The 203,858-nt window shown below is 27.6% G+C and carries 180 protein-coding genes, 2 pseudogenes and 2 riboswitches; of the genes and pseudogenes, 155 read left to right on the forward strand and 27 right to left on the reverse strand.

Going from position 1 to position 203,858, the window contains the following annotated elements:
- The 8 genes from BUB01_RS07790 to BUB01_RS07825 all read left to right on the forward strand — a co-directional run bounded on the left by BUB01_RS07790 (window position 1) and on the right by BUB01_RS07825 (window position 13,667).
- Complete coding sequence (locus BUB01_RS07790; RefSeq protein ID WP_072986143.1) at window positions 1-1,368, forward strand: hypothetical protein; 1,368 nt, start codon at window positions 1-3, stop codon at window positions 1,366-1,368.
- Window positions 1,369-1,770: 402 nt separating this feature from the next.
- Entirely contained in the window at window positions 1,771-2,988 is a 1,218-nt protein-coding gene (locus BUB01_RS07795; RefSeq protein WP_072986144.1) for an ROK family transcriptional regulator, read from the forward strand.
- A 78-nt stretch (window positions 2,989-3,066) separates the two neighbouring features.
- Window positions 3,067-4,335 carry an extracellular solute-binding protein gene (locus BUB01_RS07800; protein WP_072986145.1) on the forward strand — a complete coding sequence of 423 codons (1,269 nt, stop codon included), beginning with the start codon at window positions 3,067-3,069 and terminating at the stop codon, window positions 4,333-4,335.
- Between the two features lie 24 nt (window positions 4,336-4,359).
- Window positions 4,360-5,313 (forward strand): carbohydrate ABC transporter permease, encoded by a 954-nt coding sequence (locus BUB01_RS07805; RefSeq protein WP_072986146.1) that lies wholly within the window; start codon window positions 4,360-4,362, stop codon window positions 5,311-5,313.
- Window positions 5,314-5,325: 12 nt separating this feature from the next.
- The gene (locus tag BUB01_RS07810) at window positions 5,326-6,159 is read left to right on the forward strand and encodes a carbohydrate ABC transporter permease (protein ID WP_072986147.1); all 834 of its coding nucleotides are present in this window, start codon (window positions 5,326-5,328) and stop codon (window positions 6,157-6,159) included.
- 35 nt (window positions 6,160-6,194) lie between these two features.
- Window positions 6,195-8,822, forward strand: coding sequence for a glycoside hydrolase family 66 protein (locus tag BUB01_RS07815; protein ID WP_072986148.1), 2,628 nt, complete (start codon window positions 6,195-6,197; stop codon window positions 8,820-8,822).
- Window positions 8,823-8,835: 13 nt separating this feature from the next.
- Complete coding sequence (locus tag BUB01_RS07820; RefSeq protein WP_072986149.1) at window positions 8,836-11,961, forward strand: CBM35 domain-containing protein; 3,126 nt, start codon at window positions 8,836-8,838, stop codon at window positions 11,959-11,961.
- Between the two features lie 26 nt (window positions 11,962-11,987).
- Window positions 11,988-13,667 (forward strand): glycoside hydrolase family 66 protein, encoded by a 1,680-nt coding sequence (locus BUB01_RS07825; protein WP_072986150.1) that lies wholly within the window; start codon window positions 11,988-11,990, stop codon window positions 13,665-13,667.
- 179 nt (window positions 13,668-13,846) lie between these two features.
- On the opposite strand, the gene BUB01_RS07830 is transcribed toward BUB01_RS07825, so the two are convergent.
- A complete protein-coding gene (locus tag BUB01_RS07830) occupies window positions 13,847-14,560 on the reverse strand; it encodes a hypothetical protein (protein WP_072986151.1) in 714 nt (237 codons plus the stop codon).
- A gap of 281 nt (window positions 14,561-14,841) precedes the next feature.
- Between BUB01_RS07830 and BUB01_RS07835 the strand changes: the two genes are divergently transcribed.
- From BUB01_RS07835 to BUB01_RS07940, 22 genes are all read left to right on the forward strand, one after another.
- On the forward strand, window positions 14,842-16,101 hold the full coding sequence (locus BUB01_RS07835) for a transglutaminase domain-containing protein (RefSeq protein WP_072986152.1): 1,260 nt from the start codon (window positions 14,842-14,844) through the stop codon (window positions 16,099-16,101).
- 471 nt (window positions 16,102-16,572) lie between these two features.
- The gene (locus BUB01_RS07840; protein ID WP_084108511.1) at window positions 16,573-17,037 is read left to right on the forward strand and encodes a class I tRNA ligase family protein; all 465 of its coding nucleotides are present in this window, start codon (window positions 16,573-16,575) and stop codon (window positions 17,035-17,037) included.
- Between the two features lie 86 nt (window positions 17,038-17,123).
- Window positions 17,124-17,840: an endonuclease V gene (locus tag BUB01_RS07845; protein ID WP_072986305.1), complete on the forward strand. Its 717-nt coding sequence runs from the start codon at window positions 17,124-17,126 to the stop codon at window positions 17,838-17,840.
- A gap of 83 nt (window positions 17,841-17,923) precedes the next feature.
- Entirely contained in the window at window positions 17,924-18,616 is a 693-nt protein-coding gene (locus BUB01_RS07850) for a response regulator transcription factor (protein ID WP_072986153.1), read from the forward strand.
- 8 nt (window positions 18,617-18,624) lie between these two features.
- Entirely contained in the window at window positions 18,625-19,602 is a 978-nt protein-coding gene (locus BUB01_RS07855; protein ID WP_072986154.1) for a sensor histidine kinase, read from the forward strand.
- 39 nt (window positions 19,603-19,641) lie between these two features.
- Window positions 19,642-20,007 carry a hypothetical protein gene (locus BUB01_RS07860; protein WP_072986155.1) on the forward strand — a complete coding sequence of 122 codons (366 nt, stop codon included), beginning with the start codon at window positions 19,642-19,644 and terminating at the stop codon, window positions 20,005-20,007.
- 167 nt (window positions 20,008-20,174) lie between these two features.
- Window positions 20,175-21,026, forward strand: coding sequence for an undecaprenyl-diphosphate phosphatase (locus tag BUB01_RS07865; protein WP_072986156.1), 852 nt, complete (start codon window positions 20,175-20,177; stop codon window positions 21,024-21,026).
- Window positions 21,027-21,039: 13 nt separating this feature from the next.
- Window positions 21,040-21,786: an ABC transporter ATP-binding protein gene (locus tag BUB01_RS07870; protein ID WP_072986157.1), complete on the forward strand. Its 747-nt coding sequence runs from the start codon at window positions 21,040-21,042 to the stop codon at window positions 21,784-21,786.
- Entirely contained in the window at window positions 21,786-23,651 is a 1,866-nt protein-coding gene (locus tag BUB01_RS07875) for an FtsX-like permease family protein (protein ID WP_072986158.1), read from the forward strand. The genes BUB01_RS07870 and BUB01_RS07875 overlap by 1 nt, the downstream gene beginning before the upstream one ends.
- Before the next feature lie 17 nt (window positions 23,652-23,668).
- A complete protein-coding gene (locus BUB01_RS07880; protein ID WP_072986159.1) occupies window positions 23,669-24,811 on the forward strand; it encodes a glycerate kinase family protein in 1,143 nt (380 codons plus the stop codon).
- A 220-nt stretch (window positions 24,812-25,031) separates the two neighbouring features.
- Window positions 25,032-26,561, forward strand: a complete 1,530-nt coding sequence (locus BUB01_RS07885) for a response regulator transcription factor (RefSeq protein WP_072986160.1) — start codon at window positions 25,032-25,034, stop codon at window positions 26,559-26,561.
- A 115-nt stretch (window positions 26,562-26,676) separates the two neighbouring features.
- Entirely contained in the window at window positions 26,677-28,056 is a 1,380-nt protein-coding gene (locus BUB01_RS07890) for an alpha/beta fold hydrolase (RefSeq protein ID WP_084108516.1), read from the forward strand.
- A gap of 147 nt (window positions 28,057-28,203) precedes the next feature.
- Window positions 28,204-29,013: a hydrogenase small subunit gene (locus tag BUB01_RS07895; protein WP_242958385.1), complete on the forward strand. Its 810-nt coding sequence runs from the start codon at window positions 28,204-28,206 to the stop codon at window positions 29,011-29,013.
- An 11-nt stretch (window positions 29,014-29,024) separates the two neighbouring features.
- Window positions 29,025-30,431 (forward strand): nickel-dependent hydrogenase large subunit, encoded by a 1,407-nt coding sequence (locus BUB01_RS07900; RefSeq protein ID WP_072986162.1) that lies wholly within the window; start codon window positions 29,025-29,027, stop codon window positions 30,429-30,431.
- Window positions 30,431-30,898: a hydrogenase maturation protease gene (locus BUB01_RS07905; protein ID WP_072986163.1), complete on the forward strand. Its 468-nt coding sequence runs from the start codon at window positions 30,431-30,433 to the stop codon at window positions 30,896-30,898. Before BUB01_RS07900 ends, BUB01_RS07905 begins: the two co-directional genes overlap by 1 nt.
- Complete coding sequence (locus tag BUB01_RS07910) at window positions 30,891-31,175, forward strand: hydrogenase maturation nickel metallochaperone HypA/HybF (RefSeq protein ID WP_072986164.1); 285 nt, start codon at window positions 30,891-30,893, stop codon at window positions 31,173-31,175. The genes BUB01_RS07905 and BUB01_RS07910 overlap by 8 nt, the downstream gene beginning before the upstream one ends.
- Window positions 31,135-31,791: a hydrogenase nickel incorporation protein HypB gene (hypB, locus tag BUB01_RS07915; protein ID WP_072986165.1), complete on the forward strand. Its 657-nt coding sequence runs from the start codon at window positions 31,135-31,137 to the stop codon at window positions 31,789-31,791. Before BUB01_RS07910 ends, hypB begins: the two co-directional genes overlap by 41 nt.
- Window positions 31,792-31,829: 38 nt before the next feature.
- The gene (gene hypF, locus BUB01_RS07920) at window positions 31,830-34,109 is read left to right on the forward strand and encodes a carbamoyltransferase HypF (RefSeq protein ID WP_072986166.1); all 2,280 of its coding nucleotides are present in this window, start codon (window positions 31,830-31,832) and stop codon (window positions 34,107-34,109) included.
- A 4-nt stretch (window positions 34,110-34,113) separates the two neighbouring features.
- Window positions 34,114-34,344, forward strand: a complete 231-nt coding sequence (locus BUB01_RS07925; RefSeq protein ID WP_072986167.1) for a HypC/HybG/HupF family hydrogenase formation chaperone — start codon at window positions 34,114-34,116, stop codon at window positions 34,342-34,344.
- On the forward strand, window positions 34,341-35,375 hold the full coding sequence (gene hypD / locus BUB01_RS07930; protein WP_072986168.1) for a hydrogenase formation protein HypD: 1,035 nt from the start codon (window positions 34,341-34,343) through the stop codon (window positions 35,373-35,375). The genes BUB01_RS07925 and hypD overlap by 4 nt, the downstream gene beginning before the upstream one ends.
- 54 nt (window positions 35,376-35,429) lie before the next feature.
- Complete coding sequence (gene hypE, locus BUB01_RS07935; RefSeq protein WP_072986307.1) at window positions 35,430-36,434, forward strand: hydrogenase expression/formation protein HypE; 1,005 nt, start codon at window positions 35,430-35,432, stop codon at window positions 36,432-36,434.
- A 193-nt stretch (window positions 36,435-36,627) separates the two neighbouring features.
- On the forward strand, window positions 36,628-37,191 hold the full coding sequence (locus tag BUB01_RS07940) for a DUF1003 domain-containing protein (protein ID WP_072986169.1): 564 nt from the start codon (window positions 36,628-36,630) through the stop codon (window positions 37,189-37,191).
- A 65-nt stretch (window positions 37,192-37,256) separates the two neighbouring features.
- Here the strand turns inward: BUB01_RS07940 and BUB01_RS07945 are convergent, their stop codons facing one another.
- A complete protein-coding gene (locus BUB01_RS07945) occupies window positions 37,257-39,515 on the reverse strand; it encodes a glycosyl hydrolase family 18 protein (protein ID WP_143152469.1) in 2,259 nt (752 codons plus the stop codon).
- A gap of 330 nt (window positions 39,516-39,845) precedes the next feature.
- Here BUB01_RS07945 and BUB01_RS07950 point away from each other — a divergent pair, with 330 nt between their 5' ends.
- The 7 genes from BUB01_RS07950 (at window position 39,846) to BUB01_RS07980 (ending at window position 48,622) form a co-directional block, all read left to right on the forward strand.
- The gene (locus BUB01_RS07950; protein ID WP_072986170.1) at window positions 39,846-40,526 is read left to right on the forward strand and encodes a response regulator transcription factor; all 681 of its coding nucleotides are present in this window, start codon (window positions 39,846-39,848) and stop codon (window positions 40,524-40,526) included.
- Window positions 40,523-41,911 carry a sensor histidine kinase gene (locus BUB01_RS07955; RefSeq protein ID WP_072986171.1) on the forward strand — a complete coding sequence of 463 codons (1,389 nt, stop codon included), beginning with the start codon at window positions 40,523-40,525 and terminating at the stop codon, window positions 41,909-41,911. Before BUB01_RS07950 ends, BUB01_RS07955 begins: the two co-directional genes overlap by 4 nt.
- A gap of 196 nt (window positions 41,912-42,107) precedes the next feature.
- Entirely contained in the window at window positions 42,108-43,076 is a 969-nt protein-coding gene (locus tag BUB01_RS07960; protein ID WP_072986172.1) for a glycosyltransferase family 2 protein, read from the forward strand.
- Complete coding sequence (locus BUB01_RS07965; RefSeq protein WP_072986173.1) at window positions 43,060-43,479, forward strand: GtrA family protein; 420 nt, start codon at window positions 43,060-43,062, stop codon at window positions 43,477-43,479. The genes BUB01_RS07960 and BUB01_RS07965 overlap by 17 nt, the downstream gene beginning before the upstream one ends.
- 99 nt (window positions 43,480-43,578) lie before the next feature.
- The gene (locus BUB01_RS07970) at window positions 43,579-45,744 is read left to right on the forward strand and encodes a glycosyltransferase family 39 protein (RefSeq protein ID WP_072986174.1); all 2,166 of its coding nucleotides are present in this window, start codon (window positions 43,579-43,581) and stop codon (window positions 45,742-45,744) included.
- Window positions 45,745-46,291: 547 nt separating this feature from the next.
- On the forward strand, window positions 46,292-46,759 hold the full coding sequence (locus tag BUB01_RS07975; RefSeq protein WP_072986175.1) for a hypothetical protein: 468 nt from the start codon (window positions 46,292-46,294) through the stop codon (window positions 46,757-46,759).
- Between the two features lie 159 nt (window positions 46,760-46,918).
- A complete protein-coding gene (locus tag BUB01_RS07980; RefSeq protein ID WP_072986176.1) occupies window positions 46,919-48,622 on the forward strand; it encodes a bifunctional diguanylate cyclase/phosphohydrolase in 1,704 nt (567 codons plus the stop codon).
- A 48-nt stretch (window positions 48,623-48,670) separates the two neighbouring features.
- Here BUB01_RS07980 and BUB01_RS07985 read toward each other — a convergent pair whose 3' ends face one another.
- The gene (locus tag BUB01_RS07985; protein ID WP_072986309.1) at window positions 48,671-49,225 is read right to left on the reverse strand and encodes a phosphatase PAP2 family protein; all 555 of its coding nucleotides are present in this window, start codon (window positions 49,223-49,225) and stop codon (window positions 48,671-48,673) included.
- A gap of 166 nt (window positions 49,226-49,391) precedes the next feature.
- Here BUB01_RS07985 and BUB01_RS07990 point away from each other — a divergent pair, with 166 nt between their 5' ends.
- On the forward strand, window positions 49,392-49,910 hold the full coding sequence (locus BUB01_RS07990; RefSeq protein WP_207649984.1) for a helix-turn-helix domain-containing protein: 519 nt from the start codon (window positions 49,392-49,394) through the stop codon (window positions 49,908-49,910).
- A gap of 59 nt (window positions 49,911-49,969) precedes the next feature.
- Here BUB01_RS07990 and BUB01_RS07995 read toward each other — a convergent pair whose 3' ends face one another.
- The gene (locus BUB01_RS07995) at window positions 49,970-51,025 is read right to left on the reverse strand and encodes an HD-GYP domain-containing protein (protein ID WP_072986178.1); all 1,056 of its coding nucleotides are present in this window, start codon (window positions 51,023-51,025) and stop codon (window positions 49,970-49,972) included.
- 296 nt (window positions 51,026-51,321) lie between these two features.
- Here BUB01_RS07995 and BUB01_RS08000 point away from each other — a divergent pair, with 296 nt between their 5' ends.
- The 4 genes from BUB01_RS08000 to BUB01_RS08015 all read left to right on the forward strand — a co-directional run bounded on the left by BUB01_RS08000 (window position 51,322) and on the right by BUB01_RS08015 (window position 55,647).
- Complete coding sequence (locus BUB01_RS08000) at window positions 51,322-52,245, forward strand: ABC transporter ATP-binding protein (protein WP_072986179.1); 924 nt, start codon at window positions 51,322-51,324, stop codon at window positions 52,243-52,245.
- Window positions 52,238-53,440: an ABC transporter permease subunit gene (locus tag BUB01_RS08005; RefSeq protein WP_072986180.1), complete on the forward strand. Its 1,203-nt coding sequence runs from the start codon at window positions 52,238-52,240 to the stop codon at window positions 53,438-53,440. Before BUB01_RS08000 ends, BUB01_RS08005 begins: the two co-directional genes overlap by 8 nt.
- 154 nt (window positions 53,441-53,594) lie before the next feature.
- Window positions 53,595-54,284, forward strand: coding sequence for a response regulator transcription factor (locus BUB01_RS08010; protein WP_072986181.1), 690 nt, complete (start codon window positions 53,595-53,597; stop codon window positions 54,282-54,284).
- On the forward strand, window positions 54,268-55,647 hold the full coding sequence (locus BUB01_RS08015; protein WP_143152471.1) for a HAMP domain-containing sensor histidine kinase: 1,380 nt from the start codon (window positions 54,268-54,270) through the stop codon (window positions 55,645-55,647). The genes BUB01_RS08010 and BUB01_RS08015 overlap by 17 nt, the downstream gene beginning before the upstream one ends.
- Before the next feature lie 219 nt (window positions 55,648-55,866).
- On the opposite strand, the gene BUB01_RS08020 is transcribed toward BUB01_RS08015, so the two are convergent.
- The gene (locus tag BUB01_RS08020; RefSeq protein ID WP_072986182.1) at window positions 55,867-56,130 is read right to left on the reverse strand and encodes a hypothetical protein; all 264 of its coding nucleotides are present in this window, start codon (window positions 56,128-56,130) and stop codon (window positions 55,867-55,869) included.
- Between the two features lie 13 nt (window positions 56,131-56,143).
- Window positions 56,144-56,377, reverse strand: a complete 234-nt coding sequence (locus BUB01_RS08025; protein WP_072986183.1) for a hypothetical protein — start codon at window positions 56,375-56,377, stop codon at window positions 56,144-56,146.
- A gap of 302 nt (window positions 56,378-56,679) precedes the next feature.
- Between BUB01_RS08025 and BUB01_RS08030 the strand changes: the two genes are divergently transcribed.
- The 12 genes from BUB01_RS08030 (at window position 56,680) to BUB01_RS08085 (ending at window position 66,048) form a co-directional block, all read left to right on the forward strand.
- Entirely contained in the window at window positions 56,680-57,375 is a 696-nt protein-coding gene (locus BUB01_RS08030) for a response regulator transcription factor (RefSeq protein ID WP_423231123.1), read from the forward strand.
- A gap of 75 nt (window positions 57,376-57,450) precedes the next feature.
- Window positions 57,451-58,377 carry an ABC transporter ATP-binding protein gene (locus BUB01_RS08035; RefSeq protein ID WP_072986185.1) on the forward strand — a complete coding sequence of 309 codons (927 nt, stop codon included), beginning with the start codon at window positions 57,451-57,453 and terminating at the stop codon, window positions 58,375-58,377.
- Entirely contained in the window at window positions 58,370-59,101 is a 732-nt protein-coding gene (locus BUB01_RS08040; RefSeq protein ID WP_072986186.1) for an ABC transporter permease, read from the forward strand. Before BUB01_RS08035 ends, BUB01_RS08040 begins: the two co-directional genes overlap by 8 nt.
- A gap of 21 nt (window positions 59,102-59,122) precedes the next feature.
- Window positions 59,123-60,010, forward strand: a complete 888-nt coding sequence (locus tag BUB01_RS08045) for a sensor histidine kinase (protein WP_072986187.1) — start codon at window positions 59,123-59,125, stop codon at window positions 60,008-60,010.
- 64 nt (window positions 60,011-60,074) lie between these two features.
- Window positions 60,075-60,506: an Rrf2 family transcriptional regulator gene (locus tag BUB01_RS08050; protein ID WP_072986188.1), complete on the forward strand. Its 432-nt coding sequence runs from the start codon at window positions 60,075-60,077 to the stop codon at window positions 60,504-60,506.
- A gap of 262 nt (window positions 60,507-60,768) precedes the next feature.
- Entirely contained in the window at window positions 60,769-61,407 is a 639-nt protein-coding gene (locus BUB01_RS08055) for an NAD(P)-dependent oxidoreductase (protein WP_072986189.1), read from the forward strand.
- A 464-nt stretch (window positions 61,408-61,871) separates the two neighbouring features.
- Window positions 61,872-62,612, forward strand: a complete 741-nt coding sequence (locus tag BUB01_RS08060; RefSeq protein ID WP_072986190.1) for a hypothetical protein — start codon at window positions 61,872-61,874, stop codon at window positions 62,610-62,612.
- A 398-nt stretch (window positions 62,613-63,010) separates the two neighbouring features.
- Window positions 63,011-63,274, forward strand: coding sequence for a late competence development ComFB family protein (locus tag BUB01_RS08065; RefSeq protein WP_072986191.1), 264 nt, complete (start codon window positions 63,011-63,013; stop codon window positions 63,272-63,274).
- Between the two features lie 242 nt (window positions 63,275-63,516).
- Window positions 63,517-64,131 carry a sporulation membrane protein YtaF gene (gene ytaF / locus BUB01_RS08070; RefSeq protein ID WP_072986192.1) on the forward strand — a complete coding sequence of 205 codons (615 nt, stop codon included), beginning with the start codon at window positions 63,517-63,519 and terminating at the stop codon, window positions 64,129-64,131.
- A gap of 224 nt (window positions 64,132-64,355) precedes the next feature.
- Complete coding sequence (locus BUB01_RS08075; protein ID WP_072986193.1) at window positions 64,356-65,036, forward strand: MgtC/SapB family protein; 681 nt, start codon at window positions 64,356-64,358, stop codon at window positions 65,034-65,036.
- A 239-nt stretch (window positions 65,037-65,275) separates the two neighbouring features.
- Window positions 65,276-65,692 (forward strand): EamA family transporter, encoded by a 417-nt coding sequence (locus BUB01_RS08080; protein WP_072986194.1) that lies wholly within the window; start codon window positions 65,276-65,278, stop codon window positions 65,690-65,692.
- 41 nt (window positions 65,693-65,733) lie between these two features.
- Window positions 65,734-66,048 carry a nucleotide pyrophosphohydrolase gene (locus tag BUB01_RS08085; RefSeq protein WP_072986195.1) on the forward strand — a complete coding sequence of 105 codons (315 nt, stop codon included), beginning with the start codon at window positions 65,734-65,736 and terminating at the stop codon, window positions 66,046-66,048.
- A 298-nt stretch (window positions 66,049-66,346) separates the two neighbouring features.
- On the opposite strand, the gene BUB01_RS08090 is transcribed toward BUB01_RS08085, so the two are convergent.
- Window positions 66,347-67,162 carry a purine-nucleoside phosphorylase gene (locus BUB01_RS08090; RefSeq protein ID WP_072986311.1) on the reverse strand — a complete coding sequence of 272 codons (816 nt, stop codon included), beginning with the start codon at window positions 67,160-67,162 and terminating at the stop codon, window positions 66,347-66,349.
- A 228-nt stretch (window positions 67,163-67,390) separates the two neighbouring features.
- Here BUB01_RS08090 and yeiL point away from each other — a divergent pair, with 228 nt between their 5' ends.
- On the forward strand, window positions 67,391-68,077 hold the full coding sequence (gene yeiL / locus BUB01_RS08095; protein WP_072986196.1) for a transcriptional regulator YeiL: 687 nt from the start codon (window positions 67,391-67,393) through the stop codon (window positions 68,075-68,077).
- A 485-nt stretch (window positions 68,078-68,562) separates the two neighbouring features.
- Here the strand turns inward: yeiL and BUB01_RS08100 are convergent, their stop codons facing one another.
- Entirely contained in the window at window positions 68,563-69,141 is a 579-nt protein-coding gene (locus BUB01_RS08100; RefSeq protein ID WP_072986197.1) for a hypothetical protein, read from the reverse strand.
- A gap of 763 nt (window positions 69,142-69,904) precedes the next feature.
- Here BUB01_RS08100 and BUB01_RS08105 point away from each other — a divergent pair.
- Together BUB01_RS08105 and BUB01_RS08110 are read left to right on the forward strand one after the other, a co-directional pair.
- Window positions 69,905-70,327, forward strand: a complete 423-nt coding sequence (locus BUB01_RS08105) for a CDI toxin immunity protein (RefSeq protein WP_143152472.1) — start codon at window positions 69,905-69,907, stop codon at window positions 70,325-70,327.
- 409 nt (window positions 70,328-70,736) lie between these two features.
- A complete protein-coding gene (locus BUB01_RS08110; RefSeq protein ID WP_072986199.1) occupies window positions 70,737-71,345 on the forward strand; it encodes an immunity protein Imm33 domain-containing protein in 609 nt (202 codons plus the stop codon).
- A 115-nt stretch (window positions 71,346-71,460) separates the two neighbouring features.
- Here BUB01_RS08110 and BUB01_RS08115 read toward each other — a convergent pair whose 3' ends face one another.
- Entirely contained in the window at window positions 71,461-71,808 is a 348-nt protein-coding gene (locus BUB01_RS08115; protein WP_072986200.1) for a TIGR04076 family protein, read from the reverse strand.
- Between the two features lie 588 nt (window positions 71,809-72,396).
- Between BUB01_RS08115 and pfkB the strand changes: the two genes are divergently transcribed.
- Complete coding sequence (gene pfkB, locus BUB01_RS08120; RefSeq protein ID WP_072986201.1) at window positions 72,397-73,302, forward strand: 1-phosphofructokinase; 906 nt, start codon at window positions 72,397-72,399, stop codon at window positions 73,300-73,302.
- Between the two features lie 262 nt (window positions 73,303-73,564).
- Window positions 73,565-74,728 (forward strand): class I SAM-dependent methyltransferase, encoded by a 1,164-nt coding sequence (locus BUB01_RS08125; RefSeq protein WP_072986202.1) that lies wholly within the window; start codon window positions 73,565-73,567, stop codon window positions 74,726-74,728.
- A gap of 161 nt (window positions 74,729-74,889) precedes the next feature.
- On the opposite strand, the gene BUB01_RS08130 is transcribed toward BUB01_RS08125, so the two are convergent.
- Window positions 74,890-76,602: a methyl-accepting chemotaxis protein gene (locus BUB01_RS08130; RefSeq protein ID WP_072986203.1), complete on the reverse strand. Its 1,713-nt coding sequence runs from the start codon at window positions 76,600-76,602 to the stop codon at window positions 74,890-74,892.
- 416 nt (window positions 76,603-77,018) lie between these two features.
- Between BUB01_RS08130 and BUB01_RS08135 the strand changes: the two genes are divergently transcribed.
- The 12 genes from BUB01_RS08135 to BUB01_RS08190 all read left to right on the forward strand — a co-directional run bounded on the left by BUB01_RS08135 (window position 77,019) and on the right by BUB01_RS08190 (window position 89,373).
- Window positions 77,019-77,849: a deoxyribonuclease IV gene (locus BUB01_RS08135; protein WP_072986204.1), complete on the forward strand. Its 831-nt coding sequence runs from the start codon at window positions 77,019-77,021 to the stop codon at window positions 77,847-77,849.
- 136 nt (window positions 77,850-77,985) lie between these two features.
- Window positions 77,986-79,389 carry an AmmeMemoRadiSam system protein A gene (gene amrA, locus BUB01_RS08140; protein WP_072986205.1) on the forward strand — a complete coding sequence of 468 codons (1,404 nt, stop codon included), beginning with the start codon at window positions 77,986-77,988 and terminating at the stop codon, window positions 79,387-79,389.
- Window positions 79,382-80,299, forward strand: coding sequence for an AmmeMemoRadiSam system radical SAM enzyme (amrS, locus tag BUB01_RS08145; RefSeq protein WP_072986206.1), 918 nt, complete (start codon window positions 79,382-79,384; stop codon window positions 80,297-80,299). Before amrA ends, amrS begins: the two co-directional genes overlap by 8 nt.
- A 495-nt stretch (window positions 80,300-80,794) precedes the next feature.
- Window positions 80,795-81,928 carry a LuxE/PaaK family acyltransferase gene (locus BUB01_RS08150; protein WP_072986207.1) on the forward strand — a complete coding sequence of 378 codons (1,134 nt, stop codon included), beginning with the start codon at window positions 80,795-80,797 and terminating at the stop codon, window positions 81,926-81,928.
- A complete protein-coding gene (locus BUB01_RS08155) occupies window positions 81,928-83,283 on the forward strand; it encodes an aldehyde dehydrogenase family protein (protein WP_072986208.1) in 1,356 nt (451 codons plus the stop codon). The genes BUB01_RS08150 and BUB01_RS08155 overlap by 1 nt, the downstream gene beginning before the upstream one ends.
- Before the next feature lie 128 nt (window positions 83,284-83,411).
- Window positions 83,412-84,845: an Ig-like domain-containing protein gene (locus BUB01_RS08160; protein WP_072986209.1), complete on the forward strand. Its 1,434-nt coding sequence runs from the start codon at window positions 83,412-83,414 to the stop codon at window positions 84,843-84,845.
- A 338-nt stretch (window positions 84,846-85,183) separates the two neighbouring features.
- On the forward strand, window positions 85,184-85,795 hold the full coding sequence (locus tag BUB01_RS08165) for a class I SAM-dependent methyltransferase (RefSeq protein WP_072986210.1): 612 nt from the start codon (window positions 85,184-85,186) through the stop codon (window positions 85,793-85,795).
- 169 nt (window positions 85,796-85,964) lie between these two features.
- Window positions 85,965-86,621: a class I SAM-dependent methyltransferase gene (locus BUB01_RS08170; protein ID WP_072986211.1), complete on the forward strand. Its 657-nt coding sequence runs from the start codon at window positions 85,965-85,967 to the stop codon at window positions 86,619-86,621.
- 274 nt (window positions 86,622-86,895) lie between these two features.
- Window positions 86,896-87,384, forward strand: coding sequence for an RHS repeat domain-containing protein (locus BUB01_RS08175; RefSeq protein WP_072986212.1), 489 nt, complete (start codon window positions 86,896-86,898; stop codon window positions 87,382-87,384).
- Between the two features lie 132 nt (window positions 87,385-87,516).
- Window positions 87,517-87,951 carry a hypothetical protein gene (locus BUB01_RS08180; protein ID WP_207649985.1) on the forward strand — a complete coding sequence of 145 codons (435 nt, stop codon included), beginning with the start codon at window positions 87,517-87,519 and terminating at the stop codon, window positions 87,949-87,951.
- Window positions 87,952-88,199: 248 nt separating this feature from the next.
- A complete protein-coding gene (locus BUB01_RS08185; protein ID WP_072986214.1) occupies window positions 88,200-88,526 on the forward strand; it encodes a hypothetical protein in 327 nt (108 codons plus the stop codon).
- Window positions 88,527-88,959: 433 nt separating this feature from the next.
- Window positions 88,960-89,373 carry a hypothetical protein gene (locus BUB01_RS08190; protein ID WP_072986215.1) on the forward strand — a complete coding sequence of 138 codons (414 nt, stop codon included), beginning with the start codon at window positions 88,960-88,962 and terminating at the stop codon, window positions 89,371-89,373.
- Window positions 89,374-89,672: 299 nt separating this feature from the next.
- Here BUB01_RS08190 and BUB01_RS08195 read toward each other — a convergent pair whose 3' ends face one another.
- Window positions 89,673-90,044 (reverse strand): peptidoglycan-binding domain-containing protein, encoded by a 372-nt coding sequence (locus tag BUB01_RS08195; protein WP_084108519.1) that lies wholly within the window; start codon window positions 90,042-90,044, stop codon window positions 89,673-89,675.
- A gap of 524 nt (window positions 90,045-90,568) precedes the next feature.
- Complete coding sequence (locus BUB01_RS08200; RefSeq protein ID WP_072986216.1) at window positions 90,569-91,672, reverse strand: DEAD/DEAH box helicase; 1,104 nt, start codon at window positions 91,670-91,672, stop codon at window positions 90,569-90,571.
- 368 nt (window positions 91,673-92,040) lie between these two features.
- Between BUB01_RS08200 and BUB01_RS23140 the strand changes: the two genes are divergently transcribed.
- From BUB01_RS23140 to BUB01_RS08225, 6 genes are all read left to right on the forward strand, one after another.
- Window positions 92,041-92,214: a hypothetical protein gene (locus tag BUB01_RS23140; RefSeq protein WP_159433217.1), complete on the forward strand. Its 174-nt coding sequence runs from the start codon at window positions 92,041-92,043 to the stop codon at window positions 92,212-92,214.
- Window positions 92,215-92,242: 28 nt separating this feature from the next.
- Complete coding sequence (locus BUB01_RS08205; RefSeq protein WP_072986217.1) at window positions 92,243-92,920, forward strand: pseudouridine synthase; 678 nt, start codon at window positions 92,243-92,245, stop codon at window positions 92,918-92,920.
- A 271-nt stretch (window positions 92,921-93,191) separates the two neighbouring features.
- A complete protein-coding gene (locus tag BUB01_RS08210) occupies window positions 93,192-94,229 on the forward strand; it encodes a M42 family metallopeptidase (RefSeq protein ID WP_072986218.1) in 1,038 nt (345 codons plus the stop codon).
- 204 nt (window positions 94,230-94,433) lie between these two features.
- A complete protein-coding gene (gene ald / locus BUB01_RS08215; RefSeq protein WP_072986219.1) occupies window positions 94,434-95,552 on the forward strand; it encodes an alanine dehydrogenase in 1,119 nt (372 codons plus the stop codon).
- Window positions 95,553-96,016: 464 nt separating this feature from the next.
- Window positions 96,017-96,778 (forward strand): SatD family protein, encoded by a 762-nt coding sequence (locus BUB01_RS08220; protein ID WP_072986220.1) that lies wholly within the window; start codon window positions 96,017-96,019, stop codon window positions 96,776-96,778.
- Between the two features lies 1 nt (window position 96,779).
- On the forward strand, window positions 96,780-97,643 hold the full coding sequence (locus BUB01_RS08225; RefSeq protein WP_072986221.1) for a DUF3307 domain-containing protein: 864 nt from the start codon (window positions 96,780-96,782) through the stop codon (window positions 97,641-97,643).
- Here BUB01_RS08225 and BUB01_RS08230 read toward each other — a convergent pair.
- From BUB01_RS08230 to speD, 3 genes are all read right to left on the reverse strand, one after another.
- Entirely contained in the window at window positions 97,638-98,030 is a 393-nt protein-coding gene (locus BUB01_RS08230; protein WP_072986222.1) for a SatD family protein, read from the reverse strand. The genes BUB01_RS08225 and BUB01_RS08230 overlap by 6 nt on opposite strands.
- A gap of 169 nt (window positions 98,031-98,199) precedes the next feature.
- Window positions 98,200-99,045 carry a polyamine aminopropyltransferase gene (gene speE, locus BUB01_RS08235; protein WP_072986313.1) on the reverse strand — a complete coding sequence of 282 codons (846 nt, stop codon included), beginning with the start codon at window positions 99,043-99,045 and terminating at the stop codon, window positions 98,200-98,202.
- A gap of 14 nt (window positions 99,046-99,059) precedes the next feature.
- Window positions 99,060-99,473: an adenosylmethionine decarboxylase gene (gene speD / locus BUB01_RS08240; protein ID WP_200802858.1), complete on the reverse strand. Its 414-nt coding sequence runs from the start codon at window positions 99,471-99,473 to the stop codon at window positions 99,060-99,062.
- A 546-nt stretch (window positions 99,474-100,019) separates the two neighbouring features.
- Here speD and BUB01_RS08245 point away from each other — a divergent pair.
- Window positions 100,020-100,376, forward strand: coding sequence for a hypothetical protein (locus tag BUB01_RS08245; protein ID WP_072986224.1), 357 nt, complete (start codon window positions 100,020-100,022; stop codon window positions 100,374-100,376).
- A 99-nt stretch (window positions 100,377-100,475) separates the two neighbouring features.
- Here BUB01_RS08245 and BUB01_RS08250 read toward each other — a convergent pair whose 3' ends face one another.
- Window positions 100,476-102,128 carry a SulP family inorganic anion transporter gene (locus BUB01_RS08250; protein ID WP_072986225.1) on the reverse strand — a complete coding sequence of 551 codons (1,653 nt, stop codon included), beginning with the start codon at window positions 102,126-102,128 and terminating at the stop codon, window positions 100,476-100,478.
- A 290-nt stretch (window positions 102,129-102,418) separates the two neighbouring features.
- On the opposite strand from BUB01_RS08250, the gene BUB01_RS08255 reads away from it, so the two are divergent.
- From BUB01_RS08255 to BUB01_RS08290, 8 genes are all read left to right on the forward strand, one after another.
- Window positions 102,419-103,642: an efflux RND transporter periplasmic adaptor subunit gene (locus tag BUB01_RS08255; RefSeq protein WP_072986226.1), complete on the forward strand. Its 1,224-nt coding sequence runs from the start codon at window positions 102,419-102,421 to the stop codon at window positions 103,640-103,642.
- 8 nt (window positions 103,643-103,650) lie between these two features.
- The gene (locus tag BUB01_RS08260; protein ID WP_072986227.1) at window positions 103,651-104,358 is read left to right on the forward strand and encodes an ABC transporter ATP-binding protein; all 708 of its coding nucleotides are present in this window, start codon (window positions 103,651-103,653) and stop codon (window positions 104,356-104,358) included.
- 11 nt (window positions 104,359-104,369) lie between these two features.
- Window positions 104,370-105,566 (forward strand): ABC transporter permease, encoded by a 1,197-nt coding sequence (locus BUB01_RS08265; protein ID WP_072986228.1) that lies wholly within the window; start codon window positions 104,370-104,372, stop codon window positions 105,564-105,566.
- 396 nt (window positions 105,567-105,962) lie between these two features.
- Window positions 105,963-106,328: a GntR family transcriptional regulator gene (locus tag BUB01_RS08270; RefSeq protein WP_072986229.1), complete on the forward strand. Its 366-nt coding sequence runs from the start codon at window positions 105,963-105,965 to the stop codon at window positions 106,326-106,328.
- 2 nt (window positions 106,329-106,330) lie between these two features.
- Window positions 106,331-107,038, forward strand: coding sequence for an ABC transporter ATP-binding protein (locus BUB01_RS08275; protein ID WP_072986230.1), 708 nt, complete (start codon window positions 106,331-106,333; stop codon window positions 107,036-107,038).
- On the forward strand, window positions 107,035-107,697 hold the full coding sequence (locus BUB01_RS08280; protein WP_072986231.1) for a hypothetical protein: 663 nt from the start codon (window positions 107,035-107,037) through the stop codon (window positions 107,695-107,697). Before BUB01_RS08275 ends, BUB01_RS08280 begins: the two co-directional genes overlap by 4 nt.
- A 12-nt stretch (window positions 107,698-107,709) precedes the next feature.
- Window positions 107,710-108,540 (forward strand): DUF4097 family beta strand repeat-containing protein, encoded by an 831-nt coding sequence (locus tag BUB01_RS08285; RefSeq protein WP_072986232.1) that lies wholly within the window; start codon window positions 107,710-107,712, stop codon window positions 108,538-108,540.
- Between the two features lie 140 nt (window positions 108,541-108,680).
- The gene (locus BUB01_RS08290) at window positions 108,681-110,624 is read left to right on the forward strand and encodes an elongation factor G (RefSeq protein WP_072986233.1); all 1,944 of its coding nucleotides are present in this window, start codon (window positions 108,681-108,683) and stop codon (window positions 110,622-110,624) included.
- Between the two features lie 261 nt (window positions 110,625-110,885).
- Here the strand turns inward: BUB01_RS08290 and BUB01_RS23460 are convergent, their stop codons facing one another.
- The gene (locus BUB01_RS23460) at window positions 110,886-111,647 is read right to left on the reverse strand and encodes a hypothetical protein (protein ID WP_200802859.1); all 762 of its coding nucleotides are present in this window, start codon (window positions 111,645-111,647) and stop codon (window positions 110,886-110,888) included.
- A 200-nt stretch (window positions 111,648-111,847) separates the two neighbouring features.
- Here BUB01_RS23460 and BUB01_RS08300 point away from each other — a divergent pair, with 200 nt between their 5' ends.
- The 6 genes and pseudogenes from BUB01_RS08300 to BUB01_RS23960 all read left to right on the forward strand — a co-directional run.
- Entirely contained in the window at window positions 111,848-112,519 is a 672-nt protein-coding gene (locus BUB01_RS08300) for a response regulator transcription factor (RefSeq protein ID WP_072986234.1), read from the forward strand.
- A complete protein-coding gene (locus tag BUB01_RS08305; protein WP_072986235.1) occupies window positions 112,516-113,541 on the forward strand; it encodes a sensor histidine kinase in 1,026 nt (341 codons plus the stop codon). The genes BUB01_RS08300 and BUB01_RS08305 overlap by 4 nt, the downstream gene beginning before the upstream one ends.
- An 89-nt stretch (window positions 113,542-113,630) precedes the next feature.
- On the forward strand, window positions 113,631-114,383 hold the full coding sequence (locus BUB01_RS08310; protein WP_072986236.1) for an ABC transporter ATP-binding protein: 753 nt from the start codon (window positions 113,631-113,633) through the stop codon (window positions 114,381-114,383).
- Entirely contained in the window at window positions 114,383-116,272 is a 1,890-nt protein-coding gene (locus tag BUB01_RS08315) for an FtsX-like permease family protein (RefSeq protein WP_072986237.1), read from the forward strand. Before BUB01_RS08310 ends, BUB01_RS08315 begins: the two co-directional genes overlap by 1 nt.
- Before the next feature lie 698 nt (window positions 116,273-116,970).
- Window positions 116,971-118,296 (forward strand): annotated as a pseudogene (locus tag BUB01_RS08320) (glycoside hydrolase family 18 protein); the annotation flags it as partial.
- A gap of 48 nt (window positions 118,297-118,344) precedes the next feature.
- Window positions 118,345-118,464: pseudogene (locus BUB01_RS23960) on the forward strand (carbohydrate-binding protein); the annotation flags it as partial.
- Window positions 118,465-118,529: 65 nt separating this feature from the next.
- Here the strand turns inward: BUB01_RS23960 and BUB01_RS08330 are convergent.
- Window positions 118,530-121,241 (reverse strand): glycosyl hydrolase family 18 protein, encoded by a 2,712-nt coding sequence (locus BUB01_RS08330; protein ID WP_072986238.1) that lies wholly within the window; start codon window positions 121,239-121,241, stop codon window positions 118,530-118,532.
- Window positions 121,242-121,469: 228 nt separating this feature from the next.
- Complete coding sequence (locus BUB01_RS08335) at window positions 121,470-122,519, reverse strand: sugar ABC transporter substrate-binding protein (protein WP_072986239.1); 1,050 nt, start codon at window positions 122,517-122,519, stop codon at window positions 121,470-121,472.
- Window positions 122,520-122,793: 274 nt separating this feature from the next.
- Between BUB01_RS08335 and BUB01_RS08340 the strand changes: the two genes are divergently transcribed.
- The 19 genes from BUB01_RS08340 to BUB01_RS08420 all read left to right on the forward strand — a co-directional run bounded on the left by BUB01_RS08340 (window position 122,794) and on the right by BUB01_RS08420 (window position 140,890).
- A complete protein-coding gene (locus BUB01_RS08340; RefSeq protein ID WP_072986240.1) occupies window positions 122,794-123,516 on the forward strand; it encodes a class I SAM-dependent methyltransferase in 723 nt (240 codons plus the stop codon).
- A 694-nt stretch (window positions 123,517-124,210) separates the two neighbouring features.
- Entirely contained in the window at window positions 124,211-125,581 is a 1,371-nt protein-coding gene (locus tag BUB01_RS08345; RefSeq protein WP_072986241.1) for an anthranilate synthase component I family protein, read from the forward strand.
- Window positions 125,578-126,168, forward strand: coding sequence for an anthranilate synthase component II (locus BUB01_RS08350; protein ID WP_072986242.1), 591 nt, complete (start codon window positions 125,578-125,580; stop codon window positions 126,166-126,168). The genes BUB01_RS08345 and BUB01_RS08350 overlap by 4 nt, the downstream gene beginning before the upstream one ends.
- Window positions 126,146-127,153: an anthranilate phosphoribosyltransferase gene (gene trpD / locus BUB01_RS08355; RefSeq protein ID WP_072986243.1), complete on the forward strand. Its 1,008-nt coding sequence runs from the start codon at window positions 126,146-126,148 to the stop codon at window positions 127,151-127,153. Before BUB01_RS08350 ends, trpD begins: the two co-directional genes overlap by 23 nt.
- 12 nt (window positions 127,154-127,165) lie before the next feature.
- Window positions 127,166-127,975, forward strand: coding sequence for an indole-3-glycerol phosphate synthase TrpC (gene trpC, locus BUB01_RS08360; protein WP_072986244.1), 810 nt, complete (start codon window positions 127,166-127,168; stop codon window positions 127,973-127,975).
- Window positions 127,947-128,576 carry a phosphoribosylanthranilate isomerase gene (locus BUB01_RS08365; RefSeq protein WP_072986245.1) on the forward strand — a complete coding sequence of 210 codons (630 nt, stop codon included), beginning with the start codon at window positions 127,947-127,949 and terminating at the stop codon, window positions 128,574-128,576. Before trpC ends, BUB01_RS08365 begins: the two co-directional genes overlap by 29 nt.
- The gene (gene trpB / locus BUB01_RS08370) at window positions 128,560-129,747 is read left to right on the forward strand and encodes a tryptophan synthase subunit beta (protein ID WP_072986314.1); all 1,188 of its coding nucleotides are present in this window, start codon (window positions 128,560-128,562) and stop codon (window positions 129,745-129,747) included. Before BUB01_RS08365 ends, trpB begins: the two co-directional genes overlap by 17 nt.
- Window positions 129,740-130,537 (forward strand): tryptophan synthase subunit alpha, encoded by a 798-nt coding sequence (trpA, locus tag BUB01_RS08375; RefSeq protein ID WP_072986246.1) that lies wholly within the window; start codon window positions 129,740-129,742, stop codon window positions 130,535-130,537. Before trpB ends, trpA begins: the two co-directional genes overlap by 8 nt.
- Before the next feature lie 34 nt (window positions 130,538-130,571).
- Window positions 130,572-130,748, forward strand: a complete 177-nt coding sequence (locus BUB01_RS23580) for a hypothetical protein (protein WP_207649986.1) — start codon at window positions 130,572-130,574, stop codon at window positions 130,746-130,748.
- Between the two features lie 5 nt (window positions 130,749-130,753).
- Complete coding sequence (locus BUB01_RS24055; protein ID WP_479723184.1) at window positions 130,754-130,981, forward strand: RHS repeat domain-containing protein; 228 nt, start codon at window positions 130,754-130,756, stop codon at window positions 130,979-130,981.
- A 301-nt stretch (window positions 130,982-131,282) separates the two neighbouring features.
- Window positions 131,283-132,218 carry a DUF1848 domain-containing protein gene (locus tag BUB01_RS08385; protein WP_072986247.1) on the forward strand — a complete coding sequence of 312 codons (936 nt, stop codon included), beginning with the start codon at window positions 131,283-131,285 and terminating at the stop codon, window positions 132,216-132,218.
- Between the two features lie 265 nt (window positions 132,219-132,483).
- On the forward strand, window positions 132,484-133,419 hold the full coding sequence (locus BUB01_RS08390) for an AAA family ATPase (protein WP_072986248.1): 936 nt from the start codon (window positions 132,484-132,486) through the stop codon (window positions 133,417-133,419).
- Window positions 133,420-133,443: 24 nt separating this feature from the next.
- Entirely contained in the window at window positions 133,444-134,739 is a 1,296-nt protein-coding gene (locus BUB01_RS08395) for a DUF58 domain-containing protein (RefSeq protein WP_072986249.1), read from the forward strand.
- A 21-nt stretch (window positions 134,740-134,760) separates the two neighbouring features.
- On the forward strand, window positions 134,761-137,076 hold the full coding sequence (locus BUB01_RS08400; RefSeq protein ID WP_072986250.1) for a transglutaminase domain-containing protein: 2,316 nt from the start codon (window positions 134,761-134,763) through the stop codon (window positions 137,074-137,076).
- 133 nt (window positions 137,077-137,209) lie between these two features.
- A riboswitch (TPP riboswitch) is annotated at window positions 137,210-137,311 on the forward strand.
- A gap of 270 nt (window positions 137,312-137,581) precedes the next feature.
- Window positions 137,582-137,776, forward strand: a complete 195-nt coding sequence (thiS, locus tag BUB01_RS23670) for a sulfur carrier protein ThiS (protein ID WP_242958381.1) — start codon at window positions 137,582-137,584, stop codon at window positions 137,774-137,776.
- A gap of 4 nt (window positions 137,777-137,780) precedes the next feature.
- Entirely contained in the window at window positions 137,781-138,437 is a 657-nt protein-coding gene (gene thiF / locus BUB01_RS08405) for a sulfur carrier protein ThiS adenylyltransferase ThiF (protein WP_242958382.1), read from the forward strand.
- A gap of 2 nt (window positions 138,438-138,439) precedes the next feature.
- Window positions 138,440-139,207, forward strand: a complete 768-nt coding sequence (locus BUB01_RS08410) for a thiazole synthase (protein ID WP_072986251.1) — start codon at window positions 138,440-138,442, stop codon at window positions 139,205-139,207.
- A 9-nt stretch (window positions 139,208-139,216) separates the two neighbouring features.
- A complete protein-coding gene (gene thiH / locus BUB01_RS08415; protein WP_072986252.1) occupies window positions 139,217-140,320 on the forward strand; it encodes a 2-iminoacetate synthase ThiH in 1,104 nt (367 codons plus the stop codon).
- Complete coding sequence (locus tag BUB01_RS08420) at window positions 140,321-140,890, forward strand: thiamine phosphate synthase (protein WP_242958383.1); 570 nt, start codon at window positions 140,321-140,323, stop codon at window positions 140,888-140,890. It abuts the gene before it with no gap.
- A gap of 179 nt (window positions 140,891-141,069) precedes the next feature.
- Here the strand turns inward: BUB01_RS08420 and BUB01_RS08425 are convergent, their stop codons facing one another.
- Window positions 141,070-141,837 (reverse strand): SDR family NAD(P)-dependent oxidoreductase, encoded by a 768-nt coding sequence (locus tag BUB01_RS08425; protein WP_072986253.1) that lies wholly within the window; start codon window positions 141,835-141,837, stop codon window positions 141,070-141,072.
- Between the two features lie 206 nt (window positions 141,838-142,043).
- On the opposite strand from BUB01_RS08425, the gene BUB01_RS08430 reads away from it, so the two are divergent.
- From BUB01_RS08430 to BUB01_RS08480, 11 genes are all read left to right on the forward strand, one after another.
- The gene (locus BUB01_RS08430) at window positions 142,044-143,333 is read left to right on the forward strand and encodes an O-acetylhomoserine aminocarboxypropyltransferase/cysteine synthase family protein (protein WP_072986254.1); all 1,290 of its coding nucleotides are present in this window, start codon (window positions 142,044-142,046) and stop codon (window positions 143,331-143,333) included.
- 204 nt (window positions 143,334-143,537) lie between these two features.
- Complete coding sequence (locus BUB01_RS08435) at window positions 143,538-144,299, forward strand: thioester domain-containing protein (protein ID WP_072986255.1); 762 nt, start codon at window positions 143,538-143,540, stop codon at window positions 144,297-144,299.
- Between the two features lie 168 nt (window positions 144,300-144,467).
- The gene (locus BUB01_RS08440) at window positions 144,468-144,956 is read left to right on the forward strand and encodes a hypothetical protein (RefSeq protein WP_072986256.1); all 489 of its coding nucleotides are present in this window, start codon (window positions 144,468-144,470) and stop codon (window positions 144,954-144,956) included.
- A complete protein-coding gene (locus BUB01_RS08445) occupies window positions 144,938-145,633 on the forward strand; it encodes a response regulator transcription factor (RefSeq protein WP_072986257.1) in 696 nt (231 codons plus the stop codon). Before BUB01_RS08440 ends, BUB01_RS08445 begins: the two co-directional genes overlap by 19 nt.
- Window positions 145,634-145,644: 11 nt before the next feature.
- Complete coding sequence (locus BUB01_RS08450) at window positions 145,645-147,114, forward strand: sensor histidine kinase (protein WP_072986258.1); 1,470 nt, start codon at window positions 145,645-145,647, stop codon at window positions 147,112-147,114.
- Window positions 147,115-147,365: 251 nt separating this feature from the next.
- Window positions 147,366-150,056: an ABC transporter permease gene (locus BUB01_RS08455; RefSeq protein ID WP_072986259.1), complete on the forward strand. Its 2,691-nt coding sequence runs from the start codon at window positions 147,366-147,368 to the stop codon at window positions 150,054-150,056.
- 144 nt (window positions 150,057-150,200) lie between these two features.
- Entirely contained in the window at window positions 150,201-150,875 is a 675-nt protein-coding gene (locus tag BUB01_RS08460) for an ABC transporter ATP-binding protein (RefSeq protein ID WP_072986260.1), read from the forward strand.
- Window positions 150,876-150,955: 80 nt separating this feature from the next.
- Window positions 150,956-153,661 (forward strand): ABC transporter permease, encoded by a 2,706-nt coding sequence (locus BUB01_RS08465; protein WP_072986261.1) that lies wholly within the window; start codon window positions 150,956-150,958, stop codon window positions 153,659-153,661.
- A 334-nt stretch (window positions 153,662-153,995) separates the two neighbouring features.
- Window positions 153,996-154,691 carry an ABC transporter ATP-binding protein gene (locus tag BUB01_RS08470; RefSeq protein WP_072986262.1) on the forward strand — a complete coding sequence of 232 codons (696 nt, stop codon included), beginning with the start codon at window positions 153,996-153,998 and terminating at the stop codon, window positions 154,689-154,691.
- Between the two features lie 95 nt (window positions 154,692-154,786).
- Window positions 154,787-157,459, forward strand: coding sequence for an ABC transporter permease (locus BUB01_RS08475; protein WP_072986263.1), 2,673 nt, complete (start codon window positions 154,787-154,789; stop codon window positions 157,457-157,459).
- A 271-nt stretch (window positions 157,460-157,730) separates the two neighbouring features.
- Window positions 157,731-158,375: a pentapeptide repeat-containing protein gene (locus BUB01_RS08480; protein ID WP_072986264.1), complete on the forward strand. Its 645-nt coding sequence runs from the start codon at window positions 157,731-157,733 to the stop codon at window positions 158,373-158,375.
- Window positions 158,376-158,500: 125 nt separating this feature from the next.
- Here BUB01_RS08480 and BUB01_RS08485 read toward each other — a convergent pair whose 3' ends face one another.
- Complete coding sequence (locus tag BUB01_RS08485; RefSeq protein WP_072986265.1) at window positions 158,501-158,800, reverse strand: hypothetical protein; 300 nt, start codon at window positions 158,798-158,800, stop codon at window positions 158,501-158,503.
- A 316-nt stretch (window positions 158,801-159,116) separates the two neighbouring features.
- Between BUB01_RS08485 and BUB01_RS08490 the strand changes: the two genes are divergently transcribed.
- From BUB01_RS08490 to htpG, 14 genes are all read left to right on the forward strand, one after another.
- Entirely contained in the window at window positions 159,117-159,887 is a 771-nt protein-coding gene (locus BUB01_RS08490; RefSeq protein ID WP_072986266.1) for a DUF2087 domain-containing protein, read from the forward strand.
- A gap of 53 nt (window positions 159,888-159,940) precedes the next feature.
- Window positions 159,941-160,438 carry a GNAT family N-acetyltransferase gene (locus BUB01_RS08495; RefSeq protein WP_072986267.1) on the forward strand — a complete coding sequence of 166 codons (498 nt, stop codon included), beginning with the start codon at window positions 159,941-159,943 and terminating at the stop codon, window positions 160,436-160,438.
- Window positions 160,439-160,672: 234 nt separating this feature from the next.
- Window positions 160,673-161,218, forward strand: coding sequence for an RNA polymerase sigma factor (locus BUB01_RS08500; protein WP_084108528.1), 546 nt, complete (start codon window positions 160,673-160,675; stop codon window positions 161,216-161,218).
- Window positions 161,219-161,221: 3 nt separating this feature from the next.
- A complete protein-coding gene (locus BUB01_RS08505; RefSeq protein ID WP_072986268.1) occupies window positions 161,222-162,652 on the forward strand; it encodes a DUF4179 domain-containing protein in 1,431 nt (476 codons plus the stop codon).
- A gap of 231 nt (window positions 162,653-162,883) precedes the next feature.
- Window positions 162,884-167,146, forward strand: coding sequence for a 5'-nucleotidase C-terminal domain-containing protein (locus BUB01_RS23675; protein ID WP_072986269.1), 4,263 nt, complete (start codon window positions 162,884-162,886; stop codon window positions 167,144-167,146).
- Between the two features lie 175 nt (window positions 167,147-167,321).
- Window positions 167,322-167,420: riboswitch (TPP riboswitch) on the forward strand.
- Between the two features lie 171 nt (window positions 167,421-167,591).
- Window positions 167,592-167,882, forward strand: a complete 291-nt coding sequence (locus BUB01_RS08515; RefSeq protein WP_072986270.1) for a thiamine-binding protein — start codon at window positions 167,592-167,594, stop codon at window positions 167,880-167,882.
- Entirely contained in the window at window positions 167,854-168,624 is a 771-nt protein-coding gene (locus BUB01_RS08520; protein ID WP_072986271.1) for an ABC transporter permease, read from the forward strand. The genes BUB01_RS08515 and BUB01_RS08520 overlap by 29 nt, the downstream gene beginning before the upstream one ends.
- A gap of 10 nt (window positions 168,625-168,634) precedes the next feature.
- Complete coding sequence (locus BUB01_RS08525) at window positions 168,635-169,645, forward strand: ABC transporter substrate-binding protein (protein ID WP_143152474.1); 1,011 nt, start codon at window positions 168,635-168,637, stop codon at window positions 169,643-169,645.
- On the forward strand, window positions 169,626-170,360 hold the full coding sequence (locus tag BUB01_RS08530; RefSeq protein WP_072986273.1) for an ABC transporter ATP-binding protein: 735 nt from the start codon (window positions 169,626-169,628) through the stop codon (window positions 170,358-170,360). Before BUB01_RS08525 ends, BUB01_RS08530 begins: the two co-directional genes overlap by 20 nt.
- Window positions 170,361-170,729: 369 nt before the next feature.
- Complete coding sequence (locus tag BUB01_RS08535) at window positions 170,730-171,308, forward strand: sugar O-acetyltransferase (protein ID WP_072986274.1); 579 nt, start codon at window positions 170,730-170,732, stop codon at window positions 171,306-171,308.
- A gap of 14 nt (window positions 171,309-171,322) precedes the next feature.
- Window positions 171,323-172,366: an ROK family protein gene (locus BUB01_RS08540; protein ID WP_072986275.1), complete on the forward strand. Its 1,044-nt coding sequence runs from the start codon at window positions 171,323-171,325 to the stop codon at window positions 172,364-172,366.
- Window position 172,367: 1 nt separating this feature from the next.
- Window positions 172,368-172,991: an HAD family hydrolase gene (locus BUB01_RS08545; RefSeq protein WP_072986276.1), complete on the forward strand. Its 624-nt coding sequence runs from the start codon at window positions 172,368-172,370 to the stop codon at window positions 172,989-172,991.
- A 166-nt stretch (window positions 172,992-173,157) separates the two neighbouring features.
- The gene (locus tag BUB01_RS08550; protein ID WP_072986277.1) at window positions 173,158-173,868 is read left to right on the forward strand and encodes a phosphatase; all 711 of its coding nucleotides are present in this window, start codon (window positions 173,158-173,160) and stop codon (window positions 173,866-173,868) included.
- Window positions 173,869-173,938: 70 nt separating this feature from the next.
- Window positions 173,939-175,801 (forward strand): molecular chaperone HtpG, encoded by a 1,863-nt coding sequence (gene htpG / locus BUB01_RS08555; protein ID WP_072986278.1) that lies wholly within the window; start codon window positions 173,939-173,941, stop codon window positions 175,799-175,801.
- 162 nt (window positions 175,802-175,963) lie between these two features.
- Here htpG and BUB01_RS08560 read toward each other — a convergent pair whose 3' ends face one another.
- Window positions 175,964-176,920 (reverse strand): exonuclease domain-containing protein, encoded by a 957-nt coding sequence (locus tag BUB01_RS08560; protein WP_072986279.1) that lies wholly within the window; start codon window positions 176,918-176,920, stop codon window positions 175,964-175,966.
- Window positions 176,921-177,154: 234 nt separating this feature from the next.
- On the opposite strand from BUB01_RS08560, the gene BUB01_RS08565 reads away from it, so the two are divergent.
- From BUB01_RS08565 to BUB01_RS08620, 12 genes are all read left to right on the forward strand, one after another.
- Complete coding sequence (locus tag BUB01_RS08565) at window positions 177,155-177,547, forward strand: Hsp20 family protein (RefSeq protein ID WP_072986280.1); 393 nt, start codon at window positions 177,155-177,157, stop codon at window positions 177,545-177,547.
- A 149-nt stretch (window positions 177,548-177,696) separates the two neighbouring features.
- A complete protein-coding gene (locus tag BUB01_RS08570; RefSeq protein ID WP_159433218.1) occupies window positions 177,697-178,713 on the forward strand; it encodes a patatin-like phospholipase family protein in 1,017 nt (338 codons plus the stop codon).
- A gap of 327 nt (window positions 178,714-179,040) precedes the next feature.
- A complete protein-coding gene (glpK, locus tag BUB01_RS08575; RefSeq protein WP_072986281.1) occupies window positions 179,041-180,525 on the forward strand; it encodes a glycerol kinase GlpK in 1,485 nt (494 codons plus the stop codon).
- Between the two features lie 401 nt (window positions 180,526-180,926).
- Window positions 180,927-182,435, forward strand: coding sequence for a DUF1846 domain-containing protein (locus BUB01_RS08580; RefSeq protein ID WP_072986282.1), 1,509 nt, complete (start codon window positions 180,927-180,929; stop codon window positions 182,433-182,435).
- Window positions 182,436-182,580: 145 nt separating this feature from the next.
- Window positions 182,581-183,270, forward strand: a complete 690-nt coding sequence (locus tag BUB01_RS08585) for a PHP domain-containing protein (protein WP_072986283.1) — start codon at window positions 182,581-182,583, stop codon at window positions 183,268-183,270.
- A 105-nt stretch (window positions 183,271-183,375) separates the two neighbouring features.
- Window positions 183,376-183,816, forward strand: coding sequence for a hypothetical protein (locus BUB01_RS08590; protein WP_072986284.1), 441 nt, complete (start codon window positions 183,376-183,378; stop codon window positions 183,814-183,816).
- Between the two features lie 171 nt (window positions 183,817-183,987).
- A complete protein-coding gene (locus tag BUB01_RS08595) occupies window positions 183,988-184,155 on the forward strand; it encodes a zinc-ribbon domain-containing protein (protein WP_072986285.1) in 168 nt (55 codons plus the stop codon).
- Between the two features lie 390 nt (window positions 184,156-184,545).
- On the forward strand, window positions 184,546-186,507 hold the full coding sequence (locus tag BUB01_RS08600; protein ID WP_072986286.1) for a YgiQ family radical SAM protein: 1,962 nt from the start codon (window positions 184,546-184,548) through the stop codon (window positions 186,505-186,507).
- 192 nt (window positions 186,508-186,699) lie between these two features.
- Window positions 186,700-188,028: an LCP family protein gene (locus tag BUB01_RS08605; protein ID WP_072986287.1), complete on the forward strand. Its 1,329-nt coding sequence runs from the start codon at window positions 186,700-186,702 to the stop codon at window positions 188,026-188,028.
- 234 nt (window positions 188,029-188,262) lie between these two features.
- Complete coding sequence (locus tag BUB01_RS08610; protein ID WP_072986288.1) at window positions 188,263-189,414, forward strand: LCP family protein; 1,152 nt, start codon at window positions 188,263-188,265, stop codon at window positions 189,412-189,414.
- 67 nt (window positions 189,415-189,481) lie between these two features.
- Window positions 189,482-189,838, forward strand: a complete 357-nt coding sequence (locus BUB01_RS08615; protein WP_072986289.1) for a DUF3221 domain-containing protein — start codon at window positions 189,482-189,484, stop codon at window positions 189,836-189,838.
- Between the two features lie 84 nt (window positions 189,839-189,922).
- The gene (locus BUB01_RS08620; RefSeq protein ID WP_341422552.1) at window positions 189,923-190,096 is read left to right on the forward strand and encodes a 4Fe-4S binding protein; all 174 of its coding nucleotides are present in this window, start codon (window positions 189,923-189,925) and stop codon (window positions 190,094-190,096) included.
- A gap of 31 nt (window positions 190,097-190,127) precedes the next feature.
- Here the strand turns inward: BUB01_RS08620 and plsY are convergent, their stop codons facing one another.
- Entirely contained in the window at window positions 190,128-190,718 is a 591-nt protein-coding gene (gene plsY / locus BUB01_RS08625; protein ID WP_072986291.1) for a glycerol-3-phosphate 1-O-acyltransferase PlsY, read from the reverse strand.
- Between the two features lie 206 nt (window positions 190,719-190,924).
- Entirely contained in the window at window positions 190,925-192,619 is a 1,695-nt protein-coding gene (locus BUB01_RS08630; RefSeq protein ID WP_072986292.1) for a hypothetical protein, read from the reverse strand.
- Between the two features lie 230 nt (window positions 192,620-192,849).
- On the opposite strand from BUB01_RS08630, the gene BUB01_RS08635 reads away from it, so the two are divergent.
- On the forward strand, window positions 192,850-193,734 hold the full coding sequence (locus tag BUB01_RS08635) for a DegV family protein (RefSeq protein ID WP_072986293.1): 885 nt from the start codon (window positions 192,850-192,852) through the stop codon (window positions 193,732-193,734).
- 109 nt (window positions 193,735-193,843) lie between these two features.
- Here BUB01_RS08635 and BUB01_RS08640 read toward each other — a convergent pair whose 3' ends face one another.
- Entirely contained in the window at window positions 193,844-195,085 is a 1,242-nt protein-coding gene (locus BUB01_RS08640) for a VanW family protein (protein WP_072986294.1), read from the reverse strand.
- A gap of 302 nt (window positions 195,086-195,387) precedes the next feature.
- Here BUB01_RS08640 and BUB01_RS08645 point away from each other — a divergent pair, with 302 nt between their 5' ends.
- The 5 genes from BUB01_RS08645 to BUB01_RS08665 all read left to right on the forward strand — a co-directional run bounded on the left by BUB01_RS08645 (window position 195,388) and on the right by BUB01_RS08665 (window position 201,011).
- Window positions 195,388-196,305, forward strand: coding sequence for an ABC transporter permease (locus BUB01_RS08645; RefSeq protein ID WP_072986295.1), 918 nt, complete (start codon window positions 195,388-195,390; stop codon window positions 196,303-196,305).
- A gap of 25 nt (window positions 196,306-196,330) precedes the next feature.
- Window positions 196,331-197,245 (forward strand): ABC transporter permease, encoded by a 915-nt coding sequence (locus tag BUB01_RS08650; protein ID WP_072986296.1) that lies wholly within the window; start codon window positions 196,331-196,333, stop codon window positions 197,243-197,245.
- Window positions 197,246-197,257: 12 nt separating this feature from the next.
- Window positions 197,258-198,304, forward strand: a complete 1,047-nt coding sequence (locus BUB01_RS08655; RefSeq protein ID WP_072986297.1) for an ABC transporter ATP-binding protein — start codon at window positions 197,258-197,260, stop codon at window positions 198,302-198,304.
- Entirely contained in the window at window positions 198,270-199,247 is a 978-nt protein-coding gene (locus BUB01_RS08660; RefSeq protein ID WP_072986298.1) for an ABC transporter ATP-binding protein, read from the forward strand. Before BUB01_RS08655 ends, BUB01_RS08660 begins: the two co-directional genes overlap by 35 nt.
- A gap of 96 nt (window positions 199,248-199,343) precedes the next feature.
- The gene (locus BUB01_RS08665) at window positions 199,344-201,011 is read left to right on the forward strand and encodes a peptide ABC transporter substrate-binding protein (protein WP_072986299.1); all 1,668 of its coding nucleotides are present in this window, start codon (window positions 199,344-199,346) and stop codon (window positions 201,009-201,011) included.
- Window positions 201,012-201,065: 54 nt separating this feature from the next.
- On the opposite strand, the gene BUB01_RS08670 is transcribed toward BUB01_RS08665, so the two are convergent.
- Together BUB01_RS08670 and BUB01_RS08675 are read right to left on the reverse strand one after the other, a co-directional pair.
- Window positions 201,066-202,751 carry a M56 family metallopeptidase gene (locus BUB01_RS08670; protein WP_072986300.1) on the reverse strand — a complete coding sequence of 562 codons (1,686 nt, stop codon included), beginning with the start codon at window positions 202,749-202,751 and terminating at the stop codon, window positions 201,066-201,068.
- A 14-nt stretch (window positions 202,752-202,765) separates the two neighbouring features.
- On the reverse strand, window positions 202,766-203,140 hold the full coding sequence (locus BUB01_RS08675; RefSeq protein WP_072986301.1) for a BlaI/MecI/CopY family transcriptional regulator: 375 nt from the start codon (window positions 203,138-203,140) through the stop codon (window positions 202,766-202,768).
- Between the two features lie 170 nt (window positions 203,141-203,310).
- Here BUB01_RS08675 and BUB01_RS08680 point away from each other — a divergent pair, with 170 nt between their 5' ends.
- Window positions 203,311-203,724, forward strand: a complete 414-nt coding sequence (locus BUB01_RS08680; protein WP_072986302.1) for a DUF3785 family protein — start codon at window positions 203,311-203,313, stop codon at window positions 203,722-203,724.
- The last annotated feature ends 134 nt before the right edge of the window (window positions 203,725-203,858 follow it).

Below are 203,858 nucleotides of genomic sequence, written 5' to 3' on the forward strand. Positions count from 1 at the left end.
ATGGAAGAATATAGTGAACTTAAACAGATATTAAGAAGCTATGGTGATAAAATAGTTTCGGCTATAGAGTTTTATAACTTTGGAGAAATACCTGAAAAAAAACTTAATAATGCTATAAAAACTTATGCAAATTCTGTAGAACAAACAAAGGTTTATGGATTAATTGATACTACTTTATTGGGTAGTGGGAAAGAAGGAATGTTATTTACTAATGCAGGTATTTACATTAAAGAAGCTTTCGAAAAGGTTAAATATATTCAATATTCAGAAATAGAAGATGTAATTGTAACTAGCTTAGAAAAAGAAAAAGATTCAGATAGAGTTATTGAAATTATATGTTCGAATGATTTAAAGATTAAAATAAAGTCACCGTTTTATCAAAAAACATCAATGGAAAAAATGCTTAAAGAAATCATAGAGTTGAAAAATGATGGTAGAGTTGGTAAGTCTGATAAATATGTGGCGTTAGAATACATGAATGATGAAGTAAAAGAGAATTATATAAAAGTAATAATTGCTTTTATGAATAGTGATAGTGAAATAAATGAAAAAGAAATTTCGGAGTTATATTCTTTAATGACACAAATAAAGTTAACCAGAAGTAGCAGAAAACGTATACAAAAGTATTTAGAAAACCCTTCTGAAGATGTTAGAAAAATGTTAATTAGAATGGAAATGAATATTCCAGAGGCATCAGAAGTAGTTTTACATTTTTCATTGGTTAAAGATATTATAAGAATTGGTAAAGCTACTCATGCTAAATTAGATGAGAGTCAGATGGCGTTTATTTCAATGGTTGCAAGTGATTATAATATAAATGCATACCAGGTTGATTTTTTAGACGAGGCAATTGAGCTTGATAAAAAAATATTTTCAGGGGAATTTACAGAAGTTGAAGTTATAAGTAAGTTTAGAGAATTAGCTTCTAAAGGGGCAGCTGTTGGGGTTCCAGTAGTAGCTGTCTATTTAAGTGGATCAGTCTTAGGCTTAAGTGTAGCTGGAGTTACATCAGGACTGGCAGCCTTGGGATTAGGTGGAATACTAGGATTGAGTTCGATTGTTACAGGAATAGGAGTTGCTGTTTTATTAGGTGTAGGAACCTATAAGGGATTAAAATGGATAACAGGTGGTCAAGACAAGATAAGTAAAAGAGAGATTTTAATACAAGGGTCTATTAAAAATAATAAAGAAACTATAGAATATTTAATAGAAGATATAAATGCTTTAGTTGGTAATATAGTTACTATGCTAAACTCAGAAGATTTAGACAAGAAAAGGATAGAAATTTTATCAGGTGAGATAGATTTGCTTAATAGAGTTTTAAAGTTATTAAATTCTAAAAATAATGAATTAGAAAGTTTAATTTAGATTAAAAGGTGCTGTATCAAAAATTATTTTGATACAGCACCTTTTTAAATTTTTCATTTTTTTATTATACAAACTAAGTGATAATCTGGATTTTGGATTTAATCAATTCGAACTTACTCATAGAAATGTAATAAATAAGAGTTTTATCTTAACAAAAACTAATTTAATTAATAAAATTTTATTTTAATTAAAGAATTATTAAAAAAAATTATGAGAATAAATTTAATAAGAATTATTTATATACATAATAAAAGTATATTTACAAAGAATTTTTTTTGTAAAGATGATATATTTGCCTGTAAAAAAATATAAGATTTTAGGGTTAAAGTGTCGAGCGATTTTAGAATAGACATACTTGTTTCAGTGAATGAAGTGTGTTAACATTATTTACAGGTGATGAAAATGAAAGTAAGAAATGGAAGTAAAAGGTTCATAAAGGATATTAATAGAACACAAGTTATTAATGAAATAAGAAAAAATGAAGGAATTAGTAGAACGGATATATCTAAAAATCTGAAATTAGGCTTATCAACAATTACAAATATTATAGAGGAACTAATAAATGAGGAATTAGTTTATGAAATTGGTGAAGACATTTCAACTGGTGGGCGTAAGCCAGTACTACTAAACTTTAACAAGAATTATGGAAATGTAATAGGAATAAAGATAGAGGAACATAAAATACTGGTATCTTTAACAAATCTAAAGGGTGAAATATTATTTAATTTAAAGGCAAATCTTACAGAAAAAATCTCAGGCAATATTTTAATAGATACTATAAAAAAAGCAGTATATGAAATAATAAAAGTTAATAATATAAAGAATAAATTAATGGGAATAGGTATAGCTGTATCTGGATTAGTAGATCAAAAAGAGGGAAAGCTAATATATTCAGGGTTACTATCTATTGAAAACGTTGAACTCTCAAAAGAGTTAGAAAATGAGTTTGGTGTACCAGTTTATGTAGATAACGATGTAAATGTTTATTCGTTAGCTGAGCTTTATTATGGAAAAGGCAAAAATAGAGATAATTTTGTAGTTATAACTTATGGAACAGGCATTGGGTGTGGAATAGTAATAGATAGAAAAATATATTATGGAGAATTAGGAGGAGCTGGAGAATTTGGACACATGGTAATATTACCAGAAGGTAGAATGTGCGAATGTGGTGCCAAAGGATGTTTAGAAGCTTATGCTGCAGAAAATGCAATGCGCCAATATATATTAGAGAATATCAGTAAATATGAGGGATGCAAAATAAATTATATAGATAATTTAACAATAAATAGAATTGAAGAGTATGCAAGTAATGGTGAAAAATTGGCAATAGATGCACTTGCTTTATCTGCTAGATGGCTCGGATATGGAATATTAAGTTTAATAAATTTACTAAATCCAGCTACTATTATTTTAGCTAGTGAAGGCATGAAAATGCAAAAATTTATGCTACCTACCATTAAAGAAATTGTTAAAAATAATTTTTTTAGGAAACATCCTAAGCAAATAGAAATAGTGGTATCAGAAATGGAAAATGAAGCATGGCAATTAGGTGCTGCTACACTTGCTATTTCAAAAATTTTTGAATTAAAACTATATGAAGAAGCAAAAAAAAGCTTATGATCTTTAAATTTTGCATATAATCTTATTTCATTCAATGAATTAAGATTTAAATATATTACTTATTAGGGGGTATTAAAAATGAGATTAAAAAAAATAGTAGGATTACTCATGAGTGGCCTAATTATTGGAACAATGTTTGCAGGTTGTGGAAAAGAAAACTCAGCAACAGCTAAGGATGGGGGTGAACAAGTAGAATTAAAATTTTGGCACACATATAGTGACACAGAAGATGAAATATTTAATAAAAAAGTCTTGCCAGAATGGAATAAAAAACATCCTAATATTAAAATAAAGGCTATTAGAATGCCTACTGATGGATTAAAACAACAAGTAGTACAAGGTGTTGCTGGAAAATCTTGTCCAGATTTAATGAGAATGGATATAGTTTGGGTGCCAGAGTTTGCTAATACGGGAGCTTTAAAAAATGTTAATGATATGGATGGCTTTAAAGAAATAAAAGATAAATCCTTTGAAGCACCAATGAATACAAATAAGTGGAAAGATAAATATTACGGAGTTCCATTGAATACGAATACAAAAGCAGCTATTTATAATAAAAAAGTCTTAGCAGAAGCTGGATCAACAGAAGCGCCTAAAACTTTTGATGAATTGGTGGATATAGCATATAAGATTAAAGCAAAGCATAAGAATGGTGTTATTGGTATAGCTGGAAATGATGCTTGGGGAATGGGGTCTTATTTCATGAGCTTAGGAGGAAAATATACTGATGAAAAATATTCAAAAGCAGATGGATATATAAACAGCCCAGAAAGTGTTGCTGCTTTAGAGAAATTAGTCAAATTGAATGAAGATGGAATACTAGGAAAATGCTTAAATGGCGGACAACCTACTACATGGGATGGAATAAAAAAAGATGGAGAATATCTAATGATAGATGATGGGCCATGGTTTTATAGTATATTAAAGGATGAAGCCAAAAATAAAACAATTAATACTACTTTACCTAAAGGTAGTGCTGGTAATATATCAGTAGTTGGTGGAGAAGATTTGGTTATGTTCAATAATACGAAGCATCCAAAAGAAGTTTGGGAGTTTATGAAGTATCTTACATCCACAGAACCACAAAAAACTATGGCTATTGAAGCTGGTATAAATCCTACAAATTTAGATGCAGCTAATGATTCAAAAGTTTTAGAGAATCCTGTTATGAAGGTTTATGGAGAACAACTTAAAACAGCTTGGGCAAGAGTACCACATCCAAAGTGGGAAGAAATGAATGATAAAATTTCCAAAGGATTTGAAAAGGCTATGAAAAAGAAAGCTACTTCTAAAGAAGTTTTAGATGATTTAGCAAAACAAATGGATAAACTACTTCAAGAAAAATAGTGAGTTTAGAAGAGGGTGACTTGAATGGGTGAACAAGTGGTTGTAAATAATTTAAGAGTTAAAAAAAAGACGAGAAAAGAAAAGATATTATTGGGTTTAAGACAATGGCTTGAAGTAGCTCCTTATATATTAATAGGAATGGCATTGATAACAATATTTGTTATATATCCGCAAATTAAAAATATATATATGAGTTTTACTAAATATAATATTATGCCAGGTGCCGAAAGTCCTTTTATTGGACTTGATAATTATAAACTTGCATTATTTGGTGAAGAAAGTGAAAAATTTTGGTTAGCATTTAGAAATGTAATCTTATATGGTATTTTTACAATTCCACCAGGGTTAATTATAGGACTAATATTAGCTGTTCTTATAAATAATGTTAAAAAATTTAATTTGTTTTATAGAGGAGCATTATATTTACCTGTTTTAATAGACTGGATAGTTGTAGCAATAATATTTATTTATATCTTTCAAGATGGTGATGGGGGTCTTGCAAACTATATATTGATGAAATTTCATATAATAAAGGAGCCTATTGGATGGTTACAGAATACATGGACTGCAAATGCAGTAATATGGGTATTTGGATTATGGAAAAATGTTGGATGGACTATGTTTATATATTTAGCAGGGTTACAGAATATATCCAAAGATATATACGAAGCAGCAGCAATAGATGGTGCTACTCCAGCAAAGAAGTTTTTTAAGATAACATTGCCTTTATTAAAAAATACAACATTCTTTATATTGATTAATTTAATAATAGGATCATTTAATGTTTTTATAGCAGTTTATATGCTGACTCAAGGTGGACCATTAGGAACAACAGATGTACTTCAAAATTATATGTATAATCAGGCATTTAAGTATTTCAACTTCGGATATGCTTGTGCATTAAGTGTAATGATAGGGTTATCTATAATTTTACTAACCGCATTCAAAAATAAGTTTTTTAAATATGAAAGAAACTAAGGGGGAAGAGGTATGGTTAAGAACAGGAGTATTCAAATAATTATACACATAGTATTATGGATATTTGTTTTAATGGCATTAATACCATTTTTATCTATGTTTTCTACTTCACTAGTTAAAGAAACATTTACATTGCCATATCCACCAAGAATTTTTCCTACAGATTGGTATTTTGGCAACTATGTTGAGGTTTGGAATTCAAATAATTTTTTTAGATATTTTATAAATTCGACTTTTTTAGCAGTATCTACAACAATATTTGTATTATTATTTTCGTCACTTTCAGCATATGGATTTTCAAGATTTGATTTTCCTGGAAAAGAGATAATATTTAATATTTATCTTTTTACAATGATGGTACCGGGAGTATTAAACATTGTTGCACAATATAGCGTAGTAAATAGTTTAGGGCTAATAGATACTTATAAAGGTTTAATTTTGTTAGCAGTAGGAGGATCAATTGCTGGGAATACATTCTTTTTAAGAGGTTTTTTTGAGCAATTACCAAGAGAACTAGAGGAATCAGTTCTAATAGATGGTGGAGGAAGATGGACTATATATAGGAAAATAATATTACCATTATCTAAACCAGCGCTTGGAACTCTAGGAATAGGAGTGTTTACAGGAACTTGGTGTGATTTTTTTGGAGTTTTAACGTTTATAAAGGATTCTGATAAATGGACATTACCAGTGGCACTTCAATTATTTAGAGGACAACATGCAACTTCTTGGGGGCTAGTGTTTGCTGGTGCAATGATTACATTTATACCAGAGATAATTATATTTATAGTAGCTCAAAAGTATTTTGTTCAATCTGGTTTAAATGATGGAGGAATAAAACAATAATATTAAAGGTTATATTTAATATATAGGAGGATTAAATGGTAAGAAGACAGGTATGGTATAAAACATTTAAAATTCTTTCTTTAACGTTAGCAATATTTTTGAATTCATTTAACAGTATTAAATATGAAAATGTACAAGCAGCAGAAAATGAAATAATAATAAAAAATTTATCTACAGATAAGGTTAGGTACAGTCCAGGAGAAAAACCTAAGATAAAAGTAGAGTTAGAAAATAAATTAACAACTTCTACTAACTCTACTTTGTCCATAAAAATTTATGATAAAGAAAAGATAATCTATTCAACAAGTGAAGAGGTAAAAATAGAGAAAAATAAAACTCAGATAAAAGAATTCAATTGTCCTCTACCAAATATTGATAAAAGAGGGTATTTGGTGAAAGTAGCTATTGATAGAGGAGAGAGTAAAACAACAGCTTTAGATGTATGTTCTAGTTGGAGCGAATATCCTAGATATGGATATATACCTAATTTTGGTAAATCTATAAGCAAAGAAGATATTAAAGAACAAATTGATACATTAACTAATGAGTATTATGTAAATTCATTTCAATTTTATGATTGGATGTGGAGACATGAGGTTCCAATAAAAAGAAATAATCAGAAAGTTGAAAATAGTTGGGAAGACTTATTTGATAGAGATATACAGGGAGATGTTATTAAAGAATATGTAGATAATATTCATAATAAAAATGGAAAAGCTTTAGCTTATATGATGTCATATGCAAGTAGGGAAGGCTATGATTTAAATGGAGTAAATCCAGAATGGGGATTATTTCAAGATAAGTATCATAAAAGTCAATTAAATGTGGATTTCAATAATGGAAAATATTTATGGCTATTTGCACCTAGTAATAAGAAATGGCAAGAGTTTATTTCAAATTCATACAAAGACTGTATAAATACATTTGGATTTGATGGAATTCAAATAGATCAAATGGGACAAAGAGATAATATTTTTAATTATAATGGTGAAAAATATGATCTTGAAAATTCTTTTTCTAGTTTAGTGAATGCTGTTAAAAAAGAGTTATCAAATAACAACAAAGAAAAAAGCTATATTGATTTTAATATTGTTGATGGGACAGTTAATGGCTGGGCTGTTAATGATATAAGTAAAAATGCTAAAACTGATCTTAACTTTAGTGAAATATGGTGGAAATCTAATAAGTATAATGAGTTAAGAAACTATATAGAACAAGTTAGATGTAATAGTAAAGGAAAGGCATTAGTATTAGCTGCTTATATGAACTACAATGAGAATACTGGAGTAAAATATGAAGCTGAAGATGCGGAATTTAAAGGTCCAGATATAGAAAAAAATCATTCAGGGTATACAGGAAAAGGTTTTTTACAAAATTTTTCTCATAAAGGTAATTTTGTTCAATTTAATATTGATATAGATGGTGAATGGACATACCCTTTAATATTTCAATATGGAAATAACAGTGAGAATGCTACAAGAACGATATATGTAGATGGTAATAAAGTTGGTAAAGCTAATTTTTACTTACAAGGAACTTGGGACAAATTTGCTTTTGATTCTGTAGTAAATGTAAATTTAAAGCCTGGAAAGCATAAAGTTAAAGTAGTATATGAAAATGATGATAATGGATCAATAAATTTGGATAGCCTAACTATAGGGGTCTTTAATGAACCATCAATAAGATTAACAGATGCTACAATGGCTGCTAGTGGTGCGACACATATTGAATTGGGAGCAGGCGGTAGTAATGATGTATCTATGCTACCTCATGAATATTATCCAAACAGCAGTAAAGTAATGGACTTATCACTTAGAAATAGTATGAAAAATTATTATAAATTTTTGACGTCCTATGAAAACTTGCTTTTTGACAGTAGTTTAATTAATGGAGATAGTGGTGATCAGAGTATTTATATAGATAAAGAAAAGATTTCAGGAGATGGTAAAGGTGAATCTATATGGCATATAAACAGGACAAGTACTGACTATGACATTCTACATCTAATAAATTTAACAAGTGATAAGGATGGGGAATGGAGAAACTCAACAAATAAGCCAACTCTAAAGGAAAATCTAAAAATAAAGCAATATTTTCCTAAAGGTACAAAAATAGAAGGTGTATTTTTGGCATCACCAGATACTAATCAATGTGAATCTAAATATTTAGAATATACAACTGGTAATGATCAAGGCGGATTTTATATTAGTTATGTAGTTCCTAGTTTAGAGTATTGGGATATGATTTATGTAAAAAGAAATATACTATCAAAAAATAATATATATGAGGCAGAAGATGCAATAAAAACTAATGTTGGTGTTAATACCAATCATACAGGCTATACTGGAACCGGATTTATTGATGGATTTTCAGAAATGGGAGATGAGGTCACATTCCAGATACAAATAGATAAAGAAAAAGATTATAAATTACAGTTTAGATATTCAAATAGTACAGGTGAAGCTGCTAAATTACATCTTATAATAGATGGCAAAGACCAGGGAGTAATAAACTTTAATAACTTAAAAGATTGGGAAAGTTGGTCTGAATCAACTTTTGATAGTCATTTATTACCTGGAGTGCATACGATTGCGCTTTATTATGATAATAATGATTCTAAAAAAGCTATAAATTTAGATCATTTAAAAATATTAGAAAAATAGTAGGAGGGTAATTATGAGAAACGAAACAAAAAGAAATCTATCAAAAATGTTAGTATTTTTAGTAACATTTTCATCAGGTTTAGTTACTAAAAATACATTTGCAAGTGCTCAAGTATACAATGAAAGTTGTTATGAAGCTGAGGCTGCAACTAAAAATAATGTACAGGTCAATAATAACCATAAGGGGTATACCGGTGAAGGTTTTATAGATTCCTATGGAAAGAAGGGGGATTATGTTCAATTTGATATTAATATACCTAAAGATACTGGCTATACATTAAGATTAAGATATGCTAATGGTAATGATAAGATTGCTGAAAGAGAAGTTTATTGTGATGGAAAATTCATAAGTAAGGCATACTTTAAAGGTTTAGGAAATTGGGAGAACTGGGGAAGTACAGATGTTGGAACAAATTTATCTGCAGGAAAGCACTCTATAAAGGTTGCTGTAGATAATAGTAATGATGGAGATATTAATCTTGATAACCTTATAGTTGTTGAAAAAAATGTATCAGTAACTAGTTTATATGCTTCAAACTGGAATGATATGATGGCTATATGGAAGTCAAGTAAGCTAAGTGACAATGATAATAGTAGTACGAAAGGTCCTAGAATTGATGAATTAAGATATGCTGGTGATTGGGGAACTAATCAAATACAAGATTATTCATCATTTTTTAGAGATGAGACAAATGGTGTAAAATACAATGAACCACATAACTTTAGTTCAGAGGGCTACTATGATGAGAATGGTATATTGCACAATAATCTTTTAAAATATGGAGAAAAATACATTCCTAATGTTGAAATATCTAAAGATTATGCTATGGTGCCAAAGCAAAATTTTATAGTAACTAAATATACTTTAAAAAATAAAACAGATAAGTCTATAAAATATAATATTTTAGATATGTTACATTCAGGCAATAAAAGCAATAAAGAAATTAAAGCAGAATATAGTCAAGAAAAGAATGCTATTATAATTGATAGAAGTAATTCTGGACAACCTGCTTTAATATTAGGAGCTTTCACTAAAGCAGATAGTTATCAATGTGCTAATGATTCAGAGCTTAATAGTTCTAAAAAAGATGTATCTCCATGGTCTTCATTTAATGAAAGTGGAAGTTTAAAAAATAATAATAGTGTTTCTGCTCAGAATGTCTCTGCTGCATTTGAACAAAATGTAGATATAGCACCAAATGCATCAGAAGAAATATATTTTTATATGGGACTTGCAAAGGATACAAATGAAATAAACAATGTATGTAATACAGCTAAAGCAAAAACAGGTAAGGCTTGGTTTGAACACACATCTAATCTATATAATGAATGGTTTAAGGGGAAAAAGATACCTAAATTAAAAGATGCTGATTTAACAACAGTATATAAAAGAAATTTAATAATGATAAAGAATTGTACTAAGCCAGGAAATAGTTCAAATGATGGAGCTATGCCAGCTACAACAAATCCTTTAGCATATGGATATAAAGTTTGGGCAAGAGATTCAGCTGTTACAGCAATGAGTTTGGATGCAGCAGGCTTTAATGATGAAGCTGGTAAGTATTGGAGATGGTTAGCTGCAAGACAAAGTGATGATGGTTCCTTCCATACATGTTTTGATTTATGGAATAATAATAATGCGAACTTTGTTGAACCAGAATATGATTCATTAGGAATGTTTTTAATTGGAGCACAAAAGCATTATGAATTAACAAAGGATAAGGAATTTTTAAATGCTATTTATCCAGCAGTTAAGAAGACATCAGATTTTATAATGTACAGGATTAATAATACAAATGGATTTGGACCAGCAGATAAGAGTATATGGGAAGAAGGAGATTATCCAGAATATTATTCATATACTCAAGCAGCATATGCAATGGGACTTAAATCAGCTGCATTAATGGCAACTGAAAAGAAAGAAAATACAGTAGCGGATAGCTATAACGGGGCTGCAAGTACAATATTGACAGCTATAAATAGAGATGATACAGATGTAGCAAAAGGTCTATGGAACGTAAAAGAAGGTTATTACAATCGTTGTATTAATGGTGATAATACTGTAAATAACGTAGAAGATAGTTCAACAAATGTTTTATTTGCATTAGGGGCAATAGATGTAAATTCTTCTAGAGCAACTAGTCATATTAAGAAATTAGAGAAAGATTTAATGGTTGATGAATATGGTTTACCAAGATATAAGAATGATAATTTTTATTATACATCACAATACAGTCCATCTGGAAATGAAGCATTAGAATCATCTCCATCATGGCCTCAAATGACTATGTGGGATAGTATATATCAATCATATACAGGAAAAAAAGATAAAGCATATGAAATGCTTAAATGGTTTAAAACTAGAACAGCAGTAGGGTATATGGTTACAGGAGAATCAGTTAGCAATATAACAGAAGCTCCACTTGTAAGCACAGCAGCAGAGCCAGTAACAGCAGCAGCTTATGTATTAGCTTCTTTAGCATATGATGGATATGATATGAGAACTTATGCTTCAGAAAATAATTCAGGAACGTTTAAACAAATTAATGTTACAAAGGGTGCAAGTGCTGATTGGAAGCAATATAATAATGTTCCTTACTATGTTGATAAATTAGGAGATACTCAATCTAAAGACAATAAAGTTGATATAAGTAAGGTTTATATTTGTAATGATGATAAGAATGTATATGTAAGAATTAATAATGCAGCTGGGAAGTTAAATGGCTTTAATAGTGATACTGTTTTTGAATCAACAGTATACTGTGAAAATTTCAACAGAAAAACTCCAACTACTCAATCAAGTAAGTATGGAACTGCTTTAGATAGAGATATGGCATATATGTTTAGTAGAAAGAGTAATGAGGATAGCTTTAATAAATACACTGTAAAGAATAATGCATGGACATTAGACAAAAATATTACAGATACAATAGCACCTCAATGGGATCCCAATACAGGCGGTGTAGAAATAGTTATTCCACGTTCTGAAATAGGTAATCCTGCTAATGGAGAATGGGGTCATTTTACAGTAGTATTAAGTGAATTAAAATCAGGTAAATGGTCTGATCAAGATACTTTAAAATTGAATTATAGATTAACAGGTGAAAAAGATTCTTGGATTTATGGGAATTTTGAATAAGTATTAAAATAAAAGGAGTAAAATGAATGAGTTTTTATGTAGAATGTTATCCATTAAAAGCACAATATTTGAAAAATGAAAATGTTGAGATTAATGTTGAAATTAACGGTGAGTTAAAAAATAACACTTTAATTGAAGTAAATATATATAACCTTGGAAGGAAAGTAACAAGTAAAAGTAAAGTATCAAATTCTAAGAATAATGAGTTATTCACATTTGAACTAGAACGTGACTTAAAAGCAATGAAGGGATATGAAGTTGAAGCTATTATAAAATTAGATGAAACAGAGAAAAAGGCTTATACAGCATTTGATGTTGTTGAAAAAGCAGAACTTTGTCCTAGATATGGTTTTATGTCAGACTTTTCACCAAAAGATTATTATGATGATGAAGATATAAAAAGTATGAATAAGTTTCATCTAAATATTGTTCAATATTATGACTGGATGTACAGACATCATGAAATGCTTCCACCTACTAATGAATTCATAGACCCCCTTGGAAGAAAGCTTTCAATAGATACTGTAAAGCAAAAAATAGATTATGGTCATAAGTATGGTATGAAAGCTTTAGGTTATGCCGCTGTTTATGGTGCTGGTAAGGAATTTTTTGAGAGTAATAAAGAATGTGCACTATATAGAAATGATAATAAAGTTATAGACTTTGGTAACTTTCTTTTTATAATGGATATTAATAGAGAAAATCCTTGGCATGATCATATAATTGAAGAGTTTAAAAAGGCTATAGATTTTGGATTTGATGGACTTCATTTAGATCAATATGGATTTCCAAAAGAAGCAGTAAGTTTAAATAAGGTAAGACATTTAAAAGATGATTTTCCGAATTTTATAGATGATGTAAAAGATGAAATAAGTAAAACAGGTAAAAATCCATTTTTAATATTTAATGCTGTAAATAATTGGCCTATAGAAAATGTAGCAAATTCAAAACAAGATGTTATGTATATAGAAGTTTGGAATCCAAATGATAGTTATAGAGATTTAGCGGATTTAATAAATAATGCTAAGAGATATTGTAAAGAAAAGCAAGTAGTATTAGCAGCTTATATGAGACCATTTTTAAAAGAACTTAATATACCAAGTGAGCAAGCTGAAAATGCAACACTATTAACATTATCAACTATATTTGCAAATGGTGGATTTAACTTATTACTTGGAGAAAATAATGGTATTTTAGCAGAGCCATATTATGCAAATTATACAGTTAGTCCGAGTGAAGAATTTACTTCCAAGCTAAAAAATTATTATGACTTTATAGTTAAGTATGAGGAATTGTTATTTGATTTATCACTAATAAATTTAAATATGACTTATACTGGTGGAATAAATGAAGAATATGTATTTAGTGGCTCAGATTTTTCACCAAAACCAGAACTAAATAAAGTTAATACATTGATAAAAGAAAAGGAAAATTATAAGGTTATAAATCTTGTTAACTATATTGGATTAGAAAATGATAGGTGGAATGAAGCTAAAAAATTATTACCTAATCAAATAGATAATATAGAAGTTACTGCATTAATAGTAGAAAAAATTAAGGGAATTTATTTATGCTCACCAGATTTTAATTCTGGAAATGTTATTGAACTTAAATATGAATATGTAGAGCATAGCCAAGGACAAGCAATAAAGTTTACTATACCTAAATTATGTGTTTGGGATTTAGTATTTATAGAGACAGAGTAGTTAATTAATAAGCTATTTAGAGTAGATATTTAATATTTGCTTTAAATAGCTTATCCTTTAGTTAATATAAGGCTATAATTAATCATAGATTTTAAGATGTGATAAAAAGTTAATAGTTTGAAAAAGTGGAATAAAGCACAATTTTATAACAAAATTGTGCTTTATTAAATATGTAATTATTATTTACCTTTAAAATATGCTTTAGTACCGTCAAATTCTCCCAATAAAACTAAATAATTAGTACAACCTTTTGGAATTGTAAATGCAAATCGTCCTTTTCCTGGAACATTAGGCTTTAAAACAACATTTTCACTTCCTTTAGGACTAATGTCACAAGTTGTATTAACATAAAGAACTCCATCATAGACTAATCCTTCTCCATCAAGGCCATTTATCTCAGAGCTTATCTCTATTCCAGGGCCATCAATATCATGAGGAAAATCTTCTGGTATAGTAATATCATATTCGGCAACAGCATATTCAAGTTGACTACTTTCAAGTGGAGCAATTTGTACAGCCCTATGATTTGAATTGAATTCATCTACTAGTTTTTTTGCTTCCTCACCTCTTATGATATTTGTTAAGGATACATTTGAATTATGAAGATTTGGGTCTTTTGCAGCAATTTTAGATGCTATTCCTGTTTGTCCAATTTCTAATGGAGCTTTTAAAGTTGAAGGCTTAGCTTCATTGCTTTTACCAGCAGTACTTTGAGTTTTTGTGCTTTCTTCCTTTTTTGTAGGTTCTTCTTTTTTTGTAGTTTCTTCCTTTTTCGAAGAATCTTCTACAGTAGAATTTTTGTCATTTTTAACATTTTCTTTTTTACTACCACAAGCTAATAAATTAACTGATAAGATAGAAACAATAATTAGTAAAGCTATTTTCTTTTTCATATTAAACTCCTTTTTATATATTAAATGTAAAAATATTTATTGCATAGATAATAATATCACATTATGTTGAAATTTGGAAGATGATAGTTTAGAAATGAAGGATAAAGCATCTGTGAATTAATGGATAAAATCTGATTAAATAGAAGAGATTTTATTAAAGTAACGAATATAAGCATCGATACAAAGGATAGGACTACATGAAATCTAAGATAAAAGGGTTGGAAATTTAATTGGATAAATGGTATTTAAGAACATATAATAATATAAAAGGAGGCAAATAGATGAAGAAATTGACTAAAATCACTACTTTACTTTTAATTTTTATATTTGCTATTTTTAGTTTAATTGGTTGTAATTTAAATTATTTTTCTAGTAATAAAAAGTCAAATAATATTTCAACCAGTGATGACTCTAATGAGGATATAAATTCTCGTTTTGAAAATGCAAATAATCAATTAAATAAAGATACTACAAAGAATGGAACTCCAGCTGTAACTTCCTCTAGTAATGGTAATGGTGTTAATATTGTAGATAAAAAACAAACTAATAATTTTTCAACATCATCTCCACAAGTTGCAGTTGAAGATAAAAGTGAGCTTTATAATCTAATCAAAAAAAATGTTGATGAAGGAAATGATACAGTAATTAAATCTAAATCAACAACATTGGAAGAATTAACATTGCTTGCAGCTAAGGTGCCAGAAGAAAATGGTTATTCAGGATATATATCAAGTTATGAGTATGGAAGTAAAGGAAATACTTTATATCTTCATTATAATTATAAAGATGATAAAGATACTTATTTATCAAAGCTTAATAAGGTAAAGGGTAAGGTTAATGCCGTCGTTAATTCTATTATTAAAGATGGTATGAATGATTTTCAAAAGGAATTAGCAATTCATAATTATGTTATAAATAATTGTGCTTATGATTATGCAAACTTAAAAAATAATTCGTTGCCTGGGGATGCTTTTACGGCTTATGGAATTTTAATGAATCAAAGTGGAGTATGCCAAGGATATTCGGAGGCAATGTATAGACTTTTAAACGCTTCTGGTGTTAAAGCTTTGATTGTTACAGGAACTGCTAATGGTGTTCCACATGCATGGGATATTGCTTATATAGGAGGAGCTCCTTATCAAGTAGATGCTACCTTTGATGATCCAATATCTGAGCAAGGGCAAATACTAACTTATAATTATTTAAATCTTACTGATGATGAAATGAGTAGGGACCATAGCTATAATAAAAATAATTATCCTTCATGTAATAGTACAAGGTTTAATTATTTTGTTTACAATAATCTAATTGCTAATAATCATTCTGATTTTTATAATATAATAAAAAAAGGATTGCAAGAAAAACAAAAAACAATTATGTGCAAGACTTCTAAATATGATAATAATACTTTTAATCCCAAAACTTTATTTGATGTTGTATCGGATAATAGAAATCTAAATTATGTAAATATAAAACAAGGTCTTTCTTATAGATATGACCCAAATTCATTGGTCATGGAGATTTCAGTAAAGTATAAGTAAAGGATGGTTTTTAAACCATCTTTTTGCATTGCTATTAGTTTAGCACTATTTTTTAAATTGTAGAGAAATATGAATTATAATTTTTGTAAATAAAATTATTGGAATGGTTGCATATTAGCTTGTTTTAGAATATAATGTAATAAATTAATTTTAAGGAGGATGTTAAAATGATGTGTTGTTGCTGTTGTTATTTTAAGAATAATAAGAATTTAAAAATAACTGCAGTAGTATGTCAATTTTAATATCTATAAGTGACTATCCAAATTTTAAATTTGGTAGTAGGAGTTTACTTATTAAATATAAAATTTCTATTCATAGAAATAAGTAATATAGCTACATTTTGATTTTTACTTATTTAATACAATAGTTATTAAAAATAAACTGCAGTCTAGTTCTAGAGTTTTTTTTTATAGAAGAAAAACTGTGGAGTGATTGCAGTTTTTTTATGTAGATTTAAGGGAGGTAAAATATATGGTATTAAGACTTTATAATACAATGAGTAAATCAGTAGAGGAATTTAAAACAATCAAGGATAAAGAGGTTAAACTATATACTTGTGGGCCAACAGTGTATAATTTTGCTCATATAGGTAATTTAAGAACTTATATATTTGAAGATGTATTAAAAAGAGTATTGGAGTATAATGGATTTGAAGTTATGCATCTAATGAATATAACTGATGTAGGTCACTTACAATCAGATGACGATACTGGTGAAGATAAGATGCAAATAGGAGCAAAGAGGGAAAGTAAAGATGTTTTAGAGCTAGCTAGGTTTTATGAAGATAACTTTATATCAGATTTAAATAAGCTAAATATAAAGCTTCCATTTAAAATGGCCAGAGCAACAGAACATGTAAATGATATGATAGCCATAATAAAAATATTAGAAGAAAAGGGTTATAATAAGATAAAGAAAAAGGAAGAGGAATTTTAGAGAAACTTAATAAATTTAAAAAGAGCTTAAAAGAAAGGAAGAAGGAAATTTTGAAAAATTTGCAAAGCCTGAATCAAGAAGAGGTTATGAATTACAACATGTTTTCAAATATAAAAAGTGAAAAAGAAGCTATTAATATACAGAGAGAATTAAATAATTTTATTTCATTTAATTCAACATTATCATTGAATAATATAAAAAATGTTGCAGGTGTTGATTTAGCTTATTGGAAGTCTAATGAAGATGAGTATGGAGTATGTTGTATCAGTGTAATAGATTATGAGTCTAAAAATGTAGTGGAGAATGTTAGCTCAATGGGGAAAATTGATTTTCCATATATTCCAGGGTGTCTTGCTTTTAGAGAGCTTCCATTAATATTGGAAACCTTAAAAAAGTTAAAGAATATTCCTGACTTATATATATTTGATGGAAATGGATATTTACACCCACGTCATATGGGAATAGCTACTCATGCAGGAATGTATTTAAATAAACCGGCAATTGGTGTAGCAAAAAGTTATTATAAAATTGATAATGCAGATTTTATAATGCCTGAAAATATAGAAGGGTCATATACAGATATAGTAATAAATGGTGATACTTATGGGCGGGTACTAAGGACACATAAAGACGTAAAACCTATTTTTATATCAGTAGGTAATCATATAGATTTAGAAAGTTCAACAAAAATTATAACTAGTTTAGTGACTAAAGAAAGTCATATTCCTATACCTACAAGATTAGCAGATATAGAAACACATAAAATGAGAGAAGTATACAAGCACAAAATAAATAATGGTTAATAATTGATATTAAACAGGTAAATATTTTGTTATATGGGAAATTGTGGTATAATAGGGATGATGCTAAATTAAGGAGAAATAAAATGAAATACAAAGTGTATATAGTAGAAGATGATTTGTCAATAAGCTCTTTATTACAAGAATATATAATTAAATATGGATTTGATGTTAAGGTTGTAAAGAACTTTGATGAAATAATAACTGGTTTTAATGATTATAATCCTGATTTAGTATTACTAGATGTTAATCTACCTAAATTTGATGGGTTTTATTGGTGTAGAAAAATAAGACAACAATCAAAAGTACCAATAATATTTATATCTGCAAGAGATAGTGGAATGGATCAAGTTATGGCTTTAGAGTGTGGAGCAGATGATTATATAATAAAGCCGTTCTATTTTGATGTTATAATTGCAAAAATAAAAAGTCATATAAGAAGGGCTTTTGGAGATTATGCACCAAGATTAGAAGAGAGAATTGTTGAGCTTGATAAACTAAAATTTTATCCTGAGAGGTTAGAACTAGAGTTTAATAATGATAGCGTAATTATAACTAAAAGAGAAGGGATATTATTAGAGTGTCTCATGAAAAAGTATCCGAGGGTAGTTAGCAGAGACTTTCTTTTAGAAAAGATATGGGATGATATTGAGTTTGTAGAGGAGAATACACTTAGCGTTAATATTAGTAGGATTAGAAAGAGACTTCAAAGTTTAGGTGTAGAAGATGCTATAGAGACTATAAGAGGAGCAGGTTATAGATTTAATAAAACCTGGTAGGAAAAAACATGAGGTTATTTTTAAAGAACAATAGTAGTTACATTTTTATATACTTTTTAGGCTTAGTAATAACGATTGGCTATTCTAATATTAAGGGGTTCATAGGGTATAGCGAAATTATTTATATAATTTTCTTCAATACTTTTATTCTATTATCTTTTTTTAGTTTTAATTATTATAAAAATAAAAAGTTATATAAGCTTTTAAAAGATGGAGTAAAAGCTAAAAATGATGTCTTCATGGAGTTAGATGGTTCTGCTTTAAGTGAAAGTATTTCAGAGATTTTTAAGAAGCAATTTGAATTATATGAAGCTGAAATACAAAAACATAATAAGATACATAATGAGCATTTGACTTTTATAAATCAATGGGTACATCAAATGAAGACACCACTTTCAGTTATAAAGTTACAGTTAAAAGAGTATGAAGGGGAGGAAAAGGCTGAAAGTATAGAAGAAGAAGTTAATAAATTGAATAAAGGTTTAAATATGGCTCTTAATTTTGCAAGACTGGATTCTTTTCAAAAGGATTTTTTAGTAAAGGAAATTAATTTAAGAGGCGTTGTTATGGAAATTGTTAATAAGGAGAAAAAGAGTTTTATAAAAAACAAAATAATTCCTAAGGTGGAAATAGATAAAGGGATTACTGTATATAGTGATTTGAAGTGGTTAAAGGTTATAATAGAACAACTTATTTCTAATGGAATTAAGTATTCAAAACATGAGGGGCAAGAGCTTATTATAATGGCTTTTAAAGATAATAAAAAAATAAATTTGAGTATTAGTGATAATGGAATAGGAATACCTAAAAAAGACATAAAAAGAGTATTTGATCCTTTTTTTACTGGAGAAAATGGGCGTAAATATGGAGAGTCTACAGGTATGGGGCTATATATAGCAAAAGAAATATGCAAAAATTTAGGGCATGAAATAAATATAGATTCTAGTTTTAATATAGGAACAAAAGTTACAATAATGTTTAGATAACTATGGTATAGTCTTTATTATGTAATTAGGAGGGGTTACATGGCAAAAGTTTTTTTAATTGAAGATGAAATTGTACATTATAGTTTTAAAGGCATAAATATTATAGGTTTACCGAGAATGGCTTGTTTACCAAGTTGCTTGGTGAATCTTCATTATGAAGTATTCATATCTAATATTAGAATTATATTTTATCTATTTATAGATGAAGAAGATGTTCGGGGCATTTTTTGTTATAATATTAACTCATTATCCAAAGTTGAGTTTTTTATAGACGAAAATGGAGGGCAAAGGGTTCGTTTTATTATCGATGATAAATATTATAATATGCAAATTTCAGAAAAGAATGTTGAGAAGATAAAAAAATTCTTAAATATCAATAATACCTTAGAATTGGCTCTAACTTAATTAAAGTTAGGGCTCTTTTCATAATATTATTAAAGCGATAATCTAATTTAGAAATTATAAAAGCTTACATGTATGTCACACTTATGTAATCTTTGAAGATGGTACATAATAAATACTTGTTATAGACTGTATTCATAAATAATTATTTTATGAGGAGTTGATAACAAATGGACATATTATTTATATTAAAGGCAGTTATAATAGCTGTGGTAGAAGGGATAACAGAATTCATTCCAGTATCTTCAACAGGGCATATGATATTAGTTGGATGGGCAATTGGCTTCAAAGGAGAATTTGCAAAGATGTTTGAAGTAGTAATTCAACTTGGAGCAATAATGGCAGTAGTCGTTTTATATTGGAATAAGATTAAAGATAGTATTGTAGAATTTTTTAAATTTATATTTACTAAAGGAAAAAAGGGAGAAAAAGGCTTTAAATTTGGAATAAATGTTATTATAGCATGTATTCCAATGGGGGTTGCAGGTATTTCAATATATAAAACAATAAAATCAAAGTTTGTGCCAGAAGCTGTAATAATAGGTTTTATAGTTGGGGGATTGCTACTAATAATAATTGAAAATATGTTTAGAAATAAAACTAAAAAGGTTCAAAGTATAGATGAAATAAAACCTATGCAAGCATTTAAGGTTGGATTATTTCAATTGCTTAGTATGTGGCCAGGGATGTCAAGAAGTGCATCTACAATAATGGGGGGATGGATAGGTGGTTTATCAACACCTATAGCTGCTGAATTTTCTTTTTTCATAGCTATTCCAGCTATGATAGGAGCAACCTGTAAGGATTTATTTGAATTTGATTATTCAATAATGAATTTGACATTATGGGCTTCATTAATACTAGGATTTGTTGTAGCATTTTTAGTATCTTTAGTAGTAATTAAGAAATTTATTGATTACTTAAAGAGAAAGCCTATGAAAGGGTTTGCAATATATAGGATAATTGTTGGAAGCTTACTTGGAATATTAGTTTTAACAAAGGTTATTATTCTAACAAGATAGAGGAGAATAAAAGATGAATATTTTAGAGGTTAATAATTTAAGCAAAGTATATGGAACAAGGGTTATGTTCAATGCCTTAAATAATGTAAGTTTTAATATAGAAGAGGGTGAATTTATAGGAATAATGGGACCTTCAGGAAGTGGCAAGACAACATTATTAAATATGATTTCAACGGTAGATAAACCAACCTCAGGAGAAGTAAAAATAAATAATAAAAATCCGTTTAAGCTTAAGGGGGATGATTTAGCCTTATTTAGGCGTAGAGTATTAGGTTTTGTATTTCAAGATTTTAATTTATTAGATACATTAACTGTTGGAGAAAATATACTTCTTCCTCTTACATTGGATGGAATAAATGTTAACGAGCAGGATGAAGCACTTAAAAGAATATCAGAAATACTCAAAATAGAATCATTAATTAATAAGAGAACTTTTGAAATATCAGGAGGTCAAGCTCAAAGGACAGCAATTGCTAGAGCTATAATACATAATCCTATGTTACTATTAGCTGATGAGCCAACTGGAAATTTAGATTCAAAAGCAGCTAAGACTGTAATGGAGTTATTTGAGAAAATAAATAGAGAAGAAAAGGTAACAACAATGATGGTAACGCATGATCCATTATCAGCAAGTTATTGTAGTAGGATTTTATTTATAAAAGATGGAAGTATATATAATGAAATTTATAAGGGAGATAGTAGACAACAGTTTTATCAAGAAATTATAGATGTGCTTGCATTACTAGGAGGCGAAAATTAATGAATTTTAAGGAGTTTGCAAGTAAAAATGTAAGTAGAAATAAAAGGGTGTATTTTGCTTATTTTTTAAGTAGTAGTATATCAGCTGCATTACTGTTTTCATTTACTATGATTATATTACATCCAAATTTTAAAACAGAACTTTTTTCTGATTATTTAATAAAAGCGCTTTGGATTAGTACGGTTATTGCATATTTATTTTTAACTTTCTTTGTTTTTTATTCAGTAAGTGTATTTTTAAAGAGTAGATATAAAGAATTTGGAGTACTGTATATTATAGGAGCATCCAAGAAGCAAATACAAAGGCTGATAAGTATTGAAAATATAATAATTAGTTCAGTAGCTTCAGTCATTGGAATATTATTAGGGTTAGTTTTCTCAAAAATACTTTTAGCAGCTAGTGGGAAGCTTCTAGGTCTTGATGCACTTGGGTTTTATATTCCATTTAAAGCTATGATTATTACTTTTATTGGTTTTCTATTAATAGGAATAGTAATTTCAATATTTTGTTCATTTATTATAAAAGAAGATATGGTTTTAAAGTTACTTAAAGGGACTAAAAAGCCAAAAGCTGAACCTAAATCATCTAATATTCTTGTTTTTGTGTGTATATTATTATTAAGTTTAGGATATTATTTTTCAATTACAGCCAGTGAAAAAACGTTAGCGGGAAGAATGATACCTGTGACTGTAATGGTAATTATAGCAACATACTTATTATTTTCTGAGTTAAGTGTTTTCGTGATTAAAGTTATGAAAAAAAATAGAAAAATGTATATGAAAAAAACTACATTGTTATGGGTATCAAATTTACTATATAGAATAAAAGATAATACAAGAATGTTTTTTTTAATTACAATAACTTCAACGGTGGCACTTTCTGCAACGGGATCAGTATATGCTTATTGGATGGATAAGGAAGCTCAAATAGACAAGATTTTTCCACAAGCATTTTTTATTTCTGATATATATAATAATAAAAGTAAAATTGATGAGAAAGTAAATTTTATAAGTAATTCATTAAATATTAAAGGAATGCAATATAGTAAGGTTACTGATGAAATGAAAATTATTTCTCAAAAGAAAGAAACAGAAAGAATAGTTGTTATTAAAGAAGGTACCTATAAAAAATTGGCAGCGTCATTATCAATGGATATATTTGATTTTAGAGATAATGAGACTATAGTAATAGAGTATTTAGGTGAAAGTAAAACGGAAAATGTTAACTTAAATAATGTAGAACTTAAAATTAAAAGAGCTATTTATAATGGAATAATACCTAAATTTTATGGGAAAGTATATGTAGTTAAAGATGAGGTATATAAAAGTATAGAAGGGAATAAGTGTTATTTTGGTGCGGTTAATCTAAAAAAATACAAGGACACATTGGATGTAGGTGATAAATATTACAATGAATTTGGACATAAAGATGGCAATGAAATTTATAATAATTTTATAAAAAGTGATATTTTAAGAGCAAATAAAGTAGCATATGGAGTAATTTTATTTAGTGTGATATTTATAGGGCTTATCTTTTTTGTAACAACAGCAAGTTTCTTATATAATAAATGTTATATGGATGTTATTGAAGATAAAAAGAAATATAGGCAGCTAAATAAAATAGGTTTAACATATAAAGAAATAAGGAAGATACTAAACATTGAGATAGGAGTATTGTTCTTAATTCCTTATATAGTTGCTATTATACATTTCTTTTTTGCAATAAGTGCGCTTAAATATGCTATGGATATTAATGTATCAGTAGCATCTATAAGAATTATACTAATTATGATTATAGTTCAAGGCATATACTTTCTGGTTATAAGAAAAAGATATTTAATGGAGATTAAAAAAAGTTTAGTATAGTTTTTTGTGAGGTTAGAATGAAGAAAGATTTAGTTATTGTTTTAGCACCAGATTCATTTAAAGAAAGCATGACAGCGAAAGAAGCTTGTGAAGCGATGGAAAAGGGAATAAAGAAGGCAAATAAGAATATAAAATGTATTCACGTACCTATGGCTGATGCTGGAGAGGGAACGATGAAATCTCTAGTTGATGCTACTAATGGTCAAATTTATAAAGCAAAAGTAATTGGACCATTAGGAAATGAAGTTGAAGCAAGCTATGGTATTCTTGGAGATGAAGAAACAGGAGTATTAGAAATGGCTAGTGCTAGTGGGATTCATTTAGTTCCTATTAATGAAAGAAATCCTTTAAAAATAACAACTTATGGAGCAGGACAGCTTATTAAAGATTGTTTAGATAAAGGTGTAAAAAGGTTATTAATAGGTATTGGTGGAAGTGCAACTAATGATGGTGGTACAGGAGTAATTCAAGCTTTAGGTGGAAAGCTTTTAGATGAAGATAACAAAGAATTAGGCTTTGGTGGTGGAGAATTATCAAAGTTAGTAAGAATTGATGCTGCTAAATTAGATGATAGACTAAAAAATATTGTTATAGAAGTAGCTTGTGATGTAACTAATCCTCTTTGTGGAGAAAATGGAGCATCAAAGGTTTTTGGCGGGCAAAAGGGCGCAACACCTGAAATGATAGAAATACTTGATAATAATTTAAAGCATTATGCCAAAATTATAAAAGAGCAACTTAGCAAAGATATTATTGATGTAAAAGGAGCTGGAGCAGCTGGGGGCTTAGGTGCAGGACTTATGGCCTTTTTAGATGTAAAGCTTAAAAGAGGTGTAGAATTAGTAATTCAATATGCAGCTTTAGAAGAAAAAATTAAAAATGCAGATATGGTGTGGACTGGAGAAGGAAGCATTGATTTTCAAACTCAATATGGCAAAACACCTTTAGGAGTTGCAACGGTTGCTAAAAAATATAATAAGCCAGTTGTTGCCTTAGCGGGAAGAGTTGGAGAAGGTGTAGATATATTATATACGAAAGGAATAGATTCAATATTTGGCATTATGAAAGGTGCAACTTCTATTGAGCAAGCATTAGCAGATGGAAAGAAAAATATTGAAAACACAGCTGAGAATATAATAAGGTTAATTAATATTTTATAATTAATAAAAATATTATACGTATTAGTTGATAGAAATTTAAAAATTTCACACAGGGTAACAACTATATAAAATATTTATTAGGAAATTAATTATGTTGAAGTTTAAGGATTAATATGATAATTTAGGAATGATAAGGGTGTTTGAAATTTGTTAATTTTATAAAAAATAAATTAATATATCTTAAATAACTTATTAAAATTTATGAATGGAGTAAAAAGATTTGCTAATAAATAATAATTTTAAAAATAACTTTGAAAAATTTATCAATGAAGAAGATACAGTTAGCTTTTTTGATAGAAATATTGAAAAGAATATTTGTTCAGAAAATTTATTTACTTATTATCAGATAATTAAAGATATAGATGTATCAAAATCTAAAAAAGAATTTCCTAAGCTTGTTAAAGCATGGCTTGCTATATTAAGTGGTGATAATGCTGAACTAAGTACTATTTTAAATTGTATTGATCAAAAAAAATTTTGTAATGATTATGAACAATCGTGTTATTATTCTTTAAGTGGATTTATAGAATTTTTAAATGGTGGTAAAAATGATATTAAATATTCTAAGTTAGCCATTGATATTTTAAATGAAGGGGATACTAGCTTTATCATGGCTAATGCTAAATTAACATATGCTCAAATTCTTGTTAATAAAGGAATTTACAAAGATGCTATTTTGATGTTTTCACAGTCATATCAGTTATTCTATTCTCGTAATTTAAATTTTCCATCAGCAATAGCCTTCGTTAATGAAATGCTTACTAGGTATAAGATTGGAGAGTTTTATAAAGTTATTGATGAGAGTAACAAATTATTATTTATGGTAGATAGCTTTAAAAATGAGACAGACGATTTTTGGAAGTTAATACATTTGCCTCTTGGAATGTGTTATTACGAAATGAATAAGCCTAACTTAGCTATTGAAAATTTAGAGATTGCTGGGTTAATTATTAACAAATCTAATCTTTTTCATATGTATGGGATAGTTGAATTATACTTATTCAAGTCTTATAGTATATTAAAAGATAAGGATGGAATGAAAAAAGTTTTAAATCAAGCAATAAATAGTCTTGGAAATATGCATTATATTAAGACTGATTTTATTATTTCAATATTTAGAGTAATTACTACAGAAGAAAGTGATTATAAACAAATACAAGCAGACATTGAAAAGCTTGAATTGCAATATAGTAAAAGTGGTACAAGAAGTAATATACTTCTTATTCAAACATTAGCTTATCTTACATTAAGGGGAGTAAGTAATGCTATTAATAAAGAAGCTTTAAAAGAAGTTTTAGAAAGATTACAGAATATTAAACTAATTCCTTATATTCAAGTGTTTTTAATCTTACTTTGTGAATTTAATTATAGAGATAAGTGTGAAAAAGAAGCATTAGAAAGTCTTGAAGAAGCAGTTTGCATTTATAAAGACTACGGTGTTAGTGCAGGTCTTTATCTATTTAAACTTAAGTCTATACATTTATTAGAAGGTATTGATAATGATTTGTACAAAAATATAATATCAAAAAATCATGAAAAATCTAATAGTAATAAAAGTTTATTGCTTTCAGAAAGAGAAAAGGAAATACTAGTGCTTATTGCAGTTGGAAAGAGTAATGATGAAATTAGTAAAGTATTACATATAACCATAGGAACTGTAAAATGGCATATTAATAATATATATAGTAAATTATATGTGAAGAATAGAATACAAGCTATTGAAAAAGCAAAAGAGCTTGGTGAAATATAAATTAGTGCCCTAACTTTGGTTAGGGCACTAATTTGTATTTTTTTGGTATAATAAAAATAAACAATATATGGTAATTGATTTGACAATATTTTGTTAAAAATGAAGGGAGTATAACATGGAAGCAGGGGTAAAAGAAAATACAAATAAGCAAAAAAGAAATTATTGTATAAGAAAATGGATATATGTATTTATAAGTGCAATAATTACTATCACTATTTATATAGCATTAATTAGACCACATCTAACTAATACTATGATAGCTGTAAAAATAGAGTTAGCAATAGCTGGAGTTTTAATAATAGCCTTTATTATTTCAATAATAATTATTTTAATAACATTAATTTTTACAGCGGTTACTGCACTGAGAAAGAAAAAAAGATATAGAATTAAAATATGGGGAGCAAGACTTAAAAAACAAACTATTTTTTTATTAATAACAACAGTATTAATTGGTTTAGCTACAGTAGGGTCACAACAATTAGTTTATACACCAGCTATCCTAGGGGCAGATGGGAAAGTAATTCCTAATAGTATAGCTAAACTTGAAAAAGTAAATATCAATGGGAAAAATGAATGGATTAGCATACGTGGAAAGAGTACAGATAAGCCACTATTATTATTTTTAGCAGGTGGTCCAGGTGGAACACAAATGGCTGCAACAAGGGATAAACTTAAAGATTTAGAAGAGCATTTTATTGTTGTGAATTGGGATCAACCTGGTTCTGGTAAATCTTATAATGCAGTGTCCTCACATACTGAATTAAGCACTGAAAGATATGTTTCTGATGCTTATGAACTAACAAAGTATTTATGTAAGAAATTTAATAAAGATAAGATTTATGTAGTAGGAGAATCATGGGGAAGTGCCTTAGGAATATTACTTGCACAAAAGCATCCAGAGTTATTTTATGCATTTATAGGGACTGGTCAGATGGTTGATTTTAAAGAAACAGAGAAATTAGATTATAATTTTGTACTTAAGCTTGCGAAAGAGCGTAATGATAATAAGTTGATTAAAAAATTAGAAACTCAAGGACCACCACCTTATTATGAAGAAAATGCATTAATGAAACAAAAGAATTATTTAATGTATATTACCAATTATATGGTTAAAAATCCGGCTATTTCAAATAGTAACTACAATACATTTAGTGATATAGCAGGACCTGAATATGGATTATATGATAAGGTTAATTATTTTAGGGGATTAGTGAAGTCTATGAATAATTTTTATCCTAAATTATATGATGTAGATTTTCGTAAGCAAGCTAAAAAAATAGATGTTCCAGTATATTTTTTTGAGGGACGGCATGATGTTAATGCACCTACAGAATTAGCAGAAGAGTATTACAATTTATTAAATGCTCCTAGTAAAAAAAATATTTGGTTTGAACACTCAGGACATGATGTATGGAGGAACGAACCAGAAAAATTTATAGATACATTGGTAAATATAGTCTTAAAAGAAACAGGAAATAAAGTTGTAGTGAGATAATTACTAAAATAGTTTATTTAATGTATAAAACTAATATTGAAAAAATAGATTTTATTAGAGCATATAAAATCTATTTTTTTTATATGTCTAAACATTAAATCTTAGGAAGGTGTTATATTGGCAAGAAAAGTATGTCAAAGAGAAGTAATAACGTCAGCTTTAACAAAAGTAGAAACTGATAAAAAGTTAAATCTTATTTGGTTAGAGGCTTGCGGTTGCTCTGGAAATATAATTTCACTTTTAGATGCTAATAATCCTGATGTTCCATATCTTTTAACTCAAATGGTAACTATGACTTATAACAATAGTATTATGGGAGCAGAGGGAGATAAAGCTTTTGAAAAATTTCTTGAAACTTTAGATACAGAATTTATTTTAGCAGTAGAAGGTTCTATAACTACAAGAGATAATGGGCTTTACAATATTGTGGCTAATTATAATGGCAAGAATATTTCAGCAGCTGAGGCGGTAACTCTTGCAGCAGGAAAGGCAAAGTATGTTCTAGCAGTTGGCACATGTGCTTCTTATGGAGGAATATCAGCAGCAAGACCTAACCCTTCTTTAAGTAAAAGCGTACCAGATTTTCTTCAACAAAAAGTTATAAGAATTCCAGGGTGTCCTGCTAATCCTCAATGGGTAATCAGTACTATAGCACATTTGATTTCACATGGTTTACCTGAGTTGGATGCAGAGGGAAGGCCTCTGTTTTTATATGATGCAACCATACACACTTATTGTTCGAGGAGATCATTTTTTGACAAAAAAATTTTTGCAACTAAGCTTGGAGATAAAGAGTGTTTATTCAATTTGGGTTGTAGAGGACCAATTACAAGATCAGATTGTCCCATAAGAAAATGGAATGATAGGATAAATTGGCCAGTAGAAGATAATACCCCTTGTATTGGTTGTGTAAATAAGGGTTTTCCTGATGCAATGGAACCCTTTATTAATTTATAGGAGCTTATGATATGAAAGAAAAAGTTATAATAAATCCTATTACAAGAATAAGTGGCTTTATGCAAATCGAGGTTACTATAGAAAAAAATACAGTAATTGATGCTAGGAATACTGGATTTCTATTTAGAGGTTTTGAAGAAATGCTAAAGGGGAGATCACCTTTTGATTCTATTTACTTTACTGAAAGAATATGTGGTATATGTTCTACTGCTCATGGTTTTGTAGCTGCTACTGCTTTAGAAGATGCTTTGAAAGTTGTTCCAGATGAAAATGGAAGTATATTAAGACAAATAATGCATGGATGCGAGTTTTTACAAAATCATATAAGACATTTTTATCAGTTTACAGTACCTGATTATGTGCCTATAAATGTCGAACCAGCTAAGAATATACATGGAATTAGGTATAAACTTCCAAAAGAAATTAATGAACGTTTAAATAATCATTATATTGAATCCTTTAAATTTAGTAGACTAGGACATAAAATGCTTGCACTTTTAGGAGGAAAAGCTCCTCATGCTCATGGTATTTTTGTAGGAGGTGCAACTGTTAATATTGATGCATCAAAAATAATTGAACTTAAATCCATGATGTTTTCAATTAAGGATTTTGCACAAAATATAATGCTTGAAGATGCAAATATAATAGCAAAGTATTATCCAGAGGATTTTAGAAATGGAAAGAGTTATGGTAATTTTTTAAGTTATGGAGCTTTTGATATGCCATTTAATACTCCCAAACCTTATGTGAAAAGTGGAGTTATTATAAATAATGTACGAGAGGATTTTGATGTAAATAAAATAGATGAGGATATTGTTTATTCTTATTATTCAGATACTAAAGCGGTGTTAACAAATAAAGATAGTAATTGGCAGCCTGATACAAACAAAAAAGATGCGTATACTTGGATTAAGGCAGCTAGATATAAGGGACTTCCTATGGAAGTAGGGCCATTAGCTAGACTATGGATAAATGGGGAATATACTAGTGGAATAGCAACTTTGGATAGAACTATGGCTAGAGTTATAGAGCTTATAAAGGTATGTGATATAGTGGAAAACCTTATAGACAAGGTTAAGCTTAAACCTGTGATTCAGCAAAAATGGGAAATACCTGAAATATCTAGTGGAGTTGGAACTAGGGACACTACAAGGGGAGCTTTAGCCCACTGGATAAGTATTGAAGGGAAAAAAATTAAAAACTATAATATCATAACACCATCAGGGTGGAATATATCTCCCGAAGATTCTAAAGGCAATAAAGGAGTAATAGAAAAATCTTTAATTGGAACTTATGTGGAGGATGCAAAAAATCCTTTTGAGGTAGGTAGGATAATAAGATCCTTTGATCCATGTATTTCCTGTGCAACTCATATTATAAGTGATAGATTTGAGGATTTTAGTATGAGGATTGTTTAATGATTAAGATTATTGGTATAGGAAATCTATTAATGGGTGATGATGGTGTAGGTGTTAAGGTTATTCAGAAAATTGAAGATAAAATAAATAAGTTGAATTTAAATATAAAATGCATACAAGCAGAAACAGATGTTAACTATGCATTAGATAATATAGATAATGGTGATTTTTTATTTATTATAGATAGTACTTTATTAGGGAAAAAGGCTGGAGAAATAACTCAAATTTCATTAGAGGAAGCTTCAAAATATAAAAATAATTCATTGTCTATACACGATATGAGTTTACTTTCATTGATTGAAAATTTGGATATAGAGGTAAAAGGAGTTATTTTAGGCATTGAAGTTATAGAAGTAAGTTTTAGTTTAGATATTTCTCAAGAAATAAAGGAAAGTTTTGAACAAATTTGCGAAGAGGTATATGAAATTATTTTAGAATATATCAAAAAAGGAGAATTCAATGCATGAAGCATCTATAGCATTTGAAATATATGAAATAGTACAAGAGAATATAAATTTATACAAGCTTAAAAATGTAACACTAATAGTTATTAAGGTGGGAAGCTTTAATGGAATAGATAAAGCTTCTCTTAAGTTTGCATTTGAGGCTATAAGTAAAGGAACAAAATGTAAAGATGCAAAAATAGTTATAGAGGAAATAAAAGGCTTTGAATTAATGATAGAAAGGATAGAGGGAGAAGAGGATGAAGAGTATAGAAGTGAAAAAAAGAATACTACAATCTAATACAGAATTTGCAGAAAGAAATAGAAGGTTATTAAAAGAAAAAGGATTAGTGACTCTAAATATATTTGGTTCTCCTGGGGCTGGGAAGACTTCAATTCTTGAAAAAGTAATAAGGAATATGAAAGATAAGGTGTCAATTGGTGTTATAGAAGGAGATTTATATACTACAAAAGATGGGATGAGAATAGAGGGACAAGGAATTCCTGTTGTTCAAATAAATACTTGTGGAGCATGTCACTTAGATGCTGCAATGGTAGAAGAGTCTATACAAGCTATGAATATAGAAAAGTTAGATGTACTTTTTATAGAGAATATAGGAAACCTAGTATGTCCAGCGTCCTATGATTTAGGAGAAGATAAAAGAATAACAGTATTAAGTATTACAGAAGGAAATGATAAGCCTCTTAAATATCCATTTATATTTAAGCAGTCAGATGCTGTTGTTTTAAATAAGATGGATATTATTGAGTTTACAGATTTTAATTTAGATGAGTTTTATGAAGATATATATTTATTAAATAAAGATATAAAGGTGTTTTTAGTATCGGCACGGAGTGGAGAAGGAATTAGTGAATTTTGCAATTACTTAGAAAGCAAATTAGTAAAAAATAATTGATAATTGCAAGTGAACTTATAGATAGGATTTGAGTATTTATGATTAGAAAATATATATTGATAAGTGGACTGGTGCAAGGCGTTGGGTTTAGACCTTTTGTATATAAAATAGCAATGGAAAATGATTTAAAAGGCTTTATAAAAAATAGTAGTATAGGAGTAATTATAGATGTTGAAGGCGGAGAAGCTTCAATAGATAGTTTTATTAGAGAATTAAAAGAAAATGGACCAGAACTTTTAAATATTGAAAAAATGATTATAGAAGACAAGGTAGTACAAAGTTATAAAACATTTGAAATAAGGGAAAGTCTTAAATCAAGTGAAGGACTTACATTTATTTCACCTGATTTGGGTATTTGTAGAGCTTGTTATGAAGATATTAAAGATAAAAAAAATAAGAGATATAGATATCCATTTACTAATTGTACAAATTGTGGACCAAGATATTCAATAATAAAAATACTTCCTTACGATAGGAAGTGTACAACTATGAGCTTTTTTAAAATGTGTAAGAGTTGTAATGAGGAATATAAAAATGTATTAGATAGAAGATTTCATGCACAACCTAATTGTTGTCCAGAGTGTGGTCCTAAGTTGGAATTAGTTGATAAATTTGGGGATAAGGTAAATACGGAGGACCCAATTAGGGAAGCAATTAAATTTATAAAAGAAGGTAAAATATTATCAATTAAGGGTATAGGTGGTTTTCATTTAGTATGTGACGGAAAAAATGAAGAAGTAATTAAGCATCTTAGAGAAAAAAAGCATAGACCTAGAAAACCATTTGCAATAATGCTTAAGGATATTGAAACAGTAAAGAAATATTGTATTGTGTCAATTGAGGAAGAAAAGTTATTAACAAGCAATAAAAGTCCTATAGTGTTATTAGAAAGAAGAGAAGATATACTCCCTAGTAATATAGCACCTAACAATAAGACATTAGGTATTATATTACCGTATACGCCATTACATTATCTGCTTTTTGATGATGACTTAGAGGTACTTATTATGACAAGTGCCAATCTTAATAGTATGCCTATAATATATGAAAATAAACAAGCTATAGATAATTTATTTGATATAGTGGATTACTGTCTTATACATGATAGATATATATATACTGCGGTTGATGATTCTGTAACTAGAGTTATTTTGGGTGAAGAAAGAGTTATCAGATTAGCAAGAGGGTATGCACCAACATATTTGAAAGGTGAAAATTTTAAAGAAAGCTTAAGTTTTGGTCCGTGCTTAAAAAATAATTTTTGCTTTTGTAAGGATGAAAATATAATTTTAAGTCAGTATATAGGTGATTTGGATAATTTAGAAACTTTAAATAGATATGATAAAGCTATGGGAAATTTATTAAGCATTTATAATATAAATCCAAAACTAATAGTTTATGATAATCATCCGAGTATCTTTTCTAACTTATATGTGGATAGGTTCAAGGGGAAAATGGTAGGCGTTTATCATCATCATGCACATATTGTTAGTGTTCTTTTTGAGAATAGAATAAAAGATAAAGTTATTGGAATTGTTTATGATGGTTCAGGTTATGGAGAGGATGGAACTATATGGGGAGGAGAATTTTTAATAACTAACTGTAGAGAGTTCAAAAGAGTTGGACATTTGAATAAAGTAAAGATGCCTGGAGGAGACAAAGCAGCTATAGAACCAATAAGAATGGCTATCTCTTATTTATATATGTTGTATAAAGAGGATGACAGTTGTATAAGTAATACTAATATATTGAGTTTATTCAATCGTAGTCAAGCAATATCTAAAAAAGAACAATTATATATTGATATGATTAAAAAGGATGTGAATTGTCCTTATACATCAAGTATGGGAAGATTATTTGATGCGGTTTCATATATGTTAGGTTTTAATAAAAAAAGTACATTTGAAGGTGAAGCAGCTATTTATTTAGAAAATATATCAGATGTTAGAATTAATACAAGTTATGATTTTGATATACAGCTAATAAATGAAAAATATATTATAAATACAGATAAAATTATTAAAGGTATAATTCAAGATTTAAAATTGCAAGTTGCAAAACATATTATTTCTATGAAGTTTCATAATACCGTAATTGAGTTTACAGTTACTTTATGCTCAAAGTTATCACAAGTTTATGGAATAAAAAAGGTTGCACTTAGTGGTGGGGTATTTCAAAACAAAATCCTTTTAGAAGGAATATATAATATTTTAAAGAAGAAAAACTTTGAAGTTTATATTAATAAGCAAATACCTTGTAATGATGGTGGTATTTCCTTAGGTCAATTAGTAATAGCAAATGAAAGGGAGTTGAATTAAAGATATGTGCATTGCAGTTCCTCTGAAGGTTATAGAATTACATGAGGATGAAGCCATTGTATGCTATAAAGGTGTAAGCATTCAAGTTAATATGTCTCTTTTAGAAGAAGTTAAATTAGGAGATTATGTTCTTGTACACGCCGGTTGTGCTATAGAAAAGATGGATAAAATACAAGGCGAAAAAACAAAAGAATTATTTGAACAAATTTTTTCTATTGAGGATGGTGAACTATGAAATCAATAGAAATAGATAAAGATATAATCATAATGGAGATTTGTGGAACTCATACTATGTCAATCTTAAGGAGTGGTATAAAAAAGATACTTCCAAGTAACATAAAATTAATTAGTGGGCCAGGCTGTCCAGTGTGTGTTACAAATCAAGGATATATAGATGTAGCAATTGAGTTAAGTAAGAGAGAAGATATAATAATAACGACTTTTGGAGATATGATTAATATACCAGGAACCAAAGAATCCTTAAAAATTCGCAAAGCTTTAGGGAGTGATATAAGAGTTGTTTATTCACCATTAGAGGCTATAAATATAGCTAAAAAAAATCCTAATAAGGAAGTTGTATTTTTGGGAATAGGCTTTGAAACTACAGCTCCAACAATTGCCCTTACTATAAAGAAGGGCCATGATTTAAACTTAAAGAATTTTAGTGTGTTTAGTTCATTAAAAACAATGCCTGAAGTTATAAAAATGTTGCTTAAGGATAAGGAAGTTAAGGTAGATGGAATTATTTGTCCAGGACATGTAAGTACTATAATTGGAGAAAAGGATTTTTATTTTATTAGTGATGAATTAAATATACCAGCAGTTATATCTGGATTTGATGATAAGGATGTTATGGCAGCAATTTATTTATTGATTGATATGATAAAACAGAACAAATATAATTTTAAAAATATTTATGGTAGATTTGTTAAGTACAATGGGAACGAAAAAGCTAAAGAATTAATGAGCGATGTTTTTAAGGTTTCTAACAGTATATGGAGAGGAATTGGATTAATAGAAAATAGTGGTTTAGCAATTGATGACAAATATAGTGAATATAATGCAGAGATAAAGTTTAGTTTGAAAATAGAGGAAAGTGTAGCTTTAAAAGGATGTATTTGTGGAGAGATACTACAAGGCAAAAAAACTCCAGTAGATTGTAGTTTTTTTGGTAAACAATGTACTCCTAATAATCCTATAGGTGTTTGTATGGTATCTAGAGAGGGATGCTGCGGAGTATATTATAGATATTCAGATAAGATATAGTTGAAAGAGAGAAGTTGAGTGATTTATATAAATGTAGTGAGAGGTGAGGGGAATATGGAGATTATAACATTATCTCATGGAGAGGGCGGGAAAAGTACACATGAGATTATTAATAAGATATTTTATAAACATTTTTCTAATGAAATACTTATGCAGCAAGGAGATTCAAGTATAGTTAAAGAGTTAAATGGTAAAATTGCTGTTACTACAGATTCTTATGTAATAAATCCAATATTTTTTCCAGGAGGAGATATAGGTAAGTTATCTATATGTGGAACAATAAATGATTTAGCTGTAAGTGGAGCAACACCCCTTTATATTACAGTTGGTTTTATATTAGAAGAAGGATTAAAGCTTAGTGATTTAGAGAGAATTGTTACATCTATGTCAGAAACAGCAAAGGTATGTGGAGTAAAGATAATTGCTGGGGATACAAAGGTAGTGGAAAAAGGTAGGGGGGATAGGCTTTATATTAATACTACTGGGATAGGAATAATTAAAAATGATTTTAATTTAACTGGTACAAATATAAAACCTGGTGATAAAGTTATTGTAAGTGGTACTTTAGGTGATCATGGTATAACCATACTATGTCAAAGAACTGAGTTAAATTTTGACTCACAAATAAAAAGTGATTGTAATTCACTACATTTATTAATTGAAGATATATTAAAAGTAAGTAAAGAAGTGAAATTTATTAGGGACATAACTAGGGGAGGATTAGCAACTAATCTGAATGAAATACTACAAGAAAAGCAAGTAAGTGTAGTATTAAAGGAAAAAAGTATTCCAATAAAGAATGAAGTAGAAGCTGTTTGTGAGATATTGGGCCTTGATCCATTATATATAGCAAATGAGGGTAAGCTTGTTCTGATAGTTTCTAGTGAAGATGCTGATAATATTATTAAAGTTATGAGAAATAATCCACTAGGAAAGGATGCAACTATAATAGGGGAGGTAATAAGAGATAGTACTGAACAAGTATATCTAAAAACTGCAATTAATGGCACCAGAATTTTAGGAATGGCTGAGGGTGAAATCATACCTAGAATATGCTAGATTAAAATTAATATAGATAAAAAATATACACTTTTCATTTTTATATTATTAAGTTAAAAATAATACTATAGTGTTTATTAGTAGGAATATTATTTTTAACTTGATAATCATAAGTTACGATAAAAGTAATTAATAAGATAATATAAAAATACATAAATTAAAAATGAAACTATAATATTAAGGAGAATTTTATATGAAGGATATAAGTTTTTATAGTAAAGAAGATTTAGTAAGAGAAATATTAAAAAAAGATAAAGACTTAAAAGGTAGTAATATTGATGAAGATTTACTACATGAGCTTATTAGTGGAAAAATATCAAGTAATATAAATAATGCACATGATGAAAATCTAACATTAGGACAAAAAACTGCTGATAAGATAGCTGCCTTTGGCGGTAGTTGGACCTTTATCATTACTTTTGGATTTATATTATTGGTTTGGATTGTAGGAAATGCTGTTGTTTTAAATCAGAAAGCTTTTGATCCATATCCATTTGTATTCTTAAATTTAATATTATCATGTCTTGCTGCAATACAAGCACCTATAATTATGATGTCACAAAATCGTCAATCAGAAAGAGATAGATTAACTGCTGCAAATGACTATCTTGTTAATTTAAAGTCTGAGATTATAGTAGAAGATTTACATTATAAGTTGGATGTATTGATGGAAAGGCAAGAGGAATATAAGAAAGAGCAAGAGAAGTTATTAAAAATAATAGAAGGGTTAAAAAATGATTTTACCAAATATGACTAATAAAATGAGTATACAAAAAAGTGGATTTTAATAAATCCACTTTTTATATTTATTAACTTTATAGATTAATTAACTGTAATTGATAGAATATTACTTGTTGAAGTGCCTTTTGAATTAGATAATTCAACATAGTAATTATAGCTTCCTTTTTCTTTATTATTTATATCGAAATTAACTATTTGAGCAGTTGGAGTTTTATCTTCAAGTCTTTGTTGTTTTATTACTTTGCCGTTTTCATAGAGTTTGACCATAGTACCATTGTTACCCCAGTAAGAATTCATGGTAAGTGTAAAAGTACTTGCACCATTCCAATTATTTGTTGAAAGATTTGGTAGGGCTGGCTTGTCAGTTGCTATTTCAGTGGTAGAAAGGTGCGTTACTTCTACTTGCATAGTTCCACCTACGGCTTTACCTCCAGAAACATTGGTTAATTCTGCCCTATAATTATAAAAACCATCTGCTTTACTGGAAAAGGTTTTCTTTATAGTTTGAGAAGACGTGCCATCTACTTTATCAGTAGAGATTAATTTATCATTTTCGTACAGAATTAAAGTATCAGCTTTATTATTTTCCTGAAGAACTATAGAAATATTGTAGTTACCACTGTTAACAGAATTGTCCACAGAGATTGATGGATATATAATGCCACCTATTGTTGGAGGTAAAGTACAAGGTGGTACAACAACAGTTATTTCTTTACTTGTTGATGAGCCAAATTTGTTTAATAATTGAACAGTATATTTATAAGAGCCTGGTGCTTTTAAAAATATAGTTTTTGAAATAGTAGTAGCATTTAAATTATCTATAGATTGTTCTAAAATAACATTAGAACCTTCAAATATTTTTACAGTATTTGCATTGCTATATTGTTTTATATTTGCAGTTATAGTATAGTTACCCTCAGGAGAAACTGTGGTTGTAGAAATTGATGGAGTTATTGGCTCAGCATCAAAAACAGGTGGTCTTAAATTATCTTTGAAACCATTATAAATAATATTTGTTAGTGTTGAACCTTTCATTGGAGCATCACCAGAAAGCTCCCAGAATATTATTCCACCATAATTATTTTGGTTAACATAACTAATCTTTGCATTTAAACTTATCTCATCTTCATAGGTATACATCTCACCTCTAGATTCACTATATAGATAGGGAGACTGGGAGTAAGGTTCTCTGTATTTTTTGAAAGAAGAGTCTTTTTCCATTTCTTGAACCTTATAATATGGGTTACAGCCGGCTGGTACACCACCATCCCAAGCTCCTCGTGCACCTCCAGTAGCTGAAGCATATAATCCAGGCAATTCTTTAATAGGGCCATCATTTTTAACGCCTGTCCATCCTCTTGAGTAATAAGGGGAGCCAACTATAAGCTTATCTTTTGGTATACCATAATTTTGGAATAGTTGTAATGATGCATCTACATTATAGTAGTCTTTAATTAATGGACTGGCAGTATCATTAGGATTTTTGTAAAGAGGAGATTGAAGACCTGTTTTATTATCCCAAGCACCTCTCATATCATAAGTCATAACATTAATGAAATCTAAATACTTAGAATATTTATCAGGTTCTGTTTTTTCAATTTTGTCTTTACCAGAGCCTACTGCAGCACTTAGTTCGTAGTATTTTGAGTCAGTTTTACCAGCATCGGTTAAAGCTGTTTTTAGGTCTTGAAGTAGTAAAGTAAAGGTTTGTTTTTCGCTGTCATCTGCATTTGGAGTTCCTTGATCATTTGGGTTATCATTTTTATCAGGTTCTCTCTTAAAAGTAGGATATTCCCAATCTATATCAACTCCATCAAAACCATAGGTACGTATGAAATCAACAGCACTAGCTGCAAATTTCTTTCTACTTTTTGGAGTTGCAGCAGCATCATGAAAGCCAGCAGATTGTGACCAGCCACCAACAGAAATTAAGACTCTAGTATTTGGATATTTTTCTTTAAATTTTTTTATTTGTCCGAAGTTGCCATTATAAGGTGAGTCCCAAGATTGTCCAAAAGTGATTCCATTAGCTGCCCAATCGTCAAATACTGCTACTTTTCCATCTTTAATAGTTGCAAAAGCATAATTAATATGAGTTACTTTATCCCATGGAATATTAGAAATGTAATATTGATTATGACCTGCATAAACACTCCATTCAGTAAAGTATGCAACTATTCTTTTGTTTCCTACAGAAGTTTGAGTTTGTGTAAGTGTTTTTTTAGTATTTTGGCTACTTAAAGTAGTAGCCTTAGCAGTCACTGGCATTATTGCAGATAATGCAATTGTACAAGCAACAACTTTTGACAAGGTACTTTTAAATAATTTTCCCTTAATCAAGGTTTTTCCCTCCTAATTATTAATTTTAGAGAATAAGATATAATTTTCTATTCTCAACATAAATATATTCACTATAAATACCGATTTAAAACGTTTTCTAAAGATTTCATGACAAAAATTTTTCGCCTTTTTCTTTTAAATTTTTCAATTATTTTAAAGTATATTAGATAAAGTTAAATCTATAATAAAAAATGTTTTTTTATAAACTTAAGTATTTAAAATAGAGTAATAAAGAATTTGTAATTTAAATCATTTTCACATAATTATCTTAGAATTTTAGGATATAATAATATAAATTAGCATATTTAACTAGATTTTGAGGTGAGTAATGTGGGGAAAAAAATTTATCTTGTAGAAGATGAAAAAAGTTTAAACGTATTATTAGAAAAATATTTAACAAAGGAAGGTTATGAAGTAAAAACTTTTTTTAATGGAAGAACTGCAATAGAAAGAATAAAAGATAATCCAGATCTTTGGGTATTAGATATAATGCTACCTGATACAGATGGATATGAAATTATTAGAGCTGTTAAGGCAAATAATAAAAATACCCCAGTTATTTTTATGTCGGCAAGAAATGAGGAGTTAGATAGAGTTGTAGGGTTAGAACTTGGAAGTGATGATTATTTATCAAAGCCATTTTTACCTAGAGAACTTGTTATAAGAACTAATAGGCTTATTGAAAGAATTTATGGTAATAATGAAATAAAAAGTCAAGATTCAGGTATAAATGTAGGAGCGTATAAAATAATAAAAAGTCAAAGGGCTATCTTTTTGGATAAAGAAGAGATTCAACTAACCAATAAAGAATTTGAACTTTTAAATTATTTTATTGAGAATAAAAATAATGTAGTATCAAGGGAGCAAATTTTAACTAGTGTATGGGGCGATGATTATTTTGGCTCTGATAGAGTGATTGACGATACTATTAGAAGATTGCGTAAGAAAATGGAAAAACTTAATCTTGAAACGGTATATGGGTATGGTTATAAGTTGGTGATTAAATTATGAAAAAAATAAAATTTAAGTCATTAGCAATGAGAATATGGGCAACTTTTGTAGTTATAAATTTAATAATAATTTTCAGTATTTCATTTCTATATTTAGTTGCATTTAGGATGATTGGTGAAAACTCTAAAATTCAAAATCTAAAATTTGCACATGATGTTTTATTACAAAGTAGCAATTTAGGTCAATCAAAGAATTTTGAAGATTTGAGTAGTCTTAAAGGAACAGATCATTTTATAGTAAGGATAAATTCTAATAATAAATATGAGATTTCAGATATTCTTAAAAAAAATATTGAACCACCGCAAAGTGAAAAAAATAATATGCCCCCACCAATGGGTGCTGACCCAGAGACTAAAAATTGGATGGCTACTTTTATAGTAGGTAATAGTATTTATGAAAATGAATTTAAAGAATATCATAATAATAGAAAATTTATTTTTTTAATAAGCTCTATCAAAAGTACAAGTACAGATAGAACATATTTAATTTCGTATATGCCTGAAATGCAAGATAATTTACTCATATATATATTAATAGTAACAGGAATTGTATTTATAGCTATAGGATTTTTTACGGCTAAAATAGTAGCAAATTATATTTCAAAACCATTAAATGAACTTGGAGATTATGCTGTGAAAGTAGGTAATAAAGAATGGACAGAACCACTTGAGGTTAAAAGTAAAGATGAAATTGGAAGGTTAGTAGAGTCTATGAATCATATGCAAAAAGAGTTAAAACGATCAGATGAGGAAGAAAAAATGTTTTTACAAAGCATATCACATGATTTAAAAACTCCAGTTATGGTAATTATGAGTCATGCTGAAGCTATTATTGACGGTATGTATATAGAATCAGTAGAAAAGACTGCTGAAATAATAAAAGAAGAGGCTGTTAGTCTTGAAAAAAAGATTAAACAATTATTATATTTAAATACACTGGCATATTCATTAGAAAATAATAGTGAACATGTAGAATTTAATCTTTATGATTTAATGACCAGCATTGTAAACAGGTTTGAAGTTATAAATAATAAAATCAAATGGAATGTAAATATGGAGAATGTACAAATACAAGGCAATGAAGAAAAAATACAGGTTGCTATTGAGAACATATTAGATAATGGTCTTAGATATGCTAAAGGAGAGATTAAAGTAAATCTTAAGAAAGAAGATGAGTTTATTATTTTAGATATATATAATGATGGGCCTAAAATTAGTGAAAAAAATATAAATCATATATTTGAAAATTTATATAAGGATAAAACAGGAAATTTTGGACTTGGATTAGCTATTTCTAAAAAAATTATAGATTTTTATAATGGAGAGATAAAAGCTATAAATAGAGAAAATGGTGTAAGTTTTATAATTAAATATCCTATAAATTAAAAAATTAAGCCTTAAAAATAAGTTGAAATATTTATTTAAGGCTTAATTTTTTTAAAATCACAAAAAATTCACATAATTATTTGAAATTTGAGCAACAATTCAAAAGTATAATTCTAAATAAGGAACACAAATACGAAGCTATATTAAGATAAATTTAATTTTAAAAATATAAAAATAATATTATGAGGTGGTAAATATGATTAATAAAATAATTTATTCTATAATAGTTCCAGTATATAATGAAGAACTTGTTATTAACGAAAGCTATAAAAGATTAAAAGAAGTTATGGACACTATAAAAGAAAATTATGAAATTATATTTATAAATGATGGAAGTAAAGATTCAACTAGAGAAAAAATAGATGCTATTTGTAAAAATGATGAAAACATAAGGCTTGTAAATTTTTCTAGAAATTTTGGACACCAAGCAGCTATAACAGCAGGAATGGATGTAGCTAAAGGTGATGCCATAGTTGTAATTGATGCAGATCTTCAAGATCCGCCAGAAGTTATTTTAAAAATGATTAAAAAGTGGAAGGAAGGCTATGAAGTAGTATACGGAAAAAGAGCAAAAAGAGAAGGCGAAAGTTTATTTAAGAAAATTACTGCTAAAACTTTCTATAGATTATTAAAAAGTATGACAAGTGTAGATATTCCGGTAGATACAGGTGATTTTAGACTTATAGATAGAAAAGTATGTGAAGCATTAAAATCACTTCCTGAAAAAAATAGATATGTAAGAGGTTTGGTAAGTTGGGTTGGATATAAACAAACAGCAGTAGAATTTGTAAGACATGAAAGATTTGCTGGAGAAACTAAATATCCACTTAAGAAAATGCTTAAATTAGCTTTTGATGGAATAACTTCATTTTCATATAAACCACTTACAATAACAAGTTATGTGGGAGGTATGATATTTGGTTTTGGATTAATTGGACTTATGTTTGAGACTACAAAATCAATAATTAATCATCAAAGTTTATTAAATTTAGGGTTATTGTTAACAACTAACTTAATGATGTTTGGACTAATTTTTTTAAGCTTTGGAATAATGGGACAATATATTGGAAGAATTTTTGATGAAAGCAAAAACAGACCTATGTATATAATTGATAGTAATATAAATTATAGAAAGGTAGAACAAAAATATGAAATCAGTGTGTAATATAAATGATTATATATTTAATGGAAAATTCAAGCTTCTTAGTAGATTTGGTGTAATAGGTGTTATGAATACTTTAATAGATTTTTTAGTATTCACAATGTTTAACGAGTTCACATATATTGGGTATATTGGTAGTCAAATTTTAGGTTATGGATTTGGAGTGCTAAATAGTTTTATATTTAATAAAAAGTGGACTTTTAAAGAAAGGTCAGTTAATAAGAAAATAATATATGAATTTTTGCAATTTGTAATAGTCAATATAATATCGTTAATTATTACAATTGGTGCAATGAGGTTATTGGTAAGTAATTTAAATATTAATGTTTATATAGCAAAAGTAATGGTTACATTAATAGCTCAAATAGTAAATTTTTTATCATATAAGTTTTTAGTATTTAACTAAGAATAGGGAAAATTTCAAAGGGAATTAATATATATAGTAGAATATTAATTTTTAAAATTAAATATTTTATATATTCACAAAGTGAGGAGTGTATAGATAGTGAAAAATATAAAATTTACAAAAGAAAATATTATGCTCACATTGATTTTGATTTTATCAACAATATTGAATTTTAGTAACTTGGGTATAGAAGGATATGCGAATCTTTATTATGCTGCTGGTGTAAAAAGTATGACATTAAGCTTAAAAAACTTCTTTTTTGTATCTTTTGATCCAACAAGTTTTGTAACTATTGATAAACCACCTTTAGGATTTTGGCTTCAAGCTATATCAGCTAAAATATTTGGATATAATGGATGGAGTATAATATTACCTCAAGCTGTAGCTGGTGTCGTATCAGTTGGATTAATATATGTTCTTGTAAAAAGAACCTTTGGAAGTAAGGCTGGCCTTATATCCGCACTATGTCTTGCAGTAACACCAGTTTTTGTAGCAGTAAGCAGAAATAATACTTGTGATAACTTACTTGTAGTAACTTTATTAGTAGCTTGTTTATTTATTTCTAAGGCAGCTGAAAAGGGAAATTTAAAACATCTTTTAATAAGTTTAGCTATTGTAGGTATTGGATTTAATATAAAAATGCTTCAAGCATATATGATATTACCTGCTTTATATTTAACTTACCTTTTATCTAATGCAGTATCCATTAAGAAAAGAATAATTCATCTTATAGCTGGGACAGTAGTTTTATTGTTAGTTTCATTTTCATGGGCATGTATTGTGGACTTAGTACCAGTCAAAGATAGACCATATGTAGGAAGTAGTACTAACAATTCAGAGCTTGAACTTATAATAGGACATAACGGTTTAGAAAGACTTGGTATTGGCGTAACTTCTACTAAGGGTGGAGGAGCGCCACAAGGGCAAAATGGGATGATGCCAGGAGGTCCTAATGGATCATCAGAACAAAATACTAAAGATATGCAAGGACAAAATGGTAACAACAATCAAGGAATGCCACCAATGTCAGGCAAAGATGGGAATATGCCTAGTGATCCACCAAGTGGTATGCAAGCTCCTAATATGTCTCAAGATGGGAAAGGTATGCAAAAGCCTAATGGAGGCGGGCAGGGAGGAACTTTTGGAGGCCAAGAACAATCAGGTATTACAAGATTATTTTCAAATAATAGTTTATCAGATCAAATAATTTGGTTATTTCCTCTAGCTGTATTTGGATTCATAGCAGCTGCATTAAAAGAAAAGCTAAATAAAAAAATTGATAATGAAAGAAAGTTATCTTTAATTTTATGGAGCATGTGGTTATTACCTGAATTTATATATTTTAGTTTTACAAAAGGATTATTCCATCCGTATTATTTAACAATGATGGCTGCACCAATTTCGGCATTAGTAGGAATAGGGGTAATAGCTATGTGGAATTTATATAATGAAGGAGGATGGAAGTCTTGGCTTTTACCACAAGCACTTATGATAAATACTTTAATTCAAATGTTAATATTATCATATAATTATAATACTTCAAAGATTGTTAAGATATTAATTGTAACAGTATTAATTTTAAGTGGATTATCTTCAATTTTATTTGTTTTAGTTAATGTAATTAAAAGAGATAATATAGGATTTAAAAAATTAGTAATTAGTATTGCTATGATAGGACTTTTAGTAACTCCATTAGTTTATTCAGCTACTACAATATTTTATAAAATGTCAGGAACATTTCCAGCAGCTGGTTTATCATTAATATCTAACAAAGAACAAGGAATAGGAAATATGGGAGAGGCTAATGGTAGTAATGATAAGCTAATAAAATTTTTAAAAAGTCATAAAACAACAGAGAAATATCTATTAGTCACTTCGACGACTAACGGCTATGCTTCAGATATAATTATTAAAACTGATGAATCTGTAATGACATGGGGATTTTTTGGAACGGATAAAGCAATAACTTTAGATGAATTTAAGAAATTAGTTGATAATGGAGAAATAAGATATGTAATGGTAGGTGGTAATGGTGGAGGAGCAAATAATGAAATTATGAATTGGGCTAAAGAAAATGGAAAGCTTGTTTCAGAAAGTGAATGGAAAGATTCTAATGATATAAATAATAATATAAGCAATAAAGATGATAATAAAAATAAAGAAAATTTAGATGACAATACAAAACAACAGTTTGGAAATAAACAAGATATGTCTGAACAATTATATGATTTGAAAGATTATACTGATAAAGCAACAAAGAAATAATTAATATTATTACATGTGAAGTAATAATTTAATTGTATAATTATTTTAAATAGCCCCTATTAACGAGATTTACTATATGAATGTATCTTGTTAGTAGGGGCTTTAGTATGAAGTTCAATAATAGTATATATAATGTAGTGTAATTATTTATTAATTTTCTTAAAAAAAGAATAAAATGAAAAAGAATATAGTTTTTTGTAGTTAAAGAAATTAGTTATAAAATTTTAAGATATATGTTGAGGAAGTGTATAAAATTATTGGATATAATGGTAATAGTTTCATTAAATTAAAATTTAATTCAAAAAAATTATAAAAACGATGCTTCTTTAATTAAAATACTAGCGCTAAAACAAAAAAAATAGTATTATATAGATAAATAGATAAAAAAATGAAGAAAAAATATATTCAATTTATAAATTAATATATTGCAGTGATAAAAGATATTAATAAAGAGTTAGAAATTTATATGATAGAAAATATAATTATAACAATGTTAATAGGAAAAATAATCAGAATATCTGTATTTTTATAAGGAGAGCAAAAGCATATGTTAAAAGTATCATTTGCTGAATTTATACTAAGAGGTATCCCAGAAACTTTAGTGTTTTTTTTGGCTGCCTATACTTTTTCAAAAAATATTATTCAATTAAAAAGATATCTACTGTCTAGTATAAGTTATGCTTCTTTAGTATATATTATAAGAACTCTGCCAATTCAAAATGGAACAGTATTTATATTAAATTTAATTGGTTTTATATTTATATTAGTAGGTATAAATAAATTTGATATTATAAAATCTATCAAAGTGAGTATTTGTGTATTACTTATTGAATTCTTATGTGAAGGAATAAATATTTTAGTTATTCAACTTGTATTAAAAGAAGATATAAATAAGATATTTAAAAGTCCAATGTTAAAAATTCTATATTCAATGCCAGCGTTACTGCTTTTAGGTGTAGTGATAATACTTTATTATATTAAATTGAAGAAAAGAAAAGAGTTAAAACATATTTAATATTATTAGTTATATTTTGTTTAAAATTAATAGAGTTTGTATATATAGTCTATGTATGGAGGCGTATTGTGGCAAGTTTTTACCATTATAAGATTAGGACATAACAATGAGTAAAATGGATTTTTTTAAGCAGATATTAATATAAGGTAGTAAAAAGAAATGAAAAAAATTGATGATAAACGTAAACAGATAAATAATATAGTTTCTGTAGTAAAATTAGCCTCTTTACTGTTTTCAGGAATGGGAATTTTTAATTTTATTATTAATAAGTATAACATTACGAGAGAAAATTTAAATTATACACTTACAATGTGGATGATTATATTTTCTATACTTATTTTAATCCTAATTTATGCAATATGGGCTTTTTCAACTGCATATAAATTTAATGAAAAATATGTTGATAGAATTCAAGTAATTGAAAATTTGTTTTTTGTTTGTATATTTTTTGTTGTTCTTTTTCTTACAGGTGTACATGAAAGTGAATTTAAATTTTTATTTTTATTTATAATAATAACTTCTACAATACAGGTTGGAATGGAACACGGAATGTTAATAGCAACTATTTCTTCTGTTATTATATTAATAATGGATTTATTTTATGGTACTACTACAGGGAAAAACATATATTTTGAAAAAGATTTAATAATAGTAGGTATTTTTATTCTTACATCATGGACTCTTGGACTGTATGTGAACATTGAAAGTGAATATATAGAGAGACTTCAAAGTTTAGCAAATAAAGATGGACTTACAGAAGTATATAATCATAGATTTTTTCAAGATGCTTTAAAAACAAGTATAAAATTATGTGAAGATAATAAAGAATCAATTTCTTTGATATTTATAGATATAGATTATTTTAAACATTATAACGATTTATATGGGCACCAAAAAGGTGATGAAGTCTTAAAAAATATAGGTGCTATTTTAAGAAGTAGTGTGAGAAAAGAGGATATTGTAGCAAGATATGGTGGAGAAGAATTTGCAATTATACTTCCAAATACTTTGGAAAAAGATGCAATTGCAATAGCAGAAAGAATAAGATTAAAAATAGAAAATACATATTTTGAGGGTGAAGAAAATCAGCCTAATGGAAAACTTACAGCGTCAATAGGAATATCAATTTTTCCTGACAAAGCAGATTGTGATGTCGAACTTATAAAAAGTGCAGATGATGCACTTTATAGAGCTAAATTTTTCAACAGAAATAGAGTTGAAGCATATTATTCTATATTAGATGAACTAAAAAAAGATATAAAAGATAAAGACACAGAAGAAAAGGATATAGAAATTATTACCTCTATAAAAACTTTAATAAGTGTTATTAATGCAAAAGATAAATATACTTATGGGCATATCGAAAGAGTAGTTATTTATAGTAAATTACTAGGTGATAAGCTTGGATTAAAGAAAGAAGATAAAAAGAATCTAAGATATGGAGCCTATATGCATGATATAGGTAAAATAAGTATTTTAGAAGATATATTAAATAAAAAAATGAAGCTTACCAATGAGGAATGGGAAATTTTAAAGCAACATCCTATGAATGGAGTGGAAATTATAAAGCCTGTTGAAGCATTAAACGGTATAACTGATTTAATATTACATCATCATGAAAGATATGATGGACAAGGATATCCTTCAGGATTAAAGGGAAAGGATATACCTTATCTTGCTAGGATATTAACGGTTGTAGATAGTTTTGATGCTATGACATCTAATAGACCATATTCAATAAGAAAAACTCATGATGAAGCGATTGAAGAATTAAAAAGATGTAAGGGGACTCAGTTTGATCCTGAGATTACAGATGCGTTTATAGACATTATTACAAAAAATAAAGATATTACTTATTTATAGTTATAAATATAAATTAGAGCCCTTCACGATTTAGTGAAGGGCTTTATTTTAATTTTTATTAAATTTTAAATAGTTTTTTTCTATAATAAGTTTAAAAAGTTTTATTGTAGCAAAGTAGCCAAACAAACCAAGAAGCATACCTACTAATACATCACTAGGATAATGAACTAATAAATACAATCTTGAAAAGGCAATAGTTATAGCTAATGCGAAAAAGATTATTCTATACTTTTTAAAAAAATGAGATAGCATAGCAGCACTAGTAAATGATGCTGCAGTATGACCAGAAGGAAAAGAATAACTATTCGGAGGAGTAATAAGTAACTTTACATTATCCAAAAATATAAAAGGCCTATTTCTCTGAACAATGTTTTTTATAATTACCTCTCCTAAAAATGAAGTTATTATTAAGGAGCATAAACATAATATACCTATATATCTATGTTTTTTAGTACAAATTAATATTAAAGATATCACAATCCAAAATATACCTGCGTTACCTAGCGAAGTTATAATTGGCATGCTTTTATCTAAAAAAGGTGTCTTAAAAACCTGTTGAATATCTAATAGTATTTTAAGATCTAAGTTGGTTATAAGATTTATCATTAGATTTACCTCACTTTAAAAATAATTTGAAATAATTATAGCATATAATAGACAGTTTTATAAAGTTTAAATATGTAGGTGATGTTTATTATAAATTACAGTATATATATGCTAAGAACTTGAATATATAATTTGCAATTAGTATAATAATTGTAAAATGATAATGAAAAATATGGAGTTGGTTGATATGGGTGATTTTGGGAATGGAATTAACTTAGATTTGGTCATGACATTAAGTGAGGCTTCTGAAAAATGGGGTTTTTCAAATGGAGCTACCATTAGAAAAGCTATTGAAAGAGAAAAGTTTAAAAGCTATGAAATAAAAAGAAGTGGAAATGTGTGGTTAATTACTTATGATGCGATGAACAGAGTTTTTGGTGAACCGAATAAAACCTCAAATGATTATATATTATATTTAGATGATATTATTAATTTATATAGAAAATACATAGTAGATGAAACTATAGATTATTTACAATATATATATGATATTAAAGATATTTGTGAAAAGTATATAGATTCAGGAAATAAAATAATGCTTAAAAGACGTGTAGCAAAAGATACTATTATAACGGTATTTATAATAAAAACAGAAGATGAATTAGAGAGAATTATATCATATTTTAAATTTTCTTTTGAAAAGTTAAGTATCATAGATTGGATTAAAGATAAAATAAAATAATAAATATAAAAAGTAAAAGAAATGAAACCTAGCTTTTCAAAAGAAGCTAGGTTTTGTTCTTATATAACCAAATTCTCTATGTATAGATCTTTTTCTTTTTTTAAGTCAAGAAATCCATTGTCATCAAGTAAAAGAGGTCTTTCTAAATCATTTAGGTCAATTTGGATTATTTTATATTGTTTTTTATTGTTAAGTATTACATTTTCACCTATATAATAGTTCGCTATATGACTTAAAAATGTGTCGCAATAAGTATAATCAAGCTTTGTAAGACTTTCATCTTTAATAGCTTGTAATGCACTGAAAGGGCCATTAATTTTTTGCGAGTATCTATCTGAGCTAACTTGGTCAAATAAATCAGCTATAGCTATTATTTTTGATAGTTTAGGAATCTGGTTTTCTTTAGCTTGTAGAGGGTAGCCTGACCCGTCATTTTTTTCGTGATGCATAAGTATTATACGACTAACAGCGGAATTTATATATGGGATTTTTTCTATATGTCTATAAGCCACAATAGGATGGGTTTTAAAAATCTCATATTCTTCATCTGTTAGATTTCCTTCTTTATTCAAGATATCTTCATCTATTTGGCTTTTTCCAAAGTCATGTAATATCGCTGAATAAGTTAGTAAATTTAAGTTTCTTTCATCAAGACCTAACCACTTACCTAATATAAAACTTATAGCAGTTACGTTTAAACTATGTCTATAAATTGTATCATTTTTACTTCCATAGAAAACTATATTTTTTATAATTATTCCAGGCGAATTAAATTCTGCTTGAACTTTTTTTATAAAAGCTCTTATTTCAACCATTTTAGGAAGGTCTACAGTAGACAAATTATCAAATACATTTTCTAAGTTAGAAGAAAATTCGTTAAAGTCTTTTTCAATTTCTTCTACTGTTTTTTCTTTAAGAGTTAAAGCGCTAATAGAATCATTATCTGAATAAACCTCTATTTTATCAACAACATAGTTTACTTTTAGTTTATTTATGATTGAGTCTGTAATAATAACATCTTTAGCTAGTAGTATCTTTCCATTTAAAACAATATCTTTTGCGGATACCATTCCGATTTTTAATTGATTAACTAGTAATTTTTTGGAAGGGATCATGTTTTCACCTCTTATACAATAATTGATTTTATTCAAATTAATAACACAGTTAGCAATATATAATATTTATATATAATTTATCGTATAAATTAAATAGTTCTAAATGGCTTTGTTGCAAGAAAATGTAGATATATAATTTTATTTGCTCAAATGAAACGATTACATGGGTGGTTTCTTATATAGTATAAAATTAAATCTTTAGTTTTTCTTTAGGTTTATTTTTATAAAAGTTTATATTTGATAGCTATAATTACTATATGGGATTATTTTTATAATAAATAAAAGGAGATAACTGTATGAATTATAATAATGTACTTGAAGTTAATAATTTATGTAAGATAATAGGTAAGCGAAAAATTGTTAATAATGTTAGTTTTTCAGTAAAGGAAGGAGAAATATTTGGATTTTTAGGACCAAATGGAGCTGGTAAAACAACTACTATAAGAATGATAGTTGGACTTATAAAAGCTACTAATGGTACTGTTAAAATAAATGGTCATGATATACGGAAGAATAAAGTAAGAGCTTTAAGTAATATTGGATGTATAGTTGAGAATCCAGATATGTATAACGATTTAACAGGTATGCAAAACTTAAGATTTTATGGAGATTTATATGGGAATATTTCCAAGGAAAGAATAAATGAAGTTGTAGAACTTATAGGATTAAAAGATCGTATACATGATAAGGTTAAGAAATATTCACTTGGAATGAAGCAAAGGTTAGGCTTAGGACAAGCTATATTATCAAATCCGAAGTTACTAATATTAGATGAACCAACTAATGGATTAGATCCAATGGGAATGCATGATTTTAGAGAGATAATAAAAAGTGTTGCAAAAAATAATAATACTGCGGTTTTCATATCTTCCCATATTTTATCGGAAATAGAACTGGTATGTGATAGATTTGCAATGATAAAAGAAGGAGTAATCCAAACGGTAGAAGATGTGTCTAAGGAAGTAGAGGATATAGAAAAAATTAAGCTTATAACTAAAGAATGTGATAGAGTAGTAGAAGTTTTTTCAGGCAAAAGTTTTATTAGAAATGTAACTAAGGAAGCTGATGATGTATTAATTGAAATAGAAATAGGAGATTTTTCAAAGCTAGTAAAAGAAATAGGAAAGAATGATATAGATGTTGATGATATATGCAAGGTTAAAGCTACTCTTGAGGATAAATTTATGAGGATAATGAATGGAGGTGAAGCTAATGTTTAAATTAATAAAGAATGAAATTAAAAAGATTCTATTGTCTAAAAAATATATAATAGCTATTGGTATATTTCTTATTTTATATAGTGGTATGACATTTTTAAGCTATAATAATGCTATGAACTCAAAACCTGCGGAAAGAATAAAATCTAATGAAAAATATATAAAGAATCTTAATGAAGAAAAAAATGATAAGGATATTACAGATAAAAAGAAAGCTGAAATAGATAATAAAATAAAAGAAATTGAGAACATAAATAAAAATTTACAGTTTCAAATTGAAAATAGTAATCTTAAATGGCAAGATAGGTTAAAGAAAAATAATGAAGTAATTGAACAAAAGATAAAGGATAATAAAGATGGAGACGAGGCAATTATTCAGTATAAACAAGAGATAGAAGTGAATAACTATAGTTTAAAAAATAATATAGAGCCTACACCTAATAATAAAGTAACTGCATTTAGTCTTATGCCTAAGGTTAATATATTTACTGGAATGTTAATTATTACAATAATAATAGCTATAATATCTTCAGATTTAATTGCGGGTGAATTTACGCCAGCAACTATAAAACTTTTATTAACAAAACCTGTTTCAAGGCAGAAAGTTTTATTTTCTAAATTTATTGCAGCAATATGTGTATGCACAGTTTCATTTTTACTAGTTAAATTAATTGTATTTTTAATTATTGGAATAGGATTTGGTTTTGGAGATTATAGAGAGCCTATGGGAGTATATACAGCTTATATAAATGATAAGAATTTAGTCGCAAAACTGGGGTTTGGGGTTAAACCTGATACTAATAGTTTTAAAATATATTCAGTGTTACAAGCTATGTTATTGAGTGAAGGAATAAATATATTATTCATTATAGCATGTACAGCAGTATGTTTATTAATATCAACGTTAACTAAAAAAAGTTCAAGCTCTATAAGCATAACAGTTATATTTTTTGTAATACTATCAATTTTTGGAGGTTCACAATTAGCTAATGGACAGAATGGTGTTATAAAGAAAATACTTTCAGTTCTATTTACTACTTATAGTAGTGGTGAACTTGTTATTAGTGGTGAAACAAATAAAATGCTTGGCTTTGCTTATGCCAATAATTATTTTGCTATTGGTATTCTTATAGTATGGATAATTGTATGTTATGGGATAGCAAATATGGTATTTACTAAGAGAGATATTTTATCTTAAAGTATTTATAAAATATTTGTGTTAAATTATTAATCCTTGATGAGTAAATTTTGATTTCTTATTTTTCTAAGAGTAAGTAATAGGAAAATGTATAGATTTTGGTATAATGGTAGTTGATTACATTAGAAATATATTGGACTTTAGGAGGATTAAGATGAAAGATAAAATACTAGTAGTAGATGATGATAGAAACATAGTTGATTTTTTAAGTATATTCTTAACTAAAGAAGGTTATGAAATAGTTAAGGCTTATGATGGAAGAGAGGCTATTAAGAATATAGAAAATGATAATTTTAGTATTATTTTAATGGATGTAATGATGCCTAATATGGATGGATTTGAGGCAATTACAAAAATAAGAGAGGTTTCAGAGATTCCGATTATATTTTTAACTGCAAGAGAAAGTCAGCAAGATAAAATAAAAGGTTTTATTTCAGGTTGTGATGATTATATAACCAAGCCTTTTGACTTAGTTGAACTTTCATTAAGAATAGCAGCAATGATTAAAAGAACTAAAATTAATAATGAAGAAGAAGCAGATGTCATAAAAATAGTAGATTTAAGTTTGAATTTAAAAGCTCATACATTATTTAGAGATGAAGTGGAAATAAAACTTACTCCAAAGGAATTTGAGATTTTATCTTTACTTGCAAGAAACAAGGATAGAATATTTTCTTCAGAAGAAATATACGAGAGAGTATGGGGAGAAAAGTTTATGGAAAGTGATAATAGTCTTCTAACTCATGTCAGAAATTTAAGAGAAAAATTAAATGATACAGTAAAAAATTCAAAATATATTAAAACTGTATGGGGAGTTGGATATAAAATTGAAAAGGAGGATTAAAATACCATTAACTTTAGAACTTTTAGTTATTGCAATTTTAACATTTTTTTTAGTATATTCAGGCATGTATTTTGTCTTAGGGGTTTTCAATATAAGTACTTCCGAGGTAAATAAATTTTTATGTCCTAACAGTTTTGAGGATAAATATATATTAGAAAGTTATAAAAGGCATACTAAAGGATTCGAAAATTTTATGTTTGAAAATAAGGAAAAATTAAAGATAAAGGATAGTATGAATTATGAGTTAAATAAAAATTTTCATTATGATTTTCAAGGAAAGACAGTGGTGTTTTTAGTAAATTCCGATGGAGAGATATTAAATTCAAATAATAATGAAAAGTTATTAAGTATAGATAAAAATAGTTTAAAAGATAGTCTACAAGTTAAAAAATATGGTGATGATATAGTTGGTGTACAAGAAGTTAAGAAAATAGATGAGAATTTATATATGATAGTTAATTATGATATGGTTATACTAGGAGGAAGTATATTTATATATATTCAATTAGTATTATGGCCAATTGTATTTGCAATATGCGCAAAGGGAAGGTTAAAATATATAGTTTCCATTAACAAAGGAATAAAAAAGTTATATGATACAGGATTTAATGAGAAAATTCCACTAAAATATAATAATGAACTTACAGAATTAGCAAATACATTAAACAATATGGGAAATGAAATAAAAGAAAATAGGGAAAATGAGAAGGAGTTTTTACTTAACATATCACATGATTTAAGAACACCTCTTACATCAATACTAGGCTTTTTAGATTTGATAAAGCAAAAGAAATATGATAATGAAGAGGAAAAAGAAAGATATTTTGGTGTTGCTCTGGAACAGTGTCTTTATTTAAAAACACTTATAAATGAGTTCTTTGAATTTTCAAAGCTAAAGTGGAAAAACACTGAATTAAATAAATATAAAATAAAGTTACAAGAGCTATTAGGGCAAGTTAGTGAAGGCTTTTATCCACAATTAAAAGAACATGATATAGAGCTAAATTTAAATTTTGCAGACAAGTCTTTATATAGAGAAGTAGATATAGATAAATTCATGAGGGTTTTAGAAAACATATTAAGTAACGCCGTAAAATATAGTAAGAGAAATACTGTTATAGATATAAATTTATATGAAAAGGACAATAAAATTTTTATAGAATTTTGGAATACGCCGGAAGAGGAGATAAGTGTAGATGATTCTAAATTAATTTTTAAAAGATTCTATAAGAAAGATAAATCAAGAAATAGTAAAGGTGCTGGCCTTGGACTTGCTATCTCCTCAGAGATTGTAAAGCTTCATGGTGGTGAGATGAAAGCAATTGTAAAAAATGAAAGATTAGGTATTGTAATAGTGAATTGATATATTACTTAAATTTGGAATAAACATTGATTTAGAAAATCTGAATTTAAAAATAAATAATAGTTAATAATTAATATATAGTATAAAAAGCAGTGATAGTTATTACTGCTTTTCTTCATACTATAAGAAATATATAACAGAACTGAACATAAAAATTATGTTACAATTATACAATTGTGAATATCTTATTCTTAGAATATATCAAACCATAAATTATATTTATTTTGATGATAATGAAGAAATAATCTTAGATAAAGCATATCCTAAAGGTAATAATATAAATATAATTCCTAAAATTATTGAGGTTATATTAAATAAAGGTTTTGATACATTATTTTTTGTTTTCATCTGTTTCAGGTATATTTTATTCATTGCTATGCCTGTGCCGCCTATAATTATCAAACATACTCCTATAAAACAAATAAAAGCAATAATAATTCCAATTATAGCCGCAATAAATGGTAGAAGAATTAAAAAGCTCATCAAATCACATCCCTTATAATTTATTCAAAATAAATACCCCTGCAATCAGATAACATAAAGTTATTAAAATGCCTACCCACATATGTATAGCTGAAAGTAGCCAATAACCAAATTTTATTTTTTTATTAGGTGTATCAAAACATTTACTCATCTTCATACCTTTATATCCTTGTATTATTGCAATAACAGCAAAAAATAGAACCATTACAAGCACTAAAAGAATAATTATGTTTATTAGTGATATCATATTTTCCCCCCTTTTTCCTTTAAATTTCTATATATCTATAATGTATAAATAATCTGTAGTTAATTATACGGTTATATCAATCCTAAAGTCATTATTAGTGAAAAACTTTTTTAACATTGCTTGTTAAATTATACACCATAAATAGTTTAAATTTAATAATATTATGTTTTTGTGTAAAAATATTTACAAAACAGATAGACTGGGTTAATACAATGTAGTTATCTGGCAAAAAAGTTCATATAAAGAAAAATGTGATATAATTATTAATAGTAATTATATTTTAAATGAAGAAGGTAAAAATAGTGAGTAAAAGAATTTTAGTAGTAGAAGATGATAAAGAAATAAATGAATTAATTTGTGATATATTAAAACAAAATGAATATGAAGTAGATTATGCATTCAATGGAATGGCTGGATTAAAGCTACTTAGAGATGAAAAGTTTGATTTATTAATATTAGATGTTATGCTTCCTTATAAAAGTGGGGATGAAGTGTTAAGAGAACTTAGAGAATTTTCAAATTTACCGGTTATTATAATATCAGCAAAGGGGTTAGTTCAGACTAAGGTAGATTTATTAAGACTTGGAGCAGATGATTATATTACTAAACCTTTTGATTTAGAAGAAATTTTAGCTAGGGTAGAAAGTAATATGAGGAGATGTGAATTACAATATCCATCTAAGGTGGAGGAAAATAAAAGCTTGAGTTATAAAGATATTAATATAGATATAGAAAGTAAAGAGGTTTTAGTAAACGGTAATGAGATAACGCTAACATCAAAGGAATATAAAATTTTAGAATTATTATTAAATAATCAAGATAAGGTTTTTTCAAAGGCTAATATATTTGAAAGCATATGGAAAGAGGAATATTACAGTGATGATGATACTTTGAATACTCATATTAGTAATTTACGTAATAAGTTAAAAAAAGCTAATAGTGAAGAAAAGTATATTGAAACAATTTGGGGCTTAGGATATAGATTGTACAAACTTTAGATTTTCTTTAGAAATGATTTTAGCTTTACTTTAGAAAGGCTTAGTAAACTATAATCATTGAAGGGGGGAACCAAAATGAAAAACAACATATTGGTACAAACAAAGAATCTAACAAAGAAATATAAAAATGATGTGGTATTAGATAGTGTGAATATTACAATAGAAAGAGGTAGGATTTATGCTCTTATTGGTCAAAATGGTGCTGGTAAGACAAGCCTTATAAGGATTTTAACAGGACTTTCTTTTAAATCTGCTGGAGAAGTAGAATTATTTTCTAAAAGTGAAATTAAAGATTTAGAAAAACAAAGACAAAGGATAGGAAGTTTAATAGAAGGACCGACATTATATAATTCTATGACAGCCTATCAAAATTTGGAGGCAGAAAGAATTTGTAGGGGGGTTCCTAATAAAGAAAATATAGATAAGGTATTAAAATTGGTAGGCTTAGAAGATGTTAAAAAGAAAAAAGTTAAAAACTTTTCACTTGGAATGAAACAAAGATTAGGTATTGCAATGGCTCTTCTAAGTAATCCAGAGTTACTTATATTAGATGAACCTACTAATGGGTTAGATCCAATTGGAATGGTAGAAATAAGAGAATTAATAAAGAAACTTAATGAAGAAAATGGTATAACAATTATAATTTCTAGCCATATATTATCAGAACTTTATCAAGTGGCAACTAACTATATAATAATTAACAAGGGTAAGGTGCTAGAGGACCTTACATTAGAAGAATTAGATGAAAAATGTAAAAAGCATATTTCTATAAAAGTGGATGATGTTTCTAAGGGAGCAACTGTAATAGAAGAAAGATTAAATACAACTAATTTTAAGATTATGAATGATGGAACTATAAAGCTTTATGATAATTTAGATGATATCAAAAAAGTATCATTTGAACTTTCAAAAGCTGGACTAATAATAACACAAATATCCGTTGAAGGGGATAGTTTAGAAGAATATTTTGTACAATTGATAGGAGGTTCACAAAATGATTAATTTATTAAAATTAGAGTTTCATAAATTAAAACATAATAAATCCTTTTTAATTATTGCACTTATTACAGTAATAGCAGAAATTATTAATGTTATTAAAAATGGTACTATATCAGGAGAAAGAGCTTTTCAAAATTCTATGTATGATATTGCAACACTTATGTTATTGGGATCAGTATTTGCTGGATTATTTATTGGAACTGACTTTAGTAATAGGATAATAAATAAAGAGGTCTCAGCAGGGCATAGCAGACTAAAAATTTTACTTAGCAAGGGAATTCTATTCTTTTTAGCTACAGAGATGATAATGTTAGTATATCCTATTGCTAGTGTTACAGTTAATACAATATTAAACGGATGGGGAAGTAGTTTTGATTTATCAACTGTTATATATATAATTAAAACAATTTTATTTAGAATGGTACTTGATGCTAGTTGTATAAGCTTGTGGATATTTATAGCTTTTTTATGTAAAGATGTTACAAAAACAATGGGTGTATCTATTTTGGTATTTATGATGGGGAGTATCACTTTAGCTGGATTAAGCTTTCAAAATAATTTTGTGAAGACAATTTATGATTTTACTGCCCACAGTCAAGCAAGGGTAATAGTTAATAAAAGTATTAGTTATGCTCAAGTAACGTCAGTATTAATTTCTAAACTTATAATAATATCTATCCTATTATCTCTATCATATATTATGTTTAGAAGAACAGAATTAAAATAAAAAGACAAAGGAGGTTTATAGATGGAGGTTTTACTAATATTTTTGATTGCATTTATTATAGTTCTATTTATAATCCTCTATAACTTAAAAAGGCAAATAAGAAGGATATCATCTCAAATTAAAGATATAAATAATGGTGATTTAACAAATATTTCTTTATCATTAATTAATGAGGATGTCGTGGAGTTGGCTGCACAGATAAATAGAATTATAAGTGATAAAGATGAATTAACGTGTAAGGTAGTTAAAAGTGAAAAAAAGTTAAAAGAATCAATTGGAAATATTTCTCATGACTTTAGAACGCCACTCACCTCAATAATAGGATATATTCAATTATTAGAAAGAAGTAATTTAGATGAGAAGCAGGAAAAGAACTTAAGTACTATAAAGCATAAAGCAAATGATCTTAAAATTTTAGCAGATGATTTTTTTGAATTAGCAGTGTTAGATTCTAATGATATAGAACCTAATTTTAAAAAGGTTAACTTAGGCAACCTATTATCAGATGTTGTATTAGGAAATATAAAAACAATAGAAAATGCAAATTTGAAATTTAGTGTTAATATTTCAGAGAAACCAATTTTTGTATATGCAGATGAATTTATGTTAAAACGAATAATTCAAAATTTGATTTCAAATGCAATTAAATATGCTACAAATGATTTTAATATATCTTTAGTTGAAGAAGAAAAGGTAAAGATTAAATTCAAAAATAGTGTTGATGAAAATGATGATATAGATGTAGAAAGGCTTTTTGAAAGATTTTATAAAGGTGATAAGGCAAGAGGGAAAAAAGGAACTGGACTAGGATTATCTATAGTTAAGATTTTAGCAGAAAAGATGAGTGGAGAAGTTAATGGAACGTTAAAAAATGGATATTTAGAAATTTCAGTAGAATTAAAAAAATAAAATAAAAAAGGTTATTGACTTTAATTCTTGTTAGAACTATAATGGTTACAACGAGGTGATACAAATGAAAATAGGCAGTAGATTTTCTGTAGCAGTTCATATTTTATCTATCCTATCTATGGAAGATAAGAATTTATGTACCTCTGAATGGATAGCAGGAAGTGTGAATACTAATCCTGTTGTTATAAGAAGAGTAATGGGAATGTTAAAAAGAGCTGGATTAGTAAATGTCATAGCTGGTACTGGGGGAGCATATCTATTAAAAGAGCTAGATGAGATAACCTTATTAGATATATATAGGGCTGTAGAGGTTGTTCAGGAAGGAGAATTATTTCAAATTCATGAATCACCAAATATAAATTGTCCTATTGGAGCTAATATTCAATCAGTATTGGAATGTGTACTTTTAAGTGCTCAAGAAGCTATGGAACAGGTTTTAAAAAATGTAACTATGAAAAATATAGTTACAGGTTTAAAAAAGAAAATTGAAGGATAAAGTTCAATTTTTTTTAAAACAGTTGTAACTTTACTGGTTACAATTCGGCGCTAAATGTTGGTTTAGGTAAGTTTAAAAATTTTTTTATCCTTGTTGTAACTATATTGATTACAACTAATTCGTTAAAAATAAATATTATATAAATAATAGGACATACTTAAATTCATATTCTGTAAATTAAGATATAGCTTTTAAGGCTAATCTATTTTAAATAATAAAAATTAAAAAATAATTAAATTTATAAATGAAAGGAAGTTATATTATGAAAATTGCTTTAATTGGTTCAACAGGAAATGCAGGAAGTTTAATATTAAAGGAGGCTTTAAACAGAGGACATGAAGTTATTGCTGTTGTAAGAGGAGAATCAAAGATACAAGAAACTAATGAAAAATTAACAGTTATAAAAGGAGATATATTAAATTTATCAACTTTAGAAAATAAATTAGATGGAGTAGATGTATTAGTTAGTGCATTTGGTCCTAAGCATGGAGAAGAGGATACATTAGTACAAGCTACAAATAATTTAATAGAACTTGTTAAGAAGTCAAAAATTAACAGATTAGTAGCTATGGGGGGAGCAGGAAGCTTAAAAATTCCTGGAGATATTGAATTAGTTCAAACAGAAGGTTTTCCAGAAGCATGGAAGCCAATAGCCTTAGCTCATGGAAAAGCATTAGATATATATAGAAGTGAAAAAGAAGTAAATTGGACATATTTAAGTCCAGCAGCATTAATTGCGCCAGGAGAAAGGACAGGTAAATATTCAGTTGGTGGAGATTATTTAGTAGTAGATGAAAATGGAGATAGCAAAATTTCATTTGAAGATTTTGCTGTAGCTATATTAGATGAAGTTGAAAATCCAAAACATATTAGAAGTAGATTTACAGTAGCATACAAGTAAAAATAATTAAGCCTTATTAATTCTTAAAAATAAGAATTAATAAGGCTTATAATCTTAATAAGAAAGATTTTAGGCATTATGTTGAATGTAAAAGCTGTGATAACAATTATACAAAAATCATAGTTTTTCATTTTTTGATTTTTAATTACATAAAAAATAATATTACAAAGGTAAAATATTTAACCTATTAAGATAGAATGATATTATATACTATTGATAAAAAGATAATATTTAAATATTAAAATAAAAAATATATAAATATAATTATATATTTTATTCAATTAATTGTAAAATAAGTATTTTTAAGTAAAATGACTTAATGTAAAAGAATGTTAAGAATAAGAGAGAAGATTAAAAAAAACATATCAATATTAATGAGAATAAATGTAAATAACTTGAAAATAAGTTTGATTTTTACAATAAAAATTGCTATTATATTATTGAAAAACATAGGGGGTGTAAATATGAAACTAAAAAAATTATTAACAGCTGTAGTAGTATTTTTTATAGTAGTATCAATGAATATTATTCCAGCTAAAGCAGAAACAGTTCCTACAGGGGGAAGTACTTGGAATGTTCTAGTATTAGTATTACCAGATACAGCAGTATCAAAATTTAATAATCCAAGACAAGTAACAACAATGCACTATAAAGAAATAGAACAAATAAAAGCTATGGCAAAATCTATAAACTCATGGTCAAATGGACAATTAAGGCTTAATGTGGATGTTAAAGTAGACTATGAAGCTGTAAATAGATTAACATTTGGCAATGCACTAGGATGGACATTAGAGCCAAGGAATATATCAAGTCAAATAGCTAAAAATTCAACTATGAATCAATATGACTCAATATTAGCTGTATATAGAAGTGCAGATGAAAGTTGTAGTGTTGATTTAAGAACTGGTATGTATATAAGTGGTAGGACAAAATCTGCAAATGGAGCTAGCTTTGTTTCATTGCCATTAAAGGATGCAAATCATAATCTAGAAGAATTTAATATTGTAAGTCCAGAACAAAAGTTAGTAGCTCCACTACTTGAATCAGTATATAATGATATTAGTAAAAAGCATCCAGAAGTAAAAGATCCAATGTTCTTTAATGAAAATGCAGAAAAGAATGTATCAGATATGAAAACTTATATGTTTATAGGGGATAAGACAACTTTAACTCCATATTGGGATGAATTTACAACTGTAAAATAAGCTTATAATATATTCATAGTTATAATATGAAATATCTTATTAAAACCGCGCTATTTTAAGTGCGGTTTTTTAACGTTTGGGAGCTTATGAATTTGTATAATCTTCACAAGGTAATTCTTATGATTTTGTACTATTTATACAGTTATTTGTATTTATTACGTCTGTTTCAGGTATAGTCTTATTTTTGTAATGAGTTATATATAGTAGAAAAACTAAATAAGATATAATATACTAAAATAGTTAGTAAACTTTATAAGAAGTATATTAGCTATTTTTTTGTTAATAATATAAAGATTAATATTATATATGCAAGAAATATTATCTAGTAATTTAAAAATATATAAAGTAATATTATAAAAGTAAGTGTATTTATTAATAAAGCATATGAGGAGCGAAATATGGATAGTATAACAAACTACACAGAAATTATGGTTGAAAATGTGATTGATGATATTATTAAAAAATATGATGTGTGTACATGTGAAAAATGTAAATTGGATATAAAGGCGTTATCATTAAATTCACTTCCACCAAGATATTTTGTATCAGAAAAAGGCAAAATGTATAAAAAAATAGAGGTGCTTGATAATCAATTAAAAATAGATGTAGTATCAGCAGTAACCAATGCTGCATTAACAATTAAAAATAATCCAATACATTAGATGTGAATTTTTTATAATATGTTAAAATCCCTTCCAAGTCTTATTTGGAAGGGATTGATTAATTTTTAAAAGTTTATCCTAGTGAAAATATAAATATATTTTTAGCATATTTTAATAAAGTAAAAAGTATGTAATAAACGTTTATTCTTATAACATAAAAACGACAATATAACCTCTTAATCACCATGATAATACAAGTTACATATAGTAGAGTGTAAAAAGATTAAGAAGGGAGAATATATATGTTGCTAATTTTATCTGCATTACTTTTTAGTTTATCTTCTAACTTAGATAATTTGGTTATAGGAATAGCTTATGGAATCAAAAGAATAAAAATAGGGATAATTTCAAATTTCATAATAGCAATAGTGTCAGTTACAGGAACATTTATAGCTATGTCACTTGGGACATATATATCAAGGTTTTTACCAAATTATGTGGCTAATGGTTTAGGTGCTGGGATGATTATTATATTAGGAATATATTTTGTTCTTCAAAGTATAGTAAATATGATGAGTAATAATAAATCAAAAGATCTTGCGTTGAAAGATATTAATGATATGGTTGAATATGCTGAGAAATCGGATTTAGATAAGTCAGGGGATATAAGCGTAAAAGAAGCTTTTTTTGTGGCGTTAGGGTTAACATTTAATAATTTAGGAACAGGGGTAGCAGCAAGTATAACAGGAGTTAGTATTCAAATTACAGTTATAGTTACATTCATATTAAGTGTTATTACAATTTTATTTGGTCAAGCACTAGGAAACCATGTTTTAGGCAAGCTGTTAGGAAAATATGCACCGTTATTATCTGGAGTATTAATAATAATTCTTGGTATTATTGAGTTTGTTAACTAATTCAAATAAAGGAAGTAATAGAGAATGTTCTACCTAAGTAAAGGTTAAATATTTTTCATATATTTATGGATATAATAAAAGCAGATATAAAAAACAAGCATCAGAAAAAACTGATGCTTATTTAAATGTAAAATTATAATTAGAAATTATATTTTAATGTTTATAAAAGTGTTGTTTCTTAATATTTATAAGGTTTATTTTTACATAGAATGAGAGGATAAGAAATGAACATATTTCAATTTTCTATAAGAGTTATAGTAGCATGCTTTTTGGGAATATTAATAGGTTTTGAAAGACAATATAGACATAGAATGGCAGGTATAAGGACTAATGTGCTAGTTTGTGTAGGAGCATGTTTATTCGTTATGTTTTCAACATTAGATAATGGTGCCGATAAGGCAAGAATTGCTGCTCAAGTTGTTTCAGGTATAGGATTTCTCGGAGGTGGAGTTATTATAAGAGAGGGATTTAATATTAAAGGTTTAAATACTGCCGCCACTTTATGGTGTACTGCTGCTATCGGAGTTTTACTTAGTGAAGGCTTTATATACGAGGCTATTATAGGAACTTCAATAATATTATTTGTGAATGTTGTATTACTTCCCTTAGAACAAAAAATTTATAAAGGAAATATCACTGAAATTGAAGGTGAGTCTCACTATGATATAAATGTTCAATGTTTAAATAAAGAGGAACTTCACATAAGAGCATTGTTAATGCATATGGTCAAAGAAGAAAATATAATGTTAAGTAAACTAGAGAGTAAAAATGTTGAACTAAGTGAAGTAGTAAATATTAGAGCTGAGTTAATAAGTATGGTAAAAAAAGATACATGTCTTGAGAAAATAGTGAGTAATATAAGTTTGGAAGCTGGAGTAATAGCTATAAGTTGGGGAATAAAATAAATTATTTAAAGATTATAAATGTGAATTATTGAAGCCAATAGAAAAAAATTATTATTTGATACTTTTAGAAATTTATATTTAGAATAGTGAATAATTTATAAAACTCATTGATAAATAAGTTATGTAAGAACATAATTGAATTATAATAGTAATTATAAAGTAGTTATATCTAATAGAAATGTTATATTATTTATAAAAAAAATAATGTAGCAAGAATTTAGAAATGGAGGATGCAAAATATGTGGGAGATATATGCATTTTTATCAGCTTTGTTTGCTGCATTAACAGCAATTCTTGCTAAGGTAGGAATGAAGGGAGTAGACTCTAATTTAGCAACAGCTATTCGTACTATAGTTATAGTAGTTTTGGCATGGGCTATTGTATTTATGTCAGGTAAACATAATGATATTGCAAGTTTGACTAAGAAAAATTGGTTGTTTTTAAGTTTATCTGGAATAGCAACAGGTCTTTCGTGGATATTTTATTATAAAGCAATATCACAAGGGAAGGTATCGCAAGTATCACTTATAGATAAATCAAGTATTGTACTTACATTATTACTTTCATTTTTTATACTAGGAGAGCAGTTTGATTTAAAAACAGTGATAGCATCAGTATTAATAGTTTCAGGTATATTCATAATGATATGGAAATAATTAATTTAAAAATATTTATATAAGTAAGTTAGGAGAGAGTCATGGAAAAAGTAATAGAAAGAATAAGAAAATTTAGAACAGATAGAGATTGGGACCAATTTCATACACCAGAAAATTTAGCTAAAGCTATAAATATAGAGGCTGGAGAGCTTTTAGAACATTTTCTTTGGAATAATGATTATGACAAGCAGGAGGTTTCAGATGAGCTTGCAGATGTTTTAGTTTATTGTGTACATATGGCAGATTCATTAGGAGTTAATATTCAAGAAATTATAATGAATAAAATGGACAAGAATGAAAAGAAATATCCAGTTGAAAAAGCAAGGGGAAATAGTAAAAAGTACACAGAATTATAAAGAGTTTTAAGCTTAATATATATTGTGATTTAAAATCTATTTGTATCTTAATTTACGTATTAAACATAAAGTAAGGGAAATTCCTATTCATTTCATTTATATGGGTAAGTTCGAATTAACCAAATTAAAATTTGTATTCTTACTTAAGGTACTATTAAATTTAATTTGTAGAAAACATAGTACAGCATATATATTAAAAAATAGCCCATATTAGAAAACTTATTTAGTAATAAAATTTACTAAGAAGTTTATAATATGGGCTATAAATATATAGTATTTTGTATGAATAACTTTATTATTAGATAGCTTTAATTATTTCTGCTACCCACTTACATAAATCGTTTGAAATCTTTTCAGCAGTCTTAACAACATTTTCATGAGAATGCTTATTTTTTTGTATTCCAGTAGCCATATTTGTAATACAAGCTATTCCGAGTACGTCTAAGCCTAAATAGTTAGCAGCTATTGTTTCAGGAACAGTTGACATTCCAACAGCATCAGCTCCTTGACCACCTATTGATACGATTTCAGCTGCTGTTTCATAGTAAGGTCCCATAAAGCCTGCATAAATACCTTCTCTGTATTCTACTCCAAGTCCATCGGCTACTTTTTTAGCTTTATCTATCAAATCTAGTTTGTAAGGCTCAGACATATCTGGGAATCTAACACCAAATCTTTCATCATTAACTCCAATTAAAGGATTAGTTCCAAATAAATTTATAAAGTCTTTTATAAGCATTAAAGTTCCAGGGTTAAAGCTAGTGTTTATACCACCACAAGCGTTTGTAACTATAAGTTTTTGAATTCCTAATTGTTTCATAACGTATACTGGGTAAGTTACTTCCTTCATTGTATAACCTTCATAATAGTGGAATCTTCCTTGCATTGCTAATACATGAATACCATTTATACTTCCAAAAACTAATCTACCTTCATGACCTTTTACAGTTGATTCTGGAAAGTTAGGAATATCCTTATAGTATATATATTCTTTATCTTCTAATACATCTACTAAGTTACCTAAACCTGAGCCAAGTATTACAGCGACCTCAGGTTTGAATTTAGTAACCTTATCTTGTATATATTTTGTGGATTCCATTACTTTTTCGTACATATTAATCATTTATATTACCTCCTCAAGTTTAAGCATATGAAAGAAAATAATAAATCTAAAATTGGATAGCAGATTTATTATTTTTTAAATATGCCTTATACATAATTTATCACTAATTTCTTGAAAGATACTATGACATATGTCATAGTAAAAGAGAAAATGTTTACTTAAATTATTTAAAAAGTAATTAAGGTTATTATTTTTAATAAAAAACAAAGGAGAATACATATGAAAAAGCTACTTAATAAAAGTTTGATCAAGAAATATATTGAAGAATATGGTATAGAAAAATATTTTAGTGAAGATATAAATAAGTATATAGAACTTATAGTTTTTAATAAAGGAGAGCACATTTGTAGAGAAGGAGAAGTAGTAGAATATATTTTGTTTTTAGTAAAAGGGAAAGCTAAGGTTTATTCAACACTTAAGAATGGAAAATCACTTCTTTTATGTTTTTATGATTGTGGAAAAATAGTTGGTGATGTAGAATTTATAAAATCTGAAGGAGCTAATTGTAATATGCAAGCTATAGAAGAAACCTCATGTTTAGGAATTCCTATGAATAAAGTTAAAGAGGTATTACTTGATGACTCTAAATTCTTACGATTTATGTGTGATTCTTTAAGTAACAAGTTAAACAGATTATCTAAAAATAGTTCAATTAATTTATTATATCCATTAGAAAATAGAATAGCTAGTTATATTTTAGCTACGGCGTCAAAGTCCGGAAATGGAAAAATAATATTTGAAGGAAATTTAACTGAGATATCAGAGCTTCTAGGTGCAAGTTATAGACATTTGCTGAGAACTTTAAAAGTACTTTGTGATGATGGTTTTATAATCAAGAAAGATAACTGTTATGAGGTCTTGGATTATGATAGTTTAAAAGAACTTGCTTCTGATTTATACAAATAATTTAATTGAAAAATTTAGTGTTAAATTTCAGAAGTAAATAATAGAGTATTTATAATGGAAATTAATTATAGAGCAGATATAAATAAAAGATGTCTTTGACAGGCATATATATAATTTAAAAAAATAATATTTTTAACGAAAGTATTAATATAGAAAAGGCAGAAGTGGATTATGATGATTCTTCAAATAAACCTCAAAGAACTATTAATAAGAAAATTAAAGATGTTAACATAAAGGGAAATAACTAATAATAAAACTAATGATAATAGTAAAAACAGTGATGGTAATAAGATTATTAATGAGGTAAAAATTGACTTTTTAAAGAGGTGTAACATTAAGAAGCTAAAAATAAAAAGAGTAGCTATAAACTACTTTTTTATTTTTGATTATTATATATCTTATGCAACTACAAAAACATCGATTTTAGTCCAATTGTACTACTTAAACGTTCTAAAATATATATATTGTACTTATAATAATATTTTTCAAAAATCTTTTCTTAAGATTTCTAAAAGTTCAATAGTTTTTTGTGTACATTCTGTGAAATCTATAACTTCAAAGAATTCATTATTTATATTTTTAGCATAAACAGTTACGTCTTCATTATCAATTTTGGTAAAAACTTCGTATGGAGTTTTATTCTTAACAGTATCTTTAAATAAAAATATTAGAGACATTGCCCATGTGTCTGATTGAAATTCATGAAATGTCGGTTCAAAAACATGAGCTATAACCATTCCAACTCTATCATCAATTACAGAGGAAATATTATTTTCGAGTGCAGCATCCATACAGTCTCTACACACATAATCAGGTTCTTCACTACCTGGACAACCATCACATTTCGAATGAATACTACCGATACTAGATGAGCACTCATTAACATCAATACCATAAGAATAAATGGTATGATGTTGCTCTTTTTTTACCTCAAACGCATTTTCTTCATGATGAATAATGTCCTTTATCTCTTTAATTAGTACAAAAAATTCCTTTGCTAATTTGTCACTTTGTTTTGCAGTATAAACTGTTGCATTCTTCCAGTTATCGTTTTCCCAAGCCATAATTATGCCCTCCACTAATGTTAAATATCATTTCGCTGATCTTTTATATAAAGTAATTATGCTTTATTTTACCATATACACTATAAACATTCAAATAGGCTATTTAACTATTTGAATGTATTTCCTATTATTTTTTGTCTTGCTTGAATTAATATAATACCTTCTAATAACTTATTTTGGTACTATTTTATATCTTTAATATGTTTCATTGTTATTTTATATTATGATTTAGAATTACTGTAGCGGTCTAAGTGCTTATTGAACGTCCATTATATAAAACTATTAACTATAATAATACGCTAGTTTCTGAGATAATCATTGGAAATACTAGCTTGTAGCAATATAATGTAATAAGAAAACTAGATGAAGTTGTAGACATATCAGGGCGTATGTAAACCTAATTCAAAAGAAATATTTTTAGATACTGCGTCTTCTCATGACTCAGCTAGAAAAATATTAATAGATGAACTTGATTCAACAGGTGTTTTTAAGAATGGTTCAAATTCATACTAAGGAAGATTAAAATCAAGTTATGGATACGAAAAGTAAATAAGAAGACAATCTTTAGATGGAGGTTAGACTTTGGTGAGAGAATTGGAGTACACTATAACATTGAAGACTTTAGTAAAGGTGAAGAAGCAGTTGCAGTGAAAAAGGTGATTCCAATTGATATATAATAATAAGAGTATAACAAAATTATAGATTTATGGAATAAGTAGAGGTAATAAAATATGAATGAAGAAACGAAAAAAAATATGATGAGTTGAAAAAGAAAAATGAAATAACTTCAATTCAAAAGGTATGGGCCAATAATGTGTTATTACAGGAGTGTATAGAAGCTACAGGAGGAAGAACCTTAAATTATAATTATGGTAACAAGGTAATGGATGAGATACAGGAAAAAATTCCATTTAGATTAGGGAGAGTAGATTTCTCTAAATTTAAGTTTAAAACTAATATAAATACAATAGATAGTATTAGTAAATTAATTGAAAACTCTACAGAGATTTATGTAATGTGGGATAATGCAAATTTACCATGTTTAAAATCTGAATTAAAAGATATTATTAAATTTATTGATGAGGTTATAGCTGTTAGTTTTGACACATGGATAGTTTCTTCAGATTATAATACAATAATTGAATTCTACCATGAGGGAGAAATAACGTTAGGCATTTTATCTTAAATAAGATGAAAAATTATAGTATATGTCAATGCATAAAAATTAATAATAATATACTTTAGTTAAATAAACTAATAGCATAATCTAAATAATAAGGATTTCCTAGCTAATTAACTCTAATGACTTTAGAATGGTAATTATTAAATATCATTTAATATAGACTTTACATTTGGTGTAATTCTACCACTTAAACACTATTCAAGTTTTCCTAGAATACTAAAAGAGAAAAGTTTAATAAGCTAAAACTAAGATACAAGTATTGTTCTGTGTAATGAGAAGGCTTAAGAATATAAAGGTTCTAAAAATTGGACTGACTGGCAATGACATTTGAAATTAGATGAACTTCTAAGTGACGTAAGAAGTAATATGTTAGAACCGCATTGCAAAAAGCGATAGAAGAGAGGTTGAAGAAATGATAAGTATTGAAAGAAATATTGGTGGAAAATTATTAAAGATAAATGCAGAAGAATACTTAAAGGAACAAGCAGAAGCATTACTTGAGATAATAGGTAGTATTGAATCAAACAAATTAAAGGATAAATTTAAAGTTCAAGTAGGATGGAGCATTTTTACAATAGTAGAAGACGGTGGAGGATTTAATATAGTTGCACCTGATTATAGTAGAAATCCATTTAGCGAAAGCACGGATGACTTAACCATATCATTATGGATACAATTAGAGCAGGGTACTCTCTTAAATAAATTGAAGCTAGAAGGAGAAATAATTTCATTTGAAGACAAGATAGTATGTACTAAGGGAGTGTTATCACTAGATAACATTTACTTAGAAAGAAGTAAGGAACATGAGAAAGGTGACTCAGGATGGTATATCGGTCCAGTTGATGAATCAATTGCTACTGATGAGTTAGAAGCGTATTATGCATATCAATTATTAAAAATTAGACCATCAATAATAAAAATGCTAGCATTACCAAATGGTTATATGGCTGTCTTAGATAAGGATGAGTTAAAGGCTGTTCTAGATGAGAATGATATGGATGTATTAAAGTGGACAAGTTAATTTGTCCACTTTACTTCTTAATCCTAATAATTTAAGATTGGCCATAAATTCTAATTGATAAATTGGAATTTATATATTTTGATTGTATTCAAACTGAACACAGTAAAAATATAAATTAATCAAAAAACTTTCCTTTATAAAAATTCTCATTATTAAGTTTTTTTGCTGTCAGCCTGAACATAACACAGCCATCTGGGCATACAATATCCTTGCTATATTTACTATTGCCACCAATGTTCTCTAAATCTCCGCCACTTCTGACCGATTCCATGATTGGGAACATAAGCATCATAACCTTGGAACAGATACCTTGTCCATTCGAATTTGTGGGACAGCCATAGGTGCACGTATACTTATCTCCCACTTCCTCTCCGTTTCGGCAGTACCTCTCTGTATGGTCACTGCGAAGAAAACCAGTTACCTCAATTTCAAATTTGTACTCCTCATCATACCATTTTTTCATGATTAACCTCCAAATTTTAATTTATCGAACAGTTTAATAAAATAACTCACCAGCATAATAATACGATTGTTCAATAATTTATATTCTTATTATACATAATTTATGGATTATAATTCCAGTAATTATGGAGATAAAATTAAATTTATCCCAATATGGTATATATCCTCTTTGTATCTACTTCTTTTAATTCTCTTATATTTCAGTTGTAATAGAATTTCATATAAAAAGGTAACAGAAAACTCTACGGAGTGGTCTACTTTCTAGCAGTGCAACAGATACAAGTATTGATGTATGTAATAAGAAGTCTTAATAACATCATTTATAGAGTGATGAAAAATAAAACTGAATACGTAATTCCTAATATAGAAATAAAGGAGGTTGCATGATAAAATAAATTTAATAAAGGTTAAGAGAAAATATTAATAATGATTATTCTAATTCTGAGGATATTATTAATGCTATTGAAAATACTGAAAATGAGGTTAGAATATCTGGAATAAATTGTGAAATTTGTATCTAAGTTTAGAAAAATTTATAATCCTTTTATAAGTACAAGGAATTAACAGACATAGTGGAGGTGGAAGAATAGTGATTTATACTATAACATTCAATCCGGCTTTAGATTATATGGTAAAAGTAGAAGGCTTAAACTTTGGGATGGTTAATAGAACTTCTTATGAAGAGGTATATGCTGGGGGAAAAGGAATTAATGTTTCTATAGTTTTAAAGAATTTAGAAACTGAAAGTAGAGCACTTGGTTTTATAGCTGGTTTTACTGGCAATGAGATAGAAAAAAGGGTTAAAGAAGCTAACGTTTCAACTGATTTTATAAAGTTAAGTGAAGGAATGTCTAGAATAAATGTGAAAATAAAATCTGATAAAGAGACAGAGCTAAATGGAAATGGTCCAAAGATATCTGAGAAAGAACTTGATAATTTATTTGAAAAGTTGGAAGGTTTAAAAGAGGATGATTTCTTAGTTCTTGCAGGAAGTATTCCAAGTTCGCTTCCAAGAAATACATATGAGGTTATAATGGATAGACTTAGGAATAGGGGGATAAATTTTGTTGTAGATGCCACAGGTGAATTACTTTTAAATGTTATAAAGTATAAACCTTTTTTAGTTAAACCAAATCATCATGAACTTTCAGAATTATTTGGTGTACAGATAAGTTCAGAAGATGAAATAATTTATTATGCTAAAAGACTTAGAGAAATGGGCGCCGAAAATGTGATTATTTCTATGGCTGGAGATGGAGCTATATTTATATCATCTACAGGAGAAGTAATTAAAACTGCTGCACCAAAGGGAGAAGTTGTTAATTCAGTAGGGGCAGGTGACTCTATGGTAGCAGGTTTTATAGCGGGATATTTAAAAAATAGAGATTTAAATGAAGCTTTTAAAATGGGGATAGCAACAGGAAGTGCTAGTGCATTTTCAAAGGATTTAGCTACAAAACAAAAGGTAGATGAATTATTAGCCCAAATAAATTAATCTATAGTTGTCTAGTTTAAGTCCGGATAAACGGAAGCAAGAGCTTATTAATTAAGTTAAAATACATCAAGGTAAAGAAGAGTATAAAAAACTGTACTAAGAGATTTAAAGTTTTAGTTATTTAAAAGGTATATGTATTAGTATATAATTATAAAAAGAAACTCCTTTTCATATTTATTTAAAGGAGTAAGTTCAATTAACTAAATCTAAGATTTATTTAATTGAACTTAAGAAATATTTTAAAATTAGATAGGATGATAAAATGGAAAATTTAATAAAAGCTATAGATGAAATAGTCAGTGAAGAGATTATAAAAATTGTTATTAGTAATAAGATGAATAAAGAGGTTCAATATAATAAGATAAATTTTGTATTAAAGGAAAATAATAAAAAGAAATATTATCAAGTAGAAAAATTTACGGATAAACAAGTTTTTCATGAAAACATAGATTTAGAAAGTTTAAAAGATAAAATTTTAGAAAGTATATCTTCTAATTATAAGCAGCTGTCAGCTTGGGGAAATAAAACTACATTTGATTTAAAGATTTCTAAAAAGGGAAAAGTATTTTTAGGTAAGAAAAAGAGTGAGAACATAAACCCTATAAATAAGTCTCATAATAAAGAGAAAAATTACATACTTAAAGAAGGTATGTATATTGAGCCACTTATTGATTTAGGAGTATTTACAAAGGATGGAAAAGTAGTAAATTCGAAGTATGATAAGTATAAACAAATTAATAGATTTATTGAGATAATTGATGATGAGATAAAGAAAAATAATTATGAAGAACTTACAATATTAGATTTCGGATGTGGAAAGTCTTATTTAACTTTTGTTCTTTATTATTATTTTGTAGAGATCAAAAAGGTTAATGTAAAAATGATAGGATTAGATCTTAAGGCAGATGTTATAAAAAAATGTAATGAGATAGCTAAGAGATATAATTATGAAAATTTACATTTTGAGCTTGGAGATATAAATGGCTTTAAGTATAACAATAATGTAGATATGGTTATTACTTTACATGCCTGTGATACTGCAACAGATTATGCTTTATATAATGCTATAAAGTGGAATGCTAAAATGATTTTCTCTGTTCCTTGTTGCCAGCATGAATTTAATCATCAAATGAAGGCAGAGTCTTTAAATATATTAACTAAGTATGGAATAGTACAAGAAAGAGTAGCTGCACTTATGACTGATTCTGTAAGAGCAAATCTTTTAGAAACTGTAGGCTATAAAACTCAACTTTTAGAGTTTATAGATATAGCCCATTCACCTAAAAATATTCTAATAAGAGCTTCAAAATCCAATATATCTAATTCTAAAAAAATGGATGCCTTGGTAGAAGTTGAAGAGCTTATGAAGCAATTTAATTTAAATCCAACATTGCACAAATTACTAAAAAATGATGGGTTAATTTAATTGTTTTAGATTGAATAAAAATTTCTGCAAAATTAACTTTAAATTTATAAATTAAAATAATAATAAGCCAGCACTTTTTAAGTACTGGCTTATTAGCTGTTTGATATTTTGGAAAGTAATGGGATATTAAATTATTCTTATTTTGATTTAGCATCAATATATTAAAGTTTAAATCCATTAACAAGCTGTGATAAATTTTCAGATGTATTAGAGTTATTTTGTGTTTCTCCTTCAATAACTTCTGTTTTAGTTGTAACTTCTTCTACGTTAGAAGCAATTACTGTTGAGGTTTTAGCAACTTCTGTAACAGAAGTTGATACTTCTTCCATGCTAGTAGTTATTTGATCCACAGAATTTGAAATATTAGTAGCTATTTCTGCAAAATTTTCTGTAATTTCTTTTACTCTAGCACCATCATTTTTATATTCTAGACTTACGTTCATAAAGCTTTCATAATCCTTTAGAACATTTTTCTCTATGAAGTCTAAAATCTCTACTGAAGAATTAGAAAGTTCGCTTACAGCTGATAATACTTGCATTACATTTGTTTGAATTTGATTTACTGCAGTTGAAGACTCTTCAGCAAGCTTACGAACTTCTTCAGCAACTACAGCAAAACCTTTTCCCACTTCACCAGCACGAGCAGCTTCAATAGCGGCGTTCAGGGCTAAAAGATTTGTTTGTTCAGAAATTCCTAAAATACTAGTAGCCATTTCAGAAATATTATTAACAACTTTAGAATCTTCTATAGCTTTTTCTAATTTAACTTTAGCAGATGAATAAATTTTTTCTGCATTTTTTTTAGAAGCTAAAGATTCTTTATTTATATTTTCAGCCTTATTTTGAATACCTAAAGCTATATTTAAACCTTCATTAGCTTTTTGAGCGGTAACCATAGCATCTTCTTTAACTGTAATAGCCATAGCAGTAACTTCTTCAACTGAAGCCGAAGATTCTTCCATACCAGCAGAAATTTCTTCAGTTGCAGCAGAAACTTGTTGTATTTGAGAATTTAATTCAGCAATCATAGAATTTGTTAATGTAGCACTATCATTTAAGGATAGACTTGTATCTTTTACAGTACTTACTGTTCCCCTTAAGGTTTGAATTGCTTCATTTAATGCTACTGCAGTTTGTCCTAATTCGTCGTTAGTATAAGAATCAATTTTAAAACTAAAATCTCCTTGTGCTAATTTTACAGAAGCATCAGAAATTTGTTTAACTTGAGATTTTATACTCTTAATTATTAAATATACAAATAATATTGTTAATAAAGTTGAGATTATACCAGTTATAATCATAATTGTTATAGCAGTTTGAGCTTTAGTTATAGAATTATTTGCATCACTTGTTGCTACTGTATTTTGATGATCAATCATTGATTGAATTGCTGTAGTTAAGTTCTGATTTATTCTATCTAACTCATCAGTCATTTTTATCATATCATTTTGTGTAATAGCTGGGTTAGCAGCTTCTGTTCTAGTCTTTTTAAATACATTTATAGCATCATCTGTTGCCGATTGTATTTCAGAAAATAATTTTCTTCCTTCTTCTGATGAGGATAATTTATCTAGATTATCCTTTGAGGTATTATATTGAGTTAAGCTGTCATCTATAATTTTATTAAATTCATTAATTTTAGTAGCATCCCTATTTATAATTATGTTTCTAAGATATATATTTATTTTATTTATATTTCCCCTCATATCATTGGCATAAGTAACTTTTTTATTACTTATATTAATAGTTTGATCTATTGCACTCTCCAATGCTTTGAATTGTACAATTGAAATAGATAATATTATTAAACTTGTTAATAATATTATACCGAAGCCTAATAAAAGTTTAGTGTTAAGTTTTAACTTATTTAACATCGTTGAATCATCCCCCTAAATTTAAAATTTAATCAACATATTATTTTCGACACAAAACGACTTAACTTAAATGAATTTTTATAGTTATGGGAAAAATATCCTTGTAAAAAATAATATAATAAAATAAATTTGCTAAAAAATTATTTTATACATGTTGTAATATGGCTTGTACAAATTAAATTTAACATTCTTTTGGCTTTAAATTTAACAAGTATATTAAGATAAATGTAGAATTTAAATTGTAACGTATATAAATAAAATCTTTGTTTAGAGGATGCAGAAATATTGGATAATAAATTTATGTAATAAAAAATTTATTTACTATGATATAATGTTATGTAAAAATGTAAAGTAATCTTTTTATTATAAGATGTATTTATAAAGTATAATAAAGCTTAATTGGAGGAAGAAAAGATATGTTAAATATAGGTTCACATTTATCAACAGCTAATGGATTTAAAAATATGGGAGAGAATGCACTTAAGATTAATGCAAATACTTTTCAGTTTTTTACTCGTAACCCTAGAGGTGGAAAAGCAAAAAGTATAGATGAAGAAGATATAGCAGATCTTTTAGAAATAATGAAGGAGAATAATTTTGCAGTATTATTAGCTCATTCTCCATATACTTTAAATGCTTGTTCAGCAGATGAAAGAACTAGAGAGTTTGCTATAGAAACTATGACTGATGATCTAAAAAGAATGGAGTACTTACCAAATAACCTTTATAATTTTCACCCAGGTAGTCATGTTAAGCAAGGCGTTGAAGTAGGTATTAAATATATTGTAGATATGTTAAATACAGTGCTTAAAAAAGAGCAAACTACAACTGTACTTTTAGAAACTATGGCTGGTAAAGGAACAGAGATTGGAAGAACCTTTGAAGAAATAGCAGAAATAATTAGTAAGGTAGAATTAAAAGAAAAATTAGGAGTTTGTCTTGATACATGCCATGTTTATGATGCAGGCTATGATATAGTTAACAATCTAGATGGGGTTTTGGATGAGTTTGATAGAATAATTGGGTTAGACAGACTTAAAGCTATACATTTAAATGATAGTAAAAATCCGTTTAATAGTCATAAGGATAGACATGAAACAATAGGTGAAGGTTCTATTGGAATTGAAGCTATTACTAGGATTATTAACCATCCTAAACTACGCAATTTGCCATTTTTCCTTGAGACACCTAATGAACTTGAAGGACATGCAAAAGAAATAGAATTACTTAAAAGTGTTTATAAATAATAATTTTAAAGTGGCTTTATTATAGAGATGAAAATCTATATAGATGATATTTATAAATATTTGTGATATCCTTTTGCATTTTATAATTATGAAGAGGAATACTAATAAATGAAATATTTTTAAGCAAGGTGATAAAATGAAGGGTTATTATTTAATGCCTCATCCCCCAATCATGATAAAAGAGGTTGGTAACGGTGAAGAAAAGAAAATTGAAAATACTATTAAAGCATGTGAAAAAATAGCTAAAGATATAGAGAGTAAAGATGTAGAGACTATTATAATTATATCTCCTCATGGATTAGTTTTTAGAGATGGAATAGGAATAATTACAGCAGGTGAGATTGAGGGAGATTTAAAAAAATTTAGAGCACCTCATGTTAGTATGAAATTTGCTATAAATAAAAAGTTAACCCAAGAAATAATAAAATGTTCAGAGAAAAGGGGAATATTAACGGCTACTTTAGATGAACATTCTATAAAAAATTATGGCGCAATATTAAGTTTAGATCATGGAGCTATGGTACCACTTTATTATGTAGGGAAAGAAAAAATATATAATTTAGTTCATATTACTTATGGAATGCTTTCAAAAATGGAGCTTTATAGTTTTGGTATGGCAATAAAAGAAGCTGTAGATAACTTAGATGGAAAAGCAGTATTAATAGCTTCTGGAGATTTATCACATAGGTTAAAGCTTAGTGGCCCATATCCTTATAGTCCTTATGGAAAGGAGTTTGATAAGAAGCTTTTAGATACCTTACAAGCTGGAAACATTTTAGATTTATTTAATTTAGATGTTAAGCTTATAAAAGAGGCTGGAGAATGTGGATTAAGATCTCTTTATATTATGGCTGGGGCTATGGATGGTTTAAAAATAAAAGGAAATATTTTAAGCTATGAAGGTACTTTTGGTGTTGGCTATGGAGTAGTAAGTTTTGATTTTGAAGAAGGAGAAAGTTTATATAATGTATTAACTAAATTCAAAGAGAATGAACATTTAAGAAGAATAAAAGAGGGCAGTGAGTATACGAGGTTAGCAAGAAAAAGTCTTGATTATTATTATGAAAAAAGCTGCATATATAGTGACTTTGAAAATTTACCAATAAATTTTAAAAAGGATAGGAGAGGCGTTTTTGTTTCACTTAAAAAACATGGGGAGTTAAGAGGATGTATTGGAACAATATTACCTGTTACTTCATGTATTGCAGAAGAAATTTCAAGAAATGCGGTTTCAGCAGCTACTGCAGATCCTAGATTTCCTAAATTAAAAAAAGAAGAACTTTTAGATATAGATATTTCAGTAGATGTATTATATGAACCGGAAGAGTGTGAGAGAAAAGATTTGGATCCTAAAAATTATGGTGTTATAGTGTCTACAAAGAATAGAAGAGGTTTATTACTGCCTAATCTAGAAGGAGTAACCGAGGTAGAAAATCAATTAAACATAGCTTTAGAAAAAGCAGGTATAGATATAGAGGATGATTATAAAATAGAAAGATTTAAAGTAGAGAGATATTCAGAGGTGAAGGAGGATGATTAAAGAGGCCTTATATTATGAGAGAAAGAATAACATGATATATTGTAAACTTTGTCCTCATAGATGTCATCTTTTGGAAGGTCAACTTGGAATTTGTCAAGTTAGAAAGGCTGAAAAACATAATAACAATGAACTTAAGCTATATACACTTAATTATGGAGCTATAACGTCTATAGCCTTGGATCCTATAGAAAAAAAGCCATTAAGCAAGTTTTATCCAGGCTCATATATAGTATCAGTAGGTTCTTTTGGATGTAATTTCAAATGTTCTTTCTGTCAGAATTATTCTATATCACAATATAAACCGGAGTATAAAGATATAAATAGTAAGGAGCTTTTAAAGTTAATTAATGATACTAAAGAAGAATATAAAAATATGAATATTATAGGTCTTGCATTCACATATAATGAACCATCAATTTGGTATGAATATATATTACAAACTTCTAAGTTTATAAAGGAAAATCAACCAGATTTAAAGATAGTTTTAGTTACAAATGGTTTTATAAATGAAGAACCACTTAAAGAGTTATTACCATATGTAGATGCTATGAATATAGACTTAAAAGGTGATGCTGAATATTATAAGCGGTTATGCTTTGGAAGATTAGAACCTGTATTAAATACAATAAAGGTAGCACATAGTCAAGGAGTACATATTGAAATAAGTAGTCTTTTGGTTCAAGATGAAAATACTTCGGTAGAAATAATTGAAGAAATAGGAGATTTTTTAAGTGAATTAGATAAAGACATCCCACTTCATATATCCAGATATTTTCCAAATTATAAACTTTCTAATGAAGCTACAGATATTGTTCAAATTAGAAATGCTTATAAAAGTTTAAAAAGTAAATTAAATAATGTGTATGTTGGAAATGTAAGTAGAGAAGATTTAAAAAAAATTATTAAATAAACATATAAAAGCTAGAGTGTTTTTTGCTCTAGCTTTTGTATTTTTTGACGAATTGTAGTTTTTTGTTACCAAAATATAATTATGTTAATAAGAATAATAATTAGTATGAAAAGATTATGAAAATCTATATTATGTTAACTAAAAACAAATAAATGATTAAAAATTTTAGTCCACTATTATTTATTATGAAAATGTATGAAGATTAAAAATAGCAGAAAAAGAGTAATAAAAGTATTTTAAGGTGAATAAAGCAAATAAATGTTAAAAAAAGATATGAATAAATTTAATAATAATGTTGAATTTAAGGGAAAAATAGTCATATTTTCAATAGACAATAAATGGTGAAAAGCTGAGTATTTTTAAGCACGTTCAAGATAAAATGTATTAAAATATAAAAATAGGGACAATTTGGAAGGAAGTGGCTTTTGCGAAAGAATGTGAAAGAGAGTATAAATAAACTGACTAGTCAGTTTATAATATTTGGGAGGTATAACTATGGAAGATTTTTTTCAAGATTTTAAAGACAACTTGGTGGATCAATATACTAAATGTCCAGCCTATAAATTAATATGTGACAATCAGAATTTTGACCCAAGTGCTAATTTAATTTGTGAAAAAGATATAGAAAATGTTCCGTTTATTGCAACAACATTATTTAAAAAATCAGCAGATATATTCACACAATTATTAAGAGTACCAGTAGATACTATTGATAAGTGGACTGTTTCTAGTAGTACAAGTGGTGATCCAAGTATAGTAGGACGTCGTATGTGTGATCTTATGAAAATTAAGGAATTTACAACTCGTGATAAAAAAACTTTAGGATCTCCAAGTAATTATGATTGTGTATTTTACCCAGAGCCTGAAGCTATGAAAAAGCATAAAAGTGAAGTTATATGTGGAAAAAATACAGAATCATATATTGGCAATCTTTTAGATATATTTGAATTCAAAGACAGTACTATTTTCCTTATAAAAGCTGATGGAGACGAATTAAGTATAGATATAAATGAGTTTAAAGAATTCTTACTAGTTCATAATAATATGGAACATCATCTTTCTATAAGAGGGTCTACAATATTATTTTATAATGCAGTAAATATGCTTAAAGAAAAAATGCCACCATTAAATCTAGGTAAAAATGCTTTAATCCATACAGGAGGTGGTGGATGGGATGGTAAAAAGGGTACTTTAAGTATAGGGTCAGCTTTGAAGAGACAAGTATTTGTAGAAGAGATTTCTAGCTTTTTAGGAATACCGCAAGAGAATTTTATTGATTCATATTCTTTTACAGAAAATTCTTTTCCTATAACAGGTCATTATTCGCCAGAGCATAAAGATTATCTTTTCCATGTTCCTAAATGGGGAAAGGTAATGATAAGAGATATTAAGACTTTAAAACCGCTTTATAATAAAGGGGATAAGGGTTTTATTCAGATGTTAAATGCATATGGAACATCAACGTTTGCTGGAGCCTCAATTTTAGTTGATGATATTGGTGAAATAGTATCTCCTGATGAATGTCCAGCTTGCAAAGAAGGGTGTATGACTATAAAAATCTTAGGCAGAGTTAAAGGGGCAGAAGCAAAAGGTTGTGGAGCAACTTTAAATGTAAGGAGTGAGGAATGATGAGAATAGACTATACTTGTGGTAATACAGCTTTATCAAAGAATATAAATGATATAAATCTTGAACTTAGATGCTCGAATGAAAAAGAGATTGTTGGGGAAATAGATAGACTTAAGTTTAACAAGAATAAGGTTCATGATATATCTGTTCAAGAAACTATAGATATTTTAGATAAGTGCGCAAAGCTATGGCTTGATAGGGAATATTCAAAAAAGCATATAGAAATTTTATCGCATATATTAAATCAAAGTCAAGAACTTGTAACTTATGAGTTAGAGAATACAATGCAAATGTTATTAAGAGAGAATATAGAAAAGATAATAATAGAAGAACTTGGTCATGTTGATGTTTTAGACAAATGGATTAAAACAAGCTATGGAGAGGTTCATAGACAGCCAAGAGGGGTTATGTTTCATAATATTTCAGGTAATGCTTTTGTAGTAATTCCTATAAGTATATCAATGGGGTTATTGTCTAAAAACTGTAATTTAGTTAAGGTATCTGGAGATGAACCGTATTTTGCATATGCATTTTATGAAAGTTTATGTGAAGTAGATCCAAAGATAAAAGACAGATTATCAGTTTTATATTTTAATAGTGACAATTCAGAGATATATGAAACTATAGTTAAGAAAACAGACTGTGTTATACATTGGGGGGGAGAATATTCAGGAAAGATAATGGCGGAGCTTTGTGCTAAGTATAATTCTCATTTAATAATGCATGGAGCAAAGATTAGTTTTGAGGTTATAGATAAAATAGATAGTATAGAAAAAACTGCAGAGGCTGTTGCTAAGGATGTAATTTGTTGGGAACAAAAGGCATGTCTATCACCTAGAATTGTTTTTGTTAATAATGAAATTGATATTAAGATATTAGCAAGTACAATAGCTGATAATTTGAAAAAGTTTAACACTGTATTACCAAAAGAATATCTAAATCCTTGGAGCTCTATGAAAATTATACAAGATAGACAATATTGTCTTCTTAAGTATGGAATAAAAAAGAATGATGATGTAAAAGTCTATTCATCAAATAATGCAGATTATACTGTTATTTTAAATAACAAAATGCCAGATAAAGAGGATATTGATAGATGCTTCAATAGGTTTATATTTGTTTGTCCGTACGAAGATAGTAGTAAGGTTCATGAGTATGTTGAAAAAAATTTAAAACAATACCTACAAACTATGGGGTATAGTGGAATAGATAATGAATTTATAGAGAAGATGACATTATTAGGTGTAAATATAGTAACTAAGCCTGGAGAGATGCCATTACACTATCCTGGAACTTCTCATGATGGTATCCATAATTTGCATGAGATGACATTTGTAGTTAGTAAACAGCTTTAATACTAATGAATTTTTAGTTTCAACTATACTATAGTAAATACAGTATAGCTGAAACTAAAACTAAAAACTTATTTAATAAATGGATAGAACATCAAAAAAATAATAACATTTCAATGTGGGGTGGGTTAATGAAACAAAAGGGAATATTAAGGACTATAAGTTTAATAATAACTTTGGTTTTATTTTGTACCTTTAATACAAATATAGTCTATGCACAAGAGAATGAAGAATATTATAAGAAGTCAATTAATCAAAAGTGTATTAATTTAGATTGGGCGAAATTAAGTTGGGATGATTTGGACTGGAGCAAGTTAGATTATGGTATCTATTGGTATGGTATGGGAAACAAGCCATATAAGTTCATTCCAAACCAAGTTAATCCTGCATTTGATCCATCAAAGCCTACAATTATATATGTTCATGGATGGCAGCCAGATTATTCAATAATTAAACATAGAGAATCATTTTATTTTTATGGTAAGAATTCTGCTGATGAATGGATAAAGAATGGATGGAATGTAGGTGTTTTTTATTGGAATCAATTTTCAGATGAAATTAATGTAGAAGATGCAGAGGCAAAGATATGGACAATAAATTCAGATAAAGGAATGAGATGGAGAAAAGGTGATGGAACATATGATTCTTCTAATGTTATAAGGAAGAATGCAGCAGAACTTTTTTATGATGAATATGTAAAAGCATTAAATGGATATAAAGGCAATGAGATAAGAATAGCAGGACACTCATTAGGAAGTCAAATGACTATAAGACTTACAAAATTAATAAGTGATAATGTAGATAAGGGTAATATTTCTCATGAATTATTACCATCTAGAGTTGCTTTGTTAGATCCTTATTTCTCGAATTTAGGGAAAAGTTATATAAACAATAAATGGACAGGCGATGTTGCTAGTGATTATATAGAAAAATTAATAAAGGATAAAAACATTCCTTTTGAGTTTTATAAGTCATCTGCATTAACAGGTGGAATAACAGGTGATGAAAATTTCAAATTACGAGAAATGTGTGCATATACAGAAATAAGACCTTTATTTCATATACAGGCTCAGCAAATAGAAAAGCATTATGATGGAAAATATAACTATTTTTGCTCTTATGAAGGCAAACCGCCGATTGAATATGTAGGGTTAACTCCAACAGGCAATGTAGCTGCATCTTCAAAAACGCCAACACTTAGAATTGCTGAAATGATGGGGGGAAAATATTACTGGAGACAATTAAGCGGAAGATATACTGAGGCTTCAAGTGATGATACTTATCAAAGAATTTCAAGATTCATAAGTACTGTATCAGTTTCTGAGTTAGAGCTTGATAAAAGTAATACTAATTTAAAAGTTGGACAGTATATTAATATAAAGGCTAATATAAAACCTACTAATGCTACAAATAAAATAGTTCTTTGGTCATCTTCAGATGATAGTATAGCTAAAGTATGTGTAGATGGACAAGTAAAAGGAGTAGGAGTAGGTACAGCTAACATAAAATGTATAACAGCTGACGGAAATATAGAAAAAGTTTGCAAAGTTAATGTAACAAAATAATTTTAATAATAAATTTGAAGAGGTAAATCTATTTTAATAGGAGTACCTCTTTATTTGGTGTTTACAAAATAATAGATTTTGAAGAAAGAAAAATGATATTTGTATAGTTACATAAACAATCCTCAAATTGGTAATATTATAAAACATAGTAATTATTAAAGAAGAACATCTCAATTGAGCATAATATATGATAAAATTATGAATATAATATATATTGTAAGTTAAAGTAATATAATTCATATTAATCAAATATAGAATTTTAATTGTAACATATATATTAAATTTGGAACTGATTTATGTTCTTTAATTATTAGACACTGTAGAAGGGGGCTTTAAATATGAGTTTTGATGATTATGCAAAAAATTGGGATACAGATAAAAGAATTAATAGAGCTAAAATAATATCAAAGGAGATAATCGATTTAATCGATATAAATAACACTTCAACTGCTATGGAGTTTGGGTGTGGTACTGGACTTATAAGTTTTAATCTATATGATAAGTTTAAAAATATTACTTTAATTGATTCATCTAAGGGAATGATAGATGTACTTAATTCAAAAATTCATGAATATAAGGTAGGTAATATGATTCCTCTCAAATTAGATATATTTAATGAGGAAGCGTTAGACAAAACATTTGATGTTATTTACAATTCAATGGTACTTCATCATATTAAGGATACACAAGTTATAATAAAGAGATTTTATGAGTTAATTAATAAAGATGGATACTTATGTATAGTAGATTTAAATGAAGAGGATGGTAAATTTCATAAAGAATATCCAGATTTTGATGGGCATAATGGGTTTAATCAAGAGAAGCTTAAGGGGATTTTGAGTAGTGAGGGGTTTAGGGATATAGAATCAAAAACTTTCTTTTATGATAAGAAAATTATAGATGGAGAAGAGGTTAATTATTCTTTATTTTTAATTAAGGCGAAAAAGTAATAGAAACAGTCTTAATGTAAATTGTAGATTTAAAATATAAACATAATATTAAAAAGGTAGTTATAACTCATCTTTATTTATGAAATGTTTTTTAGATTGTTGTTAAATTTCAGATAGGAATATAATAAATAGTGGGCAACTTAAAAACATTGATTAGAGGTGATTCTATATGAATTTAGAAAAAATGAATAGTTTTTTTAATACTAGGGTTAATGAGTATGAGGAACATATGATGAATTATGTAGATGGAGCAGATAAATATTATGTTGAAACTGCAAAGTTAATACCAAAAGTAAACGGAATAAATATACTTGATTTAGGCTGTGGGACAGGCCTAGAGTTAGATGAAATTTTTAAACGTAATCCAACAGTTAAGGTTAAGGGTGTTGATTTATCTCAAAATATGCTAGAAAAAATAAAGGAAAAGCATAGTGATAAATTAGAACAGTTAGATTTAATTATAGATAGTTATTTTAATTATGATATGGGAGATGCTATTTTTGATGTTGCATTGTCAGTGCAGACACTTCATCATTTTACACATGAAGAAAAAATAGGTTTATATAAGAAGATTTTTAAAAGCTTAAAGCAAGAAGGTTTTTATATTGAAACTGATTATATGGCTCCAACTCAAGAATATGAAGATTACTATTTTAGTGAAAATAAAAGAATTCGTAAGGAATTAGGGATAACGGAAGGTTTTTATCACTATGATACTCCATGTACTGTAAAGAATCAAACACAAATGCTTCATAAGGTAGGTTTCAAAACAGTAGAAAAAATTTGGCAATACGAGAATACAGTTATTTTGTTAGCCAAAAAGTAGAAAGAGAATTTTTATTGTTATGCTAAAGTAATAAAAAATATTTAATGTTATTATATTATTTAATGGTGACACAGTTAATCTATTTAGATTTTCTGTGTCTTATTTTTGATTAATATATAATTTAAGTTTTTTATCCTTAATGTATTTACAAAATAAAGTTTAATATTAAAGTAGCTATGAAAAAGTAGATATATATAGATTTTAATTAAATGTAATTATATGATATAATATGAAATATATACTATATAAACATTAAAAAGGAAGTGGAGAAAGTATGAGAAATATAAAAAAAAGTATTGTTGGATTATTAATTATGTCAATAGTTATCGCGGCAACCTCAGTTTATGCGTATGGAACAACATATAAGTATGATGATTTAGACAGGCTTATTGAGGTTTGTAATGATGATGGATCAAGAATAATTTATACATATGATGAAGCAGGAAATATAACAAGTATTGAGAGTATACCCCCACAGGTAGAATTAAAAGAAATATTGTTTGATAAGCAAATTTATAACGTAGATTCAGGCGGAGAGGGTAGTATCATAGTGACAGCTCTTTATTCAGATGGTAGTAAAAAAGATGTTACTAATAAGGCTGTTTATATGTCATCCAACCCAGAAATAGCAATTGTTACGAATGAAGGGAAAATTGAGAAACGTAGAATAGGTCAAACTACTGTTACTGCAAGCTATTTTGGGGTAAAAAGCAATTGTATAATTAATGTTCTTGATGGGACAACACAAATCTCTTTAAATTAATTATAATTGAGTGATATGCTCCCTTTATAGGAGACAGTTAAAATAATAAAACTGTTGCTATGAAGGGAGTATTTTATTAATAAGCTACAAAAATTAAGTACCTATTAAAACACTTGCAAGTTTAAGATTTGCATGTGCAGCACTTTCTTTTGGGGTATATTAGCTACAGCAAAATGGGGGTCAACAGCTTTTAAAGAGTCTAAGATGTACGTGAGATTAACAGAAAGATTTCAGACTTTTGCTAAAGAGTCGTTACATTGGACGAAAAAAGGTTATATTAATTTTAGTGAAATGTTCCGTCTAGGTGAAAACGAGGCTAAGTGGGTTACACAAGCTGAAACTAAATATGTTTATAATATGGTAGAAAATCCTGGACCTTTATCTGAAATGAGGGGAAATCTTGCATCAAATTTTATAAGTAGTAAATATAATGTAAAAGTTTTAGATGAAGATATAATTTTATATCGCTCAGGAAAAAAAGGAGGACTAATAATTCCAGGACAAGAGCAAAATGTACTTAGACAATGTTTTACTAGAGAGCCGGTAGAATCAGCAGTTAAAGTATGAATAGATTCTGCTGTTAAGCCTCAATGGATAAACCCCAAAACAGGAGTATTAACAGGTACTTCACCATTAGAATCAACTTATTCAATAAGAATCCCTAAAGGAACAACTATATATGAAGGTCCAGTTGGATATCAAGGAGGTTGTTATTTAGGTGGAGAAGGCTGTAATCAAATTTTTATTTCTGAACCATGGAAGATAAAAGGAGTACAACCTATAAGCAAGACACCAATACGTTAGGAGGAGTTTTAATGGGTTCAAATAATCTAATTATAGATAAATTACAAAATTTATTTAGTGAATTAAGTTTAGTATTAGTAGCAAATAGAAGAGGAGATATTGATTATCATATTTCTGAAGTTAAATATGTAGTGAAAATTTTAAATGAATGTAAAAAAAATAATTATACAGATTCTGGTAATATTATAAATGAGATAAAATCAATTTATAACAATTTATACTCAACAAGAGGTGGATTATCTGATTTCTTTATATGGAAGGCAGATTTTGATGAACGTATTAAAGCAAATGAACCTTTAGATAGAATTGGTGATGAAATATGGAAAATATTAAAATAATTAACTGCAAAATTAAATATTATTTTGCTGCATAAAAATAGCAGTTTACCTATTTTAATAAAATAATCAAAATAGGAAGAATAATTGAGGGAATAATGTTAATAATGCAGTGAATATGGGCAAATGGGGAAGAGTGGAAGATAAATTTTAAAAGTAAATTCCAGGTGATGAAACTAAAAATACTTTCTAAAATCTTTATCACCTATCCCCCCGTTCAACCTAAAGTAAAAGAAAATATCGTTGTAATGGAAATATTGATACTTCAATAGTGCCGATATTTTTTTATGCAATTAAGTTAATAGAAGGTAATGGAGAAAATTAAATATCAAAAAAAGTATAATGCGTAATTATCTAGTTGATGGTATAATAAAAACATTGTCATTATCTATAATAAGACTAATGATTAAATAAATGTGTAAAGTGAGACGATTAAATGAGATTTGAAAAATTAGAGAAATCAATAATTAAAATAGATAAGGAGCTTGAGGCTTTAACTATAGCTAAAAAGTATTTATCAAATATAGATGAGATTAATGAAGTAAAAGACACTTTAAATAAGGAACGTCAAATATTAGCAGATGAATTGTATTATGGTGATAAAAAAGCTTATACAAAGTGTTGTGAAATTATTGAAGGATTATTAGATAAAGAACTTGATAAGTATGAGCAAATGGATTTATTAGAAGATATAAAAAAAATCTTTGGAAGAAAATCGCCAAATGTAAGTAAAAGAACTAATGGTCTAAATGCATGGCTTAAGGAGCTTTGCATTGAGTATAAGTGGATAGAGAATGAAAATAGTGACTGGGCTACATTAATTGTAACTGGGTTTGGTTTATATGAATAAAAAAGTAAAATAATATATTTATATATTGGGATATGTTAGTAATAATATGGAGTTTTTATGAAATATACAAGATTGTTAAAGTAATATTAATTTAGGTTTTAATAGTATTAGTATTAAAAAGTTATTTAGAGAAGAAATAAGTTAAAAAGTAAAGATAATTAATATAGCTCTCTATCTAAAGTGGTTAGAGATAGGACTTATAAAAATAAAAATGGAACACCTAAATTTATAAGGGGTGTTCCATTTTAAAATTAAAGATTAGTTTTCTATAAAAATTAATAAAAAGACCGTTTAATTAATTATCTATGATATTGCATTGCTGACCAAGTATTAGGACCAACTCTACCATCGCTAGATAATGAATGTCTTTGTTGAAAATGCTCTACAGCATTTTGTGTTTTGATTCCAAAGTACCCATCTTCACTACCTACATAATAAGCATAGTCTCCTGAACTACTAGCTAATCCATTTAAAAAATGTTGAATTTTTTGTACATTAGAGTCATAGCCACCATTTTGAACGCTCATAATATATCCAGGATAGCTTCCAATAGCTGGGGTGCTGTAATCACATGCTTTTACAGTAGTAGGTGGTGCTATTACACCCATTCCTAATGCCATTGTACATACTACTCCACCAGCAACTAATTTTCTACGTAAATTTTTTAACATTTTAACATCTCCTATAATTTTGTTAGAGTTTTTCCTCTACAATTACATAATATACTTATTTTTACAATTATTCAAGTTAATTCCTGTTAACAAAATTAATATTTATTTAACATATATTTTATTAATCATGTTATAACTAAGAAATAATGCTAAGTTTTTTATTGTTTATGGAAGTAATAGCTACTAATAAGTGAGAATATAAATTTTAATTTGGAGATTTGAACTTGAGTAAGTATCCCAATTTAAATTTGCTAATACGAACTTACCTTGTAAGAGTATTACTATGAATGATAATAAATAGGATTTCCTTTTTATTTTAAAAATTAGTTAAGATTGGAAGGTTTGTGCAAAATTTTATTATAAAAATAAATAAAGTTTAAACATATTAGAAGATAAAATTTGATAAAATGTAAAAATTTTATTATGAAATATACCTTAAAATAAGCTAAGTGTTATTTTAAGGTATACTAATCAATAATAGATAAAAAATTGTTGATTGTTTTAAAGATAATTAATAAAACTAGCTATACATATCGTCTAGGAATTTTAAATTCTATAGCTTTTTCAATTTGTTCTAAAGTTCTAAAATCTTTAGGATCTATAAACATACAAGTGTATCCATCATTGGTAGCTCTTCCAGTCCTACCAATGCGGTGAATATATATTTCAGGACTTTCTGGTATATCATAGTTATAAATATGAGATACACCGCTTACATCTAAGCCCCTGGAAGCTACATCTGTAGCTATTAAATATTGAATATCAGCATTTCTAAAGGCTTTCATTATTCTTTCACGTTTTGATTGAGGAACATCTTTATGTAACTTTTCACAATTATAACCTTTTTGATAAAGTGCTACTTCAAGAGCATCGGCCCTTCTTTTAGTTCTGCAAAATATAATAGCCATAAAAGGATTATCTTCTTCTAATACCTTACATAAAGCATCTTGTTTCCATCTATCAGTAGTCTCTACAACATCTTGTTTTATATTAGCTAAGGTTACAGTTTCTTTTTTTATAGAAATTACCTTAGGGTCATTCATATATCTATAAGCAAGTTTTTTTACTTGTGAGTCCATAGTTGCAGAAAAACAAAGAGTTTGGCGTTTTTTTGGTGCTTGTTTCATTATAGTTTCAACTTCATTTTTAAACCCCATTAAAAGCATTTGATCCGCTTCGTCTAAAACTATAGTTTTAAGTTTTGAAAGATCAATAGTTTTTCTTTCAATGTGGTCTAAAAGTCTACCAGGTGTAGCTATTACTAAATGAATATTTCCATTTAATTTTTTTACTTGAGAACCTATATCTTTTCCTCCATAAGCAGACAATATATTAATATCTTTAGCTTCCTTTAGCTTCATGGCCTCTTCTGTTATTTGAATGGCAAGTTCTCTTGTAGGAGACACAATTAATGCCTGAATATAATTTGAAGTAGTCGATATATTTTCGAAAATAGGTAATAAAAAAGCAAGTGTTTTACCTGTTCCAGTCTGAGCTTCAGCTATAACATCGTTGAAAGTTTTAATAGGTTCAATTGCTTCTGATTGAATCTCAGTTGGTGTTACGATTCCAGATTTTTTTAGAGTAGCTATAATATTTTCGTTAATTCCTAAGTCTTTAAAATTCATATTATTATACCTTTCATCTTAAATGTAATTTATATAGGAGTAATTATAACATAAATAACTATATATGTTGCAATTTAAAATCTATATTTATGTTAATACACTTGTTGAGCACAAAATAAAGTTTATATTAAATTTATTGGTAGGAAGCAGATTACAACATATATATCAAAATGCTTTATTACTAATTAATACTATAGTGAAAAAATATCTTTAAATCTTTAAAATATTATCGCTTTTATTTTAAATAAGTAATCCATAGTATATAATGTAAAGGAATTTAATAATAAAATAATTAAGTTTAGCACTTATAGTAATTTTTAAAACATATACTATTAAGATGAATACTTTAAGTTTTTATAGGAGTAGTTATGTTTATAGAAGAAAATACTTATATTTTGCCAGTAAAATTTGTTAGCACAGATGAGCTTGAAATTGAAAACATAAGAGATTTAATTAATAATATGGAAGAATTTAAAAATCGTATTAAACAGTCAGAAGAAAATTGTAAGGAGGTTAATGAAAAATTAGATAAGGATAGTTAGTTGTATTTTAGAAAGGACAATTTTAAATATGAGGATAAATAAACTACTGAGTAACTTTGGATATTGTTCGAGGAAGGAAGCAAACAGACTTATTGAAGATAAAAGAGTTATGGTTAATGGAAAGCTTTGTGAAAAGGGACAATGGGTAGAGCTTACTGATAGTATTTTAATAGATAATGAACCTATAAAAGAGAAAGAAAAGATTTATATAGCTTTAAATAAACCAATTGGGATCACTTGCACAGCGGCTAATGAGGTTAAGGATAATATAATAGATTTTATTAATTTTAATCAATATATATTTCCGGTAGGAAGGTTAGATAAGGAATCTCAAGGACTTATACTTATGACTAATGATGGTGACTTAGCAAATAAAATATTAGAAGCTGAAAATAAACATGAGAAAGAATATATAGTAACTTTAGATAGGGCCTTTGATGATGAGTTTTTAGTAAGTATGGCATCAGGAGTTGAAATTTGTGGTCAAATAACAAGAAAGTGTATACTTACAAGAATTAATGAAGATACATTTAAGATTATATTAACTCAAGGAATTAATAAACAGATAAGAAGAATGACAAAGGTTTTTGGTTATAATGTTATAAGGTTGGAACGAATTAGAATTATGAATATAGAGCTTAGAGGAATAGAATATGGTAAGTGGCGTAATCTTACAGAAGAGGAGATTATAGAGCTTAATAGTTAAATTTATTTTATTATTTAACAAAAGGGAGCTTAGCAAATCCGGCGAAGGACAAATCTAAGCTCCCATGTAATCAGCACTTACGTACCAACTGCAAATTTATAATAGCATAGTATTTAAAAAAGTGCAAAACATATTTTGGATATGTTTAAAGTTTAATTTCACAATTTAACTAAAAAGTGCATACGATGTTAACAGTTTATAAACTGTGATATAATAGTAGTGATATTCTAAATAATATAGGGAGTGAAAAATAATTGGGGAGGGGTTAATAATGGATTTAAAAATAGATAAAGAATATGTTTTAAAAACTGCCAAGGAAATATTAGAGTTTCATAGTCCTACTGGGTTCTGCTTTGACATTATGAAAGATATAGAAAGCAGAGCTAAAGGCTTTGGGTATGAATTTGAAACTACTAATAAGGGTTGTGGAATAATAACTTTAAAAGGTAAAAGTGACAGTAAAGTGGTAGGATTATCAGCTCATGTAGATACATTAGGTGCAATGGTAAGGTCTATCACAGCAAGTGGTACTCTTAAATTTACACTTTTAGGTGGTCCAATTGTTCCAACTTTAGACGCTGAGTATTGTAAGATAAGAACTAGAGAAGGAAGAATATATACAGGAACATTTTTGAGTACAAGTCCATCAATACATGTTTTTGCTGATAGTAAATCTAAAGTAAGAGATCCTGAAAATATGGAGATTAGAATTGACGAAAAAGTAAAGACTAAGGAAGAGGTAGAAGCGCTTGGAATATGCGCTGGAGACTTTATATTTATAGAGCCTAAAACAGAAATAACAGAAAGTGGTTTTATAAAATCAAGATTTATCGATGATAAAGGTAGTGTAACTGCATTAATGGGGCTATTAGAATTAATGAGCAGGGAAAATATAGTTCCAAGCTATACTACAAAAATATTTATTTCTACCTATGAAGAAGTTGGGCATGGTTCAGCATATATACCACAGGACATAACAGAAATGATAGCTGTAGATATGGGCTGTATAGGTGATGATTTAAATTGTACTGAATATGATGTGTCAATATGTGCAAAGGATTCAGGAGGCCCTTATGATTATAATATGGTAACTGATTTAGTTAATCTAAGCAAGAAAAATAATCTATCTTATGTTGTGGATATATATCCTATGTATGGATCAGATGTTGTTGCTGCACTTAATGCAGGTAATAATATAAGAGGTGCGCTTATTGGACCTGGTGTGCATGCATCTCATGGAATGGAGCGAACACATTATGATGCCATAGAAAATACAATAAAACTATTATATTTATATATAACTAAATAGAGAAAACAACATAAAAATTAAAAAATAAATTTTTTTTATTAATTAAAATTTGTTAAATATTAAAAAAAATAAGAAAAATTTAATGAAATGAACTGATAAAATACTAAAAATTCTGAAAATAAATAAAATTCAAAAATTGACTATGAGTTTTGTGAGTAGTATATTTCTAGTATAAGTGTAAATGATTACTCGGAGGGGATTATTATGATAATAGGTGTTCCAAAGGAAATAAAAAATAATGAGAATAGGGTTGGGTTAACTCCTGGTGGAGTAGGTGAGCTAGTTAATAATGGTCATGAAGTTATAGTAGAAACTAGAGCTGGTCTTGGAAGTGGATTTACTGATGAACAGTATTTAAAAGTAGGAGCTAAAATAGCAGAAGTAAATACTGAGGTGTTTGATAAGAGTGATATTATAGTTAAAGTTAAGGAACCATTGAGAGAAGAATATGATTTATTTAAAAAGGGTCAAAACTTATATACTTATTTACATTTAGCACCTAATAGAGAGCTTACAGAAGCGTTATTAAAAAAGGAAGTTACTGGTATAGCTTATGAAACAGTTCAATTAAATAATGGAAGTTTACCTTTATTAGTACCTATGAGTGAAGTTGCTGGAAGAATGTCTGTACAAGTTGGAGCTAATCTCCTTGAAAAATATAGAGGAGGAATGGGAATACTTTTAGGTGGAGTATCTGGAGTTGCACCAGCAGAAGTAGTTATTATAGGTGGTGGAGTTGTTGGAACTAATGCAGCTAAAATGGCACTTGGTATGGGTGCTAGAGTAACTATTTTGGATGTTAATAAAAGTAGACTGATGTATTTAGATGATGTATTTGGAGGTAGAGTTACAACACTAATTTGTAATGAGCATAATATTTCTGAATCAACTAAAAAGGCTGATTTATTAATTGGAGCAGTTTTAGTTATGGGAGCTAGTGCACCTAAATTAGTAAAAGAAGAAATGGTAAAGAAGATGAAAAAGGGAGCTGTAATAGTAGATGTAGCTATTGATCAGGGTGGTTCAGTAGAAACTATAGATAGGGTTACAACTCACGATAACCCTTGCTATGAAAAACATGGAGTAGTACACTATTCAGTAGCAAATATGCCTGGAGCAGTACCAAGAACCTCAACAATAGCATTAGAATCAGCTACACTTCCATATCTATTAAAGATTGCCAATAACGGTGTAGAAGAAGCATTAAGAGAAGATCACTGTTTATTAAAGGGATTAAATACCTATAAAGGTCATGTTACTTGTGAGCCAGTAGCAAAGAGTTTAAAACTTTCATATGTTGACCCAAGAGAATTTTTCGAATAATATAAATAATACAAACCTTCTAAGCTCAAAAACTTAGAAGGTTTTGCTTGTGTTTTAAACTATTTTTATAAAATAGTTAATTTTAAATAAAAGTATATAAGGAGAAACAAATAATAATTAGTAACTTTAAAATTAAGCCGAATTTTTAAATAATGAGAATTGATAATTATAAAATATATAAATAAATTAATAAATAAATTGATATATATGTAAAAATTATATGTTAATAATAAATAATAGTATATTTAGAGGCATTATAGGCAATTATATTTAAGAAAAAGTGATTTTAACAATAATAATTAAGGTGATGTTTAAGTATAAAAGCTTAATTTTTTAGTATGCAGTTTATTGTGGTAGAATAGTATTAATAATATTAAGTTTAGTGAATTAATAAAATATATTTAAAAGGTTATAAAATAAGGAAAGATATTTTATAGTAAATTAAATTTAGAAAGGTAAGGCATATGAAAGTATATAGTGTAATAAATATAGATATAGTAAAATCTAGAAAAATTAAGGATAGAGCAAATATACAACAAATGATTAAGCAATATTTTAGTACTTTGAATTTAAAGTATAAAGATGTTTTAGTTGCACCTATAACTTTTACATTAGGAGATGAATGGCAATTAGTTTTAAGGAAGACAAATAAAAGCTATGAATTAGTTAATGAAATAAAAAAATTTTTATTATCAAAAAAAATAGAAATTTATTGTGGAATAGGTGTTGGGAGTATAAGTACAAATGAATCTAACGATACAAGAGAAATGGATGGAGAGGCTTTTATCCATGCTAGAAAAGCTATAACTATGGCAAAAACAAATAACAGATTTTATAATAAAGAAATTCATACAAAATATTGTAGAGTAATTTTGATTGGTAATCCGAAGTATATTATGAATACTAATGTATCAAATAGCTATGATGTAGCACAAATGGAAGTTGCCGTTACAATAGAAGATGAATTAAATATAGTTGATATTATTAATGCTCTTATACAAAATAATGAAATGATAGAAAGTAAGTTTACAGAAAAACAAATAGAGGTAATTAACCTTTATGAAGAATTAGGAACATATAATGAAATTCAAAAACTATATCCTAATATGTCTAAATCAAGTACATCTCATAAACTAACAGCATCAAATTACTTTTTGACTGTTTATAATAAACAAATTATAGCAAATTTAATAAAGGTATATACAAAATTATTAATGGAGAGTTAGTATGGATGTTAAAATATTTTTGGTTTGTATTTTAAGTCATATTATTTTTGATTTTGTTTTTCAAGGTCAATCAATACTAGTTAATAGATTTCCTGATAAATTACCTGATGGTGAAAATAAAATAGAAAAAACTATAAAAGGGAATTTGTTTCATTCAATAATTCATTTCCTGGGGATATATGGGCTTATAGTCCTTATATATTATTTATATGGACAAGCTATTACAATTAAAATATGGCAGAGTTTATTAATAATAATATTACATTTTATAATTGATGAAATAAAATCTTTATTATATTTATATAGTAAAAAATTCAAAAATAATATTATGGTATTTGGAGTAGATCAATTGCTACATTTATTAGTTATAATATTTGTAACATTAAAAACTAATTTAAATAAACTAGGTAACATATATGGATATAAACTTTTAGATTATCCTAAAAATATAGATTTTTTGGAAAAAGTATTATTAACACTTTCTATATTTTTTATAGTTACTTGGGTAACAGGAATATTTATAAAAATATTTATAAAAAACTTAGATTTATCTAAAAAACAAGTATATATAAATGAAAATAATAAAAATTCAATTATAAATAAAAATGGAGAAATTATAGCATATTTTTTATCAGAAGCTAAAAATGGCGGTTTTACAATTGGAATATTAGAAAGGATATTTATATTAATTAGTATCATAATAAATTATCCATCAATGATAGGATTTGTATTAACGGCAAAATCATTAGCTAGATTGAAAAAACTTTCAGAAGATAATTTTGCAGAATATTTTATTATAGGAACATTAATAAGTTTTATATCAGCTATAATTGGAGGAGTAATAATTCGTAGTTTATTTTTATAATTCATTTATAAAAATAACTAAATCACAATTGTTTCTTTTTGCATATTTTATAGCTTTTCTTGCAAGATGAAAGGAAGGACCATCTAACTGATTTACTGTTAATTCAAAATTATTTATTGTAATAGAGCCTATGCCAACACCTGTATAAAAGTTAATATCAGAAGGTAAATTATTTTTGAAAAATTTTATTACTTCATTATAATCACTATCTCCTTTCAGTAATCCTTGCCATTCATCACCAAGTGTTATTAAAAATGGTGATAATATTATGTCGCTAAATAGTTGATTACATTTTTTTATAACTTTAATTAAATTTTCCTGTATTTCATTTCTATTTAATAAATTACGTGAATGCTTTATATCAAAAATCATAGTAATATAATTCATAGTTACCTCCTTTAAAGTTATATATGATTATATTTGTATTTATAAATTAAAAATGAGTTGATGCTAAAATATAAACTTTTTATAAGTGTACGTTTTAACATCAACTCTATAATAAAAAGTATATTTTATTATATACTTTTTATGGTAAAAAAGTGAGAAAAATAAACTTTTATTTATGAATAATATCTTTTACATAATTAGGTAGAGCGAATGCACCTACATGTAAATCTGTATTATAATATTTGGTCTTTAAATTTAAAGCATTCCATTTAGCAGCATCTAAATTTTTTATAGGATGTAAATTTTTGGATGCAAAGCAGAAAATCCAATGACCTGATGGATAAGTAGGCATATGATATTGATAAGCTTCACATACTTTAAAAATATCTTGTAATTTATTAAAAGAACGTTTCATTTCTTTAGCATTATTATCAAAATAAGGACTTTCACATTGATTTATTAATATTCCATCAAATGTTAACGCTTTAAAACAATTAGTATAAAACTCAGTTGTAAAAAGACCTTCTCCAGGACCAATAGGATCAGTTGAATCTACTATTATTAAATCATATTGATTTTCTTTACCTATTACAAATTTTATACCATCTTCAAAAAATAAATTTACACGAGAATCATCTAACTTATTTGCTGTAAATGGTAAGAATTCTTTAGCAGCAGTAACAACTAATTCATCTATTTCAACCATATCTATGTTTTTAATAGTTTTATATCTTGTTAATTCTCTTACTGTACCACCATCACCGGCACCTATAACAAGTACATTTTTTATATTAGGATTTGTAGCCATTGCTACATGAGTTATCATTTCATGATAAATAAATTCATCTTTTTCTGTTATCATTGTCCAGTTATCTATAACTAGAACTCTACCAAATTCAAAAGTATCCAAAACATCTATTTTCTGAAAATCACTTTGAGCTGAATATAAGTGTTTTTTAACTTTCATTGAAAAATTTACGTTGTCAGTTTGGTTTTCTGTATACCATAATTCCATATCAGCCATCTTTCCTAAGCCTCCATTTTAAATTTTATTTCCATATTATTATAAGCGCCATTGGCAAAGTTTACAATTTTATCAACTAAACCTCTAGCAACTTCTGTAGATTCACTTCTTTCTGCTTTTAAAACATCTTCAAGATATTTAAAAGCAATCCATGGATTAACGCTATCACCACAAGTAAATAAATCCACAGATGCGTAGCCATATTCAGGCCATGTATGGATAGTAAGATGTGATTCCTGGATTATTACAGCACCGCTGACTCCCCAGGGATTAAATTTGTGGAAACAACTTGTGACTATAGTTGCATTAGACCTAACAGCAGCTTCTTTCATATATTTTTCAATAATCTCATGATTCTTAAGAATCTCCTTATCACAGTTATAATATTCCACTAAAATATGTCTTCCCAATTGTTCAATATTCATAATAAATCCCTCCGTAAATTTTAATTTAGTTCCATCCAACAGATAAATATTTCTTTAATAAAAATGCTTCACTCATGTAACCTCCTATGAATAAAAAATTTTTGCGTAAAAGTTTAGTATTAGTAAACACAAAATAACTCTATACTAAACAAAAATAGAATAGCAAGAAAACTAATCTTTGTCAATATAATTATTAAAATAAAATTTTTACTTTTTATAGAAATAGGTGAATATATATATTTAATTTTATTATATTTAACTATAAAATTATTCAAGCACTTTAGATTTTTTAGTAAAATACATTTGACAATTACAATATATGGGAAAAATTAATTTAAGTTACAAACATAAAGAATTAAACATAATAAAAATCAATATTGAGTTTCCATAAAAAATAAAATTAATATATTATTTCTATATATTAGTTTTATTACAATATATAGAAATAATTGACATAATGTTTTTTTTTATATAAAATTAAGTTAATGCTAATAACAGCATAATATAAAAATTATATGCATTATTATAGGGGGAATGAAAATGCAAGAAAAAGTATTAAGAATAGTAAACCATATTATGAAGAATAAAAAAGACTTAATAATTTATTTGGTAATATTAATTGTATTAGCTATAATAAATAGTTATTGTCAGTATAAGATCATAGAATCATTTGGATTTGGTGTTGGTAAATATGGAACATTAAGTTTTATCGTTGGGGTAGGACAATTAATAAATATGGGATATTATATTTATAAAGTTGCAAGACAAGTATCAAATATGGAAGATAAAAGAGAGTATGGCATTAATATGGTAATAATGGCTATATTATTAATAGTATTTAATTTTATAGTTATCAAATTAATGAATTTGATATTAATTCCAGTTTTTAATTTATAATTATAATAAGGATAAGGTTAACATAATAAAAAGTACATTATGCAATAGAACATAATGTACTTTTTATTGTTAGAATAATATAAATTTTAATATTAAATTTTACATCCCAAGTTCTGTTATGTATTTATAAGAAGCATTAATAGCTTGTGTTTTAGTTTCATAGATGTATCTTTTTCCAAGCTTGTCTATAAAGTTCATATTTTTTAGAATTTTCATAGGATATTTATTTACATGTGTTAAAATAAGTTTAATATTATATTTTTGGCAACGTTCAAGAAGGGTATTTAAAGCTTCAATAGCTGATGCATCAATGGAATGAGCATGACGCATATCTAAAATTAGTACCTCTGCTGAAGGTTTAACCTCGTCCATAACATTCATGAAATTTTGTACTATTCCAAAAAATAATGGGCCATTTACTTGATAAACTAAAATTTTATCATTGGCGTTATCTAACATTTCGGAAAGATTTTCATCTAAAACATCTTCATTTGCAAGATCTCTTATTCTAGTAGTATCCGCAATTTTTTTCATAAATAAAAACATTGCAACTATCATACCTATTTCAATTGCCATAACTAAATCAAAAATTACTGTAAGGAAAAAGGTTAATAATAGAACCATAACATCACTTTTAGGTGCCTTAAGTAGAGCTTTGAAACTTCTCCAGCCACTCATATTATAAGATACAACTACTAATATAGCTGCTAAGGTTGTCATTGGAATAAGCTTAGCAAATGGCATAAATAATAGCATTATTAAAAACAATATAATAGCATGAATTATACCAGAAATAGGAGTTCTACCTCCACTTTTTATGTTGGCAGCAGTTCTAGCTATTGCTCCAGTAACTGGTATGCCTCCAAATAAAGCCGATCCTACATTAGCAACACCTTGTGCTACAAGCTCCATATTAGAATCATGTTTTGAGCCGCACATACCGTCTGCTACAACTGCTGATAATAATGATTCAACGGCTGCTAAAATTGCTATTGTTAATGCTGGTTTGAATAAGTCCTTTATAGTGCTTAAATCAATTGATACTAAATGTGGTATAGGAATAGTAGAAGATATATTTTGAAATCTACTTCCTATAGTTTCAACAGGAAGATTAAAAACATTTACCACTAGTGTAGCCATAATTAGTGCAACTAATGAACCTGGAATAGTTTTATTAATTTTAGGCCAAATAACTATTATAAAAATGCAAGAAAGGCCAACAATTAAAGTGGGAAGATTAATAGTATTCATATTAGAAAAATAAACTTTCCACTTTGGAATAAAATCAGCAGGGACATTAGCTATATTAAGTCCAAACAGGTCTTTAATTTGAGTAGATAATAATGTTATGGCTATACCACTAGTAAAGCCTACTGTTATAGTAGTAGGTACATATTTTATTACTGAACCGAGTTTTAAAATTCCCATTAGGATTAGAATGATACCAGCCATTAAGGTAGCTATAATAAGTCCATTGATTCCATAACCTTGAATAATGCCATAAACAATAACTACAAAAGCACCGGTAGGGCCGCCTATTTGTACTCTACTTCCTCCTAAAAGAGATATTATAAATCCACCAACTATTGCGGTTATAAGACCTTTTTCTGGAGATACACCAGAAGAAATACCAAGTGCAATAGATAATGGTAAGGCTATTATAGCAACTATAATTCCAGCTACAACATCTTTAATGATTTGTTCTTTAGAGATATTATTTTCTCTGATTAGTTTAAATAATTTTGGTGACATATAGATATATCCTTTCTTTAACTTTAGTACCTTTAATTGGATTATAAAATCTATGTAAAGTTATAATTTACACAAAAAAATAAGAAAAATTTATAAGTCCAATTTTTTAGTCCAGTTACTATATTACTATTAAGTTAATTTTAAGTCAAAAAAATATAAAAGCATATTATTATAAAATGCAAAACAATTATATATTAACAATAAATTAGTATATTTTTTCGTATAAGATTAATTTTAAAAGTCATGATAAAAGTATAGAGGTTTAATAAAAAGCTTATGGAGGAGTACATATGAAGAAAAAAATGATTATAGGGACTATAGTAATAGTTATTTTAGGAATTATATTTTCTTTGTCGATGATTGCAAAAAATAAAAATAAATATAAGTCAGTTAAGACTGCTGTAGTTAGTAAAGGAGATATAAAATCTTACTTATCAACTACGGGAACTATTAAATCAAAGAATATTAAGGAATATTTTGGACCACAAGGAAAGGTTTCTAAAATTAATTTTAAATTAGGAGCTTCAGTCAAAAAAGGGGATATTCTAGTAGTTTATGATATACAAGATTTAAATACACCTGTAAAACAGGCAGAATTACAGTATAACAATGCCATTCTTCAGAAACAGGACTTAGTTAATCAAAGTAATCAAATGACTATAAATATTAATGATAAAAATAATAAAATAAGTGATTTGACAAAAAGTATAAATGACTTGAATAATCAGATTACTAGCTTAAATAAGCCAAATAATAATCAAGTATCATCACAATTAGATTCAATTATTAAACAAAGAGATAGCTTAGTTCAGCAAAAAAACTCTTTAATGCAACAAAGGGATGCTTTGCAACCAATATCAAATGAAAAAATGCAACAGGCTGATAATGCTATAAAGAATAGTAAATTAGCTTTAGATACTGCAAAAGAGAATTTAGCAAAGAACACAGGAAATATAGTTTCAGATGTAGATGGAGTTGTTACAGCTATAAATGTTTTAGAAGGAGGAGTTGGAACTCAACAACAAGCTGCAATAGTAGTTCAAACAATTAATGACCTTAAAGTCACTATTTCAGTAGGGAGATATGATATAGATAAGGTTAAGTTAGATAAATCTGCTATAGTTAAGAGTTCTACAAATGAGTATCGTGGAAAGGTTTCTAAAATTTATCCTGTAGCAGAAGTTTCTAAGACGGTAGCTTCAGGGGAGGCTACAATTCAAGTGGATGTAGATTTAATAGAGAATGCACCCAATCTTAAAGTTGGGTTTGATGCGGATGTAGATATATTATTAGATGAGGTGAAAAATGTTATTAAAATTCCAGCAGAAAGTATTAAAACAGATAAAAATGGAAAAAGCTTTGTTTATGTTGTAGAAAATAATAAGGCTGTAGAAAAAGAGATTAAAAAGGAAGTTAGATCTGAAACTGAAGTTCAAGTAGAAGGTGTTAATGAAGGAAGTAGGGTTATTCTTAATCCAACAGATGTAATTCAAAATGGAACGCTTGTAAAGTAGGTGATAAAATGAGTGATAATTACGTAGTTCAAGTTAAAGATATAGAAAAAATCTATGATAGTGGAGAGATTAATTTTAAAGCTCTAAATAAAATAAATCTTAATTTTTCTAAAGGGGAGTTTACATCGATAATGGGTGCTTCAGGTTCTGGAAAATCTACTTTTATGAATATATTAGGTTGTTTAGATAAGATGACTGAAGGAAAGTATGTGCTTAATAATAAAGATATATCACTACTTAAGGATGATGAATTAGCTCGTATAAGAAATAAAGAGATAGGTTTTGTGTTTCAAGCCTTTAATCTTTTACCTAGAATGAATATATTAGAAAATGTGGAATTACCTATGACTTATGGAGGTATAAGTCCAAAGATAAGAAGGGAAAGAGCTATAAAAGCTTTAGAAAAGGTAGGTTTGGGAAATAGACTTAATCATAAACCTAATGAGATATCAGGTGGTCAGAAACAAAGGGTAGCAATAGCAAGGGCTATAGTAAATGAGCCGACCATAATTATGGCAGATGAACCAACTGGAAATCTTGATACAAGGTCTACCCTTGATATTTTAAAGATATTTCAAGATTTAAATGATGAGGGAGCTACCATAATTATGGTTACTCATGAACCAGATGTAGCTAAATATACTAAAAGGATTATTAGATTTAAAGATGGTGAAGTTGTAGAAGACAAAAACGTAGAAGATAGAATTAGACTATAGGAGTAAATAAAATGAATATATTTGAAAATTTTAAAATGGCTATGGATAGCATAAAATCAAATAAAATGCGCTCTTTTTTAACTATGCTTGGAATAATTATAGGTATAAGCTCTGTTATAACGATAATTTCATTAGGTAGTGGCGGAAAGAATAGTATATTAGATCAGTTTGAAAAAATGGGAGCTAATAATATAAATATTACAGTAGATACGACTAATGCAAATTCAAATGATTATATAACATTAAAAGATGTGGAATCAATAAAAACAAAAGTAGATACAATAAAATATGTAATACCTACAAACCAACAAAGAGGTAAGGTTTTTTCAGATGTCAAGAGTAAAACTGCTAGTATAACAGGTACTACGGAAAATTACTTAGAAGTTAATAATACAAATATATTATATGGGAGATTTTTTAATAGCGATGAAGTGCTAAATAGTAGAGCTGTTGCAGTAATTGATGAGAATACAGCTAAAGATTTATTTGGTTATTCAGATGTAGTAGGTAAAAATATTAAGCTAAGTTCAGATAGTATAACTAAAACTATAAATATAGTTGGAGTAAGTGAAAGTATAAATATGGGACCTCAAAAGGATGTAGCATTTATAACAACACCAATAACTTTTTTCAAAATAATATATCCTATGGCTGATAAAATATCATCTATAACATTTACAGCTACTTCAAAAGATGATTCAGATATAGCCTCTAGAGTAGCTATAAATATCTTAGAAAGTAGACATAATAATGAGGGAAGAGATATTTATAAAACACAAAATATTATGGAAAAACTAACACAAGTGAATAATATTTTAGGTATATTTACTACTTTTATTGCAGCCGTGGCATCTATCTCACTTCTAGTAGGAGGAATTGGTGTTATGAATATAATGCTTGTATCTGTAACTGAAAGAACTAGGGAGATTGGAATAAGAAAAGCTATAGGTGCAACAACAAGAACAATATTGATTCAATTTTTAACTGAATCATCAATTGTATCATTAATTGGAGGAATTATAGGGTTAATATTAGGTATTGTAGCTTCACAAATTATAGGAATTTTAGTGGGAGTAGCACCAGCAATCTCTATAATTGCAATTTTGGGAGTGATTTTATTTTCTTCTGCTATAGGGATATTTTTTGGAATTTATCCAGCGAAGAAGGCAGCTAATTTAGACCCAATAGATGCTTTGAGATATGAATAGATATATATAATAAAAAGTTAAAAGTGACAAATATATTTTAAAAAATTAATTTGAAATTACATATAACGCTTAATGATTTAGAAATAAATTATTAAGCGTTATTATTTTAGGTGAAAATCCAAATTCTAGATTTTCCTATTAAAGATTAATAGGAAAGTTAAATCTACGATTTGGTTATTTGAACATATCCTTTAAAAACATTCTTATAAATAGCGAGTTTTCTTTAGAATGAAAAATAAAGAAAAAACGTGTAATTTTGAGAAAAAATTAGAAATATAAAGTTAATCTTGTATAAAATTAGAAAATAAGTATAAATGGTTAAGTTACAGGGTTTACCAATAGCGAGTATCACTGTATTATTTAATTAATACAGTGATACTGAAAGGAGATGAGTTTATGGGTTTAGAGTTTAACTCAAATGAACCTATATATCTTCAAATATTTAATTATATAAAGAAGAAAATACTTAGCAATGAGCTTAAGGAGGGAGAAAAATTGCCATCAGTTAGAGAGTATGCATCAGAACTTAGAGTGAATCCAAATACAATTCAAAGAGTCTATTCTGAACTAGAAAACATAAATCTTATTTATACTCAAAGAGGTGTTGGTAAATTTGTAACATCTGATAAAAAGGTTATGGCTGAGTTTAGAAAAGATATGTCTAAGGAATTTATATTAAGATTTGTAAAGGAAGCAAAGGATATGGGTTTTAAAAAAGATGAGCTTATAGAATTTATAAGTAATAAGTATGAGGAGGTTTAGTTATGGATTCTGTATTAGAGGTTAAAGAACTAATTAAAAGTTATAGAGGAAAAAGAGTGTTAAATGGGGTGAGTTTTAATCTTGAAAAAGGAAAGGTTTTAGGTATATTAGCACCAAATGGAGTAGGGAAATCAACACTTTTAGATATTATAGCTAATCTTTGCAAGAAGGATAGTGGTTCGGTTAAAATTAATGGTTTAGAAGTATCAAGTAAGACTAAAGATTTTGTATCTTATTTACAAGAAAAAAATGTTCTTTATAATTGGATGACTGTTAAAGATGCAATGAACTTTTATAAAGATTTCTTTAAAGATTTTAGTGAAGAAAAATTCAGGGAACTTATGGAATTTATGAGTTTGGATGAAAGAATGAAGGTACGTAAACTTTCTAAGGGAATGAAGGAAAGATTAGAGCTTGCTTTAACTTTAAGTAGAGAAACTAAGCTTTATATTTTAGATGAACCTATATCAGGAGTTGATATAGTAGCAAGGGAAAGGATAGCAGATACAATTATCAAAAATATTAATGAGGAAAGTTCAATGATAATAACAACCCATTATATAGGAGAATTAGATAGGATTTTTGATGAAGTGATGTTCATTTGTGATGGAGAAATTTGTGAATTTGGTTTAGCTGATGATTTGAGAGAAAAATATGGTATGTCCTTACAAGATATATATAAAAAGATATTTGGGGGTATTAGAAGATGAAAAATATAATTAAGTTGATGAAATATGGGTTAAGAGAAAATCTAATTTTTTATATATTGGAGTTCTTAATTTTCACATTCGTTTTAACAACAATAAGGGGTGGTGGAAAACTAATATTTAATAATATAACAGTACTAGTAACGACACCATTACTTGCAATAATCTTAGGTATAAATACTATTTTATGTATAAAGGGATTTTACAGCAATATATCTAAAGCGAGAGGAAGATTACTTTTCACAACTAATATCAAAGGGGTAGAATTTTTAACATCAAAATACTTGGAATTTTTAATTATAAATCTTCCTTTTTATATAGTAGCAGCTATAAAAATAGCTTTAATAAATTCATTAAATAGTGTATCAGTATTAAATATATATATGCTTATAGAGTTTTTATTTTTCTATATGATAGTAACACTGATAATAATAATAGTAGATTGTTATACAAGCAGTTCAGAAGGAACTATATTTTTTACGTTTATAGCTTTGATTGTATTAAAAATTGTTACCGATATAATAACTTTAATATTACCTAAATGGTATTTATCAGCAGATAAGATAAGGTTTGGTATTTGTGATTTTATTCTTTCTATAATAGTTATAGTAGTACTTTATGTTTTTTCAGTAAATAAATTAGAGAAAAAATTAGATATTTAAGAGGTGATTTAAATGAGAATAAAGAAAGTGTTGAGTGTATTATTAGTATTATCAGCAGTTACATTAACAGGATGTGATGTACATTTTGATATTGGACAAAATTCTAAAATTTCAAAAATTAGTAGTAAAGATATTAAGGAAATAGATAAAAGTTTTAAATTAAATAACGTTAATGATTTGAGAATAGCTATAGGAAGATCAGATGTTAATATTGTTCTGACTGATGGAGATGAAATAAGGGTTAAAGGTAAAATATATGATGGAAATGATAATGTGATTTCTAAGCAAAGTGGAAGTACTATGACTATAGAAGAAAAAGACCTTGATTATGGTTCATGGGATTCAGAGTGGAATTTTTCAGATAAGGATTTTAGTTTTTTTAGAGATAATAATAGTGAAATAGATATAGAAATACCAAAAGCATATAAAGAAAATATAGGTTTTAAATTTGGGGCAGGAGATGTAAAAATAAACGATTTAGAAGTCAAAAAGATAGATTTTAAAGCTGATGCTGGAAATGTAAATATAGATAATATTATATTTAATGACTTAGATATTAAATGTGGAGCAGGAAATTTAGATATAAACTTAAAGAAAAAGAATGGAAATATAGATATAAAAGGTGGGGTTGGAAATACAAAAATAACATTAAAAGAGGTTGGTGGTAACCTTAAGATTGCAGGTGGGGTAGGAAATTCAACAATAGATATTCCTGATAATTCGCCAGTAGATATAAAGGCTGCTGGTGGATTAGGGAATACAAATATTTCTGCAAAAACATCAGGTGAAAATAAATATACCTTTGATATAAAAGCTGGAGTTGGAAATATAAGTGTAAAATAAGTAAAAAACCTTTGGATTAGTATAGAAAGACTTTTCTAAAGGTTTTTTACTTATAGTAAATAATACAATATTTGGAGATGAAAATAAATTTATCTATTATTTTTTAAAATATGTCTTATAATAATTATGGGTGATTAAATATGAGAAAGACAATAGGAATATTAGCACATGTAGATGCTGGAAAAACTACCTTCGCAGAACAGGTTCTTTATCATACCAATAGTATTAGGAGTAGAGGAAGAGTAGATCATAGGGATTCATTTTTAGATAGTCATAGCATAGAAAGGGAAAGAGGAATTACTGTTTTTTCAGATCAGGCTATATTTGAATATGAAGATTCAACCTATTATTTAATAGATACTCCAGGACATATAGATTTTTCTTGTGAAATGGAGAGGGCTATTGAAGCGATGGATTATGCGGTTTTAATAATAAGTGCTCTTCAAGGTGTACAAGGACATACTGAGACAGTTTGGCAATTGCTTAGAAAAAATAAAATTCCAACTTTTATTTTTATAAATAAGATGGACAGTGCAATATTAACTGAAAATGAAATTTTATGTGAGATAAAGGATAATTTAAGTAAGGATGTTTGTTCTATAACTAATGAGTTTAGTAGTGTAATAAATGAGGAACTTATTGAGTTTATTGCAGAACGTGATGAAGAACTTTTTTTAAATTATATTGAAGGAAAATACAGTTATGAAGTATGGTTTAACAAATTTATTGCTTTAATTAAAGAAAATAAGGTTTTTCCATGTTTTAGTGGCTCGGCTTTGCAGGACATTGGTATAGATAAATTTTTAGATAAGCTACATAAATTAACTTATACTGATTATTCTGAAGCTGAAGGTTTTGGTGGGAAAGTATACAAAATTAGGCATGATGATATAGGAAATAAACTTACTTTTATAAAAGCATTAAAAGGTAGTTTAAATATAAAACAAGAGATTATTTATGGTGATAACAAATTAGGAAAAATTAATAATATAAGAATATATAATGGAACTAAGTATAAAGAAGTTAAAAAAGTAGTTGCTGGAGATGTATTTGCAGTTATAGGATTAGATAGCTCTAAAATAGGGGATTGTATTGGAAACATAAACTATAAACCAAATTTTGAAATGGTGCCTACTTTAAGTTCTAAAGTTATTTTTGATAGTAAGCTAAATGTTAAAAACATTTTAGAATATTTTAAACTTTTGGAGGAAGAGGATCCAGGCTTAAATATAATTTGGCAGGAAAAGACAAAAGAAATTCAAGTTCATATTATGGGGATTATTCAACTAGAGGTATTAAAGCAGGTTGTTAAAGAAAGATTTAATTTGGATGTAGAATTTGCTCCTTGTGAGATTATTTATAAGGAAACAATAGAGAATACGGTTATAGGATATGGTCATTTTGAGCCTCTAGGCCATTATGCAGAAGTACATTTAGAGCTAGAAACTTTAAAAAGGGGAAGCGGAATAGTTTTTTCAAATAAGTGCCATGTAGATGATTTGGCAGTGGGAAATCAAAATCTTGTAAGGACACATATTTTTGAAAAGGAACATAGTGGAATATTGACAGGGTCTGAACTAACTGATATAAAGATAACATTATTAACTGGAAGAGCTCACAATAAGCATACAAGTGGAGGAGATTTTAGAGAAGCTACTTTTAGAGCTTTAAGACAAGGTTTAGAGAAAGCTAATAATATATTACTTGAACCTTATTATGATTTTAAAATACAGGCTGATGTAGATTATATAGGGAAAATAATTTCAGATATTCAAAGACTTAATGGAAGTTTTAAAGAACCAGAAATTGTAGAAAATAAGTTTATAATACGTGGGAGGGGCCCCGTATCTAAATTTATGAGTTATACTATGGAATTTATTAATAATACAAGGGGTAAAGGAAAAATATCTTTTAAGTTATCAGGCTACGACAGATGCCATAATGAAGATGAGATTATACAAAATAAAAATTATAATAAGAAAGCAGACATAGAATGTACATCAAGTTCTATTTTCTGTTCAAAAGGTCAAGCATTTGTGGTAGAAGGTGAAAACGTAGAAAGATATATGCACTGTATAGAATAGTTTCTTTAAACCTATAGTTAATTTAAAGAGAGAAAGCTATTAATTATTGAATTTTCAATAATTAATAGCTTATTTGCTATTCTATATAAATCCTAATAGAAGGAATAGTATTCAAATTTAAGTCTAATAAATAACTAAAATATATTAGCAGCAGTAATGTTTACGAGGCTTGCAAGGAGGTTCTGGTCTGCAAGGAGGTTCTGGTCTGCAAGGAGGCTCTGGTCTGCAAGGAGGTTCTGGTCTGCAAGGAGGTTCTGGTTTTCAAGGAGGTTCTGGTCTACAAGGAGGCTCAGGTCTACAAGGAGGCTCAGGTTTGTGAGAGTGCTTGTAGCATTCAATAGCTTTCTTGATAAACATTTCAGCTTTATCAAATAATTTTTCAGATTCAAATATAAGAGCAGTATATTCTTTCCATAATTTACTAGCTTTTATGCTATATTCATGAGATTTTACTGCATAATCATGACCAGCTTTTTCGTAATATTCAGCATGTCCCAAAAGTTCCTTAGCTTTAGCTTGAAGTTCTTTAGCTTTAGCATATAAAAATTCAGCTTTATGAGCTAATTCATCACATTCTTTAAAACAATGACAACTAGTTTTATAACATTCTAAAGCTTTCTTATTATATTTAGCAGCTTCAAACCCATATTTATCAGCTTCTTCATATAATTTATCTACTTGACGATATAATTCTTCTGCTTTTAGAAGATATTCTTTAGAATATTTCTTATATTCCATAGCCTTAGCTTCAGTTTCTTTAGCTCTATCAGCTATACCTTCAGCTTGTTTTTTAAAATTTAAGCCTTCAGCAAAATATCTTTTAGCTTCATCTTCATATTTTTCACAATCACAAGGTTTAGGAGGACAAGGTTTAGGTGGGCATGGTTTTTCTGGACATGGTCTAGGATTACATTTTTCATGTTCATATGAAGCATATTCATTAGATTCATAATAATTTTCTACTTCTTGATAAGGATACTCAGTATTACATTTATCATAAGGTTTCTTATAATCATTATACATTTAGATTCTCTCCTCTCAATTTAACAATATAGGCGTTTTTAAGTATATCACCTATCTAATTTTATAGTATGTAGTAATTATAAAATGTGTACATAATTTAAATAAAATAAATAAATTTTATTTAATGTTCCCCAACTAATTTATAAGTACTAATATGTTATAATTAGTGAAATAAGTTTTAAATGTGTGAGGAAATAAATATGAAGGATATTTTATTGATAGAAGATGATATTGATTTATCAAAAGAGATTTCCATATCTTTGGTAAAATGGGGCTTTAAAGTTATATTAATAAATGATTTTAGTAATATATTAAGTGAATATATGATTAATAAACCAGCATTAGTAATTATTGATGTAAACCTTCCTTTCTATGATGGATTTTATTGGTGTGAAAAGATTAGAAGTGTTTCTAAAGTTCCAATAATATTTTTATCATCAAGAGATTCAAATATGGATTTAATTATGGGAATTAATAATGGAGGGGATGATTATTTAACAAAGCCATTCTCTATTGAAGTTCTTATCACAAAAATAAATGCAATATTAAGAAGGGCTTATGATTACGTTAATACAGATAATATTATTTATTATAACGATATTATTTTTGATATAGAAAAAGGTATATTTAAATATGGTGAAAAGCAAATAGAGTTAACTAAAAATGAAATTAGGATATTAACATTACTTATTAGAGAAAGAGGAAAAATAGTATCTAGAGAAAATTTAATGCTTAGTTTATGGAATGATGATGAATTTGTAAATGATAATTCTCTAACAGTTAATATTACGAGATTAAGAAATAAAATTAAGGAAATTGGAATAAGCGATTTTATTAAGACTAAGAAAGGTGCAGGTTATATGGTGGAATGAATTTATTTAGGTTTATAAAAGAAACTAAGTTAAATATTTTAAGTTTTATAAGTATATTTTTAGTAACAAATATATATTTATTCTCGTTGAATTCATTTAAAGAACGCATAGAAGATATATTATATATAGACTTCATTGTTGCAATCATATATTTTGGAATTTATATAATTGAATATAGTAGATGGACTAAGAAATATAAACAATTGTATGAACTTGTATTAAATAAGAAAGATATAAAGGAAGAAGATGTAAGAGACATTTGTTTGGAGCAGGAAATTATAAGAAATGTAATTATAAATAAAGATAAAATTTATATGGACAAGTGCGCTAATTATGAAGAAGCACTAAAAGATATGGAAGAATATATTTCAAAATGGGTCCATGAGATAAAGCTACCAATATCAGCGTTAAATATAGTAAATGATAGAGTTTCTGATATTGAACAAAATAAAAGTATTAAAAATGAGGTAGAAAAAATAAATTTTTTAGTTAATTCAGTCATGTATGGAAGTAGAACTACAGCATCATCAGAAGATATATTTATTAAATTAGAGAATATAGAAGAGATAATAAAGAAAGCAATAAAAAATAGTGCCTTTTTTCTTATAAAAAATAATATTGAAGTAAATTTAAAAAATTTAAATTATAATGTATATACGGATTCTAAGTGGATGACATATGTTGTAGAGCAGATTATAAATAATGCCATAAAATATTCTAAGGAGAATGGTAAAATAGAATATTATTGTATTGAAGACAAGGATTTCATTATGCTTGTAATAAAAGATTATGGAATAGGAATAGAAAGAGAAGATTTAGAAAGAATTTTTGATAAAGGTTTTACAGGTAGTAACGGAAGAAATAAAATATATAAATCAACAGGAATGGGTTTATATTTTGTTAAAAAAATTATAAACAAATTAGAACATAAGATTGAAGTAGATTCTGAAAAGGATAAATATACAGAATTTAAGATTTACTTTTATAAAATATCTGATTATCTTAAAGTTACAAAAATGTAACATACAGGCTTTAAATGTAATCTTAAGTGAGGGATTCTAAATTGGATACCTATTAAAATATAAGTAGATTCAAATTTAGGAGGTATTTTATGAAGGAAGTATTACAAATAAGGGATGTTGCTAAAGAATATGGGATAAAAGGATTTAGAGCAAAAGTGCTAGATAATATAACTTTTACGGTTAAAGAGGGAGATTTTATCTCTATAATGGGGCCATCAGGAGCTGGGAAAACTACACTTTTAAATATCATGGCTACACTTGATAAACCTACTAAAGGTAATATCACATTAGATGGTATAGATATAATAAATATAAAAAATAAAGAATTATCAAAAATAAGAAGAAATAATATAGGTTTTATATTTCAGGACTATAATTTATTAGACAATATGAATTTAATGGATAATATAGCACTACCATTAGCATTAGGGAAAAACAAGACTAGAGAGATTGAAAATAGAGTGATTGAAATGGCAGAAATATTTGGTCTTAAGGAACATTTGAAAAAATATCCTTACGAATTGTCAGGAGGCCAAAAACAAAGGGGGGCAGCCGCCAGAGCATTAATTACAAATCCAAAGATAATATTTGCAGATGAGCCTACAGGTGCATTAGATTCAAGAGCGTCTTCAGATTTATTAGAGTGTTTAAACAGAGTAAATACTGAAAAAAAAGCAACGATAATAATGGTTACCCATGACCCTTTAACAGCAAGCTATACAAATGAAGTTTATATGCTTAATGATGGAAATATAAAATGCAAACTTAATAAAGGAGATAGCAGGAAGGATTTTTATGGAAGGATAATAGATATGTTAGCTTCCATAGGAGGTGCATCTTAATGAGCATATTTAATATAGCTTATAATAATTTCAAAAATAACATAAAAGTATATACAATGTTTTTTATATCAATGGTATTTTCAGTAGTTATATTAAGTAATTTTTTAGTATTAATGCATGGAGATACAATAAAGTATATAGATAAAATAAATAGTGAGCATTGTAGCGATTTTTTGAAGGTAATTACTTTTATTTTATTAGTTTTCATGTTTTTCTTCATATGGTATTCATCAAATATATTTTTAAAGAAGAGAAAGAAAGAGATTGGTATATATGCCTTTATGGGATTAGATTCTTATGTGATAGGAAAGATATATTTTCTTGAGACAACTTTTATAGGATTAACTTCTTGTCTATTAGGTACAACGCTTGGAATTGTGCTTTCTAAATTTTTTCAAGTAATTGTTTTAAAGGTTGCAGGGTATAACTTGGATGTTTCTTTTGATGTAACTCCAAGGGCTATAATAGATACTATATGGATTTTTATGACCATATTTTTAATAATAACAATAAAAGGTTTTATAAATATTGTTAGAAGTAGAATAATTGACCTTTTAAATGCTAATAAGAAACAAGAAAAAATGCCTAAGGTAGGACTTTTTATATATCTCTTATCAGTTATATCAATAGCGTTTATTGGATATGGATACTATTTATCAACTAAAGGTATGTTATATATTGTAATTGTTACAGTTTTAATAGTAATAGGAACTTATGGATTATTTGCAGCTGTGATACCTATAATATTTAATTTTTTAATTACCAAAAAAACTATATTATATAAGGGTGAAAATATAATAACAATAAATAATTTAGCTTATAGGTTCCAAAAAAACTATACAACATACGCAACTATAGCAATTATAATAGCAGCTACAACGACTGTTTTAGGAACAGCAGTTTCTATGAAGAGTACTTATGATCATTTAAGAGGCAATATGACCTTATATACCTTATCTTTTCCTTCTTTTGAAAAAATAGATAAGGATAATATATTAAAAATAGTTTCTAAAAACAATGAAGTAAAAGACACTGTTTATAGTGAAGCGTTATTTATTAATGAAAAGATTAAAACTGACACTAATTTTAAAATAGATGATATCTTAGTAATAAAATATGATGAACTTATTAGGATACTTAAAATTAATGGAGAAGATGAAGTTGTTAAAAATTTAAGTGGAAATATTGTTAAGGAAAAGGGATGTATTTATATACAAAAACCTGGAACTATAATAAGTTTAATAAATTTTTTGCCTCAAATATATATAAGCGATAATAAATACAGTATTAATGGAAAAGTAAATTGTAAGGTTTTTGGAACAGCGTTGGATAACAGTTTGATTGCTGTTAATAATGAAGAATATGAGAAACTAAGAAAAACAGCACAAACAATTAATTTTTATGGAGTTAGGTTAAAAGATTCAACAAACTTACAAAAGGTGGTAAAGGAACTGCAAACAGTAGTTAATAATAAGACAACAGGTATATATTATGGAGAAAAAGATTTGGGAAATATAGAGTGGCTCAAATTTATTTATGCTATAGGTTCTTTTTTATTTTTAGTTTTTATATTGGTTACAGCAAGTATAATATATATGAAAGTATATAGTGATGCAACAGAAGACAGGGGGAAATATAAAATACTGCTAAGTATAGGTGTATCAGAAAAAGACATTACGAAATCTATTATAAAAGAAGTTGTAGTATTTTATATTATTCCATTAGTAGTAGGCGCTGTTCATAGTTATTTTGCTATTAAGATGGAAGGAGACTTTCTAAATCAAAATTTGAGTAATATATATTTAATAAGTATAGGAATATGTACAATGGTATTTGGACTTTGCTGTATAATATCTACTAATATATTCAAAAAAATAGTTACTTCATAAAGTTGAATTAATTCCGAATTTCTTATAATAAATTGGAGAAAGATTAAAAAAATTATATAATAAGAAAAAAATAAAAATGTTATAAGTAAGAATAATAGAAAATATATATAATAAAAAAGACTGCTTTTAAATTTTAAGCAGTCTTTTAAATTCATAAATATTATTTTATCTAAAAGTAGTGTTAAGTGCTTTTAATAAATTTCTTACACTATATTTTTAATATTTTTTGATATAAATAGTTTTTTTGTTTGTAAATATAATAAAATTTTGGAATATAATTATATTTTTGATTTATGTTTAAAGTAAGGTTTATAAGTAATTAGAATTGACATTAGATAGTTAGAATTTTTATATAAAAAATCTAATTATAAGACAACTAAAGACACTGAAAAAAAAATTAATTTAAAAAATTGAAAACGTTATAAAAAATGAGGGAAAAGTATTGTAAAATAAATCTTTATATACTATTATATGGATATATGATGATAAATGCATAATTAAACATTGTTATGTAAAAAAATGACATTAAAAAGCGCTAAAAAAAGATTATTGAATTGTATTTAGTAGTTAAAGGCCTAAACTTCTAAATACAAATAATAATAAATTTCATGAAAAATAAGGGGGAAAGAAAATTGATCAAGCGCAAAAATTCTTTAAAAGGAAACTGTGCAAAAGTTTTAGCAGGTGTATTGGGAGTAATGATGATAATACCAATTAATTGCACCGCAAAAGCAGAAACAAAAGGCGAAGTAGATACAAATAGCAAAAGAATAGTGACATATTTTCCAGAATGGGGAATATATCCAGGTCATAATGGCTATGAAGTTTCAGACATACCTTGGGATAAAGTAACTCACGTTAATTATGCATTTGCAACAATAAAAGATGGTAAAGTTGCAATATTTGATAATTTTGCAGCAACAGAAAAGAGCTTTGGAGAAAAATGGGATTCACCATATAAGGGAAACTACGGACAAATTAAAAAGTTTAAACAACAACATCCTAATACTAAAGTACTAATATCAGTAGGAGGTTGGTCTCAGTCAGGTGGATTCCATGATGCAGCTGCAACTGAACAGAGCAGAAAAGTATTTGCAGATAGTGCAGTTGAATTTATAAGAACATGGGGATTTGATGGAGTAGATATAGATTGGGAATATCCAACATTCAAGAGAGATGGAGATAAAGTAGACAATCCTAATGATCAAGGAACTCCAAAAGCTGATGAAAGTGAAAAGCAAACATTTACTTTACTTTTGAAGAGTTTAAGAGAATCTTTAGATAGTGCATCAAAAACTGATAATAAAAAATATCAATTAACTGCAGCTGTAGGTTGTGGACAAGATAAGATTGAAAAAACAGAACCCGATAAATATGCTCAGTATCTAGATTTCATAAATGTAATGACTTATGATATGAGAGGAGCATGGGAGAACAAAACAGGGCATCAATCACCTTTATATAAAAATCCATATGATCCGTCAAGTCCTTTAATAAAGGAAAATTATAATGTAGATGCAGCAATGAAGAAATTTGAGTCTTATGGAATATCAAAAAATAAATTAATAGTTGGATCACCATATTACTCAAGAGGATGGACAGGTGTTAAAAATGATGGTCCTATAAAAGATCTACCAGGACTTTTTGCAACTGCTACTGGTGGTGCAAAAGGAATATGGGATGGAGGTAGAGCAGCAGGAAATCATCCGTTCTATTATCTTAAATCAACTTTAGAGAATGATCCAAGCTTTAAAAAATATAGAGATCCATATTCAAAGGTTCCATATTTGTATAGTGAATCTAAGGGTGAAATGTATACCTATGAAGATGAAATAAGTTTATGGGAAAAAGTTAGTTATGTTAAACAAAATAATTATGGTGGAATAATAGCTTGGGAATTATCAGGTGATTATCCATCAAAGGGAAGTACCTTAACAGATGTTATATATAATGGCTTTAAGAATAATTTACCACCAGTTGTAGATCCAGGAAAGCCAACGGATCCAACTAGCCCAACAGATCCAACTAACCCAACAGATCCAGTAAAACCAGATGCAAATGCATGGGTTGTTGGTAAGGATTACAAAGCTGGAGATGTAGTTTCATATAAAGGAAAGAATTATACATGTCTTGTATCTCATACATCATTAGAGGGATGGGATCCTGTAAGTGTAGCTTCTTTATGGAAATAGTATAAATTAATTTTCGCCTCTATCCTTTTTTAAGATAGAGGCGATTTTGATTTGATTTATTAAATTTAATAAGTTACTGGTAACCCGTTAATAGTGATATTTGCAGGTTTTATATTGCCAACATTTCCAGCACATGATCCACCAAAAGTATAGGATCCTCCTGGAGCTAATGAATTAGCCCATGAAGGTGGAGTAACTTGATATTTATTTCCACCTAAACTTTTAAAGTTACAATCCCAAAGTTGAGTTATCTTTTTATCAAATGTAAAAATTAAAACCCAATTATCTATAGGGGTTAAAGAATTATTTTTTATTGTAAAAGATATATTGGCACCAGAACCCCAATCGGAAGTTACCTTGAAATCTAATTTATTGTTAGAATCTATAGGTGTTTTATTAACTACAACTGATATTGAATTGGATGATGTAGAACCAGCAGAATTTATTAAATCGGCTTTATAGGTATAGGTTCCATTATCCTTATTGGCTAAATCTAGTGAAATTTTAGAAGCGGTATCTATTAAAAGTTTATCAGATTTAATTACAGAATTATTCTCATAAATTTTATATTCAGTTCCTTTATGATTAGCAGGTAGGTCAAGTGTTACAGTATATTGTCCATTATTAGAACTTGATGTATTACTAGATAGTTTTGGGGCTAATGGTTTAGGTAGCGGAGAATTTGATACTGAAACATCAATAGAGTTTGACACAGATGTACCAAAATTATTTATTAATTCAGCTTTGTAAGAGTATTTTCCGGGTGTCTTGTTAGTCGCTGCATAGGATATTTTAGTAGAATTATTAGATGTTAATTTATCAGTTTTAACTACAGAATTATTTTCATAAATTTTATATTCAGTTCCTTTGTGGTTGTCAGGTAAATTAAGAGTAACAGTGTAATTACCATCTGTTGATGAAGTTGTAGATGCTGTTATAGAGGGAGTGACAGGTTTTTTATCATCTATAATTACCGAACTTCCAACTTCATATTCTGACGCATAACCATTTAATACCATATTTTGAGGAGTACCAGAAGTTTTTAATATCATTTCACCATCTAATAAGACTGTCTTTCCAGTTGGTAAGGCACCTTGCCAACCAGGAGTTACTGTAAAATGAATAAGGTCACCTCTAACTTCAGTCTTATAGTCATATCCCCAAGCACTCTTTAATAATACAGAATTTGGTATGTCGAATTCAAGTTTCCAATCTGCAGGGATAGCTTTTCCAGTGTCGTTTTGAATATACAATTTAAATTCGTTAAAAGGATGATCAAATTTATCTTCTATTCCTACATTAAATTTAGCTGTAGGTAAAGTATTAGTTTTAGGATTCACAACAAGTTGTCCAGCTTTATCAAAACTGTTTTTAGCTATAGATGTTAAGGTATCACCAACTGTAAAGTCACCATTACTATCAGTTGAGTAATCACCATCAATTTCCCAAATCATTACTCCACCTAAGTTTTTATTAATAACATAGTTAACTTTTTCTTGCATAGATTGCTCATCTTCAAAACTTAGCCATACCTTTTTATTTTCATTCCAAACATATGGAACTTTAGAAACATCATCCCAATATCTTACATAGCCAAGACTTTTATCTTTTAAAAGATTTTTTACATGCCATAATGGATTAGATCCACCAGGTTCTTCAGCATTATCTATATAGTCAGCCCAAATATTATCAATTCCTACAGCTCCATCGCCGAGTTCATGACCAGGAGTTTTATTTATCCAAGCTTCTCCATAAAGTCCACCAGGATAACTTGAAGGTTTAACGTTTTTCCATCCTCTAGTATAATAAGGGATTCCTATATTAATCTTATCAGGGGAAATTGCACCTTCATAATATTTAACTGCCCAATCTGTATTTAAATAAGGATAGCCTATTTGGGAAGTTTCAGGATCTCTAGAATCAGCATAAAGTGCAGCGTTATGTCCTACATAACCATTCCAAGACCCGTGTAAATCATAGGTCATTAGATTGACGAAATCAAGATATTGTAAGTATTCTCCTTTTCCCATACCACCAAGAATCCAAGCTGAAGCAGTCACAGCAGCAGAAAGAGTATACTTTTTGTTATCCTTTACAGAAGCTTCATCAAGTTTAGTCCTTAAAGTTTTCATTAATTCTACATAATCACCGTAAAGTTGTTTTTTTAAAGGTTCAGAGATTTTAAAGTCTTTTGGGTTACCAGCTTCAGAAACTGAGGTAGGATATTCATAGTCTATATCTAGTCCATCAAAGTTGTAGGTCTTCAAAAAGTCAACGCAACTATTAGCAAAGGTATCACGACCTTCTTGAGTGGTAGCCATTTTATAGAAACCAGTGGTATCAGTCCAGCCACCAACAGAAATAATAGTTTTTACATTAGGATAGTTTTTTTTGTAAGAATTTAGTACATTGAAATGTCCTTTGTAAGGGAAAGCATCAGTTTGGCCTGGGAAAACCTTTTCAATAGCGGCCTCTTTATCACCAAAATCAATCTTATTGGTACTTTGATTAACGTTAGCAAAGGCATAATTGATGTGAGTTAGTTTGCTCCAAGGCATTTTATCAACTGTATAATTTTTGTGTGAGTCTTGTTTAAAGGCCCATTCAGGAAAATAAGCAATTACATTTCTGTCTACTTTTTTTGATTCTTGTGTACTTAATGAATCTTTAGTTTGGGAAGTGTTTTGTGCAGCAAAGGCATTTGTAGAGAAGCATGGAAGAAGTGATACCGAAAAAGCCACCGCACTGATAACGGAAATAAACTTTTTACTTTTCATATTATACCTCCATATAATATAATTAAATTTATTGTAGTGTACAAAATAATTGTATTACAAAAATATGTAAAATATAAGTACTTATTGATATATTTAAGAATATTTTTATTGACAATATTTGATAAAATTTTTAAAATCAAAACTCGGAATAATATATAAAATTAAACTGCTCCCTTTCTAATTGACAGGAAGCAGTTCAAATTATACCTATGTTAAATTTGAATATAATTAAGACCTGTAAATTTCATCAACTTTTATATAGCCAGTATTCACAAGGGTATCTGTTATATTGGATCTAGTTACAAGTACAGGAGAAATAAATATTGTAGGAACGTTTATTTTACCATTATTTATACTTGCATTAGTAGCAATAAATTCTCCATTCATTAATTTTATAGAAGAATCTATTGCCGCTTTACCAAGTTCTCTAACATCCTTAAGAACTGTCATTGATTGAGTGCCATCTACTATTCTTTTGATTGCAGGTAATTGTGCATCTTGACCTGTTACAGCAACCTTACCAGCCAAGCCATGTTCTTCTAATGCTTTAATTACACCACTAGCTGTATTATCATTTGGAGCTAATATGGCATCAACTTTATTATTAGAATTTAATATATTATTTACTATATCATAAGCATTTTGGGGGTCCCAATTAATTATTTCTTGATCTGCAATTATTTTTATGGAGCCTATATCTACTAAAGGGCGAATATATTTCATTGCACCATCCTTATATAGTTTAGAATTATTATCATTAGGGTCGCCAGATAGAATAATATAATTACCTTTTGGAACATTATCAATGAGAAATTTGCCTTGAAGTTCTCCAACTTTTGTATTATCAAAGGATACATATAAATCTAAATCACTATTAAGTACAAGTCTATCATAAGCGATTACCTTAACACCTGCTTTTTTAGCTTTTTCAACAATTTCATATGCAGTCGATGCATTTAAGGGAGCTAAAAGTAATACATCTATACCTTGAGAGATTAAATTATCTACTTGTTTAGCTTGTAATTCTGGATCAGAGTTGGCATCTTCTATTTTCAAAGTAATATCCTTTGTACTAACATATTTTTCTAAAAATTGTTTGTCTGAAATCCATCTTGGTACTATTTGATTAGGTAAAGAAAGTCCTATTACTATTTGTTTTCTATTTTTGTCTATAGAATTATAGGTATATTCATATAGATTATTAATTTTGATTCCTAAAACATCTTCTTTAATATAGCAAATTTGAACTATAAAAAAATCGGGTAGTGATTTATACATATTAAATTTCCTATTTAATTATTAATACTATAATAAGCATATTCAAATATTAGTTGGTATAGTTCAGATTTATTTAAAAATAAAAAATAATTAATTTTAAGGGTTAATTATAGAAAATATTTTTATGATTTTTAATAAATTGATATAATTAAGATTATAATAAATAAGTAAAATAAGTTTTTGCAAATAGGAATGCTTTTGAGGAGTAGTTTTAATTAATTTTGAAAGTCAAGATCTAATATTTGGCTTTTCACTTAAGGAGGATTTTTAATTTATGAAATTTTACGATGAGCTTTCTAAGTATTATAAATATATATTTCCAATGTCAGAAGTTACATTAAATTTTTTAAAGGACAATATAGACAAGAATAAAAAAGTTTTGGATATTGCTTGTGGAAGTGGCGAATATACTATAGGTTTAAGCAAGTATGGATATAATGTTAAAGGGATAGATTTAGATGATTTAATGATTGAAAAAGCTAAAGAAAAAGCTATAGAAGAAGGGGTTAATGTAGAATTTAAAGTAGGAAATATACTTAAGCTTGATGAGGTGTTTAATGAAAGCTTTGGAGGGATGTTTTGTATAGGAAACTCTTTAGTTCATTTAGATAATATAGAGGAGATAGAAAAGGCTTTACAATTGATGAAGGATAAGCTTGAGGATAAGGGTATATTGATTATTCAAATTATAAATTATGCTAGGATTTTAAAGTTTGATTTAAAGAGTTTACAAACTATAAAAAATGAAGAAATAGGTATAGAGTTTATCCGTAATTATAAGAAAAAAGATGATAAAATAATATTTAATACTATACTTAAGATTAATGATGAAGAGAGTTTAGAAAATGATGTAGAGTTATTACCAATTACACATATAGAGTTAAGACCTAGTTTAGAAAAAGTAGGGTTTAAGAATATACAATTTTTTGGAGGATTTAATAAGGGGAAGTTTGAAGAAGATGAATCTATTCAATTAATTATTAAATGTGAGAAGTAATAAAATTAATAATTGATGATTTGAGGATATATTTGGATAATTATCGAGCAATAAGAATATAGTTTTAATAAATAGATAAATTTAAGGGAAAACAAATGTGGAAGAATATGGTCAGTAGTAATATAATTAAATAAATAAAAAATAAACTTTTTGAAAAGAGATAGTAGATAATGAAATTTAGCTAAAGAGAATCCCGAGTGGTGAGAAGGGATGCTGTAGTCATTATTGAATGGGTCTTTGAAAGGATATTCCGATATGTAGGGGTATACGGAGAGTCTACCGTTAAAAAGACAGGGTATCGAAGAAATTTCCGTACCTGAGATAGTGTAAAAACATAGGTGGTATAGCAAAGAATACACTTTGTCCTAGTTATAGGATGAAGTGTTTTTTATTTAATTTTGTAATATAGCATAGACTTATGAAGAGTTTTAGTTATTTGAAATATACAAAAAGAAGTAAGAAATTTTATGCAAGTACACTTATTTATTTTACTGAATTTGGGTGGCACCACGAGTCACTTCGTCCCAATGTAGGATGAAGTGGCTCTTTTTTTATGAAGGAAATTCCTTTTCATATCCATTTGAATTAATAAATTCAAATTAATAAATTAGAAATTTAGATTCTCACTTAAGTATTAAGTGTTTTTAAGACAAAAGTTTATTATTTATGGAAAAAGAAAAAGGGGGTAAAGTAAATGGTCAATTTATCTTGCGAAGAATTTAAAAAACTTAAGAATGAAGAGAAAAGTTTTTCGTTAGTAAGTAGTTTTAGAGGAGATGAAATTACTCCTATAAAATTGTACTCAAATTTAAATGGAAGAGAAAAATTTCTTTTAGAAGGAGGAAGCAAAGAGGGGCGGTTTGGTAGATATTCATTTTTTGGAGAAAAAGTAGAGAAGTATATTGGAAAAATAGAAAAAGTGAGTGAGATTTTAAATAAGGAATTTGTTAAAAGTACCAATCCTTTTCCTTTTAAAGGTGGAGCAGTAGGTTTTGTAGCTTATGATATATTACCAAAATTTCATAGTAAGCTTAGTTTTAATAATAAGGAGGATTTTGAACTTGAGGATATTAGATTTTTTATTGTTAAAGATTATATTTGCTATGATAGCTTTACGCATAAGGTTCATTTTGTAACTACTATTTTAAATGGAGAAAAAAGAGGTTATGAAGATATTATAAAAATGCATAAAAATCAATATGAATATTTAAGTAATTCTAGTAAAAGACAAGTAGAAGATTTTTCAGAAACTGATGTGTCATATTCACCTTCTAAAGAAGAATATTTAGAAAAGGTAAAAAAAGCAAAAAAATATATAAGAGAAGGGGATGTTTTTCAAGTAGTGATTTCAAGAAGGGCATATATTAAGACAAAAAAGAATCCACTACAAATTTATAGAAACCTAAGACAAGAAAATCCATCACCATATATGTTTTTATTAGAGTTTAAGGAGTATTCAATTTTAGGATCTTCCCCTGAAAGTTTAGTTAGAACTGAAGCAGGAAGGGTAATAACAAATCCTATTGCAGGTAGTAGAAAAAGAGGTAAGACAGAGGAAGAAGATTTAGAATTAGAAAATCAATTATTAAAGGATGAAAAGGAGAGAGCTGAGCATATAATGCTTGTAGACTTAGGAAGAAATGATATAGGTAAAGTTAGTAAAGTTGGTACGGTAAATGTTAGTGAGTCCATGAAGGTAGAAAGATTTTCACATATAATGCATATTTGCTCTACTGTTCAAGGGGAGTTACAGGAGGGATTAAATAGTTTAGATGCTCTTGTATCTATTTTTCCAGCAGGAACCCTTTCAGGAGCACCAAAGCTTAGAGCAATGGAAATAATTGAGGAATTGGAGGAGGTGAAGAGAGGTTTCTATGCTGGAGCAGTTGGATATTTTTCTTATGGAGGAAATATGGATATGTGTATATGTATAAGAAGTTTATTGCTTAAGGATGGCATAGCTTATTTACAAGCTGGAGCTGGTATTGTACAAGATTCAATTCCTGAAGAGGAATTTAAAGAAACTGAAAATAAGTTAAAAGCTTTAATGGAGGTAATAAAATGATACTTTTAATAGATAATTATGATTCATTTACCTACAATCTTTATCAATATTTAATGGAGTATATAGATGTTAGGGTGGTCAAAAATGACTGTATTACTATTGAAGAAATAAATAGCTTAAAGCCGGAAGGAATAGTGATTTCACCAGGACCAAAGGCGCCTAAAGACATACCACAGGTGAAGGAAATAATAAAAGAATTTTCGTCTAAGATACCAATACTAGGTGTATGTTTAGGGCATCAAGCTATAGTAGAAGTATTTGGAGGAAGGGTTATCCAAGCAAAAGAAATAGTACATGGCAAAACTTCACTTATAAAATTGAAGAACAGACCTTTATTTAATGGAATAAGAAAGAAGTTAAATGTTACTAGGTACCATTCATTAATTGCAGATAGAGAAAGTCTACCAGAGGATTTAGAAATCATAGGTGAAACAATTGAAGATAATATAATTATGGCTATAAAGCATAAAGAATATGATGTTTATGGAGTTCAATTTCATCCAGAGTCTATTCTTACAGAAAAGGGAAAGTTTATAATAATGAATTTTGTGGAGGAGATATGTCATGGAGATAGGGGCAATTATTGATAAATTAGCAAGGAAAGAAAATCTTACAGAAGAAGAGAGTAAAGAAGTTATGAGTTCAATAATAAGAGGTGAGGCTACATCTTCACAAATAGGAGGATATTTAGTTGGGCTTAAGGTAAAAGGAGAAACAACAGATGAGATATTAGGAGCAGTAAAAGCATTAAGAAGTAATATGATACCAGTTAATATAGAAGGTGAATATTTAATAGATGTATGTGGAACTGGAGGGGATGGAGGTAAGACATTCAATATATCTACTGCTACAGCAATAATAGCAGCTTCAGCAGGAATTAAAATTTCAAAGCATGGAAATAGGGCGATATCAAGTAAATGTGGTAGTGCTGATGTTCTTAGAGAGTTGAATATACCAGTAGACTTTGATGCTGAAAAAGGAGCAGAGGCAATAAAGAGGGTTGGAATGGCATTTTTATTTGCACCTAATTTTCATACAGCGATGAAGAATGTAGCAAAGGCAAGAGGAGAAATAGGGACTAGAACTATTTTTAATCTTATAGGACCACTAATAAATCCATCCAATTTGAAGGGACAATTAATGGGCATATATGATGGAAGATTATTAAAAACTGTAGGTGGAGTCTTGAAGGCTCAAGGTCTAGATAGAGCATTAGTAGTTCATGGAGAAGATGGATTAGATGAGATAACTATAACTACAAAGACAAAGGTGTGTGAAGTAGGTAAGTTTGGCATGAAAGAATATACCATTTCTCCAGAGCAATTTGGATTCAAAAGGAGACGATTAAGAGAAATATCAGGTGGGGATGCTGAAAAAAACGGTGAAATAATTCTAAAGATAATAATGGGAGAAAAAGGTCCATGCAGAGATGTTGTTGTTTTAAATTCGGCAGCAGCACTTTATGTAGGGAATAAGGTTGACTCATTGATAGAAGGTAAGGTATTAGCAGAAAGTTTAATAGATTCAGGAAAAGTCTATGATAAGTATCTAGAACTTGTAAGCTTCAATTAAGGAGAAAGAGCTATGATTTTAGATAAAATTGTTGATAAAAAGAGGGTTGCAATAGAAAAAAGAAAAAAATTTATTTGTATGGAAGAGATAATAAAAAAATCAGAGAATATGAATAAAGATTTTACAAATGAGTTTAAGAAAGTATTTTTAAAGAATGATTTTATTATAATAGGTGAGTTTAAAAAAGCATCACCATCAAGAGGCATTATAGTTGAAAACTTTGATATAGATGAAATAAAAAAAATATATGAAAAAATGGGGGTTCAGGCATATTCAGTTTTGACCGAAGAAGAATATTTTCTAGGTAAGGATGAATATATAAAAGAACTAAAAAACACATCAAATGTGCCTATTCTTAGAAAGGATTTTATAATTGATAAATATCAAATATATGAGGCTAGCATATTAGGGGCAAGTGCAGTTTTGTTAATAGTAGCAGTTTTAGGAAAAGAGCTTAAAAGCTTTTATGAATTAACAAAAAAGCTTAATCTTGAAGCTTTAGTTGAAATTCATAATGAGGAAGAATTAAAAATAGCATTAGATAGTGGTGTGGATATTATTGGAATAAATAATAGAAATTTAAAGACCTTTAAAACAGATATAAATACTACTAGAGATTTAATAAATAAAATTACAAAAGATAAGATAATAGTTTCAGAAAGTGGAATAAAAACTTTAGAAGATATAGAAAAAGTTAAAAACTTTGGAGCAAATGCAGTACTTATTGGAGAATGTTTTATGAGGAATATAAATAATATAGAATTTAAAAATAAAATAAGAGAGTTTTTAATAAATGTTAATAAAAATATGCGGAATAACTGAAGAATCTGAAGTTGAGTATTTAAATGAATTAACTCCTGATTATATAGGTTTTGTATTTGCAGAAAGTAAAAGGAAGGTAACGATAGAAAAAGCTATAAGGTTAAAAGATATATTAAATAAAAATATTAAAGTAGTTGGAGTATTTAAAGATTTACCAATTGAAGAGGTGATTTTAGTTTCAAAAGTAGTAGGATTAGATGTTATACAACTTCATGGTAAAGAAGATAATGATTATATTATTAGATTAAATGGTTTAAATAGAGAAATTTGGAAAGCGGTAAGTGTTAAAAAGGGCGAAAGAATAAATGAACATTATAACGTTGATAAAATGATTTTTGATGGGCCACAACCAGGAAGTGGAAAAGTTATAAATTTTGATGAAGGATTTAATCCAAGTAAAGAATTTATTATTTCTGGAGGATTAAATCCTGATAATGTTGTAGGTTTTTTGGCTATATCAAATGTAATAGGTGTTGATGTTTCTTCTGGAGTAGAAGAACTAAATAAGGAAGGATATTTTAAGAAAGATTATTTTAAATTGAAAAAGTTCATTGAAAGGGTGAGAAGTTATGAAAAATCTAAATATAAAGGGAAGATTTAATGAATTTGGTGGTCAATATGTACCAGAAACATTAATGAATGCATTGTTAGAATTAGAGAGAGAATATGAAAAAGCTTTAGCAGATGAAGATTTCATAAAAGAATATAAAAGTGTATTAAAAGAATATTCAGGAAGAGAAACGCCTTTATATTATGCTGAAAATATGTCAGAGGAATTAGGACAAAAGATTTATTTAAAAAGGGAAGATTTAAATCATACAGGAGCACATAAAATTAATAATACTATTGGACAAGTGCTTTTAGCAAAGAGAATGGGCAAGAAAAGTGTTATAGCAGAGACAGGGGCAGGTCAACACGGTGTGGCAACAGCTACAGTAGCAGCAAAATATAAAATGAAATGTAAGGTATTTATGGGGGAGGAGGATATAAAAAGGCAAGCTCTTAATGTAAAGAGAATGAGATTATTAGGTGCAAAGGTTGTACCAGTAACATCTGGTTCAAGGACACTTAAAGATGCTGTAAATGAGACAATAAAATATTGGGTACAAGAAGTGGATACATGTTTTTATGTATTAGGTTCAGTACTTGGACCACATCCATATCCAACTATGGTTAGAAATTTTCAGAGGATAATAGGTGATGAAGCAAGAGCTCAAATACTAGTTAAGGAAGGAAAACTTCCAGATTATATAATAGCTCCAGTGGGTGGTGGAAGTAATTCGATGGGAATATTTTATCCATTCATAGAGGATAAGGGGGTAAAACTTATAGGAGTTGAAGGTGGAGGGAAAGGAGTAAATACAAACTTTCACTCTGCAACTATGAGTAAGGCAGAAAAGGGAATATTACATGGTATGTTAAGTTATGTTCTAAAAGATGAAGATGGAGAAATATCGGAAGCTTATTCTATATCGGCAGGACTTGATTATCCAGGTGTAGGACCAGAGCATGCTTATTTAAAAGAGATAGGGCGAACAACATATACTTCGGTAGTAGATGATGAAGCTATAGATGGATTAGTTTATTTAACAAGAACAGAGGGAATTATTCCAGCATTAGAATCAGCTCATGGAGTTGCATATGCAATAAAACTTAGCAAAGAATTAAGAGATAAAGGGTCTTTTAATAATATTATTATAGTTAATATTTCTGGAAGAGGAGATAAGGATATGGAAAGTATCTTTGAGTATTTGGAGGGAAAAAATGAATAGAGTGGAAAGTAAATTAAAGAATTTTAAAATTGAAGATAGAAAGGCATTAGTTGCTTTTATAATAGCTGGATATCCTTCTTTAAATGGTACCAAAGAACTTGCTTTAAACTTAGAAAAAGAAGGGGTTGATATCTTAGAAATAGGAGTGCCCTTTTCAGATCCACTTGCAGATGGACCTGTAATATCACAGGCTTATTATAATACTTTAAAAAGTGGATTTAAGACAAAGGATTTATTTTCTCTAGTAGAAGATATAAGAAAAGACTCAAATATACCGTTAGTAGTAATGGTTTATTACAATATAGTTTATTGTTATGGTGTAGAAAAATTTATAAATAATTTAAAGAAGGTAGGTGTAGATGGAATAATTGTCCCTGATATACCATTAGAAGAAAGAGAAGAATTGAATACTTATTGTAATAATTTTGATGTTATATTAATTCCGTTAGTAGCACCAACTTCAAAAGATAGAATAAAAAAAATAGTTAAAGATAGTAGAGGGTTTACTTATTGTGTTTCAGTAAAAGGAACTACAGGAAAGAGTATAGTACTTACTGATGATTTAATAGACTACATGAAATTTTGTAGGAATGCATCACATAATCAATGCTTCTTAGGTTTTGGAGTTGATTCTAAGGAGAGTGTTAATAAAGTAAAAGAGCATTGTGATGGGGTTATTATAGGAAGTGCTATTGTAAAAAGATTGAATAGTGATGAAGAATTTGATAAGAATTTAAGAAAAATAAGAAGTTTTATAAGAGAAGTAAGGAAAGAGATGGATAAAGACTAAAATGGTAATATTTTAAATTAATAAAAAACATGGTATGTATTTATGCCATGTTTTCTTTATTTTTAAGGAAAATAAAAAATATAAACCTATTATTATAGAATTGTACAAAAGATATGATGATTATGGTAACCTAAGTGAAATATCATATTCAGATAAAACAACATTTAAAACAAAGTATAATGGTGGAGGCAGATTATTAAAGGAAGTTTAAAGAAAATCACCACTAAGAATGGTACTATTAGTTATGAATATGACTTATTAAACAGATTAACAAATGTAACAGACAGTAATAATAAAGTTACTTCATACACTTATGATAATAACGGAAATAGAGATACTTTAACTTATCCAAATGGAATAACTGTTAGGTATGATTACAATACTTTAAATAGACTAGTAAAAGAAACTATAACAGATAAAGATGGAAAAGTTATAGATAGTTAAGCAATAGAGCTTGGAGCTGCTGGAAGCAGAAAGAAAATAACAGAAGCAGATGGAACAAGATATTCTTTATTTGATGGAATAAAGAATGTAAGAGCCTTAGCAGATGATTCAGGTAAAGTTACAGATAAATATTCTTATGATGGATTTGAAAATCTATTAACTAAAGAAGAAACAACAGAAAATGCCTACTTATACAAAGAAAGAAAAGAGAGGTATAATATACTTTATACAAAAGTTTTTTATAATTTCATATAATACTAAAATTTATGAATATAATTTATAGATGAAATAGGTGATATTTATGATATTAAGTGCAAGTAGAAGAACTGATATACCTGCATTTTATAGTGAGTGGTTTTTTGAAAGAATCAAAGAAGGTTACTTTATGGTTAGAAATCCGATGAGTCCTAATCAAGTTAGCAGAGTAAGCTTAAGCCCTGCTATAGTAGATTGTATTGTGTTTTGGACTAAGAATCCAAGACCTATGATGGATAAACTTAATGAGTTAAAAGCTTATAATTATTATTTCCAATTTACTCTTAACTCTTATGATACAAGTTTAGAATTAAATGTACCTTCAAAAAAATATCTTATAGAAACTTTTATAAAATTATCTAAAGCTATAGGTAAGGAGAAGGTTATATGGAGATATGATCCGATTGTATTAACAGATGTATTTAATAAAGAATATCATTATAAATGGTTTGATTATTTAGCATATAAGTTAAGTAAGTATACTGATAGGTGTGTAATTAGCTTTTTAGATTTATATAAGAAGACTGAACGTAATTTAAGAGGAATTAATGTTAAAGTTATTACAAAATTAGACATGGAGGAAATGGCAAGTGAATTATCTAAAATAGCATCAAAGTATGGATTAACTATTGAATCTTGTTCAGAAGATATTGATTTATATAAATTTAATATAAAGCATGGAAAATGTATAGATGATAAAGTTATATCAAAGATTATTGGTAGTAAAGTCAGTATTCCAAAAGATATTAATCAGAGAGAAATTTGTGGATGTGTAAAAAGTGTTGATATGGGGGCTTATAACACTTGTAGGCATGGGTGTTTGTATTGTTATGCAAACTATAGTGAGGAAGCTGTAAGTAAAAATATAATGGTACATGATAAAAAATCATGTTTTATTATTGGAAAGTTAACTTTAAAGGATAAGGTTTCTGATAGAAAAGATAAGGTTTATACTTCTACTCAAATAGGTTTTTTTGATTAGATATAAAGATATGCATAATAAATATTTATAATTTTAAGATTGTAAATATTACAATAAAAGATGGTTATCGTTATTATCTATAGTAATAAAGGTATAGGATATATAGTTTAATATGACTATATATCCTATACCTTTTTTATATAGAAGGGTATAATGAAAATTAATGGAAAATGACGATAAATTCACAAAATATTTACTGATAAAATGAGGTATGATATTATTAAATTTAGCGATACAGCAATTAATTTATTATGGAGGCTTAAATATGAATAGTATTATTGAAAATATAATTAAAAACATGGAAAAAGTAATTGTAGGTAAAAGAGATGTTTTAGAAAAAATAGTTATAGCTCTTTTAAATGATGGACATGTTTTGATAGAGGATGTTCCTGGGGTTGGTAAGACAAAAACAGTTGCAACTTTAGCTAAAACTTTAGATGGTGATTTTAATAGAATACAATTTACTCCAGATGTTATGCCATCAGATGTAGTTGGATTTTCAATGTATAATCCTAGCAATGGAAGCTTTGAGTATAGAAAGGGAGCTGCAATGTGTAACTTTTTACTTGCAGATGAAATTAATAGAGCTTCTTCAAAAACTCAATCAAGTTTACTTGAAGCAATGGAAGAAGCTCAGGTTACAGTTGATGGAGTTACATATAAGCTACCTAAACCTTTTATGGTTTTAGCAACACAAAATCCTATAGAAAGTTATGGAACTTATATTTTACCAGAAGCACAAATGGATAGGTTCTTTTTAAGATTATCTATAGGATATCCAAATAAGTCAGAAGAAAAGAGAATATTAGATAGATTTGAAAGTGAGAATCCACTAACTACTTTAAATAAAGTTATCACTAAGGAAGATGTGATAAAGCTTCAAAATGAGGTTAAGGAAGTTAAGGTTAGTGATTCTATAAAAATGTATATTTTAGATATAGTGGAGGCTACTCGTAAAGCTAAAGAAATTACATTAGGGGTAAGTCCTAGAGGTAGCTTAAGTTTATTAAGAGCTGCTAAGGCATTGGCTTTTATAAGAGGCAGAGATTTTGTTCTTCCAGATGATGTACAAGAAATGGCAGTACCAGTATTAGCACACAGAATAATAGTTAATTCAAATATAAAGTCTCAAAGTATGAGTCAAGAAGATATTATTAAACAAGTACTTAAAATAGTAGAAGTACCAATCTTCCAAATTTAGTGATTTGATAGAAGAGGGAATAATATGGGAAATATTGTAATTTTTATATTAATAGTATTTATATTGTTTATATATGCTTATATAGCAGGTGGACAAGTAGCTATAATAATAGCAATGATGTTTATCATAGCACCTATTATATCTATAATTTTAACTTTAATAGTAAAAAGAAAAATAGAAATTTATACGTATATACCTAATGTTGATATTGAAAAGGATGAAGTATTAGAGGTAAATGTAACTATAAAGAACAATTCAATTATGCCAATTCCTTTTATAGATATAGTTTTTTTTAAGTCCTTGAATTTGGAATTGCTCAAATCAGAAGTATTAAGGTGTACCATAGCACCTCACGAAACTATAACATTTAAAATGCCTTATAGAGGAGCATTAAGAGGAAAAGGAAATATAGGAATAAGAACTATTGTTTTAAAAGACTATTTAGGAATTTTAAAGCTTCCGTTGTTAAATTATTTAAATAAAGATGAATTTAGAAGAGATATTACAGTAATGCCTAGAATTTTTGATGTAAATCAAACTAATAAAGAGCTATTTAACTTTATAAATGTTAAAAAATTTAGAGGTGATGGCGAAGAACATGAAGTAAATGATCTTATAGGAGAACCAGGTTATGAATTAAGAGAATATATACCAGGGGATTCGTTGCGTAGAATTAACTGGAAGGTATCAGCAAAGAGAAATACATTAATGGTTAGAAAAAGCATTGAGTCTATAGGTAAAAAGAGGGTATTAATTCTAGATCCTTGCAAATATGCAATTAAGGCAAGTGGAAGTTTGAGATATGGAAATGAAAAAAATTCAAAAGTATACAATACTTTAAATAAAGAAATATTGATTGTGGAGGAAAGAACGTTAGAGTTTTTAATATCAGTAGCAGATTCTATTGTAAAGAATAAAAATAATGTGGAAATTTATTTATTTGAAAATGATATGTGGAAAACATTTAATATTAAAGATAAGAATGATATTAGTAGTATGCAATATAAATTAGCAACATATAAATTTTTAGATAAATCAAAAAATAGTAAAGAAAATAGGTTACCTATAAGTGAATTCAGTAGAAATATAAAATTTATGACTGGAGGAGAGGCTGTAGTTTTTACAGGATATCCAGACAAAAGATTAAGTGATTTAATTAATCAGTGTGAAAGTTTTAATACTCAAATCAATACAATATGGATAAAGTCTAGTAATAAGATGTTTATACAGGAGTCTTGTGTAAGAAGAAATATAATAAATATAATGGAGGAACAAAGCTTAGATGAGGTTCCTATTAACTTAGAAGATATAGTTATATAAATAAAAGAGGATGTATATGTTATGAAAAATAGTATAAATAAAATAAAGGAGCAAGTAATACCACTACTTTTTTCAGTAAGTTGTACCTGTCTTATACTAAATGCACTATTTCAGACAGTATTTTTAGTAGACTTACTTTTAGCTATAGTTTGGAATTTTATACTTTTTATAGTATTAAATAAAATTTCTCAAAAAAAGAAGTACAGTGGTTTATTCTATTTGCTAGGATCAATAGTATATTTATTTTTAGCTTTTTTAATAATAAATTTGGCAGCTGATACTTATAGTGGAGGATATCTTAGTTGGATTAAGGATGTTCAAAATGATAATAGCGGTATGATAGCTTATTGGATAGGAACATTTTTAATTTCTACACACTTTTTTTCATCTATAATATTTTATTTTACAGAAATAAGAAGGCGAAGAGTTGTATTAATATTAATCTCAATTATTCCGTTAGCTATATATTCAGCTAGAACAAAACATATAATAAGTTTAGCTTTTATTATGTTTTTAATATTTTTAATAGGGTTATTTATAGAGTTTACTAGAAATATAGGTAGTGAAAAAAATGTTACTGTATATAATAAAAAAGCTAGTTACTATAAAGCTATAATTCCATTTCTAATAATATTAAGTATTATAGCTTTAATTATTCCTAAACCTGATATGTTTCCAAAGCTATCAAATCCAAATTCATTTTTAGAGAAAAAACAGCCGTCTAATGGTAACAATAATGATGATGCTCGTAATAATGGCGATAGTAAAAGGAATGATGGTCCAAATTCTGGAGGATCAAAAAGAGGAAGCAATATAAATACACCTAATAATTCTAAAAATAAAAGCCAAATTTTATTTGATGTACAAGCTTCAGAACCTATCTATTTTAGAGTACAGAGTTTTGATAAATATGAGAATAATAAATGGAAAACTGGTAATGATTTATTAGAAGAAAATTATGTGTTTAATGGAATGATTAGAAATGATAACAATATAAATTTCATTATGAAAATTTTGAGTGATAGTAAAAAAGTTGAAGAACTTAAAAAGAAAAATTCGAAGTTAGAAAATATATTAAATAAACCATCTATACCTCAAGTAAAAAAAGTTGCAAATATTAGAACCAATGATTATGAGATGAAAGTTTTATTAAATCCATTAGGAATAATAGATTTTAATTTAGAGGGAAGCAACGAAAAAATTTATACCAATAATCAAGATATGTATTTTTTGAAACGCTCCCTAAATAACAATGAAAAATATAGTGTTAGTTATTATTCTCAAATGTTAGATGAAGATTCAAGGGAGTTTGAGTTTATAAAAAATATTAATTTACAAGAATATGTTGAAATGTTAAATACATTATCATCATTAAATTTAAATACAATTGAAAAGCAAGAAATTAATAATTATAAAGCGGAAATAATAAAAGCTCAAGTTGATTATAGGAAGCTTCCATCTAAATTACCTAATAGAATATATGATTTAGCTAATAAAATTACAAAGGATAAAACATCAGATTATGATAAGGCTCTGGCAATAGAGAAATATTTAACATCAGGAGAATTTAAATATAAGCTAGATATTAAAAAAATAAGTAATAATAGAGATTATACTGATTATTTTTTATTTGATAGTAAAACCGGTTATTGTGTGCAATTTGCTTCAGCTATGGTTATTTTAGCAAGAGCAGCAGGACTACCATCAAAGTATACAGAAGGCTTTGTTTGTTGTGAAAAGAATAAATTATTAGATACCTATGTGATAAGAAGTGAGCATGCTCATGCATTTCCAGAAATTTTTATAGCGGGTTATGGATGGATGAAGTTTGAACCTACAGCTAGTATTAAAGAAGATATTAATAAAAATGATAAGAATAATAAGAGTAACATACAAAATAATAAGAAAAGAATAGAAGTTCCATTTTATAAGGTTTTATTAATAGGATTAATTGTAATAGCAAGTATACCATTAGCAATATTAATTATATTATTATTAATTAAGTTATTTATAAATTTAAAGAGACATTTTTGGAGGCAAAAACTCTTTAATATGGAGAAAAATAAAGCTGTTGAAGATATTTTTATGCAAACATTATTAATTCTAAAGTTAATTGATTATGATATTAAAAGTTATGAAACTCCAAATCAATATGCTTTTCGTATTTTTACAGAATGTTTTTTAGATATTAAACCATTAGTAAATGCATTTAATAAAAGTAAATATGGAAATTTAGATGCAAAGGATGAGCAAATAGAAAACTTATTAGTTATATATGATGAGGTCTTAGCATATACCAAGAAAAATTGCAAATGGACTAAAAAATATAAAATATAATTAGATTTATATAATATAAATTAAAAGTTATATCAAAGATAAGAAAAATTCGATATAGTTATTTAGGAAATATAAGGATTATAAAACTTATATTGTAATTTTTAAATAAAGGAGTATAATAAAAATGTAAATAAATAAATGCTAGAGGTGCCTATTACGGCTGAGAGGGAACTTTTCCTAACTCTTATAACCTGATTTAGATAATGCTAACGAAGGGAAGCGATTTTTAGTTAATAATAAAGTATTATTGTACTTTTTATTTTAGCGTAATTAAGCCTAGCAAATTTATTTTGCTAGGCTTTTTTATATTAAATGAAACACCTTCTCATGTTAATTTGAACTTAAGGAAACTCCTTCTCACTTTCATTCGAATGAGTAAGTTCGAATAACCAAATTAAAATTTGGATTCTCACGTAACCTTGAATAATCAAATTAAAAAGTTGGATTTTTACTTAAAGCAGTGTTATAGCATTTTTTAAAATTTTAGTGAAAAGGAGGCGTTTTTATGAGATTGAATGGAAAAAATATAGAACTTGAAAAAGAGACTACTATAGAAGAACTTTTAGAACAGTATAATATAAATTCTTCCAGAGTTGTTGTTGAAGTCAATAGAGAAATAGTAGAAAAGACTTGTTTTAGTAGTGTAAAGCTTAAAAATGAAGATACAATTGAAGTAATATCTTTTGTTGGAGGAGGTTAAAAATTTGAAGGTAGAAGTAAAAGGAGAATGGCTTGATGAAAAGAAGTTAGAAAAACTAATATATGCAAGAAATACAAAAGGGGTTACTGAGAAAGTAAAAAAGGCTAAAGTTGGTATTGCAGGTGCTGGTGGATTGGGTTCTAATATTGCTATTTCACTTGCAAGGTTAGGTGTAGGAGAAATAACTATTGTAGATTTTGATATTATAGAACATTCAAATTTGAATAGGCAACAGTACTTTATTAGCGACATAGGTAACCTTAAGGTCAAGGTATTAAAAAGCATTATAAATAAAATAAATCCTTTTATAAAAGTAAATGAGGTAGTAGAAAAGATAGATGAGAGAAATATAAAAGATATTTTTAAAGATGTAGATATAATTGTTGAGGCATTTGATGTTCCTGAAAATAAGGCTATGCTTTCTAATTATGTACTTACTAGAATGAGGGATAAATATTTAATCGCAGCATCAGGTATGGCAGGATATTATTCTTCAAATTTAATTACTACTAAGAAGGTAAGAGATAAGTTTTATTTATGTGGAGATTTTGAGAATGGAATAAGTGATACTGTAGGGGTTATGGCTCCTAGGGTTATAATTTGTGCAAATCATATGGCGAACATGGTTCTTAATATAATTTTAGGAAAAGAGGAGATTTAATGATGAATGACAAATTAGTTATTGCAGGTGTTGAATTAAATAGTAGATTATTAGTAGGAACAGGAAAATATCCATCTAATAAATTAATAAAAGATGTTTTAGAAGGTAGTGGAGCAGAGATTATTACTTTAGCAGTAAGAAGGGTAGATTTAGATAATAAAGATGAAGATGTATTAAGTAACATACCTAAGGATGTTATATTACTTCCTAATACATCAGGAGCTACTAATGCTGAAGAAGCTATTAGGATAGCAAAAATAGCAAGAGCTATGGGGTGTGGCAATTGGATTAAGATTGAGATAATATCTGATTCTAAATATTTATTGCCAGACAATGAGGAAACTATTAAAGCTACAAAGATACTAGCTGATGATGGATTTATAGTATTACCATATATGTGTCCAGATCTTTATGCTGGAAGAAGGTTAATCAAAGCTGGAGCAGGAGCTGTTATGCCACTTGGAGCACCTATAGGAAGTAATAGAGGCTTGAGGACAAAAGAACTTATACAAATAATGATAGATGAGCTTGATATCCCGATAATAGTAGATGCTGGACTTGGGAAGCCATCTCATGCTATGGAGGCTATGGAGATGGGGGCGGCAGCTTGTTTAGTAAATACAGCTATAGCATCATCAAAAGATCCAATTAATATGGCAAAAGCTTTTAAAATGGCAGTTGATGGTGGACGCTTAGGGTATCTTTCAAAGTTTGGTTTAGTATCTAAAGAAGCTAATGCTTCATCACCACTTTTAGGATTTTTAGGGTAGGTGATATGTATGAGTTTTTATGAAGTAGTAAGTAAATATAGAGATTTTAATTTTAATGAATATTTTAATAAGGTTACAAAAGAAGATGTTATAAGAAGTATTAACTCAGAGAGCTTAAATGAGTTTGATTTATTAAATTTACTTTCAACAAAAGCAGAAGAATGCTTGGAGGAAATGGCTCAAAGAGCTAGAGCGCTTGCTCTAAAATATTCAGGAAGAACAATACTTTTGTACACACCTATGTATATATCAAATTTTTGTATAAATAAATGTTCTTATTGTGGCTATAATATTGAAAATAAGATAGAGAGAAGAAAACTTACATTAGACGAAGTAAGAGCAGAAGGGGAAGCTATTTCAAAAGAAGGCTTTAAACATCTATTATTATTAACTGGAGAAAGTGAGTACCAATCACCAGTTAGTTATATAGCTGATAGTGTAAGAGTATTAAAAGATATGTTTCCATCTATATCAATAGAAGTTTATCCAATGAGAACAGAACAATATAAGGAAGTTGTAGAGGCTGGTGTTGAAGGTCTTACAGTATATCAAGAAACTTATAATGAAGAGGTTTATGATAGAGTTCATATAAGTGGTCCAAAGAAGGATTTTAAAAATAGGTTAGATGCACCAGAAAGAGGGGCAGAAGCTGGAATGAGGAGTCTTGGACTTGGTGCACTTTTAGGACTTGCTGATTTTAGGCAAGATGCATTTTTTGTAGCTATGCATGGAAGATATTTAGTAAATAAGTATCCTTATATAGAGTTATCATTTGGACCACCTAGGATTAGGCCTTGTGCGGGTGGGTTAAAAGATATAAAAGAAGTAACTGATAAAAATTTAGTACAAGTTATGTTGGCTTATAAGTTGTTTTATCCTCAAGGTGGGATAAACATAACTACTAGAGAAAGTAATGAAATTAGAAGGAATTTAATTCCGTTAGGTGTTACAAAGATGAGTGCTGGAGTTTCTACTGAAATAGGGGGTAGAACTTTAAGTAAGCATGGTACAGCTCAATTTGATATAAATGACGAAAGTAGTACAGAAGAGGTTAAGGAATTAATAAAAGAATGTGGATATCAGCCTATTTTTAAGGATTGGGTTAGATTATAAATGATTTATTTAATAACTAATAGGAATTTAGCGATAAAAGAAAAATATTTAGCTGTATTAAAGGAAGCTTCTTATAACGGAATAAATAATATAATATTAAGGGAAAAAGATTTAGCGGACATTGAATTTGAGGAGTTATATAGATTAGTTAAAAAAAGTATTAATCCAAAATGTAATTTAATAATTAACTCTAAATTAAATGTATTTAATAGGGTAAAGGAAAATACAATACATTTACCTTTTAAAGAGTTTTTATCCTATAATCCTAATAGAATTGTGGAGGTTGGCGTTTCTGTCCATACTTTAGAGGAGGGGATAGAAGCTGATAAAAGAGGTGCAAAATATATTTTGGCATCTCATATATATGAGACAAAGTGTAAGGAAGGTTTAGAGCCAAAGGGAATTGAGTATATAAGAAGATTAAAAAATAATGTAAAATGTCAGATAATAGCTTTAGGTGGAATAAATGAAAAAAATTATAAAGATGTTCTAAATGCTGGAGCTGATGGAATAGCATTAATGTCATATTTTTTTAAACAAGATGCTGATTACAAAAAATTTAATATATAAATCTTATAGTTTAAACAAAATTGGTAAGATAATAAGTAAAAGAAAGTTAAGCTATTATGAAGTATTTATATATTTAATAGAATTATAGAAAAGCTATTAGCTTTAGAATATAACTAATGTTTTTAAATTAAAAAGCTATATCAAATAAAATAAATTTTGATATAGCCTTTTAAAAGTATTTATATAGATGTGAATCCACCATCTACAAAAATTGTTTGTCCAGTAGTATAACTAGAAGCATCAGAAGCAAAATAAATTGCAGCTCCGTCTAATTCGCCTTCTTTTCCTGGTCTTCCCATAGGGCAAACAGCATTATATATTTTTAAATTCTCAGGTTTAAATAATGTTTTTTCAGTCATTTCAGATTTAAAAAGGCCTGGACCTATTCCATTTACTGTTATACCATATTTAGCTAATGAAGTTGCCATTCCTTTAGTTAAGTTTATAACTGCACCTTTAGATGCGTTATATGCATGAAGTGGTACGTTTTTACTACCTACTATACCACAAACAGAAGCAGTATTTATTATTCTTCCATAAGAATTTTCTTTCATATTTCTAACAACATACTTTGACATTAAAAATATACCTTTTAAGTTTGTATCAATAACTCTGTTCCATTCTTCTTCAGAAATTTCGTCTACAGAACCCAGAGAGGCTACTCCAGCATTATTTATTAATACATCTATTTTTTTAAATTTGTTAAGTATAGAAGCAACTGCATTTTTAACATCTTCTTCAATTGAGACATCACATTTTACAGCCAAGCTTTCAACGCCAAGTTTCTCCAGTTCTTTAGCTAAGACTTCGAGTCTTTCATATCTCCTAGCTATTATGGCAACATTTGCACCTTGAAGTGCAAATGCTTTTGCGAGTTGAACGCCTATTCCGCTAGAAGCACCAGTAATAACGACTATTTTTCCGGTTAAATCAAATAAATTCTTCATAAAATCTCTCCTTTTAAAATGATAAGTATATAACATTACTATATACTTATAGAGGAATAAAAGGAAATGATTTACATAGTGTTTGCGTTTTTTATATCTTTAGGAATAAATTGTAATAGTTGTATTGACTTAACTGGGAATACAGTGTAGTATTTAATACATACTAATCATATAGAAATAATATGTTTTATAAAGGGGGCAAAAAAATGAGTAAAAGAAAATTAAAATTTGAAACATTACAACTTCATGTGGGGCAAGAAGTACCAGATCAAGCAACAGATTCAAGAGCTGTAGCAATTTATCAAACATCATCATATGTTTTTAAGAATTCGGCACAAGCCGAAGCAAGATTTAATTTAAGGGAGGGTGGAAATATTTATACTCGCTTAATGAATCCAACTTCAGATGTTTTTGAGAAGCGTATAGCTGCATTAGAAGGTGGCATAGGGGCACTGGCTACATCTTCAGGAGCAGCAGCTATTACCTATGCAGTACAAAATATAGTTCATGCAGGACAACATATAGTTTCTGCAAAAAATGTTTATGGCGGAACGTATAATTTATTTGCACATACATTAGCTGATTTTGGTATAAGTACAACTTTTGTTGATGCAGATAATCCAGAAAACTTTGAAAATGCTATTAAAGAAAACACAAGGGTAGTATTTATTGAAACTTTAGGTAATCCCAATTCAAGTCTTATAGATGTAGAAAGAGTATCAGAGATTGCACATAAGCATGGAATACCATTAATAGTTGATAATACATTTGCCACACCATATTTATTTAGACCTGTAGAGCATGGGGCAGATATAGTGGTTCATTCAGCTACTAAATTTATAGGTGGGCATGGAACATCTATAGGTGGAGTTATTATAGACTCAGGAAAATTTGATTGGGGATCATCAGAAAAATTTAAAGGATTAACAGAATCAAATCCTAGTTATCATGGAATAAGCTTTACTAAGGCAGTTGGAGAAGCTGCATATATTGCTAAGGCTAGAACTATACTACTTAGAGATACAGGGGCAACTATAAGTCCATTTAACTCCTTTTTATTCTTGCAAGGACTTGAAACACTATCACTTAGGGTTGAACGTCATGTAGAAAATGCTATAAAAGTGGTAAATTTCTTAAAAAATCATCCTAAGGTTGAAAATGTAAATCATCCATCATTAAAAGAAAGTGAGTATAATGATTTATATAATAAATATTTTCCAAATGGAGCAGGGTCAATCTTTACTTTTGAGATTAAAGGTGGGGAAAAGGAAGCAAAGGAGTTTATTGATAAATTAGAAATATTCTCGCTACTTGCAAATGTAGCGGATGTTAAATCATTAGTAATACATCCAGCAAGTACAACACATTCTCAAATGAGTGAAAGTGAACTTTTAGAATCAGGTATTAAGCCTAATACTATAAGATTATCAATAGGAATAGAGCATATTGATGATATAATTTACGATTTATCGCAAGCATTTGGTGATAAAAAGTAGTATAAAATAAATTTGATAGAAAGTAGGATTATAGTTAAGTTATTAGCTGTAGTCTTATTTTTTCTAGTTTAATAATATTGATAACTATAAATTTTATATAAGTTTTAGATTAGCGAGGAAGTAAGAAAATTTGTATGAATTGCTTTTTTAGTGAATATTTTTTCAGAATTTAGAAAAAATAATATAGTAAAGGAGTGTGCTTTTATGAAAAAACGTCGTTTGCTTACTTTTATTATAATATTTTTAATTGTTAATGTGTGGGGGACTAGTGTTAAGACATTTAGTTTAACTCCTGAACCTATAAAAATAAATACATTCGGAAATGATATAGCTAAGGTAAAGTATGGTGATTATTCTATTACATCTAAGCTAATATTAGCTGAAGGAAAAATTGCATATTGTTTAGATATAAATAAAAATTATCCTAGCGGACAAGATTTTTATTTAACTAATGATGTTGATAATACAATAAAATCAATAATAATTCAGGGATATCCAATTAAAGGACCTACTGAATTAGGAACAAGTTCAGAGGAGGAAGCATATTTTTCTACTCAAGTAGCGATTTGGGTATATATTGAGAAATTTGATATAAATAAAATTACCTGCGACAATAAAAATATAGAAAATGCTATAAAAAGCATTTATACAAATGGTATAGCAAATAAAAATAATCCTATAAATAGTGAATTTATTTTTAACGTTTATTCTGCAGATGTTGATACCCAAAGAATAATTACTGTTAGTCAGAATTTTCAAGTAGAGAATGTTACAGGTGGTAATTTTCTTTATGGTGAAGGCATAGGTGAGGGAGGTAACACTTTAGCAAAAAATGCGGACCCAACAGCAAATAAAATAACTGCATTATTACCTCAAACAGGTATGGAGTGTATTAATATAGTTATACCTATTAGTATGAGTATATTAGGAGTAGTAATTTTATTAAGGAAACAATTTTTTAAATAGGCATTAGTATTTAAAGATTATAAAAGATTGCACAAAGGTTATTAAATATAGCTTTTGTGCAATTTTGTTATTTTAAGGTGATTTTAAGATTATATTAAGTGAATTGAAAGAGAGAAGAAATAAGATGTTTATATGGAGATAATTTAAGTTTTAATATTGGAGGTATTTATGAGGAGTATTGAGTTAAATGTTACTAAGAAAGCTATAAAAAAGTTAAGGATAGGGGTTCTTGAATATTGTATATTTATGATTTTAATTGGGATGCTTTTTATCATCAATTTAAATAAAGTAGATGTGTCAAGGGTTAGAGTATATTTAGAAGGTATACTGGCTGTAGTTAATGCTGTATTTATGATAGAAGGCATATTAAGATTAATAAACATAAGACATAGAAGTTATGTGGAAATATTAAATAATGAGATTATAATAAGAAAAGATTGTATAGTTACTAAAATAATACATGTTAATGATGTTTATAAGTGCAAAGTAATGAATAAAAACATAGAACTTGTTGATAAAAATAACAAATCATTTAAAATAGAAATAGATAAGCTTTCATTAGAAGATAATAAAATATTAAAAGATTATATTTTAAGCTTTTCGAATATTAATATAGAGTTTGAAAAAGAGGTAGGAGTATGGGCAAAACAATCTTAATTGCAGATGACGAAAAGGAAATAATAGAGCTTTTAGCTTTGTATTTAGAAAAGGATGGATATAAAGTAGTAGAAGCTTATGATGGCATAATGGCCTTAGATATATTAAAAAATAAAAAAGTTGATATAGCACTTATAGATATTATGATGCCTAATATGGATGGATATCAACTTATAAAAAGGCTAAGAAAAGAATATAAAATACCAGTTATTTTTGTTTCAGCTAAAAATGATGCAAGTGATAAAATTCTTGGATTAGAGCTTGGATCAGATGATTATATAACTAAACCATTCAATCCTTTAGAGGTCTCGGCAAGAGTAAAGGCTCAACTTAGAAGATTTTATGAATTTAATGAAAGAGTAGAAGAAAAAAGTATTTTAGAAATTGGAGAGTTAAAGTTAGATAATACAACCTATCTACTTTATAAAAAGGACGAGCTTGTAAATATAACTTCAACAGAATACAAATTATTATCATTTTTAATGAATAATCCTAATAAAGTTTTTACTAAAAAACAATTATTTGAGCACGTGTGGGATGAAATTTATTATGGAGATGATAATACTATAATGGTTCATATAAGTAAGCTAAGGGATAAGATAGAGGATAATTCAAAAAATCCAGTATATCTAAAAACTATTAGAGGAATAGGGTATAAACTTGAAACTCCCAAGTAAGAGGTAATAGTATGATATTAAAAGCTTTAAAAAAATTCATTAGAAAATTCAGAAAAGTTTATCTTACAACGCTTAGACAATATGTTTTGTTCTTTATCTTTATTAGTTTTATTTTGTGTTTTGGTGTTGGTACTATAGTCTACGAAATTGTAAGGATGACTACTTCAGAAGAGTATATAAAAGATTCACAAAAATTTTTCATGGCTTCAGAAATAGTAAATAAAGATTATAAAAATATAGATGCAACTACTATAAAGTCTATAGGTGGTTGGGTAGAAATCTTAGATGAAAATAAAAATTTGATTTATGTTATAGGCAATAAAAAGGACACTAAGAAAAGTTATACAGAAGAAGAGTTTATAAATTTTTTAAGTGACAATAGGAATCAATTAAAAAGAAGTAGTGATTTTTATTATTCGATAATAAGTTTTGATAATGATAATAAAAAGTATTATTGTTTAGTTAAGTTACCTTATAATTCTGTTGAAATAACTATAGATGCTACCATGGAAGGTAAATTAAGTGATAAATATGTAGAAAGGATAGGATTAAAAATAGCTGCAATGCTCTTATTATTTATAGTGCTATTGATATTTTTATTATTTATATATGCATTTATTACATCTAGGAGAATTGTTAAACCACTAAGAAAAATACTTGAAGGTATTAAGAAAATGACTAATGGAGATTATAAGGCAAGAATAGATTTTAGGGCGGATAATGAGTTTGCAGATATAAAGGATGCCTTTAATTTTATGGCCGAAAAAATAGAGATTTCAGAGAAGGAAAGAAAAAAAGTTGAAGATTTAAAAAGTCAACTTTTAGTAGATATATCTCATGATTTAAAGACTCCAATAACATCAATACAAGGGTATTCTAAAGCTTTGTATGATGGTGTGGTAGATTCGAAAGAAAAACAAGAAAGATATTTAAGTATAATATATGATAAGTCACGAAGAGTAACAGAACTTATAGACAATCTTCATGAACTTACTAAATTAGATAGTAGTAGATATGAAGTTCACAAATCATCAGAAGATTTTACAGAAGTTTTACGGGAATTATTGGCTGAGTTTTATAAAGAGATAGAAGATAAGGAATTTGAGTTAGATGTAGATATACCAGAAAAAGAGATAGTATTTGAGTTTGATAGGCTTGAAATTATTAGAGCTATCTCTAATATAATAGCTAATTCTTTGAAGTATAATAAAAATAAAACCAAATTAAAGATACAATTAACTGAGAAAGAAGAGAAGATACAGCTCATAATAGCTGATAATGGAGTTGGAATATCTGATGAGTTGAAAGAAAAAATATTTGAACCATTTACAAGAGGAGATGTTTCAAGAAGAAGTACAGGCGGAACAGGGTTAGGCCTTTCTATAAGTAAAAAGATAATAGAAAAACATAATGGAATAATATTTTTAAAAGAAAATATAGAGTACAAAACCGAGTTTGTTATTGAAATTCCTTATTTTTAAGAAAAAGGTAGACAAAATATAATAGTTACAATAGATAGTAATATTAACTGCACTGAAGAGTTTTAGTGTAGTTTTTTTATATTAAAGACTTTATAATTACAAAAAATAATAGAATAAATAATAACATTACTAATAATGAGATTATTGTTAAAAATTGATATTTAATACAAAAAAATATATAATTTAAGGAGAATGTAGTTAATTAAATAATACAAGCATATTAAGTTTGTATGTTATGGAAGGAAAAAGGGATGAAGGGGTATATTGGATTAGCTAATAGGAATTTAATAAGAAATAAAAAAAATAGTCTAGTATGTATTATAGGTATAATGCTAGGTACAGTTATTATGCTTACTACTAATATAATTTATAATAGTGAAATGATAATTGCATCTGAGAAATTAAAAAAAACTACAGGACTTTATGATGTAATATTTCAAAATATTAATAAGGAACAATTAAATAAGTTAAAAGGTCATCAAATGGTAGATACAGCAGCAGTTTTTAAAGAAATAGGTGTTTCAGAGATTAAAACAAAAGGAATTGATCAATATTATAATTTGTTAGGATTAGATGATAAATCCTATAATAAGATATTTGATTTTGACATTATAGCTGGAAGAAAACCAGAAAATATGAATGAAATTATGATTGATAATTCTGCTGCTTGTAATATAGATGGAAGAGTACGGGTTGGAGATAATATTGAAATAAAGGTTTTTTTAGGTCAATCTTTAAATAATAAAAATATACGTGATCAACTTATAAAGGAAAATTCCACAATTGAGTTTATGAGAGAAAATTCTGTAGGGTTACCTGGTATTGAGAAAGAAGATACGAGAACTTATAAGGTAGTAGGAATTTTTCAATCATCAGAAGAATATAAGGATATGGCGAATAATATATTTACTAAATTGACAGATGAAGATATTAATGAAATGATTAAGATGAATGTATTTGTTTTATTAGAATTTTCAGGTGTATATGAAGAAAACCTTAGGGTAAATGATTTTTATATTAATTATTTAGAGAATGATATTAAGAATATATCTCAAGGTTATTCAAACAATAATTTTTTTTATTCTACAAAAAATTACAATAAGTCAATAAAAAATTTGGAACCAATAATCGTGATAGTTATTATTGCAATATTTGAGTTTGGAGTAATTTATAATGCTTTTAATATTTCAATAGGTGAAAGATATAAACAATTTGGCATACTTAGGGCTATGGGAGCAACTAAGATTCAATTAGGAAAATTGGTTTTTTATGAAGCATTTATCTTATATATACTAGGATTAATATTAGGTTTCATATTAGGTATAGTAAATACAAAAGTAGTTTTAGCTATTTTTGCTAAAATTTTTGGCTTGGATTTTTCATATATTAATGTTTCCTTATATGCTAGTAATTTTATAATTATTGCTATAATTATATTTTTTATTGTAATGATAACAGTTTATAAAGCGTTATTTAAAGATATAAATTTATCGCCAATACAAAATATTAGTGGACTAAGTTTATTAAATAGTGTTAAAGTAAATGAAATTAAAATTAGTAAAAAAATAAGTAAAATATTCAATGTAGAAGGAGAATTGTCTTATAAGAATCTCTCAAGAAATAAAAAAAGAAATAGGATATGTTTAAGAGCTATAGTTGTAAGTATGATTCTTGTAATGTTTTTCTTTTGTCAGTTATCTTTTTATAAAGTTGAGACAGCAAGTATAGTCCCATCAAGTAATTGGGATGTTAAATATTCAAGTGTTAATAGACAGTTTTTAGATGAGGACATTTCTTATTTAAAGAATATTAATGGTGTTGATGGATTATATATAGATAAGAAGTTTTCTTTAAATATTCCAATAGAAAAAAATAAGTTAGATAGTTATTTAATTAGTAGTTTTAAAAGTTATAGTGAAATGAGTAAATCAAATGAAAAATATTATAATGGTTATTATGGAGTAAAAACTTTATTTAGAGCAGCAGATGAAAATACATTAGATTTATATAAAGATAATTTAATTGAGGGAGAGCTTAATTATAATAAGCTTAAGGATGATGGAATAATAATTGTAAACTCAGGAACAACAGCATTCCCAAGAATTATTAATAAGCAAATTCAATTTGAAATTTATGACATAAAGAAAATATTGGACGTAAAAGTAGGAGATAAGATATTAATACCTTTGGAGAAAAAAGCAAATAAAGAGATAAATATTAAAAATTATTTTAAAAATGAGAAACTTGATAAAACAAAATTCAAAGAATTCACTATAATTGGCATAGTGAATGAGGATGCTTTAAAGAATAAAGTAAATAATAGAATAATAGAGAATCTAACAGAAGATGTAACTTTTATAACATCAAAGGAATCTTTCAAAAAAATAAATAATGATAGTAATGATGAGCTTGTTATAAAAACTAATAAAGATAAAAATAGAAGTGAAACAATAAAAGCTATAAGGGATTATTCAACTATTAAGTATGATAATTACACAGATTTCTATTCTAAAATGATAGATTATAAAAATACTTCTAATAGAACTTTATGCTTTGATATCAACTTTGAAATAAATATATTAATTATAGTTATACTTAATATAATTAATACTTTTAATGCAAATATTTTATTAAGAAAAAAGGAGTTAGGGGCTTTAAGAGCTATAGGTACAACTAAAAAGCAACTAAATAAGATGCTATTGTTAGAAAATGTATTTTTAGTAATATTATCAGTATGCTTTGGACTAATATTTGGAGCATTCCCAGCATATCTTTCTCAATTAAGTATGAATAATAAGGATAAAAATATGTATATAATACTGATAACAATTACATTTTTAACTTCAATTTTTTTGATTATTATATGTATCTTAACTACTATTTACCAACTCAAAAAACTAAAAGATTTAAGTATAGTTGATAATATTAGAAATGAAGAATAAAAGCAGTAGATTTTAAACCCACTTAAGTTAAAAAATAATAACTTAAGTGGGTTTTTATAAATTATTCTAAAAGTGTATTTACAAAATAGTAAAAATAAGGTAAGATAAAATTGTCACTAAATAGTGACAAAGGAGGAGAGCAAAATGGAAGTATTAAGAGCCGAAAATTTGATTAAAAGTTATGGAAAAGACGAATTTAAAGTTAATGCTGTAAATGGAATTGATTTAATTATAACTAAAGGAGAGTTTGTAGCTGTAGTAGGGCCTAGCGGTTCAGGCAAAAGTACTCTATTACATTTATTGGGAGGAGTTGATAATCCAACCGAAGGAAAAATTTATATTGATGGAATAGATATATATAGCTTAAAAGAGAGTGAACTTTCTATCCTTAGAAGAAGAAAGATAGGCTTTATATTTCAACAGTATAATCTTATTCCTGTGTTGAGTGCTAAAGAAAATATATTACTTCCTGTTTTATTAGATCATAAAAAACACGATGAAAGTTATACTGAGGAACTTATAAATGTACTTGGATTACAAGACAGAAAAAATCATCTTCCTTCCCAGTTATCAGGAGGACAGCAACAGAGAGTAGCAATAGGTAGAGCACTAGCAAATAAGCCTTCGATAATACTAGCAGATGAACCTACGGGAAATTTAGATTCAAAAAATTCAAAAGAAATTTTAGAACTTCTAAAGCTATCAGTGAAAAAATTTAATCAAACTTTAATAGTTATAACACATGATCCAAAGTTAGCTAAGGAGGCAGATAGAGTAATAAGAATAGAAGATGGTAAGATTGTAAATGACTACAATTAAATATCAGAAAATATAGTATATACAATAAGTTATATAAAGGATATTCACAAAAATTTTATGCAAAGGTGATGAAAATTATTATGAGAGGATATCTAGAATTAGCAAATAGAAATCTAATAAGACATAAAAAGAATACTCTAGTATGTATTATAGGAATAATTATAGGTACTGTTATTATGACTATTACTAGTATAATTTATGAAGCAGAAAATAATACATTACAAGATAGTTTAAAAAAAGCTATTGGGTTTTATGATGTTAGATTTGAAAATCTTAACAAGGAGCAGGTTGAGAAATTAAAAAAAGATAAAAGAGTTAGTAATACGGCTATATATAAAAAAGTAGGAGTTTCTGAAATAGAGGGACGAAATATTAAGCAATATTGTGATGTTTTAGCATTAGGAGAGGATGCTTATAATAAGGTATTCAACCTTGATATTATAGCTGGAAGAAGGCCTGAAAATGGAAATGAAATTCTTATGGAGAATGCTGTTGCTTTAAACATGGAAAGTTCAGTAAAGATAGGAGACATAGTTGAACTTGATATTTTAACAGGTAAAGTTGAAGCTAATGATTTAAATAATAATTATATATATAATGAAATGAAAAGGCAAATGTCTGCTGTTGAATCTTATAAGATACAATCAGTTATAGAAAAAAAAGAAAAGAAAAAGTATAAATTAGTTGGTATTTTTCAATCACCGGAGGAATACAGCAATCAAGCAATTAATATGTTTACTAAATTAAATGCTGAAGATATTAATTCTATGAATAGCTTAGATTTATTTGCATTAGTTAATTTACAGGTTTTGTTACCAGAACAACGTATAGCTGATGATTTAGGGATTAAGTATATACCTAAAACAAAATTTACACCTTTACCACAAGGAAATATAGATTCTCAAATCAAATTCGTAGATTATACAAGTGTGAAAAAAACACATGGAGGATTAGGTTTTCTAGGTGCTGGAATTATAATGTTTGTTATTGGTATATTTATATTTGGAGTAACATACAATGTATTTAATATATCCATAGCTGAAAGGTTAAGACAATTTGGAATATTACGAGCTATAGGAGCAACAAGAAGGCAATTGGGAATGTTAGTTTTTTATGAGGCATTTGTTGAATGTATAATAGGAATAACAATAGGAATAATGCTAGGAATAATAAATACAAAGGGATTATTATTTGTTTTTAGTAAGGTCTTAAATTTAGATTTTTCTTATATAAATGTGTCATTAAGTTTATTTAAATTAATAATAATTATAGTTATAATGTTTTTTATTGTGATGTTAGCAGCATATATAGCTTTATTTAAAGATAGTATATTATCACCTATACAATCTATGAGCGAAGTTACATTATTAAATATTAAGAATTTGAATGAAACAAAAAATTATAAAAAGGTTAAAAAAATTAAAAAAATGTTTAATATAGAAGGAGAATTAGCATATAAGAATCTTTCAAGAAATGAAAAAAGAAATAAAAAGTGTTTAAAATCTATATCAGTAAGTATGGTAATTATATTATTCTTTTTTTGTCAAGTTTCATTTTATAAAGTTGAAAAGGTAAATGTAATGCCTTCAAGTAAATGGGATATTAACTATTTAAGGATAAATAGTCCAATTTTTAAAGAAGATATTTCTAATTTAAAAAGAATTCAAGGAGTAGAAGAAGTTTATTCTAATAAAACAACTTCACTGGGAGTACCAATTGAAAAAAATAAAGTTAATAATAAGGTGATGATTAGCTTTGAAAGTTATATGAAAAATTTTAATGTACCTGAAAGATGTTATAAAAATTATTATGCTTTGAATACTTTATTTAGAGGAGTTGATGAAAAATCGTTAGATTTATACAAATCTAATTTAAAAGAAGGAGAGCTTAATTATAATAAATTGAAAGATAATGGAATAATAATTGTGAACTCAGGTACAACTAATCAAGCAATTAATAGAGGATTTAATGTTGATTATGAGTTTTATGATATGGAAAATATTTTAAATGTAAAGGTAGGCGATAAGTTAAAAATACCTATAAGAGAAAAGCTTAATAATTATTCTGATATGGAAAAATATTTTAATAATGATACATCGGATTTTAAGGAATTTACAGTATTAGCTATAGTAGATAAAGATGTATTTTTAGATAATATGAGTAATAGAAATCCTAAAAACCTAACTCATGATGTAACATTTATAACAGCAAATGAAGTTTTTGATAAAGAGAAAATTGATACAACAAGTAATTTATTTATTAAAACTAATAAAAGTTTAAATAGAGAAGATATTTTGAAGGGAATAGGACAAGTTGCATCAGTTCATTATGATAGTTATACAGATTTTTATTCTAGAATGGTAGATTACAATAATAGTGTTACTAGAAGTTTATGTTGGGATATAAATTTTGCAATAAATATATTAATAATAGTTATTATTAATATAATGAACACTTTTAATGCTAATATTTTAATAAGAAATAAGGAATTTGGAGCTTTAAGAGCTATAGGAACAACAAAAAAACAGTTAAATAATATGTTGTTATTAGAAGTTATATTTTTAGGAATAGTAGCTTCTGTATTTGGTTTAATATTTGGTTCATTTCCAGCATGTTTATCACAAATGAGTATGAATAATTTTAATAAAAGCACTTTTAGCATGATAGTAATTATTACATGCTTAACTATAATAGCTTTAATTATTATATGTGTTTTGAGTACTTTAATTCCACTTAGAAAGCTTAAAAACCTAAGTATAGTTGATAATATTAGGAATGAGGAATAAATTTTATTTTAACTCCATCAAAGTTAGAGCTTTTTCTAACTTTGATGGAGTTATTTGAATTGAATAATATAAAAAACTATATATTAACTAGTACGTTAGAATTATCTCTTGAAGAAGTTATTATTATGATGATGTTAAAGGAAATCAAGAGTAGATACTCTAATTAATAAACATAAAAAATAAATATAAGTAAAAGTATAAAAGTTACGAAAAAATTACAATTGTTTTACAATAATGTAATGAATATCAACAAATACGTGATAAATGGTAAAATGTTTGTATAAGAATTAAAAATAATTGAAATTTTTAATAAATATTATATTTGGAGGGTAAAATGGAGGTTCTAAGAGCTGAAAATTTAGTTAAAAGTTATGGAAAAGATGAAGCACAAGTTAATGCTGTAACTGGAATTAACTTAAGTATAAATAAAGGAGAGTTTGTAGCTATAGTAGGCCCTAGTGGTTCTGGTAAAAGTACTCTTTTACATTTGCTAGGTGGGGTTGATAATCCAACTAGTGGGAAGGTATATATTGATGGTGTGGATATCTATAGTTTAAAAGAAAATGAACTTTCTATTCTTAGAAGAAGAAAGATTGGATTTATTTTTCAATATTATAATCTTATACCAGTTTTAAATGCAAAAGAAAATATATTAATACCTGTTTTATTAGATCATAAGAAAGAAGATTATAATTATATTGAAGAGCTTATTAATGTACTTGGCTTAGAAAAAAGAAAAAGTCACTTACCATCTCAACTATCCGGGGGACAACAGCAAAGAGTTGCAATAGGTAGAGCATTAGCAAATAAACCTTCAATAATATTAGCAGATGAGCCTACAGGAAATTTAGATTCAAAGAATACAAAAGAAATATTAGAACTTCTAAAATTATCAGTAAAGAAGTTTAATCAAACGTTAGTAGTTATAACACATGATTTAAATTTAGCAAGACAAGCAGATAGAATAATAAGGATAGCAGATGGAGAAATTGTTGGTGATAAATATAACAATGTAGAGAGTGTTATATAAAATGGGTAAATTATGGACAATTTAATCTAATTGTTTAAATTAATATAATAAAAAAATTAAAGAGTATTTTAGGAAAGGATCAAATAGTAATAATTATGAAAAGCTATCTAGAATTAGCTAATAGAAACTTAATAAATAATAGAAAGAACACTTTAGTATGCATTATAGGCATAATATTAGGAACAGTTATTATGACAACTACAAGTATAATTTATAGAGCTGAAAGTAATACATCAGAAGAGGCATTAAAAAAGGCTGTAGGCTATTATGATGTTAAATTTGAAAATCTTAGTAAAGAGCAGATTAAAAATTTGAAAAATGATAAAAGAGTTAGTAATTCTGCTGTTTATAAAAAAATAGGTATTTCAGAGGTTAAGAATAATTTTGAAAATCAATATTATGATGTATTAGCGCTAGGTAATGATGCTTATAATAATATATTCACATTTGATATTATAGCAGGTAGAAAACCAGAAAATAGTAGTGAAATTCTTATTGATAATTTTGTTTTAGAAACAATAGGAAAAGGGAGAAGGATTGGAGATAATATTGACTTTGATGTTCTATCTGGTCAGGTTTCGAGAGATGATTTGATATTTAAATCTAAACACAAAGGTAGCTATGATATTAAATCGATTATAGAAAAAAAAGAAAAGAAAAGTTATAAGATAGTAGGTATTTTTCAATCGCCAGAAGAGTATAAGAATAAGGCAAATACTATGTTTACTAGATTGACAGATGAAGAAATTAAATCAATGGATAAGTTAGACGTACTTGGAACATTAAAGTTTACTGACATGTATTTAGAAGATGGGATATCTAAAGATTTAGGAATAAAGTATATACCGAAAGTTGTAGTGCCAGATTATTTACAAGAAGGAGCAATACAATCTCAAGTTAAATGGCCAGATTATAGCTCAGTAAAAAATGCTGGTGGTGGGCTAGGTGCAGTAGGTGGAGTAATTATAATATTTGTTGTTTGCTTGTTTGTATTCGGAGTTATATATAATGCTTTTAATATATCAATAGTTGAACGCTTAAAACAGTTCGGTATACTTAGAGCAGTTGGAGCAACTAGAAAGCAATTGGGTAAATTGATTTTTTATGAAGCATTTATTATATATATAATAGGGATAACGGTAGGATTAGTGCTAGGTGTAGTAAATACAAGGGTGTTAGTTTTTGGTTTGTGTAAATTATTTGAATTAGATTTTTCATCTATAAAATTTTCAATATCTTTAAGCTATTTTGTAATTATTCCATTAAGCATATTATTTATTGTGATGTTAGCAGCAAATAAAGCTTTATTTAAAGATACAAAATTATCTCCTATACAATCTATGAATGAATCTACATTAATAGATGATTCTAAAATAGATAAAGTGAATGATATTAAAAAAATAAATAAAATATTTAATATAGAAGGAGAATTATCTTATAAAAATCTTTCTAGAAATAAAAAAAGAAATAAGACATGTTTAAAATCTATAGCTTTAAGTATGATAATTATAATGTTTTTCTTCTCTCAAATATTTTTATACAAAATAGAAGAGTCTAGCATTATGCCTTCAAACAATTGGGATATTAAATATTCAAGAATAAATAGGTCATTTTCTAATGAAGATATGTCAAATTTAAAGAAGGTTTCAGGAGTTGAAGATGTGTATGTTGATAAAACAATTTCTATTGGTATACCAATAGAAGAAAATAAACTAAATAAGCGAATTTTAGAAAGTTATAGTAGTCATACTACGGACATGGGTCAACCTGAAAGGGGATATAAAAACTATTATGGAGTAAAGAGCATATTTAGAGCGGTGGATGAAAATACATTAAAAGTATATGAAAGTAATTTAAAAGAGGGGGAGCTTAATTATAGTAAATTGATGAATGATGGTATAATAATTGTAAATTCAGGTACTACAGAAGTTGTTGCAAATATGGGGCAAGCTGGAATAAATCATTATTTTTACGATGTTGAAAAAATATTAGATGTAAAAGTAGGGGATAAAATAAAAATACCTATAGGCCAAAGTTTTACTATAGGAGAAGATATGAAAAAGTATTTTAATAGTGGGCATGTTGATACATCAAAGTTCAAAGAATTTACTGTAATTGGTATAGTAGCCAAGGATGCTTTACGAAATGCAATTAATACTAGAAAACCAGAAAATTTAACAGAAGATATAACTTTTATAACATCTAATGATGTCTTTTATAAACTAGGTATTAATGTGGTGGGAGATTTAGATATTAAAACAAATATAAATGGAGACAGAACAGAAGCTCTAAAAGGTATAAAAGAGTATGCATCTAGTAATTATGATAGTAATATAGATTTGTATTCAAAAATGATAGATTATAAAAATAGTGTTAATAGAGCTTTGTGTTGGGATGTTAATTTTGAGATAAATATATTAGTTATAGTTATTCTTAATATTGTTAATACTTTTAATGCAAGTATTATAGCAAGAAAAAAAGAGTTAGCGTCATTAAGGGCTATAGGAATGACTCGTAAACAAATAAATAAAATGTTATTATTAGAGGGTGCATTTTTAGGAGTTTTAGCATCATTCTTAGGTTTAATACTAGGTACATTACCTTCATATCTTTCTCAAATGTTCATGTACCAGAAGGATTATGGAAAACTAACCTTAATTTCATTAATAACCATAATTGTTCTGATAATTATATGTATATTGAGTACTATTGGCTCGCTTAGAAAACTAAGGAATTTAAGTATAGTTGATAATATTAGAAGTGAATAAGATATATGGTGTAATTTAGAAGCTACATTTACCTTAATATATTTGTTAAAAACAAAATAAAAGCAATATTAAATTTATTTTTTAGAAATCATATTATAGTATATATATTATTTATAAAAGAAATTTAATAATCTTTTAAGTTAATATTTGCACATATTAAAAGGTTATTTTAAAACTAATAATAAATAAGGGATAAAATGTTGACTTTATATTCTGCTAACTATACTATGAAACTTAGATAAATAAATACTAAGTTTTACTGGAGGTAAAAATGGCTAGAAATAATAGTGTTAAGGGTAATTTTAACTATAATAATATAGAAAAGACAAATAAGAATTTTATGTATAAGAATCTTAGAAGAAGTAATTGCTATAATTGCAATTTTTCAAATTCAAATTTTGATTTTTCAACCTTTAGAGGTGCTCATTTTAAATCATGTGATTTTTATGGAGCTAGTTTTATATGGACAGAATTTATTGGAACCAATTTAAAAGGAAGTAAATTTAAAGCTGCTAAGTTTGAAAATACAGTGTTTGAAGGTGTTAACTTAGATGGTGTAGAGTTTAAAGATGCTAAATTTAAAAATACTATATTTGTTGGAACAGATATTAACAAAGCACGTAATCTTAAATTTAAACAAGGTGAAGTTAGAGTTTTTGAAGGAATGCCAAAGATTAACATAAGTGAAGCTCTAGAAGCTTCTATTAAAAGTGCTATGGAAAACAGGTATGTTAAAACTTCAAGAATTTTTGATACTAAGGATGATGGCATAAATTTACTTAACATAATGATTTTATTAGAACATTTTGATGAAGAAGCGCTTATAAAAGGTTTAGGAATTATTGAAAGAGAGATAGATAGAGATTTTTATACTTTAAGTTATATTATAAAGTTTTTAAAAAGCAGAGAATTTTAAATATATGAATAATAGTCTTGAATTTTAGTGAAAAAATAGAAAGCAATACTTAGAAAGATAAAAAAGAGCCCACAATTTTAATAGTTGTGAGTTCTTTTTCTTTTAAAAGAATAATTTAATCACTATTATAATGTATTTAAATATCGTTCTCCTCTAAAAGTTATTTTAGCTTTATTATCATAAATAGTTATCTTACCACCTGCTGTAGCAAATTTAATATTTTCTATACAACCCTTATCTTTTTGAAGTGAATGTAATATATTCATTACTAAATCATTTGGATATTTTGGTATATATCTCGAAATATCTAATTCTTCTGTTTCTTGTAAATCAGTTAAGATTATTTTTTCTATTTCTAGTTCAAGTAATTTAGCCTTTTCAAGTTCGATTTCTTTAGAATCTTTTTTAGCTACTTTCTTTTTCATAAACTAATCCTCCAAGAATATATTTATTTTGATAAAATGCATATAAAAAATAATAAATTTAAATAAGGATATTATTTTTTATATTCCTAAAGTATATATTCTACAAGATTCATTGAAAACCTTTGTTTTTCATAATATTTTGAAAATTAAGCATTTTAATAAATTATACATAATGAGTGTAATTTAGCAAACAGTTATAAATGTTTTATATTGTTTTTGTAAACTAAATAGAGAAAAGTTTATTTATACATAGACAAATATGGAGAAAAGTTTTATAATAGTGATATAGTAATCATATAAGAAAAGAGGGGTATTTATGGAGGAAAAAGGTAATGAGGTTTTTTGGAATGCTAGAATAGAAGATCTTAAGAATGGTTATGTAAAAGATGAAGAAAAACTCACTTGTCTAATATGTAATGAAACTTTTGAATGTGGACGTATTTACAGTGTAGAAGAGAATTTTTATGATGCTAAAAAAACAGTAGAACACCACATAAAAGAAAAACACAGTTCAATGCTTGAGTATTTACTAAATATGAATTCTAGTTTTACTGGCATATCAGAAATACAAAAATCAGTTTTAAAGCTTATGGCAGCAGGGGTTTCGGATAAGGAGATAGCAACTATGTTAAGCTTAGCACCATCTACTATAAGAAATCACAGATATAAACTAAGAGAAAAGGAAAAACAGGCAAAATTATTTTTAACTATGATGGAATTATTAGCTGAAAATACTAATAAAAAAATAACCAAGCTAGAAAAGGCTGATATATGTGATGCTCATAAAAGTGCAACCACTTTAGATGATAGATTCAATATAACAGATAAAGAAAAGGCTGAGGTTATAAAAAACTATATAAATACAAATGGAAGTTTAAAAAACTATCCATCAAAGGAAAAGAAGAAGATAATAGTATTAGAAGTTATAAAAGCAAATTTTCAAAAAGATAAGGTTTATTCAGAAAAAGAAGTAAATAGAATTTTGAGTAGAATATATGAGGATTATGCAACGATTAGAAGAGCATTAATAGAATATGGTTTTTTAGATAGGTCAAATGATTGTGGAAGTTATTGGGTAAAAGAGTAAAGTGCTAAATTGCAATTTTAACTCAAAATTAAAGAATATTGGAGTTTTTTGTTATGCAAAATCTTAATTTGAAGTATGGATATATGGTTAAACAGCTTTTTAAAACTGAGAATCGGATTGTTGAAGAGTTATGTGAGAAGTGTTCAGATTATTATATATTACATGATGGAATAGTACCATCTAAAGAAGAAATAGATGAAGTGTTTACGGCTTTGCCACCAAATAAAAATTATGAAGATAAGTTTGTTTTAGGAATATATAAGTTTGACGAGTTGGTGGGCATAGTTGATATTATAAAAGATTATCATATTAGTGGAGAATGGATGATCGGATTAATGATGATTGAACTAAAGGAACGTAGAAATGGATTAGGAAGAATGGTACATGAAGCATTAATTGCATGGGCAACTTCATTTAGAATAGGAGTAATTGAAGATAATTATAATGGTATTAAATTTTGGTCTGCCTTAGGATATACAAAAATTAAAGAAGTTAATATGAAATTTAAGATAAAAACACATATAGTAGATGTCATGAGATTAAAGTTTTAGATTTTATCACAAAGGTTAAAATTAATATAAGTTTTGTTATATATAATACTTAATGTATCTCAAAGTAGTAAATATATAGGAATTGATTGTAAAAGTGGTATATAATTTTTTAATATAACAGGATTAAAGTTAACTGAAAATAGTAGGTTAACTTTTTTTATTTAAAGAATATGGAACCAAATAGCGGAGAAATACATCTTATTAATGAAAAGACAATAAGAGGGAGGAAATAGAGTGTTTTTAAATAGAAAAATAGATATAGATACTAAAGAAAAAACTATTGTTGATTATGTGGCACAAGCTATACAAGGAGATAAGGATGCCTTTTGCTATCTTATAAGGTACTTTGAAAAAGATATGAATGCTATAGCAATGTGTATATTAAAGGATGAAGCAAATGTGGCTGATGCTATAGGTGAAGGGGTATTAAAAGCTTACAAGAATATAAACACACTAAAGAATTTAAATGTTTTTAAAAGCTGGTTACTTAAGATTATAGTTAATGAGTGTAATGCTATTTTAAGAAAAAATTCTAAGCTTGTAGTATTAGACAAGAATGATTTTGAATTTATAGAATGCAATGATAAATATGAAAACTTAGATATAAAAAGAGCTTTAGAAAATTTATCGCCTAAACACAAGATAATAATAGAACTTTATTATTATCAAGATATGTCAGTAGAAGAAATAGGTAATATTTTAGAAATATCTGAGGGCACAGTTAAATCAAGACTATCAAGAGCAAGACAAAATCTTTATCAAATGCTAAGGGAGGTTTAAAAAATGGATAGGTTAGACAAGCTTATAAAAGAGAATAAGAATAATATTGAAGTTAGCGAGAAGGTCCATCAGAGGCTAGAAGATACTTTAAATATAATAAAGAATGATACTAATCAAGAAGAGCAAAAAATAAAATTAGAAAAGAGAAAGACAAAAATTAACTTCAAAAAGGCAGTATTGGTGGCAAGTATTACTTTAGTTACATTAATATCAGTTGGAATTAAGTTTGATGTCTATGCAAAATTTGGAGACTTGATGAAAAAATTTGAAAAGCAAGGAGATGTACCTGAAAAGGTAGAACTTTATACAAATGTTATAGAAAAAAGTATAGAGGATAATGGATATAAAGTTAATATAGAATGTATAATGGCGGACTCTCATACTATAAGGTTATTTTATGATATAGCGTCAGAGAAAAATGAAAAGCAAAAGCCTGGAATATGGGGCGAAAAAATGCTTATAAATGATAAAAATTTTTCTGAGTATGGGTGGATATCTGGAGAAGGTCATGATGTTCAAGATGATAACAAGAAATGGTCAGGAAACATGCTAGTTTTAAGGTTTGAAAAAGAATTACCAAAAAACTTTAATTTTAAGTGGAATATTAATAATATATCAAAACAGGAAGGAAAATGGAATTTTAATATTAATGTAGATGGAGAAAAAATAGCTAAGGAAACTATAGTTAAGGATGTAAATAAAGATGGAAAATTACAATTTGCAGACTTTAAAGTTAATAAGGTAGAAGCTTCTCCTGTAGAATTAAAAGTTCAAGGGGAGCAGATTATAAATGATTCAACTGTGAAAATATTAGGTGATAGACAGCAGAATTTTGATTGGTATGGTATAAAATATATTGTAGTAGATGAAGATAATAAAATATTACCTTTAGCTACTGGAGATTTTTGTGAATGGTGGAATGGGGGGCAGTATAAGAAAAATTATACTTGGTCCTATAAAGTGAAAAATAAAATACCAAATAAAATTAAAATAATCCCTTGTGATAAATTAGAGATATTTGGTAATAATTCTCATGAATATGATCAGTTTGATGTAGGTGAAAAGGATATTCCTTTATATGAAGGTAAGAATGGAGGTTTAGATATTAAATCTATTGAGGATAAGGGGGATTTTTTAGAGGTTAACGTTAAAATTAAAGGTTATTTAAGATTTGAGTTATTAAATAGCTTAGTTCTAATTAAATCTGATGATAAAAATAAAGTATATCCAGAAGAATCATGTTTTAGTGAGGAATCAAGAAAATATATAAATGAAAATTTAGATAAAGAAGAACATAAGTTAAAATTTTATAAATTCGATGGGAAAAGCAAAAAATATTCTATAAGGTTTAAGGCAGGACATAAAGGTAGTTATATTGATAAGATTTATAGGGTTTATGAAGATAAATTTATAGATGTTGATTTAAATAAATAATTTAAAATTCACAACTAAATTAAAATTAATTTAGTTGTGAATTTTTTTTATGTCATAAATTTTTGATGATAATGTTTACAAAGATGTATTTGGGGTATATAATTATGTGAAAGCGGTATATTACCATAAAGTGATAATATATGTATTATAGTAATAATTTGTAAAGTAGTATGATGTATCGCTTTAATATTACCTTATATTTAATATAAGGAGATTAAAAGGGGGAAAAACATGAGAAAAATGTGCAAAATGAAAAGGGTTACAGGTGCGTTACTTACAGTTATGATGACAGCTTATACTGTAACACCAGGCTTTTCAACACTAGTAAGAGCTGATGAACTTCAAAAAGGAGACAAGGTTATTGACTTAGTTGGAATAACAGATTTCCATGGACAATTAACTTATGTGAAGGGTGATAAAGTTACTCAAACAGCAGCAATTTTATCTAAAGCAGTAAAAGATGTACAAAAAAGTAATCCTGAAGGAACATTAGTAATAGGTGGTGGAGATTTATATCAAGGTACTCCAGAATCAAACATATTAAAAGGGGTTCCAGTACAAAAAGTAATGAGTGGACTAGGTATGGAAGTTACTGCACTTGGGAATCATGAATTTGACTGGGGATTAGAAACAATAAAAGATGAAACAATGAAAGATGCAAAATACGAAATTCTTTGTGCTAATATGTACAAAAAAGGTACGAATGAAAGACCATACAAACCATATAAAGTTATCAAAAAAAATGGAGTTAAAATAGCTGTAGTTGGTGCTATTAGTACAGATACTCCAGGAATAGTTTTAAAATCCAGAGTTGAAAATTACGAATTTAAAGATGAAGCAACAGAAATAAACAAAGCAGTTGAAGAAGTTAAAGATGCAGAAAAACCAGATGCTGTAATATTAACTATTCATGAAGGTGAGAGAGATGACCCAAAAGAAATTCCTCTTACAAAGGTTGTTAATAAGTTAAAGGGAGTTGATGCTGTATTTGGTGGACATTCCCATTGGCAAAAGGATATGATAGTCAAGGATGCGGATGGTAAGGAAAGACCAGTTGTTATAGCAAGTTCTAATGGAAAAGGTTATGTAGACATGAAAATGACAGTTAAGGCTGATAACACTCTATCATTTTCAGCTCCAAAAACAAACTATAATAATTTATTAAAAGCAAAAGAAGAAGATCCAGAAGCAAGAGCTATAGTTGATGAGGCTGTAGCACAAGTTGCCCCTAAATTTGCAGTTGAAATAGGAAGTACAACTAAAGGTTTAAATAGAAGTTTTAAAGGAGACTATGGAGATTCTCAACTAGGTAATTGGGCATGTGAAGTAACAAAGAAAGCAACTAAGGCAGATGTTGCAATACAAAATAATGGAGGAATAAGAGCAGATATACCAGCTGGAAAGATTACAGTAGGTACAATGTTTAATATAATGCCATTTGATAATGAATTAGTAACTCTTGAATTAACAGGAGCTCAATTCAAAACTTTACTTGAACAATCTGTTGCTGATACTGAAAAGGGTAAGGCAAGTGGAGTTCAAATAGCAGGTGCTAAATTTGAATATGATATGAGTAGACCAAGTGGTAACAGAATAACTAAGGTTACAAAGGATGATGGTAGTGCAATAAAAGCTGATCAAAAATTAGTTCTTGCTACTTCAGACTTTTTATCAACAGGTACAGCTAGTAATCTTACTGTTTTTGGTGATAAAACAATTCAAGAATCAATCAATAAAACACATCGCTTATTAAGAGATGTATTTGCTGATGCAGTTAAAGAGACTGGAGTTATAGATTCAGCGGTGGATGGTAGAATAAAAGTAGGTAAAGTAGTTGAAAATGCAGATAAAAATGTACAAATATTAGCTACTTCTGACCTTCATAACAGAATGGTAGCTTGGGATTATGCAACAGATTCGGCTAATCCAAAGGGAAGCTTTGCAAAAGTAGCTACTAAAGTGAAAGCGCTAAGAGAGACTAATGAAAATACAATATTGGTAGATGCTGGAGATGCTGTACAAGATAATTCAGCAGCATTATTCTTAGATATGACTAAGTATCCAGTTCATCCAATGATACAAGGAATGAACAAATTAGGTTATGATATATGGACATTGGGTAATCATGAATTTAACTATGGAATACCAACATTAAAGAATTTTATAAAGACTTCAAATGCGAAAGTACTTTGTGCAAATCTTTATGATACTGATGGTAAGACAAGAATAGCGGCGCCATATGAAATAGTAGAAAGAGATGGAGTTAAAATAGGTTTTATAGGAATAACAACTCCTAATATAAATAAATGGGATTCAGTTAACTTAAAAGATTATAAAGTTACAGGTGCAGTAGAAGAAGTTCAAGCAGCTATAAAAGAGCTTACAGGAAAAGTTGATACTATGGTTGGAGTTTTCCATATGGGAGAGCAAGATGAGTATGATATACCTGAAACAGGTGTTATATCTGTAGCAAGTAAGTGTCCGGAATTATCAACAATAATAGCTGCACACATGCATATAACTATAGATAAGCATTATGCTTATAAAGGAAAAGCATATGGTTCTATTACTGATAAAACTGGAAAGATTACTTATGTAGCTTTAGATAAGGATATAAATTCTACAAATGTAACTAAAGAAGAATATGATGAAGCTGTTAAAAATGGAGTTATGATTGTAGAAAACGGTAAGTTTGCAGAAAACTTAGGAAAGTTAAATTTAACATTTGCTAATAAAGATGGTAAATACCAATTAACAAATAAAACTTTTGGATTAGAAAATTTGGCTAATGTTGAAGAAGACAAAGAATTTGTTGAATTATTTAAACAATATGATGAAATTGCTAAACAAGATGCAAAAATAGTAATTGGACAACTTAAAGGTGGAGATTTAGTTCCACAAGATGTAGTAAAGGGAATACCAGAATCACAAGTAGCTCCAACAGCTATGATTGATTTAATAAACAAAGTTCAAATGTACTATGGAGAAAAAATTTCTGGTAAGAAAATAGATGTAGCTGCAGCTGCTGCATTTAGGGGAGATGCAAATATTAAGGAAGGTAATATTACTAAATCAGGTACTTCTTTAATATACAAATATGATAATACTTTATATGTAGTTGAAGTTACAGGAAAACAATTAAAAGAATATATGGAATGGTCATCAAGTTACTATAATACTTATAAAGATGGTGACTTAACAGTATCATTTAATCCTAAAATGCCAGGTTACAACTATGATATGTTTACAGGTGTTAAATATCAAATTGATATTTCTAAAAATGTTGGTAATAGAATACTAAACTTAACAAAGATGGATGGAACAAAAATAACTGATGATATGAAATTAACTCTTGCAGTAAATGATTATAGAGGAAAGAGCCAATTAATGGGCGCTAAAACAATCTTCAGTGATAAGAGTGAAGCAAAATTGATATGCAAATCAGAAGATAAAATGGGCGATGACGGAAGAATAAGAGACTTACTAAGAAGTTATATAGTAGATGTTAAAAGCGGAGTTATTACTCCAGAATGTGATAACAATTGGTCAATAGTAGGTAACAATTGGGATCCAGCTCAAAGAGCAGCTTTAATAAAAGCAGTTAATGAAGGAAAATTACAACCTAAAGCATCAGAAGATGGTAAGACATCAAATGCTATAGCTTTAACATGGGCTGATGTACAAGCAGTAGGGGGTTCAGTAGATCCTAGTAATCCAGTAGATCCTAGTAATCCAGTGGATCCAAACAAACCAGTGGATCCAACTAATCCAGTAGATCCAGGTAAACCTGTAAATCCAACTAAACCTGAAAATAAAGAACAAGCAAAAGTTGAATCTAAGCTTGAAAATAATAAAGTTGTTGTAAATAAAATAGCTAATAAAGATGCTGAAAATGTAATTGAAGCAAAAGATTTAGATAGCAAAAATGTAACTGAAATTGAAATAGGAAATGCTGAAGAAATGAGAGATGGTAAAGGTAGTATTAAAGTGAATATTAAAGATGCTGTTATAAACCTTCCTTTCTCAGCTATAGATAAAGAGCTTTTAGTTCCAGGTTCAACTGTAGTATTAAGAAGCAAGGTCATAGACAATGCTGATATAGTTAAGAACTTAAAAGGTGTTAAAAAAGTATACAGCTTTGACTTAATTGTGAAAAATGGAGATAAGGAAACTCAAATTCATAATTTCAAAGATGGAAAAGCAGAAATAACAATAACATTAAGTGATGATGAATTAAAAGGATTAAATAAAGATAAACTAGCAGTATTCTATTATAATGAACAAACTAAGAAGTTTGAAATAATGGAAACTAAAGTTGATGGAAACAAGGTTACATTCTTAACTCCTCACTTCTCACAATATGTAATAGCAGAAAAGCAAGATGGAGATAGCTCATTGCCTAAAACAGGAAGTGATGTAAATACAACAAATGTTGCGCTATTAGCATTAGGTCTTATAGGACTAGGAGTAGTTGTTATTAGAAGAAAAAAATAATATGATTATATAAATTTAAGGTACTGAAAATATGTTAAAGATTTTTAGTACCTTATTTTCATTAAAACAATTTAGTATTTAAATTACAGGTTTATAAGAAATTTTTGAAATCAAAGAAGCATTGACAATTTTAGCAAATGGGTCTAAACTAGAGATGATAAAGATTATCAAATAATTTAATATACAGGGGAGGTTCACGCCTGAGAGGAGATATTATCTCGACCCTTAACCTGATTTGGATAATGCCAACGTAGGGAGTTTTTATGCAAGAAAAGCTATAAAGCTATACCGTTAATTGGTATAGCTTTTTTTTACTTTTATAAGTAAAAATATAAATTATAATTTGGGTAGTTGGACTTACTGGGTTAATTTTAATTATACTTATTAGGTGTTTAGGGAAGAAATAAACTATTTATTGTTTTAATGAGAGAAGGAGGAAAAAAATATGAGGTTAGGAAATGTTAGCTTACAAGTAATACCATTAGTAGAACCAGAAAAAGTATATCCAGTAGTAGATAAGGTTATAGAATATATAGCTTCTACGGGGGTTAAGTATGAGGTAGGACCTATGGAAACTACTATGGAGGGTGATTTGAAGGAATTATTAGATATAGTTTCAGTTGCACAGGATATTTGTGTAGAGCAAGGGGCTTATAGGATAGCTTCAGTTGTGAAAATAGATTATAAACCAGAGGGTGTTACAATAGATGAAAAAGTTAAGAAATATAGGAAGTAGAATAGCACCTATAATATTTTTTGTTTTGCTAATAATATTATGGGAGCTTATAGTACATATAAATGGAGTAAAAGCTTATATACTTCCATCACCTAGTGTGATTATGAAAGCTTTAATAAAGGATTCGGGTTTATTATTAGAACATAGTAAAATAACTATGTATGAAGCTTTTCTAGGATTTTTAATAGCTATTTTATTATCACTAGCTTTATCTATTATTATGGATGCTTTTACTTTAATTAAAAAATGTCTATATCCATTAATTATAGTGTCTCAAACAGTACCAATAATAGCTTTAGCACCATTATTTATAATATGGTTTGGTTTTGGAATAATGCCAAAGGTAATAGTTGTAGTTATGGTATGTTTTTTTCCTATGGTTATCAGTTTAGTTGATGGAATGGCTTCCGTAGATGAAGAATATATTAATCATTTCAGGCTTATGGGAGCAAATAAAATACAAATATTTTTTAATTTAAAATTACCTTATGGACTTATAAATTTCTTCTCGGGTATGAGAATAGCTGCTACTTATTCTATAATGGGAGCAATTATAGGAGAGTGGCTTGGAGGAGAAAAAGGGTTAGGTATATATATGGTTAGAGCAAAGTCCGCATATGCCTTGGACAAGGTTTTTGCAGCAATAATAATAGTAGTAGTTTTATCTATAATATGTGTTAACTTTATAAAATTTATAGAAAAAATAGCTACACCTTGGAAAAAAATTAATAATAAAAGGTAGGGTGAAAGTAGTGAAAAAGAAACTTTTAAGCATAATAGCATTAACAATAGTTTCAAGTATTTTAATAACAGGTTGTACAAAGAAACAAGATGATTCTAAAGCAGCATCTACTAAGGATTTAGAGAAGGTAAAGCTAATTCTAGATTGGACCCCAAATACAAATCATACAGGACTGTATGTTGCTAAAGATAAGGGATATTTTAAAGATGAAGGCTTAGAGGTAGAAATAGTTCAACCTTCAGAAGGTGCAGTAAGCCAACTTATAGCAGCTAATAAAGGAGATTTTGGTATAAGCTATCAAGAGGATGTAACATTTGCTAGAACATCAGAAAGTAGTTTGCCTATAAAAGCTGTTGCAACAATAATACAACATAATACATCAGGTTTTGCTGCACCTAAAAGTAAAGGAATAAAGACCCCAAAGGATTTTGAAGGAAAGACCTATGGTGGTTGGGGGTCGCCTTCTGAAAATGCTATATTAAAAGCAGTCATGGAGAAAGATGGCGGAGATTTTAATAAACTAAAAATAGTTAATATAGGAAGCGATGATTTCTTTGCAGCAACTCAAAAAAATGTAGATTTTGCTTGGATTTTTGAAGGCTGGGCAGGAATAGAGGCTAAACAAAAGGGAATAGATTTAGATTATATTGAAATAGGTAAACTAAATAAGGCATTGGATTACTATACACCTATAATAATAGCCAATGAAGAGACAATAAATAAGAAGCCGGAACTAGTTAAAAAGTTTCTAAAAGCAACTTCTAAAGGCTATGAATATGCTATACAAAATCCAGAGGATGCAGGTAAAGTATTACTTAAAAATTCTCCAGAACTTAATGAAGCCTTAGTTATGGAAAGTCAAAAGTATTTAAAAGATAAATATAAAGCAGAGAGTCCAAGATGGGGAGAAATGAAGGAAAGTGTATGGGATAACTATAGTAAATTCCTTTTAGATAATAAATTAATACCTAAAGAATTAAAAGCAAAGGATGCATTTACAAATGAATTCTTACCAAAATAAAATATTAATAAAAGATTTAGATAAAAGTTTTAAAAATTTAAAGGTATTAAAAGATATAAATTTAGAGGTTAATGAAGGGGAACTTGTTTCCCTTTTAGGTCCATCAGGAAGTGGTAAAAGTACAATTTTCAATATTATAGCTGGAACAATGGAAAAGGATAGTGGATTGTTAGAGGTAAATGGAGATATTAGTTATATGTATCAAAAAGATATGATGTTACCTTGGAAAACCATAATGAATAATATAGCTATGCCATTAGTCTTAAAAGGAAAACATAAAAAGGAAGCTAAAGCTTTAGTATTAGAGAGTATAGAAGAGTTTGGTTTAGCTGGATTTGAAGACAAGTATCCTTCACAGTTATCTGGAGGAATGCTTCAAAGAGCTAACTTTTATAGAACATATCTTACATCTTCCGATATTATGCTTTTAGATGAACCTTTTGGAGCTTTAGATTCTATAACAAGAACTAAAATGCAAAGATGGCTTTTAAATCTTAGAAAAAAGGTAAATTCAACAATATTGTTTATAACTCATGATATTGATGAAGCCATTATTCTTTCAGATAGAATATATATAATATCTAAAAAGCCTGCTACTGTACTAGAGAATATAAAAGTTACATTGCCTCATAACAACAGACAGGAAGCTTTAACGACAGAAGAATTTTTAAAGATAAAAAGAAATATTTTAGAAGTTATGAAGGAAGAAATATAATTAAAACAGAAGTTGAAATATTGTAGTTTGTTAAAAATTAGGTGGATTTAAAATATTTCAAATCAAAAATTTAAATAATCTTATATAATTTTCAATGACTTTAATTCAAACTGGTCTTAGAAAATTATATAAGATTGTTTTTTATAATTAAATAAATATATAGGTTCTAACAAATAATCTTTATATATAACACTTAAAATAATTTATATGATTTTGAATAATCTTAATGTAGAAAGGTAATTAAGATTCATATAATACAAAGTTTTTGTTAAATTTATACACAGAAATATTGACTAAGAATTTAAAAAGAGATATACTTTTGTCATAAACTTTTAAAAGTTTATAATAAAAGTATGGTGGTGAGAGATTTTGACTGAAAAGGAGAAAATGATTGCTGGAGATTTTTATAATACAAGAGATGGTGAATTAATAGAAATGTATCACAAAGCTCGTAAACTTATTGATGACTTTAATAAGACTACATCTTATGAAATGGATGAAAAACAAAGTATCTTAAAAAAATTATTAGGTAGTATAGAAAATGGGGTTTGGATAGAAAAACCTTTTTATTGTGATTATGGTGAAAATATAAGTATAGGAGAAAATACTTTTATTAATTTTAATTGTACATTTTTAGATTGTAATAAGATAACTGTAGGAGAAAATGTTTTAATTGGACCAAATGTCCAAATATATACAGCATCTCATCCGTTAAGACCAATGGAAAGAATAAATAAAGATATATCTAATGGAGAAGCGCCCTATAAAACATTTTCTAGACCGGTAAAGATAGGGAATAATGTATGGATTGGTGGTAATGTTACAATATTGCCAGGTGTTGAAATAGGAGATAATTCGGTTATCGGTGCTTCAAGTGTAGTTACAAAATCTATACCTAGTAATTCAATTGCTTATGGAAATCCATGTAGAGTAGAGAAAACAGTTTAAACAAAGGAGAAAATATGATAAATAAATCAGGAAAGCCAAAAGATTTAAAAAGAGTGAATATAAACTTAGTATTAAATGCTATAAAAAAGAGAAAAACTGCAACTAGAGCAGAACTAGTAAGTGATACTGGTATAAGTCATACTACAGTTAGAAATATATTATCAGAACTTTTAGAAAAGGAAGAAATATTAGTAGATGGATTAGATGAATCCAGTGGTGGAAGAAGGGCTGAACGATATTCTTTAAATATAAATAAAAAAAGTATATTGATAATGTATATAGAAGGAAGAAAATTATGGTACAATATATCAAATATTATTGGAGAAGAAATTTTTAAGGAAAGCTTGGATATAGAAGAAAAGTTAAGTAGTAATTTATTAGAAAAACTTTTAGACAAGCTTTTTGAAAAATATAATAATATAAAAGCTGTAGGAATGGCTGTTCCTGGAATAGTAAAAGATAGTGGATATTTAAGTGGATTATACTTAGAAGATTTAAGTGACATAGATATAAAAAAATATATAGAAGATAAGTATAGTGTGCCGGTTATACTTGAGAATGATTTAAATTCTGTAGCATTAGGTTTTTTGAATGAATATATAAAAGGAAACAAAGATAATTTTAAAATGCTTAATATGATTTACATGCACTTTACTAGAATAGGAGCGGGAGCAGGAGTAATAGTTAATGGTAGTTTAGTTAGAGGAAATTATAATTATGCAGGTGAAATTGGGTTTATGAAGATTAATAATTCTTATGTTAATGATTTGTTGACTAAGGAATTGAAAGATAGTGATTATGTAGATTTGATTTCTAAGATAATATCAGCAGCAACATGTTTAATAGATCCTAAATATATAGTACTAGGTGGAGAAGAATTTAGGTATAAATTAATATATGATATTGTAGAAGAAACTAAGAAAAATAATCCAAATACCAAAATGGAATTATTAACTATAGAGGATAGCCATAAATTTGGTATTGAAGGTATAAGTAAACTTACTTTAGATTTGATAAATGAAGAGATAAAATTAGTAGAAAAGGATGGTCAATTATAAAATGAAGAAACTTATAATTTTTGATGTAGATGGAACTTTAATTGAGACAGCAGTATCAAATACAATAGGTCTTAAAATAACTATGAATGAACTTTATAATAAAAGTTATACTGATGAGGATGTAAGACAGTATATGGGTATACCAGGTGATGAAGCTTTAAGGAATCTAAATGTAAAAGAGGAAGAAATCTCTCGGGTTTGGAGTTATTGGGAGGGTAAAGTAAGAGAAAATTCACATCATAACTATGTTTTTGAAGGAATTTGTGAAATGCTAGAGGAACTAAATAAAAAATTTTCCTTGGCAATAGTTACATCTAAAACTCATAGTCAGCTTGAAGAAGATTTTATTAAAAGAGGCTTAATTAAATATTTTGATATTTGGATTTGTAAGGAAGATACAGATAAACACAAGCCTAACCCAGATCCTTTAATAAAAGCATTAGAGAAGGCAAAAGTGGAACCAAAAGATGCTATTTATTTAGGTGATGCATTTGTAGATTGTAAAGCAGCTACTGCTATAAATATGGACTTTGCTCATTGTAGATTTATGGACAAGTATGATGAGGTAGACTGTGAAATTATTTTTAATAAACCTAAAGAGATAATAGAGTATTTCTGCAGATAATAATATAAACTTTTATAAGATTTCGATTACTATTTAAGGGTATAGTTAGTATAATGTTACTATTTGAAAATAGAGATTTTATTGAAGGGAAGTTAATAGTATATGTTATAATTTATATAAAGTAGTAGGAATACTATATAAATAACAAATGAAGGGGTGTAATAAAATGGATAGTTTAATTGATTTACATTGTCATACATTAGCTAGTGGCCATGCTTACAGTACTTTAGATGAAAACATAAGGGAAGCTAGTAATAAGGGGTTAAAGGTAATAGGTATATCAGATCATGGACCTAATATGCCCGGTGGGCCACATACATTTTATTTTAACAACTTGAGGGTCTTACCTAAAGTGATTTATGGAGTTAAAGTGCTTAAAGGTATAGAAGCAAATATAATTGATTTTGATGGTAATTTAGATGTGGATGAATATGTTTTATCTAATTTAGATTATGCTATAGCAAGTTTGCATACACCTTGTATAGAGAGTGGGAATAAAGAGGAGTGTACGAATGCTGTTATAAAGGCTATGGATATACCAAAGGTAAAGGTTATAGGACATCCAGATGATAGTAGATTTCCTTTAGATTATGAACGATTAGTAGCCGCTGCGAAGAAAAAAGGAGTGCTTTTAGAAATTAATAACTCTTCGTTGAAAGTAGATAGCTATAGAGCTGGAGCTCGTGAGAATTTAATTCAATTATTAAAGCTTTGTGAGAAACAAGATGTTAAAGTTATACTTAGTAGTGACGCTCACATACATTATGAAATAGCAGATTTTAAAAATTGCATAAATCTTATAGAAGAAGTAGATTTTCCTAAAAAATTAATAGCAAATTACAATGCTGATATTTTAAAAGCTTTAAATTTATTTTAGAGACTTATGTAAATATTGACAAATAAAAATCAATTTTATACAATTATTTATGAAAAAGGAGTGTGATTTTATGATAAAAGAAAATGGTAATATTTCAATCCATACAGAAAATATTTTTCCTATTATTAAAAAGTGGTTATATTCTGATAAGGACATATTTATTAGAGAGCTTATAAGTAATGGCTGTGATGCTATCAGTAAGTATAAGAGACTTGTTACCTTAGGTGAAGTGAGCGGCGATATTAATGAAGGTTTTAAAGTAACCGTTTCTGTAAATAAGGAAAATAAGACTCTTAAGTTTATAGATAATGGTATAGGTATGACTGAGGAAGAGGTTAAAAAATATATAAACCAAGTAGCTTTCTCAGGAGCTGAAGACTTCATAGAAAAATATAAGGATAAAATGGATGATAGCAAAGATATTATAGGTCATTTTGGATTAGGATTCTATTCTGCCTTTATGGTATCAAAACAAGTTAAAATAGATACCTTATCTTTTAAAGAAGGTGCAGAACCTATCACTTGGGTATGTGATGGTGGTACAGAGTATGAACTTACAACTTCTGAAGAAAGAACTACAAGAGGAACTACTATAACTTTATTTATAGATGAGGAAAGTGAAGAGTTTTTAGAAGAGTATAAAGTAAGAGAAATAATAAATAAATACTGCGGGTTCTTACCAACAGAAATATATTTAGAAAATGAAAATGAAGAGAAAAAAGAGGATAAAGAAATCAAGCCTTTAAATGATATAGCTCCTTTATGGGCAAAAGCTCCTAAGGATTGTACTGATGAAGAGTACAAGGAGTTTTATAGAAAAGTTTTCATGGATTTCAATGAACCATTATTTTGGATACATTTAAATGTAGATTATCCTTTTAACTTAAAAGGTATATTATATTTCCCTAAACTTAATAATGAATTTGAAATAGTAGAAGGTAAAGTTAAGTTATATAATAATCAGGTATTTGTGGCTGATAATATTAAAGAAGTTATTCCAGAATTCTTATTATTATTAAAGGGAACTATAGATTGCCCAGATTTACCTCTAAATGTTTCAAGAAGTTTCCTTCAAAAAGATAGAGATGTAATGAAGATTTCTAAACATATAGTTAAAAAGGTAGCGGATAAGCTAGTTGAATTATTTAAGAATGATAGAGAAAACTACAATAACTTCTGGAAAGATATACAAGTATTCATTAAGTATGGATGTTTAAAAGATGAGAAATTCTATGAAAAGATAAAGGATATCTTAATTTTTAAAACAATGAAAGGTGATTATGTAACGCTTAAGGAGTATCTTGAAGAATGTAAAGAAAAACATGAAAATAAGGTATTCTATATTTCAGATGAGAAACAACAATCTCAATATATTAAGATGTTTGAAGCATATGATTTAAATGCTGTTATATTAGATACAACTATAGACAACCATTTCATAAGCTTTTTAGAGACTCATGAAAGTGGAGTTAAGTTTACTAGAATAGATTCAGATATATCTGAAACACTAAAATCAAAGGATGAAGATAGTGAAGAATCTAAGAATTTAAACACTAAACTAGAAGGAATATTTAAAGATTCATTAAATGGAAAAATAGCTAAATTCTCAATAGAAAGTCTTAAAAATGAAGCTACTCCAGCTATGATAGTGATATCAGAAGAATCAAGAAGAATGTCTGAAATGAGTAAAATGTTTGGTGGTATGCAAATGCCGGGCATGTTTACTGAAGAAAAGACTTTAGTTATAAATAAAAATAATAATCTTATTAAGAAATTAATAAGTCTTTCAGAAGATGAAGCTAAAAAAGAAGATGTAAACTTTATATGTAATCATATATTAGATTTAGCTCTGATATCTAATAAGGAATTAAATGTAGATGAAATGGATGCATTTATAAAAAGAAGTAATGAACTTTTAAATAAATTAGTATAAAATGGAAATTAAATTTATTATATAAAAAATAGCTGTAGAAAGATAAAAAAATATAATCTTTCTATAGCTGTTTTACTTATATTGGTAAAAGGTTATATGAAATTATTTAAAAAGTTAAAATACTTAAAATTAATATAATGCTATAAAGAATAGCATAAGTGATTATTTTGTTGAGTAAATTATTTTGAAAAAATCATCAGCAGTTATGATTTCTATAGGGTGTCCTTTTGAAATTAAATCCATAGCTCGTCTTCTCTTAGTACTCATTTCATGAGGTAAAAGATTTGTTAAATTTTTTCCTCCAATTACTAAAATGTCAGTTTTTTTTGTAACTGAGCCACCTGTTGTAGCGCCTAATCTTCTAATAATAGACATAGCTTCGCCTCTACTCATTCTTGGTAAAGCACCTGTAAAAACTACAACTTTATTCTTAAAATAATTAGTTTTTAAAGCACTAACTTCTCTGAGAAAGGATATAGGTCCTTTTGAGTACAAAGTAGAATCATCAATATTTTTTTTAGTTTTAGAGGTTTTGTTTAGTTTACCACAAGCTTTATAACCATCTTTATTGATATAGCCTACCTTTATATTCAATAGCTCTGAAAGGTTATTTAAATCAGAGGGCTTTAGCTCATCTATTATTTTAATCAGAATATTTGCACAAGCAGTAGCATCTGCACTAGCATGATGATGTTCAAACTTATATCCTAAATAGGTGCTTATTGTATCAAGTTTAGCATTTTCTAAATTAGGAAAGAAATTTCTACTTATAACCATAGTGCACAAATAACTAAAGTTTGGATAAGGAATATTATATAGATTTAAAGTTTTTCTAAGAACACTTATATCAAAAGAAGCATTGTGAGCAATTACAAGAGTATTATTAAAGTATTGTTTTATTTCTGGCCATAACTTATCAAATTCTTTTTCATTTTCAACATCGGCTTGTCTTATTCCGTGAATCATTATATTCATTGGAGTAAAACGTAATTCTTTTGGTTTGATAAGCCAGTACTTTTCTTCAATAATTTTATTATCTTTAACAACAGTTATACCTAAAGAACAAGGGCTATGCCTCATTTCATTAGCAGTTTCAAAATCTATAGCTATAAAATCCATTTTTGCCTCCATAGATAAAAATTTAAGTAAGGTCATTATTAAATGACTTTTAGATTATATCATATATAAAAGTATATAAAAATATTTTTAAGTATGAAGGGTGGATATATAAATATTTGTTATAATAGAAATATTTATTATAAGTTTTTACTTAATAAATACTATTTTTATTGTGTCAAATTTTTATTAGATTAATAATTATATTATAGAAGCATTATTTTAAGGAGAATAACTATGAGAGGAGGACTTCCTAGTATTAACAATGGGAGAGTAGTAAATAATGAAGAAGCATTTTTAAGAATGGATGAATTTGAAGATAAGTATTTAATTTATGGAAAGTTACCAGGTGTTAGAAAGCAGGATATAAATATAAATTATAATGAAGATGATGAAAACATAACCGTATCTACCGTTATTAGTAAGAGCAAAAGTGCAAGCTCAAGTTTTGTATTTATTAGTGTCCAAGAAAGTAGAAGTATATCAAAGACATTTTCAGTACCTAATATAGATACTTCAAAAGTAAGTGGTGATTTTGATGGAATGAATATAGAATTGCATCTTCCAAAGAAAATAGAAGTAAAAACAAATGGTTTAATTATAGACATTGATGAATTCACAGAAGAATAATTACTTGACTTCCTACGAGTTTCGTAGGAAGTCAGTTAATTATTAAAAATACATTCTATAGGTTATATTTAATAACACAAAAAATAATAAGCAATTTTACAATATAGGAATATTATATATGGAAGCTTTAAAATAAAAGGGTGATAATTTTGAGACCTATAAGAATACTTTCCATTGATGGTGGTGGTGTTAGAGGTATAATACCAAGTCAAGTTTTAGTGGGGGTAGAAGACCTTATTAAAAAGCATATTGGAAGAGAAGAGGCTAGAATCTCTGATTACTTTGATATTATAGCTGGTACAAGCATAGGCGGTATATTAACGGCTATGTATTTATGTCCAGATGAAAACAATCCCAAAAGACCTAAATTTTCAGCGATTGAAGTTTTGGATATATTAAATGAAAAAGCACCTTATATATTTAAAAAGTCCATGGGATACAGTTTAAGGTCAGCATTTGGATTACTTAGACCAAAGTATGCAGGTAGTAATATAGAGGATAATTTTAAGGAATATTTAGGTAAGGTAAAGCTCAGTGAGGTTCTAAAACCATGCCTTATTACTGCTTATGATATTGAAAAAAGAAATGCTGTGTTTTTTAATATGATAAGTGCAAAAAAGAATTTAGAAAAAGATTTTTTTTTGACTGATGTAGTAAGGGCTACATCAGCTGCCCCGATATATTTTCCTGTAGCTAATATTAGTTCATTGGCTGATGATGAATATGTTTTAGCAGATGGAGGAATATTTGCAAATAATCCAAGTGTTTGTGCCTATGTAGAAGCTAATAAGTTAGTAAGTAACATAGATATGAATAATGTTCTTATGTTATCTATCGGGACAGGAATAGATACCTTTCCGTATAAGTTTAAAAAAGCTAAAAAATGGGGAGCTATTAAATGGTCTATACCTATATTTCATATTTTTATGAGTGGAATATCAGAAACTGTAGATTATGAGATGAGAACTATGTTTAAAGATAAAAATAAGGAAGAAAATTATTTAAGAATACAGACAGTCTTAGATAAAAAGAGAATTAATAGCTTTAGTTTGGATGATTGTACTAAAAAGAATTTAAAAGCACTAAATGAAATAGGAAAAGAGATTTTTGAAGAGAATAAAGACGAGTTAGAAAAATTCGTCAAAAAACTTTTTTCATCTTATTAGAGAATGTTTAAACATTAATTGACAAAATAGATATAAAGTGAGATAATACAATCAGATAAACGTTTACAAAAAAGAAATAGGTTTAAATAAAATTTACTTGACTTCTAACGTATGATTTTTAAATGTAAGTCATATTTATTATCGTTTGTAGGAGTAAGTTCACATTTCTAAATCAAAGATTTGAATAACCACTTATGTAGCTCAATAGAGAATTAGAGTAAGGGCCACATAAAATTGCTTCGGCTAATTTTATGTGGCTTAATTTAATTTCTACCAATGTATATTATATAAATGAAGATATGAAAGAGGATATTAGGAGGGGTTTATATGGATAAATATGTTATAGCATTAGATCAAGGAACAACTAGCTCTAGAGCAATAATATTTGATAAGGAACAAAATATAGTTGGGATAAGTCAAAAGGAATTTAGGCAAATATACCCTAAAGAAGGTTGGGTTGAACATGATGCTATGGAAATATGGGCAACTCAATATGGTGTTCTTCAGGAAGTGATGGCTAAAAATAATATAACTCAGGAGGATGTAGCAGCTATTGGAATAACAAACCAAAGAGAGACTACTATTGTTTGGGATAAGAATACTGGTACACCTGTTTATAATGCTATAGTATGGCAATGTAGAAGAACTGCTGATATTTGTGATGAGCTTAAGAAAAGTGGATTAGAGGATTATGTCAGGAAAAATACTGGATTAGTAGTAGATGCCTATTTTTCAGCTACAAAAATAAAATGGATTTTGGATAATGTAGAGGGTGCAAGAGAAAAAGCAGATAATGGTGAGCTTTTATTTGGAACAGTTGATACGTGGTTAGTTTGGAAGCTTACAAATGGAAAGGTACATGTTACTGATTATACAAATGCATCAAGAACCATGCTATATAATATAAAAGAATTAAAATGGGATGATAAGCTTTTAGAAGTTTTAGATATACCAAAATCAATGCTTCCAGAAGTTAAAAACTCTTCTGAAATATATGGATATGCAAACCTAGGGGTTAAGGGTGGCATAAGGGTGCCAATATCAGGAATTGCAGGAGATCAACAGGCAGCTTTATTTGGACAAGCATGTTTTAAAGAAGGGTGCGCAAAAAATACTTATGGTACAGGTTGCTTTCTTCTAATGAATACAGGAAATAAAATGATAGAAAGTAAAAATGGATTACTTACAACAATAGCAATAGGATTAGATGGCAAGGTTCAGTATGCTTTAGAAGGTTCTGTATTTGTTGGTGGGGCTGTAGTTCAATGGCTTAGAGATGAGCTTAGAATAGTAAATGATTCAACTGATACTGAATATTTTGCATCAAAGGTAAAAGATAGTGCTGGGGTATATGTAATACCAGCTTTTGTAGGTCTAGGAGCACCTTATTGGGATATGTATGCAAGAGGAGCTATATTAGGGCTTACAAGAGGGACTAATAGAAATCATATAATAAGAGCAGCCTTAGAATCAATAGCATTTCAGACTAGAGATGTAATAACAGCTATGGCTGAAGATGCGGGTTATGAACTTAAAAGCCTTAAGGTTGACGGTGGAGCAAGTAAAAATAATTTTCTTATGAAGTTTCAAGCAGATATAATAGGAAAAGAGGTTACAAGACCTATAATTACAGAAACAACAGCTCTAGGGGCTGCTTATCTTGCAGGACTTGCGGTAGGTTTCTGGAAAGACAAACAGGAGATAGCAGATCTTTGGCATATAGATAATACTTTTAAGCCAACCTTAGAAGACAAAAAAAGAGAAGAAATTTATAAAGGCTGGAAAAAAGCTGTTTCAAGAATACGTGGTTAATAAATAAGTAAGAATCCAAATTTTTAATTTGGTTATTCGAACTTACTCTTATGAATGATAATGAATAGGAGTTTTATTTAATAACATTTAAAGGATGGGGATTTTATATACCCATCCTTTAATTTATTATATGATCTAGCAAGAATAATTTGGTAGTAGTAAAAATATATGTAAATAGTGAAATTATTCAAGTGATAAAAAAATATGAAAAATAATTTCATAAATTACTTTAATCTATATTTTTTATATGTATAATATATATAGTGAAATTGTTAAATAAAAAGGAAAAAATATAACTTTTAAGTGACATTCTAAATTTTATATTTAGTTAATGGAACTTACTCATATGAACGATAGTGAATAGGAGTTTCCTTTTATATATTAAAAAAGAGGTGCATAGTATGAAAATTGGATTTGATCATGAAAAATATCTTGAAGAACAATCAAAATTCATTTTAGAAAGAGTTAACAATTATGATAAGCTTTATTTAGAGTTTGGTGGAAAACTATTATTTGATTTACATGCAAAGAGAGTTTTGCCTGGCTTTGATGAAAATGCGAAGATAAAATTATTACATAAATTAAGGGATAAGGCTGAAATTATAATATGTCTTTATGCTGGTGATATAGAAAGAAATAAGATAAGAGGAGATTTTGGTATAACTTACGATTTAGATGTATTAAGACTTATAGATGATTTAAGAGGTTATGACCTTGAAGTTAATAGTGTAGTTATAACAAGATATAGTGGACAACCAGCTACTACTGTATTCATAAATAAGCTTGAAAGAAGAGGTATAAAAGTATATAAGCATGAAGCTACTAAAGGGTATCCAACAGATGTTGACACTATAGTAAGTGATGAAGGATATGGAAAAAATCCGTATATTGAAACTACTAAGCCAATAGTTGTTGTAACAGCTCCAGGACCAGGAAGTGGGAAGCTTGCTACTTGCTTAAGTCAACTTTATCATGAAAATAAAAGAGGAAAAGTTGCAGGATATTCTAAGTTTGAAACTTTTCCAGTATGGAATGTTCCTTTAAAACATCCTTTAAATATAGCTTATGAGGCAGCAACTGTGGATCTTAAAGATGTAAATATGATAGATTCATTCCATTTTGATGCGTATAATAAAGTATCTGTAAATTATAATAGAGATATTGAAACATTCCCTGTACTTAAGAGAATAATTGAAAAGATAACAGGTGAAGAGTCGGTTTATAAATCACCAACAGATATGGGTGTGAATAGAGTAGGATTTGGAATAATTGATGATGAAATAGTTAAAGAAGCTTCTAGACAAGAAATAATAAGAAGATGTTTTAAAACTAACGTTGAGTATAAAAAAGGTTATGTTGATAAGGAAACTTATAATAGAGCAAAATTAATTATGGAAGAACTTAAGTTAAAAGAATCAGATAGAAAAGTTGTTATACCAGCTAGAGAATATGCTTCAAAGTTGAATGAGAATGCAGAAAAACATGAAACTTGTTCAGTAGTTGCTCTAGAGCTTGAAGATGGAACTATTTTAACAGGGAAAAGTTCAGAAATTATGGATGCAACAGCTGCTGTAATCTTAAATGCAGTTAAGCATTTTGCTAAAATATCTGATGAGATACACCTTATATCTCCAGTTATATTAGAACCAATTATAAATTTAAAATCAAAAACTTTAGGAAGTAAAAGTACAGCTTTAACTTGTGAAGAAGTGCTTATGGCACTTAGTATATGCGCAGTTACTAATCCAACAGCTCAAGTGGCTATGGAAAAATTGCCTATGTTAAAAGGAGGTCAAGCACACTCTACTACAATAATAAGTAGCAATGATGAACAAACTTTTAGAAAACTAGGAATAGATATAACATGTGATGCAGAATATGCTTCAGAAAGTCTTTATTATAATAATTAATTAGATTGATAAAAACACTTACAGTAATGTGAGTGTTTTTTTGTTATAAGTAAAAAGGTAGATAAGAAAAAGGTAGTTTTAGTAGTACATATTTGAGAATAATTTTCATACTATATAAGTGTATTAATACAAGGTGAGAAAACTTATGTATAAAAAGGGAGATTTTCATATGCATACAACGGCTTCAGATGGGGAGCTTACACCAGAAGAAGTTGTAAATTTAGCTAAAGAGAAAGATTTAGATATAATAAGTATCACAGATCATAATACTTTAAAGGGCGTTAAAGAAGCTAAAGTAATTGGAGAACAATTAGGAATTAAGGTTATAGAAGGTTTGGAGTTATCTACAAGATATAAAGGTGAAAAAGTACATGTACTTGGGTATTTTAAAGGTGGTGCTTGTGAGAATAAAGAATTAAAAGAAGTTTTAGCTTTAATAAAAAGTAAAAAAAATTTGAAATTGCAAGAGTTATATAATGAGAAATTTTTAATAGAAATAGATACAGAAATACCTAGAATAACTGCAGAAACAGGAATAAGACTGATACATTATTTTGGTGGAGTTGCTGTATTAGCGCATCCAGTTAAACTTAGTTCAAAAATAAAAGATGAAGTTTTAAATATGGATTTTGATGGAATAGAAGCTGTTTATTTTAGGAATTCTATTGAGGATACAGAGTTTTTTAAAGTTTTGACAAAAGCCAAAAGCTGTTTTTATACAGCAGGTTCTGATTTTCATACTAATAAAAGGTTAGATAAAAGACATGGATGTATAGCAGATGTAAGCTTAAACTCAGAAGAAATAGAATTTTTTATTAGTAATTTATTAATATAAAACGACAATTCAATATGTAATATGTATAATTCATAATTTTTTTATTCCAAAAAGTTACTTAATATGAAATAATAAATTATATAACTTGTAAGGAGTGGAGATGTTATGAGTTTTACTATTTTTATAGCATTCATTATTCTAATTTTAATGAAATTCAAAATTGTAAATTTAGAAAGTATAAGTGGTGTTTTGATATTAATAACATTAGCTACAATATTAGATGGAATTACAATTAAATATAAAAAGAAATGGGAGTTTTTTAAGCAGATAAATAGAAGTCAAATAATTGATGAAGAAGATAAGTATACAATATATAATATGATGCCTAAATATATATTTAAATGTTCTATAATACAAATGCTAATACTTTCAATATCTTTTTATTTTGAGCATTATGTAAAAGAAGTTTTTATAAATGGAGTTTATCAAAATAGAATAGTATGTTGTATTTGCATTTTTATATGGTTCATATTATTAGTTATTCCTATGCTTAGTACAAATAGAATTTTAAAAAGAAAATATAAAAAATTAGATATAAGTTTATAATTATATTTATTGAAATATAAAATAAATATAAAAATAGTTGCATAATATAAAAACCTATGTTATTATAAGTGAGTAGCAATACAAAAAATAAAGATAAAGATTAAGTAGATTTTAACTTTCTCCATTTAAGGATTAGTTACATCGAAATTAAATCTTTAAAAAGGAGAAATTATTATGGATAAGAACTTAGTATGTAGAGATTGTGGTAAAGATTTCGTTTTCACTGAAGGAGAACAAGCGTTCTACAAAGAAAAAGGATTCGAAAATGAACCAACAAGATGCGTTGATTGTAGAAGAGCTAGAAAGCAACAAAACAACAACAGAAGATTCGATAGATAATATTGAATGATTAGGCTATAAGAGCTTGCTCTTATAGCTTTTTTTATGTCTATGCTAAGTATTTATAGCTATTATAAAAAAGAACAATAAATTTTGTGAAATTTTTACTATTGTTATTTTTATATAGAAATTTGGATTGCTTATGATTTAGATGAAAAAACCATACTAAGTAAAATTATTTAATTAGTAAAAAATATAATTATTAAGGCTTGTAAATAAAAAATTTCTACTTATATATATATTCGTAGGAGTAGATTCAAATAACAAAATTGAAAATTTGGATTCTCATTTAAAATATATTTTTAAATTCAATAAATAATGATATAATCAAAAAAGTATGCAATTAAGTTTAAAATAAGGTTTAACAACTGATAAGTAGGTGTAATAAAGATGTTAGAAAATAAATTTTTACCAGTAAGTAGAGCGGATATGGAAGAGCTAGGTTGGGAGCAATGTGACTTTGTTATAGTTACAGGGGATGCCTATATTGATCATCATAGTTTTGGAACAGCTATTATTTCAAGAGTGCTAGAAGATGCAGGTTATAAGGTTGGTATAATAGCTCAACCAGATTGGCATAGTACAGAGGATTTTAAGAAGCTTGGAAGACCAAGACTTGGTTTTTTAGTTAATGGTGGTAACATGGATTCACTTGTTAATCATTATACGGTAAGTAAGAAATTAAGAGAAAAAGATTTTTATTCTCCAGGTGGAAAAATGGGACTTAGACCTGATAGAGCTACCATAGTATATTGTAATAAAATAAGGGAAGCTTATAAGCATGTAAATGTAGTGATTGGGGGAATAGAAGCTAGTCTTAGAAGATTTGCTCATTATGATTATTGGAGTGATAAGGTTAGAAACTCAATGCTTATAGATAGTGGAGCAGATTTATTAGTTTATGGTATGAGTGAAAGACAAATAGTTCAAGTAGCAGATAACTTAAATAATGGGTTTGAAGCTAAGTATATAAGATATATACCAGGCACTTGTTATACGGTAGATGGGTTAGATGAACTTTATGATGATTATGTAGAAATACCATCAGTTAATGAAGTAGCTGAAGATAAGATTAAATATGCAAAAGCGTTTAAAATACAATATGAAGAACAAGATCCTGTTAGAGGTAAAGCTATAGTACAAAAGCATGGTAATAAATATGTAGTACAAAACAAGCCAGAAATGATATTAACTAGAGAAGAACTTGATAAAGTATATGCACTTCCTTATCAAAAAACATATCATCCTATGTATGAAGAATTAGGTGGAGTGCCAGCAATTGAAGAGGTTAAATTTAGTATAGTGAGTTCAAGAGGTTGCTATGGTAACTGTTCCTTCTGTGCTATAACATTCCACCAAGGAAGAATTGTTCAAAGTAGAAGTGAAGAGTCTATAGTTCAAGAGGCTAAAGACATAACTGAATTTAAAGACTTTAAGGGGTATATTCATGATGTAGGTGGACCTACTGCAAATTTTAGAAAGCCTGCTTGTAAAAAGCAATTAACTCATGGAGCTTGTAAGCACAAGCAATGTTTATATCCAGCACCTTGTAAAAACATGGATGTAGATCATAGCGAATATTTAAAAGTTCTTAGAAAGGTAAGAGAGTTACCTAAGATAAAAAAAGTATTCGTTCGTTCAGGTTTAAGATATGATTACATTATGGCAGATAAAAATGATAAGTTTTTTAGAGAGCTTGTAGAGCACCATGTAAGTGGTCAGTTGAAAGTTGCTCCAGAACATGTATCTGCAAATGTTTTGAAATATATGGGTAAACCATCAGGTAAAACTTATGATAGATTTAGAGAAAAATTCTTTAAGATAAATGAGCAATTAGGTAAAAAACAATATATAATCCCTTATTTAATGTCCAGTCATCCAGGTAGCACATTAAATGAAGCAATAGAGCTTGCTGAGTATTTACGAGATATTAATTATCAACCAGAACAAGTTCAAGACTTTTACCCTACTCCAGGAACATTATCAACAGCAATGTTTTATACTGGATTAGATCCATTAACTATGGAGAAAGTATATATTCCAAAAACAAAAGAAGAAAAGGCAATGCAAAGAGCATTACTTCAATTTAGAAATCCTAAGAACTATAGATTAGTTTTTGAAGCATTAACAAAGGCTGGAAGAACAGATTTGATAGGTTTTGGAAAGAAGTGCCTTATAAGGCCAAGAGATGGAAGAACAGATTATAATAAAAATTCTGGTGCTGAAAAGTCTTCTAATTCTTATAAAGGGAAAAATAAACCTACAAGTAAAAATAAAGTAAGAGAAGAACGAAAAACTAATAATAAATCCAATGTTAAAAATTCTAGAACAAAAACAAGAGGTAAAAGATAAAAGTATTAATTAATTTTAAAAAGATAAAAAGCTATCAAAATAAAATTTTGATGGCTTTTTGCTTAAAATTATATTTGAATATGATATAATATATTAAAAATGTAGAATGTTTAAATGTGTAGGAAAATAAAAAAATTAAGATTTAGAAGGTAGTAAAAGCTAAGCTTAATGAGAAATGAGAAGGAGGTTTACATGGTTAAAAAAATTAAAGAAAAGCTATTACAAAATAAAAAGAAATCTATAATATCGTTAATAGTTATAGTACTTATGGTATTGCTTATAGTAACACTTGCTATGAAACCGTTTAAAGAAGATGATTTTAAAGGTAAGAAAGTAGAAGTTACTAAAGAGGAAAAAGATTTAAATAAGTATAATGACAATATAGAGGTAGAAAAGGATTGCAAAAATGTACTTCTTTTAGGTGTTGATAGTAGAGAAGATGATTTCTCAGATTCAAGAACAGATTCAATAATAATAGCAACAGTAGATCCTAATGGTAATACTGTAAAGTTAACATCTGTTATGAGGGATACTATGGTAGAAGTACCTGGTAAAGGTTATTATAAAATAAATTCTGCATACAGCTTAGGTGGTGTAGAGTTATTAAAAAGAACATTAAAATATAACTTTAATATAAATATAGATACATATATGATTATAGATTTTAGAGGCTTTCAAGAAGCTATAGATGTCTTAGGTGGAATAGAGGTTGAAGTCAAAGATTATGAAGTTAAGGAAATTAATAAATATATAGAAGAAGTTAATTTAGATAAATCAACATTTATAGCAGAGCCAGGAATACAAAAATTAAATGGGCAACAAGCGCTATCATATTCAAGAATTAGAAAAGTTGGTAATGGTGATTTTGAAAGAATGGACAGGCAAAAAAGAGTTGTTGGGTTAGTTTTAGATAAGGCTAAGAAAATGAATGTTTCTGAATATCCAGAACTTATGGCTAAAATGTATCCATTTATAAGAAGTGATATGCAAAGTGCATATATATTAAAAATGGCAAATACAATTTATAAAATGCAAGGTATGGAATTGAAAAATTTTCGTATTCCATTAGATAATACAGGAATAATAACTTTTGTGGATTCACAATGGGTAGTTATACCTAAGCTCAAAGAAACAACAAAGGAGCTTATGAAGTTTATGTATCCGGATAAGGATCTATCGGACATAAGAGTGCCTGATAATAGTTTTATAATAAATAAGGCAGAGGAGCAGAAAAGAAACAGTTTACAAGAAAATAAAAAGCCTGAAGTAAAAGACGATAGCTTTTTAATTATTCCACCTGAAGAGAATAAAAAGCCGGTAGAAAATAAAGAAGACAAGCCTAAAGCCACTGATAATACTTCAGGAGATAAACCAAGTGATAATAAGCAGCCAAATCAAAATAACAATCAAAACAACAAGCCAAATATAGGTGAAGAACAGAAGCCTGTGGATAACAATCAGAAGCAAACTGATAATATACAAAATAGTAATGTGGATAACGCAAATATAAAAGATAAGTAGACAAAAAGGATATTTAAAAATAATGATTAAGTCCTTTAAATACCTCTTTTAATAGGAGAAAGCGTAGACTTTAGGCTAAATGAAAAAAGATGGATTCATATAATTGAATCCATCTTTTAGTTTTATAAGAATTTATATATTTTTAAACAAGAAATTATAAAAATATGAATTTTTTTATATGCAAATAGGTGATACTATGTATTGGAAATATTTTTGGAAAGAGGAGTTATTTATATGATTAGGAAAAAAGAAAGAAAAAGATCTAAAAATATAATGTGGATAATAATTATTTTAACTTTAGTAATAGGAGCTTCTCTTTTTGCAATAAAACCATTTAAAGAAGATAAGTTTAATGGGGAAGAGAGTAAAATTACTAAAGAGGAATTAGTAGTAAATAAGCTTAATGATAATATAGAAGTGGAAAAGGATTGTAAAAATATATTGTTATTAGGAGTAGATAGTAGAAAAAATGATTTTTCTGATTCTAGGACAGATTCAATAATAATAGCAACTGTAGATCCTAATCGTAATACTGTAAAATTAACTTCTGTTATGAGAGATACGATGGTAGAAGTACCTGGTAAAGGATATAACAAAATAAATGCTGCATATAGTTTAGGTGGTGTAGAATTATTAAAAAGAGCATTAAAATATAATTTTAATGTAAATATAGATACATATATGATTATAGATTTTAAAGGGTTTCAAGAGGTTATAGATGTTTTAGGGGGGATAGAAGTAGAAATAAAAAATTATGAGGTAAAAGAAATTAATAAATATATAAAAGAGGTTAATGGTAATAAGGCGACTCTTATAAATAGTTCGGGTATGCAAAAACTAAATGGTCAGCAGGCTTTATCTTATTCAAGGATTAGAAAGGTTGGTAATGGCGATTTTGAAAGAATGGATAGGCAAAAAAGAGTGATAGGCTTAGTTTTAGATAAGGTTACAAAAATGAATGTCTCAGAATATCCAACATTACTGAGTAAGATGTATCCATTTATAAGGAGTGATATGCAGAGCGGATATATTTTAAAAATGGCAAATACAATTTATATGATGCAGGGAATACAATTAAAAAATTTTCGTATTCCGCTAGATAACACAGGAATAATGACATTTGTAGATTCACAATGGGTAGTTATACCAAAACTTAAACAAACTACAAAAGAACTTATGAAGTTTATGTATCCAGATAAGGATTTATCAAATATAAGAGTTCCTGACAATTGGTATATAATAAATAAAGCTACAGAGCAAAAGAGAAAGCTTGAAGAAGAAAAGAAGAGTGAGAATGAAGTATTAAATCAAAGTCAATCAGCACAGGATAATAAAGAAATAAAAACAAAGAATATTCCTGAGCTTTCGGAAGATGGGCTTGATTAAAGAATTAAAAGATATAAAATTTTAGAACGAATTATGATTGATAATAAAGTGAAAGTGAGGGCCAAAAATGAAGATTAAAAAAATTATAGTAGGTACATTATTTTTTATTATGGGACTTGGAGTATTTGCTTATGCTATGGATAGAGGTGATATTCTTTTAATAGGCGAAATCTTAGATGTAGGTACAAGTAATGATAAGATTGTCGTTGAAGGGGTCATAAAATCAGATACAATTTATAAAGAAAAAGTCTTGGTAAATATAAATAATGAAACTCTAATAGTGGATAAAACTGGAAAAAAGCTTAATAAAACAGATTTAATTAAAGGTGATGGAGTAGTGATAGTTTTGAATCCAGCAATGACAAAATCAATTCCTCCACAAGCAACAGCTAAAAAAATTGAAATATATAAAGTAAGTAAATAATTAATTATCATAATACACTTTATATAATACACTTTATCGATTATAATAATTAGTAGATAATTATTATTATAAAGGAGAATAATAGTGTATAAAATAGAAGATGTATGTTTAAATTGTGGAGCTTGTGTACCAAATTGTCCGGCAGAAGCTATATACGAGGCAAATGGAATCTGTGTTATAGATGAAGAACGTTGTATTGATTGCAATATTTGTTTAGAAGTTTGCCCAATAGCAGCTCCTATAAAAATAGAAAAATAAAAAATAGAGAAATGACGTGAATGTCATTTCTCTATTTTTCTTCACCATTAATTAATCTTTTAATATTTTGTTTATGACGGACAATTATTAGTAAGGCTGCTATCAAAGCACCATAAAAAAATTCCATATCAAATTTAAAGAAATAGGTTGATAATACTAGAGCAAGACCTAAACATATAGACCTTATAGAAACTATTTTGATAAAAAATTTTAAAATCAAAAATGTTGCGCAAGCTATTAAGGTAGGTATTGTTAATATATAAGCAAAAGCACCTACAGTTGTAGCAACACCTTTACCACCTTTAAATTTTAAAAAAATAGTATAATTATGACCTAAAATAGCTGCTAATGCAACAAGTGTAAGTACTAAGGATTTATTACCATTAACAATATCCAACCTAAATAGTAGGTCCGATATAAGAACAGGTAAAAGACCTTTTAACATATCAAATATCATAATTAGAGTTCCTGTGGTTTTGCCATAATTTCTTTTTACATTTGTAGCACCTATATTACCACTACCAAGATTTCTAATGTCTTCTCCATATTTATATTTAACAAGTAAATACCCCGAGGGAATAGATCCCATAAGGTATCCTAAAATTACTAAAAAAATATTCATTGATAAATTACCTCTTTTATTGTATTACTTTGTACATATTATAATATAGATTAATTTTAATATTATTTCAACTAAATTTAAAGTATTTATTATTTAGTTAAGATTTAATTAATTTTGTTATTAGAAAAGAATTTAAATTTAAATATAAATTCATAAGAGGTTAAAGAGACCTACAAATTAGTCAGAAAATTGTAGGTTTTAAATAATTAGTGCTTAAATGTATAAATTATATAATCAAGTACTGATTTATAATTTGAATTTTGATTATATACATGAAGATCTTTTAAAATGGAGTCAAAATATTTAGAAAGTCCATTTAAAGTATACGGTAATATTTGCTTTATATCACTAGAAGTATTATTAACCCCTAAAGCAAAAGAATAAATATTTAGTTTTTCTAAATCATTTATAGATGGATTTAATAAATCATTTGATGTATATTGATAAAGTGAATTTGAGAAGTTATTCCAATCTTCAATAAATAGTTTCTTATTATTTATAATACTTAATTTGTCACTATCATTAATTTTATTAGCTAAAAAAGTTTTATAGTCATTTGTACAGATTTCTTCAACAGAATTAAATAAGTTATAAGCTTTAAGATTATTCAAATCACATAGATAAGTAGTTCCTAAAGATTCTAAATCAGTTAATCCTTTTAAAAATTCTATTTCATGAGGTAATAATTCACAATCAACGCTATGAGTAGTCACTATATATTCAGAAATTCCATTTGGATTTAATACTGGATCAAAGTTTTCGTTTGGATCTATATTTATAAATCCTTTTCTTAGTAAATCCAAAAATATTATTAATAAAAGATCTTCTTGAGGAGAATTTCTTAAAATAGCTAAAAAAGCTGGACTTATGTTTGAAGGAAATTTAAAATTAGCATTGTTATTTTTTGATTTATTATTTTTCTTTAGTTTATTATTTTTAGTAGAATTATTAATTATATTTTTATTATAGTTTATATTAGGTGATGTTTTGTTTTCAATTAAAATCTTCTTTTTTTTCGGTATATTTATTATAAATACAATTATAACAATTATAGCGAAAAGAATAATAGCAAATGAGTGTCTGAACAAGAAAGTATCTTTAATTTTTGAAAAATAGAATTCTTTATCAGCAGCCTTAAATACAGCTTTAGGAATTAAGTTTTGACCATATGCTGTATCTAATGTAGAAAGCTTATTTTCACCTGATTTTTTAGGATAGTTTTTAATATCATGATCATTATTTTTATTTATTTCAAATTGTATAAGCGTATCTACTTTTGAGTCTTTTTTTAATTTAAAATAATTTGTTATTGAATCTTTATAAATAGAATTATCAGAAATAGTTAGATTTTTTACCCAAATACCTTTAAATTGATGAGAATATTTATCTTTATAGGCATGTGAATCAATGCTTAATTCATCTATTTTTATGTCATTAATATTATTATCATATAATGTGTTTTCAAAAAATGCACCATCATTATATATTGTAACTCCTTCAGAAAATTCATAATATATATAAAGATTTGTTAGATTATAATATTCATTACAATGTAGCGTTATCTCATAAAATTTATCAGTTTCCTTTATTTCATAAAAATTTTTAGATGATGAAGTAGGATAAAAAGTAATATCTTCAAACTTTGTACCATCTTTTAAAGAACCATCAATTTTTTTTATATTAATAAAGGTGTCTTTTATTTTAGGGATACGTCTAATTATCTTATCAGATGGACAACCATTTTCTAGGTGATATCCTTCGTTAAAAGTAATATTAGCATTACTATTAATACTATAATCAATAGATAACCTATTTTCATTTTCAGAATATGAATATGCATAAGTACAAGTACAAACACAAGAGATAGTAAGGCATATTAAAAAGTATATAAATTTTTTCAAGAAAAACCCCCCTATAAATACATATGTATAATTGTAACATAATTTAGATGAAGGTTGCGCTAAGAATTAAATAATTTAGACTTAAGTTGTAAATAATTAATAATAAAAAAATATATATATAAAAGTTTAAAATATTATTGCTTAATAGTATATATGCTGATAGAATGAATGTGCAATTAAGTTCATAGAGGATTTAATAGTTATTTAAGAAGAAAGAAGGAGATAACTGAATGACAAACTTTGAGATTTTTACAGACTCATGTTGTGATTTACCTATAGAATATATTAAAGAAAAAAATATAAAATTTGCAAGACTTACTTGTAGCTTTAGTGGGACAACATATAATGATGATTTAGGAGAAGGGTTAAAATATAAGGATTTTTTTAATGCTATAAGAAAGGGTGAAACTCCTATTACATCTCAACCAAGCGTAAATGAGTTTTATGAAAAATTCAAAGAAATAATTGAAAAAGACTTAGATATATTATATATTTGTGTATCAACAGGTATGAGTGGTACAGAAAACAGTGCTAATATAGCAAAAGAAATGATTTTAGATGAATTTAAAAATGCAAAAATAACAATAGTAAATGCATTAACTGCATCTTTAGGTCAAGGTCTTTTAGTTATGAAAGCTGTTCAGTTAAAAGAAGAGGGAAAATCTATTGAAGAAATAGAAAAATACATAATAGAAAATAGAGATAATCTTAATACATATATGACTGTAGATGATTTACATCATTTAAAAAGAGGTGGTAGACTTTCCACTGCAGCAGCATTTCTAGGAATAATGTTACATATAAAGCCTATTTTAACTATAAATAGTGAAGGACGAGTTATAGCAATTAAAAAGGCTAAAGGAAGAAAGGGCTCAATATCACAATTGGCACAGATAGTTTTAGAAAAAATAGAAAATCCAGAAGAGCAAATATTGGCTATAAGTCATGGTGATTGTGAAGAAGAGGCATTAAAGCTTAGAGATGCTATACTTAAAGAGAAAAAAGTTAAAGATGTAATAATGAATTATACAGGCCCAGCAGTTGGAACTCATGGAGGGCCAGGAAATATAGCTGTTTTCTTTATAGGGAAGCCAAGGCAAAATCATATAATATAAATTTTAGGACTAATTAGAAACATTAAATTTATGTTTTTAATTAGTCCTTAAGTGACTATCCAAATTTTTAATTTGGTAATAGGAGCTTACTTAAACAACTAAGAATTTCTTAATGAGCATTGTATTTGTCAGAAGATAGATGATCTGATTTTATTAATTTTCCATTTTCATAGGTTTGCTTATAGGTTGATGAAGTTAAAGTAGAGGGATGGTTTACTACTATTTTAATTTCTCTATTAGGGTTTTCGTTAATTCCCCAAATATTTGCTACTACATAACCATCATTGGAAACATAGGATTGTAGTACTATAGGGTTTTTTTTATTATTTTTAAATTTAAAATCTATTTGTCCACTAGCTATGGTTGCATCTCTTCCAGCTTCAACATAAGTAACTAGCATAGCATGAGGAGCTCTTTCAACTATTTGTAAGTCTGCATATAGTACAGCATTATAAATTGTACTAACGCCTTGACATATACCTCCGGCGACTGAATCAACTACTTTATTAGAAGCAAAAGCAGGTGCAGGTTTATAACCATCTTGCATTTCACGTCTTCCAGCAGTTTTATCACAAGAAAAAACATTATCTGGCATTATAATAGTACCACTTAACTTATTCATGAATAATCTAATATTATTAGTTCTATCTACATTTGCGTTAGGTAGTTTAGTTTTATAACTTCCTATTATAGTCATTTTGGAGAATGTATCGGTGCTTAATGGGGATTTAGCTTCATTAATTTTTAAGTTTATAGTATTATTATTGTTTTTAAAGTCATTCAATTTAGTGCTTATTGAATTTGAAAGTTCATCAAAGTCTACTGACAAATCTGGATCGCCTATCTTATATTCAAGTTTATTGTTTAAAAATTCTATTTTAGAAAGTTTTTTATTTTTATTAAGTTCTTGGTCAATTTTTGAGCAAAATTCAGTTAATAAATCTTTATTTATATTAAATTTAATTTGCAAATCAATCCTAGTTTTATTTGATGATAGATAATTAAAACTATCTATAAAAAAATTATTTCTTTTATTTTTACTTAAAGCATCTTTAATCATAGTATCTGTATCAAAAGTTATGGAAAGGTCTTTTAAGCTTTTAGTTTCTTTGATGTTTTTATGAGTAAATATAAATTTGTTGTTTGATATTTTATCATCAAAATGTTTTTTTACTATATCTTTTACTTCAGTTTCTTTAAGACCTGAAAGGTCAATATCGTCGAGATATACATTAGAATATACTTTATCCTTATGAAGATTATAACTTATAGCACACACCATGGTAGTAATTATTGCTATAAAACATACGATCGATAATGGAATAAACATTTTTGGAAACTTATTTTTCATAATTTCCACCCCCAATTTTTAATTAATAATTCATATATTTTTATGAGGGAAATTTTAAAACTATGAAGGTTTTAATAATTTAATAAAATTTATTTCGAAAAATATTAGTTAAAAAAAGTAAACGAATACATAGAATGATAAAAAAGTAAAAATAATAAATAAATTAAAATGTTAAATAAATAGGTTTGAAACTGATAAAAATTATATAAAATTTAGTTGATTTTAACAAAATAGCATGATATTATATGTTTATATATTAAATTAACATTTTAGATTTTAATATAAAAAGGGGGAGGGGTAGCGTGACTAAATATATTTTAAAAAGAATAGTAGTCAGCTTAATAACAATCTGGATGGTTGTAACAATTACATTTTTTTTAATGAGATTGTTACCAGGTGGACCTTTTTCAGGGGAGAAAAAGTTACCACCATCAGTACAAATGAATTTAGAGGCAAAGTTTGGAATGAATAAGCCTTTAGGAGAGCAGTATACAACTTACCTTAAAAGTGTAGCGAGTGGATATTTAGGACCATCAATGTATTATGATGGAAGATCTGTAAATGAGATTATAGCAACACATTTTCCAACATCAGCAAAACTGGGGGTAGTTTCTATTTTATTTTCATTAATTATAGGAATAGCTATGGGAATTATAGCAGCTATAAAGCAAGATAAATGGCAAGATAGAGCAACTATGATTATATCAACTATAGGAGTTACGGTGCCAAGCTTTGTACTTGCAACAATACTTATGTATATATTTGCAGTTAAGTTGAATCTTGTACCAGCTTTGGGGTTGAATGGAGCAAGTTCTTACATACTTCCAACAATTGCTTTATCTGGGTATAATATGGCCTTCATAGCTAGGTTATCAAGATCAAGTTTAGTTGAGGTTATAAGACAAGATTATATAAGAGTAGCAAGAGCAAAGGGTATGTCTGGAAAAACTGTAATAGTAAAACATGCTTTAAGAAATTCTTTAATACCTGTAGTTACATACACAGGACCGATTGTGGCTATGGTATTAACAGGGAGCTTTGTGATAGAAAGCATTTTTGGTATTCCTGGTATAGGTAAAGAATTTGTTACATCTATAGGTAGTAGAGATTATACATTAACTTTGGGATTAACAGTATTTTTTAGTAGTTTCTTAGTAGTGTGTAACTTAATAGTAGATATTTTATATGGAATTATAGACCCGAGAATAAAAGTTAGTTAGAAGAGGTTAAAAGGGGGAAGAAAAAATGGAATTATCAAAAGGGCTTTTTACGCCTCTTCCAGAAGTAGAAAAAAATGCTGAGGTCATAGCAAGACCTACGCTCACATATGCACAAGATGTTTTGAGAAGGCTTAAGAATAATAAAGTAGCAATGTTTGGGGTTATATTAGTAGTAGTAATAACATTAATAGCAATTTTTGCACCTATATTTTATCCACATGATTACCGTACCCAAAATTTTGCTATAAAGAATCAAGGTCCTTCATTAGAGCATTGGTTTGGCACAGATACATTTGGAAGAGATGAATTTGCAAGAATATGTTATGGAGCTAGAATATCACTTACAGTAGCATATGTAGCTAGTATTTTAAATATAGTAATAGGAGTTTTATATGGTGGTATTTCAGGATATTTTGGAGGAAGAGTAGATAATATAATGATGAGAATTATAGATGTTCTTTATTCAATACCTATGATGATATATGTAATACTTTTAATGCTTATTTTTGGTAGTGGTATGAAAAGTATAATAATAGCTCTTGCTATATCTTATTGGATGGGTATGGCAAGAATAGTAAGAGGAGAGATTTTAGCTTTAAAGGAGCAGGAATTTGTTCTTGCAGCTAGAACACTTGGAGCATCACCAAAAAGAATAATAATTAGACATTTAATACCAAATTGTATGGGTTCTATTATAGTAACTTTAACACTTATGGTACCACAGGCAATATTTACAGAATCATTCTTAAGCTTTATAGGTCTTGGAATGAGTGCACCAAAGGCGTCTTGGGGAACATTAGCATCTGATGCGGTTCAAACTATAGCTCTTTATCCAAGTCAGCTTATATATCCGTCTATAGCTATTTGTTTAACTATATTAGGTTTTAATATGTTTGGAGATGGCTTAAGAGATGCATTAGATCCAAAAATGAGAAAATAGGAGGATGATATTGTGAATAAACTTTTAGAAGTAAATAATTTAAGTACATCTTTCTATACACATGTAGGAGAGGTGCAAGCTGTTAGGAATGTTTCTTTTACACTAGGCAAAGGGGAGGCACTTGGTATAGTTGGAGAGTCTGGAAGTGGTAAGAGCATTACAATGATGAGTATTATGAGATTACTTTCAGAAAATGGGAAAATAAAAACAGGAAACATAATATTTGACGGTAAAGACTTAAGTAGTTATACAGAAAAGGAAATGGAAAAAATAAGAGGTTTTGAAATAGGAATGATATTTCAAGATCCTATGACATCTTTAAATCCAGTTTTAAAAGTTGGGGAGCAACTTATAGAGCATTTAATAAAACATACAAAAATAAATAGCACAGAAGCTAAGGGAAAAGCAATAGATATGCTAAAACTTGTAGGAATACCTAGTCCAGAAAAAAGATTAGACCAATATCCACATGAATTTTCAGGTGGAATGAGGCAAAGAGTTATGATAGCTATGGCACTTATATGCTCACCAAAGTTATTGATAGCAGATGAGCCAACTACAGCACTAGATGTTACTATACAAGCTCAGATATTAGAACTATTAAAAGACTTAAAACAAAAACTTGGAATGTCTATTATACTTATAACTCATGATCTAGGGGTTGTTGCAGATATTTGTAATAAAATAGTAGTTATGTATGGTGGGACAGTAGTTGAAACAGGTTCAAAGAGAGATATTTTTTATAATACAAAACATCCTTATACTTTGGGGCTTTTAAGAAGTGTACCTAATGCTAAGTCAGATATAAAGGATAAATTAATACCTATAAAAGGTACGCCACCAGATCTTTTAAATCCACCAAAGGGATGTCCCTTTACTCCAAGATGTGAGTATGCAATGAAGGTATGTAATGAAGCGATTAGACCTGAAACTTTTGTTATATCACAGGGACATGAAGCAGCTTGTTGGTTAAATCATAATATGTGTAATATAAAAATAGTTTCACCAAAGGAGGTAGCTTTAGATGCAAGAGAAGAAAGTATTACTAGAAGTAAATAATCTTAAAAAATATTTCCCGGTAAAAACAGGTATGTTTGCAAAGGAAAAAAGCTTTGTTAAAGCAGTTGATGATGTATCTTTTCATATAAGGCAAGGTGAAACTCTTGGACTTGTAGGTGAATCAGGTTGTGGTAAAACTACAACTGGAAGAACTATAATGAAACTTTATGAACCAACATCTGGACAAATAATATATGATGGAAAAAATATAGAAGCTCTTAGTGAAAAGCAAATGGTACCTTATAGAAAAAGATTACAGATGATATTTCAAGATCCATATGCATCACTTAATCCTAGAATGACAGTAGGTGACATTATAGGTGAAGCTATAGAGATTCATAAGCTTATGGGGAAAAAGGAAAGGCAAGAAAGGGTCTTAGAACTTTTAAATACAGTAGGACTTAATAGAGATCACGGAGCTAGATATCCACATGAGTTTTCAGGTGGGCAGCGTCAAAGAATAGGGATAGCAAGGTCACTTGCAGTTAATCCGGATTTTATAGTTTGTGATGAACCTATATCAGCTCTAGATGTTTCAATTCAAGCTCAAATAGTAAATATGTTAGAAGAATTGCAAGAAAAATTAAATCTGACTTATTTATTCATTGCCCATGATTTATCAATGGTTAAGCATATTTCTAATAGAATTGGAGTTATGTATTTAGGAAAACTAGTAGAAATAGGTTCAAGCAATGATTTATATAATAAACCACTACATCCATATACAAAGGCGCTTTTATCAGCTATACCAATACCAGATCCAAATTTAGCTGAAAAAAATAAAAGAATAATACTTCAAGGTGAAACACCATCGCCTATAGATCCTAAGCCTGGTTGTAGGTTTAAGGACAGATGTAAATATGCTAAAGAAAAATGTGGAATAGAGGAACCAAGGCTTAAAATAGTTGAAGGTGGAAGAAGTGTAGCTTGTCATTTGTTTTAATTATAGGTGAGAATTAGCTATAGGATAAGCTTATACTGTGGGGATTAAAATCAGAATCAAGTAGTAATAAGCAAATAATAAAAAGGGGGAATTTTTATGTTAAAAAGAAAAAAAATAAGCTTTATAACAGCTGTATTAGGGGTTGCAATATTAGGTACAGCATTTACAGGTTGTGGTAAAGCAGAAGAGAAGAAGGCAGCAGGACCTAAAATTCTAAGATATAATCTAGGAGCTGAACCAAAAACTATAGATCCAGGCTTAAATAACTCAGTAGAAGGTGGAACCGTAGATGTAAATGCCTTTGAAGGATTAATAAATGTAGATGAAAATAATAAGGTTACTGAAGGCGTAGCTGAAAAGTGGGAAATTTCTAAAGATGGGCTGGTTTATAAGTTTAACTTAAGAAAGGATGCTAAATGGTCAGATGGTAAGCCTGTTACAGCTAAGGACTTTCAGTATGCTTGGCTTAGAGCATTAGATCCAAAGACAGCATCAGAATATGCTACTCAATTATATTATTTAAAGAATGGAGAAGCTTATAATAATAGTGAAAATCCAGATTGGAAAGGTTCAAAGGCTAAGAAAGAAGATGTAGGTATTAAGGTTATAGATGACAATACATTAGAGGTAACATTAGAAAACCCAACAGCATATTTCTTATCTTTACTTTCATTTCCAACTTATATGCCTATAAGACAAGACATGGTTGAAAAGGATAAAGAGGGATGGACAAGAAAGTCAGAAACTTATGTAAGTAATGGTGCATTTAAACTTAAGGAATGGAAAGCAAAAGATTCTATAAACTTTGAAAAGAATACAAATTATTGGAATGCAAAAGCTATAAAACTAGATGGAATTGAATATAAGGTTATAGATACTGAAACAAGTTCATTAGCAGGCTTTAATTCAGGTCAAATAGATGCTACAGATTTCTTGCCAGCAGATGAAAAGCAAAACTTAATAAAGAGTGGAGATGCTGTTTTAAGTCCATATCTAGGAACTTACTATTATTCACTTAATATATCACCAAATGCAGAAAAAATGGATCCTAATGCAAAGGTATTAAAAGATGTTAAAGTTAGAAAGGCATTAAACTTAGCTATAAACAGAAAAGAAATAGTTGAGAATATAACAAAAGCAGGAGAAGTTCCAGCAACTACTTTTGTTCCAAAAGGAATAGTAGATAGTACAAAAAATGAATTTAAGAATAAGGATTATTATAAAGGTGAAGGAGATGTAGCAGAAGCTAAAAAATTATTAGCAGAGGCTGGTTTCCCTGATGGCAAAGGATTTCCTAAGCTTGAAGTGATTTACAATAATGGGCAAGGACATCAAAATGTAGCTCAAGCAATACAAGATATGTATAAGAAAAATTTAGGTATAGATATATCTTTAAGAAATGTTGAAAGAAAAGTTCAATTAGATAACTTAAATAAGAAGGAATATGTTATGGCAAGATCGTCATGGATCGCTGACTATAATGATCCTATGACATTCTTAGATTTATTTTTAATTAAAAATGGAAATAATAACTCAGGATATTATAAGCCAGAATATGATAAGCTTATAAATGCGGCTAAAGCTGAAATAGATCCAGCTAAGAGGACTGCGATTTTGCATGAAGCAGAGGATATGATTATGAACGATATGCCAATAATTCCTGTATACTATTATACAAATGTAACTGCTATAAAGAAGAATGTAAAGAATATAGAAAAATCACCTTTAGGTTTTGTATACTTTAGAGGAACAACAATGGAATAAAAATAGACGAATAAAAGCTATTCCTCAAAAATTTTTTGAGGAATAGTTTTTATTTTATATTCTATTAAGTTGAAAGTACACTCCACCACTAGATAAAATCAATGTATTATTATCTTTTATAAAGAAGTAACAGCTATTTTCATTTTGGTCTGTAACAGTTACATCAGTAATGGAGTCGCTACTTATACCTAATTTTTCGAATGTAAGACGTTGGCGATAACCAGCTGCAAAATTATCTTTAGATATAATAGATTTTTTATAAACAGGGTTGTTAATTATATTATTTAGTGAAGAAATGTCTTCGCCAAAGCAACTTGATTTTTCTTCTGAAAAGCTTAATTTTTTTCCAATGACGTTATTTATATCATTATCACTTAAAGCTGTTACAGGACCAGATGCTAAATGTTTAGTTATAATCCAATTACCAAAGAATATTTCTTTATTTGATGTGCTTTTTGAAACTACATTTTTGTCCTTAGGGGATTGAGTATCAGTATTATTTTTAGATGTAGTATTAGAAGCAAAATCTTTTTTATTATTTGAGTCATTATTTTTATTAGCGGTTTCTTTTTTTGAATTAGATTCTTCTGAAGAAGGATTTTCCTTAGAAGGTTCATTTGTATTAGAAGAAAGCTCATTTGAAGTAGAAGTTTTTTCGATGGATTGATTGCTACTTATAACTTTTTTGTCAGTCAAAAGAATAAGTGATGTAAAAACAGTTACAAAAATAGCAAGACAAATAGTTAGTATTTTTAAATTTTTGAATTTTGGTATCATTTGAATTCTCCTTTTTAAAGTTTTTTTGTTTATAATAGATGCCATACCAGGTATTAGCATTTCATTTTTATTATTTGCAGAAAGTTCTGCTATCTTGATTAAGGTTTCGCCATATTCTATACGTTCATTACCATTAAGTTTTTTCATAACATTAAAATCACAACATAGTTCGCAATCTTTTTTCATAAGGAAAAAGCAAAACCATATAATAGGATTGAACCAATATATAATGAGAAGCAATGTAAAAATCCAATTTAAGAATAAATCTTTTTTCTTATAGTGTGTAAGTTCATGAATAAGTATATAATCAAGCTCTTTAGAAGATATAATATTTAGATAGCATTTAGGAATTAGTATTCTAGGTTTTAATAAAGAAACTATACAAGGGGTTTTTATTAGTTTAGTAAAATAAACAGGGATGTTTCTTTTTATTTTTAAGGTTTTCTTTATTTTACATGATATATTTAAAACTTTAATATTCTGATTTTTAGAGTAATTATTTATTTTATTGATAAATGTAAAATAAGAAAAAATAAAATAAGTTAGCAATATTAAAGCTATAACAAACCAAGTTATTGTAATGAAATTAGTTTCTTTAAAAAAATTTATTAAAATAGATTTTTCAGTAATTTGAGGAATAGGATTGTCTTCTGTAATTTTATCTGAATTTGAAGTTTTATCATTAGCAGTTAAATTTGTTTCTGGAAGAATAAATTTTTTTTCATTTTGATTTAAATTAGAGTATATATAATTGTATGAAGGAATGTTTAAATTAAATATGCTAAAGCTACTTGAGAATGAAGTAGGAATTAAAAGTCTAATAATTAATAAAAGCCAAATATAATAATGCCAAGAAGGCGGTAATCTGTCTTTGAAAAGTAACTTTAATAAAATTATTATTAAAGCTACAATTGAAGCTGTAATAGAAATATTTAAAATTATATTAAATAAAACTTGAAGCATATTATACACCTAGCCTATTTATTATTTTCTTTTAATATTTTTTTTAGTTCATCAAGTTCGTTTTTAGTTAAAGTTTCTTCTTTAATAAAATTAGCAATAAGCATATTTAATGAACCATTATAAATTTTTTTTAAAAAAGATTTTGTTTCGTGATTACTAAGTTCTTCTTTAGTATAATTAGGAGAATACTTGTAAAAATTTCCTTCCTTTATAGCAGTAATTGCTTCTTTTTTAACAAGTCTACTTATAAGTGTGTGTATAGTTTTAGGGTTCCAATCATTGGTTTTTGAAACTTTTTCTATGATTTCAGTTGATGTTAAAGGACTTTTATCCCATAAGGTGCTTATAACAGCCCATTCAGCATCAGAAATATTAGGATAAGTTTTCATATTAGACCTCCTTTTAAATTGGATTACAATTGTAGTGCGTTATAATTTTATTGTATTACAACTGTAGGAAGAAGTCAACCACAAATGGGTTAAATAACAAAAAATGTATAAGAATAATTTGGTTGTAAATAATAATATAGATTGTATAATGTACTTAGAGGTGATTAGATATGTATAAATTTAATTTCAATGAAAAAGAATATGAATTAAATGATGAAAAATGCGTAGCTTTTTTTAATGATGAAGAAAGAAAAGTTAAAGAAGTTAATTTAAATAAGATTTTAGAAATACTAAATAAAGCTGAAAATATAGAGTTTTCTAGAGAATATTATGGTTCATATTGTGAAGAATGTTTAAATGGTAAAGAGGAGAAAGCTAAAGAATTTTCGTTTCTAGAATATCATTTTTATATATTTACTAAGAATGATACATATATAGTTAGTAGTATATCCCCTGAATATGAATCTAATACTTATGGAAACCTAGTAAAGATTAGAAAAGTTGATAATAGTTATATAGTATCTATAATAGTTTGTGAAAAATGTGGTGCTTTCACAGTAGAAATTGAACAATGTGAAATGTAATATATAGAATATTAATTTGCTTTGAACTTTAGTATATATGTTCTAATTAATATTCTACATAAAAAACAAATTTATTAAGAAATAATAACAACTAAACATTTTTAGTTAAAAATAGCTAATTAGAATCATATATA

Source organism: Clostridium cavendishii DSM 21758 (assembly GCF_900141845.1).
Taxonomy (GTDB): Bacteria; Bacillota; Clostridia; order Clostridiales; family Clostridiaceae; genus Clostridium_AG; species Clostridium_AG cavendishii.

Excerpts from the sequence above, each read along its gene's own strand:
- BUB01_RS07790 (WP_072986143.1), top strand. The coding sequence starts at position 1 with ATGGAAGAATATAGTGAACTTAAACAGATATTAAGAAGCTATGGTGAT.
- BUB01_RS07795 (WP_072986144.1), top strand. The coding sequence starts at position 1,771 with ATGAAAGTAAGAAATGGAAGTAAAAGGTTCATAAAGGATATTAATAGA.
- BUB01_RS07800 (WP_072986145.1), top strand. The coding sequence starts at position 3,067 with ATGAGATTAAAAAAAATAGTAGGATTACTCATGAGTGGCCTAATTATT.
- BUB01_RS07805 (WP_072986146.1), top strand. The coding sequence starts at position 4,360 with ATGGGTGAACAAGTGGTTGTAAATAATTTAAGAGTTAAAAAAAAGACG.
- BUB01_RS07810 (WP_072986147.1), top strand. The coding sequence starts at position 5,326 with ATGGTTAAGAACAGGAGTATTCAAATAATTATACACATAGTATTATGG.
- BUB01_RS07815 (WP_072986148.1), top strand. The coding sequence starts at position 6,195 with ATGGTAAGAAGACAGGTATGGTATAAAACATTTAAAATTCTTTCTTTA.
- BUB01_RS07820 (WP_072986149.1), top strand. The coding sequence starts at position 8,836 with ATGAGAAACGAAACAAAAAGAAATCTATCAAAAATGTTAGTATTTTTA.
- BUB01_RS07825 (WP_072986150.1), top strand. The coding sequence starts at position 11,988 with ATGAGTTTTTATGTAGAATGTTATCCATTAAAAGCACAATATTTGAAA.
- BUB01_RS07830 (WP_072986151.1), bottom strand. The coding sequence starts at position 14,560 with ATGAAAAAGAAAATAGCTTTACTAATTATTGTTTCTATCTTATCAGTT.
- BUB01_RS07835 (WP_072986152.1), top strand. The coding sequence starts at position 14,842 with ATGAAGAAATTGACTAAAATCACTACTTTACTTTTAATTTTTATATTT.
- BUB01_RS07840 (WP_084108511.1), top strand. The coding sequence starts at position 16,573 with ATGGTATTAAGACTTTATAATACAATGAGTAAATCAGTAGAGGAATTT.
- BUB01_RS07845 (WP_072986305.1), top strand. The coding sequence starts at position 17,124 with ATGAATTACAACATGTTTTCAAATATAAAAAGTGAAAAAGAAGCTATT.
- BUB01_RS07850 (WP_072986153.1), top strand. The coding sequence starts at position 17,924 with ATGAAATACAAAGTGTATATAGTAGAAGATGATTTGTCAATAAGCTCT.
- BUB01_RS07855 (WP_072986154.1), top strand. The coding sequence starts at position 18,625 with ATGAGGTTATTTTTAAAGAACAATAGTAGTTACATTTTTATATACTTT.
- BUB01_RS07860 (WP_072986155.1), top strand. The coding sequence starts at position 19,642 with ATGGCAAAAGTTTTTTTAATTGAAGATGAAATTGTACATTATAGTTTT.
- BUB01_RS07865 (WP_072986156.1), top strand. The coding sequence starts at position 20,175 with ATGGACATATTATTTATATTAAAGGCAGTTATAATAGCTGTGGTAGAA.
- BUB01_RS07870 (WP_072986157.1), top strand. The coding sequence starts at position 21,040 with ATGAATATTTTAGAGGTTAATAATTTAAGCAAAGTATATGGAACAAGG.
- BUB01_RS07875 (WP_072986158.1), top strand. The coding sequence starts at position 21,786 with ATGAATTTTAAGGAGTTTGCAAGTAAAAATGTAAGTAGAAATAAAAGG.
- BUB01_RS07880 (WP_072986159.1), top strand. The coding sequence starts at position 23,669 with ATGAAGAAAGATTTAGTTATTGTTTTAGCACCAGATTCATTTAAAGAA.
- BUB01_RS07890 (WP_084108516.1), top strand. The coding sequence starts at position 26,677 with ATGGAAGCAGGGGTAAAAGAAAATACAAATAAGCAAAAAAGAAATTAT.
- BUB01_RS07900 (WP_072986162.1), top strand. The coding sequence starts at position 29,025 with ATGAAAGAAAAAGTTATAATAAATCCTATTACAAGAATAAGTGGCTTT.
- BUB01_RS07905 (WP_072986163.1), top strand. The coding sequence starts at position 30,431 with ATGATTAAGATTATTGGTATAGGAAATCTATTAATGGGTGATGATGGT.
- BUB01_RS07910 (WP_072986164.1), top strand. The coding sequence starts at position 30,891 with ATGCATGAAGCATCTATAGCATTTGAAATATATGAAATAGTACAAGAG.
- hypB (WP_072986165.1), top strand. The coding sequence starts at position 31,135 with ATGAAGAGTATAGAAGTGAAAAAAAGAATACTACAATCTAATACAGAA.
- hypF (WP_072986166.1), top strand. The coding sequence starts at position 31,830 with ATGATTAGAAAATATATATTGATAAGTGGACTGGTGCAAGGCGTTGGG.
- BUB01_RS07925 (WP_072986167.1), top strand. The coding sequence starts at position 34,114 with ATGTGCATTGCAGTTCCTCTGAAGGTTATAGAATTACATGAGGATGAA.
- hypD (WP_072986168.1), top strand. The coding sequence starts at position 34,341 with ATGAAATCAATAGAAATAGATAAAGATATAATCATAATGGAGATTTGT.
- hypE (WP_072986307.1), top strand. The coding sequence starts at position 35,430 with ATGGAGATTATAACATTATCTCATGGAGAGGGCGGGAAAAGTACACAT.
- BUB01_RS07940 (WP_072986169.1), top strand. The coding sequence starts at position 36,628 with ATGAAGGATATAAGTTTTTATAGTAAAGAAGATTTAGTAAGAGAAATA.
- BUB01_RS07955 (WP_072986171.1), top strand. The coding sequence starts at position 40,523 with ATGAAAAAAATAAAATTTAAGTCATTAGCAATGAGAATATGGGCAACT.
- BUB01_RS07960 (WP_072986172.1), top strand. The coding sequence starts at position 42,108 with ATGATTAATAAAATAATTTATTCTATAATAGTTCCAGTATATAATGAA.
- BUB01_RS07965 (WP_072986173.1), top strand. The coding sequence starts at position 43,060 with ATGAAATCAGTGTGTAATATAAATGATTATATATTTAATGGAAAATTC.
- BUB01_RS07975 (WP_072986175.1), top strand. The coding sequence starts at position 46,292 with ATGTTAAAAGTATCATTTGCTGAATTTATACTAAGAGGTATCCCAGAA.
- BUB01_RS07980 (WP_072986176.1), top strand. The coding sequence starts at position 46,919 with ATGAAAAAAATTGATGATAAACGTAAACAGATAAATAATATAGTTTCT.
- BUB01_RS07990 (WP_207649984.1), top strand. The coding sequence starts at position 49,392 with ATGAAAAATATGGAGTTGGTTGATATGGGTGATTTTGGGAATGGAATT.
- BUB01_RS07995 (WP_072986178.1), bottom strand. The coding sequence starts at position 51,025 with ATGATCCCTTCCAAAAAATTACTAGTTAATCAATTAAAAATCGGAATG.
- BUB01_RS08000 (WP_072986179.1), top strand. The coding sequence starts at position 51,322 with ATGAATTATAATAATGTACTTGAAGTTAATAATTTATGTAAGATAATA.
- BUB01_RS08005 (WP_072986180.1), top strand. The coding sequence starts at position 52,238 with ATGTTTAAATTAATAAAGAATGAAATTAAAAAGATTCTATTGTCTAAA.
- BUB01_RS08010 (WP_072986181.1), top strand. The coding sequence starts at position 53,595 with ATGAAAGATAAAATACTAGTAGTAGATGATGATAGAAACATAGTTGAT.
- BUB01_RS08020 (WP_072986182.1), bottom strand. The coding sequence starts at position 56,130 with ATGAGCTTTTTAATTCTTCTACCATTTATTGCGGCTATAATTGGAATT.
- BUB01_RS08025 (WP_072986183.1), bottom strand. The coding sequence starts at position 56,377 with ATGATATCACTAATAAACATAATTATTCTTTTAGTGCTTGTAATGGTT.
- BUB01_RS08035 (WP_072986185.1), top strand. The coding sequence starts at position 57,451 with ATGAAAAACAACATATTGGTACAAACAAAGAATCTAACAAAGAAATAT.
- BUB01_RS08040 (WP_072986186.1), top strand. The coding sequence starts at position 58,370 with ATGATTAATTTATTAAAATTAGAGTTTCATAAATTAAAACATAATAAA.
- BUB01_RS08045 (WP_072986187.1), top strand. The coding sequence starts at position 59,123 with ATGGAGGTTTTACTAATATTTTTGATTGCATTTATTATAGTTCTATTT.
- BUB01_RS08050 (WP_072986188.1), top strand. The coding sequence starts at position 60,075 with ATGAAAATAGGCAGTAGATTTTCTGTAGCAGTTCATATTTTATCTATC.
- BUB01_RS08055 (WP_072986189.1), top strand. The coding sequence starts at position 60,769 with ATGAAAATTGCTTTAATTGGTTCAACAGGAAATGCAGGAAGTTTAATA.
- BUB01_RS08060 (WP_072986190.1), top strand. The coding sequence starts at position 61,872 with ATGAAACTAAAAAAATTATTAACAGCTGTAGTAGTATTTTTTATAGTA.
- BUB01_RS08065 (WP_072986191.1), top strand. The coding sequence starts at position 63,011 with ATGGATAGTATAACAAACTACACAGAAATTATGGTTGAAAATGTGATT.
- ytaF (WP_072986192.1), top strand. The coding sequence starts at position 63,517 with ATGTTGCTAATTTTATCTGCATTACTTTTTAGTTTATCTTCTAACTTA.
- BUB01_RS08075 (WP_072986193.1), top strand. The coding sequence starts at position 64,356 with ATGAACATATTTCAATTTTCTATAAGAGTTATAGTAGCATGCTTTTTG.
- BUB01_RS08080 (WP_072986194.1), top strand. The coding sequence starts at position 65,276 with ATGTGGGAGATATATGCATTTTTATCAGCTTTGTTTGCTGCATTAACA.
- BUB01_RS08085 (WP_072986195.1), top strand. The coding sequence starts at position 65,734 with ATGGAAAAAGTAATAGAAAGAATAAGAAAATTTAGAACAGATAGAGAT.
- BUB01_RS08090 (WP_072986311.1), bottom strand. The coding sequence starts at position 67,162 with ATGTACGAAAAAGTAATGGAATCCACAAAATATATACAAGATAAGGTT.
- yeiL (WP_072986196.1), top strand. The coding sequence starts at position 67,391 with ATGAAAAAGCTACTTAATAAAAGTTTGATCAAGAAATATATTGAAGAA.
- BUB01_RS08100 (WP_072986197.1), bottom strand. The coding sequence starts at position 69,141 with ATGGCTTGGGAAAACGATAACTGGAAGAATGCAACAGTTTATACTGCA.
- BUB01_RS08110 (WP_072986199.1), top strand. The coding sequence starts at position 70,737 with ATGATAAGTATTGAAAGAAATATTGGTGGAAAATTATTAAAGATAAAT.
- BUB01_RS08115 (WP_072986200.1), bottom strand. The coding sequence starts at position 71,808 with ATGAAAAAATGGTATGATGAGGAGTACAAATTTGAAATTGAGGTAACT.
- BUB01_RS08125 (WP_072986202.1), top strand. The coding sequence starts at position 73,565 with ATGGAAAATTTAATAAAAGCTATAGATGAAATAGTCAGTGAAGAGATT.
- BUB01_RS08130 (WP_072986203.1), bottom strand. The coding sequence starts at position 76,602 with ATGTTAAATAAGTTAAAACTTAACACTAAACTTTTATTAGGCTTCGGT.
- BUB01_RS08135 (WP_072986204.1), top strand. The coding sequence starts at position 77,019 with ATGTTAAATATAGGTTCACATTTATCAACAGCTAATGGATTTAAAAAT.
- amrA (WP_072986205.1), top strand. The coding sequence starts at position 77,986 with ATGAAGGGTTATTATTTAATGCCTCATCCCCCAATCATGATAAAAGAG.
- amrS (WP_072986206.1), top strand. The coding sequence starts at position 79,382 with ATGATTAAAGAGGCCTTATATTATGAGAGAAAGAATAACATGATATAT.
- BUB01_RS08150 (WP_072986207.1), top strand. The coding sequence starts at position 80,795 with ATGGAAGATTTTTTTCAAGATTTTAAAGACAACTTGGTGGATCAATAT.
- BUB01_RS08155 (WP_072986208.1), top strand. The coding sequence starts at position 81,928 with ATGAGAATAGACTATACTTGTGGTAATACAGCTTTATCAAAGAATATA.
- BUB01_RS08160 (WP_072986209.1), top strand. The coding sequence starts at position 83,412 with ATGAAACAAAAGGGAATATTAAGGACTATAAGTTTAATAATAACTTTG.
- BUB01_RS08165 (WP_072986210.1), top strand. The coding sequence starts at position 85,184 with ATGAGTTTTGATGATTATGCAAAAAATTGGGATACAGATAAAAGAATT.
- BUB01_RS08170 (WP_072986211.1), top strand. The coding sequence starts at position 85,965 with ATGAATTTAGAAAAAATGAATAGTTTTTTTAATACTAGGGTTAATGAG.
- BUB01_RS08175 (WP_072986212.1), top strand. The coding sequence starts at position 86,896 with ATGAGAAATATAAAAAAAAGTATTGTTGGATTATTAATTATGTCAATA.
- BUB01_RS08180 (WP_207649985.1), top strand. The coding sequence starts at position 87,517 with ATGTGCAGCACTTTCTTTTGGGGTATATTAGCTACAGCAAAATGGGGG.
- BUB01_RS08185 (WP_072986214.1), top strand. The coding sequence starts at position 88,200 with ATGGGTTCAAATAATCTAATTATAGATAAATTACAAAATTTATTTAGT.
- BUB01_RS08190 (WP_072986215.1), top strand. The coding sequence starts at position 88,960 with ATGAGATTTGAAAAATTAGAGAAATCAATAATTAAAATAGATAAGGAG.
- BUB01_RS08195 (WP_084108519.1), bottom strand. The coding sequence starts at position 90,044 with ATGTTAAAAAATTTACGTAGAAAATTAGTTGCTGGTGGAGTAGTATGT.
- BUB01_RS08200 (WP_072986216.1), bottom strand. The coding sequence starts at position 91,672 with ATGAATTTTAAAGACTTAGGAATTAACGAAAATATTATAGCTACTCTA.
- BUB01_RS23140 (WP_159433217.1), top strand. The coding sequence starts at position 92,041 with ATGTTTATAGAAGAAAATACTTATATTTTGCCAGTAAAATTTGTTAGC.
- BUB01_RS08205 (WP_072986217.1), top strand. The coding sequence starts at position 92,243 with ATGAGGATAAATAAACTACTGAGTAACTTTGGATATTGTTCGAGGAAG.
- BUB01_RS08210 (WP_072986218.1), top strand. The coding sequence starts at position 93,192 with ATGGATTTAAAAATAGATAAAGAATATGTTTTAAAAACTGCCAAGGAA.
- ald (WP_072986219.1), top strand. The coding sequence starts at position 94,434 with ATGATAATAGGTGTTCCAAAGGAAATAAAAAATAATGAGAATAGGGTT.
- BUB01_RS08220 (WP_072986220.1), top strand. The coding sequence starts at position 96,017 with ATGAAAGTATATAGTGTAATAAATATAGATATAGTAAAATCTAGAAAA.
- BUB01_RS08225 (WP_072986221.1), top strand. The coding sequence starts at position 96,780 with ATGGATGTTAAAATATTTTTGGTTTGTATTTTAAGTCATATTATTTTT.
- BUB01_RS08230 (WP_072986222.1), bottom strand. The coding sequence starts at position 98,030 with ATGAATTATATTACTATGATTTTTGATATAAAGCATTCACGTAATTTA.
- speE (WP_072986313.1), bottom strand. The coding sequence starts at position 99,045 with ATGGAATTATGGTATACAGAAAACCAAACTGACAACGTAAATTTTTCA.
- BUB01_RS08245 (WP_072986224.1), top strand. The coding sequence starts at position 100,020 with ATGCAAGAAAAAGTATTAAGAATAGTAAACCATATTATGAAGAATAAA.
- BUB01_RS08250 (WP_072986225.1), bottom strand. The coding sequence starts at position 102,128 with ATGTCACCAAAATTATTTAAACTAATCAGAGAAAATAATATCTCTAAA.
- BUB01_RS08255 (WP_072986226.1), top strand. The coding sequence starts at position 102,419 with ATGAAGAAAAAAATGATTATAGGGACTATAGTAATAGTTATTTTAGGA.
- BUB01_RS08260 (WP_072986227.1), top strand. The coding sequence starts at position 103,651 with ATGAGTGATAATTACGTAGTTCAAGTTAAAGATATAGAAAAAATCTAT.
- BUB01_RS08265 (WP_072986228.1), top strand. The coding sequence starts at position 104,370 with ATGAATATATTTGAAAATTTTAAAATGGCTATGGATAGCATAAAATCA.
- BUB01_RS08270 (WP_072986229.1), top strand. The coding sequence starts at position 105,963 with ATGGGTTTAGAGTTTAACTCAAATGAACCTATATATCTTCAAATATTT.
- BUB01_RS08275 (WP_072986230.1), top strand. The coding sequence starts at position 106,331 with ATGGATTCTGTATTAGAGGTTAAAGAACTAATTAAAAGTTATAGAGGA.
- BUB01_RS08280 (WP_072986231.1), top strand. The coding sequence starts at position 107,035 with ATGAAAAATATAATTAAGTTGATGAAATATGGGTTAAGAGAAAATCTA.
- BUB01_RS08285 (WP_072986232.1), top strand. The coding sequence starts at position 107,710 with ATGAGAATAAAGAAAGTGTTGAGTGTATTATTAGTATTATCAGCAGTT.
- BUB01_RS08290 (WP_072986233.1), top strand. The coding sequence starts at position 108,681 with ATGAGAAAGACAATAGGAATATTAGCACATGTAGATGCTGGAAAAACT.
- BUB01_RS23460 (WP_200802859.1), bottom strand. The coding sequence starts at position 111,647 with ATGTATAATGATTATAAGAAACCTTATGATAAATGTAATACTGAGTAT.
- BUB01_RS08300 (WP_072986234.1), top strand. The coding sequence starts at position 111,848 with ATGAAGGATATTTTATTGATAGAAGATGATATTGATTTATCAAAAGAG.
- BUB01_RS08305 (WP_072986235.1), top strand. The coding sequence starts at position 112,516 with ATGAATTTATTTAGGTTTATAAAAGAAACTAAGTTAAATATTTTAAGT.
- BUB01_RS08310 (WP_072986236.1), top strand. The coding sequence starts at position 113,631 with ATGAAGGAAGTATTACAAATAAGGGATGTTGCTAAAGAATATGGGATA.
- BUB01_RS08315 (WP_072986237.1), top strand. The coding sequence starts at position 114,383 with ATGAGCATATTTAATATAGCTTATAATAATTTCAAAAATAACATAAAA.
- BUB01_RS08330 (WP_072986238.1), bottom strand. The coding sequence starts at position 121,241 with ATGAAAAGTAAAAAGTTTATTTCCGTTATCAGTGCGGTGGCTTTTTCG.
- BUB01_RS08335 (WP_072986239.1), bottom strand. The coding sequence starts at position 122,519 with ATGTATAAATCACTACCCGATTTTTTTATAGTTCAAATTTGCTATATT.
- BUB01_RS08340 (WP_072986240.1), top strand. The coding sequence starts at position 122,794 with ATGAAATTTTACGATGAGCTTTCTAAGTATTATAAATATATATTTCCA.
- BUB01_RS08345 (WP_072986241.1), top strand. The coding sequence starts at position 124,211 with ATGGTCAATTTATCTTGCGAAGAATTTAAAAAACTTAAGAATGAAGAG.
- BUB01_RS08350 (WP_072986242.1), top strand. The coding sequence starts at position 125,578 with ATGATACTTTTAATAGATAATTATGATTCATTTACCTACAATCTTTAT.
- trpD (WP_072986243.1), top strand. The coding sequence starts at position 126,146 with ATGGAGATAGGGGCAATTATTGATAAATTAGCAAGGAAAGAAAATCTT.
- trpC (WP_072986244.1), top strand. The coding sequence starts at position 127,166 with ATGATTTTAGATAAAATTGTTGATAAAAAGAGGGTTGCAATAGAAAAA.
- BUB01_RS08365 (WP_072986245.1), top strand. The coding sequence starts at position 127,947 with ATGTTAATAAAAATATGCGGAATAACTGAAGAATCTGAAGTTGAGTAT.
- trpA (WP_072986246.1), top strand. The coding sequence starts at position 129,740 with ATGAATAGAGTGGAAAGTAAATTAAAGAATTTTAAAATTGAAGATAGA.
- BUB01_RS23580 (WP_207649986.1), top strand. The coding sequence starts at position 130,572 with ATGTATTTATGCCATGTTTTCTTTATTTTTAAGGAAAATAAAAAATAT.
- BUB01_RS08385 (WP_072986247.1), top strand. The coding sequence starts at position 131,283 with ATGATATTAAGTGCAAGTAGAAGAACTGATATACCTGCATTTTATAGT.
- BUB01_RS08390 (WP_072986248.1), top strand. The coding sequence starts at position 132,484 with ATGAATAGTATTATTGAAAATATAATTAAAAACATGGAAAAAGTAATT.
- BUB01_RS08395 (WP_072986249.1), top strand. The coding sequence starts at position 133,444 with ATGGGAAATATTGTAATTTTTATATTAATAGTATTTATATTGTTTATA.
- BUB01_RS08400 (WP_072986250.1), top strand. The coding sequence starts at position 134,761 with ATGAAAAATAGTATAAATAAAATAAAGGAGCAAGTAATACCACTACTT.
- thiS (WP_242958381.1), top strand. The coding sequence starts at position 137,582 with ATGAGATTGAATGGAAAAAATATAGAACTTGAAAAAGAGACTACTATA.
- BUB01_RS08410 (WP_072986251.1), top strand. The coding sequence starts at position 138,440 with ATGAATGACAAATTAGTTATTGCAGGTGTTGAATTAAATAGTAGATTA.
- thiH (WP_072986252.1), top strand. The coding sequence starts at position 139,217 with ATGAGTTTTTATGAAGTAGTAAGTAAATATAGAGATTTTAATTTTAAT.
- BUB01_RS08420 (WP_242958383.1), top strand. The coding sequence starts at position 140,321 with ATGATTTATTTAATAACTAATAGGAATTTAGCGATAAAAGAAAAATAT.
- BUB01_RS08425 (WP_072986253.1), bottom strand. The coding sequence starts at position 141,837 with ATGAAGAATTTATTTGATTTAACCGGAAAAATAGTCGTTATTACTGGT.
- BUB01_RS08430 (WP_072986254.1), top strand. The coding sequence starts at position 142,044 with ATGAGTAAAAGAAAATTAAAATTTGAAACATTACAACTTCATGTGGGG.
- BUB01_RS08435 (WP_072986255.1), top strand. The coding sequence starts at position 143,538 with ATGAAAAAACGTCGTTTGCTTACTTTTATTATAATATTTTTAATTGTT.
- BUB01_RS08440 (WP_072986256.1), top strand. The coding sequence starts at position 144,468 with ATGAGGAGTATTGAGTTAAATGTTACTAAGAAAGCTATAAAAAAGTTA.
- BUB01_RS08445 (WP_072986257.1), top strand. The coding sequence starts at position 144,938 with ATGGGCAAAACAATCTTAATTGCAGATGACGAAAAGGAAATAATAGAG.
- BUB01_RS08450 (WP_072986258.1), top strand. The coding sequence starts at position 145,645 with ATGATATTAAAAGCTTTAAAAAAATTCATTAGAAAATTCAGAAAAGTT.
- BUB01_RS08455 (WP_072986259.1), top strand. The coding sequence starts at position 147,366 with ATGAAGGGGTATATTGGATTAGCTAATAGGAATTTAATAAGAAATAAA.
- BUB01_RS08460 (WP_072986260.1), top strand. The coding sequence starts at position 150,201 with ATGGAAGTATTAAGAGCCGAAAATTTGATTAAAAGTTATGGAAAAGAC.
- BUB01_RS08465 (WP_072986261.1), top strand. The coding sequence starts at position 150,956 with ATGAGAGGATATCTAGAATTAGCAAATAGAAATCTAATAAGACATAAA.
- BUB01_RS08470 (WP_072986262.1), top strand. The coding sequence starts at position 153,996 with ATGGAGGTTCTAAGAGCTGAAAATTTAGTTAAAAGTTATGGAAAAGAT.
- BUB01_RS08475 (WP_072986263.1), top strand. The coding sequence starts at position 154,787 with ATGAAAAGCTATCTAGAATTAGCTAATAGAAACTTAATAAATAATAGA.
- BUB01_RS08480 (WP_072986264.1), top strand. The coding sequence starts at position 157,731 with ATGGCTAGAAATAATAGTGTTAAGGGTAATTTTAACTATAATAATATA.
- BUB01_RS08485 (WP_072986265.1), bottom strand. The coding sequence starts at position 158,800 with ATGAAAAAGAAAGTAGCTAAAAAAGATTCTAAAGAAATCGAACTTGAA.
- BUB01_RS08490 (WP_072986266.1), top strand. The coding sequence starts at position 159,117 with ATGGAGGAAAAAGGTAATGAGGTTTTTTGGAATGCTAGAATAGAAGAT.
- BUB01_RS08495 (WP_072986267.1), top strand. The coding sequence starts at position 159,941 with ATGCAAAATCTTAATTTGAAGTATGGATATATGGTTAAACAGCTTTTT.
- BUB01_RS08505 (WP_072986268.1), top strand. The coding sequence starts at position 161,222 with ATGGATAGGTTAGACAAGCTTATAAAAGAGAATAAGAATAATATTGAA.
- BUB01_RS23675 (WP_072986269.1), top strand. The coding sequence starts at position 162,884 with ATGAGAAAAATGTGCAAAATGAAAAGGGTTACAGGTGCGTTACTTACA.
- BUB01_RS08515 (WP_072986270.1), top strand. The coding sequence starts at position 167,592 with ATGAGGTTAGGAAATGTTAGCTTACAAGTAATACCATTAGTAGAACCA.
- BUB01_RS08520 (WP_072986271.1), top strand. The coding sequence starts at position 167,854 with ATGAAAAAGTTAAGAAATATAGGAAGTAGAATAGCACCTATAATATTT.
- BUB01_RS08530 (WP_072986273.1), top strand. The coding sequence starts at position 169,626 with ATGAATTCTTACCAAAATAAAATATTAATAAAAGATTTAGATAAAAGT.
- BUB01_RS08540 (WP_072986275.1), top strand. The coding sequence starts at position 171,323 with ATGATAAATAAATCAGGAAAGCCAAAAGATTTAAAAAGAGTGAATATA.
- BUB01_RS08545 (WP_072986276.1), top strand. The coding sequence starts at position 172,368 with ATGAAGAAACTTATAATTTTTGATGTAGATGGAACTTTAATTGAGACA.
- BUB01_RS08550 (WP_072986277.1), top strand. The coding sequence starts at position 173,158 with ATGGATAGTTTAATTGATTTACATTGTCATACATTAGCTAGTGGCCAT.
- htpG (WP_072986278.1), top strand. The coding sequence starts at position 173,939 with ATGATAAAAGAAAATGGTAATATTTCAATCCATACAGAAAATATTTTT.
- BUB01_RS08560 (WP_072986279.1), bottom strand. The coding sequence starts at position 176,920 with ATGGATTTTATAGCTATAGATTTTGAAACTGCTAATGAAATGAGGCAT.
- BUB01_RS08565 (WP_072986280.1), top strand. The coding sequence starts at position 177,155 with ATGAGAGGAGGACTTCCTAGTATTAACAATGGGAGAGTAGTAAATAAT.
- glpK (WP_072986281.1), top strand. The coding sequence starts at position 179,041 with ATGGATAAATATGTTATAGCATTAGATCAAGGAACAACTAGCTCTAGA.
- BUB01_RS08580 (WP_072986282.1), top strand. The coding sequence starts at position 180,927 with ATGAAAATTGGATTTGATCATGAAAAATATCTTGAAGAACAATCAAAA.
- BUB01_RS08585 (WP_072986283.1), top strand. The coding sequence starts at position 182,581 with ATGTATAAAAAGGGAGATTTTCATATGCATACAACGGCTTCAGATGGG.
- BUB01_RS08590 (WP_072986284.1), top strand. The coding sequence starts at position 183,376 with ATGAGTTTTACTATTTTTATAGCATTCATTATTCTAATTTTAATGAAA.
- BUB01_RS08600 (WP_072986286.1), top strand. The coding sequence starts at position 184,546 with ATGTTAGAAAATAAATTTTTACCAGTAAGTAGAGCGGATATGGAAGAG.
- BUB01_RS08605 (WP_072986287.1), top strand. The coding sequence starts at position 186,700 with ATGGTTAAAAAAATTAAAGAAAAGCTATTACAAAATAAAAAGAAATCT.
- BUB01_RS08610 (WP_072986288.1), top strand. The coding sequence starts at position 188,263 with ATGATTAGGAAAAAAGAAAGAAAAAGATCTAAAAATATAATGTGGATA.
- BUB01_RS08615 (WP_072986289.1), top strand. The coding sequence starts at position 189,482 with ATGAAGATTAAAAAAATTATAGTAGGTACATTATTTTTTATTATGGGA.
- plsY (WP_072986291.1), bottom strand. The coding sequence starts at position 190,718 with ATGAATATTTTTTTAGTAATTTTAGGATACCTTATGGGATCTATTCCC.
- BUB01_RS08635 (WP_072986293.1), top strand. The coding sequence starts at position 192,850 with ATGACAAACTTTGAGATTTTTACAGACTCATGTTGTGATTTACCTATA.
- BUB01_RS08640 (WP_072986294.1), bottom strand. The coding sequence starts at position 195,085 with ATGAAAAATAAGTTTCCAAAAATGTTTATTCCATTATCGATCGTATGT.
- BUB01_RS08650 (WP_072986296.1), top strand. The coding sequence starts at position 196,331 with ATGGAATTATCAAAAGGGCTTTTTACGCCTCTTCCAGAAGTAGAAAAA.
- BUB01_RS08660 (WP_072986298.1), top strand. The coding sequence starts at position 198,270 with ATGCAAGAGAAGAAAGTATTACTAGAAGTAAATAATCTTAAAAAATAT.
- BUB01_RS08665 (WP_072986299.1), top strand. The coding sequence starts at position 199,344 with ATGTTAAAAAGAAAAAAAATAAGCTTTATAACAGCTGTATTAGGGGTT.
- BUB01_RS08670 (WP_072986300.1), bottom strand. The coding sequence starts at position 202,751 with ATGCTTCAAGTTTTATTTAATATAATTTTAAATATTTCTATTACAGCT.
- BUB01_RS08675 (WP_072986301.1), bottom strand. The coding sequence starts at position 203,140 with ATGAAAACTTATCCTAATATTTCTGATGCTGAATGGGCTGTTATAAGC.
- BUB01_RS08680 (WP_072986302.1), top strand. The coding sequence starts at position 203,311 with ATGTATAAATTTAATTTCAATGAAAAAGAATATGAATTAAATGATGAA.